Genomic DNA, 230,686 nt, shown 5'->3' on the forward strand with positions numbered 1-230,686 from the left:
GTAGTGGAGAGTCGTTTAAAGATCCGTTGGGCTCTCGCGTTCCATGTGAAGTCACTGCGTACCAATTTTTGTGCAGCCATGCCGAGCGATTGACGTTGGGTAACATCCTGAAGTTGAAGTAGAGCCGCTTTCCACTGTTGCAAGTCGCCGGTCGAAACCATCCACGCCGTTTTGCCATGGGTCACAACTTCGCGAAGTACCGGTAGATCCGACACCACAATTGGTTTTCCGGCGTCCATGTATTCAAACAACTTCATTGGAGAGATCCACTTGGCAATGTTCTCTTTCCCAAATGCTTGGACACGATCCTGGTAGGGTGCTACCAAAATGTCAAATGCCTTTAGGAATTGAGGGATTGACTGAGGGCGGACGAAGTCATGGAAAATGAGGTTGCTTAGCCCATCGCTCAGTTTTTGGCATCGTTCGATGTCAGATGGCTCACCACCAACTAAATGGAAGTCCATCTGCGGAAGCATGCGGGCGAGCTCGACAAGAAACTCACCGCCGCGTCCTGGATAAAGATGCCCACAATAGCCTACTTTCAAACGATCGACGCCTGGTAAGGAAATCGGTGTGATGGTGTCGTAGTCCACCGGATTCACAGCATCCGGTTCGACGTGAATGGGAGCTTCGTAAGAATGTTGGTGCTGGAAGTCCTCACTGAGCTTTTGCGTGATGGACACAACCCCAGCAAAGCCACGAGAACGAATCAGTCGTCGTTCGATCAACTCCGTCAATCCGGACCTCACCGAGTGAATCTCGTAAACCGTACGAGCGATGTGCCGGCAGGCGAACAACCCCAAGGTGTGACGGCCATAAATTAGATCCGGTTTCTGTTGCGAGATCCGTCTTCGCAGGCTGAGCGCGTACCAAAACTCGCGTCCCTGGGCAAAGCGAGACTTCGGCAGAATTGCCAATCCAGCTGTACCTGGGACGTCGTAGAATTCGTGAAGCTGCGCCACGTTCATCGATTGACCATCTATTTCTCCACGTCGCGCATATAGCGTTACGTCGTGTCCCAGCGAAGCCATCGCCTCCGACATTCGCATCACATGAATGCTGTTGGCTTGCCGGGACGGCAAATAGGATCCAGAGATGTACGCGATCTTCACGACAATCCCTTCGCAATCTCGAAACCGTCTGGATAAGGGACGCCAAAGCACTCGTGAAGCAACATCGCAGGACGGTAGGCCGAGTAGGTCGGCAAGTACCCTCGCGGCACTCCAAATCCTCTTTTCTTTCGGTCCAAGGTCTCATCACCGATGAGGCCTCGGTACGCCGCTCGCAGAGCTCCTTTTAACCCGCCGCTGAATCGTAGGGCCTCAGGAATGCGAAAGGCAAACTCAATGAGGTTGCGGGACAAGAAAGGGACGCGAACTTCCAATGAAACCGACATGGATGTGCGGTCGACTTTCGTGAGTAGGTCGTCTGGCAGGTAGCGGTGAAAATCAAGGTACTGCAACCTTGTACGTGCGGTAAGGTCTTCGCGCCAAAACTCTCGCCACGCCCAATAGTCATCGTAGTCGTCAGCAATCGAGAAGGGGGCTCGATATTTTTGCTTTTCCAAGGCTGTTAACCGGCCGGTCAACTTAGTGTAGTGGTCCAGTGGGGGCGCTAAGTGTGAACTAAGCAAATTCATCGAGCGACGCCGGACTGTTCGATGCCCGAATGTCTGTTTGGATTGCTCACACCAGCGGAAGAATGTCTCCGACCGAGGCAAGCGATCTACGAAATCCATGTAGTGGCTATAACCGCCGAATAATTCGTCTCCTCCGTCCCCTGACAAAGCCACGGTAACATTTGCCTTGGCATGTTGGGCGACCTGATAGGTTGGAAAGGCAGAGGTGTCGACAAATGGATCGTCAAACCATTCTCGCAATCGACTAAGTTGTATTTCCGAACGAGGGAGTTCGGCCGGATGGTGAGTCGTGTTCAAGCGGTTGGCGAAGGAATTCGCATAAGGCAGTTCATCTTTGTCGTCTTCAAACCCAATCGAGAACGTTTGCAAATCGTTCGTCTTCAGAGCAGCTTCGTAACTCAGGACACTCGAGTCGATGCCGCCTGATAAGAAGCAGCCCACGGGAACGTCAGCAATTAATTGATCGCTGATGGAACCGCTGACTTCATCACGAATCCGACCACTGATCGTTGTTTGATCCAACTTCGGATCAGGATCCACGACCAATTCCCAGTAGCTTTGGGCTTGATCAAGCCGTTCGTTGCCGACATCAAAACGGATTGAATGAGCCGGTCGAAGTTGAAAAACATTCTGTAGCGAGGTCTTGGGGCACGGAATATATTGATATGTTAAGAAGTCATAAAAGGCATCCAATCTGGGCGCAGGGTTTTGCGGGAGGACGGCAAGGATCGCCTTGATTTCCGAACCGAAAACGAAGTGCTTACCGTCCCAGAAATAGTACAACGGTTTGATTCCGACCCGGTCTCGCCAGAGTCCGATTTTGTCGGTGGACTTGTCATAGATCGCGATTGCAAACATGCCGTCGATGTGCTCGACGAAGCTATCGCCCCACTGCAAATAGGCATGCAGCAAGACTTCGGTATCAGATTGAGTTCGAAACTTGTGCCCGAGACCGGCAAGACGATCTCGCAAGTTGCGATAGCCGTAGATTTCACCGTTGAAGACGATCACGACCTGACCATCAGGACTGTGCATTGGCTGGGCCGATCGCGAATCCAAATCAATGATCGAAAGCCGTGCGAACGCCAGCGTAACTCGCTCGTCTCGCCAGACTTGTTGGTCATCGGGGCCACGATGGCGAATGCGCTGAATGCCCCGGTCGTAATTGCCCTCACGAAGTGTTCCGCCTATGAATCCACACATACCTAGACGCTCCCCACAAGCGGATTCTTAGCAACTGGGGCTGATCCAGTCGGAGCACTTCCCTCGGACGCAATAAGTGATTGCCAGTCACTCATGACTCGACCGCTCGATGCATGACCCCGTACCCAGTCGCTCGCTGCATTGGATCGTTGCTCAGCTTCATGTCGACTGGACAGGACTTCCTTCAACGCGTGTGCGATTGCCGGCGAATCTCCGACCGGAACGAGCCAACCTCGATCATCGCCAATTAACTCGGCAGGGCCGAACGGGCAATTAGTGCTGATGACGGGGGTTCCAATCGCCATCGCTTCAATCAGCACGTTAGGGGATCCTTCGTGGTCACTGGTGAGTACGAAACAGGATGCCTTGGCGAGCCACTGGTGTAGGTCTTCGCGGAAACCAATCAGTTTAACGATGTCGGTTAGGCCTAATGACTCTATCTGGTTTTGTGTCTTTTCACGTAAAGGTCCGTCACCACACCAGACGACTTCAACTTCTCTGGGTTGGCCAGTCTCTTCTAGTCGCCGAAGAAGCAGACGAATAGCGTCGACAAAAATGTCAGGGCGTTTCTGCTCCGCCAAACGTCCGGCCGCAACAATGAGTGGCTTTAACGCGGCGACTCGCTGGGCCTGAGATAGCGTTTGCTGCACATTGACACCGTTCCGAATCGTTTTCATGCGAGATTCTAGATGCGGCCAGCGTTGGCGAATGTCGCCGCGAACGCCTTCGGAGTTGGCGACCAATGTTTCGCTGCGGCCAATGTTGCGATCCAACCAAAGCCACCCCAGTTGCTGGGCGAGCGTTCTATTGGAGTGCTCTATATTCCCGGAAAACCTGGCGATCCAGCGTACCGGTACTTTGCGAACAGCTTGTCCGACGAATTGTGCGGTGTAGTTGCCGTTGGATATGACCACGTCGGGCTCTGTTTTCGCGAACAACTGGCGCAGGCGACCGACGGTCCTTAGCGTATGGAGCGTCGAATGATGCTCAAGACATTCGACTTGCACCTGACCAGGGCACGGATAGTCGATTTGGCGTCGGAAAAGCACCAAGGTCATTTCACATGTTTCGAAACCAAGATGGCAGGCCATGAAGCTGGCCCATCGTTCGGCACCGCCTTCGGCCAACGTGTTGCTGACGATCATCACTCGCGTCTTCATGTCTTGGCCATTTCCGATAAGTGTGAGCCTGGCTCCACTAGACGACCGTGCCGCTGCGATGGTTCGGGGATGGACCACCAAGCGAGAAGATCACGCACAGTTTGGCGAATATCGAATTTGTCGAGAACCTGTGACGGAGTCGACGTAGCGGAAGCCTTGGCCCCACCTGCCAGATAGTCCTCAATGCTAGCCGCCCAGAGATCCAATTTGCCCGCCGGCAGGATCTTGCCGACCGTGTCGTCGGTGATCAATTGTTCGACGTCAGGTGACGGCGTCGTCAGGCAATAACAACCGGCCGCAATGGCTTCTTTGAGGACGTTGGGCAAACGCTCTGCGGAATGGGTCGAATGAAGCAAGAACAATCCCGCCGACGCAAGACCGGCGGCTAGTCTCGATGGATCCACGTGGCCATGGAAAGTCACCTGATCCTTGATCATCAATTGGTCTGCTAAACACCGCAAGGCGTGGCGTTCGGGGCCGTCACCGTACACCTGTAGGTGGACTGCAGGATTGCTTTTGGATACTAGGGTGATAATTTCCAATGCTTCGGCGACTCCTTTTTGCGGGATAAGCCTTCCCGCAAAGGCGATTAGGCTCGGTATCTTCCGTCGCTGTTCATCGGATAAGCGCGTGTAAAGATTCAGGTTGATCCCTTGATGCACAACTTTCACGCTGGAAGCATCAACGCCGTGATCAGAGAGTGTTGCAACGTTGGCAGGCGACCAAGTTCGCACACCTGCACCGCGACGTGCGACTTCAAAGCTGAGTGGAATGGCCATCTCGATATCGTATGCCGACAAGCTTGTCGTAACGCGCTGATTGGGTGCGATCTGCAAGATGAGCCAGCCGAGAATTGCTGGAACGTGTCCCCAATACAGATGCACAATCTCCGGGCGTTCCCGTTTGATCTTGCTAAGCAAATCGAAACACCGGAGCGACCACCAAACGCAACCGGTGAGCACAGCAGGCCGGCGCCAGAGCGAACTGAACAAAGTGGCGCCGAGTCGCAAGGTTGTCCATGGATGTCTCATCATCCCGGTAAGCCCGCGCAGCAAAGAGAAACACGAAGCGTGATCGAGGTCGAGCTCACACGCATTTTGTTGCTTGCAAACACGATGGTAGTCACGGCGTTTGCCGCGCAGAGTTTTGACTCGAACATCGACTCCCTGGCGGCGGAGTTCGTTGATCTCAACGGTTGCGAACGCTTCGGAGGGTACCGGAAACGCCATCGTCACGTACCAGATGGTGGGTGGCTTGTGACTCATGACTGGATTCGATCGTCGGCTGCCGCAACGAACGTCAAATACTGCTTGGCGAGATCGTCATCGGAATATTCCCTCCAGCGAGGCTCCGCAGGCCGAAAACTCTTAAGATCTTCCAGACTCTTGGGATTCGTCGTGCTGTCAAACCTCTCAATCCGAAACGAAGAGGCTTGGATTAGCTTTTTGTAGTCGGGTACTCGCAAGCGGTTGTGATAAGCGATGCCAGTGCCTGACAAATGTTCCCACGTCGCGTCATCGTATCTGAGGAAATGAACCGGACTGATGTTCGGATCGTGATGGGATGAATGATCGGATGGATCCACCAAATGGACCGTCCGACCCGATGGTTTGAGAATGCGAATCATCTCCTCAAAAAGCTCTGCAATCGTCGGAGCAGGGATATGTTCGAGCGTCACGTTGGATAGTACCAAATCGACCGACCGATCGGCCAGTTCAAGCGAGCAGGCATCTGCGGGGGCGTGATAGTGCATCGGAGGGTTGTCGAACAGCGATGCCGGTTCGGTTTGTTGAAGGGCTTTCGCTAGACGGTTGCCAAAGTGTTTCTCATCGGCTCGTTGACGAATCATTTCGATCGAGTCGCGATCGTTCACGAGCCATCGTATGATACGATTCGCGGACACCGGAAGCAGGTGTCGATAAAGGTCGACGCTGTGAATTTCACGTGCTCCCATTAGCCAAAGAATAAATGGCATGAGTGGTACCCAACCCGTGCCAATCTCGACGACCCGGCTGCCCGAGACTGAGCAACCGGAGTCGATTGCCAGGTCGATCAGATGGATAATCTGATCGCGTTTCTTGGCAAAGTAGACCGGTGAGCGATGAAAACTCGAGTAGATCTGTAGGCGACGATAGATCACCTGACCCAAGGGATGATCGAATAGGTTCCTGAGTAACCACAATCGCTGTCGCCAAGCCAATCGCATCGGTAGCACTTTCGAAGTCATGAAACCATTCATTCTTGGTTGAGAGCGAATTTGCGTTGGCTTTGCGATTGGTCGGAGGATTCGCACTGAGTATCCGACCCGCGGATGTGATCATTGCGTTTCCTCGATGGATGCCGCAGAAGGCCCCATGTCATGCCAATCCCCCGGGACATGGCGCGCTGCGAGCTAAAAAGAGGGAAACTGAAGGCCAACCAGTACCAAGGCCTGTTTGTCTCGGGGGCTTGGAGGATCGCTCGAGTCATAGAGACCTGACAGATCAGCAGGAGACTAAGGATCAGCATTGAAACAATCAAAAGCAGTTCAACGTTAATCTGTCCGATTTTACACAGCGTGAGCCATACTAGTAGTAACATCGCCAGCGGAGGCTGGACGTAGTCCAGCCAGCCGGCGTATGAGTCTCCTCTCACCTTCTCGGGATGAAGCCGGTATAATCCCATACGGTGGTAACCTTGTCGGCACTGCGTCTTGAGATATTTCCAAAAGCGTGTTGGATGGTGGTGCCCGACACGTGAATCGATTGTAAATTGCAAGCCATACCCACGATCGCAGATTCGAAAGGCGAGTTCCGCGTCTTGCGCGAGTTTCAGGTTTTCATCAAATCCGCCTGTCTGCTCGAGCACCGCTTTGCGATAGAGCACGTTGAACGTCGCCAGGAAGTTGACCTCGGATGGCATGCGCCGGTGCCGGGCAATGATCTCTTCATGAATGAGTGTCGCGAGTAACGAGTTAGGATAGAGATTGTCGTAACTGCCGCCGGCACCGGCAACTTGATCTTCTTCCAGATGAGGTAAAAGAAGTTGCAACGCATCGCGGCGGGCGACGCAGTCGGAATCAATGAACCATACGAGGTCAGTTATCGCGTGACGCCACCCCAGGTTGCGGGCCGAACCAGGGCCTTCGCCTTTGCCGGTAAGAACCGTGATGGGATACTTAGCAGCGATATCGGCGGTGTTGTCGGTTGATCCGTCGTTGACGAAAATAATCTCAGACAAGTCCCCGGATTCGAGTAGACCGACGACTGAATCGAGGCATTTCCCCAGCGTCTTTTCGCAGTTCTTTCCGGGGATCACGAGGCTGACGGATGGCGATTCAGTCATTCGTCAGATTCTCTGTTTCGGACTCGACATAGCCTGCGCCGGTGATGGCGGTGCGAGTTGCCTCAATCCGCGCCAAGCGAATGATTTGACGCTGCAGCGAATGGGCTTGTGCTTGCATTCGAAACCAGACAACCGGGGCGACCAGCATGAAGATGTAGACCATCAAGTCGGTGCCGCGGCCGATCCCGAGCCTGCGAGACAATTCGCTCGTCCAAGTAGGTTGCGCGATCAGGGCGAATGCCACGCACCACGCCAGAATACGGATCACTCGCAACGTCAGGTTGCCGCGGCGCTGACGCAGTCCACGAATGTCGAGCAGAACGACTCCACAGAGGATCGGCAGTACGATGTACTGGAACGTATTCATTTGACGAACCGCCCTAGCATCAAGTCACCACCGATTCTCGCGGCATCAAAAGTTGACTGGCCTTTCTCGAGCGTGGCTTCGGTGTAGCGGATGGTGACCGGGACCTCTTCGTATCGCAAATTCTTACGAGCAATCTGGTCAAGGATTTCCGAGGCGTGCGCCATTCGCGGTTGCTTGATCTCGATGGACTCCGCGGCATGGCGGTTCATTGCGCGGAAGCCATTATGAGCATCGGTGAGTGGAAGCCCGGTGGTTAGTCGCGTGAAAACAACAGCCGCTTTTAGCAAGCAGCGTCTTTGCAATGGCATCCTTTCAGTCTGGCCTCGAAAACGCGACCCCAGAGCAAGATCAGCCCTTCCCGAACGCACCGGTTCGAGCAGGCATTCAATTTCGCTGGCTTCGTGCTGACCGTCAGCGTCGAAAGTGACAATAAAGTCAGCTCCCTTTGCTAACGCGAACTCTATTCCCGTCCTAAGCGCCGCGCCTTGACCACAGTTAAGAGGATGACTGAGCACCCAAACCGGAAAACCTCTCGCAATCGCCACCGTTTTATCGGCGGAACCATCATCGACCACCACCACATGAAAGTTACCTTCCGCGAGCAATTTCATTAGCGTCGCTGAAATCCGGCTTTCCTCGTTGTATGCCGCAACCACAATCCAAATGCTTAGTGAGTCTTGGCGTGGTTTACTCACGATCGCGTCGCAACCAGATCCGTGCGTTGTCGCTACCACCGACTCACTCTTCATGTGCTGCCTGCTCGACGAGAGTTCACTAGTCGCGACCCAATCCCGATCCTGATCGCCCCCAGACGATTGACAGATTTCAGACGCATTTTGAACTTCGCTCGAATGCATGTCTGTGATCGGTACGTAGAGAGAGGACTGGATAGAAGACTCGCGAGGCAGTCCTATTCGCTTGTCGCCATCGGAATGCCGCGGTGCACTGAAAGTGTCCCCGCTGGACTCAAATCAACAACCTTCACCCCGTTAAAGTTTGATGAAGGTTGCGAGTCTGGGATTCACATCTCAATGCACGAACGGTCGACTACTGGACAAGCGCAAAAGCAACGCCTTCTAAAGCCCCATAAATATTGTGTAGAGGTCTTTGGTTGCTGCACTACGATCACGGCAATTTCGGTTGACGTGACAGTCAGTAGCAAGCAAGCGTGCTAGGAAGTCAACGCTAACGATTTCAGTCCCTGTTGCACTGCCAACCACACAATGAGTTGGCTACGATAATTCCCATGACAATCAAACACGCCAGCAGTCCCGCAGTTGTCTGCGCGCCTTGCCAAGCCACCAATTCGCCGGAAGCAAAATTCTGCAAGGGATGTGGTCACGCCTTGTATGAAGCGTGTGCCAAGTGCAACGAGCCGGTACTTTTGGATCAGAAGTTCTGCAACGCCTGCGGCGCAGATTTAAACGCGATAATCGCGGCGAAGACCCAGCAGCAGGAAGAGAAACTTGCTTCCGCCGTGGAGGCTGCCAAACGCAGTGATTTCACGTATGCCATGGAAGCATTGGAACCGATCGCAAGTCTAGAAGACTTTCGATTCAGAGGATTGGCTGAGGTCGCCAAAAAAGCGTTGGGTCAAATCTCAACCTTGCAACGACAAAGCATCGCTAATGCTGATCAGATGAAAGCGTTGGCGTCAGAAGCGTTCCAGAACGACAACCGTGAAGACGTGGTCAAGTATCTGAAGAATGTACCGGAGCCTTTGCTCGACGACGAGTTTCGGGTGATGCTGGCAGAATCAAAGAACTTTGTGCAAGAGTTACAGATCCTGAAAACCGAACTAACCCAGTCTAGCCAAAAGGGCGACTGGCTTTCATGCGGAGGCCTGATTGATCAACTATTGAACTTGTGTCCACAGAATCAAAAGTACGGAAAGACGGCTGAGACGGTGGCGTCAAAACTACTTTCCAAGGCCAAGAAATACTACGGTGCGCAGCGTTACGCGGATGCCGCCAAACACCTAGAAGCGATTCCCAAACAACACATTAACGATGAAGCTCGGAAGCTAACGGACACAATCAACGATGTTCGCTGGTTATTCGAAACCATCGAGGCTGAGCCATACATGACTCCCGCGATGGGGCAAATGGCAGCGAAACTAGCTCAACTCGTCCCCGACGACGCTCGCTTGAAGAAGCTGTTAACGCGGCTGAAAGAAAAGAAGCAGCAACCATCCAACGAAGCACGTTGCCAACTCTCGCGGTCACTAGGCGATAGCACAGCATGGACGGGCGGCGAAGTGAAGGTACTTTCCCGACCGACTCAGTTCGAAGCAGAAGACCAGATCTTTAAGTCTAACGAAGGTGTTCTTTCCGTTGCGATTGGGCTTTGCATCCAAGGACTTGGTAAAGGCCGCATTTCGGACGAACTTTCTGGCAACAAAAAAGGCTTCTTCGGGCGAAGAAAGGCCCGGTCATGCTGGGGAATCGACATTGGTTCGTCCAGCTTCAAGGCGGTGCGAATGGAAGTGGTCGGCGAAAGCCTGCGTATCACCGACTCGTTCGTGCGAAACATCTCACCAAGCCGAATACTTCAACCGAGCAGGGATCGCACTGAAGAAGACGAGAACTCGGCACTGCGAGGTGCGCTGGAATCAACGATCAAAGACTTCACTGAAACCTACGACTTAACCAAAGAAACGCTTTGGGGAAATCTACCGTCGTCGGAAATGACGACTCGATTCGTTCGGCTCCCCCCCTTGCCCGACAAGAAGGCCCTCCCTTTGATGGATGCCGAAATCACGAACCGAATCCCACTGCCTCTCGATGATCTCGTCGCCACCAGAACGCTTAGCCCATTCGACAAAGACGAAATCCATGGCCGAGCGGCCATTTTCTCTGCGGCACGAAAGAAGCGAGCAATGCGGCGTATGGAGTTGCTTGAGGGGCTTGGATTGAAACTTGATGGACTTCAAGCGGACGCGAACGCGATCGTCAACTTCGCCTACTACGAATTTGCGGACTTCTTTGGCCCCACGGTCGGTGACAACACCGAAGCCGAAACCGACGCTTCTGCCGTGAGCTTTGAAGACGAAACCCCAACGATTTGTCTTGTCGATGCTGGCGCAAATACCACAACCATCATTTTTGTCTCCTCAGAAACCCACTGGTTCTGGAGCCTGGACCATGGTGGTGAGCGACTAACGACCTCCTTGGCCCGATCGACAAAATCGACAACCGCGCAGGCAGAAGCACTTAAACGTTCACCAGCAAAACTGACGTCCCCCGAGTCTCAGTTTGCTCCTCTTGAAGAACGAATGGAGCAGCTACGCGTCCGCCTCAAGCAACTTAAGAAGGACGCCAAATCGCAGAACTCGCGATTCAAATTCGTGCAAACTTGGTGTGTGGGAGGGAACTGCCAAACTTACCAATGGATTCGACGAGTCCTGGTGTCGAGATCCGACGAAACAATGCAAACGAAGAACTCAAACGAGGCAGAACCGATCGGAACTTAGCAGCCACTCAGCGCCGAACTGCTCAATTTCCCCAGCTAACACTGGCGAACAGATGCGACGTTTATCATGCCAGAAGAACAACTCCGAAGCTTTGTGACTATCAACGCATCAAAACGCCTCCATCAATACTTCACGGATAGTCTTAACTAACATCGCGTTCTAATTCTTTGCGACCGTCTTTATTGAGAGTACCGCAACCCACCGCTAGAAAGAACTGAGCTTGTTAGTTCCTCGCATTTAAATAATGGCCCCACCTGTTCCGCCCTCTCATCGCTGGCAGACCGATCTTCGACCCACTGAATCGCAGACACGGTTTTTTGATTCGATAGGCCTGCGAACGCCAACAGACTTTAGTCTGCCGATAGACATGGGTGAGTACACGATTACTCGCTTGCTCGGTCGCGGCGGTATGGGTGTGGTTTTTGAGGCGACGCATCGTCGAATGCAACGGCGGGTGGCAATCAAGTTTGTCAGTTCTTCATCGAACCAAAGCTTCCATACCGAAGACCAATTCCTTGCCGAGATCCGGGCTGTAGCCAGACTGTTGCATCCTCGAATTGTGACAGCCTTTGACGCAGGACAATTCGGACAAACCGCCTACCTAGTGATGGAGTACGTTGATGGCTTCACCTTGACTGAACTGCTATCCCAACGTGGGCCTCGATCTGTTGACGAAGCGTTGAACCTAACCGCTCAGGCGGCCGAAGGACTCAGGTACGCTCACCTGAATTCCATCATTCATCGCGACGTCAAACCGAGCAACTTGATCATCACGCAGAGCGGAGAACTCAAGATCCTGGACCTGGGTCTGGCGTCGTTCTTGCAATCAGCCGTCCCAACAACGAGCCATGATCAGCTTCGCCAACAATCGGAGCCTATCTGCGGAACGCCGGAATTCATGTCGCCCGAACAATTTGAGGGACGCGAGCTGGACGAATCGGCTGACATATACTCGCTCGGATGCACCCTACATTTCCTGCTGACCGGTCGTCCCCCCTATACCGGCGAGCCAATCCCACTGCTCAAGCAACACTGCTGTGCAGAAATCCCTGCATTGTCGACATCGAAGCGCCCGGTGTCCGATGAGGTGCAGCAACTCTTCGAGACAATGATCGCTAAGGACCGTGCGAATCGTTTTTCCAACATGCAATCCGTGATTGAGGCAATTACCGAAATCGTGGGGTTACATGACGTCAAGCAACGGATACCTCCAGGACCATCGAAAGCCGGCGTCGCAGGAAGGCGACATGTCCCGGCGAGTGTTCCGCTGGAATCGAATTCATCACGCCCCAAGAAATCAGATTCCGCGAACTGCCATTCCGCAGCGATAACTTTAGCCGTCAACGTCGGTGCGAGATTCATTTCGGCAGCGTTGGCCAGCGAGAAAAGGGCGTCCATCCCTTTGCAGTTTGGATCCAAGAAGTCTCTCGTTTTCCCCGCTGCGTTTTCAGTTCAAGACAACAAGGTGGTGCTGGGGTCTCGTGCACTGCGTGCGATTGAGAATGGCGACCCTGGTGTTGCCCGCGCATTTGATGCCGTCCGCGGAGGACAATTGCTTCGTATCGGCGCCACAACTCACCCGTCGACCATGCCCTTGACAATGCTGTTCTCCCGACTTCGCTTCGATGCGGAAACGTTCGCGGGGGCGATGGGCAGTGCCAAGGTCTTTGGTGCCGACGGAATCAGCGATGCTCAGCCCAGGATTGAATCGGTCATCATCAACGTGGCATCGTGCTTCGGACAAACAGTGCGCGAACGCTTGGTCGCGGCAGCGACTCTCGACGGCATAAAGAATGTGCGGTTACTCGATCGCAATATTGCTGCAGTGTTGTCGCAATTCACATTCAGCGACCTGAATTCTCGCCCACTACTGAATCAGGCCGCAGGATATTGGCTTGTGATTTCGATCGACGACATTGCGATGGAAGTAGCGTTATTCGGGGTGAGTAACCGTCGCATCCACATGCTTTCGGTCGTCAGTCATCCGAACAGCAATCAATGTCGTTGGAACGGTAGGCTGCGTCGACACCTGGGTAAACAAATTGAGCGACATCGGCCAACCGATTCGCCGGGCCGAAGCAACCACCATTCGGAAGCTAGAAACTCTAGCGATGACTTAAGTGCGGAAGAACTTGAGCGGCGAGCTGCAGAATCGCTGCAGCTTAAGAATCGAATAGACGCCGGACTGGATTTACTGGCCGAGCAGGAAAGTTGTGGGATCGCTTTCAAATCGAGTGGCAAGCGAGTAAAAGCGGTCGTCACATCAATCACCATCAACGTGACATGCGCGGACCTGCTGGTCGAACTTGGTTCGGCCATCGCGAAAGTGCTTTCGGAATCCGGCGTCGATGCAGAAGAGATCGGATGCGTTCTAGCGATTGGCGGACTTCCGATGACGAGCGTGGTTGCAAATTTGCTACGCAACTTTGGTATTGAACCAGGCTGCACGCACGTATCATCCGCTGAGTTGGCAACGTCAGCGACAAAGATTACCCAAATTGATCGACTGTCCACTTCGCTGGCACCGCGACTGGTTCCCTGCTTGGGGCATGACATTGCTTGGACGAGCATCGCTGACGGAGACGAGGCTCCGTCGATCGAAGCCGCTAACCCCAATTTGCTGATGCCGCGTCTTACATCCTTACCAGCGTCCGTTGTGCAGCGTATTCCCATGGTAAAAAATCAAGTCGGAAAAATCACATTACTGGAACGACCGGTCGCGAGGGACAGTGATTGGATCCCTTTCGATACGGTCGAGCTCAACGGCATCAGCGAGTGTGAGACCAAGGCGACGTTTGAAATAGACAGCGAAGGAAAACTAAGCGTTCGTCTTGATCGTTAAAGACATCCACATCGACGTATCACCTGTGCGGCACAACGCCTAAGAGCAGTTCGCAAACAGATCGCGTGAAGAATGCGTTAAGAGCTAGGCGAAATGGTTTGAATCGGTATGCGATTTCTAAAGCCTGTTTTAAGATTCCATCTTCAGTCGACGAACTAATCTTCCTCTTGGATCTGGGTCTATGAACCGCTTACCGTGGTGCTTCATTTTGCTTTTCAGCCTACTCTTGGCTGGCTGTGGAGGCGAGAGCAACGCTGACAAGTTCCAGCGTTTGGCCAAAGCTCGAGCTGAAAAACGCGCGGCGCAATCAACCGAAACCGAATCTGACACCGAATCAAAGAAGGTGCCGGAATCGAAAACCGACGAAGCGAACGCTGAGGTGAAACCTGAGCCGACGAAAGTTGATGTCGCAGTGGTCGAGAGCGATCAACCCAAGCCACTCTCCGCCGAAAAGAAGAAGGATGACGACGATGATTACAATCCCAACTTGGGTCGGAATTCAGCAAACGCAAACAGCGCTGGAAACGTCGAAACAAGTGACACCATTCTCGCCTTTGCAAAGAACGGCGAAAAAGTTGCTTACGCAGGAGCTAACGAAACGGTAGGGATTTATGACGTCGGTTCCAAGAACCTGCAACGCCGGATTTACAATCCATCGATTGTTCCATCGGCACTTGCGATTGGCGAACAAGGCAACGTGATTGCAGTGGGCGGTAGAGCAGGCAATTTCAAGGTGTTCTCGCTTGAAACCACCGAGGGGCTTGATCGTTTCCAAGAAGCCCGAGTTCGCCGGCTCGACGCTCAGCCGGCGAGATTGGCGCACGAACAACCGATCAGCGCGATCGCGATCGACGAAGCGAATCAGTTGGTCGTTACCGGTGACGACGTTGGAAACGTGCGACTCTGGTCGAGTGTGGCAGACGAAAATCCCCTGCAACTTCGCGGCAACGCCGAAGTTTATAAGGGCATACTCAGCTACCAAAACGGGGCAACCGTGTTCGCAGCCACATCGAGTGGTGTCTCGTACTGGGATGTCCAAGGAGGGCACACAAACGCGGTTACATTGTCCACTCAGTGGCGTGACGAGCCTACCGTCATGGCTACTGGTTTAGATGGAAAGGGTCTCGCGGTTGGGAACGCAGCCGGACGAATCATGCTGTGGAATCCCAAAGCTGACACGCTCGTCGAAGAATCCATCACTGCTCATCAGGATCCAATCGCTGCGATTGGTTTTTCGAGTGGCTCCAAGGCGATGTTGTCGGTTTCCGACCGAGGAGAAATCCGTAGGTGGTCGTTACCGATCAAGCCGCAAACCGGCATTAAGATGGCCGAAGCAACGCCAACGGTGATACCGGTAAACAGTGCCGATTTGGTGGCAACGTTCAGCCGCGACAGCAACCTTGATCTGTATTCACTCTCGGACGGCTCTGCGGTCCGCCGACACACGATCCCTCGTGGCAGGTTAATAGCAGGCGGTACTAACAGCGACGGAAACTTAGTTGGCCTCGCTTCGGATGACTCGAAAGTTTACTTCCAAGACGAATCACGAAAGACGATCTCGTTCGTCAATTTTGATTCGCCTGTGAAGCACTGGAATGCGATCCCCGACCATCCGGAATTATTCTGTTTCCAATCCAATGATGGCCAAATAGGCGTTGGCCGGTACCCACATCGTTCTCCTGAGCAGATGGATGGAATCGTCGCGCAACAGATGATCGTCAACGAAAGCGGCACACAGATGTTGGTAAGCCGCGGTACGGAAGTGCTGTTGTATGACCTGCCCAGTGGAAACCTAAGAAACCGGTCTAGGTCTGAGAATGGTGAAATCACAGCCATCGCTTTCGACCAAAACATCGCATTGATTGGAACTTCAAGGGGCGACGTTTCGATCTGGCCTTTCACGGTCGACCGTTCTGCCTTGAAGGTGGTTGGCAACAAGGTTCACCCCAATGCAGTCAGTAATATCGGCATCACTCGTTTCGGACACCTTTGGTCGAGTGATGCCAGTGGCCAAACGTTTCAAACCAGTATCGAATCACCTACAACAGATTTAGAGAAACGACCAACAAGCATTTCAGCACGAGGCCTAGCATTGCTAGGTGAAGACGGTGTTCTTGCAGTTGACCGTTCGGGAAAGTTGCATCTTGCCAAGAATATCGTTTCAGAAATGGGACCGAACTCGTTTCAACCGATCGACGCACTCGATGCCAAAGAACTATTTGCCGGCGATGGATGTGTGTTGATTAAGAATAAGACTCCGGATCAATGGACCATTCTAGGACCGGAGGCGAGAACGATCGCCGAGATTGCAACTGGCAAGGGAACTGTGATTGGCAATGCCAGCGTCTCCGCCGACGGAGCCATTTTTGTGGACGATGTGGGAACAGCATCAACTATTCGTTGGGGAAATCTTCCTGCGAAGTCAGAGTTGCTGAACACTGGTCGCTTAAACGAATTGATATGTTCCAACGATGGAACCATCGCGGTCGCCATTGATGAAGCGGGTCGCTATTGGAAAATCAGCAACAGCAATAGTCCTCAAGAGTTAAAGATACCTGTCGGTTCACAACTTCTTGCGGTCACCAACGACGGCAAACTTGCAACGACGACACCTACCGGCGGCACGGTCTTCGATTTAAATCAGATACCCGGCTTATCGCCCCAACCACTGCCCGACTTTTTCTCAAGTGCCATCACAGGCTGCTTCGATCACAGCGGAGAAGCTCTCTTCATCCGACTTAGTGCGGGTCAGCTCATTGAGGTCGCGGTTGCTTCGGGTAAATTCCGTAGCATTGCGGAAACGGGCCCCCTTCGAAACGTTCTGCAAATTGGCGCGTTGGCGACGACCCTGTTTGTTGTTGAAGAGAATGGCGATTGCCAGTTGCTTTCGACGAGCAATGGAGAATCCATCAAGTCGTTTGACACTCCAGCTATGAGCAATGCAGTCGCGACAAACAACTCGGTTTACTTTGTCAACAGAAATGGCGAATTAGTGCAGGTTCAAGCGAAGGATGGACAAAGCCAGGTCCTGCTCGCCGGATTGGACACAGCCCAGTCGCTGGCGTTGTCACCTGATCAGTCAACGGCAATCGCTTGGGACAAAAAGGGGATCATGCAAACCATTCGGCTGGGCAGTGCCCCCCTGAGTGTCCAAACTGCAGCGACACTGCCGTTGGATTCTATCGCTATGCTTTGGCACCAATCCAAGGGATGCCACGTTGTCGATAACCAAGGAACAATCACGGAAGTGTTTCCATCAGAGATCGCGACATGGAACACCGCCGACGCAAAGAAAATGGTCAATGTCGCCGCTAGCGGCTCATGGGCCGTAGGAACCAGCAATGCGGGTAAGCTCCTCGCATCGAAGTTCGGTGCTGGAATCGCCCCCGATACAATCTCGACTCAGTGGACCATTCATGATGTCGAGAGCCTGGAATCAGGAAGGTTTGTAATCAGTTCTCTGGATGGAAAAGTTGCTACGTTTGATGCCGCTTCCAAAGCTGTTGCGAACGAAATTGATACCCATGCAAAGTTGAAAGATATCTACTCGGCCGCTCCCAACGGCGAGGTAGTAATTCAAACAGACACGATTCCTGTCGTGGTAGATTTTGCTCGGAGTTCGCATGATCGAGTGGACGCATCACTTGCAGATGCTCTCTCCACTGGCACGTTGTGCCCGACCAATCATGCCGGTGGAAGTTGGTGCATCGCGAACTCCAATGGCGAAACAATTCTTTCGAAACGACTAAACAACGTCGACGCCGGAGAGGGATTTTCCGTCGCGAGAAAGCCCAACGGCGTTTTAGTTTTCGCTGGAGGCTTGGTCTGGACTAGCAATGGTGGATTGATATCAGCCAGACGCGAGAACGGAAAACTTCATGGAGAATGGAAGGTCTCGCAGAGTGACGTGACACGGCTCGCCATCGCCCCGAGGAACCGAGGCTTTGCCGCTTACGATGCGTCGGGCAATTTGATGTTAGTACCGATCGAGAGCTCTCAACAAGAAATTACCCAAGTCAAGTTGCAGGTCGGCAAAGCAAATTCCAAGGACGACGTTTCGCTGGCATGGTCTCCCGATGGCCAACATATTGTTGTCGGTGAGGGTCGACGGCTCTTTGTCGTGAATGCTCGATCGGGCACATTGGATTCAACTCACGCGTTACCAAAAGCGATGGGCAGCATCGCGGGTTGGGACCGCACAGCAGTCCTGCTTCACGATGTTCGAGGGCAGGTGTTCCGCGTCCAGCTTGCCGAGATATCTTGGAAAGCCAAACCCGACGCGGCCATCGAATCGTTTTTTCCCGACGAATTGGGCACCCGCCTGGTTGTGGCCCTGGAAAGTGGCGACGTCATCAAACTGGACATTGCAACTGGCACTGAAGTCTCTCGCCTTCGCGTTACTCCAACGCGCCTCATTGCGGCCTCACCAATCCCTAGCACAGGATCGTTCGTAGTACTCGACGATCAATCCGAGGTTCATCTGGTAGACGACGATGGTGAGGTCGCCCTGCTGCCGATCAAGTCAAGCTCTTCTCTCACCGGGGTTTGCGGAGGCTACCAAGGTCAACACGTATATGCAACGACTCTGGACGGCGATGTGCTGATGTGGCCAATTGATAAGCTCGACAAGCCTGGGCGAGTCATCCCCTGCAGCTTAAAGGCAGAAACGGTTCATTCAGTTTCGCGATCTCAACTATTGATCAGCAATCCAACATCGCAGGAGCTAGCACTGGTTGCTTCCGACGCGACCATCGAAACGCTTCGTCCTGCGGGAGCGAAAATTACCGGCGCCTGCGTAGCCGCCGACGCGACGCTCGTCGCGTTCTGCGACAACTCGCCTAACGTCACGCTTTATTCGAACCGACGTGGCGAAAGCAACATTTTTGTCGACGAAGCCGACATTTCTTTCGCGAGCGTCAATCCGTCGGGTCAATCACTAGCTGCGATCGCGACTACGCATGAAACAGGTTCAACACGACTGTTATTGTTTGGTGTGAATGATGGCGAAAAAGTTGCCGATGTGGAGCTTCCAACGTTAGCTCGTGACGTCATCCATTCTGCCAACGGAAAAGTCGTCGCGGTTACCTTGCGTGACAACACCGTTCATCTATTCAAGTCCGAGACTCTGGAAAGCATGGAAGTCGTGGGGCCAACCGCTGGACTACAAACGGTATCGCTAACCGAAGATGGCTCTTCAGTGCTAATGGGGTTGAGTGAAGGCACAATCAAAATCGCGGCACTATCTTCGCTTGGTAAGACTCGATCCAGCGAAAGTGAAATTGCTTCTTTGAGTTTTCACGGCAATGGAAAGTACGTTCTAAGCAGTGACAAAGGAGGTAATATCGCGCTTTGGGCAGTGGAGGATTTCAATCATCCTAGAGCCACGCTTGAGGGTACCGACACACCTGTCTTACAGTCGAGCGTCGCACCGGACGGACGCTACGTCGCTGCGGTTTACCAAGGTGACGAAAACTTGGTTCGTGTATGGGACATTGATCAAACGGTGAAGGCAGGAAGCAAAATTGAGCCGTCGTTGGTCATCACACATCAATCCGTTCCCACTTCAGCCGACTTCACGTCTGATTCGCGATACCTTTTGGTAGGTGGCGCTGATGGTGTGATCCGTGCTTGGAGCATTGACGAGAACCGTGAGATCGCTCAGTTTTCCGGTCATCAAGGATCGGTCGTTGACATTGCGCCTTTGGCAGACTCGCTCGCGTTTGTGAGCGGAGGTGTCGATCGTTCCATCCGTTCCTGGAAGTTCCCGACCAATCTGCCTGCTCCGGGCGGCCAAATCCCTAAAGGTGCTTTAGCGGATTCTACCGACGTCTATGATCTTCGGCGTCCAACGACACTGAAGCAATTGTCAGAGACCGACCCCTTGGAAGCTGCTCGCCAGGCTTTGATCTCGGGCGCAAAAACGACCGAGATTGTCGATCTGATGAATATTGGTGAAGACGTCAAAGACAAGGTTAAGTCAACGATTGCATCGGTCATGAAATCCGAGCAAGATCGCCGAATTAGCGCTAAAGAACTCTCGCAACGACGCAGAGCCCTCGCCAAGACCCAGGAGCGTCTGCACTCGGCCGAGCAAGCGGAGACCTTATCTATGTTTGCCGATGGTTTTAGCAACTTGACGTTTGTGGGCGAAAGTAACTTTGTATTTGGGATGGATCGAAATTTCCGCCCGGTCAAACTCCTGTTTTCCGATCGGTTTCTGTACGCCGCACGGCCTTCCGCTCGAACTCCTGCTGCTCGCAAACGCGGTCGTTATCGGAACGTGAACGAAGTCAGGGACATCGCCGGTAAAAAGACGGATCGCCAAGGCAACTTGCTTGATGAAGATGGCAAAGTGATCAAGGACCCCGAGGCGGAATTGAACCTTGATGGTGACAATGGGTCATTGCTCAGTTGGGATTATCGTTTCTCACAATTGCAAGCTCATGCTTGGTCGATCGACGATTTGAACGTGCGGCAACTGTTGGCGATGCCTGGCGGAGCGGGTGTGTTTACAGCTCCACAAATGGTGGTGTTCAATCAAGACGGTTCCTCTCGCCTACTGGGAAACGCTGCCTCCTTCGCCGTCTCGGATCAACCTACTCCTGCTAAACAGTACGTTGCGTTGGGGACCGCCGGCACGGTCCGAAACGAGGAAAACATTCTTACGGTGTTCGATATCGACACGCTGAGTGACGAATCAGCCGCACCCACTTCTCAGTACCGAAGCTACGAAGGTGTCGTGACGGCAATGGCATTTGCTCACAATGCACCTTATGTCGCCTTCTGTGTTCGCGAGCGTGCAGTTCATCGCTTGTTCATTGCCGATACGGAAACGCTACAGCTTCAGAAGCTGGAAGAATTCAATCATTCAAAGCCGTGGATCACTGAGGATGGCAATATAAACGGATCATTTAAGGTGGATCCAGACGCTGCTCGAGGGATCGATGCCATAGCTTTCTCGCCTGATGATTCCATGCTGATCGCGCACGGGCACTACGACGAGAAGCTCTATAAGTTTTCTCGTTGGGACTTTAAGTGGGACGGAAATCAGCTGGCGAGTTTTCAACGATCGCGCAAGGAACACACAAAAACCGATGGGCCGTTTTTCAGCGTGGTTGGTGATGAACCGATCAAGTTCATCTCACGACCGCTCCGCGAGCACGAACGCGGTCCCAATGACTCCTACAGTGAATTACGACGTACTGCTGGTGCATCGCCCAAGATTGTGGTGCAAAGTAGCCGCGGTTTCCACGTCGTGAACCTAAATACGGCACTAGCCGAACGAAACATCCCTTATCTTAAGACGCACTTCGGTCGTCCAGAGTATGCGTTTAGCAACGATGGTCGCTGGTTGTGCATGGGCGATGACAATGGCAAGGCGTTTATTTACGACTTGCTTGATGGATCCACTTATGGCCTAACCATCGATGATGGCATAGAGCAACTTATTTCAGATAGATCGGTCGCGCGTCCAACGCTGGTCGATCGGCCCGCCCATTCGGGCCCAGTCGTCGGCGTCGCATTTTCGGATCCCGATCCCGGCCGAGATTACCCTGCATTCGCAGCTACATTTGGCGAAGAAAACAAAGTCAAAGTTTGGGAACTGTACCCTATCTTAGACCCTGATTCGGGGATCCGTTCTAGGAACTGGGTTCCACAGATCAAGCGTGAGATCTATCGCGACAACGACGACAAACGAAGCCGAAGGCGTTAAGTCCCATGGCTTCCCCCATCAATCCCTATGCCGAAGTATTGGGCCTGCCTGAATCGAATTCGCGGCCGACCTATTACGAACTGCTTGGAATCGCCAGCGGCGAAGATAACGAGCGGAGCATCAAAGCCGCCTACTATCAGCGGGTAGCTCAAGTGAGCGTTTTGCAAGGTGGCAGTCTTGCCAACACCTGTGATGTGTTGCTCGCAGAACTAGCAGAAGCTCGAGATTGTTTGGCGGATGCGGAACAGCGACATGCTTACAACCAACGCCTGGAAAAAAAGCCGGGGCAACATGGCATCATAAATTCCAAGGAGCGAAAATCCCGACAAAATCGGTCAGAACAATCGATTGTGCAAACCGTTCGCATTAGCCATTCCAAGGAGGTGGGTCAGTTCCTATTCGCCCCCGAATCAGGTGAAGCCGAACTGCCTAATGATCCTGAGTCAAAAGTGGAAGCCACGATCGGTGGGCATGCCGCCAATGGGACTGACCCCTTCGCGACCCTGAACTATGGCGAAATGGGTCATGCAACAAAAACCGCCACGCCTACACTTGGTGCGGCGAAGACAACGAAAAAAGCAAGCGGTGTCGACCGTGAGATCGTTAAGACGATTGCAACGCAATACAAGAAGCCGACGCTACTAGCACGCATGCTCCCCTGGCGAACCGCTCAAGAACTGGTGAAAGAACTCTTTGCTAGAGGTGACGCCACAGACCTTCAACAACAATTACTTCGAGACAACCAACTCGAATCCTTGGTTATTGGCTCTTATTTGATCGAAGCGGCTCTGCCCCGAACTAGGCTGCAGGCGATCGTTGGTGCGTTGAGACTGACTAACCAGGATGTCAATAGTATCCATTCGGGACACAGCTTCCTGGCGTCACGAATGAGTGATGGTGAGTTGGTTTCGTTGCGAATCTTGCCGCGGACATTTCGCGACCATCTGCGTTCCCTGCGAACGTGGACTAACCGATCCAACCAAATCTCTTCACCTGCGGTTATGAAAACGCTTGAGTGTGGTTTTGATCAAGGTCGAGCATTTGTGGCAACAGAGTATCGCGTTGGCGAAGACTTGCGAACTCTCGTTAACCGTCTAGGACCACTATCACTAGCCCAGGCATTGAATGTGATCATTCAGTGCTCTCAATGCCTCGAGGCAGCGTTGGATACTGGAATCCAACATCCCGCACTCCATCCCGGTAAGATCCTCGTCGATTCCAAAGGTAAGCTCAGCATCAGGCATTTCGCTTTGGACAATTGCATTTGGACGAATCGACTTGAACAAGGAAACTTAGCGCAAGTCATTCCGTTCTTGCCTCCCGACAACCTTCAGTTCGTCGCGGCGGAAACGTGCGTGATTGGACTGTCAACCGACAATACCCGAACACTGCAAAACAAGTCCTTCATTAGCACAGACTGTCGAGCCAATATCTATTCACTGGGCTGCCTGCTGTACTACCTGTTGACAGGCGAAGCTCCGATCAAGGGAACATCCGCTAACGAAATTGCAAAGGGGCAAGCCGAAAGATTGCTCCCCCGTGTGACGACCAAGCGATCGGGTATACCCGAAGTCATAGATCAATTGATTGGTCGAATGACCGCTAAGCATCCTGAGCGAAGATTCGATAGCTACAGCCATCTGCGAAAAGCCTTATCCGAGGTTTGTCGCATCGCAAAATTGAGCGGGGAAGATGTACGACGCGGATGGAACGGCACAGGGCTGGATGATCGGATTCCGATCAAACGTCGTCGCGGTGTGAAACGCTTACACGTTGGACGTTTCATCAAAAGCGTTTCGCTCGCAGTCGTACTCGCCACACTGCTGGGCTATGCGGGTATCCAAGGATATCAAGCAATTCTTCCCCAGGTCCAAGAGGATCACCAAGCGCCCAAGATCGATCCAACTTCAAAACCTAAGCGTGAACCACAGCCAAAAGTGTTCCAGTTCAACGACGTTGGCGAGATCCCGGAAGTCGAAAGTTTTGACGCGTTTCAACTCGATTGATTAGTAGCGATCGCTTACGATCTCTACCAAACTTCAACCCATGGAACGTGATGACAGATAAAACCTTCCCAAAAAGCGGACGCATAGCAGCCGTCGACTTTGGTAGCGTGCGGATTGGGATCGCGGTTTGTGACCCCGACCGAATTTTGGCCAGCCCGCTGGAAATTCATCCAGCCGAACGATGGCGTGAATCGGAAGACTACTTCCGAGGCCTCGTGAAGTCAGAAAAACTGGTGGGCTTTATCGTGGGCTTGCCCATTCACCTCGATGGAGGCGAAAGCCAGAAGAGCAAAGAATGCCGCGAATTCGCGGTTTGGCTTGCCGAGGTGACAGAAATGCCAACTCGGTTATTCGACGAGCGGTTTACAACGGCGGACGCGAAACAAAGGATCGCCGGTGCGGGCTACACTCGCAAAAAAAAGAAGGATCGCATTGATGCTATCGCAGCTTTGGTCCTCCTCGAATCGTTCATCGAGGCGTGCCGTTATCGTGGTGAAATTGCGGGGACGCCGGTCTCATCCGCCGCAGAAGGCGGCGAAAGTCTAGATGACGAATCGAACTGAGATTTCCTTAGGCTGCTTCGGAAAGAGCCAAAGCATCCAGGAGTTCGACGAATCGTTCGTTAGCTTCTCGCTTGCGACGAACTCGCTCGCCGACAGTCCAACCGCTTCGGATTGCCAACACTCGGCGTGAGATCTCTGCATCGGTTGGCAAAGTCTCATTTTGAGCGACAGTAGTGCATTCTGCGACGTTAGTTTCGAAAGTGGCGGTCAACATGGGGATATCCTCCTGAATAGTGATTCGACGTCACCGAGACAATCTTGGTGCGACAGATGAGTCAGACAACGTTCGTGTCTGATGAGTGCTGGTTGAAGCAAGCCTCGTGCCAATCATCTCAATCGACACGTTCGGAACGTCGGAGTTCGCGTTAAAACCAGCAAAAACGCTACCAAAAAAACTTTCACGTGTTTTAAAGGCCGAATTTCAAGCTGCTCATCGGTCACTGGGCGTCCATGTTAAATGTTCAAAGCTTTGAAAATCCTGCCACTGTGATTCGGGCAAACGCATGATTTGCAGGTTAGGAAGGTGGTCGGTACCTGATACCGCCTGACACAACTGGCGAAACGTATCGCGCTGACATTTGCCTCGCATGTCGCAGTATTGGACAACACCAGCGGCGTCGTACAGCATTCCGTACACCTGTTCGTTGCCTCCATCTCGTGCCCAAACGAATGACCCATCGGGTTCAAAGTACAACTTGGGCATTCTTTCCAATCGTTCGGCCGCGTCCTCAAAGCTGGTCGTCATCGCACCGCGCTTGGGCCCATACAGGTAAAGATGGAATGCTTCGCAAATCATTGTTGGATTCATTTGACGGCGTGGTTTGAAAAGGGCGATGTGAAACAGCGTGTGAAACGTGAATGATCAACACTGTTGTCGCGGATAAACATTGACATCACCAGCGTGTTTCACCTAACTCAAGCAAGTTCTATCCCCATCCTAATGGACCGGCGATCTTGTTCGACTCACGCGACTTCGCGACTGCCACTCGCAAATTCACTCACGCAATCATCTTGGTCTGCTTATTTTTGGCAGGTCAGACGACCGTCCATGCGCAGAACCGTGACGACGACTTGGTTGAGTTGAACCTAGCGGGAAAGGTCAGTCTCTCGAATCTCGTCGAAGCGATCTCACGCCAAATCGATGTGCGTTTTCTTTACAGTGCCGATCTGGCGGATAAGCAAGTCACGATTTACACGCCCACTCAACTCCCTCGCCGAGCGCTCCCTGTCCTGATTGGTAGTTTGCTTAAGAGTGAAGAACTAGCGGTCGTTGACTCGGACGTGCCGGGTTGGAAACGAATCGTCGAAGTCAGCAAGATGGTCCCTTATGCTCAAACCGGCGACCCGAACGAAGCCATTCGTCGAAGTGGACCTGCGGCCGCAGTCACACAGGTCATTCCGATCGAGAACCTGAACATCACGGGAGTCAAGACATCGTTCAGCCCGTTCCTTTCCAAAGGGGCAAACTTCGTAGCGATTCCCGAAAGCAATTTGATCATCGTGACGGACTACGCCGAGAACGTTCGAACTTTGGTGGAACTGTTAAAAGTCATTGACCGACCGGTGGGTCAACCGACCATTGATTTCTATGAAGTCAAGAACCGTTCCACAGACGAATTGATTGACCAAGCAGAAAGCCTATTAGTTCAGCAAGCGGGCAACGACCAAGCCAAAGATTTCAAACTATTCAACGACGCTTCCGGGAAGCGAATCGTGGTGGCGGGAGAGAAAGGAATCGTCGAACGTGCGTTAGCACTGCTTCAACGGCTCGACACGGGGACAGGATTCAGAACGCGTGCTTACCGTCTACAGAATGTGTCAGCGGACCGCATCGAGAAACTTATTCGCGGATTAGTTCAGAACAACGGCGAAGAAAAAGCAAACGCGAACCTCGAGACAACGATTGACGAAGAGGGCAATTTATTGATCGTTCGGGCTGCGCCGGAGGTTCATCAGCAGATCGAAACACTGCTGCGAGAGCTAGACCAGCCAGTCAGCGCCGCCGAAAGCCCGATCCAATTCTACAAACTTAAGAATGCCAACGCGGTAGAAGTGCTTTACTCGCTACTAGCGCTTCAGCAAGCAGCAGGCATTGGAGGCAACGCGCAAGCGGGAGGCGTGGGAGCATTTGGCTCGCTCGGCGGATTGAACGTAGGCGGTGTCCTGCCGGCTGGTTTCACCGCAGCTACGGGCTTTGGGCAGACAGCCATTCAACCATCGGCGTTCGGAGCCACCCAGGGGCAAAACGTCAGACTGCCGTTTAATGATGGAAGTCGTGACCAAGAAGCCATTGGTTCGGCCATGCAAAATCAAAACCAAGCGTTAAGCCCACTCATTGGTGGCGTTAACACCGCGGGCGGCTTCGCCGGAGGTGGATTGCTTGGCGGCGGCTTAGGAGCAGGCGGTTTGGGTGGCGGACAAGTGGCAACGCTCCCTGGTGGTGCCCGCGTCTCGGCTGATGTGGCAACGAATAGCCTGATCGTTTTCGCCCCGTCATCCGTGCAGCCTCTCTACGAAAAACTGATCAAGTCTCTCGATCAAAGACGTCCTCAGGTGATGATCGAGGCGGAAATCGTGGCCGTCAACACAAGCGACAACTTCTCGCTCGGCGTCGAAGTATCGATCGGCGACCGAACGGGCTCCAAGAAGCTATTCAAGTTCACCTCCTTTGGACTGAGCGAAATTGATGTCGATACCGGCGCACTCACCGTCAACCCAAGCCTGGGATTCAATGGGGTTTTGATTGATCCTGAGGTTGCCGACGTGATTGTGCAAGCGTTGTCGTCTCACACTCGCAGCCGCGTTCTGGCTTCGCCAAAGATTCTGGTCAACGACAACCAGACGGGAACGCTCGAGAGCATCGCCAGCGTACCGTTCCAAAGCATCAACACGATCAACACGATCAGCAGCCAGAGTCTGGGGGGGAGCCAAGAAGCCGGAACAATCATTACTGTCACACCGCACATTAACGAGGACGACCACCTACAATTAGAATTTGAGGTGGAGTTCAGCTCGTTTGCAGCGACGGGCGGCTCAGCAACGCTTCCGCCGCCGCGGCAGATTGATCGTGTCGGCAGTGTCGTCACAATCCCCGACGGTCAAACGATCGTGGTGGGTGGTCTGAAACGAAACGGCGAACGCGATACCTTCACCGGGATCCCGTGGGCCGAGAAGATCCCGGTGCTGCGTGAACTGACCAGCCTATCGACTTCCGATAAAGACTCCACATCGTTTTTCCTGTTCATCCGACCGAAGATCCTGCGAGACTCGCGTTTTCGTGACCTGCAATACCTTTCGGACATCGATGCCTCCGATGCACAAATCCAAAGTGACGCTCCTACTAGCAGGCCAATCCTGATCCCATGCGAGAAGCCCCCCAATTCGATGATCCAGACGCCATCAGAACGGATGATGCTTTCGCAGCCGTAGGTTCAACGGGCGCGGATTGGCAGTCGCGACAACTCGCGACAAGACTCGACTTGCCGTTTCATGAACAGCTTGATGCGTTCATCCCCGCCGCGAAGTACCTACAGAACTTCTCGATCTCCTACTCCCGATCACATCGAGTGATGGGATTGCGTGAAAAGGCAAACACAGAAGAAGGTTCCATCTTGTTGGCTGTTTGCGATCACGAAGGACTCGCTCATCTCGATGTGATCAGCCGCGCGCTGGGCAAAAATGTGACTCCGATTGTTTCGTCACCTTCAACCATCGAGCGTGCCGTTAACACTGCCTATGCCGATCGGTCCAGTGGTGCCCAACAGGTGATCGACGCCATGGACGGCGAGAATGTCCTTCGCGAGATCCAATCGCTTTCGGCTCGAGAGGACCTGCTCGATACCGAAGGCCGAGCCCCGATCATTCGTCTGGTCAACCATCTACTCTTTGACGCAGTGAAGGCCGGTGCTTCGGATGTTCACATCCAACCATACGAAGACCGCGTGATTGTTCGACAACGAATCGATGGTGTGTTATTCGACAGTTTTGAAATCCCCAAAATGGTGCAAGAAGAAGTTCTCACACGCATCAAAGTGCTCGGCAAGATGAACATCGCCGAGAAACGATTGCCGCAAGACGGCCGGGCAACCGTCACCTTGGGCGATCGTATTGTCGACCTTCGCATAGCGTCGCTGCCAACAAGTCACAATGAACGGATCGTGATTCGGTTGCTGGACAAGAGTGCGAGACTATATAGCCTCGGCGAACTCGGGATGCCGCCGCACTACTTGGAAGTGTTTCAACAACTCATCACTCGCGACCACGGAATGATCCTGGTGACGGGGCCCACCGGTTCGGGCAAGAGCACAACGCTCTACGGAGCTTTGCAACAAATCAATTCGCATGACTTGAATGTGCTCACACTTGAAGATCCCATCGAGTACCAGCTTGATGGAATTAGCCAAACACAAATTAACGAAAAGAAGGGAATGACGTTCGCATCAGGAATGCGAAGCGTATTGCGACAGGACCCCGACATCATCATGGTTGGTGAAATTCGTGACGCCGAAACAGCGGTGATGGCAATTCAAGCGTCCCTCACCGGGCACTTGGTCTTCAGCACGTTGCACACCAACGATGCAGCGAGCGCCGCAACGCGTCTATTGGACCTCGGTATCGAACCTTATTTGGTGAGCAGTTCGCTCGTGGCATCACTTGCTCAGCGATTGGTCCGTAAGCTGTGTGAACACTGCAGCACACCTGATCCTCACGCCACCGCCAGCCTGCCCAAGGTTCCACAAAGTTTGCTCGACGATCAGGGTATCACGCTTAAGGAACTCAAAGGCGTCTACCAGCCTGTCGGATGTCCGTCATGTCGAGGTACAGGTTATCGCGGAAGAGTCGGGCTGTTCGAGTTCTTATTCATCGACGACGCATGCCGTGATCTAATTCAAACGCGAGCGAACGCATCCCGGCTTCGACAAGCGGGCATGGATGCTGGGATGCACTTGCTGTCCACGGATGGAATCTTGAAAATCCACCAGGGCATTACGACACTTGATGAAGTGTTGCGAGTGACAAGTTTGTAACGCCATGGCAGTATTTTCTTACACCGGAACCGATCGCACTCAAGCAACCGTTCGTGGAACGATCGCTGCTGACACCCCACGTCAAGCTCGCGATCAGCTTCGTGCTGAGGGTGTGCGGGTTCGCAAGTTGGTAACGTGCGCCACCGAGCAAGCGAGAGGCTGGCGGCCTCGTTTTTCTCTTACGTCGACCAAAGCCGCCTGGGCAACCGCCGTCCATGAACTTGCGATGATGTTGCATGCCGGTATTCCGATGCTCGATGCGCTTGACACCTTGGCGGAGCAAAACACAGGATCGTTTCAAGCGGCGATATTGAATGTTCGCGACCAAGTCTCAGCGGGTGTGTCGCTTGCCGAAGCGCTCGCAAAGCGACCCGACCTTTTTGACGCCGCTTCGGTACACATGGTCGAGGTCGGTGAAAACTCGGGCACTCTCGATACGGTGCTGACTCAGTTGGCCGATTTCAAACGTCGCCAACTGGGATTACGCGACTCGGTCACGACGGCGATGGTGTATCCGTTGTTCCTTGTGTTCTTTGGTGGTGCAGCAGGACTATTCTTGATGACCTGGGTGCTTCCGCCATTGCTGGAAAACTTGCAAGAAACCATGGACGTCCTTCCCTGGCCAACTCGTGTCGCCAAGGCGATGAGCGACCTACTACTTTCCTACGGCTGGTTATTAGCAATCGTTGCGTTGGTCTGCGTGGCAGCAACCGTCATGGTCCTTCGCACTCCCAAGGGCAAGCGAGCGCTTCATCGAGCGATTTTGAAATTGCCCATCATTGGGCCTATGGCGATCAAGCAAGGCGTTTCGCGAATTGCAATGATCATTGCCACGCTATCACGTAGCGGTGTCGAACTAACGCGTGCGGTCGAACTTGCGGGGCGTTCGACAGACAACCTTGTGTTCCGCGACGCCCTGGAACAGTGCGAACAACGAATCGCTGCGGGTGAGGAGGTGTCGGACGCCTTGCGTCAAAGTGAAGCCTTCCCGCCGCTGGCGATTCGAGTTTTTTCGGTGGGGCAAGAGTCTGGAAAGCTAGATGAAATGTTATTTCGCTTAGCCGAAGACTATGATTCACAAGTAGCCACTTCGTCAGCCAGACTCACTGCATTGATTGAACCGGCACTTATTCTCGTCCTAGCCGCGATGGTCGGCTTTCTTCTCTTAGCAACCATCCTACCCATCTTGGAGGCAGGCAATGTCATGTAAACCCAAACGTGGAAACCACTCGCCCATGAAACGAGTGACGTTTTATTCTCGAACCGGATTTTCCTTAGTTGAGTTAATCGTGGTCATGGTGATCCTTGGCATGCTGGCGGGATTGGTAGCGGTGCGAACGCGAGGCTACTTGATCTCGTCGAAACAGAACGCGGCGAAGGCAGAAATCGCCAACATCGTCAAAGCAATCGAAACGTTCTATGCCGATCAAGGCCGTTATCCGACGACCGATGAAGGACTGCAAGCTTTGGTTGAAGGAACAGATTCATGGCCCGATGGGTTCTTGAACAAGTTGCCCAAAGACCCTTGGAAAAACCCTTACGAGTACGTCAGCCCGGGAAGCAATGGTCCGTATGAAGTAGTGTCGCTAGGCGGTGATGGACGAGAAGGGGGAGAAGGAGAGAATCAAGATTTTTCCAGCGAGCAAATTGATGAGGACTCGTAAGGCCTTCACGTTAGTCGAGTTAGTCGTCGCGCTGGTGATCTTGGTTGTATTGTCGTCGATCGCATCCCTATCGCTGACCGGCACAATGGACCGGTATCAACTGACTCGTGCTACACAAACACTTGAGATGTTTGACGCGCGAGCTCGACGTGATGCGCGATCAAGTGGGCAAGCCATACAAACACGCATTGATACGGCTCGAGGCAACCTTCAGCTTGCATCGCTCAGCGAGAACCGCGATGGTCGATCGCAAACGTCACAGGCAGCATTTCGTTTACCTCGCACGGTTACCATCGAAGAAATTCAATTGGTTCGAAAGATGCAAGTGGGTCGATCGTTTGACTACGTAGTGAATCCTGAGGGGCGGAGTGTGTCCTATGCGGTTCACTTCCAACACGGAAACATGTCTCGATGGATCGTCGTCATCGGCAGCAGCGGTCAAACGGTGGTCGCCAAAGACAAGCGAGAGGCCAATGAAATTCTTTCGCTCTAGCGATCGCCGCGAACAACATGTCAACGCACCCCGGGGGCAAGGCTTCACTTTGATTGAAGTCGTCGTAGGACTAGTGCTAATGGCGAGCGTCCTTGTTTCCTCGTTGTTGGCCTATTCATCGCATCAGCGGCAACGCGCGTTTGCCAATGCAAAACGGGAAGCCGTAATCATAGCCGACCAGATCCTGCAACAGCTCTCGGTTCGAAGAGCCGGCATGTCGGCCGGGGATCAGGGGTTAATCGCTGACAAGCCCAATTGGTTTTGGCGCACTTCCTTGGTCGGAACCACTGCGCCAGCGGGTGTACCGATGCGAGTGATCCAGTTTCAGATCGCCAAGCAGAACCCCGACGGAACGGTTACGGCGCTGACGTCTGTCGAATTGGTGGAGCGAATTTGATGGTGATATCTGTACCGAAAAACGCAAACCGACGATCGGCATTCACGTTGATTGAGTTGGTCATCTCTGCGGTGCTGACATCCATCATGATGACAGCATTGTTGAGTGTTTTGTGGGCGTCGCTTCGCCAGTCCAATGAATTGAAGTCGGCGGATTCAGACCAGGCTTCGATGACAATACTTGCCGAACAAATTCGCCGTGACATCCAGAATGCGCGAGGTTTCGACGTTACCAGTACTGGCTTTTTGATTCACGGCTTCCTTGGATCGGACAGTCAGTCAGGTTTGCCAAATCTGACACCCGCAACCGTCCGCTATGAAGTGATTCCCGTCAATGGCCGTGGTGTGTTGTACCGACGCGAGATGCCATTCAATCCCATCACCAGTGGAGCCGTGCGGGTCGGGGTTGCCATGATAGACCTGCAACCACTCACCGACGTGGTGGTCGATGGCGACACTGTGTTGCCACCTGAAACCGGTGGACTATCGCCGATGCCATCCGCACTGCGTTTATCTTTGATCAGCCAAAATGGGCGACTCTTGATCAGCGAGGTCATTCAACACCATGCAGACTGATTTTACGTTGTCGCAAACTCATCAGCGTCACGGCTACGTCTTGCTGGTCGTGATCGCTGTGTGCATCGTCGTGGTGACCGTCCTTTCATCGCTGGCGAAGATTAGTTTGCGAGCGAGCCTTGACGCGGCCGATGCCGAACGCAGCCTGCAGAAGCGTTGGGGACAAGTTTCATTGGAACGAGCAATGTTGCCATCGGCGGCATTGCTTTTCCAACAACTCGAAGAGTCCCATTTAGAACAAAAAACTGGACCTCCACCCAAGACGGTGCGTTCAGCGATCACGCTGGGCAACATTACGTTTGATGTCTTGTTGGGCGATGAAGACGCGAAACTGAACCTGAACGCTCTGTACCATCACACCGGACTTGAGAAGACCCAGCGAAGCGTCGAAACCTTGACCGGCCCCAATGGCCGGCAGGTCATTCGGCTTTTACCGTCGGTGTCACCGCAGCAGATATCGCGTGAGTCCGTTCGATTATCGCTGCGTGACGACGATGCGGATGATGAAACAGCAGGGCCGCCAAATGCATTTCGAAGTTGGGGAGAAGTCTTCGACCTGTCAAACTTGCAGCGTTTGACCGGATCGCCGATTGCTCTACCCAATGTGACCACGGAAATGACATGCTGGGGCAATGGGCAATTGAATCTCCGTCGGGCATCGGATGAATCCATCTTGGCGGTCGTTAGTTCGGTTGTCCAAGATGCTGGAGCCAAACGCTTGCTCAAACGGTTTCGACAATCCCCCACGATATCAATGGACATTCTTTTGCTTTCCGAAGTTTCAAACCCCAACAATCGCGACAAACTGACCCGACTTTTATCAGAAACGAGCACCAATTTTTCGATCTGGATTAGTGCTTCCTCGACAACAGATCGAGACCGGATGACATTCTCGGTTACCCAGCGCGATGACGACGGCACGCTCACCCAATCGCGGTTTGCTTTATAGTTGGCATCAGCGTCCGCTGGAAATCACGTTCTTTCCATCTCCGATCATGAATACAAAAACTCAACGACATCTATTGACGGGACTCGCCGCCGGCTTCGTGCTGGCGACCGCCGCGGCGGTGTATTGGTCGTTGGGCAGTATCGACATTAATGCTGAATCACGTTCGAGTTCTCGGCAGAACTCCGTCGATAAAGTTCCGCTACGAGAACCCTCTGCCGACGAATTCGACGCGACCTTGGCGAATCGTTCATTGCGAGCGCCGTTGACTGATAGTCCGAAAGTGGTTGAACCACGCAAACCACCACCGCCTCGCCCAGTGGTTGAACGTGATCCCGTGCTGCGACTGACATTGGTGGGAACGATTATCAATGCGGCTGAGCGAATCGCAATCATCTCGGACCAAACTGGTAAGTCAGACGTCAAAGGAGTTGGTGATTCGCTTGAGCTATCACCGGCCGGCATCACCATTAAGTCCATCGATTCCAATGTCGTTACGCTTGAATACAGGGGAACTCGTACCACGGTCGAGATTGAGCAACCTGAAGGTAGTCCAACGACATCGAGCGCGAAACCCTCGAATCGTTTTCGATCGGGAGGTCGGGGACGATGAATAAGGCCAAGAAGGATAAGAGCGCCAATCGCATCGCTTCGGTTTGTGTCGTCGCTCACGAGTCACACGGCTGGACGCTCCGCTACAACGATCACAGCGAGGTTCTTCCTGAAGATGCCACCGCTGATCAGATCGCCCAGCAAGTCAAAGAGAGCAGCATTGCCTCGGGGCATGCCAATGTTCCAGTCGTGCTCGCCCCATCTTCGGATGACTGTTTTTTCTATTGCCTTTGCGAGGACGGCGATCTCGACTTACGCGACCGAGCGGCGTTAAAGTTCGAACTCGAAGACCACCTGCCCATCGATGCCGAGGTCATGGTGGTGGATTTCGTGGATGTAGTGCGTGATGATCGACCGGCCGCCGCATGTGTGGCCATCGCTTGGAAGAAATGGAAAGCAATTGCCGATGCGATAGAGGACGCTGGGCACACCGTGAACGCTATTGTCCCCAGCACGCTGCTGGTGACGCGTTGGGTTGAGTTGTTGGATCCGTCGCAAGGTCGCCGGTTGTTGTTGATCACGGATAATGATCGCTGCGACCAAGTCGAACTTTATGATGGCAAAATCGTTGATTGGAAAGTCATGGCTTTCAATGAGAAGACTTTGCAGCTTCAAAAGTCACTAAGACAAATCGACGAATCAGTTGAAGTTCGGCTATTGGATGAGGAGGGTGACCATCGTGCAGCCATCGAGTCAATCTATCCTGATGTCAACGTGCTTTCAAACTCGTACCACGACATCGTGACCCGTGGATCGGCTGCCTATTTGCGAGAATCCAGCAAAGACTGGATCGACCTTCGCCGCGATGAACTGGCGCCAGCCGATTCCTTGCGCGGCGTACGAACTCAACTGAGATGGCTTGGACTCGCAGTAGCTTCTTTCCTAGTGGCAATATCGGTTGGGGGTTGGTGGCGAGCCCAACGCATTGAATCGGCAATTGAAGATCTCCGAAATCAACAGGTCCAGTCCTTTCGCAGTTCATTTCCCGACACCCGTGTTCCATCTGCACTCCTGCGTCGCGTTCGTAGCGAACATGCCCGAATGCTTGGTTCGCGTGGAGCAAAAACATCAATTGATATTCCCATCTCTGCACCATTTGTTCTTAAGCGGTTGTTAATGGCTTTGCCAGACACTGTTCGCTTTCAGATTGACCGGATAGAGATCACGAACGGCGAAATTGACATCGAACTGCAGTCGCTGTCGCCTGTCGACGCAGGTCGCGTCGCGGAAGCACTTTCCCAGTTCGGGTTTGCGATGAAGCCGCCGATCACCAATCAAAGCGAGGACGGCACGTTCAACTCTCAGATTCGCGGCAACTGGCTGGGCCCGCAACGTGGACCCAGCAACGAAACCTCGACGTCCATCCAACCAAAAGCCCAGTTCGTTGGTTCGGTTTCTTACATGCCAACGTTGTCGCTAGCCGGGTCATCGCAACGGAGGATCAGCTCTTGAATCCTATCACGCGACAACGGTGGCTCTTTTTAATCGCGATGGCGATCTTAGCGTTCTATGCAATGCTTAGCGTCGGTGCGTCACGCCGCGCGGCCCAACGGTTAGCGACAGCACAGTCGGATTTGGTCGAAACAAAAGAGAAACTGCGTGATGTCGAGCGTCTCAAGACGGCGCCTAAGGTGGCGGCATTGCAGCTAGAAGCCCCTGCGGAAATCACCAATCGAATCTCGGCGGCGCGAGAGGTCGCAGGATTGCCACAGTCGAGTCTTTTGAGACAAGAGCCACAAGAACCGCAGCGTATTGGGCGCAGTGACTTTGAACAGCGCTCGACCACGATCACTCTGTCCGCCCTAACGATGAAACAAATCATTGAATTCTGCGACGCCTTGCGAGATGAGCAAACCGGAACGATCGTCCGCGATCTGACGCTCTCGAACGCACAAACCAGGCAATCTAAGCAAAATAATGGCGGCCCGGAAAAATGGGAGGCAGAGATGACCTTGACCCAAATGATCTTTTCCCCGAAAAGCCAATAAGGAATCCAGTCGTTTGGATTTCTACTCTCTGAAGGTACGTCCGCAAGGAGAGGGCAGTTTCACGGATGAAGCTCCCCCAATCGTCTCGAATCCTCCACTGTGTGATCGCCATCGCGATCACTAGCGTTTGCGGCTGCGCGATGTGGGGCAGTTCCAACGAAGCGATTATCCGCGTTCAAGCCTCTCGAGATCCCGTGAAGGCCAAACGTTTGACGTTAGCTGGCGTCAAAGCACTCGACGCTCAAAACATAGACGGTGCAACCCAGAAGTTCATGTCCGCGATCAACGCGGATGAAACCTATGGTCCCGCGCACAACAACCTCGGTCTGCTGCACTACGAACAAGGGAACTTGTACCAAGCGGTGCTCGCTTTCGAGCACGCCATGGAATACATGCCCTCGGATCCGATTGTCTACTATAACCTCGCGATCACGCTCGAAGCGGCAGGCAAGGTGCACGACGCGATGGACCTTTACCTTCAGGCGGTCGACATGGATCCCGTCAATCCCGTGTTCCTTGGCAACCTTGTCCGGTTGCAAATTCGTTTAGGTGAAACTGGTCCGATCGTCAAAACGCGATTAGAGGATCTGGTCTTAATCGAAACTCGTCCCGATTGGCGGCGTTGGGCGGATCACAAACTCGCAATCGAATTCAATGACAGCCTCGACCGCGGTCCCGAAACCCCTGACTTCAATCCCAACGGAGCCAACGACGCGAAGAAAGTGGAGTTCCGAATCGAAGACCGAGTGATCGAGCTGACACCGGATCGACCGGGATCGGCTTCGCAATCTCGAACACCTAGATCAGACGAACTTAAGCTTAACCAGCCAAACTTCGATCTTGAATCAGAGAGATCGGAAACTCTCAGGAACATCCCTTCGCCTGACCCGCAGTCGCACTTGCCAGCGAGGTCGCCCGTACCAGCTAATTCAACCGTCCATCTCAGATCGACCGTCCAACCCAGATCGACCGTCCAGCCTATTCGCGACTCGCGTCCAATCGAGATCACTCCACCGGCCTATCCGTCGGACGAATCACCCCGCATGATGATTCAGCCGGACTTCTTTCAAAACTAAACCCATAGCAGCTTGCGATTTTGTGACTATCGCTGGTGCTGGTTACTTTCGGTCGATGAGTCAAGTTTCGCGTGGATTATCGGATTGTTGCTACGTTTCTTCCCAGCCGCAATTTGATCGACACGTTGATTCGGCGGCACAACCACGCCACAGCTCACGATGAACTGAATCGCTTCGTCGATCGTCAAATTCAAGTCGATGGCTTCGCTACGAGCAACCGTGACTGTGAATCCGGTCATCGGCATCGGACTTGTAGGCATCAACACGCTTAGCATCGGTTCGCCCGTAGCATCGGCAATCTCGACCAAACTGTTTCCGGTCACAAAGCCAAGCGACCAAACTCCTTTGCTCGGATATTGAATCGCGACCACACGATTGAACTCGATTTCACGTTCGCTAAACGCAAAGTCGGTCACTTGTTTCACACTTCCGTAGACCTTATTGACCAAAGGGATGCGCAAGATGCTTTGATCAAAGACGTGCACGAACCAGCGTCCCAAACCGAACGTGAACAGCCGTCCTAGGAAATACAGGACCGTTGTGAACACAAGCAAGAAGATGGGGACAACGTACTTACGAGGCAAGTATTCCAGTTCAACATAGCGGTGCCAGTACGCCGTTGCTGAGGCTGGCGGTGGTGCATAGGGACCGAAGTAATCGGCGCGGTCATCCACAAGCTTTTTGACGTACTCGGGAAACCAGCGGCGACCGGTCGGATCGGGGACGTAGCGTTGCCCGTCGTAAGTGAATCCATTGAGCCGGTTAGTCCCCAAGGCGGTCGCTTCCGAAGGAATCACTGTTTTCGTGTCTTCGATCCGCCAAACCCAAGCATGCCGAATTCCCGATTCCACTGGTGCGAAGACATAGGTGTCGACGGTTTTCCAGACATAACCCAATACCGCGATCGTCAACAGCAACGGCAGGATAACACCGAGCCCTCGCAACACTGCACGGCGAAATCCGCCCGAACGGCGAGAGGGAAGATCGTCGACGGTCTCGTTATTTTCGTTATTCACGTTTTCAATAAGCTCTGGTCAAAATCGGTCGTCAGCCAGCCTCAAAGATTGAGGACTTAGCAGTTTCTCTGGTTCAGGATCGGAAATTCGGTCTGCCCAGTATCGACATCGAGGTTAGCCGCGAACCGCTCGTGCAACGACCGCCAACGTTACCTCGCGTGCACCTGCCTCTTTCAACACCCCAGCCATCTCGTTGGCCGTTGCCCCGGTGGTCAGTACATCGTCCACCAACAGGATATGCCGGTCGGCGATTTTGGGAGGTCTAGGAAAAGCATAGCTGTTTCTGATGACAAAGGCACCGTCAACGTTTCTCTTTCTTTCATCGTCAGCCAGCCAAGCCTGCTTAGCAATTTTGCGAGTTATTCGAGTTCGTTCCAAGACGGGTTTGCCGATGATTTTGGCGACCACCTGAGCGACCGTCTGGCTTCCGATGCCTCCGCGGGAAATCTGTCGGGTGAAATGAGAAGGCACGAAGCTCACTTCATCGGGCAAATGATCGCCCAACCGTTCCAACACCGTTGCTCCCAATCGCGTCCCAATCGCATTGGCCAAGGGGGTGTTGTGCGCGTACTTGGATGCGACAACGGCATCGCAAACGGTGTTGCGGTAAATCCAAAGCGGAATAACACGGTCAAACGACTGAGATTGGCCGTGACAATGTCCACACCCAGGTTCGGCGAATTGGCCCTGTGTCGAAGCTTCGCTAGGTCGTTGACTGACCTGCTCTGGCAGACGATCACCCTCCAAACGATCACCCTCCAAACGATCACCCTCCAAACGATCACCCTCCAAACAATCACCCTCGGATGTCGCGTGATCACTATTGATCAATGGATGTTCACCAATGGAATCCGCATCCTCGCGAACGACTGAGCTATCCACCTTATCAGTCTCACGTTCCGCCAATCGCGGCATCGGCATCCCACAACGAATGCAGGCCCGCCGCATCACAGCTTGGGAATACGTCAAAGCGGGTTCACAGGAATCACAAAAATCTTGTCCGAGCCCAACAATTCCTGAGCAAAATGCACAGGAAGGCGGCAACACGAGGTCCATCGACCCGTGCGCGACCATGGCCGCAAATTTGCCCGGGAACCGCATCCAAGGCTGCAAAACGCCGCTGATGCTGGCAAGGCGAGACGTAGGAGTCGACAGATTTTCCGACAGGTTCATAACTTTTCCGTTTTTTCTGCGAACCTCACCCGGTCTCATACGTCTGTACCGTCGATATCCGATAGAGAAGTCCCCACAGTTGGGGATTTCTCGACACCGGAATCACCTACGAACCCAATTGCCAAATGGTTGGCAGGATTTGCCCGCTCAATTTGCGGTCGATAATTGCCTTGGTTTGGTATACTAACGTCATCGTAAGTGAGACCGACCATCGGTCAGCCTGAAATACCTAATTTCAGGTCACCACTTATTTCTATTTCCTCTGCTTTGCAGCCGCGCTGAATTGCCAGTGCACTGGAGGCTTCCAATGCGTTTTGAACAACCGATCGCCGTCATCACACGCCGCATGGTCTTTGCCATGGTCCGTGAGATTAAAGCCATTTCGTTGCGCAACGACGTCAAGGGATTCCTTGGTGCCCATGGTCTTTATTCGACGCGGCATGCCATGTCGTGGGCCTATGGGCCCACGGGGTCAATCGCGAGAGGGTCCGTAACGCCAGGCAGTTGGTGCAATTCCAACGGCCAGCCGACGACAGCCATATCCCTGCTAGCCAGCGGATCCGGCCTACTCGGCGGTAAACCCAGCCTCTTTGGCTGGAGTAAACGGACCGATACGCGGCAGCATCAACACCTACTGATGCTGACAAGTTGTCCGGCAAGCTCCGCGGAACCATCCTCCTCGCACACTCGTGCCAATCGGATGGTCGGCTAAACGCCAACCTCGAAGCTTTCCATTCAACTTTGCAAGACCTGGTCTTTGTCGGTGACACCCTCACCGATTTGGCACCACGGTTTCTGTGCTTTGTTTGATGACCCCGATGCTGTTTTGATGTTCCTGATTTAGTCCTGAAGCTCTTGCGACTACCTCGCCGCTGCTTCTCGACACGTGACCCTAACACGTTCGCGAACGATCACGCTCTTCAATCCAGCCTTCGACACGACTACCACGGCTCTGAATCGCTCGCTTCGGCTCGGCGGTTAAGTGCCAATTCCAACGAGACAATCGCGTCAACGGCAAACTGGCCTCGCCGCGAACACTAGCCCAAGTCAACGAGCAACACCCTAACCGGCTTACGTGACACCAGGCATTTCGTTGGAATTTCATAGCGAAGGAATTGAATATGAATTTCACCGACAACACGATCTTCAACAATACTGACTTCAAGAACCCTGAAAGCCTCTGCAACGAAGCGCGAACGGTTGCTGACTTGGTCCGCAGCGCTCAAGCTGGTGACCGAGACGCCTTCGGTTTGCTTTTCGAACGATACCGTGGTGCAATCGTGGCATTGGCAATGCGACGAGTTCGTAACGTGGATGAAGCCGAAGAGTTGGCTCAAGATGTATTCATCCAAGCGATGCAAAAGATCGATCAGTTGCGAGTGCCCGAGGCCTTTGGTGGCTGGTTGCGACGAATCGTTCACCGCATGGCGATCAACCGAATGACTCGTAGTCGAATTGCTCTGGCATGTGATCCAGATACGTTGCAAGCGAACTGCTTGTCGACGGAATCGCCAGAGGACTCGGCTCAAGATCGCGAGGAAGCGGCATCAGTTCGTGACCACATCGATCGACTTGGTTCGCTCGACCAGCAAACGCTGACGGCGTTCTACTTGCAAAGCAAAACGTTGATCGAAATGAGCAATGAATTCGACGCGCCCGTGGGAACGATCAAACGTCGTTTGCACGTCGCTCGAAAGCGATTGGCAAAGGAAATGGAAGTCATGCAAGCCGTTTGAGCCATCGGATTACACGAAGCGCCGCCTATTCCGCCTTGGGAGTCTTTCCCAAGGCGGTTCTTTTATTGGCGCGTCGCGCACTTTTAGCTAAGTGCCCGAGTTTATCGCCCCCACCGCGTTCTTCATGAAGTTTTCAAGAACTCGATCCGCAATCCGAACGCGTTGCTAGACAGATACTCTCTCGTGCGTTTCTCTTTGCATTGGTAGCCGATTGCCAACCTCGACTGATCCCTTCCTTCTCTCGATGAGCCACACTTCGATGAACCTGAGCCTTTTGACTGACCTTTGCGGAATTCCGTTTTTAGTGATTGTTTGCGTGCTTGGTCTGGGTTTGACAGCGGTGGCGTGTTACCTGACTTTCAAGGCAAAGCACATTCAACTGATAAGCTTTTTCTTGCCGTTGTGCTTGTTGCCATTCTTCGCTGGCATCGCGATCACGGCGATGGATGCTTTCACATCCGTAGGCATGCAACTTGATGGTCGATCAAGCTTTGTCATTGAACCGGGCTTGATGTTGCAAATGATGCTTGTGCCATTGCTAATATCGTCTATCGCTTCAATGATCCCGGCGATGATTGCGATGCTGGGGCGATTCAGTCTCGCTTGGCAAGACAGTGGAATCACGTTGTTTCCACCTGCACAGAAGCCCGAGAAATCGGGCGGTTACGAGTCAACGATGCAACAAGATGCAGATGACTACTTAGAACGCTTAGTTCGACCTCGTTAGTCATCGATTCGAACTTCGACGATCCTGATACCTATCCGAAGATCGCTCGATAGGTTTCAAGCTCGCTATCGCTTAATTCCGACGCCAACATGTCAAGCACTTGCGGTTCGTTCTGCTGCAACCTCATGTAGGTATTCCGAAGCTCTTCTTCGGTCTCGGGGATTTGTTCGTCCATGCCCAACGTCTTCAACAGCACGATCCGCTTGACTAGTGCGAGAATAAGGTAGTGGTCGCCAATGCCAGGTTGGTTGACGAGAATTTCGACCGCGCTATTCGCGTCGCTGTAGCGTTCCTTGTTCTCCAACATAGTTGCCAGCGCCAGTGTCGCTTGAGCATGGGCATACATTTCTTCCTGCGACATACCCTCCGCAGCGAGTTTCAATCGACGCAGACGTTTTTCCAACTCGCCTTCGACCACCTCTTCGGGTTCCGACTCCAACAGTTCCTCAAGTGATTGCTCTTCCTCAACCGGCGCAGCTTTAGGTCGATACTTTCGGCGTTCTAGAACGGTTGCAATCGGGATTGCGGACAGCACGCACACCAGGAAGGCGACCCAGCCGAGAAAATAGATCATGTCAGCGATTCAATGAGGGAGGGAAACATCCGATTTTGGTCCCGCATAGCAACGCGGGATCCGTGAATTGTCTAGTTGGCAAGAATAGTCCATGAACCATCCCTAGACAAATTCTGAGACCAGAATCCAGACTTTGTCCGGTAATGCGGGTCGTAGGGACCGTCTTTAAGACGTGACAGCCGCGATGCCCCGCTCACTCGATAGACTGGCCGTCCGCTGGACACCCCGCCAACGAATCCGTTCATTGCCAGACAAGGCCCGGACAGGCCCCGACTAGGCCTAAGTAAGCTCCAGTTAGACCCCGACTAAGCCTAAAGAGCCGTAGTCATAACGCCCCCTAGGAGATACTCAAGCAAATGTCTGCAGGTGCTGCCCTTGGTGGACAGCACGTGCAGCAGATCACATTCAAGAAAGACCAGCCGACGTTGTTTTGCCAGGATATCGCTACTTCGCCGAAGCATTAGTGTCGTTGATGTGCTTCAGATATGACATCAACTCAAACACTTCATCCTTCGTGAACTGATCCATCAATGCCTTGGGCATCATCGAAATGGTTGATACCTGCATCACGTCGATATCATCCTTGGCAATCACGGTCGGTGCCGATGCTTCGGCTCCCATGATTAGCTCGACTGTGTCGTCATCTTCCGCGACGACAACACCGGCCAACGACTTGCCATCGAAGGTCAATATTTTTCGCATTGCGTACTTTTCATCAACGGTGTGAGAAGGATCGAGAATCGATCGCAGCACTGCCGCGTGGTCTCCTTTGACGCGAGCGTACAAGTCCGTCAAGTCGGGTCCAACAACGCCACCGACTCCTTCTGCCTTGTGGCATCCGGCACAGGAAGCTTCGACGAAAATACGACTGCCAATTTCGGCAGACCTCCCTTTAAGACCTTCTTCGATGTTATCGAAATCGCTCATGGACCAATTGGCAATAAACGTACGATTGCTGCCGATGGGATTTGCCGGTTTGACAGGATCACGCAGAAAAGCATCCAGATCATCGACCACCACCATGACGCCATACATTCGGTACCAGTGTTGAGGGAATGTGCAAACGTACGGGTATTCCCCTGGTGTGTCAGGAGCTTTGAAGGTCAATCGCGTTTCGCGATTCGCGTCGACCATGCCGGTTGCCTGAATAACAAGGTCCGACTTGGGCACGTAGGGTAAATTTTTCCAACCGCCGTTTGGTCCCGCTTGCAATCCCAACCCCGCGACTTCCTTCAATGCGCCGGGCTGGGTAATGACCAAGTTGTGAGGCATCAAATCGTGGTTCTCTAGAACAATCTGTACCGGCCGGCCAGCTTGAACGGCGAAGTACTCCAGATCGTATCTCATTTCTTCTTCGACGGTCTTGATACGAATCAAACGCACCGTGATCTCTCGCAAGCGCTCGCGAGCGGACTTGGCCAGATCCGCTGGCACCGCCCCCATCAAACGATCTGCCAATTGCATCGCTGCGGTAAATTCACGAGTCGTACGTTTCGCGGGCGGTGTTTTTTCAGCTCCGACTACCAACTCTTCCAACAACGCCTTGCCCGTCGCTTCGTCCGCCGAACCACGCGGTAACTTCAAAAGCGTATCGATGGCAATGTTGTGAAAACCAGGATCACCGACCAACGGTGCAACAAGCGAAAACGATTCTTGGCTGTTTTCGCTGATTGAACCGATCGCTTTCAGAGCCGCTCGGCGAACACTCGGAGGACTCTGGGATGCAATAACGGGGGCTACCCGGTGCCTCAACGCATTGCGTTGTTCAACCTTTGGCAACATCGAGATTGACACGAAATAATCTATGGTTGCAGCTTTATTCTTCGATGCCAGATCAAATACTTTCGATTCGTCACCCGCCAAGATACAAGCAGCAATCGCTGCAGAACGCTGAATTCCGCTTGTCGATTGAACTCTCGATTTGATTTCTCCCAGTTGCGATTTCAATTCACGTGGTTCGACCTCAAACAAGCGACTAGCCAACTTGTTGGCCGCCGCCATTTCAGCAGCCGACTTGGAATCCAAACGCCCAATGGCATCCAGCAAGACTGAAACCGGACTCGAACCGGTCAGTTTTGCGAGCGACATCACAGCTTCCTCCCGTTGCTGAGGCGTGATCGCGGAACGCTTAAGAATTTCTGTGTACAAAGGAATCGAGTTAGGGTCGCTAGAATCTCGCTTCGACGCTAACAATGCGTGGTCACTTAAGCGATTGACTTGGTACGCAACCGCTTCAAGGCTAACATCGGAATACAACCGCAAACCATCAGGACTGATTTGTTCGTAGCGACGCATCGCTTCGTCGAGCGTGTATTGCAAGAACTTATCCATGTCGTGGTCAAGCACCGCGAGAGCAAGTCGAATGACTTCGTCGCCCTGCATGTAACTAAGCGCACGAACCGCTTCGAGTCGCACGCGAGGATGCTCATCGTGAATGCACAACTCAAGTTTTGACAAAGGATCAACGACGTCATCTAGCCAGAACGACAGGACTCGGGTGGCGGCGGCGCGTGCTCTGTGATCGGGGGATTGGAGCATCCGATCGAGCATCGACTCGTCAATGACATGGTGAGTCTGCAACATCCAAAGCCCTTCCATCAGATGATGCTGGTACTCTGGATCATCCGAAGGCAGATCGTCGACCCAAGTCTTGATGGCCGCTGCCACTTCGTTTGAGTCCCGAGATGCCAATTCACGACGGGCGCGATACCTGGTGCGATCTTCGGGTGACTTCAACAAGTCCAACAAATCGAAAATCGGTTGTCCCGCGATTCGAGGAGGATCCAGCAACGGACGAGTCTTATGTTTGATTCGCCAAATTCGACCGTGACTGTGGTCGCGACTGGGGTCTCGCAGATTGTGCTGCAGGTGGCCGATCAACGCATTGTGCCAATCGACTATGTAGAGCGAGCCATCGGGAGCGATTTGAACGTCGACGGGCCGGAAGTTGCCATCACGACAAAGCAGCAAAGGAGCAACCTCTTTGCCTTGGAAGCTCGAACCATCCTCTCGCACTTCATGATTAAGCACGCCTCGGTCACCGATCACATTGGTCACCAAAAAGTTGCCTTGCATGTCATCGGGGAAATGACGACTCGAAATCATCGCGCACCCTGACAACGGCCGAATTCGCATCGGATAGAAGGTGGGGAATTGGTAAGAGGGGTCACCACCGGCAATGGACGCAATGCGACGGTGCTGGCTGCCACCTGGATGCTTTAACGGATGATCAATGCGGCCGGAAATCGGAGCTGCAAAGTACGATCGTCCTGGGGAAGCATCGCCGATAAAGTTTTGCCCCCAACGATCGAACACATGTCCCCAGGGATTTGCGAAGGCAAAGTTGCTGAAAACATCTAAGTTCTCGTTCTTGGGGTGATACCGCCAAACGCCGGCTTCGCTGAGTCTTCGAAGGCCATAAGGTGTCTCGACCTGAGAAAACTTGAACGTGCCTTCTTGGAAGTACAAATTCCCACCCGGCCCCCATTCAAACGCCGAGATTCCGTGGTGCGAATCAGCAGTGTCAAATCCAAACAACTTTCGGGTTCGAACATCGGCAACATCGTCGCCGTCCGTATCGGTCAACAGCAAAATATCAGGTTGTTCAGCGACCCAAACGCCATCGGCAGTGACCTCGAATCCCGTCGGCTGATGAAGTTCGCCAGCGAAAACCTTCACTTCGTCGGTTTTCCCGTCCTGGTCGACGTCTTTCAAAATCAGAATCTTGTCGTCCAGCTTTGTCTTGGGTTTCCAGTGAGGATACGACGGCATCGTGGCCACCATCAAACGCCCCTGGTTGTCAAAATTCAGTGCCACGGGATTGGCGAGTTCGGGAAACTCTTCTTCGGATGCGACCAATTGAATTTCGAAGTCCTCGTGGACGTCAAAGAGTTCCTGCTGTTCCAGGGCGGTTAAGTATTCCAAGGAACCGAGCTTGCCGCGTTTGGCGTTCTCGTCGTTCGCGCCACCCACATTCGTGGTCGGGTTCAAGAAGGGCAGGGTGTTGGAATCGTCGATGGAATCATCAACCGACTGGCCACTCGCCAACGCCCAGACACGCTGGTCACGGTTCGCGGTCATCTGGTCGAGGATCGCTCGTTCGCGTTCCATCACGTCCGTGTTGTTGTATGTCCCCGAACCATCCGTGCCCGCTTTTCCACGGCCGCCGTATATCGAAAAGCCATTCACCGCGCGATAACGATGCCACCAGTGGAAATTCTTATCGTCAACGGCGGCCTTCAACTCGGCACTGACTGGCGTTACCGATGCCGGACCAAATAACGCATCGTTCAAGATCTTTGCGAACGCTGCGTAGCCAACTTCGTTCAAGTGACAACCATTCAACGTCAAACGTTCTGGCGTATCAGCGAACAACTCTAACGTGGGCGAATAAACATCAGCCACGACTACGCCGGTATCCGCGGCGACCTGAATGATCGCGTCGCGGTACAGCTTAATATTCTCGTTTCGAGCGTCTGCGTCGGGCAATTTCGGATCACCGGTATCTTCAAAGGCGATCGGAGTTACCAAGGCAATCCGTGGTGCACCGCGGCCGTAATCCTTTGCTTTCGTTTCGTTCACCAAACGAGTTAAATCTTCAGTGAAGTCGGCTACCCCAGCAGCCCCATCGAATGATTCATTGAATCCGAAAAAATACAAAATCGCAGACGCGGCACTGTGACGCAGGTGTTGGTCAGGTTCGCCAAAATTTTCGGAGCGAATTCGCTCGAAGGGTTCGTCGCCTGGGAAACAAAGATTTCGCACGACGAGCTCGTGGCTTGGAAACCGAAGATGCAACTGCGATTCCCACTCGTTGTGGTGCTGCAACCGTTCGCCCAGAGCGTTTCCCACCAGACAAAGATGATCGCCTTCCTGGATCTGCCACGTTTCGGCGGATTCGACCTGGTGATGAACTGAGAAAACTAAGAGCAGCAGACTCAACAAAAAGGGAAGCGGCAACGACAATCGCATGGGGTAGGACTACCTGGGGTTGGGGGTTCAGTGGTTAAGAATCGCACCGAGGTGGGAGAGGCTATCAGTCTAGTCTAAAAGAGCCGTCTCGATTGCCGTGGGCGACCGATCGCTGGCGATCTCAAGTCAACCCGTTGTCGCTGATTCTAACTTTCTAGTTACAATAGTGGCTGTTACGGCCCCGCCGACTACCCGCCCGCCCAAAGGCCTCTCTGCCTTTTCTCGATAGCACCGAATCTTCCCATGCTTGAAGCAGTTGTCGCTGTTCGCGCTCGTCTTAGCGCCACGATTGTCGCCTTCCTTGTCTTATTCCCCCCTTTCGCGGTTGCCGAAACACCTTCGGCAAACGAGATAAAGATCGAACCCAATCAACGCATTGCGTTGGTTGGCAACTCGACCGCTGAACGGATGAACCTTTTTGGCCACTTCGAAACTCGTCTGCAGTTGCGTTTGGCGGACAAGCAGCCGGTCATTCGAAACTTTGGCTGGCCCGCCGATGCGGTGTCCATTCAACAGCGTCCCGGAAACTACACGCAGATTGACGACCCGTATCTGGTGTTCCGTCCCGATATGTTGGTCTGCTTCTTTGGTTTCAACGAATCATTCGATGGTCGCGACGAAGCCACGCTCGCTAAGTTCGCAAGCGACTATCGCAAGTACATTGATTCGGAAACTAAACGATTGGCAGTCGATGGCCGCAATCCTCGGTTTGTTTTGGTATCGCCCGTTGCCTTTGAAAGCAGCGGAAATCCGGTGCAACCAGATGGTGTGGAGGAAAACAAGAACCTTGAAGCCTACGCGGCAGTCGTTAAAGAGGTTGCCCAAACCGACGGGCATGGATTCGTGGACCTGTTCCATCCGACCTCGCAAGCCTTTGCTGAAACACCGGGCACTCAGTTCACTATCAACGGCATTCACTTAAATGAAGATGGCGACTCGTTGGTTGCCGAAATCCTTGAACGCGAGTTATTTGGTCCGGCCGTCACGTCGACCAACGCTGATACCTTCGAACGCATTCGCAAGATCGTCAACGAAAAATCATGGCTTCACCTTCAAGACTACCGCATGCTCAATGGCTGGTATGTTTATGGCGGACGAAGAACTTGGGACACTGAAACCTTCCCCGGCGAGTTCCAGAAGATCCGCAAGATGGTTGACGTTCGCGATCGGTACCTTTGGGATTTGGCCACCGGTAACCCTGTTCCCGATGAACCAGATGACTCGGGAACTGGTGAGGTGTTTATTCCAGAAACAATGTTTGGGTCTCGCGATGATTCTTTCCGGGAAATGAGAGAACCCAAGACGTTGGAGTATCCAACGCCCGAAGCATCGATCTCGCAAATGACCATTCCCGAGGGTTTTGAGGTCAAACTCTTTGCTTCGGAACGAGAGTTTCCGGAACTCGCAAATCCAACTCAAACTGAGTTCGATAGTCGCGGACGGCTTTGGGTTTCGTGCATGGTCAACTATCCCCAGTGGTTGCCCGGCAAAGTGAAGCCAGATGATCGGTTGCTTATTTTCGAAGACACCGACAACGATGGAAAAGCCGATGTCTGCAAAACGTTCTACGACAAACTGATTTGTCCGACTGGGTTTGAGTTCTACAAGGATGGCGTGTTGGTTATCGACGAACCACGAATTTTGTTCTTGCGAGATACCGACGGCGATGACGTTGCCGACGAAGTCACTCATCTTCTCGATGGCATTGGCACGGATGACACCCACCACGCGATGGGAGCATGGGAATACTCGCCGGGTGGGCGATTGCACATGCTCGAAGGCATTGCGATGTCAACGACATTGGAAACGCCGTGGGGCCCAAAACGTCAAAACGGAGCTTCGGGAGCCTACGTTTGGGATTTGGAAAGCCAACGAATCAGCCACTTCCGCACGCCTGGGCAATACAACCCATGGTGCCTTGTGTTCGATAAAGACGGTAACGGGATCATTGGTGATGGAACCAATGCCCAACAACACTGGACGAATATTCTTTCTAGCGGCGAAGTTGATACCCGCAGTAGCGTCGACGCGATCTTCAACAACGAAGGCATTCGACCGGCCGCGGGTAATGAAATTCTTAGAACAAGGCAATTCCCTGATGACTATCACAATCAATTAATCTACGCCTGCGTCATCAACCTGCACGGGATGCCCGCGTTCGAGATTGGTGACGACGCCGATACGTGTGGGCTCACCGGCAAACGAGTTGACAACTTTCTCGAGTCCACCGACATGTTCTTCCGACCGGTTGACCCCAAAATTGGCCCCGACGGTGCGTTGTGGTTTGGTGATTGGTGCAACGCGTTGATTGGACACATGCAATATTCGCAGCGAGACCCCAATCGCGATCATCAACACGGCCGCATCTATCGAATGTTCTACAAGGACAAGCCTTTGTTGCCCGTCGTTACCCAGGCTTATCGTTCGATCGAAGAAGTCATCGAGCAACTCACGGCGTTCGAAACACGAACTCGCTATCGAGCTCGGCGTGAACTGCTGGGTCGGGATCGCGACGAAGTCCTTGCTGCGATCGACGCTTGGACGAAATCGAGTCAAGATCCCGATGCACTGCGTGAGGCTCTTTGGGTGCAAGAAATGATGCATGCGGTGGATCGCGACTTGGTCGAGCGATTGCTTGCCGAGAAGGATTTCCGCTATCGCGCCGCCGCGATTCATGTGATCGGCAATGAATGGCGATATCTGCAAAACCCTAACGAATTACTTTGGAAGGGAGCACAAGACGAGCACCCACGCGTTCGCTTAGAAACCGTACGTGCCGCGAGTTTGCAACCGACCGAAGAGGCTGTCCAAATTGCCGTTTCGGTTGCGGCCGAGTCGCGTGACAAATGGATTGACTACGTCCTTGAGCACGCATTGCAGGCGTTGGGTCCGATTTGGGAAAAGGCGGACGACGAGAGATTGATGGCGTCGCTATCGCCAGCGGCCAAGACGTTCTTAAACGACTACAAGATTGCTCGCGGCCCTGGAGCCGATGTTCACAAACCTCTAAAAGTTCTGGTGAACGTTGACGCCAAGGCAAACGACAAGCAAAAAGCACTTTTGGAAGTTGTTGCCGCGGCGAAGGGTGACCGTGATGTCGGTAAGACAGTGTTTACTCGCGTTTGTGCGGCGTGTCACCAACACGGTGAGCTGGGCAAGAAGTTCGGTCCGCAACTGAGCGGACTTGGTGATCGAATGAGCAAAGAGGAAATCATTCGTTCGATCGTTTGGCCCAACGAGAGTATCGCCAAGGGATACGAGACCATCATGGTTCTGGATTTCGACGGTGTCGCGACCAACGGTTTCATTTTGTCCGAAGATGATGACCAAATCACACTGGGAATTGCGGATGGAAAACAGAAAACGATCCTGAAGGATGACATCGAAATCCGTAAGGACATGAACGCTAGCAGCATGCCCGAAGGCTTGACAGAAACAATCGCTCCCAAAGAGTTTTTGGACCTGTTAGCGTTTCTGATGGGCGACTGGATCGCCACAAATCCGAACCTCGACTACAACCTTCAAAGTAACAATGGCCTCAAAGAAGTATCGCGTCAGACTCACGTCAAGCTTGGTCCGGGTTTTCCAGCGGGGTTGAACGAAGAGGCTACACACCTTCTAAGTCACGAAGGAGTTCGGAACTACAGTTTCGCTGTTCATTCGCCCAATAAGCCCACAGACCAAAACTTCGTCGTGATTCGGTTTAATGAACCGACCAAGGTGGGACACGTGAAGATCTTTAATCGCCGGGATGCCGTTTTTCACGACCGAGCGAAAGGCATCGCAATGTGGACAAGCAACGATGGTGTAGAGTGGACCCAAGTCTGGCATAGCGACGAAGCTTATCCCGACTGGTCATTCGGGCTCTCGATGGATCAGCCGATCAAGTATGCAAAGATTGGACTAACCAAGCCCGGCATTTTCCATATCGACCGAGTCACGTTCTACGGCGAAATCGTGCCTGAGCAAGAGTGAAAACAGCCCAGCGTTGAATCAGGACCAGTTCTGGTTCTCGAAAAACGACAAGTCCAGACGAAGCAACCGTTCTGGACGAACGCAAATCAGGGCGTCGCGTTCTTAAGACGCGACGTCCACTCGGTTGATGACTCGCAAACCGCATGCGACGCTTCGCACGGCCTCTTGAGCGAGTTGCTTGTGGTAGAAACTGCGAACGCTGCCAGTTAGCTGCAAGTCATTGTTGCTTCGATCCACGCGGATCATACGCAATTCGCGAACTGAGCTTTTCGCCAACGCGGCGTTAGCCGCATCGGCAACGTCTTTATTAGGTGTCTTAATCATCCGTTATCTTTCAGCGAAACCTTAAGCAGCGTGCGGTGAACGATCAGAGCATTCACAACCTCTGAACTATCCCACATCTCTAAGAATTTGCCTATGCGAAAAAGTAAAAACGCCCATTGGCAAACTTGCGAAGCAATTCCAACCCGTTCAACGCGAACCTTCGAGACGATCGCCAGAGACACCGCAGTCCATACGCGTTGCTAGCAATCCTTTTGTTCGTTCAACACCCTCCGCTGTAGCGACATGCTCAATGTGAAACCTCTCGAATTGGGTTATGCCGATTAGGAGGGAACGAACGGTTTTTAAACGCAAAGACATGCAACTATGGCAGGGTGTGGTTTGACCTTGGTCAGCAGCAACCTAAGAAATTCTGGGGAATCCACACGACGCATTGGATAGAAAACGCATGATTTGGCTCGATTATTTCATTCCGCTTAGTTGCGGTGGCGGAGGTGTTGCTTGCGGTTGGGTCATGAACGCCCTCAGCCGACAAGGCGCACCACCGAACGTTCCTCGAAAAACCGCTGCGGCGGAACTTGCAACCGAGTCGGTTCCCGTCGAAACGATGGAAGCCAAGCAAAAACGCATTGCGGCAGTGGCAGAGCAATTACAGTCCTATGCCAAGACGATGGCAGCAGACGTCGACGCTCATCAAACTCGCGTCAAAGAGGTCAATCACACGTTGACCAATAATCAAACCCAGGCTCCCGAAGCGGTGCTTGAAGCCATTCACGAGCTGATCGCGTCGAACGAAACGATGCAAAATCAGCTTCAGGATGCTCACGACCGCATTCATGAACAAGCATTGCAGATTGAGTCAGCGGAACGACGAGCAGAGACCGATGCCCTGACCCGCGTGGCCAACCGCGCCGCCTTTGATAAGCATTTGCAATCTCAACACGCTCTTGGAACCGGGAAGGCCGGTTCGCTGGCGATGCTCGATGTCGACCACTTCAAGAAATTCAACGATGTGTACGGCCACCGTGCGGGCGATGAGGTCTTGAGAGTCGTCGCTGGTATGATGCACTCACGATTGAACAAACACGGTCTTGTGGCTCGATACGGTGGCGAGGAGTTCGCGATCATTTTGGATGGCAAGAGCTTGGAAGAAGCCTCCCTGCTTGTCGAATCCGCCCGCATGGCAATTAGTCAGCGTGAGATTCTGTTTGAAGGAAAACGGCTTCGCGTAACTGCATCAGTCGGCGTCGCCGCTCTGGAGTCCGACGAATCCATCGAACAATGGGTTCAACGTGCTGATGATGGTCTCTATCGGTCCAAGGAGAAAGGACGAGACTGCGGCCACAGCATGAAACGCTCCAAAGCCACCCTGATCCAAGCAAAACGAATCAGTAACCTGGCTTCGCCTGATCAAGCACCCGAACGAGAATCTGCGTCCATCGAAGCGGCTTCGATCGACTTGGACGACGTCTTTTCCCTCGATGATGACGAAATGATCGGCGGTAGCGAAGGCGAACAGGCGAGCAAAAACTCTCCGCCGAGCGATCCTTCGACCTCAGAGACCGTGGCGGCGGGACCTCTTGCCAGCCTGCCTAATCACAACGCATTACGAGAGACGTTTGAAGACATCCTCAAGCGGGCTCAGACCAGTGCGTCGATGTCGATCATGGCGATCTCATGCAATGGTCCGGCTAACTCAACAACGATGCGATCCTTAGTTCAGATTGTTCGAGCGACCCTGCGTTCCGTGGACCGCCTGGGCTACGAGAACGATTCAACATTGCTGGTGTGCATGCCTTCGGTGGATCCGTCGACTGCTCAAGCCAGAGGACTTCAGATTTGTCGCTCAGCGGGTGCAGTGGGCATCAAACAAACGGACACTGGCGAGAACATGGTTTCCGTCGGCATTGCCCCTGCGGCCGAGGAAAGTGACTTTGAAGAAATCGTCAGAGCGGCAATGGACATGTCCGTTCGCGGACGCGTGCCCGGCATGCGGCCGGTTGTCTTTGCTGATGCCGTGACAACAACCTAAGGTCACTCACGTATCTTTTGAAAAAACGTTTGCGGTCGATCATTGGATCACCACCGTTAGCGTCTATCACTGACGTTCTTTCCTTCGAAAACACGAGGGAAAGAACGTTTTTTTGATTGTGTGTAAATCCGGCTTGACCCTGTTGGTAGCCAGCCCCTATCCTCCGCGACATGTTGAGGGTTGGCCTGGCCAACACAAAACATTTGGCATTCAAATGCAACGCGGTCACGCACTGGTAATCATTTTCTGTTTACTGCGGACACACGGCATTTTGACATCACATGGATGTGGCGTCATGGCGGTGGCTTTGTTATTGAATGAGCTTCGGTAGGCCCCATGCAGGATGCTCGGGCTTCATCGAACACCAATCCACCGGCTCCCGGAACTGAAGCGCGTCGTCCTCCGCCCCCCTAGGACCTCGTTCTTTCCGGGAGCTTTTTTTATGCGCGGACCCAAAATCAGGAACTGCTGATCCATTTGCGGAGTCGCCAGTTCCACGCTCAGGAAACACGTCTCTTCCACGCTCCGAAGACTCGTTCCAACCCGCTGGGAAACAACTGCGGCCGGAACCACCGGACCCCTCTTGCAATTCAAATGCATTTGCATCAAGATTTCGTTCACGGGTCAGAACCCGCGTGACGAAGTACTGCACAGGCCCGCCATTTGCATGGCCAGCAAGACCTCACAGTCCCCACCCCAGCGTGATTTAAGTTTCCGTGTCGAACTCGCTTTTCCATCCTGATTTCGCCTCCAACCAGCCAAACAAGGCTTTGGTCGGCTGTCGTTGCGATGACGGTACGACTGGTCAGAGTACAGATCGGCTGGGGATTTTACTTTCACTGGCTTGCGCGATCCACTGCCTTTGTCTTCCATTCTTGCTTGCAGCTTTGCCATGGATGACATCAGTGCGATTTTTGGCAAACCCGGTCGTGCACCAACTTGCCGCAGTTGCCTGTACTGTCATCATTTTTCGAGCAATTTGGCCGGGACTCAAGCGTGGCAACGACGCGACGGTTGAAATTCTTGCCGCGACGGGATTAGCGTTACTATTGGCGGCGGCCTTTGTGTTGCCCGCAGCCTGCTGCGACGAACAGTGTCGTCGGCCCGATAGCTCCGCAGCCGTTGCTGGAATGATTTGGAGCCACTCACTGATCTCTGCCAACGCGATCACGTCTTGGTTTGGCCCCAGTGTTATGGCGATGGTCAGTTTCATCCAAGTTTGGATGACTCCCGTAGGCGGGATCCTAATCGCCACGGCTCACGGATTGAACTTGCGAAAGCGGTAGCGTCCGCACGAACGAAGGGCCATCGACTTGCCCATCGACGCGTAATTTCGGTCTCTAGCCGCCTTGCTTTGGCTCAAAGACAAACCGGTAGCCCGCGTCTCGAATCGTCAGCAGATGAATTGGGGCGGTACTATCAGGCTCAAATATTTTGCGCAGTCGGGCGATGAACTGATCCACCGCTCGCGTTTGCAGATTCCCTGAGACTCCCCACACTTCACGCAACAACTCTTCGCGACTGATCACGCGTCCTTCATTTTCAACGAAGTACTTCAGCAACTTCAATTCTTTGGGCGTCATTCGGACGAGCTCGCCATCGACTTCGACCTCGTGAGTGTCAAAGTTCGCTTTGACGCTACCGAAGCTAACCTGCGTTATTTTTTCCGCGGAGAGTCGGGCGCCGGCGGGACGCTGACTAACCTTGCTGGCTCGGGCTCTGACTTGCAACAAGTTCTTAATCCGGCTTAACAATTCATCGAGCTCGAAAGGCTTGCTCATGTATTGGTTTGCACCGGCATCGAAACCTCGCGTCCGATCTTCGGCCAAGGTTCGTGCGGACAACATCAAGACGGGAATTTCAATCCCACCGTCACGGATGGCTTCGCACACGGAATAGCCACTCATGCCCGGCAACATCAAATCCAGAACGACAAGATCAATGGAATCGCCCGCTCCATCGAGGATGCGCAGGGCCGTCGGACCATCCTCGACCAGGGTTACACGATAACCTTCGGCTTCGAGGTTGTACTTAATGCCTACACCGAGGTGCTTCTCGTCTTCGACAACCAAGATATGGGAATGCTGATGAACCACGGCGATACGCGTTGAAAATTCAGGGATAACACAAACGAAAAACTAACTAGAACCAGACGATTCGCAATCCGAAGCGACGTTCAAGACGACCTCAGTTGAGGCTCTGCATTGGGATCTGCACGCACCTCCACATCGGATGGAGAAGCCGTGTCTGCAGCGACCACAGGGCCCAATGTAACTTCAAACTGGGTCCCCGAACCTTCCGAACGATCGCCAACACGAACTGTGCCCCCTAATTCCTTGGTGACAGTCCGGACCAAGTACAAACCTAATCCCGTTCCGGGGGTACTTCGTTCAAGCTCGCTTCCAAGCCGGACAAAACGCCCGAAGATCTTACGACGTTGGTTGGCAGGGATTCCAGCTCCATTGTCGCGAATATAAACGCTCACCTGGTTGTTTGGTTCGACGCGGGTGGAAACTTCGACTTCAGGCGGCGAGCCTCCATACTTAACTGCATTGTCGATCAAGTTGCGAAACAATATTTCTAACTGAATCAACTGGCTCCGCAAGTAAATGGGGTCTGACTTGACGTCGACCGTCTCATTCGACAAACGATATCTCGCGCACGTCGCCTCACCGCATTGCCGCAGCAGATCATCCAACCGAACGATCTCTTCGCTCGCCGGTTCGCCGCCACGTTCAATGCGGGCCGCGTCCAGCAAATGACTGATTAGCGAATCAAGTCGCTCGACATCCTCAAGCATGAACTGGTGAAAGTCCTTTTGCTGCTGTTCATCAACGACCCGCAGATTCATGGTCTGCAAATACAACTTCAAAGACGCGATCGGACTTTTCAGTTCGTGGGTCACCGCGTCGATGAAATTCGATTGCCGCCGATTGAGATTGAACGCTTTGACGGTCAAAGTCAGATACGCGATCACCCCCGCTAATATCACGGCCAACAAAATCGTGCCCGTCGCCAGCAGGGCATAGAACAACGACGTTGATTCTAAGCCGTAAATCCCAAGGAAATTGCCCGCGATCCAAACCGCAGTCAGGATCACCACCAAGATGATCATCACCACACCTAGGGTGATGGGCGCTCGCAATGAACGTCTTTCAAACACGGGGTTGTCTGCCTAGATGAAAAAGGGACTTGGGGGGGAGCAACGCTTCGGACTTAAGCCGCGGTGCGATTTGATGTCCGCCCACCATGGCAGGATTATCCGCCGCCGACAACGAGTCAGCGGTTGCATCGCGAGACTGTCTTGCGACATAAGCAAAGCACACGTGCGTCAGTGAGGGAAACAAAAACTTTGGCGGAGGCGAACTAGCAGTGGCCATCGGTTCAGGAGAATGACGATGTAATAGCTCATTCACCCCACCACCGGGTCGTGACGCATTATAGGTCGCAGCTTTTTTTTCAATTCGAGCGCTGGAATAACCCGATCTGAGGGTGACGTTGGGGAACGTTCTCGCAATAATTCGAAACTGAGGCGGGATAGTTCCCCTAGGCATTTTTTTACGGAGAGTCCTTCATGAGTGCAGATACTCGGACCAGACGCTTTTCAGAGCGAACAATCCGACAGGTGCGCCTCGACTGTACTCGAGCGTTAATACGCGCTCGATTTTGTCCTGACCGAAGCGAGGTGTCTCAACTGCGCTGCACCGATGACCGAGCTGAATCAGACGAAGTGTTTGGCAATCAGCTGTGGTACTTTGAGGGCATCGGCGTCGACGAACTCGACCGACGCCACAATGTGTACGGAGTCGTAGAGTATTCGCTGCAATTTGGTTTGCATGAGTTGGTCGAAGACGGCATTTTCGACTCGGACTACCAACGCGAACGATTTCGTCACCTTTACGAACGCGAAATGCATCGCCCCACCTGGAATCACCCCGCACACCATTGGCTTGCTGCGGGTTTGATCATGGTGACCTCGATTTGGCTTGCGTATCTTCTTGTCCGTACTCTCGTCGCGTGAACTTACTTCCTACTGATTCCGAGCCTATCGTGCGCGTGCACGAGATGCGAAAGACGTACGGAAAGTGGTCGCTGACCAATCGACGGCAGCAGGTCGAAGCATTGTGCGGTGTGACGCTCGACGCATACGCGGGCGAAGTGTTTGGACTGCTCGGGCCTAATGGAGCGGGTAAGACGACACTTATCAAAACGCTTTTGGGCGTCGTTAAGCCAACGTCCGGTAGCGCTTCGCTGTTTGGTTCGCCGGTGGGATCCTCCGCATCTCGAAAGCGAGTGGGATACCTTCCCGAATCCTTACGTGTTGACCGTCACCACACCGCGAGATCCGCGTTGAATTTTTATGGTCGACTCAGCCAAATGGACACCGCATCGATCCATCGACGCAGTGACGAACTGCTGGAACTGGTCGGACTTCGAGGACGTGATCGAGAATCCGTTCGTCGATTCAGCAAAGGGATGTACCAGCGACTCGGTTTGGCTCAAGCTCTGATGCATGACCCCGATTTGCTTGTATTGGATGAGCCTACGGATGGGCTTGATCCGGTGGGTCGAAACGAAGTTCGTAAAGTCATCGAGCGACTGCGAGACCTTGGAAAAACCATTTTCCTTAATAGCCATATTCTTCAAGAAGTTGAACTCGTCTGCACTCGAGTCGCGATTATGGCGCGAGGCAACATTCTTGCGATCGGTCCCATCGAAACGCTTCGAGCCAGCAACTTGGTTGGGTCGTACATCACTATCAGCGTTGCATCGCCGGACCGTGATCTTGATGCCAGTGCCCGCGACCAAGCTTTGAGTCGACTGCGTGAGTGTTTTTCGGGTTTGGATTCCGCAAGTGTTGAGTTCTCACGATTGCCAAATGCCGAGCAAATGAAGATCATGCCCAAGACAGCAGGTGCGATTGATCAGCATCGCCTCGACGATCTTGTCGACCAACTTCGTGGAAACGGATTTTCGATTGTGCATTTAGAATTCAATCAACCCTCGTTGGAGGACACATTCATGAGTCTGGTAGGGGAAACCGACCGCTCATGAGTTTGAAACCATACTTAGCCATCATCAGCGATTCATTTCGCGCCGCACTTTCGTCGCGCGTGCTGTGGGTGGCGATTGTCGCGATCTGGCTCCTGTTGGCGTTGTTAATGCCGTTTGGGTACCGCGAAGATTTTACTACTGATTTTCGCTGGCAAGATTTCTATAACGGCACTCGCATGAAGGCGATGCTTGCGCGCGGACTGGTGGACCCCGACGGCGCCGACACAGCGTTGGGTCGCATTGCGGTTAGTTTGCCGGAAGATCTCAAACGCGAACTTCAGTTTGTGGGCGAAGGTGATGAAGTTCGGATTGCCTATTCCGTCTTGGTAGACGCTCTGAACGGTTTGCTTGATGACACATCTTGGTACGACGCCGACGCTTGGAAGGCGGCGATACGACTCAAAGAACTACGAGAACTTGATGCACTAAGCGACGAAGAGTTGTCCGCTTCGCTGAAACGACGCCGATCCAGATTGCGAATCGAGGCGGCCATGCCGGGTGTGTTCCAGGCTCGGTCTCAGCGTGCAATTCTTTTGACCTATGCGGGCATGGATTTTCCGACGGGCTGGGCCGTCGATAAGCCTCAGTTTGAGCGGTTGATCAACCAGTTTGTTTTACCGCTGATGATCAATTGGTTGCTGGGCTTCATTCTCGTTTTTTTAGGCATCCTGGTCACCGCATCAATCATTCCTGACATGCTGCAACCGGGGTCGTTGCATCTGCTACTATCGAAACCGATCTCGCGGACGATTTTGCTGCTGGCTAAGTTCATAGGTGGGTGCGCCTTCGTGTTGGTATGCGTGACACAGTTAGTACTTGGCTTGTACTTGATAGCAGGCCTCCGGTTGGACATCTGGAATGCACGTCTGTTGCTATGCATCCCCGTATCGGTGTTCTTGTTTTCGGTTTTCTACAGCGTTTCAGTACTGGCTGGTCTACGGTGGCGCTCGCCGATCTTGGCAATCGGAGTCACGGTAATCTTTGGCGGCATATGCTTGCTGGTTGGATTCATCGGCGCCTTGTTTGATGGACTAGTAAAGAATCCCGACCAAGTCCGTCAGTTGACCGTCGTTGGCGACGACGTTTTCGCGACCACCCGGGGTGGCGGATTGATTCGGTTTGACGATGCACAAAGCAAATGGATTGAAATTTTCGAGAGTGGCCCCGCGAACGCGGATCGCGTGATCGCTCCGATTCGCCTTGATGACGATCACTTGATTACCGCCCGAATTCGCAACGGACGGTTTAACCCATTTGGTAGTGGTGCGCCGGAGCTGAATGTGCTGAGCCGGACTAGCGACTGGGTGCCTGAACCGAGCATGCGTTTGCCCACGGCGACGACAAATCTCTTTCGCGCAGGTGAGGGCTCGGTCTTGGCGTTGAACACCGGCGAACTATCAATGACTAGCCGAGACAACATTATTGAAACCGCTACTAAGGAAGCCGCGAAGGTTGCCGATAACGATGCTGGCGAAACCAATTGGCTCAGCAAGCTCAACAGCATGATTGGCACTCAAACGCAAGGGTTCCATGAGATACTGCCCGAACGCGTATCGCTTTCGCAGCCGCGATCGCTTGTCGTGGCCGACGACGGTCGCGTCATCTATGCCGTCACCGGCTCTCGCCTCATGCGCCTGCAGCCTCCTTCGAACGATCAAGAATCATCGCGGTGGACCGTGACGGCTGACTTCACTCTTGAAGGCGACCAATCTTCGCAAGCTCATTTGGCTATCTCGGGTGAACGCCTGCTGGTCACGCGATCCGAACAACCCGCCGTAATTTTCGACGCAAACACGCTGAATGTGATTGAGAAAATAGAATGCCCGTCGGGTGCCGAGGCAATGAGCGTCATTGGGCTTAACCCGGACCAACAAACCGCTCGATTCCTGGCGGTGCTTACTGACGGCCGAATTCGCGAATTAACATCAAACGGAGAATCAGCAAAGTGGGGCGAGTTTATCGGTCCACGCGAAGCGGAGTGCGTTTACTTCGACTCGGCCAAGAATCGAATTTACGTAGCTCACCATATCGATCGGGTTGATCTGTTGAGCAGCGATACGCTTGAACGTCAATCAACGAAGAACCCGAGCCTAAGCGGATGGCGAAGACTCGACCAATGGTTGATCACACCGCTTCGAACTGTGATTCCGCAAACCGGTGAACTTGGCGAAACAGTAGCCTCGATGATCAGTGGCAAAACCGCCGTCGAGATTAACGACGGCGCTAATGAGAACCAGGTCATTCGCTATAAAATCCTGCGCCCCGTCCTGAGTTGCTCGATCTTCGTACTCGTGATGCTGACCATTTCGTGTTTGTACTTTACGACCAGTGATTTTTAGCCACCACTGGAACGTCGCTGTGTCTACAAACGATGCAGGAAATTCTTGGTGCGAATTAGCAGATCACCGTCGTATGGCACAGGACTGGCGGTAGTGAACGGTTCATCGTCGGACAAAGGATTGCTGGACACAACCGAAGGATGATCGGCTGACAGCGGGCCGATCACATGAGTCTTGCCATCCTCGCCTGTGACGTACAGGTGGTCGCCAGCGACGAGGGGGGAACTGCTAAAACCAATCCGAGACTTGGGAACGGAAACTTCCCACGTCGTTTCGCCTGAGTTCAAGTTAAGGTTGTAAACCGTGCCGCGAGACTGCTTGCCATCGCTGACCACATACACACTCTTGCCAACGATCGCCGGAGTCGGCACATCGCTACCCACATCGTCACGGGACCAAACGATTGCATCCTCACCGGCTCCCGCAATCAATTTGGACATGTCCACACAGGTGATCGTTTCACCTCGAGCATAGGGACATACGATCAAATTGCCTGCCGCGACCGGCGATGAAATGGAACGGAAGAACTCATGATTGGTGGGATTGAATCCGCCAAGACTTCCCAGGGTTTTTCCGGTCGACGCATCGTGCAGCGTTAGGTGATCGGCTCCCATGACAGCGATCACGGATTGTCCATTCACTTTGGTTAACAAAGGAGTCGAATAACTTTGAGCGGCTTCTTTGGGAGCATCGACGTTGCGATCTTCCTTCCAAAGCATGTCTCCCGATTTCTTATCGTACGCCACAAGATAGCTGGGGCCGGTCTGCATGACAGCGACCACTACGGCATCAGGCGTCAACAACGGTGACGACCCCAAGTCCCACCACAGTGTGTCTTCGCCAAACTCTTCCTGCAGGTTGGTTTGCCAAACCACCTTGCCATCAGCATTCACGCAAGCCAAATCTCCGCTGCGGAAGTAAGCATAGACGAGTCCATCGTCGACAACCGCTGATGGATTACTGCCGCCTCCTTTCTTGTGCTTCTGACCGCGATCTTCGCCAATCTGCGTTTGCCAAAGAACCTTTCCATCATCGAGCCCTACTGCGATCAACGTATTCTTCCCATCGCTTCCGGCGGTTAGGTACGCGACTCCGCTGTCCGTCACCGGGGTGCTGCTCCCTTGTCCTGCAATTTCAGTTTTCCATTGGATGCCTTCGTTTTCCGACCACTGCAAAGGGAATCCATTTCCTTGCGTTGCCCCTTGCTGAGACGCTCCTCGCCACTGGGGCCATCGTTCCTGGGCATTTAGCGCCGTCGATAGGCAAAGACAGCAGATGACAGAAAGAGTCAAGTTAAGTCGCGTAGTCATAGATCCTAAACCGTTTGAGATTCGCGGAGATGGCGAGGCCGAAAGCGTCCATTGTTTGCTAAAATCTTAGCTGGCGGCCTTTGCCACGGTAATTGGGCACCGTGATAGAACTCACAAAAACTAAACTTCCAAAGGTGAATGCTAGCCGTTTTTGTGCTGGGGCAGGATTTGCATAAAATGGCGACGACAGTACTCCTATGTTATTGAACTTTTTGCTTTCGATGCGGCGAGACGCCATGGAAAAGCTCCTTGGGAAGTCGTTGTTGCTTTCCCTATTCTTTGCCACTTTACCGCTAAGTGCAAATTCGCAAGACGCTGGCTCTAGTCGCACTGGGCCTGTTCCCGCTGGGACGATTCCCATGGGCACTATCCCCACGGGCGACGGAAAATCACTCAATGCACCAGTCCCCACTAGTGAACAAACCCCTAGCCAAGAATCCGTTGGCGAAATCGAAGAGGATCGCATCCGCGGCCTAGCCGATCGCGACTATGCGCAACGCCACATCGCTACCCTCGAAATGTGGAAAGATCGGGAAGGGTCACGTGACGCTGTCCAGCAAGCGGCAAGAGACTCGGACCCTGAAATTTCTGGTCGAGCAAAGTGGATCCTCCGACAGTGGCGGCGCGGTGCACTGCCGGATACTCCACCGGAAATTTCGCGTCTGCTGCGAAGTTCCGATTCGCCGGGTGCGATAGAACGTCTGCTTAACCGAGGACAATTTCAAGCCGCAGTGGTGGCTGTGGAAGAATCCGCAGGCACCATCAACCGAGAAACCATTAGCCGGCGAATTACCGTTGCGCTTCTACAGCGGTTCCCCTTGTATGCAAAGCTTGCTTATGACACCGGATCAACCGAGACTCTGTTGCAATTGCTAGACATGGTCACGGATTCGGACGAACTTGCTTTGTGTCGAATTAGATTAATGCAGTTGATTGAAGTACCCATTGACGATTCGAATCTGCTGCCTAGCTCGTCTTCGATGTGGACGGAATCGGAACGGCGGCAACGTCGGATCATGCTTCTCGCATCGCTGGGGCAACTCGACCAAGCGTTGACGTTGGCGGAAAAAGAAATCGAGGACTCGCACCGCATCAACACACTTTCGCTGGCTGGCCGCTGGGACGAAATCTGCGATGCAACTCACGCGTTAGCCCTCCAATCGGAACCCAACAGTTACGAACATGCCATTCGATGGTGCGATACCTTGGTCGCCGCATCGCGATCACATCGAGACACACTCGTCGACGAAGCTGTACGCGAACTATTGCGAGTTGACCCAGAGAGCGCTGAAGCCGCGAGAACGCTCAACGTGCGTTGGAAGTGCTTGGCGATTCACGGAAAGATTGACGAGGCGATTCGCTGCTTCCCCGAATCCGCGCAGATCCAGAAGTCTAAGTTGTGTCTGCATGCGGCACGACCGGAGATGGCGTTCGAGGTGCTAGGATTTCCGTTGGCTGAAATTGATAGCCAACTACACCACTGGATTGACTCCGCAATAGAAGAGCAAACGAAGGTTAAGACCGCTAACTTGTGTGAACCGGTCGAGAAACTGCTGGTCTTGATGCGTTTACTGGTTGCCACGGGCAATAACGATGCTGGATGGCTTATTGCCAAACGATTGAGTGAATTGCCTGCGGGGGCGGATAACTTCCGAGTGCGAGACCAAATGCTTAGCGAATTGACAGACACTCGCAATGGAGATTGGATCCGTCAGCTGGCGTACGACGAGAACGAAGACAAACTCTCGCGAGCCAGCATGATTCTGCTTTCGACAACCCTGGAAAACGTCAGCGAAGCGACTTTTGAAATCATCTACGAGGCATTGGTGGCGATGTTTCCGCATTGGTCGATGGACCAACGTGTGACGTCGGTCATATCACTTCTTGAAGGAGACCTTCCGCCGGACTTTGATTCCACGGTCGACATCAATCGGTTGCTTAGTTTCGTGGTCACACCACGTGTGAACCGATTGGCGGGAATGCGAATGATTCGTCAACAGATGGCTCGTGGAGCACCTCTTCCGCTTTCAATTCGAGCGAACCTCGAGATCGTTCAAATGTTCTGGCGATTGGGCCAATCCAATGCGGCAACGTCTTGCCTTAATGCTCTAGCTGAATCGGGTGACCCGGACGCTGTCGTTGAAGTCGCCGAACGCGCTCTTCATGCTGGGGACCTGGACTTGGCCGAAGAGATATACGAATCCATCCTCAACAATCTCTTTCGAGTGGACAGTTCCACCGGAGTTATTGCGTCCCAGTCCAACATTTCAGTTGCCGGGAAGGCTATGGTGGGACTGCTTGCCATCGCGAGACGACGCGGTGATGAAGCCGGTGAAATTAAACGAGAACAGCAATTGCGTTTCATGCTGTGTGGACCTTCAGAATCGTTCAATGATGATGTCGCGGGATACCTAACCGAACTCGGTGAAGTTGAGTGGGTGCAAGACATCTATCAATCTGGCCTCGCGATGCATCTGTTTGCTTCAGGCGACGAGATCCGCCTCTACAACGCAGCACGCGGTTATGCGATGATCACCAGCGACCAATCGCCAGGGGAATCGGCACGTTGGTTTGACTTGGCGATGACCCGATTAATCACGTCGGAAGACTTTCGCGACAGTGCTTTTGTCGCGCTACCAATTTACGTTCATCGTTGGGCGTTAGAGGCCGCGATCAAAGAGAAAGACGCGGACGAAGTTCGTCGCACCATTGATGTCCTGTTGTCACTTGATCCAGTCGACATTGATTTGGCCGAACGACTGTTGCCACTCATGCGAGAGTCTGGCATGGGCAGCATCGCTAGCGAGACCCTTAAGCAGATTCTTCAACAGGGAGCAGAGCAGGTTTCTAAGTTCCCGTTGGATGCAATGACATGCAACAATCTGGCTTGGGTGGCAGCAAAGAACGATCACAATTTACCACTGGCACGGCGTCTTTCTCGCCAAGCAGTCGATCTTGAGCCCGCCAGTTCGATTTACCTCGACACTTTGGCCGAAGTCTTATATCGAATGGACAAGCCCGATCAAGCATTGGCCATTGAAAAGCAAGCGATCATGGATGACCCTGATCAATGGCATTTGCATCAGCAAATCGAACGTTTTCGTATCAGTTCACCGTAACTCGTATCAGTGCACGGTAACTTGCATCAGTGCACCATAACTTGCGCCAGTGAACGGTAACTTGCGCCAGTGCACGGTAACTTGCGCCAGTGCACGGTAACTTGCGCCAGTGCACGGTAACTTGCGCCAGTGCACGGTAACTTGCATTCGCACATGTCAACTTGCACGTGCTCGTTTTCCGCACTCACTCACTCGGGTACCCCATTTACTCGGGTGCCCCGAACTCGGTTGGACAGGCACGCTTTTGCTTGGACGATCCGAGACCATATTAGAAACGGATATGAACGCCTCCTCGTGGGTGAGCGGGGCGGTGATGGTGGTGGTGATAGTACACGCGTTGCGGCGGATAGTAGGGAACGACAATGCGTTCTTCAACGATCACGGGTGCGGGGATCACGATTTGCTGCGGGGGTGTGTACTGAGACGCCCGTGCAACCTGCGTTCGCCCCACAGCAGCCGTTTGCATCGCAGAAATAACTCGTTCGCTGACCCCTTGCTGATGCATCGCGATGATGTCGGATACTTGCGGTTCAGCAATCACACCACGGCTTTGGATTTGGTTGATGATTACGTTTTCGCTAAGTCCACTGCGGCTCATCGAAACGACATCGTTCAGAGAAACGGAGCTCTGAGCCACTACGGCTTGCTGTTGCTGTTGAGCATAAATTTGGCGTTGCTGGTTGTAAGCAGCTTCTTTGTCGGCTGCGTTCCCAAGAATCCCTCCGGTCACGGCACCAATCACGCCGCCGATCGCGGCGCCGGCACCGGCTTCACCATTGTTGTCGCCAATTAAGCCCCCGGCTACGGCGCCGGCAAGGCCACCCAACGTTGCACCCCGTGTTTGGTTCACAGGAGGAGGACTGCTGTACTGCGCGGTTGCGGTTTGAGCGGAAACCGAGAAAGCTAGCAAACAAATGCCAAACACGGGCACACGGAACACTCGGCACATGGATCGAAACTCCAAAGACAACGAACAGCAAACAGATGTTGTGGTGTAGGAATTTATGGTCGAGCGAAGCAATGCCAGAAAACAATCACCGGACGTGAAACTAGTCTTCGTCGTGTCGAGGTTTGACTGATTCGGTATCCACGAAGACAGAAATCGCACGAATAAAATCGTCGGCATCATCGAACTCGCGATACACGCTTGCGAAACGAATGTAAGCAACTTGGTCAAGCTTCGCCAAGTGTTTCATAACGATTTCGCCTGCCTCCGCTGAGGTTACCTCGGACTCATACGTGGCGTAGATGTCCGATTCAATTGCCTGGACGACCGATTCTATGGTGCTGCTACTGATGGGACGCTTGGAACAGGCTCGTTCGATTCCGCGGCGAATTTTTTCCCGATCGAAGGGTTCGCGGGTTTGGTCACTCTTGACCACCCGAACGTTCAGTTTTTCAATCGTTTCCGCGGTCACAAACCGTCGTTGGCAAGAATTGCAAATCCTACGCCGTCGAATTAAGTACCCGCCATCCGCATTTCGCGTGTCTTGGACGCGGTCGTTATCGACTTGGCAATAGGGGCAACGCATAGAAGACCTAGAAAAACGATTACCGAAGTGACGAACTGACGCACGTCCATCGACTGGGGTATATTAAGGAGCAGGCCCAAAGCAGAGCACCTTCTTGCCTGGCTGCCATATTGTTGCCAACTTGTTAACCACCGCAAGTCGAATCACACCTGCCATCCCGAGAGAAAGCCAACCTATGTCTGAACCCGATGGTCAGCCAAAACCTATCGATCAAGCTGACGTTACACAAGCACCACCAAGTCGCCCAACCGCAGGTGAGAAGTTTCAAGATTCGATTGCCGCCAAGAAGCAAGCCGAACTGGATCACGACGAAGCCGAAGAAACCGTCTGGACTGGTGGCTTTAGCCCCAAAGCAATGGTGGGCACATGGCTAGCGATGGCTTTGTTATCCGTTTTGATTTTGGTTTTGGCTGGACTGTTTGAACCCTTCACGTGGATGATGGCGATTGGTGCAATCGTTGTGCTTTGGGCAGTGGGGGCAATTCGTTATGCCGCGCGCCGACTTGGGTATCACTACGAACTAACCAACCAGCGTTTTATCCACCAATCCGGCATTCTTCATCGCCAAACGGACCGCATCGAGGTCATCGACATCGACGACGTCAGTTTCAATCAGGGCCCTATCGAACGAATGTTTGATGTCGGTACCATCAATCTTACCGGCAGTGACCGAACACACCCAAGCTTGACAATGCTTGGAATTGCAAATGTACGGAACGTTTCGGGCTTGATCGATGACATACGTCGAAAAGAACGCCGTCGTCGTAGCCTTCACATTGAATCCATCTGAGAACTTACGTGACTGATTGGTTCATCCAGCGCGATAACGCCCACGAAGACATAGGTCCCCTTCGTCCCAAGGAACTTCTAGATTTGGTGCGTGAGGGCAAGGTGATTCGAACCACGATGATTCGCAAAGATGATTCGACATGGTTTGAAGCCGGACAAGTCGGCGGTTTATTTGAAGCAGCAATGCGGCCAACGATCGAGTTCTTCTGCCCACAATGCGAACACGAAGTCACCGAACCACCGGTTGTTTGCAACTATTGCGGACGCGAAATTTACAAGGCGATCACAAAGATCACCGAGAACTCCATCACACCTGGAAACGACCACTCGATCACGGGACAAGCAGGTCGTTCGGTTCGCAACTGGCTTAAAAAGAAGAAGATCGCAAAGGATGACGACGAGAAGCCCAATACGCCCTAAAGCTAATAAGTTCTAAAGCTAATACGCCTTAAGACCAAAACGCGTAAACCCGAGTGAGCCAGTCGCTCTGTTATTAAGAGCGAAGGACAAACTCGGGTTTTCGACGAAGTACGGGTGACACCAAGTGGCGTCGAGGCTCAGTTTGCTTTGCGTCTAGTAGCGAAGCTCTGCACCGACCGACAATCCAGTGAACAGGATGTCGTCTTCAGCTTGAACGCCTTGACGTTGAGTCAATTGAGCCGCGGTGAACGAGGCTTGGCTATCAGCCGTTGCCACACCGGTTAGGTACCACAACTCGGCACCGGCTCGCACCGAAAGGATTTCGCCAAGTTGGTAGCGAACTCCCGTTCCGAGTTCGAACATTCCAGCGATTTCAGTCGAGCTGTCGCTGTCTGCAATCGAGTAACCGGTGCTCTTAACAATGCTTTGATCCGTGCTGGCGTTGTTAGCGTAAACCCCTGCTCGCATTCGAGTATCGCTGAATCCGTGTCGGCTGATCGGGAACAGCAAGTCCGCTCCGATTTGAACACCGATCAGTTGGTTATCGGTTGAGATATTCAGGTTGCCAGTTTGCCCGGACGTACCCGAGGTCGCAGCGTAGAGATAGTCCTCATCGTAGTTGATGTATCGACCACCGATCAGGAGCTTCGCCATTTCCCAACCCACCAAGGTCTTGCTTGCTTCCAAGCTGTAGTACTCGGCACTCAGCCTTTGGTCTGCAACGCTGGCGTCCGTCAAGAAAGACAAGTCTGTTCCAAGCGTGGTGGCTGCGTTACCGACAAGGGTTCGACCGAAGAAGGTCCCAATGCTGTCAGTTGCACTAGCGTCGTTCCCACGTTGCTGCCACTCAAGTGGTCCAACGAAACTGGCTTCATAGCCGTGGACACAATCGCCGACCATTCCGATCGTGATTCGCGGTGCCCATTCGTAATCGAAGCCGTCCATGCCAAAGTTAGGGCTCAAGCTGAAGTCGTCGTTGTCACGCTTGAAGTACATCGCTTCCACCGAAGCATAGCGATATGGACTGCAGGGCTCGCAACTGTTCGCGAAAGCACCGTTGCATGACAGACCACTAACTCGGTGTCCGCATCGGCCTCCGCAAGACGTACCACAGGAACCGCAAGTTCCGGTCGCCATGCTGATTGTCCCGCACGAGCCACCACATGAACTGGTGCCACAGCTTGAACAGTGACCTGACGCGTGCTGGAGCAAACCAACTTGCTTGATGGCACTTTGTTCTTTTTGGTCAGCACTGGTGCGATACGAGGCCGTATCGACGACTCGATAGTCCTCACCACCATGCGTGAACAATCCGTTTCGCACTGCGTTGCCGCCTTGCGACCCAGAGCTGGACTGAGCCATCGCCTCAGAAGACGAAGCCAAGCCCATGAAAGCGGCACCACAAATCATCAAGAGTCGAGTGACTCGCGAAGCATTCTGGTGAACACTTTGACTGCAGGGGTGGAAAGAATGGATCTTCATGATCGAACCTCGTTAACTATCGGTGCGATGGATTCGCGACGTGATAAATCAAATTTGAAGGGTAAGGTTATTCGGGCGTAACCCGATTCAAGTGGATATTGCGACGAACGGTAGCTCAGCGCACTTTCAATTGGTCATCGACGGGAGCGAGACAGGCCTTACGCACCATGCGAAGGATTTTTTTCGCGGTCGCTTCGCTTCCGCAACGTCCGATCACAATCAACTCTTGTTGTCCCTGCCGCACCAACACATCTGCATCGGGAAATGCATTGGCAATGGATTGGTTCAACATTTCGATTTGGTTACCGGCTTGGACACCGCCAGTTTCGACTTCGTCTTTGACATGAATGTCAAACGTCTTGACGCGAGGTGTGCTGCGTCCTTCGATCGGCTCGGCCCATACAACCAGCCTGGTCACGCCGTTCCCCGTTCCGATCAGCCTTAACTGATTCGGCCCGGCTGCAAACGCTTGACAGACGTTCTTGTCAGCAACTTCCACGCTGCGAAGTTGTGCGCCGAGCGTGAGTGATCGCACTTCGGCACGGTTGAGATACAGCGGAATGACAGTTGTGTTTTCCACAAGCTTTTCAGCATGTGTCTTACTTAGCTCCACCCCGGTGTCTTCCGCACTTCGCACCTGAAACTCGGGTGATGCGACGACGTCTTCAATCGCGATTGTCATGGGTTGAACTGCGACCGGTGGTCGGTATCGTCGAGACTGCAAACTCTTTTCGCTTGAACGAGTGAGTTTGGCGATCGACGCTTCGTCGTGAGATTTCACATACTGATTCCGGCGTGGTGCAGCGTCATCGCCAATCGGGCGTGCATCTTCAATGGAATCTAGGCTCAAAGGTTCGACACCGGCCGATCCAGCAAGATCGTTCGATGGTCGAGCCGTTGATTCTGTTTTGACGACCAAATCCGCAACGTCGTCGTCCGCGAAATCTTCGCTTAACGATTCAGTTTCGTCTAAGTTCTCCACTCCGCCATCGGAAAATGAGAACATGACCGGCTCGTCGTCCACGTCGGTTGCCTGAACCAACTCCGAGTCATCCTGAACCACTTCATCCATCATTTCGACAGGCGTGTATTCAGGAGCCTGGGGAATCACCATGGGCTCGGGATGACTTGGACGAGCTTGCGGTACCGCCTCTGCAACAATCTGCCGTTCATCGCTCGCGATTTCATCTGCGTTGAGAAACGTACGTTTCATCGGCAGAAGAATGATCGAGCTAGCTTGTGGCGAATTGATCTGGCGATCCTGGCTCTCGAAAGTGCGAGACCCCTGCTCGCTCGCTTCGACTTCGCCGGTGACTTGAGTCACCGTTGAATCGAGGACTGGCTGCGACGCCAACGCATTCGATTCGACTGCCATCGGATTGGTTTGAACCGGGGTCGGCTCAGGAGTCTCGATCGTCATTGCGGGTGCGTTGACGCGTCGAGGCTCTCCGTCCGTGGGTGTTTGCAAACCAATCGCAACACCGATCGGTTTAAGCCGAATGGTTGACGATGATTCGCTTCCCGAAGCCAATTGGATGTCTCGGCGAACCGCCGGTTCATCTGGCAAGCAGAATGGATTGACCTGCAAACTGTTGCCCGTTGAGCTTGGCTGCGATGCAGCACTTAACGGCAATGGCAATCGAGCGCCAGCTTGCGTGGGATCACTCGCTTGGACCGAACCAACCGTGAAAGCGGTTCCGGCCGCCATCGCGATCGCGGCAGCGATCACCTGGCGTTTTCGGTGAGTGTGAACTTTGTTTTTTACGTATGGGTCACGCATGCCGCATCCTTGCGTCCGAGCGATCTAGGTCGATGCGCCCCCCTCGGCACACCGGAAAACACGCCGAGCGAATTCACGCCCGAAATGTCCGTCCGTAGAAGTATCGACGACCGATTGTTGCGACATTAACGATTCTGCTGTTTCCAACACGTCTAGCGATCTTTTGTCTTGCTCCGGTTGTCGCAAATGCTCGGATAACCCGGCCTTCTCGCTATCGAAACTGAACAAATGGCACTACTTCGCGGTCAATCGTGCCTGTTTCGCCGTGAAAGCGAGCACCGCTGCAGCGACCGAAACATTCAGGCTGTCGACTTGGCCAGCCATAGGAATATGAATTCCTTCCGTCAATTTCCCGCCCACCTTTGACCATCGATCCTGCAGCCCGTCCGCTTCGTTACCTACCACGATCGCGATGCAACCCGAGTAGTCCTTTGTCCAACACGACTCGGACGATTCGACGCGAGCGGCCATGATGCGGGCATTGATGGATTGCAAATATCCGGCGACCTCTTCGAAAGTTCCTTCGGCCCATGGAACATGAAACACGCCGCCGCTGCTGCTGCGGATCGCATTGGGATGAAAGGAGTCACCACCATCACAGATCAAAACGGCGTCCACACCTGCGGCATCGGCGGTGCGAAAGATTGCGCCAATGTTCCCAGGCTTTTCGATCCGGTCGAGGACTAAGATGACAGGATCGGGCGATCCGAGGGCGGCTAGCTTAGACCCAAACGTATCAAACGAGGTCGCCGGACGCTCAAACTCAGCAACCACCCCCCGAGATGATTCCCCGTATCCAATCTTGTCCAGTATTGCTGAGCTAACCCAAACCGATTTCTTAGATGCAGCCGAGTCGCTCAGCACCCGGTCTCGCCAGTGGTGATCGTGCCATTCATCCTGTCCCACCACGTCATCCTGTCCCGCCACGTCATCCTGTTTCAGCTCGCCAGGACAGAAATAGAGTCCTTTAAGCACCATTTTTGCCGAGATTGCCTGGCAAGTCTCTCGCCAACCGTCAACGATGACGCACCCCGCTTTGCGTCGAGCACGGTTGTTTCGCATGCGAACGAGATGCTTGACTTGGGGATTCGATGGACTTCGCAAGACAACTCGCTCGCTCTCACTCATCAAATTCTCGATCTCTGTTATGTTGATTGGCCAAGAAGGATACCAAGCTCGCGAAAGCCACTTGGCCTCGTTCGCTCCTTCGTAGCCATCTTACGCACCGCCGGGCGACTGAAACACCACACGCCCCGATCGATATACGCTCCGCTTAAATCCACGAAGATTCCGACCTTATGAGTTCATTGGCATGCCATCCCGTTTCTACGTTTCGACAACGGCGAGCCTTTCTACAGCTTGAACGAACACTTTATCGCGACGACCCGAATTGGGTGCCGCCGATCTGGGACGAACGCAAGCGACTTTGTGGATTCAAGCACCACCCTTTCTATATTGACAACAAGTGCCAGGCTTTTTTGGCGACTCGAGGCTCTGAAGTTGTGGGGCGAATCGTTGCGATCATCAATCGCGATCACAACGAACGCTACAACGAACAGCGCGGCTTCTTCGGATTTTTTGAATCGATCAACGACCGTGACGTTGCGGAGTGTCTCTTTGAAACCGCTGGCCAATGGTTGCGTGATCAAGGCATGACGGACGTTCGCGGTCCGGTCAATCCGAGCCTTAATTACGAATGCGGTTTGTTGATCAAAGGATTTGATTCGCCGCCGACGTTTTTGATTCCTCACAATCTCGAATACTACGGCGACCTCATCGAGGCGTGCGGATTTGAAAAATGCCAAGATCTATTCAGCTACGACGCGCACATGGACACGCTCGAAGACTTGGACCCCAAACTGATGTTTGTCATCAACGAAGCGACCAAACGATTTAATGTCGAGTGTCGTCCCATCGATCGCAAGCGTTTCAAGAAGGATGTCCGGTCGTTCTTAGAAATCTACAACCTCTCGCTCCAACAAACTTGGGGCTATGTGCCAATGAGCGAAGCGGAAATTGATCATCAAAGCGCTTCGCTGAAGTACTTGATCGTCCCAGAACTAACCAGCATTGCCGAGATCGACGGCAAACCGGTGGGAGCTGGTTTCGGGTTACTCGACTACAACCAAATCATCAGAAAGATTGATGGGAAGATCTTCCCATTCGGCTGGATCAGTTTGCTAAAAGACAAACGTAAGATCGACCGCTTGCGTCTGATCAGCACGAATGTGCTGCCCGAATACCAGAAGTGGGGACTTGGTCTCGTCACGTTGGCACGGATCCTGCCCGACGCGATCACGTTTGGGATTCAGGTCGGCGAGTTCTCGTGGGTGCTCGAAAGTAACTCGCTTTCGCGAGGCACGATCGAACGAGGCGGGGCAAAACGTACGAAAGTTCACCGGATTTACGACAAATCGTTGATTCAGAAATAATTCTGCAACTGGTCATACCAAACCTTCGTGTTCATAATGGTGGCGATCATAATGGCCAGCCATCGATTCCAGCACTGATCTTTTCTCGTCCTCTGAACTAACGTGTCCATGTCCGCCCGAAACGTCTTCATCACCGGACTCGGCATCGTTTCGTCGATTGGTATTGGCAAAGAAGCCTTCTTCGAAGGCTTGCTCGAGAAACGATCAGGAGTCACTTCGTTGGCTGATCGCACGGACGAAGGTGCCGTTCCCAGAAAGCAGGACTTAGACCCGAAGAATCCTGCCGCTGGCCTCTGGATTGGGGCACCAATTTTGGATTTTGATGCCAAGCTTTACGTGACCCCGCGGAAAGCGTTAAAGGTCATGTGCCGAGAAATCCAAACCTCGTTTGCTGCTTCGCAATTGTCGATCAAGGATGCGGGCGTTGCAGATCATTTTCCATTGTCCGACGACTCAGACCTCGATCGTAGCGATGTCGGCACGGTCTTCGGTAGCGAGATGTTCTATGGACCGCCATCGGAAATGCAAGACGCGTTCCTAGCGTGCAACGACGAACAAGGCGAGTTCGACGCTTCACTCTTCGGCGGGGCAGCGATGAAGAAGGTCCTGCCTCTTTGGATGCTCAAGTACCTGCCCAATATGCCGGCGTGCCACGTTGGTATCTCGCTTGGCGCCCATGGCCCCAATAACTCGCTTGTCTTGGGTGACGTGTCCGGCCCTGCGGCGATGATGGAAGCTCAATCTTGTTTGCAACGAAACATCGCAAAGCTGATGCTTACTGGATCGGTGGGAACGCGGATCAATACCACACGGATGAACTACCGTGGCGACTTACCGATCGCTGAAACCTTTTCCCCAGTTGAATTGGCATCACGCCCCTATGACCCAACGTCGCGTGGCGTTGTCGGCGGCGAAGCGGCGGTCACCTTTGTGCTTGAAACGCAATCGCAGCTAGACGCTCGCGATGCCAAACCTCTTGCTAGAATCTCAGCACTTGTTTCTCGATTTGTTGCTTCGCCTGCTATGAAAAACGGCATTCGGTCCACCGCATCGTCCGTCGAGGCGGGGCGGGGCAGTGCCAAGGCCATTGAACTAGCGATCCAAGACGCGCTTGCCCAAGCGAATCTTAACGCTTCGGATATTGGCGCTGTCATCAGCCAAGCGTGCGGCGACGTTTCGATTGACGCGTGCGAAGCTCAGGCCATCCGCTCGACGCTGCCGGATTGTCCAATCACCGCACCAATTGCTGCCTTGGGACACACCGGTGCGGCCGCCGGAAGCGTGAACATTGCGGTGGGGCTGCTCACACTTGGCCACAAGAAGATTCCTCCGACAATTCAATCGTCTGATCGCAAGCGTACGTTGCCACTTCTGGAAAACGCTCGCTCGCTTGATCAGCCGCACGTGATGTGCCTTTCCCATACCTCCGAAGGCTCGGCGACTGCGGTAATACTTTCTTCTTCGTAACCACTGGGTCACAATAGAGGTCTCGCCTCAATCAATCTTTTCAATCGTTCATCAACCTCAACCCGAGCAACACTCATGACCGACCAAACCCCTTCCTCACCAAACAATCGCGGCGAAAAAATCAGTCGACGCAATGTCATGGCCGCCGCCGGCATCGCCGCAGCATCGGTTGTGTCCACAGCCAAAGGGCAGGAAGCCAATCCAGCCGCTGGTGGCGAGACTCAAAACGCGCCTATCACCGTCGATGCTAAATCCGGCCGCCTCAAGCAATCGGTTTGCAAATGGTGCTTTCCCAAAATGGAACTTGACCCCTTCGCTGCCGAAGTTGCGAAGCTCGGAATGGTGGGCATTGATTTGCTTTCACCAGCGGAATTCGAAACCGTCAAGAAGCACGGCCTTGTTTGCACAATGGTAAGTTCGCACTCGCTTGCCAATGGATTGTGCGATCCAAAGTTTCATGACGATTGTCTCAAAGAAATGAACACGGCCATCGAGGCCACTTCCAAGGAAGGTTGGCGCAACGTGATCTGCTTCAGCGGAAACGCTCGCGGCATCAGTACGAAGCAGGGAATGAAGAACTGCGTCGAGGCTCTCAAGAAAATCGTTCCCGTTGCTGAAAAAGCTAACGTGATCCTCAACATGGAATTGCTCAACAGCAAAGTGAATCACCCCGATTACATGTGCGACAACAGCAAATGGGGCATTGAGTTGGTCAAACAAGTCGGTAGCGATAATTTTAAGTTGCTGTACGACATTTATCACATGCAGATCATGGAGGGTGACATTATCCGCACCATCCAAGACAGCCACCAATTCTTTGGCCATTACCACACTGCGGGCAATCCCGGTCGTCATGAACTCGACGACACGCAGGAATTACTGTACCCACCGATTGCAAAGGCAATTGCGGACACCGGTTTCGATGGCTACTTTGCTCACGAATTCCTACCGGTCCGTGATCCAATTGCTGGACTCACAAGCGCCGTTCAACAGTGCATTGTTTAGTTCAAACTTTGTCGAACAATCTCGTCACTGCTATCGACAAAGAAATCGTCAAACTCCGCCGCATCCTCTGCTGTTCCCTCTAGATCATACTCTTCTGAAATGAGTGATCCGAGAAACGCTTGGATGCGGTTTGCTCCCTCAGCCTTGGCGTGGTGAGTCGCAACCTCACTAGCGAAATTGAGCACATCGTAGACCCGCGTCTGGCTCGGCAAAATGCGACGTCGCTTATCGCTGAGTGCCTCAATATTCGCGAGGCCGTAGAGTTCACCAAGGTCTCCCGCCACGGTGCGAAAACTGCTTAACAGACCATACTGAGTCAACTGGCCTTCTCGCGACAGTTTGTCGAGTAGGGCTCCGAACTGCAAGCATTCATGCACGGAAGCCCAAGAATTCTGCGCTGATTCGAAACGCTGACGTAGTGCGGCATACCCGTCGCCATTGTCGAACGAATGCAGCGCGCGGGTGATACAGTGATTCATCTCTTTGCCGATCGGGATGTCGCTACGAAACGCACGCGAGTAACCCACCATCCCGTTACTACAGATCAGCCGCAGCATGGACAGGAATAACCGCGGATGACCGTATCCATCGATCGGCGTCTCTAAACAAAACCGGTCTCGAAAGTGGTCGCCGCCAATTTGGAACTCACGTGTCCTGCCTTGAGGCATGTGAGTGCTGGTGACTAATCCATCGTGGTAGCGAACCTCATGACCGCTATGTTGTTCAACCAAGTCGATGATTTCGTTGTATCGAATCACCGGTCGATTGGGGTTGGTAACGGCCAATAATTTCCTGGAAGTTACTTGCCCCTCGCTCATCGTTTCCGCGATGCAGAAGCGATACGAATCATCGTGGTTCTGCTGATGAATTCTCGAAAACACTTCCTCGGCTGTAAAATATCGAAACACGTTTTCTGCGATCTTAAAGCGAGAAAAGAACGAACGCCAAAACCGACGACTTGCTTGAACAGGCGTTCCGTCGATCTCAAGTTCTTCCAATCTGATTTTTCCGCTTTCGGATCGCTTCACTTCACGAACCTTAAGATCGGCAACCGTGGCATAGCCGTAGGTGAACGTGGTACGGCTAGCGTTTGTCAAAGCATTCATATCGGGTTCCTTTCAGGGAGACCAACGGGAAGGGGTAACTAAAAATCAGGAAGCGTCACGTTGCCAGAACGCACTTCGACGCCCGCGGTGCATGGCAACCACGCTTGGTAACGCCACATCAGCCCTGGCGACCCGTCGACGAGCAACCATCGTCATGGCGTCCAGATTTGCATTGGTTTGAATGCTTCGCCAACCTGCGTCCGTCCAAAGGTACTGTTCACGCGGTTTCGCAGTTCGCATCATCGGATGAGCTGTGCTTTTGCATTGCACGACTTGTTTGCGAGGTACATCGCGGCACGTCCGTAGTACTCGACCAGCCATCTGGATCGTGCATCCCTTGCCGCTTGGACGGCAGAATACGGTCTTCAACTCGGGGCAATCGAAACCTTCGGTCAAGATCGCCATGTTGATCAAGATTTCAATTCGACCGGCGGCGAAGTCGTCAAGTTGTCGGTCGCGATCGGAAGTTGCCATGACAACTTCCGATTTGATACCGGCATCGCTCAGGATTTGTTGCAATCCAAGGCACTGCTCTCGACGATGAAAGAACACTAACGACTTACCCCATTTGCAAGGCTCGTCGATGAGTAATTTCCCAACACTTTCGGGACTGTATTGATCGATCGTGTAGTGATCATAGGCACTTAGGTAACCATCGGCGATCAACATCGCGATTCCGGCGTCGCGGATGACATGGTCAAAGCAGAGCTTGACGCGGTCACTGCGAAAAGGCGTGGCTGAAAGCCCTAGGGTCCAAGTGGGTTGGATCTTGCTATGCAAATTCGCCATGCTGGTTGCTGCGTCATGCTGAGCCTCATCGACAATTAGCAAGTCCACCATCGGAGGATCCTTGTCGAACATGCTGATCAGCTCCATCCGCACACCGAACCGCCGTGCGACGTTCTCTGCCTGCGCTTGAGCCAACAAGTTACGTCGCATCGCAACCCAACCAACGCGAGCACCGGTGAGCTGCTGAATCATCGCAGCGGAAGCCAACCCCATCACCGTCTTGCCGCTGCCAGTAGGACTTTCAATCAACACGCTCGAGAGAGGACGTTCGTTGGGCAGGCGTCCGGTTTGGCCAAATTGCTGCAGCACTTCACTGATGATGCAGCTTTGATATGGACGCGGTTGAACTTGGCAAACCTTTAGAAACGCGTCCAAGGTCCCGCCTAGACCAGGAGCCAAATTCTGCAGCCGGTCTGGACGAAACATGATGCCTGAATGATTCATCGAACACTCCCTGAGGAACCGTCAATCTTGAAGAGTTAACGATTCTTGAAACGACCGATGACACGTCTGGTCAGACGCTATTCACTTGAACCTTACCCACCACGGTTTCGGTATTCCCGACTATCAAAAATTTTCTGCTCATACGCGAATTTTCCCTTTCATGACCCAACCGAGAACTCAATGCCCAAGCTAAGATAGCTACCTTGGGGGGCGTGTTAATGCTCGGTATTGACCGGGGCAGGCGGAAAACTATCAGCACTTGATTGCCGTCGACGACTCGCCGTCACAACACAAAGAACACGACGTAGTTGAACTTGCTGGGGACTTAGCGATGCGAAGCTATTTGAAACACCTTGGAATTTCGGGACTGGTCTTGGGTGTGCTTCTGCTCGCCGGCAATCTGCCAATGCGTTTGAAGAGCGTGTACACGGAAGGAAAGCTACAGCAATGGGAGGGCGAAGCGTACGTCCTTTCTGATAGCCCGCCATTACCGGTGGCGGCGGGGTGGCCAGAGGACTTCTACCTTCGTTATGACGATATCGCAAACAACGAACCGTTTGTGTGGTGGTCGACGGCCGCGTTGTTGCGCAATGTAGGAGTCGGATCGTTAATCATCACCAGCGTTGCGAGCTTAGTTTTTTTTGTTCGCCGCAAGCGTAGCGGATCGACCGTCGAACCGAAGTCCAACGTCGAACAAGATGAAGGTCAAATTGTCACGCCACCGCCCACACACTGGCAGCGACTCAATCGAGTTAACATTCGGTTCGGGATCGCAGACATGTTGCTGGCAACCGGGACTGTTGCCATGCCTCTTGCATTCTACCAATGGCAGAACCGAACCAGCGGAAATGACCTTAAGACGGCCCAAGCGATGGGTCCGGATTCTTCATTTACTCGTGAGGCAATTATTCCAGCGATTATCGCGGATTGGATGCCCGATTTCTTGTTAAACCAATCGTTGAAGGAAGCCTTGCTCCGCACCACGATGGTGAGTTTAAAAGCTCCCAAGGATCAACATGTCTCGACCGCTATATCGCTTCCGCATTTGCGAGTGCTCGCTATTGGTGGTGGTGATTACGATCTCGAACAACTAGCTCCATTGCCAAATTGCCCTCGGATCACGTCACTCAATTTGTCGGGACGCGAATTAGACGATTCAACGCTGACCCGAATCCGCATGCTCGACAACCTACGAGACCTCGTGCTCTCTCGCACCAATGTCTCGCACATTACTATCGAACGGCTCTTTGAACAGCGAATTGAAGCTGTGTCCCGACTGAAATATCTCGGCTTGATCGATACAGGCGTCGAGTTGTCGCCGCTTTCCAATTCACCGGTCTTCACCACGATGACGTCCCTAACGTGCCTCGAACTACCGCGACCGATGCCTGGCACGGACGCCGAGTTTGTCTTGCCACCGATGCCGAAACTGCAAAGACTCAAATTCATTTCACAGGACCGTGGAAAGAACAGTTCGATCTTAAAAATCACCGTCAATGATTGCCCTCAGCTCAGTTTGCTGTCGATCGGGATTATGCAGAAGTGCTCACTTGATTTAAGCAATCTTCCGAAACTGAAATCCATACAGTCGTACTCATTCAAGACAATACTTCGACTTGCTAGGCGTCAATCTGTGCCAGGAACGCTGTGGATCGAATCGTTGACAGGTCACCAACTACCAGCCTTCGAAGAAGCAACCATTTATGCTCCTGATCTTCGACAAATTCGATTGACTGAAACTCCGCGTTTTCGAAACCTCTATCCCGCTGTGTTCTCAACTAATTCGTCGTACTACACAGGCGGGAAACAATTCGATGAGATTTCACGAGAGGCTACCGAAGCGCTGGTAGAGGGAATCGTACAATCGGATGGCCCTGAAAAGATCGACTACTCAACAGTTCCGCTGCAAGGAGCCAAGCTCGGTCGACTGTTAAAGAACGATCGTGTGCAAGAGCTCTATCTGCACGATTGCGGACTCCGCCTTGAAGACATTGAACACCTATCCGGCGATTCAACGCTTCGGACCATTTCTTTGCAGGGAAACCCACTAGGATCAGCAGAGATCGGCAAGCTGATCTCTGGTATGCCTAAACTTGAACGTTGGCACGGCGATCTTTATCAGCTTCAACGCTTGAGAATTGAAAATCACGAACACGTTCGCGGTGTGGTGGATCGATTGCCCAACGAGAACTCTCCCGATCGAACCCATCTACCGCATTGCGATGCCCTACGTTTAATCAATCTGCCGCAGTGGGTTACTCCCATTCGATTGGACGCAGCGTCATATCGCCATTTGACAATACAAGACTTACCGAAGTTGCAACAACTAGTGATCGATGCACCCGTTTGCAAAGACACCGTTTTATCCGGACTTCATGGTCTCACCACGATCGCTGTGGGAGGTAAGTACCTTGACGACTCGGTGATTGACGACTGGCCCGAGTACTCGGCGCTTCGCTCTTTACGCCTCTACGGAACTTTGGTTTCGCCGGACGGGTTCACTAAACTGTTGAACAACAAGAAGTTAACACTTGTTGATTTCCAAGATTCAAAGATTAATGACGATGCGTTTCTGTCCATGGACCCAAGCTTTTTAGCATCAGTCACGCTAATTCAAACGCAAGCAACGGAAGCATCCGTTCGCCATGCCTTAAAGTCACCTTCGATCACCAGATTGAATGTTCATGACATTTCGATTGATGAAAGCCTAGGAGATCAAATCCTCAATCGCCAACAACTGAGATCCCTCGGACTGAACGGATCGACTTTGACGCCAAATCAATTCAAGAAAGTTGCCGCGATGCCTGCTCTCGAAACGCTGTCGCTAAGCAGCGTTCATTTGGACATGTCGCTAGCTACGACGATAGCGAACGGGGGACAAAGCGCGTTGAGGACACTAACGCTTGTCGATTCCAAAGCAGATGGACCGGCCGTTCGGGCGTTGATGCGACAACTAAGAGGTTTGAAGCTTGAACTGATTCGAACCGAAATCCCGGCCGTTCTGGAAGGTGACCTATTTGGAAGTGGTCGATTAGTTACTGAAGAATCACCGGAGAACCCGCTTTATTGCCGTGGCCCCGATGGGATGATGTTTCCAATCTTCAAAGGAGCTTCGACGGGTGCTTTCATCACTAATTTCGGTCGCTTCACGCCCAACATGATGAACCCTGATGGAAGCTTTGTGCCGATATCGGAAGAAAGTTTTCTGATGTTGACTCCGCATGTGTTCCGTGAAATCCGTGCCAAAGATACCGAACCGACCGTTTTGTCTTTGGAGAGTGAAGAGTGATGCGAAGAATAGGACTCGTTTGTACGCTTGTAATGGTGTTGGTTGCTGGTTGCGATAACTCGCCGTCAAAAGCCTCATTGGATCCAGAGCAAATTACATCCTTTGGTCTCGTTGATTCAGGTCAGGGACGTTTTGATTGGCCGATATCGCGAAACGGTTTCACTGTAAGCCGTCCTCCGGTCTATGCATCGCTAGACGGATTGCATCTTGAACCTCTCGATGAAATTGATCAGAAGGAACTTCCTGCGCCCGAGACATTACAAGGCGAGGACTGGCGTCGCTTTCTTCGAGCATTAGGCACCAATGCGATTCATCCCTTTGAGATGAAACCGATTCATCTCGAGGTTGCGAGGCTGGATGTCCCAGCAGGACCGGTGTCGTTCACATTCTCGAGCAATGGTGATCGCTTGTTCGTTTGCGATGGTGCGACAGTGACCGCAATCGCGTTTGCCGAAGCGTGGAAAAAAGACATTCCACTGCTGACCCCATCGGACAGCCAATCTCAACGTGTGCTATGGAAGTGGAATGTCCCGCATGGGTCGATTGGCGATCCGACGCACTTGGTAGTCACCGCTTTCGGGTCGGATATCGTCAACACTTTCGACTGGGGTGTCGAATTGAATGAGGGAAAAAATGAGAATGCTGAAGGATCCGAAACACCACCCCATCGCTCGGAGCTATTGCTAGTCGCTGGAAAACAGACGGCCAGACTAGATCTGGAAACGGGAGAAGTACAACAGAGCTTCTCGACACCGGACGGCGGGTTGGACTACGTCGTTGCTGCCGCTGACGCTGATGTGGTGCTCGCGACTACGCCGGAAGGTAACGTCTTCTGGAATGATGGCGACGCAGAAGAATGGGTAGCGGTGGGAGCTCAAGTCCGTCCCGCATCACAGTACGTGGGACGTCAAAGTGTGGCGATCAACTCCACCGGAGACGCGTTCATCGCCATGCTGGGCAACCAACCAGCGACCGTGTGGATGCAAGCTGGAACGAAAACGGTTTCCTCTGTTTCGGAAACTCAATTCGAGTCTGCTGCTACAACGGTTGCTTGGGCAGACGATGGCCGCAATTGGTTTGATGACGTTAGCATCCATCACAGCTCATCAGAACCGGAAGAGGGCGAGGAAATTAGCCTTCAACAAATCAACGGCATGATATGGCGTGCAGTTTCCGCTTGGCCTCAACGGGCTGGCCAGTATAGGTCTTATCCTGGCATGACTGTCGTTGGTTTGCGACGACTTCAAACGGGCGAGGCTAGATGGTGCCTATGGGATCACAACAGCAACCAGGGTGGATTCTCCTGCCCCACTGAACTTTTTGACGATGACACACTTGCTAAGTCCTCATTAAAGAACACAGAACGTCCAACGCTTGCCGTCTCGGCGGATGCGTCGCGAATTGCCTACCTCGACCCCGTATCGAAAACTCCGACCATTCGAGTGATTTACCGAAACCCTTGGGAACAACCAGATTCCCAACAAGTCGTCGACTGGTTTCGATTCCGGATGCTAGGAACTGAAGAAGATCGTCGAGATATTGATCGCGTTGCGGAAACGATCCGGGCTTTGCCGATGGATCTTTATTGGGCGCGTCCTCCTGAGGAACTTTACAACAAATACGTTCAGACAATCGTCGACGGCCTGATTACCAGTTGGACGAACGAACAAACGTACTATCGAGAGCTTCGCGAAAATTCTATCCTCGCGCGTAGTGAAGGCGAACGAGCGAGTCAGGCGAGATTGAAAAGCATTGGCGATGATTACGATATCGCGACTTGGGATGAAGATCGCTACCAGATGCAGATCAAAGAATACGATCGACTACTCGTTCTATACGATGACGCCTTCGAAAAATTTGAAGAGTGGAAGGCTACTGGAAGTGTCACAGCGAACTTGGCTGCGGCTGCTCTCTTGAAAGCGGAGGCTTGGAAAGCGTACCAAGGGATTTCGCCACTGCAATTTGCCACAGCACAAGTCGAGTTTGAAAAACAATCGAAGGAATGCGAACGGATCTGCCTCGAATTGCTCCGTAGCCCCCGTCCGCCGATGGCTGTGTTTTCACTCTTGTTTGACATCTCGAAGGGAACCGACGCTACCCATTTATCAGTTGAACCCATCGTTCGCCGATGTGTTCGATTGTACCCGGAGTGTGGAACCGCTCACGTGAACTTGGGGTTCTGGTTACTACCTCACTCGGACGGCCAAGTAGGAGATACCGCCTCATACCTCCACGCGGCATTTTCAAACGTCGACCCCGCCATGCGAGAGAAGATGTTCGCGATGGCACAAGTACGCCTGGCTGAAATGCACGGTGGAACGGACAACTATTTCGCGGCGACAGGCGCAAACGAGAACCGAACGTTTAACGGAGCATTGCAGTTGCTACGCGAAGAAGCTCTTGCAAATGTGAACTGGCTTGGACCGCTGATTTGGATTGCCAGCTTCAGCAGGAATGACGATATGACTAAGGCAGCTTGCCAGTACTATCGCGAGCGATTTCTTTTTGCCCACGACGCTATTTACAAAAAGTATCCCAACCTGTTTCAGCAGTGTTTCGAGGATCGCCCTACACCACGATGAATAGACGGTTGACGAAGAGTTCTGATTTCAAACGGTTTGTCGCATCTTCAATCTCGCTCTCAATCACTAGTTCATTGCAATTACACTTTCAAACCTAGATGAGAAAGAGTCACTTGCGTGCGTACTGGAACCAAGCTTCAACGTAGCCTTCTACGGTTACGCCGAAGGCTTGCGTGAATGCGACGTCAAATGGAGCGTTCTCACTTAGCTGCCTTAGCAGTTGGTCGTACTTCTTTCGCTGAGTACGATCAAGCAACGTGGTTGCGATCGCTGCGCCGACTCGGTCCGATTGCTCTGGCGACATTTTGCCCTCCAAGAATTGCTTGGCATTCTCGGCGGACATTACAGCCTGCTGAGTTTCCATTTCGATTTTCCGTCGATCATCGCGACTGAGCTTTGCTTTTCGCATCGCAGTAACAACACCAACGCCTTCGGCGAGCCATCGAGGAAGATCCGAGCCTTGAGTGGCCACGGCAAGACTGGTCAACGGGGCGAGCAAGCGACTTTCAATCGTTGCTTCGTCATCGTTTTCACCAACTACCACTGCGACATAAGCGTTGATTCCATCGTACGACCAATGGCTTGTCCAACCGGTTGGGATGCTCCGCTGCTCTACCATTTTTGCGAATTCGCTGTAGTCGTATCGCCTGGGGAACACAAACACCGTCGCGCGTCCTCGATAGTACGTGCCGTCACCTTTGGCTGGCATAACCGAATCCACGACTTTGAGTTGCCGTTGGACAATCGTCGAAACCAAATCCAAGGTGGCTTGCGATCCTGTTCCCAATACCAAGAATTCGTCGGACTTCGCTTCGTTGATCTGCTTTCCCGACCCGTTGGCCAAGGCCCATGCTTCCTTCGCTAAATCCGCTCTCTTGGAAGCTACCTCTTCGGGCGACGCCGATGATGCCCATGCCAATTGATGCATCACTGGTAGCGACTGAGTTTCGCTGCTGCCGTCAAACGTCGCCCCTTCATCGATCCATTTGGCGATCAACTGGATATCTTTCTCGGCCAGGGCAGGGCGACCGCCCGCAGGCATCCGGTCTCCTTCCAAGCCTCGAAGTTTTTTCACGAACAAACTGTCAGATCCCTTGCCCGGCTCGATCACTGATCCGCTATCGCCACCTCTTAATAACCCAGCGAAGTTGTCCATCCGCAAACCCCCACGAATCTGCATCGCATCAATGTGGCAACCGGAACAGTTATTGACCAAGAGACCCGCGATGTCCTTGGCGAAGCTAACTGTTTCGTTACCGGATGCACGAGTCACGCTCATGGCTGGCGATGGCTGGTTTGATACAGATGCGGATGAAACCAGCGGTGCATTGGGATCAGCCCCATCAAATTTTGCTCCGGCTGCCACCCACGCTTTCAACGTCGCCAACTCTGTCGCAGGAACCTCGCCCGATCCACGAGGCATGTCACCCGTCTCGATGGTCTCGATCAATCGGCTGCCTATATTGTCACCTGGCATGATCACGACACCTTCCGGAGGCCCCTTCATCAAACCAGCGTAAGACAGCATTTGGAATCCACCCTTGGCTCCCGCGACATGGCACTGTCCACATCGGTTCGCAAGAATGGGAGCAACAACCTTGGTAAAGCTAAGCGGATCATCGGTCATAAAGACTTCTGGGCCAGTTGGCTTCTCAGGTCGTTTCGCAGGTCGTTTCGACGACTTCGCCCGACGATTGGAAGCCATGCTAGGATCGGCGTCGGTAACATTTTCTCGATCGGCGATGGGTTCAATGACAATGCCTTTGGATTCAAGCAGCTCACGAGCTTTTTCAATTCGCTTGATCGCAGGCTGGAGTTGATCCATCAAGCTCGGTGACTGTTCAGCGACCATGTTTATTAATTGGGTTGCCGAGCGTATTTCGTCTGCACATTCTTCGAGCTTGCCAGAGGCATAGTCTTGGCCTGCTTTTGCCACAGCGCGATTGATGTCGAGCACTTTTTTGCGATCCGACAGCGAAACAGCGTCCTCGGCAATTAAGGTCGAGGACACGATCAGCAGAACGAAAAGGCGAGCAAAGAGTTTCATGAACGATTTTCGATAAGTGTTCAGATTGGGACAGTCGCGGCGCGGCCAACCAAAACATAACGCAGCGGAAGAGACATTATACCTTCCTTATTTCGACGATGGACAAGCTATCGGACGGCTAAAGCGATGGAGGTCAACGAAATCAAGATCGAGAAGATTTCGCCGTCGCGCGGGTCAGTCGGTCCATTATCGCTTCGCCAACTCCCGTCGGTTCGCAACGATCAACAAGAAGCAGATCCAAATTCTCATGGTCAAGTCGACGTATCGCCCCGAACAACTCACGTGCTACTTCACTCAAATCACCTGTTGGCGACAGCACCTCCATTCGGATGAACGGGTGCAGTAGCTGTTCTCGATCGGAGCTATCGGTTGCTAACGGGGCAAATGCAATTCGTCCGCACCTTGGTGGCAAATCGGCGAGGGCGATCTCATCAACGAATCGAATTGGGGTCGTAGGCGAGTAGTGTTCTCGCATCATACCAGGAGCCAATAGCGAGGTATTTCCGTGGTCGTGCGAGTGGACCAGCACATCTGTCCCGAGGCAATTCGCAATCTGATCGCGAGTGATCACGCCGGGCCGTAGCATCGTAACGTTTTGACCATCAAGCTTAACAATGGTCGATTCCAATCCGTGACCGCAAGGTCCACCATCGAGTACCATTTCCACTTCGTCACCCAGTCCTTCAATGACATGAATGGCCAAAGTCGGGCTGACATAGTTAGAACGATTTGCGCTAGGTGCCGCCAACGGAAATCCGCAAGCATGAATCAATTGACGCGCAACTTCGTGGCTAGGTATTCGTACCGCAACCGTGTCGAGTCCTGCTGTGACGATGTCGGGAACAGCGGCATTTCGAGGCAGAACGAGCGTGAGCGGCCCGGGCCAAAATTGTGACAACTTATTAATGCGCTGGGTAACGATCGGATCCAAATTGGGATCCGTGACCCAGGCCAACTGCGTCACATCCGCTAAATGAACGATCAATGGATTTGTTGCGGGTCGACCCTTCGCTGCGAAGATTCGTTTGACGGCCAACTCATCGAGGGCGTTCGCAGCCAACCCGTAAACTGTCTCAGTGGGGATGGCAACTAATTGACCATCAGCGAGCAACACGGCAGCTCTTTGAATTGCCTCGAAAGTGGGAGTCGTAATTTTGTTGCGACGCATTTGGTCTTAAGACAGCGATCAAGAGAAGTGCATAAAGCGTAGGCCGGCAATTTGACACGGTCGCTGTTGTTTAACCAACGAAGCAACCTGTTCTACAATTTACATCCGCAAAAGGTACAGCGATATGCACTCCTGCGGGTTCCCTTGCAAAAACGCATGCTTCAATCGCGGTCAAGTTGCTTAACGCTCTACCCGGTATGATAGTTCCTTACATGTGTCGAATGCCTCGCCCCACGCATTCCCTGCGAGGCAATCAAAAACGACTTCTGACTGCCAGCGATGAATGATAAAACCGTTGATCCCGCCTTTACGAAGACCGTGTTGCAGCGGGCTATCCATGACCTTCGAGCTCCTCTTCGTCATGTCTTGATGCATTGTGAGATTTTCGCCGAAGAAACGGCTGCAATCGAACTCAATCCAGAGGCCGAGAAAGCCATTGAGGATATCCAACTTGCCGTCCAGCGTAGTCAATCGGTCCTCGCGGGACTCACAAAACTAGTACAGCATTGCTGGGATGAACCCACACGAGAAGCAACCGACATTCGAATGCTGATCGCCGGCGTTTGGCAGTCGCTTGAGGATGTCAGTCCGCCCGATGCGAAGCTCTCGTTCAGCGGCGAATGGCCTTCGCTTTGGATAGACGAGCAACAGATTGGTTCGGTGTTCACCGAACTTTTCGGAAACTCAATTCGCTATCGAGACGAAAAGCAAACGCTGGACATCAAGGTAGCTTGTTCCCAAAAGCTGCCTTCTGCCGTGACCATATCGCTAAGCGACAATGGTCTGGGAGTGAACCCGAAGTATGCGAACCAGTTAACCGCTCCTTTTGGCGTGTTGCCGCAGAGCGATGTGAAAGTAGGTCCGGGTGTGGGATTGGCACTGGCTCAACGCATCATCGAGCGGCACGGCGGATCGCTAGCGATTCTAGCCGCCCGAGGTCATGGGCTTGCGATCGAGGTGAATCTGCCAACCGGTCCAGCAGGTTAGCAAACCACGCTTCGACCAACTCAGGAAGCAGCACGTATGACAATCTTTGACTTTAGCAATTCGACTTCGCTTGCTACGCCCAACTTGTCAAAGACACGACTTCGGTGCTTGGACGCAGTCTGAACAGTGATACCCAAGATCGATGCGATTTTCTTCAGCGTGAATCCATGCACCAATTGCTCAGCGACTTCCTTCTCTCGTTGCGTCAGCACTTCCCATTCTGCGGGGGTGTCTGCGGTGCCAGATGTGCGATCGCTGATTGACTCGGCGTGGTCAAAAGCACGCTCGATCACATCCAGGAACTCCCTTGGTCCAGCGTCCTTTTCGATAAAATCAAAGATCCCTGCGCGAAATGCCGCTCGACATGACGCTGTATCACCAAAGCCGGTCATCAGAATACAGGTCAGCGATGAGTCTTGATCCTTAATGGCTTCAAACAACGACAACCCATTCATGCCCGGCATCAACATATCGATTAATACGCATCCGCCTTTAATTGAATCCATCGCATCGAGAAAAGATTCTGCGGAACTGAATGATCGAACCTTTACACCTACGGATTCACAGATGCGTTCAACGAACTGAATTTCCTCGGGGCTATCATCGACAAGATAGACCTGGCGAGTTTTTACTTGCTCCAACATGTCTTGAATGATCTCTTTGTTGTGGGGCATCGACACGCTCAAATTGAACGTGGTGGGGGGCTCAACATGCACATTGCTTATGGGTCAGTGGGGGTTACATTAAAGTGTGACCGCGACGAGACCCACGATTTGAATTTCGTCCCCTTGAATGCTTGTTCTAGAGCTACCTTGAGGGCAAACGATCAATCTCACTGTGTTGTCTTGCCGAATCTAAGGGTGATAACGTTCACGCTGCACGAAGGTTTACTACTTTCCCCCCAACAGATCCTTCATGCGTCGAGACATTATTTCCCTTTCGATAGTCACAATCGTTCCGAATGCCCCACGTTCACTCGCTCGCGCAAAATTAGCTTTCCGTCTAAGCCCCACTTCGGAATCCATTTTGCAAAGAACCGTGTGACTCGGTATCCACCAACTGCTCTTCTGCTTGCACTGTCGATTTAGTTGCCCCACGAATCGAACGAATAACAGATGCCCCTCGTAATTCCCAGTGCGAGCAGAAGAGCAGTTGGTTTTCTTTCTTTTGTCAGCACATCCTGTTCATAGACAATGGGATCTGTTCTCTAGCGGCTTCAACTTCGGTTGCGAAACGGTTTGTGAACGCAAGCCAAATTTCGCAAAGCTGATCCCTGTGTTTTGCGTCCTTTCTTCAACTTATGTAACAAGGAAGACGCCACATCTTTTCAAGTCGCGGTGCCAACTGGCGGATCGTGTAGCGTCGATGGCGAACGACCGCCGCGCGTCCTGGGAACCACGCTTGTCGCTTGAACACAAACGTCACCTTAACGTTGCATCGTTTGGACTTAGCGCACGAAAACCCGCAGACAATACAACGAGCTAAACGAGGGATATTCAGCGCGTTGGCGACCCCATATACTCAGGTGGCCTAGCCACGCAAAACTGCACGGTCAGTCGACGTCAAGGATTGTGATAGTGACGTTATTTTGCTGCGAAAGAGCAACAAATTCCAACAAAACACTCACGTTCAACGTGAACTTCATGGACAAAAATCTGCGACAAAGCCCTGTCTACCAACGGCTCAATGAGCGGCTTCGCGCTTCGTTGCACTCTGAATACCAGGGTGGCGACAAGTTCATGTCTGAGCGACAGATAAGTGAACAGTATTCAGTTAGCCGTGCGACTGCGAACAAGGCTTTGGCAAGTCTTGTTTCAGAAGGAGTCTTAGAGTTCCGACGTGGAGTGGGTACATTCGTTCGATGCGATCTGAACCACTACAACCTGCGCTCTTTGGTCAGCTTCACCGAGAAGGCCAACGCAGCGAACAGGAAACCCAGCACTCAAATTCTCTCGTTTGAGTCGGTAGTGGGAAACCAAGTCGATGAGCTTGTGACACAGGCGTTGAACGCGACGGACCATTCGCAACTATGGGAAATGAAACGCCTGAGACTGGCTGATCACGTTCCCGTCATCTTGGAACATCGTTATGTGATCGCCGAACATTGTCCGGGCATGACCAAGACTCAAGTCAAAGGATCGCTCTACCAAGCGTTCACGAAAACGTTCGGACTTAGCATCGCAGGCGCCGACGATATCATTCGTTCGGTTTCACTCACAACGAACGAAGCTCGAATACTAGAAACGACGTCGAGAGCCCCCGCTTTGGAAGTTATCTCCGTTGGCTTCATCCGCAAAGGCACTCCCCTATGGTGGGAACGGACACTGTATCGAGGGGACCAATATGAATTCCACAGTCGGCTAGGACCGATTCAAACGGCAACACCCGCCCGCGGCCAACTGCGGTAACCCACCAAGACTTTGACCATCAACCTAGAGCTTATCCAGTGCAAATGAAATTGAACGCTGCCGTCGTGGGTACCGGATTCATCGGTCCTGTTCACGTTGAAGCACTTAAGCGAATCGGTGTGAACGTGAAAGGCATTGTGGGATCGTCGCCCGAAAAGTCGATTGCTGCATCTGAAGACTTGAACTTGCCCGGACGCTATGAGTCGATTGAAGATGTCTTACGCGACGATAACGTTGATGTGGTGCACTTGGCGACGCCCAACAAGTTTCATTTTGATCAAACCAAGTTGGCACTTGCCGCCGGCAAACACGTCCTGTGTGAAAAACCGTTGGCGATGAATTCGCAACAATCCGCCGAGCTTGTACGAATCGCCAACGAAAGCGGACTTGTGACGGGCGTGGCTTATAACATTCGCTTTTATCCGCTTTGCCACGAGGCGGCCGCTCGCATATCACAGTCTAACTTTGGCGAAACGTTGCACGTGACGGGATCCTATGTGCAGGATTGGCTATTGAAACAAAGTGATTTCAATTGGCGGGTCGTCGCCGGCGAAGGTGGTGATCTTCGTGCCGTCGCCGACATCGGTACTCATTGGCTTGATTTGGTTCAGTTCATTACTGGCCAATCGGTCGTGTCGGTTTGCGCCGACTTGCAAACCGTCCATTCCACTCGCTATCGCGCGATCGGCGCAACGCTCACGTTTTCGGGATCCGAAAACGCCACCGAGACCGAGACCGAAGCGATTGACATCAACACCGAGGATGCAGGTTGCATCCTGCTGAAGTTCGCCAACGGCGCCCGCGGATCGTTGCACGTATCGCAAACAACAGCGGGTCGCAAGAACTGTCTCCGTTTTGAGATTGCTGGAAGCCACCAAGCACTTTCATGGAACAGTGAGCAACCCAATTCGCTTTGGGTCGGGTACCGCGACCGCCCCGCAGAAATGCTAATTCGAGACCCCGCCACGATGTCTCCTTCTGCTGCTGCGATCGCCTCTTACCCGGGCGGTCATGCGGAAGGCTTCCCGGATACGTTCAAGCAGCTTTTCCAAACTTTCTATAACTACATCGCAGACGGCGACTTTGCCGCGCCACGTCAATTCCCCACATTTGACGATGGCCACCGCGAGGTAATGCTTTGCGAAGCAATTCTAAAAAGCCACCGAGAACAAGCGTGGGTTGATGTAGCCCATACGGCTTAATCTTCCAACTAACCGTCCCCTGTCAATCGGCACTTTGCCACCACTTAACACCTCAAGGAAATATACCAATGGCTGAATACACCTATCATGACGTTTCGAAGATGATCGATCACTCGCTTCTTAACCCAACGCTTACGACCAAAGATCTAGATGTTGGTATCGAACTGGCTATTGCCTATGAGTGCGCCAGTGTCTGCATCATGCCGTACTACCTAAAACAGTGTGCCAAAATGCTAAACGGCACCGGAGTCGCCTCCTCGACTACGATCGGATTCCCCCACGGTGGACACACTACAGCCATCAAACTTGCCGAAGCCAAACAAGCGATCGCGGATGGTTGCGAGGAATTGGACCTGGTTACCAATATCTCCAAAGTGCTTAGCGGCGATTGGGATTATGTAACGCAAGACATCGCCCCTGTCATTGAGGTCGCGCATGATGCGGGCCAAAAAGTAAAGGTGATTTTTGAGAACTGCTACCTGAATGACGAGCAGAAGATCCGTCTTTGCGAGATCTGTACTGAACTGGGTGCCGACTGGGTCAAGACTTCGACTGGTTATGGAACGGGTGGAGCGACTCAGGAAGACTTAAAACTGATGCGTAAGCACTCTGGCGAAAACGTCCAAGTGAAGGCTGCCGGTGGAGTCCGCGACCTTGAAACACTACTAGCCGTTAAGGCAATTGGTGTGACGCGATGCGGTGCAAGCCGAACCGCTGAAATGCTCGATGAAGCTCGTCAGCAACTAGGAATGCCCGAGATCAAGATCGCAACGTCCAATACAGCAGGCTACTAAAGCCCGCCGTTAGCTTGACATTCATGGCTTGTCGAAGGTTCTATCCCTGATCGGAATGATCGAATAGAACGGTCGGCTCAGCGTCACCTTCAACAAGCATGTAATCGCGGCCAGACAACAACGAGTGGAAGGTCTGCTGAGTCCCGGCAGGCCATGTGATGGTTGCCGATTCAATTTCGGTAGCATTTCCGATTCCTAGCGAAATGCGACGCTGATTTGAAACCATGTAGCCATCGCCGCCGGTTAATTGAGCGTGAAGAATCCGCCTGCCAACTTTCGCTTGCACGGTGGTCCCCACAGCATCCCGGTGACTCTGCTTGGCAACGAAAACAAGGCCAACGGTATTCCCAAGAGAACTATCTTCGCTTGCCGAGCGAGTGTGATTCATCAATAGAGATACCGGTTCATAAAGATGCGTCACGACGACATCATTGCGTCCATCACGGTTGGCATCCATCGTAAGCAACGCGCGTCCGAGATGGTCTTGCGAAAAATAATCTCCCAGTTCACCTTGAGGCAGTTCGGCCCATTGAGAAACTTCCGTTTGCCGAAACAACTGCGGCGGCATCTGATAGGCAACATCCGAGCGATCTAAGTCACTCACGTGACCATTGGCGATGATCAATTCCAAAGTGCCATCGTTGTCGAAGTCAGACCACTGGATGCCAAAACCAAGATGATCTATGGACGGCTCCGACAATCCCGCCCGGTACGTGCGGTCCGCCCAAAGACCACGACCGACTTGTTCATAGTAGGTGTTGTGATCGCCAGCAAAATGAGTGACGAACAGGTCCGTATCTCCATCGCAATCTGGATCACCTACAGCGATTCCCATTGATGCTTGCGAAAGAGACCGTCCGCTCAAAGCGAGCCCACGAGACGCCGCAATCTCGACAAGCGAAGTCGACTCGTCAGCAACTCCTGGGTCGCTTCGGTTGAGTGACCACAAATGATTCGCTGACATATCGTTGGCGACGTACACATCAAGTCCGGGTCTTTCGTCAAGATGACCGGCAACCAAACCAAGGCCGCGTCCTGGACTACTTTGCTTCATCCACTTCGCTGTAACATCTTCAAAGGTACCGTCACCAAGACCAGCCCAAACACGATCGGGCTCCCCCTCGAAATCCATAGGCGTGCAGGCGACCAAGTGGTTGTCTTCGCGACTACGACACGCCCGTTCGTAGGGCCGATTGCCACCGCAGTAATTGACTTCGAACACATCAGCGTTTCCATCGCCATCAATGTCGGCAATGACCATTGACGTTGTCCAAAGTCGACCTGTCAAACCGACGGTTTCGGTCACGTCGGCAAATGTTCCATCACCATTGTTGCGAAATAAACGATTCTGACCAATGTTGCCAGTCAGGACATCGGGAAATCCATCGCTGTTGTAGTCACCAACGGTGATCCCTTGCGAGAATCCGTGATCACGAAACGTGGATTCCTTTGTGATATCAATGAACGATCCGTTGACATTTCGAAACAGTCGATCCGTATTGGAGTCTTCCTGCATCGGCTTTCCATTCAAATCTGCAACGGTCAAATCGGGCCAGCCATCAAGATCAAAATCAATGACTGCCGCACCGCCACCATTGCTTTGGAAAATGTAATGCCCCTGTTGGTTTGCTTCCGGTGCGAGCGATGTCGTATGGAATAGTCCGCGAGCTTCCGCTTCGTCCGCAAACAAGAACTTTGAGTTTCCCAACGCGAACTTTCGATCTAAAGCAGGAGCAGAACTTAGCGAGGAAATTTCGGGCAACTCTAAGCTCTGACGCTTCAACTCTTCAACTACAGATGAACTGTCCCACGGCGTTTCCGGAGACAAGCGAGAGCGAATCGCGAGGTAGCGGTCCTTTGCATCCGACAATCGGTCATCTCGCAAGGTCAGTGCAAATCTTGCCCAGCCTTCGGCTTCCCAAACACGTCCCAGTCGGCTCATTGTTTCGGCAACCTGCATCGCCACCTTTTGCGATTGCGTGTCGCGTTCGTACAGCGTCTTGGTGAGATCATGTAGCTGAGTGAGGTGTTCATTTCGCTTGGCCACATGCTGGACATCATCCTCGCGGCCGATCCGTCGCAATGAAGCGATTAAATGCGTCAATGTTTCCGAGTCGTTAGCTCCCTGGCGTAGCGCAGCCTCGCAGTACGCGCGAGCCGCACCACCATGGTCGCCCCGTTCTTCAGCCCACATCCCCACGACGAACCAATACTGCGGTGACGACTGGGCGTCTTGGGGTCGTTTGACGTACCAATCTTGCATCGCATCAATCTTCCCCAACTCCATGAGTGCTCGGCCATACAACACGTAGCCCGGAATAAACTCGGGATGTTGATCAACGACTGGCCGCAAGCGATCGGCGACCTGACGCCATTTCAATTTCAACGAATCACGTTTTGCGGGACCGTACTGAGCCCGTTGATCCTCGGGGCACAATTGCAATAGTTTTTCACACATCGCCGAATCAGGTTCTACCTGCGATGGTTGTGCTAGTACGACCAAACCTTCAAAGTGCCCGTGCTTGTGCTGGGCAAGCCAACGCAGTTGTCCCACCGCAACTTCATCTAGCCCAAGCATCGCAGCCAAACCAGCTAGCGCGAATCGAGAATCAACAGCTTCGGGGTATCTTTCGATCAGTGATTCTTCAATCGCGACGGTTTCAAACGGACGGCCGGTCGCCATCATCATTTGAGCTAGGTCTTCGCGAATAGACATTGACGCATCGGGATTCGAGTCCACCACATTCTGCAAAAATTCAATTGCGATCATCGTCCTTCCTTGTTGCATTGCGACGCGAGCTAGATCTTCCTGCAAGCTGGTGTTACCTGGATCCGAAACCAAATGACTTCTCAAGAAACGCTTTGCCGCTTTCCAATCGCCGAGCGATGCTGCTTTCATGGCTCGCTCAACCGATCCAGACGACTCACTCGATCCAGACAACTCACTCGATTGCCCTAGAGCATTTCCATTGGGTGATGCTTGGGGCAGAGTTTCGATCTTCTGATGGTCGCGACCACCATCGAGCGAACTCGACGAGGGGGCACAACCGACCCAAGAAATCAAACCGAGATTGCCTGCAGTCCAAAGCAACGCAGAAGCTACTTTTAGCGTCCCAGCAGTGGTTGCAGTGGGGTCGCAAAACTTCTTCCGAGAGGTTAAAGCGAATGCGTCTAGTCGCTTACCCAATACTTCATCCTTCGCAAGCGAGTTTTGAAAATGCCGATGTCTTGTCACTCATCGAACGAGTCGTTCGATGCTGACTTGCTGGCCATGTTAACCGCCCGAGCAACATTAGAAGTGCCTTTCGCATTTCACTCCAAAGATTCATCTCGCTAGCCACAAAGTGGCATCCAACCCCATCTCACACCTTGCGCGAAAACACATTTCTTTTGCGTGTTTCCCGATTACTCGCCCAGCCTTCGGCTTGAATAATCACACACGGTCAAGAAGGCGGGCGGCGTAAACCCCCTTCGACCCACGCTCTATTCCAATTCAGACGTTAATTCATAGCGACGTCGACACCGCGATGGGTTCTCACGACCACCTTCTTATCTTCAGTCATTTTATGTTAGAGGCAAAGTAATGACACATGTTTCAAAAAGGCGAAGGGGTTTCACCCTTGTCGAATTGTTAGTTGTGATTGCGATTATCGGTGTGCTCGTTGGGCTGCTATTGCCAGCGGTCCAAGCCGCTCGTGAAGCCGCCAGAAGGATGAGCTGCAGCAACAATTTCAAGCAACTTGGAATTGGCATGCACAACTATCACTCGGCTTTTAAGAACCTGCCAATGAACTACGGCGGCACATGGCACAGCAACGGAGGCAATGACAACACTTCCAACCGTGGCCGCTTGAGTTACCTGGTTGGCTTGCTTCCGTTTGTCGAACAGCAAGGGCTTTGGGAAAACATTGCTAATCCGTACCAAGTGATTTACGACGACGGCTCGCTCGGCAATCTATATCCAGCGATGGGGCCGGTTCCATTTCGTAGTGACTATGCTCCCTGGATCACCGAAGTTCCGATGTTTCGTTGTCCGAGTGACCCGACAGTTCGATCTTCAGGTCTGCCCGGCTACACCAACTATGCCGCCTGTCATGGTGACTGTTTCTGGGAACAAACCGAAGTAGGAATTCACGAAGACGGAACTCGTGAAACCGATGGTGGTTGGGGCGAGATAAACTGCAAAAAGTACGCACGTGGCGCTTTTACTGCTCGCCACTTTACTCATTTCCGTGACGTTCTCGACGGTCTATCCAACACGATGGTAGCCGGGGAAATTGTGGTGGATCGCGGTGAAAAAGAAATCACCGGTACTGCGATCAAGGCCGAAAATGACATGCAACACGTATCACCGGGCGAATGGGCGACAAGGGCTGGCGTTAACGGCACGATGGTCGATCCCGAGCGTCCTAAGTTCTACACCCAGCGTCATAGCGAATTCAATCCAGACGATCGTGGCCGGGGGCGACAGTGGGCCAACGGTCGTGAATTTTCGACTCGCTTTCATAGCATCCGCCCACCGAACAGCTACAACGTCATGCGTTGGTGGGACAACAACGGAATGTGGTCAGCCTCGAGTCGCCACATCGGAGGTTGCCACGTTTTGATGGGCGACGGTGCGGTGACCTTTGTCACCGATTCCGTTGACACCGGCAACCAAGCTGCACTTCCACTTCAAGAAGCTGGACGTGGCCTCGGTGAACAGAGCCCCTATGGCATTTGGGGAGCGTTGGGCACGCTTGCCAGTAGCGAAACGGCTTCCCTGGAAGACTAACGCTGGAAATGGATCGTGCCCCGATCCTTACGCAACAGAACAGATGCGGCCGCAGTCGTGTCTGTTCTATTGCAATCTTCGACGATTGGTCACCTCATTGCTTCTTTACATGCGGACCTGCATGGGGCACTAAGGAGCACTCAACACGTCTACATTCCTCATATTTACACACTGAAACTCCGATGACTCAAAAGTTCCTCTTAGCCGCCATTTTCATCACAAGCATTTTCATCATTGTCCCTGGTTGCGGAGGCAGCGGTTCGGAAGCTGTTCTTGAAAAGCCAGCCCGTAAAACGGCAGCGGATCTCGAAGCGGAATCTGAGCGTAACAAGCCGACCGCCGAGTATGCTGCCCAGCGCCCTGGTGCGTGAGCCTTGGCGAATGAAAAGGGAGGATCAACCGCATCGCGTTGGACTTAGCTTAGCAATGTGCGTTGTGATGCTGAGTCTGCAGATTGGCTGTGGGTCCGACCATCAAAGCTCGGCACCTAGGCCCGACTTAGCCTCGCGTACCAACGATGTCTTGCACCTCAATAGCAAGTTGTCTGAGCAGGCTGAGGCAATTCAGACTAAAGCTTCGGGCAAAGTTGCGAGCAATCACTTCAATCGCTCGACAACGTTAGCGGTCGCCCACGATGCGATCGCTCGCGAACAATGGGACATCGCCAAAGCATCGCTGTTGAAACTGCTTTCCGTCGATCATTCCGATGCCGAGGCAATGTTTGCGATGGCGACGGTTGCTTCGGCAAGCGGGAACCAAGAGCTTGCCGTCGAGCTGCTCGATCAAATCCCATCCTCACACGCGAGTCTCGGGGTTCGTGCAGTTGGGGCCGCTGCTGATCTTTGTGAGCAGAGCAACCGCTACGATGACGCACTCAACCGTTACGTAAAGCTCATCAAGCTGGTACCGAATTCAAGTCTTGCCCATCGTCGGTTAGCTAACCTTTACAACCGTCTTGGAAGACGTCACGAAGCAGCAAGGCACTTGCGAGTACTGTGCAAGCTTGGTGATGTTCGACAGGAGGAATTACATTCCCTGATGGTGCTGAGTGATTCCGGCACCGATCAACCTGTTGGCGAGAGCGGACACGCAAGGCAATTCTTTTCGAACCTTGCCTACATTCAAGCGATCTCGAAGTTAGCACCGCTCTACGAAACGGCATCCGTCCCACCAGCGGTAGACGCGTTTTATGGCAGATGCCTCGCCGAGGGCCAGCAAGATGAACAATTTCTACGCTGGCTTGCGAACGCAGACCCGCCCACCCGAGACTTTGCGGAATCGTGGGCGGCCATCGGAGCCTGGCTTACGAATGAACAACGATTTGACGAAGCGGTCGTTGCGCTCGCCCAAGCCATCAAGCGTGATCCCACCGACGTCAGGTCCTACCGTCGCATGGTTCAAGCACTGCACGCCCTACAAAGAAACGAAGATGCGAAACGCTGGGAGGATCAGCTAATTACACTTCGTGCAGTCACAATTGCGAGCAACGAATTGGGAACTAGCCATCCAACCGACGCTCAACGCTATGCCTCCGTATGGGAAGGGCTCAACAAGCTGGGGCGACCACTTGAATCGCTCCTTTGGAAAGCCATGGCAGCGAATCAAAACTCATCGACGACGATCAACCTTAGCGTTCTGAACAAACAGCGAATCGAACTCGTGAAGACAAGGCGAGCGTTCCCCGACATCTCCACTCGATTGTGCAATCTCGACCTAGAAGGTTTTCCCACTCTTGATCTTAGTCGTCATTTAGAGCCAGCGTCCTCCGCTTCGGATCCGCATAGACGCATCACACCAACCCCGGGAACACCACCAGAGAACCCCCAATTTGAAAACGTTGCTGAACAGGTGGGATTAAACCATGCCTATCAGGTCGCATCGCAGGTTCAGGACAAGGAATACATGATTTACCAAGCCATCGGCGGCGGTGTCGCGGTTATAGATTACGATCTCGACGGTTTCGTTGATCTCTACTTTGCCCAGGGTGGCGCCGACCCACCGACGTTCCTTGGATCGCAAACGAACGAGCTTTATCGTCATGTGGATCATCGTCTCGTCGACGTGACGACTTGTTCGACAACCGCAGAATTCCGGTACTCCGTTGGCGTCACCGCCGGCGACTGGAACCAGGATGGGTTTGCTGATCTTGCGGTGTCCAATCTTGGTGCGAATACGCTGCTGATCAACAATGGCGACGGAACGTTTCGATCTGAGCAAACCGATGACATGGATGACGCCACGCTGATGAGCACTTCCATCGCGATTGCCGATATCACGGGTGACCATTTGCCTGATATATACGAACAGAACTACGCCCATGACCCGAGCATTGACGCCAGGCCAAAAGTTGATGCCAAGGGTGAACTGCAAATCGTCGCTCCGGCCGACTATCAACCTGCGATGGATCGGTTGTTGGCGAATGACGGACTGGGTCGACGCAGCGTGAGCAACTTAAGCGAACAGAACGAGAACCGCAGCACGGGACTATGCCTATTGGTTGCCGATTTTGACGGCGAACCGGGAAACGAAATCTACAGCGGGAACGATGTACGCCCCAATCAACTTTGGAAACGAAATGACAAGGATGGCTGGCAAGACATTGGTCCGCTACTGGGCATATCTCTAGGCTGCGACGGCACTCGCACCGCGTCGATGGGGATTGCAGCGGCGGACTACGATCAATCAGGTGCCTTTGATTTTTACATCACCAACTTTGAACGCTCACCATCGCGATTTTACGTCAATCGTGGCGGAACATTCCAAGACCGTTCGATCGCGTGGAGGTTGACCGATGACAGCTTTCCCGTGCTTGGTTTTGGGACCCAACCGATCGACTACAACAACGATGGTAAACCCGACGTGGTGGTTACCAACGGCCACGTTGAGAACATGCCTTTGAAGGAATCGCCATACCGACAGCCTGCTCAGCTATTCGTGAACTGTGGCGACCATTTCCAACTACAAACCGTCGCGGACTCATCAGGATACTTTGGTGGGCTTCACGTCGGCCGATCGCTCGCACGATTGGACTTCGATCGCAATGGCCAAACGGATTTTGTCGTCACGCACATGGGTGAAAAGTCAGCTTTACTGATCAATCAAACCGAAACGAATCACCATTGGCTCGACGTACAACTCGTCGGCGTGACTTGCGAACGCGATGCGATCGGCGCTCGGGTAAGCGTTCAAACGGGGGACAGAATTTCAACCAATTGGATGTTCGGCGGAAACGGATACCTCTGTCGCAATGAACCAGTCGTACCTTTTGGATTAGGCATGAACGATCACGTAGATCAGCTAACCATCGACTGGCCTGACGGCACAAGTCAAACGCTCACAAACCTACCAGCCGATTGTCGAATGACTGTTGTGCAGGGACAAGACGAAGCATTCGAAATGTAGGACAATGTAGACCGCATGCATGACTCGCTTAAATCACCGCTGCTTGCGGAACTTGCCCGGTGGGATTCCCACTGCGCGTCGGAAAGCCACATTCATATATTCTTCCGTTTGAAATCCGGTACGCATCGCAATCTGCCCGAGCGATAAATCGGTACCTCGCAGCAATTGGCAGATTCGCTCGATTCGACGACGCATGATCTCTTGATACATCGTTCGCCCCACTCGAGCACGAAACCGCGATTCTAGTGTCCGCCGCGACAACGGCACTACTTTTAATATGTCTTCGACATTGATTCCATCACAATGATGATCGCGGATAAACCGCAGCACACTAGCGATGTCCTCGTCTTCGACGGCCAGGATGTCCGTGGACTGACGTGTCTCGACTCCCAGCGGTTCGATGAGGTGGCAGAGCTTATCAACCTTGCCCCCTTTCATCATGACGTCAAGCAAACGCGCGGCCTCGTAGCCGACGCGCTTGGCAGCCGGCACGACACTCGAGAGTGGCGGTGTTGAAAGATCACAAAGGACTTCATCGTTGTCGACTCCCAACAGTGTTATTTGTTCCGGCACCTTGATGCCCGCGTGCCGACATGCATCAAGAATTTGCTGGGCCTTAACGTCATAACATGCCAGCAACGCAGTTCGCGAAGGAAGCGACTTCACCCATCGAATAAGTCGTTTCTTAGCCTGATTCACCGAATCGCGTTGACCAGGTACGGGTGCGTCATTGAACACTTCTAATTCGAAGCCTGCCTCGTTTACAAAGTGTGCAAATCCATCCTGGCGCAGCTTCGACCAATCGTAGGCGGGTTCACCGCAGTACGCAAACCTTTCAAATCCACGTTCGCGAAAGTGCTCAAACGCGGCTTTGCCGACTCCCGTTTCATCAATTTCAACCCAGGGAACACCGGGTAACTTTCGCGCCGCACTGACATCAACGACGGGAATACATTTTCGCTTTAGCACTCGCGCGATGCGGTCATTTTCGATTCGCGCGATCACCCCATCGCCCTTCCAAGCATTCAACCAGGGCGGAGGCCCCGCACCGCGTTCTTGCTCTGGTAACGCGATCTCCCAAAGTTCATTCTCGTGCATGTACGAGGCAATGCCCTGCAACATTCCGCGGGAGTACGCATTGGATGTCTCAATCAACAAAGCGACGGTTTTCGTTTTGGCCATGAATGATGGGAAGCAAGTTCACGAGAGAAAAATCAAATCACCAACGCCAACCAGTGTAACGCAAAAACGAATCTTTACTGCGCACTTTCGCATTACGGATCCCCGTTGCACTTCTATACTGACAACCGAGCTACGGGGTAGGCCAAACCTTTATAGGAACCTAATGGAACCAACCGCATGCTTGCGAGCTTCCGCTAGTGAGGGGGTGCTTCAAAACACGAGACCACATTTGTGCAGGGGATTGGAGCCACGCGGAGTTCGAAACGGTAACAATTGGCGGTAGAGCGTCAAGCTATAGACGACCGCCCTTTCCCGATCGCACTGCAATGATTTCTAGCCCATACCCCGTCCGTCTCGAACCGTCTTTCCTTCGAGTTCAATCCTTGCTTGTTTCGACGCTTCGCTATCGCTTCTTCATGACAACGGCGATATCGCTTTGCTTGTGGGTTTCATCGGACGGTCAGGATCTGAACTCGCAAATGAACGTCACCCGGCCTGCTTTTCATGTCCCTGAAATGAAGGCTCTGCCGGACAACTTAAAGCCGTTTGAATACGTCGACGTGACGTCTGAGATACCGGATTACGTTCCCGAAGAATCGTGGGGAATCCAAGGCGAGCGTGGCAACCAGGAAGTTCCAACGAGCAAGATGCAACGTCCTGTTTCGGCCGAGGAATCCATTGAGCACATCATGGTTCCCAAAGGATTTCACGTTGAACTGTTCGCTTCGGAACCTGAACTGGATGGCAAGCCGATCTGCATGGCTTGGGATCATCGCGGTCGATTATGGGTAGCCGAGACAGACGACTATCCCAACGAGCGACAAGACGGTGGGATGGGGAACGATCGAATTCGAATCTGCGAAGACACCGACGGTGACGCAATAGCGGATCGCTTCACCGTTTTTGCTGACAACCTAAGCATTCCTACTGCCATGGCGTTTTCACGCGGCGGTGTGATTGTTCAGAACGGAACGGAAACACTGTTCTTGCAGGACACCAACGGGGATGAACGTGCGGATGTTCGCAGCGTCTTGGTATCGAACTGGAAATTGGACGACACCCATGCCGGAGTGAGCAACTTCCAATATGGATTGGACAATTGGATCTGGGCCACCCAGGGCTATAACCATTCCGAGCCAATCGCCAACGGAAAGCCTCAAGAATCGTTCCGGATGGGGATCTTCCGAATGCAGACCGATGGCTTGCAAGTCGAGTTCATTCGTTCGACCAATAACAACACTTGGGGTCTAGGCCAGAGTGAAGAAGGGCTGATCTTTGCTTCCACTGCCAACGGCAACCCCAGCATTTACATGCCGATTGCCAACCGCTACTACGAACGAGTGCGTGGCTGGACTCCCTCGCTTACCTTGTCATCGATCGCGGACTCCAACGATTTCCATCCGATCACGAAGAACATTCGCCAGGTAGATTGGAACGGAGGGTATAGCGCCGCGGCAGGACACGCTCTCTACACCGCTCGATCCTATCCCCAAGAATATTGGAATCGCGTTGCGTTTGTGAATGAGCCTACCGGGCACTTGGTAGGCTCGTTTGTCCTTTGGCAAGACGGTAGCGATTTTCATTCATCCAATCCGTTCAACTTGTTTGCCAGTGACGATCAATGGACTGCACCGATCATGTCCGAAGTGGGCCCCGATGGTCAGGTCTGGGTGATCGATTGGTACAACTACGTCGTTCAACACAATCACCCCACTCCGGGAAGCGTCCACGAAGGAAAAGGACGCGCCTACGAAACGAAATTGCGAGACAAGGACTTCGCTCGCATTTACCGAGTCGTCGCAGACGAGTCAAAAGCGGCAACCTCTGTTCCCGATTTATCAACGGCCACAGCAGATCAATTGGTTGCCGCGCTTACTCATCATTCCATGGTGGTTCGCAAACATGCTCAACGTTTATTGGTAGAACGAGGGAAGCAAGACCTCGCATCACCTTTGATCAAGTTAGTCGAAGACTTGAGTACCGACGAAATCGGGCTTAACGTCGGCGCCATTCATGCGTTGTGGACACTTCACGGCTTAGACCTCCTTGATGGAAAACACGAACAATGCAACACCGCGGTGCAGCGGACACTACGCCACCCGTCTGCCGGCGTGCGACTTAATGCATTGCGAACGTTGCCACCTCGACGCTCCTCTCTTGTTGCACTGCTCGACGCCAACGTCTTAAAGGACGAGGATTCCCTGGTTCGTTTAGCAGCACTCTTGGCTGTGTCAGATCTAGCGACTGGTGAACCGGCGGATCATCAATTCATCGCGGACCATGCCGCTGAAGCACTTCTCGATGTGCTCGATGACTCTGCGAACATGACAGATCGCTGGATCCCCGATGCATTGACAAGTGCGGCTGCCCAGTTGAGCGGCCCATTCCTGCGTCAACTCGCCAAACGAACGCCTCAACCCGGATTGGGCGTGGAAATCGTCCGGCGAGTCGCCGAACATCATGCTCGCGGCGAGAACACCAACGACCTTGCCCAGCTATTGGCAGACCTTAATGCGGCCGATCCCGAGATTTTGACAGCGGTCATAGACGGGTTTCTCACTGCATCGGGACACGAGGCGACCGTCAAACTTGATGTGATGACCGATGTGAAGCTGTTATCGATCAGTGATCGTGTCCCCCCAACTTCTCGCGGACGATTGATCAAGCTTGCGACTGGCTGGGGAAGTCGGCGGTTTTCGCAGTACGGCCAGCAGTTGATTGATGAAACCATTCGCAAAGTCCACGACACAACCATCCCCGCAAGCGAAAGGATCGCGGCGGCGGCCCAGGCGGTGGACTATCTGCAACGAGACCGCCGTATCGCAATTAGCTTACTTGATGAAGTCTCGCCAAGAACCGAACCTGAGGTAGCAATCGGTTTGATGCGAGCATTGGAGGCAAGTCGGTGGGAAGGACTGGGGGACGAGTTAATCGGTCGACTCGCGGCGATGACCCCGTCGGTCAAGCACGCTGCAGTGTCGCTGTTGCTGAAACGACCTCGGTTCACGTTAGCGATGTTGCGGACCTCAAAATCGGACGACCTGCTTCGCAACTCGTTGACGCTCGAACAAAGATTGGCGCTCGCCTCGCATCCTGATACGTCGGTGCGGCAGTTGGCAAAAAAGCTGCTCACCCAAAGTGGCACCCTTCCAAGTGAAGATCGCAGGCTGGTCCTTGATCAATACCAAACCGCAACTCACTCAATTGGCGATCCTAGCAAGGGCTTTGAGGTCTACACCAAGCATTGTTCGAAGTGCCACGTCCACGGTACACAGGGAATACGAATCGGTCCAGATTTGACCGGAATGGCCGTTCATCCGAAACGCGATTTGTTGATTCACATTCTCGACCCCAGCCGCCATGTCGAAAGCAACTTCCGCAGCTATGCCGTTCTTACCGTAGACGGCATTGTCATGACAGGAATGCTTGGCTCGGAATCGCGGACAGCCATCTCTTTGATCGATGCCGAAGGACAGACCAAAAGCATCTTGCGAGAGGACATTGAACAGTTAGTACTGTCGTCTAAATCACTGATGCCGGAAGGTCTCGAAAATTCAATCGTTCTAGGTGAGATGACTGACCTGTTGGAATTCCTGACCAGCAAGAGTCGCTACCTGCCGCTACCTCTGGATCGCTACGCAACTGCAATTAGCACCAAGGGAATGTTCTTGGACGATGGGCCAGACCGATTGAAATTCCCCGCTTGGGATCCAATCAAGTTTCGCGACGTTCCGTTTCAGTTGACTGATCCACAAGGGGATCTGCGTCCCAACGTCATTCTCTTGCATAGTCCGCTTGGAATCATACCGTCGCGGATGCCGCATGAAGTTTCGCTACCGTGCAATACCGCGGCCAAGTCGATTCACTTCCTTAGCGGCGTTTCCGGTTGGGGATACCCGGTCACTGCCGAGCGAAACGTTGTGTTGACTGTTCGACTGACCTATGTGGACGGAGCATCCGAAGATCATCCACTGATTAACGGAGTTCACTTTGCGGACTACATCCGCCGACATGATGTTCCCGAGAGTGAATACGCGATGGGATTTGCAGATGGGCAACAACTTCGATATTTCAACGTTAGCCCCAAGCGAACTGCCGTCATCAAGTCCATTGAATTGATCAAAGGCCCGAACACATCAGCGCCAGTTGTCATGGCCATCACGATTGAAACAGCTCAGCCAACCAATTAACCCTGCCTCAAATACGATTCCAAACTTAATGAATTTCAATCCGATCCTAACCGAGCGACCCGACCATCGGACCACCCGCTTATCTTTCTTTAGTTCGATGTCGACTATTGTTCTTCCAGTTCGCCTCATGCACGTATGGCTCGCCACGCTAGCAGTACTTGGGTTGGGGCAGAGTTCTTTGGCACAACAAATTTCCCAAACTGAGCAATGGAGCTACACCTTCGAAAAGCCCACCGAAGGATGGCAGGAACCACAGTTTGACGATTCGAATTGGCAACATGGCCAAGGGGGTTTTGGAACAAGAGGAACTCCAGGTTCACGTGTTGGAACCGTCTGGAAATCAAGCGACATTTGGCTTCGCAGAGTCATCTCGATCAAACAGGTGCCTGCCCGTCCAGGATTTCTGATCCACCATGATGATGAAGCAGAGATATTTCTCAATGGAAAACAAGTCGCCGTCCTGCCTGCCTGGACCAACGATTATCAAGTCGTTCCGCTACACGACTTGCATCGAAGCACGCTTCGTCAAGGAAAAAACACTTTGGCGATTCATTGCCACCAGGATGCTGGAGGCCAGTTCATTGACGCGCATATTATTGATGTCGAACAACCTCTAACGCTGCCACCCGCATCACCTTTCCAATCCGAGTTGATCACGAAGTGGGGCAGCGAAGTTACGGCCGACAACGCGTGGGCAGATTACCCTCGTCCACAGATGAAACGGGACGAGTGGGTCAATCTCAATGGAAATTGGGACTACGCGATCACATCGGAACAGCAGACTGCGGTTCCTGAAGAATGGGAGGGAAAGATCCTTGTTCCCTTCTGCTTGGAATCAAAACTGGGCGGTGTTCAACGGATGCTCGGTGATCGAGAAGCTCTTTGGTACCGACGCTACTTCGAGACAAGTCTGACGGAAAGTAAGACACTGTTGAACTTTGAAGCGGTTGATTATCGGTGCGAAGTATTCGTCAACGGAAAGTCAGTTGGCAAACACCAAGGTGGAAACACACCATTCTCATTCGACATTTCAGATACCCTTGTCGAAGGTCGAAACTCACTAGTCGTTCGGGTTGAAGACGAAACCGAAGAGTGGCAACTGAGAGGCAAACAAGTCCGCAATCCAAATGGAATATGGTACACGCAGGTTTCCGGAATTTGGCAAACCATATGGCTTGAACAAGTTCCCAACAATCACATCGCTGATCTGACGATCGCGACCGATGCTGCGACCGGCACCATTTCAATCGAGCCTACGATTCAAGATGAATCCCGAGTTGCCACCGTCAAAGTCGTTGCCAAGCTTGAGGGTACCAGTGTCGCAGAACAGCAAAGCAAGCCGGGTTTGATATCGCTAACCATCGGCAGCGCTCGATTATGGTCACCCGATTCGCCGACGCTGTACGACTTAGAAGTCTTACTACTCGATCACAATGGCGAAGTGATGGACCGGGTTGAATCCTACGCTGGCATCCGGACCGTAGGCAAAGATGTCGATGCTGAGGGTCACTTGCGAATGACGCTTAACGGCAAACCTATCTTTCACTGGGGACCACTTGATCAAGGATGGTGGCCCGATGGTTTGCTCACACCACCGTCCGATGAGGGCATGCTTTACGATATAGCATGGCTTAAGGATGCAGGCTTCAACATGATTCGCAAACACATCAAAGTTGAACCCCGGCGGTACTACTATCATTGTGACCGCTTAGGAATGATGGTGTGGCAGGACCAAGTCAGCGCCGGCCATAGCCCTCCGTGGACATTCCTTCAACCTAATCCTAAAGATGCTGATTGGTCGGATGAAAACCACTCTCAATTCATGCTCGAACTCGAGCGAATGATTGATGCGCTCGAAAACCATCCATCAATTGTGGTTTGGGTACCTTTCAATGAAGCTTGGGGACAGCACCGTACTACCGACGTTGGCGATTGGACACTTAATCGCGACCCATCACGTCTGGTCAACATCGCCAGTGGTGGGAATTACTGGCCCGTCGGTGACATTGCCGACCAACACGCCTATCCCAACCCCTCATTCCCGCTGAACGATAGCCGCTTCGATAACGTCATCAAAGTAGTTGGTGAGTTCGGTGGCCATGGCTATCCCGTCGAGGGTCATCTTTGGGATGCCGATCGTGACAACTGGGGCTACGGCGGGCTACCAAAGTCAAAGAGTGAATACCAAGATCGCTATCTCAAATCACTCGAGATCCTCAATGAACTTCGACACCAAGGAATTGCAGGTGGCGTTTACACGCAAACCACTGACGTCGAGGGCGAGATTAACGGTTTGATGTCGTACGACCGTAAGGTTGAAAAGATCTCGCCGAAAGAACTGAAGCTAATGCACCAGATTCTTTTCACACCGTAGCACCACTCATGTCAGTAGCTCATTTGTTTGATCATCCATGTACATAGAACATTATTGCTTTTGCACGAATGACTTCGTTAGTCAGATACCTTACAGCGTCAAAGTTAGCACGAAGGCAAACACTGGGCTGAACTGTAGCGTTATGCGTAATTCGCGCAGTGACGGTGCGGGCGCCGATATCAATACTGAACTGACCGACTCGCTGAGCAGTTACACTACTGAATATAAGATTTGTGGATTCCCGGCATTTCCGTTTCGAATTGGGACCGTTGCCGCGTTTCGCGCCTCCCAAGCCATTGGCGGTCAGTGCACCGACTTTGGTTATGACAAGATGGTCCCCTTTGGCATGAAGGCTTAATCGTATGACACCTCGTCGTAACTCAATCGTCACAAAGGCGCGGCTTGGGTGGTGCCTAGTTCTCTGCGGTTCCATCTTTTTCACACCGGCAGCATTGACAGCCGACGAAGCCTCCCGCGCAACAACCGAGACGATTGACTTCACTCGTCACGTCCAACCTATCCTGGCAAAGCATTGCTACGCATGCCACGGTCCCGATGTCGCTGAAAGCGGGCTTCGCTTTACAAGCCAAGAAGCCGCTTATGCAGAAGCGGACTCGGGAGAGTTCGCCATCGTGCCGGGTGACGTCGACGCAAGTGAAATGATCGCTCGCATTCTAAGCGACGAAGAGGACCATCGGATGCCGCCTGAAGGCGATCGGCTTACCGCATCTCAAATCCAAACGCTGCAAACTTGGATTGAGCAAGGTGCAACGTGGAACAAACACTGGGCCTTTGAACCGATGCGGCGAGTTTCGCCACCGGATGTCGAATCGGAAGCATGGAACGGCAATCCGATAGATGCGTTTGTATTCGATTCACTCAAACGATCTGGTCTTGATCCCAACCCACTCGCAGATCGACACACACTCGTTCGCCGCGTTTATTACGACTTAACGGGTTTGCCGCCGACGGCCGATCAAGTTAAAGCCTTCGTCGACGATCCTGACCCCAATGCATTTAGCAAGTTGGTCGATCAACTTCTTGAGTCTCACCATTACGGCGAACATTGGGGGCGACATTGGCTTGACCTTGTTCGCTACGCCGAAACGAATTCCTACGAGCGGGACGGAGTCAAACCGAACGCATGGAAGTATCGCGACTACGTCATCAAGTCATTCAACGATGACAAGCCTTACGACCAATTTGTGCGAGAACAATTGGCCGGTGACGAACTGGAAAAAGTCACCACCGAAACACTGACCGCGACAGGCTATTATCGGCTAGGTGTTTGGGATGATGAACCGGCTGATCCATTGCAAGCTCGTTTCGATGGTTTCGACGACATCATCACGACGACCAGCCAAGTTTTTCTCGGGTTGACAGTTAATTGCGCTCGATGTCACGACCACAAAATTGACCCTATTCCGCAGACCGACTACTACGGAATGTTGGCATTTTTTGCTGACGTCACACCCTGGGGAGTGCGTGGACAAGACCCACGGATCAACAACCAGATTGACGTTTCGTCCGAAGAAGTGAATCGCCTGTACCGAGAGAACGACGCGAAGCAGGCATCGCTGAAGGCGAAAATCCACGAAATTGAGCAAGCTGGAATCGCGAAAATGTCTGGTCCCGATCAACGGGCAACGGAAGGCAACCAGAAGGACCGAAAGCGAGTCTTAGACAAGCATCTTAGATCGAAGTTAGCTAACGAGAGGTGGAAAGAGTACCAGTCATTAAAGAAGCAACTTAAAGCCGTGCAAGAACTAGCCAAGGAGATCCCACCGCGACAAAGCGTCATGGGCTTGGCTCGACTCGACGCTCACCCCGAGCAAACGTTCGTACTTTTCCGAGGAAATCCACATTCACCTGCTGATCCCCAAGCTCCGTCGTATCCAACGATCTTGGACAAGACCATTCCTGAAATCCCCGTCGCAGATGAATCAGCAAAGTCCGCTGGTCGTCGCCGAGTGCTGGCGGATTGGATTGTTGATCCCGAGAACAACATGACGGCTCGCGTCATGGCGAACCGACTCTGGCAGTTCCATTTTGGTCGTGGCATCGTTCGCAGTTCCAACAATTTTGGACAATTGGGAGTTCCACCAACGCACCCTGAATTACTCGATTGGTTGGGACATCGGTTGATTGACGAGGGCTGGAAATTGAAGTCGATGCACCGACTAATCATGAATAGCCGGACCTATCAGTTATCATCTCAATCGAGCGAACCTGCGGTCTCACGCGATCCCAACAATGATCTCTTTTGGCGATTTGACCCTCGACGGTTGCGGGCTGAAGAAGTTCGCGATTCGATGTTGGCTTCGATAGGTGTACTTAATCGAACGCCGTATGGGCCAAGCTTCTATGCCAAGTTGTCGAAAGAAGTATTGGCCGGACAATCCGTTCCCGGGTCGGGATGGGGTGATGCGAGTCAGGAGCAACGCGATCGGCGAAGTGTCTATATTCACGTCAAACGCTCGCTGTTGACTCCGTTATTGACCGCGTTTGACTTCCCAGATCCCGACCTGACCTGCGAAGAACGTTTCGCAACGCTGCAACCTGGGCAAGCGCTGGCTTTGCTAAACGGAGACTTTGCACACGAACAAGCTGCTCGCCTTTCGCAAGCGATCTACGCGGCTGAATCCGAGAACGCCGTCGTCGTTCGACGTAGCATCCAAGCATTGCTGCAACGTGAGCCGACCAAATCTGAAATCGAAAAGGGCGGTCGTTTGATCGAGTCCCTGGTTGCTGAGCACGGATTGTCGCGAGAGCGAGCGGTTCAGCTCTATTGTCTTTCAGTGATGAATTGGAACGAATTTTTGTTTCTCGATTGAAACGCTTTGCCGCCCACCCGCTTACTTACTTCACTTGGGTTCATTCCCAAATCCCACCTCTATGCCCAACAAACAATCATGAACGCTCAACGTAAACGAAATGGTTTTTGCGGTCGCACGCGCCGTGAATTTCTCTGGCAATCAGGTGGTGGATTCGGTGCCGCGGCGTTGGCGTCGATGTTCGCTGGCGATGGCTTCTTTCCGACGACAGCGAGTGCAAGTGACTCACCTTATCGCAATCCACTCGCTCCCAAACCGCCGCATTTCGCGCCTAAGGCCAAGTCCGTAATCTTTCTGTTCATGTATGGCGGACCAAGTCACATCGACACGTTCGACTACAAACCGAAGATGAAAGGAATGGATGGCAAGACCGCTGATGTTGCCACCTTCGGTCGCGGCGGACACAAAAAGGGAGGCCGAATCGTTGAACCAAGATGGGATTTCAAACAACATGGTCAATGCGGTAAATGGGTGAGTTCCCTGTTCCCCCATGTCGCCGAACATGTCGATGATATTGCCTTCTTGCACTCAATGACGGCCGACTCGCCGATCCATGGTAGTGCAATGTTGATGATGAACAGTGGCAAGATTCTTTCGGGCAGTCCCGCGCTAGGATCATGGGTCAACTATGGCCTCGGAAGCGTGAATGAAAACCTTCCTGGATTCGTCGTGATGCTCGATTCCAAAGGCGGACCGATCAGCGGAGCAAAAAACTGGAGCAGCGGTTACATGCCGGCTACGTACCAGGGCACTGTGTTTCGCAGCAAGGGTGCACCCATTCTGGATCTTGCACCACCAAGTGATCTACCATCTGGCGTCCAGCGAAAACTGATCGACTCCATTCAAGATGCTAACGCCGACCACCTCGCGCACCGCGTTGGCAATGATGACTTGGCTTCAAGAATCGCTAGTTACGAGCTTGCGTACAACATGCAGAGCACCGCACCCGATGCGGTGGATTTTTCAAACGAAGACGCTGCGACGCTCGACATGTACGGAATTAACCAAGCACGCACTAATGACTTTGGAACTCGTTGTTTAATGGCTCGTCGATTGGTCGAACGGGGCGTCCGATTCATTCAGCTCTACAGTGGCGGTGCCCACAACGATGACAACTGGGACGCTCACGGCAATCTGGAAGACAATCACAACAAGCACGCTGGCAATACGGACCTACCTATCGCGGCTCTGCTAAAGGACCTAAAGCAACGCGGAATGCTCGAAGAGACGCTAGTTGTTTGGGGTGGTGAGTTCGGACGTCAACCAACGGCGGAATACGCCGAAGGCAGCGGCCGTGACCACAATTCCTTCGGCTTCACGATGTGGATGGCGGGTGGCGGAATCAAAGGCGGCGTTAGTTACGGGACCACTGACGAACTTGGTTCCGCGGCGGCTGAGAACCCATTGCACGTCAAAAACCTCCACGCTACGATCCTTCACCAACTGGGACTCGACCCAAACCACCTTTCATACTTCTTCAGCGGCCTGGACCAGAAACTGGTGGGCGTCGAAGAAGTACAACCGATCCACGAGATCATCACTTAGGGCGTCTGGTTACTGCGTCGAGAAAGTGAATATCGTTTGGGTATCGTAAACCTCGCCGGGGCGAAGAATCGTCGACGGAAAGTTTGGTTGGTTCGGACTGTCAGGGTAGTGCTGAGTTTCGAGACAGAACCCACCGCGTTGAACATAAGGCTTACCTGATTTGCCTTTCAAGCGACCATCAAGGAAGTTGCCACAATAAAACTGAACGCCTGGTTCAGTGGTTTGAACTTCCATGACACGTCCTGATTTTGGCTCGTACACTCGAGCAGCCAGCGTCAACTCGCCTTCCTTTCCCTCCTTGTCGAGCACCCAGTTGTGGTCATAGCCCATCCCGAAGGCAAGCTGCTGGTTTTCGATTCCGATGTCGCGTCCGATCGGCTTCGCGGTCGTAAAGTCAAACGGCGTTCCGGCGACCGGTGGCAGTTCCCCAGTAGGAATAGAACCTTCGTCGATCGGCGTGTACTGTTTTGCGTTGATCATCAACTCATGGTCGAGGATCGTTCCCTCTCCCTCACCTTTGAGGTTGAAGTAAGTGTGCTGCGTCAAGTTGATCGGAGTCGCTTTGTCCGTCTCGGCCTTGTATCCCACCACCAATGAGTTTGCTTCTGTCAATCTGTAGGTGACTTCGCAATCCAAATTTCCAGGGTAGCCTTCTTCTTTGTCCTTGGATTGATAACGCAAGGTCAATTGATTGTTGACCTGATCGTACTCAGCATCCCAAACTACTTTGTCGAAACCGACCGCACCGCCGTGCAAGTGATTCTTTCCGTTGTTCTTGAGCAGCGAATAAGCTTCGCCATCTAGGGAAAATTCCCCGTTGGCAATTCGATTTCCGTAGCGTCCGACAACAGCACCGAAATATGGCTTATCGACAGCGTTGATGTAGTCTTTCACTTGATCATAGCCAAGCGCGATATCGGCAAACTTCCCATCCCGGTCCGCTACGGAGATCGACGTAGCGATCGCTCCGTAGTTGGTCACTTTGACTGTCGTGCCATGGTCATTCTTGAGAGTGTAGAGCTCAATAGAATCGAAGTCTTTCACTTCAGAAAAAGCAGTCGAAGCTGGCATGATCAATAGCAGGGCAATAAGAAATGGTTTCATGAGGATCTCTTAGCTGAGGTTTTCGTAACGATCGTCGAACTACTTCGGAGTTAGAACCGAAAAATCGGCGAAGGAAATGTAGATGGTGAATACGATGGCGATCAGGACCAATCCAGCAGGTTTTGCGAATCGCCAAGGGGTCATATCAACTGCCCCCGCGTCTTCCTGTTCGAACTCGGTTTCTCTTGGCTTCACTTCGCCAATAACAAGCATCAACACGAGCAGCCAAGCGAAGACAATTCCCAGAAAATGGAACTCGTGCAACGAATCGACGATCTTGTCAAAGGGCGAAACGAAGTATCCGGTTGCGATGACCGCGAAGCCTGCAACAAGGGCGATCTTGGCTGCGATCGGCGGTACGCGTTTAGTCAACATCCCAACCAAGACGACGGCAAAGATGGGAATGAAGTACATCCCATTCATCTTTTGTAGGTAATCGAAAATCCCCTTATCTTTGATCACCGGATGGTCAAGCAAGGGCGCGATCACCATGGCACTGATCGCAATGATCCAACCGAAGACTTTCCCGGATCGCACAACTTGAGCTTCCGTGGCATCCTTGTTGATCACGCCTTTGTACAACCCCACACTGAAAAGTGTGCAAGAACTGTTCAGTGCTGAGTTAAAACTCGACAAAATCGCACCGATCATCGCAGCCGCGAAAAAACCCGTGAACGGTGCCGGTAAAACTCGATTCACAAGCAATCCGTAAGCCTTATCCTTGTCGATACCCTGATCCGCAAACATTGCGTACGCGATCATCCCTGGGATTACGAGATAAATCGGGCCCAACAATTTCAAAGCCCCGGTGAGCAGAACCCCCTTCTGGCCTTCGGCCAAACTACTTGCTCCAAACGTTCTCTGAATGATCTGCTGATTTGTCGTCCAATAGAAAAGGTTCAGCAGAAAGATGCCGGAGAATATGGTTCCAAAGGGAACCGATGACTCTGCGCCACCAACCGAATTGAACCGGTCCTTTTGCTGTTCAAACAAAATGTGAGTGCCCTCGGAAATCCCTCCTTCGCCACCGAGCTGCGACAACGCGAATCCAGCAATCATGAATCCGCCAATGAACAGACCAATGCCATTGAGGGTGTCCGAAACGGCAACCGTTCTTAGTCCACCGAACAATGCATAGATTGCCCCAATAATTCCAACCAACCAGACGATAGCCCACAACGCAACAGGATAGGGCTGTAGGCCCATCGATTGAGGCACTTCGCCTAGCATCGATGGGACGTCCATGATTCCGATCATTCCCGTAGCGCCCGTGTAAAGAATGATCGGCAACAGAATTCCAACATACGCTACTAAGAAGATCACATTGGTAATCACTTGAGTTTGGTGATCAAAGCGAATTTCCAGGTATTGAGGCACCGTTGAAACGCCGCTCCGCAAGAACTTGGGCAAAAAGAACCATGCCATGAACACGAGAGCAACGACACATACCACTTCCCACACCATCACGCACAAACCGTACGTGTAGGCTTGGCCATTGAGACCCACCATTTGCTCGGTAGAAAGGTTGGTCAACAACAAGGACCCAGCGATCAAAGGGAACGTCAATGAACGCCCAGCGAGGAAGTAGCCACCCGTGCTGGAGTGGTCATCGTTCTTCGTCAGCCGCCAGGTCAGAAACGCGACTAGCCCCGTGAAGAACAGGAAAGAAACAATTGTTGTCAGGTCCATTAGTGTCTTTCAATTACATCAATGTCGCGTTAATTACCAACGCATGGGGCAAGGTATTTCGATAAGGTAGGCTCAGCAATTTGCCAGTCGCAATGTGGGACACATTGTACGCTATTGGTTCAGCAGTCGTGCGATTCACGCCTAATGTTCCCTCACATCAACCTCTCTTGAGCGACTGAAGCCAACACGCATTTCACGGAGGCTGAGGTGTGCTCGCGTCTTCAAGCAACTTTCGCATCGGTGACTCTTTCCGCGGCACCAACACGACCTGCCGATGGACCTCCTTCGCGTGCACTTGCAACCGCCCCTGGATCAGCTCAATCTTCGAAGAAGCTACTAGTGCTTCGTCATGACCCAATCTCGTTGGGTCATGACGAAGTCCGATCTGGTGATGTCGATGCGCAGCATGAACGACGCAAGGGAATTGCTTGAGAATGCGGCAACCGTTGATCAGTTGTTGGCCACCACATTCTAATTGGACATCACCATCACAGGCGATCAAGGTAACCACAAGGACTATCCAACCGAGCGGAACTCCATGACTCGCGCTTTGCAACGAACTGATCATGGATTCTCCTTCGCTGGCAATGAAATGGATGCTTCACTTTCATTCCACCAAATCGAAAGTGTTCGCTCAGTTGAGTCAGGCCAAAATTCGCCAGTGGCAAAGTCGAGGTCACCATCCTCATCAAAATCACCGACTTCTAGCGTGGCATGATTCATGTGCCCGCTTTCGAGCGAGTGCCGCTTGAATGTTTCCCCATCGCGTTCAAGCAGGATCACACTGTCGAGCGGAACATCAACCTTGTTGTCGATTCGCCGCGGCAACAATGAGACAGCCACAACATCCAGATCACCGTCGCCATCGAAGTCACCCGGCAACGCACGATGGACTCCCTGCATTTTTGCAATTTGATGATGAACAAAAGGAAACGAGCCTTGGTTTTCAAGCCACTGAATCGAAAAGTATGGCTTCAACAAGTAGTCGTCGAACGCGTCTCCATTGGTGCACAAGACATCTAAATCACCATCTTCATCAAAGTCCACCAACTCGATACCGTTGGTTCCATGCGATGGATAGCCTGCCGACCAAATCAAGTGCGGCTTAAATTGCCCGCGTCCTTCGTTCAAATAAGCCACAACCAATTCGTGTTCCTGACTTAACACGGTGACAAAGTCCAGTTTTCCGTCACCGTTGAAGTCGCATTTCTGGACCTGAATAGCACCCGATCGCTCATCAATCACTTCGCGTTGAAATTTAAGATTCCCCTGATCACTAACTTGATGATGCAAGAAGATTAAACTTCCCGTTTCCCGCCAACCAAACTCGGCGACGACGATGTCCATCGCGCCGTCACCATCAAAGTCTGCCGTCTCAACGGAAGCAACTCGGCCAACTTTGTAGAGCAATGTTTGCGACTGCCAGTTTCCATCAGTGTCTTCGTGCAACCAAATCACTTTTCCCCGATGATGATCATCAGGTAAGTAATCCCCTAGTTCGGCAATCACATAATCAAGCCGGCCATCTTGATCCAGGTCGGTCGGATCAATGAAGGATACATTCCGATAGCGGGCCATCAAACCGAGTTCAACCGTATTCAAATCTCTTGATGATCGCCTCAATCCATTCGCACGGAATACATACCCACGTTTCATATCACACACTAACATTCCACCATCGTTCGCGGAAACAGGTGCATCGTCGTACGATTTCGTGAGCCAACGCAAATTCGAGACGGATAGCGAGACGCCTTCAACTAAGACTGGGATGTCCTGGCGATCAAAACCAACAGAAAACGGAATGTCGCTGGTAGTTGAAGACTCGATCAGCAGTTCTTCTGGCGCTCGTTCGACGTAGTAGTCATAAACCAGTTGCTTCGGACTCGGCGGGCGAAGGTCGGTTCGCTTTGACTTGAAAAACAATTTGTATCCTTGGTCGATCTCGCGTTTCCACTGACGCTTCGCAAAACTGCTTGGACGCGGCATCCCATGGCAAGCTCCGCAGAAGCTTTCAATCTGACCCTCAAGCTCATCCTCGGACAGTGAAGTTTGCTTGGCGCTCGCGTTCGATGAGACTTGATGAGATCCCTGCGTCAGCCGAGCTTTATCCGACTTGGTATCGCAACCAGTGAACGCTATCACGAGAGACATGAACGTGAAGCTCAGAACTTTCGAGGCCCCACTCGGCGGCACAAACTGAGTCGGCTGAAACATTCGAATGGGTTGACACCAACGAAGAGAGAGAAGAACGAAATCGCAAGAGAGCGAGCGATCCTAACTCATCTTTTCACTGGTTGAAACACTCAATATGGCATGCAAAAAAGATGCGCAAATTGAGAATAGAATTGCGTGATCTCGTATGTTTTTTGGTGGTGCTGAAGCTCAACATACTGGGTTAAACACAGCGTCCAACGCGGGCTCATTTTCTATCGCAATTCACCCGACGGGACATTCCGCGAAACGGCACTGCGCACGATCGTTCGACAGCGTCGATTGCCAACGAAGCGGTGACAACAACTCGCAAAGCTAGTTCGATGAATTGACTAGCGGTACTAAGACCGCAGGATTTTCGCCTGTGTCACTCCGAAGCGATTACCTTGCGTGCATGGTCAAGTCGCTTCGGCCAAACAAACTTTGGGGCCGTCGATGGATCATACTCATTCAAATGATCCTTCAAACGTGTAACAGGCTTACTGTATTCCAAGGATGTGTCCCCAAATACTTCGCCACAGAGGGCAGCCAGCGCTGGGTCATACTCCCTAAGCAACATGCGGGTGTTCACGTGGTTATGGTCACGGTCGTTGGTGCGATTGTTGTTGAACCAAGACTGCACTCCTTCCGCAAAATACTCGTAGTGGTTAACCGCCGCATACTTCCCCTTCCACAATCCATCTTCCATCGCCTTGCTGTACGTATCACGCAATCGCTGATCAAAAGTGGCATCTAAGTTATTCATCCCTCGCAAGTGAATGCTATGCGCGAGTTCATGAATCAGAATGCACTCCTGCCAGTATGGATCGCCTTCGTAACCAAGCAGATTTTCTTCGGCGCAAGTGCAGTAGGGATCCGTTTCGCTACCGCCGGTTCCGCGTGCTCGAGCGTCCCAGTACTCGTGACCACTGAGTTGAGGAAAATCAGGATGTGGTTGATCTCGCATCGCAACAAACTCCGGCAAGTCAGTCGTGAATTCGTTATGCGCCAGCACGCATAGCCTAGCTCCGCTATCGATCATGGCTTGCCGAACTTCGGGCCGCTCACCAAGCATAGCATCGACCAGATACTTCGCTTCACGTACCGCATACGGATTCACTTCTGCGGAAGCAACGATTAGCAACCCGCCCGCCTTCATCCGTTGAGTGTAGAAAGACGGCACACCATCCTCGGACTGAGGGTCAAACCGAAAGCTCTGAATTGGCACCTGACTCTCAACGGTTCGCTCTACGCCATCCTCGCGCCCCACAATCACAAACTGATGTCCCACCGAAGTTTTGATGATCATATTCTCGCGAGGTGAGATGGTTCCACTGGCAATGCGATCGACTGGCGTACGCAACCAAAACACGTCGATGATTTGATCGCTACCGTTGATGACCTGTAACTTGGGTCGAGGGGATTCGCCAGAGCAGGGCAGTGCGATAACCGAGATCAGAAGAAATTGAACGACGAGGAACCCAAGACTAGGAATGACCAAACGAGTCGAAATGTTCATCTAAACCCCAGCGAGTGGAAACCCATCGAGTAGAAACCCAGCGATAGTCATAGCGTGCGAAGGAGTGCCAATGGCAAACGTCGATGCAATTGTTCGCGAGCAGCGGCAAAGCTCGGACCGACTCTTTACCGCTCGAATCGCGATGTAGCGCAACTAACACGACACGGCTATCATCGTACCGCCAAAATGCTGGTGAATGACTATCGGCTTCGCCGCCCACTCACTTGTTTGTAGCAGCGACCAGTCGTCGTATTTGATCGGCTTGCTCAGCATCGACGTAATCGAAACATGCCATGCCATTGCCGACGAGGTCAAATTCGTTGAACTGCCAAACGACATTGCGATTCCGATCTAACTCGATTAGTTGCGGGTTGTCTGGCCCCGCATGACAATTGTCGATGACGACGTGGCCATTGGGCAACTCTTCCAAACATGCAGTCCAGTGCAGCGAGACATCCGTACCGGGAATTTTTTGATTTGCTTCCCAGACGATTGTCTTGTCGGCTGCCACTTCGACAATCGAATTACCAGAGCCTGAATTGATCAAGGTATTCCCATTCTTGAGTCGAATTGCACCATAGACTCGCGTCCCGATTTTGTATTCCCAAACGATGGTACCGTCCGGCGAATACTCAGTTACCGTTCCCGGACCTTCGGCGCAAACCAAGTAGTTTCCACTGTCGAGCACTTCGGCCTGTCGCGTCTTGCTTCGCCCCTCTTTGCCAAGAGGAGTTTGGCTAATGATCTTACCCTCTGGACTAACCAATATGATCCGGTCATTGCCGGACTCCGCAATCATCGTGTTCCCGTCTGCTAGCCGAGTGAATGCGTGAACATCGTTACTTTCATAGCGCCAAACTTCTTCACCAGCCAACGTTATCTCCTTCACAACATTCCAATCGTCGTGAAAGAGAATGTTACCGCTGTCGAGCATCTGAACTTCATGATGGCCTGCGTGACCTCCATCTGGCCCCGCCGTTTCGTATTGCCAAATCACCGTGCCGTCAAGTTCGCATAACGCTATGAGATTCTTCTGATACGAAGCGCTCACCAAAATCAGCGGCGTGGGTTCAGCAAATGCAATGGCTGAGATTGCCAGTGAAAGGACAACGAGAAGGTGACGCATAACAGTTGGACTTTCTAAGAGGTGTCGTATTCTTTAACAAACATCCGTGAGTCGGAAGGGCTGCCCGTCACCTAAGTTCTAAGCTAGTGATGGCAAGCTTGAAACGTAACTAGGGAAGTAACTGGACTTCAACCCTGCGGATGCTCACGCGACTACCGGGGTCATGTTGCTGAAAGGCGAAGCAACCTTCTTTGAAGGTCTTTTCAAAATCAAGGTACTCGTACAACTCGCTACCATCGACCGTGACCTTGATTCGCGTTATGTCGCGACCACGCCAATTGTCATCTCGCACTTCAAGTTCATAGGAAAACCATGTATCGGGTTTAACTAACTGGTTGTAGACATGACAAAGACCGTATAGCGATCCAGTTCGAATCGGGTCGGTATGAGTGCTGTCAATTTGAGCTTCGTAGCCATCCATGAATCCAGGACGCTCGGTGGTGCGAAAGTACAGCCCTGAGTTTCCTCCCTCATTGATCTTAACTTCGGCGCGATAGCGGAAGTTCTTGTAACTGCCACTGGTGGATACCAACATCGAAGCGCTACCTGATCCGCGGATCTCGCCGTCCTGAACCTCCCACTTGCTTTCGCCTTCACCGCCAACCTGCTCCCAACCCTCTAGTGACTTTCCATCGAACAACGTATTCCACGTTGCGTCATCGGATAGGGCGGAAGAACTGAGAACCAAGCAATTGCAAAACGAAGCACAAAGCAAGAAAGATAAACAAAGTCGAGGCATCAAAGATCTCTTCAATCGCGTTCGGGGGGCACGTCACGTTCAAAGTAGCTGGACTGCCCTATGAACGGTCAACATTAAACGGAAGAGAAGAGATTACCCGCCCCGGAAACACGAAACATACGTTTTCCCGTCCTTTCTTATGCAAATTCACGCAAAGGGAGACATCAGGTCATCGCGATTTCTGATGGACAAATGAGTGATTGAGATCAAAAGGCCTTCGTCCATCTCATGCATCTCGAGAAAAAATGCAACCCGAGAAAGTTGCATCCAGTGTCCGGCAAAGCCGGACTACGTGACCAATCATGCGGTTGCGACAAACAGGTTTCGCAATCACGCAATCCTGCACCAACGAATCGTCTTACATTCCTCCACCAGCGCTTTACTTGTTTGCCATTGTTGGTTTTGGCGAAACAGGTCGCGTGATTGCGAAACCGACACGACCTATGCGGGACTCAGAGTTGCCCGCATCACTGGATTAGCGGCAACCGTCAATCCAACAGCGATCTTCAATCATCCACCGATAGCCTGAACACTTGGCTTGGCTTGGTGTTTAAAGCATGTGCGTGCAGAAGCGATGGGCGAACATGCATGACGCGATCGCAACCTTCATCACCATCAACGACCTGCACCTAAGAGACCTTCAAAGCTCATCGCACCGAAGTTATTGATTACTACTACTCAAACTTAAATACGAACAACGGCGACGAAACAGGGCTTAGAAGTCCTCATAGTCAGGTCAACATGCCGCAGGACGAATCAGAAAAACTAAGTGTGTTCACAGATCGTTTTCTAGTTAGACTCGCAATCGATGCAAACGGTGGTTTGCATTACCTTCCTAAACCCCCGCCTCGTAGAAAGATCTACACCATGAAACCACTGCAGCTATTAACACTGTTGTTCATGTCCACATGCATGACTCTTAACGCTTCAGCCGAGGTCATCTTTTCAGACGACTTCTCTGGCTACACTGACAATGACCCTGCCGCGGAGCCCTGGACAGGCCCCAACACCGTCGTAGGTGGTCGCATGTTCGCTGATGACGTAGTCGCAGATGTTACGTCCTACGACTTTGAAGGTCGATTCGCAAATCCGAACAACTACGGGCAAATTACCAGTGGAACCGTCTTCGCAGGCTTCGACCTTGAATTTGGCGATGGCCTGAGCACGGGTGGACAGTACTTCACGTTCTTCGGCGATCGCAGTAGCACTAGTATCTTTGACTACAAGTCTCGAGTCGTAGTCAAATCATCGCTCAATGGTGCATCAGAAAGGATTTTCGACCTGGGAATCTACAACGGCAACTTCGGCGATACACAATATCTTGGGCTCGAACTCCTGCCGGGCGAGACCTATCGCGTGGTGCAAGGATATGACTTCACGACCGGAGTTTCATCCTTAAGCGTGAATAATGGCCCGAGCGCTTTAACAGTTGGAGCCGACCCAGGAAATGGCAGCCCAATTGGTGGTTTCGGCTTGCGATCGCCAAGTGCGTCAACGGGCGAACGGTACTTTGACAACATGATTGTTGCCACCACGTACAACGAGGCCTTTACCGTTTCGGCAGTACCAGAGCCATCTACAGCGTTGCTCGGTCTTGTCGGCTTGGTCGGTATGGCATGGGTGAAACGTCGGCGGTCAGTGAAGGCAAAAGCCAACGCGACTGCAGCGTAGTTTCGGTCGGCTACGCAATGTAGACAGTCGTGCATACATCCAACTCTGTTGCCCATCGTAGTGCAAATCGCAAGCAAGAACGCTGGGCACAGAGGGTTCGGATAGCGTTAGAAAACGCATGTCGATTCGCGTGATACTTAAGCCAAAAACGACGGTCATTCTGTATAAAAATTGATCGCCGAAGGCATGATGAACAGGTGTGGTGGCGTGTCGAATCAAAGTCAATGCTGAGCTACTCGATCACCCGGCGTAGCTAACGTCGGCTGCCGCAAGCACCTTTAAGAACAGTGCTCAACCAAAATGCTGACCTAACCTCGTTTGCTTGAGTAGTTGGCGATGCACCCAATTCGCTTCAGGCATAACAATTCTTGCCATGGCTTCCTGCGTTACTTCAAATCGCATCCTGAGCATCGACCGCAATTGCAACCAAAAGTTGGCGGCAAACGCTGAACGGAGATTACCCAGCTCGCGACATCGAATCGATTCTTAACCAGGGACACTGCAAGACCGAGTGTGATTCGAACGCGGTAACTCTGCCCCGATCTTGGATTCGTAACGATGGGTACGGGCGATCCTTTGTCTGCTTGGTCGGGTCCTCAACCAGGTCTCTGCGCCACCCTAGAACGCAGGCCGATCGGCAAAGTGGCAATCATTATCAAACAACTCATGCAAGCGTAGCGACTACTACCCCCACTTCAGAGCGGACGACTAGCAAAAAAAAGTTACTGAATCATCTACTCGAAACCGCCTAAAACCACTGCCGCGTGCACCGGAGAATGGTTCGACGGAGTGAATACCGACGTGAACAAATCAAAGGACGGCGTTCTCACAGACATGCCACGTCACCAATGTCGTCGATCTCGTCCTTAAGGTTTGTTCGCAAAAACCGCCCAAGAACACTTCGCAAACACGAAGGCATTTAACACCTTGCGACACCACATAATTCTTTAGAAAAACACACAGAAAGAATGAGACTTAATGGACTCGTCATCGTTACAGTCCTAATATGCGGTCAAACGCAGCCCCATGTTTTACCCACATGTTTCAGTCTAAGAGAATGGGAAGATCTTTTATGAGCAAGTTGTTAAGAGCTATTGGTTCGACAATCCTTGGGTGTGTTATCACCAGCAGCGCATCGGGTGCTGTGATTACTGACGTCTCGGCAAGCACGGTGGCAGCAATCAACAACTGGCAATTCGAACCTGATGGCACAACTTTGTCATCAACTGCAACAGGTGGCCTGGTAACGACGGGTAGTTATGCAAATCCGCTCACACTTGCTGGAATTTTTACCATCGACGACTCCGCCGACACGGGTGCGATGTTCACAGCCGACCTAATTCTCAGCGGTGTTGATAACAATGGTGCCAACAATATCTACGCACAGTCCGATGGTCACATCGTTTTCGATGTGGACCAACCGGTACGCCAAGAATCGTTAACCTTGACGGTTGGAAACTTCCAACAAATCTCTGGTTTGGAGCCGGCCGTTATTACTTTCGATGGTTTCAGCGAGCTTGTTCTTGTTTCGTACGTTCCAAACGCGACTGAGTCCGCCACATTTAACGGAATTGCAATGACTAGCGCCGCTACCAACGCGGTTTCTCCTCTAGCTCCCAATGGCTCCACGTTGCTCGACACGAGTCCTAATGGCACTGCCATCTTTTACTTCGATGGGGTTAGGGGGCAATTTACGGTTGCAACAGCAGTTCCCGAGCCATCATCGTTCGCAATGGTCGGTATTGGTGGTCTGTGCGTCATTTGGCATCGACGAAGACGCAATTCAGCTAAGTCGCAAGTAGTCTGATCACCGACTGCTATTGATCTTAGAAAGAGCCCATCCGTGACCTCGCGGATCATTGGCTATGCATCGTGAGTGGAAACCAGTCGTAGGCCTGTAGTTTCTTGGTGCATAGCAAAGACCAATTTATATGCTTGCTTTATCCGCGGCTGCTATTGCGCCGAACGCGACGGTCTGCATGCATGTAAATAACACTGGCATTTGATTTCACAAAGACTTGATAAACAGCGACATCGCCGAGCCGATATTAGCGCCCGTCGATGCCCTAAGACTTTGAATAATTGACGGCTAGAAAACACGATGCGAGTCATTAGGCAAGAAAGAATTGCCTCGCATCACTGAATTAATTCGTAGCACAGAACTTACCGCTGGTTCCCACCCGAACTCCCCGCCCCGAACACTTGGCACCTTAAGCCTTATACCAGCTACAGTCACAACATCTATTAAGACTCCATTTACTAAGAATGAAGTGATGGCGTTGAAAATAGTAAGTACTTGAATAACCGCATGGCATACCCGTTCGTCGCATTTGTTAATGCAAGTGTGACTAGCCGGAAAGTTACCAGTCCATCAAGTATCTAAACATTTGCAGCGCGCATTAATTGTTTAAGCCGCATGTCTATTTCATCGTGAATTGACACGCGATTCTACCGTCGTTTTCCCGTTCGAATTGCGTGCACCGACGCATGCATTTTTTCATACTTTCTTGCTAGGTTAGGAATCAAATGTACCGTAAACAACGTGGTTTTACGTTAGTTGAGTTATTGGTGGTGATCGCCATCATCGGAGTACTGGTAGGCTTGCTCCTACCAGCGGTCCAAGCTGCTCGCGAAGCTGCACGACGTATGAGTTGCAGCAACAACTTCAAGCAGCTTGGAATTGCAATGCACAATTACCACGCGGCATTTAAAGAACTTCCTATGCAAGGTGTAGGAACGGCCGGTTCCACGCCAACATGGTGGTGGGACCCAACCACTGACTCGAACAACTGGCGTTTGAGTGCATTAGTTGGACTAACTCCGTTCATGGAACAGCAAGGACTATGGGAAGAAATCTCTGGACCTAAGCAAAACTTGGTTCCCCCCATGACCCCTGCCTTCTGGCCTCCGATGGGTCCGTCACCTGACAACATTGACTACGATCCCTGGACGATTGAGATCCCCATGCTTCGTTGTCCATCGGACCCGGGCACCGGACTACCTTCGCTAGGTCGAACCAACTACGGAATGAACGTTGGCGACAGCATGTATCGGTCTATCAATGGTGACCGGCGTATTGTCACAACCTCAAGTGCACCGTCTTGGCCACCGTTGCCTCACGAGGCCAATGTGCTGGAATCCCGTGCAGCCGACCGTGGTGTTTTCAAGTTACACCAATCGACCAAATTCAGAGACGTAACCGACGGACTGTCCAATACGATCGCAATGGGAGAAATGGCGACCGATATTGGCGACCGTGACAACCGGACGATTCTCGTCAACACTGGTAACGTCTTGGAAGACCATCGCGATAACCCCAACTACTGCTACGACGATCCAACTTTGATTGACATCGAACGACCGAGCTTTTGGTCCTCGACAGCCGCAGTGAATGGATCTACCGATGGCCGCGGGTATCGCTGGGCTGATGGAGTACCCTTCATGACCGCGATCCACACGATATTGCCGCCTAACAGCGCGGTTTGCGGGCCTAACAATGCCAGAAACACAGCGAACTGTACCGTATCGAGTCGGCACCAAGGTGGAGCCCACATCTTGATGGGAGATGGCGCCGTTGTTTTCATCAGCGATTCCATTGACTCGGGCAATCGAAACAATCCGATGGTGTGGCGAGGAGGAACTGCAATAGACAAGAACATGCCGGGCTCGAAGAGTCCGTATGGTGTCTGGGGTGCTCTTGGAACCAGCGCATCGGGTGAAGTGATTGAAGAGCAACTTAATCAGTAGCTCTCACGCGACGACATTCGGAACTTGATTCAGACGACACATCGTTCCGATAGAACGTCATCTTTAGCAACTGCCTAGCTCAGCTAGGCAGTTGCATTCTGCTTTCAAAATTCCCATTCACGATCTCGAACGAGAACATTTCATGATGAAATCTGTAACGCTATTGGTTGCCGCTGGCCTGCTTATCATTGCCGTCGGGTGTGCAAAGGAAACCGGCTCAGTTAAGGAGAACGTATCTCAGGATGATATTGCTGCCTACAAGGCCGCGATCAAGGCTGAGCAGGACGCCATGAGAGGCGACATGGCAACGTACGAGAAAGAAACAGAGTGACGCTAGCGTTTGTTCGTGTCGTCGCCGCTTCATGAGGTCGTGTGACATCATTAACATTCCCTACACAACTCTTTTTGTCTCCATCGCATGGGTGCTTGTCGCCTCGGGGTGCAACCGAGGCGAGCAAGCACAATCGAGCGATCAGAAAGCGATCCCTTCGTCCGAACCGGCCAGTGCTGCCAAGGGTGACACTCTCGCTGTAATGAGGCAAGAGATTGCATCGGCGCGCGAAGGCGACGTGAATTGGGACGCTGCATGGATGCTCGCCAAGAAGGTGTTGATTGCGTATCCCGAAGACAAAGATGCGTTGGTCGAGGTCGCTCAAGTTGCCTACCGGGCTGGGCATCAAGACATCGCCAAAGACATCCTTGTTCAAGCGGCAGTCGCGAACAACTTTCTAGACGAATCATTGGTCAACCGCTGCGTGGTCGCCATGATCGACGCTGGTGATATGTTTGAGGCGATCAGCTTTCTTGAACGAGTCGTCGATGCTTACCCCGATCGCGACAAGGTCCGCCGGTTGCTATGTGACCTTTTGATAGGTGCAGAATACCGTGAACGCGGTTTTAGCCACGCCACCAAGTTGATTCGCCAACGGAAGTTTGATTTCACATTGTTGCTTGCGATGGATAACCACCATCGGCGCAAAGAAGAGAACAAGTCGCTCGACGAAATGCTCAAGCGAAACACCGATGACCGTCGAGCGTCTATCGGGCAAGCACGTTCAATGCTGGATCAATCTCGCTTCGCCGAAGCCGGAGTCATTGCGAAACAGATACTTGATCGTCATCCGGACTTCCAACCAGCAATGGATATTTACGGACAAGCCCTCGTCGCGTCCGATCAGCGCGATGAACTGGAACAATGGTGCGTTGATCGGCTAGTTCCCCTTAGTCAGACACAATCATTGTCGTGGTCTGGCTGGATCACGCTGGGCGATTGGTGCCGCCAAAAAAGCGACGTAGCTTTGGCTCGCTTCGCTTATCTCAATGCAGTTGCAAACTCCACTGATAACCCATTGGCTTGGTCCAAACTCGCGGAAGTGTCGGGAGATTCAGAGGACATCCGACACGAGGCAAACTCGCTGCTGAAATTGAGGCAACAATACATTGAATTTTCTAAGGCACAGATTGGCATCGGAGACGTCGACACGTTTTTGAAACTGATACCGGTGATCGAGACACTCACCGAACAGGGACGCTTGTGGCAGGCCGAGGCGTGGGCGGCATTAGCGTTGACCTTGCCTCCGTCTCCATCGGGCATCGACGAAGACGCCGTCGCGTTACGTATGCGAATTCACCAACACCGTGAAAGTATTCTAAGACGCCTGAACCAAAATACTCCGTGGCGATTAGCGTCTGCCAGTCCTGATACCACGATAAGCTCAGATGATTTAGCTTCGTCGCTTGCGGCACTGGCGGCAAAGTCTCAATCGGACACGGCACGCCACGTTGTCTCGGAACGGAACAAATTTCCGTTTCCCGATGCTCCCTTCACCGTGGATTTACGAAACGAAGCGGTTCGTCGAGGTGTCCAATTTTCCGGCAAGACCTATGAAAAGCTTGATCAGCCGGGCATTCCGTTTTATGCGACCTTAGGTTGTGGTGGTGGCGCGATTGACTTTGACCTTGATGGTTGGCCGGATCTTTACTTGGCGACTGCGGGCGGTCGACCGGGAGAACGCCAAGGCGCCCCGAATGCTTTGCTGCGAAACGAAGAAGGCACGTTTCGAGCAGTAACCGTGCCGACACGAACCGGTGATGTTGGTTTTGGACAGGGGATTTGCGTGGGAGACATCAACAGTGATGGATTCGCTGACTTGTTCATTTGCAACTACGGTGAAAACCGTTTGCTAATCAATTGTGGCGATGGAACCTTTGCCGACCAAACCGAACAATGGTTACCGTCAAGCGATTGGAATTGGTCGACAAGTGCAGCAATCGCAGATTTAGATCGTGACGGGCTGCCTGATCTGTATGTCACAAACTATTGTGCTGGGACTGAACCGATTGACCGACGCTGTGATGCGGGTGATAGAACCGAATTCAACAAGTTCGCCGGACAAGCTCGTGCTTGTTCGCCCACTGTCTTCAAAGGTGAACCGGACTGGGTGTTTCGCGGTCGCGGCGAGGGTGGGCTTGAGCGAGTTCCAGCGGCCTACGGATTTGAACTCGATGATGCTGGTCGCGGTTTGGGTGTGTTGGTGGGCGAGCTCGATGAAAATCGTGGTATCGACGTGTTCGTTGCAAACGACATGAGCCTGAACCACTACTGGACATCTCCGCCCACCTCACCATCAACATCCGGTATCACTTCCACGGATCATTTGAAAGACGATGCCAGAATCGAGAAGTATCTTTGGCTCGATGCGTCGGTGTCATTGGGACTTGCGGGCAATTCTCAATCAACGCCGCAAGGCTCGATGGGCATCGCATCAGCAGACTTGGATCGCGATGGTGACCTAGATTTCTACGTCACCAACTTCATGTCCGAATCAAACACACTTCACTCTAAAGAAGCGACCGGTGGTTGGCGTGACGAAACGTATGGCGTCAACTTGACTGATGTCACGCTGCCGATGGTAGGTTTTGGAACCGAATGCGTTGACCTCAATGCCGACGGCTGGCGAGAGATTATCGTTACCAATGGACATGTCGATCTCTACTCGACTCGCTCTGAAGATGCATTTTATGCGCAACCGTTACAGGTCTTTCAGCGGATTTCGACCGGCAAGTTTACTAATTCAGAGTTTGAAGCCGACGGCGAATACACGTCTCAGCATCACGTTGGACGTGCGATGTGGACTATGGATGTGAACCGAGACGGACGAACTGACTTTGCTGTAACTCACCAAACCGAACCTGTCGCGCTGTTGATAAACCATACGCCTATCGAGAACCAAACCATCAACGTTCAGTTGCGTGGAACCCAAAGTGGGCGTGATGCTATCGGAGCCTCTGTCACGTTGAGTGTGGGATCGCATAGCGAAGTCCAAACGCTGACAACGGGCAGCGGTTTCCAGTGCAGCAACGAGAGCGTACTGATGTTCGTGCTGCCACAATCAGCCGAGCCAAATGACACGACGCTAGAGGTGTCGTGGCCGTCCGGTCGGCTTCAGGAATTCGCATGCGGCAGCGACGTTCGAGATTGGCTTCTAGTTGAAGGCGACTCGGATGCTTTTCCGATCACCGATGCCGTTCGTTGATCCAACGGGCACTTGAAAAGCGGAAAAGGCAATTCATCCACCTTTGATGCGTCGCAGAGTCGACGGCAAAACCACTTTGGGCCGAGTTTCGCGGAATCGATATTGCGACGAAAATTCGCCCCCGCGACCGCTGATCATAAAAAAAGCACCGCCGAAACGATGGTTTCAGGCGGTGCTTTTGATCAAGCGGAGGACATGGGACTCGAACCCACAACCGGTAAACCGGCAACTGATTTCGAATCAGTCTGCTTGCCAATTCGCTTATCCTCCGGCTCGGCAGAGCTTTCTGCTAGGCAATATGTTCGCTCGTTCGCTTCAAATCGTCAAGTCGAGGAGTCAGGAAGCTGGAACTGAATTTCACGGCCCCCCGAAAGCTGAATCAATCGAGTGGCTTGGTCCGTCAGCCCCACATCGGAATTCAGTGCCGCCTCGATCTGGGCTGCCTGAGGAATGTTGTTCTCGACTTGCAGACGCCCGCCATCTTGGACCGAAATCTTCGGAGGCGGGTTCACTGGCAATCCGAGCGACGACAAAGTTTCGCTGATCTTGTCGACCAACGACTGTTTTGCATCGTCAAGGTTCACCGGCGAGTTCTCGCCGGATGCACCTTGCAGAATCTGGTCAAACCCAAGTGTTTTGTTTAATCCAAGCGACTCGCTGACACGACTCACCGCGCTACCGGCCATGCGAGCAGCAGCGGCGGTAACCGGTGTGATAGGCAAACTCATGAATATCCAGTTCTCAGTCGAATCGAGCGCGGTTATTGAATCAAAAAACTCAGTGCTTGTGTTCGGTTTGGAAGCCGTATTCTTTGAACCACTTTTCCCACTTGTGGGCTTCTTCGTGGGTGTCTAACTCCATTTGCCTCCATTCGGGGCAACGATACTTTACGTCCACGTGACCGTTGTGAGCCGCTTTCTTCACTTCGCATCCGAGCTTAGATAGCGTTTCGGAAATGGTCTTAGCCTTCGCGTCATCGTGTATATGCTTGGCTTGCCATTTCTCAGCGCGATAACGAACGATTTCATCCGCGGCGACGTCCGTCGCGACAGCGGAAAAACCTGCGAGTAAAACAGCGGCCATCAAGGTCAATCGTGGAAGCATCAGGGAGATCCTGCGAGTTTTCGGAGGGAGATTTCGAGGCGAACGAAAGCGTTGCCGTCGCAAATGATGTAACTACACAAGTTCGCTGCGAACGGTCAAGACAAGCCACTAAAGCGTGACCCAACCCGGTCGAGAAGGACGTGAGCCACGACGGCGGTGGCTGTCGATTAGGGATGGCATCCATAGAATTTGATCCACTACCGCGATGAGCGAATTGGGGTCGATCGGCTTGAACAGGCATCGAGTCGCCTGAGTCGCCGCTTCGGCCTTCTTTTCTAATCCCGCCCACTTGGAATCCGCGATCATCACGACTGGCAACTGTTCATAGCCGACGACTTGTCGAACCTGGGCGACGGTTGCCAAAGCAGCATCCGCATCGTCGGCGACGTCGCAGACGATCAAATCTTGGCGGCCCATCGACAGAGCTTTGATGACCGATTCCCCATCTCGAGCACAAATGCACCGGTAACCCTGGGAATCAAGCACGCCGGCGAGGGCAAGCAACGATAGAGGACTGGGATCCCAAACGATGATCGAAGCTGGCTGATTTCGGCTTCCTGGATCGTCCTTCCGGAAGTTAGATTTTTCGTTCATTCCCTGCGTTTAGCGACAGATGGGAACCGAACGCAAGGTCGAGCGGCCAATTTGGTGTTCCCTTGCGAATTTGGGCGTCTGCGCGGACAATTCCCACTCCGATTAATTCCCAGAGCTCCATCATCACGAAGCGAACATGACCAACGAAGGCGAAAAAGACCTGCTTGACCCCCGCGTGGCCCGACGCGAGAAGTTGAACAAGATCATTGAACGGGGAATCGACCCGTTCGGCCAACGCTTTGACAATCGCGACTTGATTGGCGACTGTATCGCCCGCGGTAACGAAGTGAAGTGGGTCAAAGAAGACGGTACGGAAGTCCCTTTGCCCGATTTCACCGACGAATCGCTCGACTATCGAAAATGGAAGACTGACAACGGGCCCGGTGAAGAAACGGGCCCGACCGTACGTGTTTCGGGACGCATCATGCTCCAGCGAGGGCAGGGCAAACTGTTCTTTCTTTCCTTGCGGGATTGGACTGGCGACCTGCAGATTTTCATCGGTAAAGGGCAAGTCGGCGAAGAGGCGTTTGAACTCGCCAAGCTGTTTGACTTGGGCGACTTGGTTGGCGCCGAAGGACGGCTGGGACGAACCAACACGGGTGAACTCACCGTGTTTGCAGAAAAGTTGTTTTTCCACACCAAGATGTTGGAAGTGCCTCCGGAAAAGCACGCCGGACTTACGAATCCAGAATTGCGTCAACGCATGCGATACGCCGACTTGGCGTTCAACGATGGCGTTATCAAAACGTTCATGGATCGCACGAAAATCATCAAGTCGATTCGCCAAACGCTTGACGATCAAGGGTTCTGCGAAGTTGAAGGCCCGACGCTGCACACGATCGCCGGGGGCGCAGCAGCACGACCCTTTGAAACTCATCACAACGCATTGGATATGCCGCTAACAATGCGGATCGCGCTTGAATTGCACTTGAAGCGATTGATGGTTGGCGGCATGGAACGTGTCTACGAAATGGGCCGCGTCTATCGCAACGAAGGGATTAGCCCTCGTCATAATCCCGAGTTCACAATGATCGAGCTGTACCAGGCCTACGGCGACTACCGATCGATGATGGACCTAACCGAAAAGATTATCATCGATGCGATTGACCGTATTGGCGGCGGATACAAGCGCCCATTCGGTGATAAGATTGTTGACTTCACGCCGCCGTTCAGGCGAGCCACGTATGCGGAACTGTTCCAAGACGCCACCGGTATTGATCCTGCGGATGACGCTGCCGTGTTAGATCTGGCTAAGAAGTTGAAACTTGATACGGCCAACAAGCACTTGGACGTGGTCCGCAATGAGATCTTCGAAGAAAAGGTCGAGGACTCGCTAACAGGTCCAATCTTCGTCATTGACTATCCCGCTAGCATTTGCCCGTTGACGAAGCGAAAAGCCGATAATCCGGCAATTGCCGAGCGTTTCGAGATGTTCATTTTGGGTATGGAACTCGCCAACGCCTACACCGAACTGAACGACCCAGATCTGCAAGAAGATCTGTTCAAAACGCAACTCGAAGGACAAGACGAAGAGGACTCGATGGCCAAGATGGACCATGACTTCGTCCGGGCCCTGCGTTATGCGATGCCGCCCGCCGGCGGACTTGGCATCGGCATCGACCGCTTGGTGATGCTGCTGACGAATAAGAAGTCCATTCGTGATGTGATTTTGTTCCCACTATTGCGTCCTGAATCTGAATAGGCCAACGATCGGACTGGAATGCCAAGGAGTTTGTGTCGCTGTCCTGAGTAGCTGTCCTACGTCGCTGTCCTAAGTTGCTGGGCGACTGACGCAATGGGACAGCAACTCGCTGAAGCCTGAAACAGTGAGGGGCGAGGGCACTGACTCGCTGGGACAACGAAACGCTGGAACGTGGTCCGTAAGTTCGATGCCTTTCCTCTCTTTACGTTGGCCCGCAGTCTCTCCTAGACTCCGGGCACTTGCACCATGGATGGTGAAACAGCAGTCCGCCGAGGGAATGGCTCATGTATCGTTTGTTATTGTGTTTCCGTTATCTACGGACCCGTTACATCGCACTGGCTTCGATTATCAGCGTCACGCTGGGCGTTGCGACCCTGATTGTGGTCAACAGTGTTATGGCCGGTTTTTCCGTAGAAATGCACGAACGTTTGCATGGCTTGGCGTCCGATATCCTGATCGAATGCCATACCAGTGGCGGAATGCCCGATCCCGATGCTCATCTGCGTGAAATCAAGAAAGTCTGCGGCGATCAACTCGCTGGCAGTTCCGTTTCAGTTCACGTTCCTGCGATGTTGGGAATCGACTTTGGCGGTCAATTGATCACTCGCCATGTGAACCTAGTCGGCATTGACGCAGAAACCTACGACGACGTCAGCCACTTCGGCCGCTATCTGCTGCACCCAGAAAACAAAGACTCCGCTACCTTTGACCTGCGTGATGGTGGCTATGCTCCCGATCGTGATTCGTTCCCACGCAGCGGATGGGAATACCGCAGGATGCGGACGATCTACGAACGAGAACTCGCTCTCGAACAAAAACGCGTCGACGCTTTGTCCCATTCCCCGACGGCTGATTCGATCCCCAGCGGCCCATCGTTTGGATTTGCCGCTCCCGATGTTCTGCGTGAGCGCACCGACGGACAGGTCGCCGAAGAATTCGATCCAATGATCGATCAATATCCAGGCCTCGTTCTCGGCATTTCGACCTGCAGCATTCGCTATCGCGATGCGGAAAACAACGTTTCAGATCGTTACTACTGCCGCCCGGGCGATGACGTCCGCATGATGTTCCCGAACGCAGGCGATGACACCAAAGTGGTGAACCAGAGGTTCACCGTGGTCGACATGTATGAATCGGGAATGAGTGAATACGACAGCACGTTTGCGTTTTGCCGTCTCGATCAACTTCAAGATTTCCGAGGCATGGTCGATCCAGGCACCGGCGCCCGCAGTGTCACCACCATCCAACTAAAACTGGTCGAAGGCGCCAGCTTGAATGCGGTCCGCGATGCACTTCGCAAGCGATTCCCGCCAGATGTCTATGCTTACGACATTCAAACGTGGCGCGATATGCAAGGCCCACTGCTGGCAGCGGTTCGCTTAGAGACCACGATCCTAAACATTTTGTTGTTCCTAATCATCGCAGTGGCCGGGTTCGGCATTCTGGCAACGTTCTTCATGATTGTCGTCGAAAAGACCCGCGACATCGGAACCCTAAAAGCACTCGGTGCCTCAAGTGGCGGAGTGATGAGCATTTTCTTGAGCTACGGCCTGCTGCTAGGAATCGTGGGGAGCGGTGCGGGACTGATCGGTGGTTTGATATTTGTCGACAACATCAATGCAATCGCCGGCGTGATCGAGAAGATCACCGGCCAGGAAGTGTTTGACCCAACGGTTTACTACTTCACCGAAATCCCGACCATCATTCATCCGTTCACGATGGTATGGGTGATGCTAGGCGCCGTTGCAATTGCGGCGATGGCGAGTGTCCTGCCAGCACTGCGAGCGGCTCGTATGCACCCTGTTCGAGCTTTACGCTTCGAGTAGGCCAGTCTTCGGCGTACTGCTTGTTTCGCAGTGCACTTGCCTCTCAAACGTTCCCCACCTGCCTCATCCGACCTGAAGCCTCCCATGAATCACGAAACCGTTCTTTCTGCTCGTGGCATCTACAAGAGCTACCACAAAGACAAAATCGAAGTGCCTGTCCTTCGCGGCGTCGATGTGGAGGTTGAATCAGGGATTGTGACAGCATTGGTAGGTCGCAGCGGCAGTGGCAAGAGCACCCTGATGCACCTGATGGCCACCTTGGATCAACCGGACTTTGGTGAAATCCATTTCAAAGGCAAACGAATTGATAACGCGTCTCGCAAGGAACGCGATCAGTATCGCAATCGCGACATTGGAATCATTTTCCAGTTCTATCACCTGCTGCCGGAACTATCAGCGATCGAGAACGTGATGGCTCCGATGATGATTGGACGCAGCATCGTGGATTACTTCCTGACGCGTAAGCAAATTCGCAAACAAGCCGAAGCAATGCTTGACCGTGTGGGATTGCTGCACCGAGCGACGCACAAACCATCGGAGATGAGTGGCGGAGAGATGCAACGAGCAGCGATCGCGCGTGCGTTGATGGCTAGCCCATCGCTGTTGTTGGCCGATGAACCCACTGGCAACCTCGACACCGAGACCGGCCACGAAATCCTGAAGCTGTTGTCGGAACTAAACCAGAACGATGGTTTGACCATTCTGATGATCACGCACGACGACTCCATTGCCGAAAACGCCGACGTTTGCCATCGCATGTGTGACGGACAACTTGAAAACGCAGCACTTTCGCTGCAAGCGGCTTAGTGATTGCTGCAACAAGGCGATTCCCGCCGTGTTATCCCAACTCATCACGTCGACAGAGAAGCGGACACGGTAAAACCGCCGTGTCCGATCACTTACTTCGACATTGCCTTGACGACTGCGTCGCCCATGTCGGCCGGGGTCGGTGCAACGACGATTCCAGCGTCTTCAAGAGCAGCAACCTTCTCGGTAGCCGTTCCCTTACCGCCGCTGATGATCGCGCCGGCGTGACCCATTCGCTTTCCGGGCGGTGCGGTGCGTCCGGCAATGAAAGCAGCCATTGGCTTGGTGACGTGTTCCTTGGCAAACGCAGCAGCTTCTTCTTCTGCGGTTCCGCCAATTTCACCGATCATCAAGATTGCTTCGGTTTGGTCATCTTCCTGGTACATCTTCAGCAGGTCGATAAAGCTGGTCCCAACAATAGGGTCACCGCCAAGTCCGACGCAGGTACTTTGACCGAGGCCTAGATTGCTAGTTTGCCAAACGGATTCGTAAGTCAACGTTCCCGACCGGCTCATCACACCAACCTTACCAGGCTTGTGAATGTAACCGGGCATGATGCCGATCTTGCAAGCACCGGGCGTAATCAAGCCGGGACAATTAGGACCGATCAGTATCGAATCACTCGCTTTGACCTTTTCGTAGACTCGAACCATGTCGATGACAGGCACGCCTTCGGTGATCGCAGCAATGATCTTGATTCCTGCGTCGACCGCTTCAAGGATTGCATCGGCAGTGAAGGGCGGTGGGACAAAAATCATTGTCGCGTTCGCACCGGTCTGCTCAACGGCTTCTTCGACGGTGTCAAAAACAGGAATGCCTTCGACGTTTTGGCCACCTTTTCCAGGTGTGACTCCACCAACCATCTGCGTGCCGTAGTCACGGCAACCAAGTGAGTGGAACGTTCCCGAATTGCCAGTGATCCCTTGGCAGATAACTTTCGTATTGGCGTCGACCAGGATGCTCATGAGAGTAGGTTTTTAGATGGTGGGTTTGATAGGTGGAGTGAAAAAAGCAGGGAGTTGCGGAGACGAATATGTCTCCCAGCAAAGCTACTTGGTTGCAGCGACGATTTTTTCTGCCGCATCCGTGATGTCGGTGGCCGTGATGATGTCGACATCGCTTTCGGCAAGCATTTTGCGACCCTCTTCGACCTCGGTACCTTCGAGTCGCACTACCAACGGGACGGTGAATCCAACCGTCTTGCTGGCTTCGATGATCGCAGAAGCGATCGTTGTGCAACGCGCGATACCGCCAAAGATGTTCACCAACACGCCTTTGCAATTGGGATCCGAAAGCAAAATACGAAACGCTTCGGTGACTTGTTGCGCGTTGGCTCCGCCGCCGACATCCAAGAAGTTGGCCGGTTGGCCACCGTGGTACTTGATGATGTCCATCGTGGACATGGCAAGGCCGGCACCATTAACGAGGCAGCCAATGTTGCCCTCAAGCTTGACGTAACTGAGACCTGATTCACTAGCTCGAACCTCGGATGGCTCTTCTTCCGAAAGGTCACGCAATTCGAGCAGATCTTTGTGTCGAAACAGTGCATTGGAATCAAAGTCAATCTTGGCATCCAAGGCGACCATTTGCTCGTCACCAGTAATGACCAAAGGATTGATCTCGCACATCGAACAGTCGAAATCTACAAAGAAACGGCAGATCGCGGGCATGAACTTCGATGCTGCTTTCGCAGCCGCACCGGTGATACCGAGCTTCTTGCAAAGCTTGCGAACTTGAAACGCTTCCAGCCCCACAGCAGGATCAAAGTGCTCTTTGAAAATCAGCTCGGGCGTCTCTTCAGCAACGGTCTCAATTTCGACGCCACCTTCGGTGCTGACCATCAACACCGGCTTCATGGCCGCTCGGTCGACCACGATACCGAGGTAGAGTTCGCGAGCGATATCGCAACCAGCTTCCACAAAGATTTGGTTGACAACTTTGCCTTCCTCGCCGGTTTGAATCGTGACGAGAGTTTTTCCGATCAATGCGGCGGCGGCAGCGCGAACTTCGTCGGCACTTTTGCAGACCACAACACCGCGTTGATCGGCGTTGTCTTTGATGGTCCCTTTGCCACGGCCGCCGGCGTGAATTTGAGCTTTCACGACAGCGATTTTGCCGCCAAGTTTTTCGTAGGCGGCGACTGCATCATCTGGCGTTTTTGCCATGATGCCTTCGAGAACGGGAACGCCAGACTGGCGAAAGAGCGCTTTGCCCTGATATTCGTGGATCTTCATCGACTAAACTGCGACGGGAATGAGGCGGCGAAATGAGAATGCGGGTCCTGAGTTGCGAATATACGCCTCAGAATCGATGCGGTGAACCATAGGAACATAATGAGCAAAGTAAATGAATCGGCAGCCAGCCATGGTGTCATTCACCTGCGTCCGGTCGACAACGTCGCCATTGCGACCGCAACCCTAGCTGCGGGAACCACACTTTGGCTCTCCGGACGAGAAATTTGCGTCAACCGCTCGATTCCCGCCGGACACAAGTTTGCCGTCGCAAGCATCCCATCGGGTCTTCCCGTCATCAAATACGGCTGTCCCATCGGTAATGCAACTGCCGCGGTCTTTTGCGGCGACCACGTTCACACCCATAACTTGACGGACCACCACGTTGTTTCCAACGACTTAACGACCGTTTCGCCTCCATCGCCGCCAACCAAATTAAGCCGGACCTTCGACGGTTTCCATCGCGCCGACGGCCGCGTAGGGACTCGCAACTACGTGGCTTTGATTTCAACGGTCAACTGCAGTGCGTCAGTATGCCACAAGGTCGCCGAGCGATTTGATCAGCAGCGGATGAAACGCTGGCCCAATGTCGATGGAGTTTTTGCGGCCACTCACACGACTGGCTGCGCGATGCAATTCAACGGCATCAAGCAAAAAATGCTCGGCCGAGTTCTTGCTGGCTATTCTCGACACCCCAACGTCGGCGCGTGCTTGATTCTGGGGCTCGGGTGCGAACAAACCACGGCGGGTTACTTGACTGAGCATCAGGGTATCGTGTCGCTTTACGCCCCCAGCGGTGAAAAGCTAACTCGCGATGATGGCATTCCGATCATGACCATGCAAAGTGAGGGTGGGACTCGTGCGACCATCGCCAAGGCAGAAACCTTCGTAGAACAATTACTCGATCGAGCGAACATGTTCACACGAGCACCAGCCGATGCCTCGGCATTGGTGGTTGGCACCGAGTGCGGTGGCAGCGACGGTTATTCGGGACTCACCGCTAACCCAGCAGTCGGCGTGGTGTCCGATCGAGTCGTGGCCTGTGGTGGCACGTCGGTGATTTCCGAAACCACCGAGCTCTACGGTGCCGAACACCTGCTGGTCGCTCGCAGCCGCACACCAGAGGTTGCCCAAAAGTTGCTCGACCGAATCCAATGGTGGAAAGACTATGTGGCGATGTACGACGGACAGATCGACAACAACCCATCGGCAGGCAACAAAGCTGGTGGACTTACCACGATCACCGAAAAATCACTAGGTGCGGTTTCGAAAAGCGGATCAACAACGCTTGAAGAAGTCTACGAGTACGCTACCCCGATCACATCCAAGGGATTGGTCGTGATGGATTCACCGGGATTTGACCCGGCTAGCGTGACGGGTAAAGTCGCCGGGGGCGCAAACTTAGTCTTGTTCACGACCGGCCGTGGTAGCTGTTTCGGATGTAAACCTACACCGGTGATCAAGATCGCGACCAACTCGGCGATGTACGAATCGATGCGTGACGACATGGACCTTAACGCCGGAACCTTACTGGAAGGCCGCGACTTACAAGATGTTGGCGAAGAGTTTTTTGACTTTGCCTTGGAAGTGGCCAGTGGCCGAAAAACATGCAGCGAAGAACTGGGGTTGGGCGACCACGAGTTCGTACCATGGACGGTCGGGCCAACACTCTAGAAGTTCGGCAACAGCTCTACAGCTCTATGTCAATCGTTTCGGAGCTTGCTCGCGTTCCCAACGCTCCCCACAGCCCGAATGGGCTCTTGTTGCCAGAGGCCCGGGGTCCGTTTCCGCCCAGGATAACCGTTCCCCCTTCATCGCTTCCCGCATCGATGGACTCAGTCACGAAAACGACAGCTCCGTCGCCCATCAAAACGTGGCATCCGCCTGGATGGCGACTGCTGGCTGGTATTTGTCCCGTCGACGCCCAACCGGCTCCCATGCAAACTTCGCGATTGGGAGGCAAGATTGTGTTGAACCCTGTCATTAACTCACGAACCGATGCCCAACGATACCCACGACGGTTTGACTCGTCAGAATCAATGACGGGAGCACTGGGTGATCCGGCGGGTGACCAGAACGTAGGGCGTTCCAGATCGCGTTGCACGTAGCACAGGTTAGCGGTGTCATGAACACCGGGTCCGCCCCAACCAAGGTTCTCGGACGCGGACGTTGAAACATCTCGATCGCCAATGTCTGTTTTAATTTCGCCACACATGATCGTGTTGGAAAGACCATCAAGAATGTCTCGAAATCGCATATCCGTTCGCAGCACGAACGTGCCACGGTTGGACGCTCTTGCGTTGGCATAGAAGGCATGTGTCCATTCGCCATTTTGGTAAACCCATCCGCCGCTGTCGACGTAGTCAGTCGCATCCCCCAGGCACGCGGCGTAGTTGGTGCGTCCCATCGATGGCAGACCTACCCCGGGGTCGCTGGGGCAACGCAACATGGGCACTTCCGTCATCCAAGGTTCGTAGTCGACGCTTTCAGGACGAGGCCCCATCGCTGGAAATTGAATCGGCGGCGGCCCAGCAATCAATTGCGGGCTACTGATTTCGTCCCAGAGTCCTTGCTGTTCGACGAACGGCAATAAACCAACCAAGAAACTGAGTTCCCAATCGTTCGTACGAAGCCGATCACGGTGCGCGGCATTGGTTCCTGTTCCATGTTTGGGAATCCTTTTGAATGCCGCATGGTAGTTGTGAACCCCAATGCCAAGTTGCTTGAAATTATTGCTGCAACTCATTCGCCGCGCAGCTTCTCGAGCTGCTTGCACAGCCGGTAATAACATTCCGACCAGAACACCAATGATCGCGATCACAACAAGCAACTCGATCAGAGTGAATCCGGATCGAACTTGCAACTTCGGCGTTGGATACTGAAGTTTCAGCGATTGAATTTTCGGCGTTGGAGTTTTCATGGTACGGCTGTGGCGAGAGCAGAAGGCGGGAAGTGTCACCGCCCACTTAAACAGCAACCGTTTCAGTCGCGTCCGTGCTCCCCTTGGTATCCAAGAGAGAACTCGTGACCGAATCATCGCGATGGGGCGCATCAACTTTACGAACGAACCACCACAACACCAACGCCACTAGCAAAATCGACGACAGCGCGGCAGCTCCTTCAACTAGCAATGCCGAGGTCATCAGGTTTACCGGTTCCCAAACCTTCTCGAGTCGATATTGAACTAAAACCAACAAATCAGTGTTAGTTTCAGAATCGACTTTGCTGCCGGTCTGTTCCCAGTCGACAGATGTTTTTGGCAGGGCAACGGCTTGCAACGCTGCAATCCAACGCCCCGAATAAGCCTGACCATCACTCGTCATCGCAACCGGATCATGATAGGTCACGTCGTCACCACTAAGCAAGCGATCCATCAGATTTGGTTCAATTTGATACTTTGTCTCCCCCAGATCGGGAACATCCTTCAACTGCCGCTCGTCCATGAGTGGGTGTTGCAGGATCGTTCCTCTCGCAGGACCATCTCGTGCTTCCACCAGAACCGCGACTTGGTTGGACCCCTTCTCACTCTGCAATAGCTGGAAATCGCCCAAATTGATCGTCGCGACAAAAATAGCATCGGGTCGGGACCGATCGTCGGACAGGAATATAGGTGTGCTCACGGCGACCTTCCACATTCCCGTCGCCGTTGACGGAAACGCAGCCGAAAGCCGAGTGTCACTTAAAGGAGTAACGTTTCCAATCTCAACTTGATCTTTGGGAAGATCCTCACGACCGCCATGAAAATACGTTCGATAGGCGAAGTTACGCCCCGCACTGTTGCTGTCACGATCCACTGATTCGTCGTAGACAATCCCAATGATCGTTCCGACCGAATCGGTTACGAACATCGTGGCGAGCTGAAGCTTTCGGGCGATCCCTTCTTCGCCGGTGTAACGATCCAAGCGACCTTGCAAGAATTCATCCAAACGAATTCGCTCCGGTGCATCAAGAAGCCTCTCTCTAGCGTCACTGACCTCGTGAGTGTCAGCGGGCGTCAACTCAGAAGCGATCTCTCGCAACGATTTTTCAACGACGGGATCCGCGAGTGTGTCTTCGAGATGCTTCAAGAATTCCTTCGACGATGTTTCATCGCGCGTAAGGTCATAGTAACGTTCGATTTCACTTTCAAGCGTTCGAGCCGCAAACTTCGCGGCGAGTTCATTGCTGTCACGGGCTTCGGTTTGCAATGCGTCTCGGGTTCGTTCACCGGCTTCTCGAATGCTTCGATAGCCCCAAAACGTCGTTGCCAACAAAATCAACAGCGGGCCGACAATCCCCAGCAGCATCAACGGCCTTCGAGACAAGTTTGCCTCTCTGCGCTGCAAGTCTTCCAAAATTTGTTGGATGTTCTGGTAACGATCATTCGGGCTAGGTGCCAAGCACTTCGAAACGATCTTCGCCAATGCACGATCGACGCCAGATTTCTGCATGTGCTTGATTGGCGGTGGAGCTTGCTCGATCGACTCTCGGTACCGCGACAATCGTTTGGGCAGCGAACCGGCAGTATCAATCTTCTCGACGATCGTTTCGTCTTTGTAGGGAGGGCTACCGGTGAGCATGCGATACAAGATCGCTCCCACGGCATACACATCCCAACTTGCGTCCGGTGTGGATTCGAGATCGGCTTGCTCGGGAGCCATGTAGAACAACGTGCCCAGCGACGGGGTCTGCTCGTTGGAAAGCCGGCTCTGCCCAAAATCGGCTAAACGGGGTTCGCGATCCTCGCCCAGCAAGATATTGGCGGGCTTGATGTCGCAGTGCAAAACCCCTTTCGCATGGCAGTGGTTCAGCCCCACGCACACTCGCTTAAACAGATTGACCGCCTCGCCGACAGGCAAGGTCACCGACTGCTTCAACAGGTCCTCCAACGACCCGCCCGTGACCAATTCCATCACGTAATACGGCGGATCGGCATCCCAGCCCACCTCTAGCACTTGAACCACTTGGCGGTCTGCTGAGAGTTGAACCAGATTCTTGACCTCGCGAGAAAGCAACGACCAATTGACGCCGCCTCGGTGAAGGTAGAACTTAACAGCAACGCTTCGACCGGTATTAAGATCGAGTCCCACCCACACTTGGCCGAACGCACCAGACCCCAGGAACCGGCTCAACCGATAACCGGGCACTTCCGCCGGAGGCGTTGTCGCTCTCATCGAGAGTTCTTGGGCGGTCGATTGACCATCGGCCGTTTGGTATTCGGTTTGCTCGCCAGTCATAGTCCACAATCAATGCTCATGAAATATCTCTCCATCATTGTGACACGACTTACGATCGGCGACACCGCAGGTCGGCTCGCGATTCTGATTTCTACCCTCTTCCTAATTCTACATGGTCAACGGTACAGGCTGACCGCAACGGTTTTTACCTTGTGTGGATTGTTGGCGTTGCCCATTTCAGCCCAGGAATCACCGACGGTGCCGAACACAGTATCGCCGATTACACCGAACACAGCATCGGTTGATGAGCTGATCGAAAGACCCGCAAGATCACAGGCAAAAACGCCTAGCGACGGAATGCTTTTGAAGGACTTTCGTCCCGAAAGCAAGCTTCGCGTCGCGGAAACGATCATGACGACGGCCAAGTTCCCGGTCGTCGATGTGCATACTCACTTTCACTACAAGTTCCACGACAGTGCCGAAGCGATCGACGATTTTGTAGCGATGATGGACCGCAACAACATCGCCATGTGCATTTCACTTGATGGTCAACTTGGCGGACAATGGGAACGCCACCGTCAATTTCTTTGGGGAAAGCATCGCGACCGATTCGCGATCTTTTTAAACGTCAACTGGATGGGCGATGGAGAGGCGGACGATCCGGCGACTTGGGCTTGCCATCGACCGGGGTTCGCCGAGCGAACGGCCACAGAAATCAAAGAAGCGGTGGCTCAAGGAGCCAGTGGTTTAAAGATATTCAAACGCTTCGGGCTTCGTTATCGCAACCCAGACGGAAGTTTGATTGAGATCAACGATCGGCGCTGGGATCCAATCTGGAAAGCCTGCGGCGAAGCGGGGATCCCCGTCATCATTCACACGGCCGATCCGGTTGCCTTTTTTGAACCGATGGACGAGAAAAACGAACGATACGAAGAATTGTCGCGACATCCCAATTGGAGCTTTTATGGCGATGAATTTCCTTCTCGCGAATCGTTATTGGCGGCCCGAAACGACGTCATTGGGCGGCATCCTGAAACCAATTTCATCGGCGCCCACATCGCCAATAGCTCGGAAGACCTAGAACAAGCCAGCGAGTGGCTTGAACGTTATCCCAACCTGTATATCGAACCCGCATCGCGCATTTCCGAACTTGGTCGCCAGCCCTTTACCGCGCGCAAATTCTTGATCCGCTATGCCGATCGACTGGTCTTTGGCACCGATGGCCCATGGTCGGAACAACGATTGCGGATCTATTGGCGATTCTTTGAAACCAACGACGAATATTTTGATTACAGCGAGAAGCTGCCACCACCGCAGGGTCTTTGGAAGATCTACGGGGTGGATTTGCCTGACGATGTGCTGCGAAAGCTTTACCACGAAAACGCTGCTAAGCTGATTCCCGGCGTCGCTGAACGACTCGAAAAATATCGCGATTCAGAATCTGATCGCATGAAAGAAATAAAAAACTGATGGCTGATTTAGAACAAGGTTCGCCCACATTTGCGATGCTCTGCTGCGCCTTTGGTGCGGAACTGGCTGTCAAGGAATCAATGATCGCTGATGGGTGGCGTCTCGCGTTTTCGCGTCCCGGATTTGTAACCGGAAAGCACGATGCGGCACCCGAACCACCGACCGGAACATTCATCCGAACCTCGTCGAGGTCGATCGGACAATGCCGCAGTGAAAACGGTCAAGAACAGATCAAGTCACTAATCGAGCTTCTCAAAAGCTCGCCGTTAGCATCTCGCCCGTTTGACCAGATTCACGTTTGGCCCAAAGACCGGGCCCCGATTGGACGTTTTGACTTTGAACCGGGCCCCGATGAAGTGACGAAACTGGTTGCCGACGAAGTCTTCGCGGCGATCAAGGGAAACCACTTGCGATGTGACAGTCCCAATCGAATCGCTGAAGCCGACGAACGGGTCTTAGACGTGGTGCTAGTGGAACCGTCGCATTGGTTCATCGGCACTCATACGGCAACGACATGGCCAACTCGTTGGCCGGGTGCCGTCCAGCCCATTTCCCCCGCGTACGAACCCGTTTCGCGAGCCTACTACAAGGCTGCCGAAGCGATCACTTGGAGTGGATTCGATTTGCAGGCTGGCGATTTGGCCGTCGAGATCGGCAGTGCTCCCGGTGGAGCATGCGGTCGCCTACTAGAACTTGGCTTGCGAGTTCTTGGCGTGGACCCAGCCGAGATGGATCCACGAATCGCCGAGCATCCTAAGTACCAGCACTACAAAGCCAGGGCAGGGGACTTACCGCGACGTGTGTTTCGAGGTGCAAAGTGGTTATTGGTGGATTCCAACGTCACGCCCGATAAGACTCTGGTAACCGTTGGCAACCTGGTCACGCATCAGCAAACAAGCTTCCAGGGTTTGTTGCTAACGATGAAGCTTGGCGATTACACCCACGCGGATCGGATCCCGAAATGGGAACGAACGATCCGGGGATGGGGCGCAAAGAACATTCAAGTGCGGCAACTCGCTCGCAACCGTTGCGAAGTTTGTTTCGCCGTGACGATGTAGATCAGATCAGCTTAGCTTGGCCGCCCGATTTGAAACAGCACCGTGGAACATTGAAACAACACCGTGGAACAAACGTCGCCTGAGTTGTTTTCGACCGGTAACGAGTCAGCAGAGTGAGTTAGCAGAGTGTGCGATCCCATTTACAACTGCTGGGCGCTAAACGTATCGCCTTGGCTAGGATCACCGGTTTGCAATCCCTTCATGAACCACCGCACACGTTGCTCGCTGGTTCCATGAGTGAAGCTTTCCTGATTGGCGTGTCCACGACTACGTTTCTGGAGCGTGTCATCACCGATCGCGGATGCCGCACGCAGACCTTCTTCGATATCGCCGGGCTCAAGGATGCTCCAACGTTTCTGCGCGTGATGAAACATCATGCCAGCGTAGAAGTCGGCTTGAAGTTCTAGCCGGACTGAATATTGGTTGTATTCGGCTTCGGGTCGCGTCCTTCGAACTTGATCTGCTTTGTCCGTTTGTCCTAACAGGTTTTGGACATGGTGTCCGACCTCGTGAGCCACAACGTATGCCTGAGCGAAATCGCCCGGTGCACCAAGTTGTTGAGCGAGTTGGTCAAAGAACGCGGTGTCTAAGTAAACTTTTTGGTCCGCGGGGCAATAGAACGGACCGGCCGCGGCGGTGGCTGCCCCGCACGCTGACTGAGTTTGTCCCGAGAACAATTGCAACTTCGGCTTTTTGTACTGCCGATTGTTCTGAGCAAAAACATCGGTCCAAACCTCTTCGGTATCGGCAAGGACCGTGGCAACAAATTCGCCACGCATACGATCCTGTTCCGACAATTCTGCTCCCGCGCCCTGTTGAGCTGGCGCGGGCTGCTGTTGGCGAGCTTGCTGCAGCAGTTGGCGGGGATCGCCACCCAGCAATCCAATGATAAGGGCCAGAATCACGATCCCGATCCCTCCGCCGGCAACCATTCGACCCGAAGCGCCTCGGCGATCCTCGATATTTTCACTCTGACGTCGACCTTGCCACTTCATCGAACTGCCTCATAACCACGCAAAAGAACTACTAAAACCAGCGACCGAGAACACAGCCGTTCCTGGCACCCCATTATGCCCCGACCACTATATTCCTGACCACTAGGGCATGATGCCAGATCGCTGACTGCCAATTAGCTAATTGCCAGTTCGCTGACTGCACCCCTGGGGCCAATCCCCGCTTAGGCCGGAATCACCGTTACCGCCGAATCGAAATCGCATTTTATGCTGCGTTGGACCGGATAACACGATCGGGCTAGCATCCCGGCGCTTTGCGAAGCCGCCAGATCAATCTTGCATTGTTGGGCCGGTTGTCCTTAATCTGCCAAGCACTCGTGAAACTATACGCGGAAAACCTGCGTTACCGATCCCCCCACCACGATCGATTGTGCCATGGAAGGCTATCACCCACTGTTCCGAATCTTCGGTTCCTCCCCAGCTCGTGTCTGCTTTTTTGCGCTCGGCTTAGCTGCGATTTGCTCGTCTTCTCAGGCCACCTGGGCTGCGGAAGCCCAATGGATTTGGGCAAACGGACGGACCATTTCGCAAGCTGCTCCCGAAGGCGAAACCGTTTACTTCCGAAAACTGGTCAACTTGCGGGTGGCTGCGGAAGGTCGGATCGAAATCACCGCCGACGACGAATACGAGTTGTATGTCAACGAACGGATGATCGGCCGCGGTAAATCGTCCAAAGAAATTCAAGAATACGACGTCACTGACTTGCTCGAAGTCGGACGCAACGTAATCGCGGTCAAAGCGATTAATACGCGAGGAAAAACGGCTGCTTTGGCCGCTCGTGTTTCGGTCAAACCCAACGGCCAAGAGAAATGGTACACGTTCAGCAGTGACGCTTCCTGGCGAACGAGCACTGAAGACCATCCGATGTGGGAAACCGTTGTCTTCAACGACCAACTATGGGGCGAAGCGTCGTCCTTTGGCAAGCTCGGCGAAACGGCGCCTTGGGACCAAGAGGAAACGGTTGTCGCAGAAACCCAATCCGAACAAAAGGAACGCTTCCAAATCCAAAAAGGCTTCGGCGTTCAACGCGTTCTCGACGACGAGAAAGTCGGGAGTGTGCTGGCGATGGCGTTCAACGAGTTTGGACACCTGATCGTTTCGCAAGAAGGCGGCCCGCTGCTTCTAGTGTTTGACAAAGACGAAGATGGCGTCCCCGAACAAGTCCGCACGTACTGCGACAAGGTCACTTCATGCCAAGGCATTTTGGCCCTTAACGGCGAAGTGTTTGTCACCGGCGAAGGCCCCGAAGGCAGCGCGCTGTACCGATTGACCGATGGCGACCGTAACGGAACGCTCGAAAAGGTCAAAGCGATCGTCAAGTTTAAGGGCAAGCCCGGCGAACATGGTGCCCACGGTCTGCGGTTAGGTCCTGACGGAATGATTTACGTCGTGCTGGGTAGTTATGTCCAAGCCGATGCTGAATCTGGTCCCGGTGAAACACTCAAAGACTATTACGAGGGCGATTTATTGCCTCGTTACGAGGATCCCTCTGGTCACGGACTTGGCGTCAAAGCCCCCGGTGGTACCGTCATTCGTACCAACGTGGATGGATCGGTGGTTGAAAAAGTCGCCGGTGGACTTCGCAATGCCTATGACTTGGTTTTCCACCCAGGCGGCGGAATGTTCATTCATGATGCCGACATGGAAGCCGATGTTGATACCGCTTGGTTCCGTCCGACGGCATTGTTCGATGTCACGGAGGCCGGCGAATTCGGCTGGCGTCCAGGATGGGCGAAGTGGCCAGAGTACTACTTCGACCGATTGCCAAACTTGCTTGACACTGGCCGAGGCAGCCCCACGGGCGCGGTTTGTTATGAGCACTACATGTTCCCGGTCCGGTATCACAATTCAATGTTCCTGGCCGATTGGTCAGAAGGTCGCATCCTGAACGTTCGTCTGAAGCGTGGCGGCAGCGGATATGTTGCCGACAGCGAAGTGTTTCTGAAGGGACAACCGCTTAACGTGACCGATTTAGAAGTCGGACCCGATGGAGCGATGTATTTCTGCACCGGCGGACGCGGTACCGCCGGCGGTGTCTATCGAGTGGTCTACAAAGGCGACATCCCCGATCGCATGAAGAACCTTGGCGTCGGAATCGCCGCCGCAATCCGACAACCTCAACTTGAATCAGCTTGGGCGCGTCAGGAGATCGCATCGGTCAAACGGGATCTTGGCGATAAGTGGGGCCAATTAGTCGCCGGAGTCGCCTACAGCAACGATAACCCGTCGCACTATCGAACTCGCGCAATGGATCTGATGCAGTTGTTTGGCCCAGTGCCGAGCGAAGACTTAATCCTGGAACTTAGCCAAGCGCCAAGCGAAGCTGTTCGCGGTCGCGCCGCTCGAATGATGGGATTGCACCCCGGCGATGACACCGCCGATCGCTTGGTCGAGATGCTTGCCGATAGCGATGCAGCGGTCCGACGAGCAGCCTGTGAAGCGATGCTTCGCAGCAACCAAATTCCTAAGAATGCGGATGCTGTTCTACCACTGTTGTCCGAAGATGATCGCACCTTAGCCTTTGTGGGACGCCGCGTTCTCGAACGAATCCCGACGCCGCTATGGCGAGGCGAGGTACTGGCCACCGCAGACACTCGGATGAGCGTGGTTGGAATGCTGGCTTTGATAAACGCCGACCCAAGTGAAAAAACATGCTTGGAAGTGCTCACCCGTGCGAGCGAGTTGATGGGCGATTTCCTAAGCGATGCCGACTTTGTTGATACGCTTCGTTTATGCCAAGTCGCACTTCATCGTGGAAAGATTGATCCTGCGAAGGTCACTCGACTTCGCGATATCATCGCCGAGGAATTTCCGGCTGGCGATCATCGCATGAACCACGAAGTGATTCGTTTGTGTGCCTACTTGCAAGCCGACAGCGTTGCTGAACGAGCACTTGACTACATCAACGACGAATCGAATCCGTCGGTCGACCGTACGTTGGTAGCGATGTGTTTGCAATTCATCTCTCATGACTGGACGGCTCAACAACGTTTTGAAATCCTCAAGTACTACGAGAACACAGCCAACGCATCGACTGCCGGAGCGCTCTCGATGTACTTGATGGCGACGACGCGGGACTTCGCACAATCGCTATCCGATGAAGACGTCAAGGCAATCTTGGAACAAGGAGCCGTCTGGCGAAACGCGGCTTTGGCTGCGATCTACAAATTGCCACGGCCGATCGACGACACCACTGCTGACACGCTTCGTTCGCTCGACCGCCAATTAGTTGCGGACCCTCGGGCTGGCGACCTTCAGCGAAGACTTCGCACGGGAATCATCGCGATGTTGGCAACAGCCTCTGACAAAAAGTCTGGCGAGTACCTACGTAAGCTATGGCGAGATGAACCGGAACGTCGCAGCGTCATCGCGATGGCTCTTGCGCAAAAACCCGACGGCGAAAACTGGGACTATCTTGTCCGTACGCTCAGCGTGCTTGACGAAGACACATCCGGGGAAGTTATCAAAGCACTTCAGGGTGTTCCGATTGCAACCGACGACCCGATGGCACTACGCCAATTGATTTTGCTGGGACTTCGGTCCGAGAACGAAAAGGGCAACTTCGAAAACGTCGAAAAGCTGCTCGAACACTGGACCGGCATGCAACGCCCCGAAGGTGTAAAGAAATCAATGAAGCCTTGGCAGAAATGGTACGCCAAAACCTATCCCGATCGTCCAGCGGCTGAGTTGCCCAAAGCCAACGATTCGCGTTGGGACTTTGACCAACTGGTCACCTATTTGGACAGTGACAACGGCAAGTTTGGCGACCCCAATCATGGCAAGTTGGTCTACACGAAAGCTCAATGTGCCAATTGCCACCGGTTCCAAGACGATGGTCAATCAATTGGACCATCATTGACTAGCTTGGCGAAGCGTTTCAGCAAACGTGAGATCCTCGAATCGATCCTCTATCCTGCCCACGTCGTCAGCGATCAATACGCCAGCAAGAAGGTGCTGACGCTTGATGGCCGCGTCCTGATGGGCATGGTTAGCCAGCGTGACGCCGAGTCGATCGAAATTCGTGACGCCAACAATAGCGTGACAATTGTCAACGAATCCGAGGTCGACCAAATTCTGCCGAGCACCAGCAGCATCATGCCAAGTGGCCTGCTGGACGACCTGTCGCTCGAAGAGATTAGTGACCTGATGAGCTACATGGGAGTGATTTCTCCTTTGGAAGTTGCTTCGCGTCCCAAGCGGTAAGCATCCGCTACAGCCCCTAATCCTCACGAATCGGCGTCCTCTGGACGCCGATTTTTGTTGGTGGAGTCTTTCGGCTTCCCAAGAATCGACCTGACGGACAGAATAACCGTCCGTTTGTAATTCTTCGGGACTCTTTCTAGCCGCATCCGGCTGTCGCCCAACCTTTTATTTCCCCTGATTCGGATTTTCTCGTGGAACGTCGTCTGCTTACCTTTTTCATCGCTTCGACGGCGTTTTTCATGGTCTACATCTCCCTGAGGACGATGTTTGCACCACCGGTGGACCCCGCTCTGGATAACCCTGCCCAGGTCCAGAATGAAGTCGACGAGCCCGCCGCTTTAGCAGATTTGGGCGTTGAGAACGACGAATCGGCTTCCGACGAGGCCGAGGGTGGCGAAGAAACAGAAGTCAAACGGCCAACCGAGCCTGAGTGGACCACTCTAGGATCGATGGACCCGACGTCGGGCTACTTCATGCTGATCACGCTCAACAGCCGCGGCGCGGGCATCGAACGAATCGAGATCACCGAGCGAGAAGAAAACCGACCCGATAAGCTGAAGTACCGCCGCGTCGATGTTCGTCACGGCTACCTTGGCTACCTGTCCGCCGAACCGGCATCCGACATTGATGGCGTAAGGGTCCGAGTCGTAGGTCCCGGTACTCCCGCAGCGTTGGCGGGTATCCAAGTTGGCGATGTCATCGTGTCAATTGATGGCCAACCTGTCCGCGACCGAGAGTCGCTTGACAACGCTTTGTTAGAATCCAAACCCAGCAAACAGGTTGTCGTCAGTGTTGTTCGCGGTGACTCTACCAATCCCGTAGAACTAACCGCGACCCTGACGGAGCACCCTCTCGATTTGGTGCGTTTGGCAGACGACGGTGGCATCGACAAAATCGAAGGTAATCTGTCTCGCCTTTCATGTCTTCTAACCCTTGCGCAGGTCAATCGCAAAAGCATCGCCCCGAACAATGCGCCAATCGCCCGCGATGTTGATCCCACTCAAATGATTTGGGAATCGAAATCCAGTGGTGAAGAAGGCAACCAGAACTTAGTTGGCTACGAGTTGCCGTTGTCGGCCGCCGAGATGAAACAAATTGGCGGCGAACCCATTCTGCTGAAAAGATCTTACGCGGTTAGCCCTGGGTCATACGTCGTCGACATGGACCTAGAGATCGTCAACAAAGGCAAGGAAGAGCAAGACCTCGCTTACCGACTTGAAGGTGCCAACGGTATCACGCTGGAAGGTTGGTGGTACAGCAACAAAATTAGCCCGCACTTCACCTCCGGTGCGGCTGCTCGCGACATCGTTTACAAAACCGCTTCTGATGGTCATGAATTGGTCAGCGGCTATGCGTTGTTAAAGGAGGCTCGTAGCGAACCGAAGTCTCCGTATCAAACGATCTTTGCACCAGATAGCAGCGAGGCTTCTAAAAGTCTTGCCTACATTGGAGTCGACGCTCAGTACTTCACCGTTGCTTACATTCCGCCGACGGACCAAGCGTCGACAACCTCCTTTGCACGTGCGGCGGCCGGTATCGTTGCCGACGCCGAAGAGATTCCCAAGTACAAAGATCGCGCAGTCAACTCAACCTTCTTTGTCGACAGTGCCACCACAGCGATTCCCGCAGGCGGTTCCCTTCGCCAAAACTTACAGATGTTTGCGGGCCCCAAACGTCCTGAATTGCTCGAAAAGTACGGGTTAGGCGACACCATTTACTATGGTTGGTTTGGCGGATTTTCGATTCTGCTCGGTAAATTGCTGCACATTCTTGCTGGCATCTTTGGTAATTACGGCGTCGCCATCATTTTGCTGACTGTGATCGTTCGGGGCTGCATGTTCCCGCTTTCGCGCAAAGCCGCAGTGAACGCCCAGAAGATGCAAGAGCTTGCACCCGAGTTGAAGAAGATCACCGAGAAACACAAGGACGATCTTGAAGCTCGAATGAAGGCTCAGCGAGAGCTACAAAAGCGAGTCGGGTTCAATCCCATGGCTGGTTGCTTACCGATGTTCTTGCAGTTGCCAATTTTCATTGGCTTGTACCGAGCTCTTTCGGTCGACATTGAATTGCGTCAACAGCCGTTTATTCCCGGTATCGATTGGGCATCCAACTTGGCGGGCCCCGACATGTTTAGTTATTGGGGTGATTGGCTATTTGAGTACATGTCGGGTCGTGGCACCGGTTGGCTTGGTCCCTACTTCAATATCCTGCCTGTGATTGTGGTCGGGTTGTTCCTGCTTCAACAAAAACTGTTCATGCCACCGGCAACGGACGAGCAGACAGCGATGACTCAGAAGATGATGAACTTCATGACGCTGGGGATGGGATTGCTATTCTTCCGAGTCCCAGCGGGACTGTGCTTGTACTTCATTACCAGCAGTTTATGGGGCATCTGCGAACGGGTACTCGTCAAGAAGACGCTGCCTAAGACCAGCCACTTCGACAGTACATTGATTGAGGGTTCCGCTAAGCCCACCGAGAAAAAGGCTGAAACGGGGTCACTGGCTGACCGCATTCGAAACCAGATCTCGCCTCCGGAACCCGAATTCGATCGCCCGAACAAACGCAAACGCCCTAAGAAGAAATAAGGCATGGGGCTCAGGCCAATAAGGCCGGACAAAGAAGAGAAGAGGCCCGGTCATCCGGGACCTCTTTTGACAGACTCTTTCGCGTTCACATCTGCGTTCACACCTCCATCCGTGGCGGTACCCAGCGTGGCGGTACCAGCGTGGCGTGATCGGTAACCTATTGATCCGAAAGCTTCTTTACGGCATCGATAATTTGCTGGTCGTGACCGTCGACTTTGACGCGTTTCCAAACATGGACGACCTTGCCTTGGGCATCAATTAAGTACGTGGACCGCTGAATGCCCATCGACTTTTTGCCGTACATGTTCTTCTCTCGATAAGCACCGTACTTTTCGCTCATTGTGTGCTTATCGTCGACTAATAGGTCAAACGGCAGCGAGTACTTTTCTTTGAACTTGACGTGACTTTCGACGCTGTCGGCGCTGATTCCGAAAAGCTGCACGCCTAGCTTCTGCAATTGTTTGTACTGATCTCGAAAGGCACATGCCTCCTTCGTACAGCCTGGCGTGTCGTCCCGGGGGTAGAAGTAAAGCACCACTGGATTCCCCTTCAGGTCACTCAGGCGAACCTTTTCTCCGCTGTCACTGGTCAGTGTAAAGGCGGGCGCTTTCGTGCCGGGTTCGATCCAATCAGCCATGAAATGCCTCGTTGGGTTGGAGTTTGTCTGGAAAATGAAGGGCAAACCCGAAGGTTGGCGGTTTCGACGATGGTTTTGTCAAAACGATAGTCGGTTGTCTAGCGGCTTAGCTGAGTGACAGAACTCATAATTTCACTAGACTGTGCGATCTGACAAGCTCAACGGTGAATCATGGCTGGCTCTATCGTTGCCGCTCAACTTCCCTTCAAACTTCCAGCGATATTGTGGAAACCACTCAACCTGACCCACCTGAATCCTCGTCTGACGCAGATTCCCAAGCCAAAGATGCTAATCCGATGGTGGCATCCTCGCGTGCGATTCGCCCGCATGGAGTCGAACATGGTCGGAAACTTGCCGCCGCTGCCGCTCAGGTCGCACTGGACAACAACGGCAAGGACGTCATGGTCATCGATGTCTGCGCCCAATCCGCTGAGTTTGACTTTTTTGTCTTGGCCACGGGAACAAGCCGTCGGCAACTGCATGCAATCAGCGAGCAGATTGATGACGTCCTGCAAAAAGGCTTGGGCGATCAACGACTGGGGATCGAAGGCTATGCCGAGAGCAGGTGGATTGTTTTGGATTACGGCAGCGTCGTTGTTCACTTGTTTGATGACGAAACTCGGGACTACTACGACCTAGAATCCTTGTGGGCTGACGGCAAACCGATTTCGTTGGAAGAGCTTGGCTTAACGATTCCCGCAGGTTACGGCGATCCCGATCAAGACGAGTAGTCGCTTGACGATGGAATGAGTGGTCGTTCGTCGACGCGATGATCTCTCACACCACTGCCCCCCACTCCCACCCCAACCCTAACATTGGGCCAGTACCATCCATGCACATCCCGCACTTGATGCAGAAACGATTCGAGAACGCGCTCGAATCAATGACGTCAACGCCTGAGAAGTACGCCTCCATGATCCGGTCGACATCGGATCCCAATCACGGAGACTTCCAAGTCAATCTAGCCATGCCGCTATCCAAGGAACTTGGCAAACCGCCACGTGACGTTGCGGGCGAAGTGGTGGGTGCCGTTGACGTTGCGGATGTGTGCGAACCACCGGAAATCGCTGGCCCTGGGTTTATTAACCTAAAACTAAAAGATGATTTCATCGCGGCTGAAATCACTAAGTTGATTGGCGATGCCCGCTGCGGTGTTCCCAAACGCAAGTCGAACGACACAATCGTGATCGACTTTTCGTCCCCCAACGTTGCCAAGCCCATGCATGTGGGGCACATTCGCAGCACTGTTATTGGTGACTCGTTAGCACGCGTTTTGAATTTCCTCGGCTACAACACGATTACCGATAATCATCTTGGCGACTGGGGAACTCAATTCGGGATCATCATCTACGGGTACAAACATTTCGGTGACCCTAAAGCTGTTGCTGCTGACCCGGTGCCCGAACTCGCAAAGCTTTATCGTAAAGTCAATTCATTAATCGAGTTCTGTAAAGCGAAGAAGCGAATCCCTCAGTTAACCTCTGAAATCGAGTCCGCCAAGGAAGAACTTGCTCAGTTGCAATCGACTGATATTTCAAGTGACCCTAAAGCAGAAAAGAAACACAAAAAGTCGCTTGCTGGGGCCGAGCGAAAGATTGGTTCGTTGCAGTCAGAACTCAGCGACACACAAGCCAAAATTGACGCTGTCGAGCAGGACCCGCAAGCAAACGCCGAAGCGATTAAGCATGCCGATATTGATAAAGCAGTGCTTGAAGAAACGGCAAAATTGCATCGCGGAGATGAAGAGAACTTAAAGTTGTGGGAGGAATTCCTGCCGAACTGCAAAGACGAGATCAATCGAGTCTATGACCGTTTGGGCGTCACGTTTGATCACACGTTAGGCGAGAGCTTCTATCACAAGATGCTGGGTGTCGTGGTCTCGGAACTCGAGGCCAAAGGATTGGCGTCCACCAGTGATGGAGCCGTTTGCGTTTTTCTGGATGCCTTTGACGCCCCCATGATCGTTCGCAAACAAGACGGTGCCTATCTTTATGCAACAACCGACTTGGCAACGCTTCGCTATCGTCAAAACGAGTTTAAGCCGACCGAAATTTTGTATGTCGTTGACACTCGCCAAAGCGAACATTTTGACAAGATCTTTGCCGTCGCCCACGAATTCGGCCTCAAGGATGTCAAACTCGTCCACGTCAATTTCGGTACGGTGCTCGGCGAAGACGGTCGCCCAATGAAGACTCGTAGTGGAACACTAATTGGGCTCGAAGGCCTGCTTGACGATGCCGTGGAACGAGCCCGGCAAGTGGTATGCGATCCCGAGCGTTTGAAGAACTTCGACCCTCCCATGGACGCTGCCGAACAAGAAATGGTGGCCGAGACGGTTGGTATAGGTGCAATCAAGTTTGCGGACCTGAGCCACCACCGTACCAGCGACTATAAGTTCAGCTTGGATAAAATGATCGCGCTGGAAGGAAACACGTCCACCTACGTTCAGTATTCTTATGCTCGAACTCAAGCCATTTTGACTCGTGCGGAAAAACTTGAATCCGACGTTTATGAGATGGTACAGGCTCATGGCATAACATTTACTCACCCTGCGGAACGGACTTTGGCCGTGAGTTTGCTTCGATTAGAAGAGGCACTACTGACGGTTCACAAAGATTATGCCCCCAATGTTTTAGTAGAGTATTTGCTTGATACAGCTCGCAATTACTCTCGATTTAACGACAACTGCCACGTACTGAAGGCTGAAACCGAAGCGATTCAAGCTACAAGATTGGCGCTAGTTACTTTGTCGGGACGAGTACTACAACTCGGCTTAAGTCTGCTAGGCGTTGATGTCGTTGGCCGGATGTGAGAATGCTTGACACAATGCATTCGTGTCATAGAGTAACGCTGGCTCTTTTTGGGGGCGAAGACCCAAGCGTTGTCTATGCATCTTTGAACATCAAACTCGGTAAATACTATGGCAAAGAAAAAAGCTGCCGGCGGAAATAAGTCTCAAGCAATTCGCGACTATAAAGCAGCCAACCCCACGGCAATGCCTTCTGAGATAGCCCAGAAGCTTACTGAGCAGGGCTTTGACCTCAACGCAGGGTTTGTCAGTACCGTTTTATCGACTGCGAAACGCAAGACTAAGGTCGGCCGCAGAGGTCGACCGAAGGGCTCCAAGAACAAGCAAGTCGCAGGTGCGGTCGGCCGTCCGCGCAAGACGGATTCCGGAGCCACCATTTCAGTTGACTCACTTATCAAAGCGAAGAAGTGGGTCGACGAGATCGGCGGAATCGACGAGGCCAAGTCCGCCATCGAGACACTCGAACGATTGATGAAGTAGCGGTTGATTCCGCGTCAGGTATCAGCCCGCGGCCTGTCTGCCCCCGAGTCCAGAATGCTCCGATGCCACCGCCGTGGCAGACTCGGAGTAGAACTTCGGGGACGGAGGCGGCGATTTCGCCTGCATAATCGATCCCGACCCCCCAAAGCGAACGTATTCCACGCGTTTTCGTCAGTCTTTCAGGGGCACGGTGCGGCAATCTACTGTGTACAATTCAGCAGTAATTCTTGTCTCCGGCACCGCAACGCTTTTTTCCATGACGGACATCACCGCTCAAAATTTTGTACAGCGAATTGCTGACCTCGGGCTCGCTGAGCGGTCTGTGGTGAACCGTGCCTATGGAGAAATGGGAGCAGGTGACCACACGCTTCAAGACGTGGTCAAGGCAATGCAGCGGCAGGGGATCGTCACCACGCTGCAGACCGACAAAATTCTTAAAGGCGATCGTCACGGGTATTTCTACGGTGACTATAAAGTCTTGTACCTGATCGGTGCGGGTACATTCGCGCGAGTCTATCGCGCCGAAAAGTTCGGTGGCGAAGTCTACGCCATCAAGGTGCTTCGCAAACGCTTTCGCGATGAAATCAAAGAGCTGGAACAGTTCCTTCGCGAAGGACGCATGGGATTACGATTGCGACATCCCAATATCGTTAGCATTTTGGAAGTGGTTCCCGACGTTCACAATCCGTTCTTGGTGATGGAGTTTGTCGAGGGCCAGACACTTCGAGAGCTCGTCAAGGTGCGCGGCAAGTTACCCGCCGATCTAGCACTCCGCCTGATGTACGAAATCGCATCAGGACTCGCGTACGCGGCGTCGTTGGGGATTGCTCACCGTGACCTGAAGCTTTCCAACGTTCTGGTGTCATCCGACGGCAAAGCCAAGCTGGTGGACTTTGGGTTGGCAGCACTCACCGACCGCAACAACCCGGAAAAGATGGCGGATTGCCCGAACGCTAGAGCGATCGACTATGCAGCGTTGGAACGCGGTACAGGCGTTCGCAAGGATGACCCACGCAGCGACGTTTATTTTGCTGGCAACATGCTTTATCACATGATTGCCGGTACGCCAGCACTTACCGAAACTCGCGACCGTTTGGCTCGCCTTAATGTAAGCCGGTTCCAAGAAATTCCACCGCTGCACGAACGCGTTCCTGATGTGCCCGGGATTGCGAATCATTTGGTTCAGCGCGCGATGGCATTTAATCCCGAAAAGCGAATTCAGTCTGCCGCGGCGCTGCAAGCCGAGGTCAAGAAGGCGATTAAAATCCTGGAAGAGGGTAAGAGCGGAACGGGGGATCAACCTTACAACCTTCCGATGGCCGATCACCAAGATGATGACGAAGACCCAACCAATGAAGGCGAGGGCTACGTCGTCATGCTCGTTGAGTCTAAGCCCGGACTGCAGAACGCCATTCGCGAACGCTTGAAGTCTCGCGGTTATCGGGTGCTCGTGATTTCCAACCCTAACCGGGCTCTCGATCGCTTTAGTGCCCAAGAGGAGGCACCAGCCGATTGCGTTATTTTCGGTGCATCAGAACTTGGCAATTTGGCCGTCGAGGCGTTTAACCAGTTTGCATCGGATGACCACACCAGTTCGATCCCGACCATTTTGCTGGTGGATCGGCGTCAATCCCACATCATCGGTGCCGCGCGGCGAGGGCCCAACCGCAAGATGCTGGCGTTGCCACTTAAAGTTCGCGAATTGCGAACTGCACTTAACCAGCTTCTCTCAGGCGTTGAGAGACGTGAATTAGGCACGTACTAATTGCTTATTTTCGATCACTTTTGTGACGCGAATTAGGTCTCCTTCAACAACCGCCAGGAATGATTCGCAAGAAAAACTTCCAATCAGAGGTGAAGGTTTGCCCAATACAGGCCGATATCAACCTCGTATTCAGGCAAACCCATCGAAACACTTCGTTTCACCGATCTTGACTGTTCGGAATGGTTTCCCTAACTTGCGTGAATCACCAAGGCGACGTGGCCAAGTGGCTAAGGCGAAGGATTGCAAATCCTTTATTCGTGGGTTCGAATCCCACCGTCGCCTCTTTGAATTTTTCTGGCTTTCTATAGCCCAATGCGAGATTGACGGGTGGTGACCTGAGTTCACCGTTGGCGTGGTTCAAATGCGAATCGGCGGTCGTCTCGCTTCCTGGAAATGTTTTTTCTAGAGCCGTTCACCGCGATAGCTGATGCTTGATGGTGCACCAACCCATGGCTCACCGGCGTATGGCTCACCGGCGTATGGCTCACCAGCCTTGGCTCACCGGCGTATGGCTCAACAGCCTTGGCTCACCGGCGTATGCCGATGCTGCAATTGTCCGGACTGCAGGTCGCTCAGACTCGCAGTTCCACTTCTGGCTGGACAATTGTTGATGCAATGCGATCGGCCTGTCTTGAAAAGAATCGACAGGCTCGCCAGTGACACGTCGCCTCGATGAAGACGGTCTTGGTACAGAACGGGGCGCAAAAAACCGGCCGCTGCGACAGGGGCAGTTGTCGCAGCGGCCTAAGCAACCAAGCGGTGCCGGGTTGCCTGTGCGTAGTTTAGCCATTTTCTCGATGCTTGTGGGACGCTTGAGTGCTCGATTGAGGCGTTAAAAAGCGATTAGAACGGGGGGGCAACTTGAACCCCATTTCAATTGCTTCGGGTACAGCCCCGCGGCTTAGGAACCAGCCCGTTGAAAGCCAATGCACAAAATCGGCAAATAATCCCCGGTTAGGTCAAAGTTAGACGACATGGGATGCCGATAGGCCTAACGGGGGCGGAGACGTTGCGCGCTGACGATCCAAACGGGACATCCGCGTGAAACCCAACTCGCCAATATTGTTGAACTTGCTCACCAAACTCCGTCTGGTGATGTGCCTATTCGTCGCGGTTCTCGTGACGACTCAGGTTGGCTGCTCGCTCTTTCCCGAATCCAGGCATCGGGATGTTTTGCACAATCCTTTTCCGCAACTCAAGCGAGTCGCGGTGCTGCCGTTCTACAACCAAAGCAGCGAGCCCACGGTTGATGTCGATATGGTGGCCGAGAAGTACTACGCGGCGTTGCAAGCGGTGCCCGGCTTTGAGGTCTTGCCGCTAGGTGTTGCCAAAGCGCAATGGCTTGCTTACAGCGTTCACTATGGCGAGCCCCGAACAGGCGTCGACTTCCAAAACCTTGCTCGTCAAATGGGCGTCGAGGCAATCGTTGTGGGCTCCGTCACTGACTTCCAAGCCTATTACCCACCTCGCATGGCAATGACCGTTCACTGGTACGCTGCTAACGAAGGCTTTCACCCGATTCCCGCCGGGTATGGCTTGCCATGGGGCACCAAACAAGAAAAACAAATTCCGCGACAGATCGTTCGTGAGGCAGAGTTCGAATTGGCACGCAGTCAACTTGCCACTCAAACTCCCGTTTCACCCGAGAGCGTCAATCCAATCGAACAAGTCAACGCAGACCCTAGTAGCGTAAGTCAAACCTCGGGCACTTTGGCTTTGCAAGCACCGAACGCGTCGTCATTGAACCCGATGGAACTGCAGGGCGAGCAGATCATGTTGAACGATCCATCATTCGGTTCCGCCGCAATCGAGGGTGATGTCTTTTACGATGACAACGTCGTTTACGACGGGTCGCATCAGGAAAGCGGATACATCGAAGACTTTGAAGCTCCGCTACCGCCTGCGTGGCCTGATCCAACGGACTTGATTCCCGATCCACCAAGCCCAGTTGCACCGGTAGCCATCACCAACCGAAAACCGGTGCTATCGCATACTCGAATCTATCGAGGTGACGATCCTTACTTTACGGGACGGCTTGCTGACTACGTAGAAACGGGCGACGACGCACGTTCGAACGGTTGGCAGGGTTACCTCAAACGTTCCGATGATTTCGTTAGTTTCTGTTGTCACTTGCATATCACCGAGATGTTGGAATCTCGAGGCGGTAAGGAGCAAAGCGAGTTCATTCTTCGTTGGCCGCTTAGCCGATACTGATTTCAGGCGAGCACCTTGTGGCTCGACCCCATGCATGCAACGGCGTCAACTTGGCGCGGTCATGCCAATCAAGTCAGTTAGTTGCTCTCTCATATCAGGCTAGTAAACGGAAATGGGCGAATTCGACAAAGAGGTCAATGTTCTCGCGCTCGTCAAAGGTGAAGAACGATTCATCTTTCTTTTTGACGACGAGAACCGTGATGAGACGCTCCGTCAGCTTGCTCGCTTTGCAGCCGATCCCGAACTTGATTTCTCTTGGTACGACGCTGCAATGCTGAGCCGCAAGATTCGCGATGCGGTTCCGTCAGAAGATGATTTCTTGGCGAGCGAAGAGTTTGATAGCCTTTCGATCGACGACTTCAACTAACGGCAAGAGCAACGACCGCGGACAGGGATGGAAGCGGTTTGATATCTTTCTATCAATGCATGGATGCGGTCTGACGAGACATCTCATGCGCCGATCTATTCCTCAATTCCTAACGTTCTTGGCAACCGAGCGCAACGCGTCGGATCTGACGATCAAGGCGTACCGAGAAGACCTGTTCGGTTTGACCGAATGGCTCGAAGCGACACGGGGCAGCATTCCCAAGCCAGATGCGCTGACGCCCCAGGACCTGCGAGCTTACCAGGCCGCGTTGCAGCAGGCCGGTTACGCCCGAACGACGATTTCAAGAAAACTCGCCAGTTTGCGGAGCTTTTATCGCTTTGCAATGCGTCAGGGAATCGCTTCGACGAATCCTGCAAAACCACTTCGCAATCCGCGGCGGCAACGCAAACTTCCGCACGTGTTGACCAACGACGAAGTGGGTCGATTACTGATCGCACCACCGGCGAACGACAAAGCGGGTCTTCGTGACCGCGCAATCTTGGAAACAATGTACTCGGCCGGTTTGCGGGTCAGCGAGCTAGTCGGAATGCAAGATGGCGACGTGGACTACGATGAACAGATAGTCCGAGTCCGCGGAAAGGGACGCAAAGAACGCATTAGCCCACTCGGGTCATTTGCAATTCGCGCGATCAAAAAGTATGCCGCCAATCGTGTGAGGGACCCCAAGGTCGAGGCCAAAGGTCGACAAGCGCCAGTGTTCGTCAATCGCTTTGGCAAAATTCTTACCACGCGAAGCATCGGGCGGATGCTCGAGAAATACATCGGGCTTGCCCAACTCGATTCGCGAACAAGCCCTCATACGCTTCGTCACAGCTTTGCCACGCACCTGCTTGACCGAGGTGCCGACATTCGAAGTGTTCAGGAACTGTTGGGTCACAAGAGCTTAGCAACGACGCAGATCTACACGCACGTCAGCGCGGCCAACCTGCGTCAGGTCTACGAGAAGGCTCACCCACGAGCCAACTGAAGCCTAGAACCTCAGCGGTCCCAAGCACACCGACTATGACCGATAGCTCTTGGCGAGCGTTTCGGGTGATGCCCCCAGGGCGAACCGAACTTGCAACGACCAATTATGAAGCGTTTGTCGGACCACCCCGTTTTGTCGCCATCGCCGATCGCTGATCGTAACGGGCCCCGGTAAGAGCCTTGGCTTGTCGATCTTGCGAAGACGCGTTGATAATTCCACGTCTTCCATCAAAGGTACCTCGGCGATTCCACCGTACTTCTTCAGCAGGCTACGGTTGGCAAAGATGGCTTGGTCACCAAAGGCCACCGAACGATAGCGCACCCTAGCATTGTTGCCACGTTCGACCCAGCGATAGATCGTTCGCGAGGAGTCGATGCGCTGTTCGAACGCACCCCACAGAAAGTCACCGCACTGACAAATTTGGTTTAGCGCATCCACACCGAGACGATTATCGGCGTGCAGAAGCAACACTACGTCTCGATCAGCCACGCGGAGTCCGCTGGCGAGCTGCGTCCCTCGACCGGGAAATGATCTCACAAGCTTATCGACGCCGGCCACACGAGCGATCTCGAGCGTGGCATCCGAGCTGCCACCATCGCTGACAATGACCTCGCCCGCACCGGCTTGTTTCGCCGACTCGACTGCTGCTGCGAGGTTCGATGCTTCATTCAACGTGGGAATGATGACTGAAACATCGTGAGGCGTCATACCAACTGCACTTCTCGGAGTCGAACGTAGGCTATCGGGCCAAATACTATCAACGGAACCCAAGCAGCCATACCGGGCGAAATCATATAGCCGCCGCTTCCGATCATCGAGGCAACGGTTTTGACTAAGAAGAATCCCATCACCGTCACCATTGCGGCTCCGATCATGACAAACAAATTGCGGCCTTTTCGATTCACCACCATCGGCAATGCCAACATGATCAAGGCAAAATCCAGTGGTGGCCGAACGATTCGTTCGTGCAATAGCACCTGCAATCCCATGCTGCTGTGCACGGCAGGATTGCGAACCTGGGCCACCAACTCGGGAATGGACGCGCGTCGCGTTGCCGATTCGCTGGCTTGCAAAAGATCTGGTGAAACGCTCGTTGCGAGAAAACACTGGCCGGGTTGAAGCCAGTCTTGGTCATGCGATGTCAATAATACAGGACGTTTTTGCCAGAACGCCGATGCTAAAGTATCGATCTGCTCAGGACGACGAACCCGGTTCAGGAGAAACCCCGAGGGCAGAGTAGGGGATGCTTCCATCCATTTCGCTTCCTTAGCCAAAATCATGTCGCCAAACCCGACAAGGTTTCCATCGAGTCGAAAGTTGGGCTCTTGAAGGGTACCGTTGCTCGCGATCATCGAAGTCCCGTCGATCAGAACACGATTGACCTTGTCGTACTTCGCCTTGACGTCCTGTTCCATCGTGGGATTGATGTCCTTGGCCTTCATCGACAAAGCATCACGGTACTGAGGCAACACGAATTCGCGATTGACCATTTGAGCACCGACGATCAATAACGACGCCACGATCATCGGACGCAGCAAACGCCCGTGCGAGATGCCCGCGGCCAACGTCGAAGTAAGCTCACCCGTACGACGCAACCATCCCACGGTGAACAAGAACGCCATCATGGCGATGATGGCACCGGTCCAATCGAACATCAACAACATGAAGGGACCGTAGTACCGCGCCATCACCTTCACCAATCCTCCCTCGCTTTGCCCGAGCTTGACGAAGTCGTCCATGCTCGTGAAAGCAGAAAAGACAATGAAGACGCCGGCGATCGAGCAGAAACAGATGACGACTGTCCGAAGAAAGAGCGTCAATATGTAGCGGTCGATTTGGGTCACAACAGAAACGGGGTAGGGTGGTGTGCGGGTGGATAGGGGAATTGAGCAATATCCGAGATACGACCCGACCGTGGCAAGATCGAGATCGAACAATCTGATGCGAGAATCAGACCTTCTGCTGTGAAACGGTCGTGAAACTTTCTTTGCATCTTTGGTGCTAGGTTTTCCGAGACCGGAATACCCACTTGGGGCAGCTCATCTCGGAAGCGACAAGCTGCTCGCTTTCCGATATCTTTGCCATAGAATGAGCCGTACCATTCACCATCCAGATTGTCACCGCAAATTTCATCCCCGTCGCTGTATCCATGATTGCCATTCGCCCACGCTCGCTGACTATCACGATCTCAGTTTTCCTTGCTTGCGCGAGTGCACTCATGATGGGGTGCAGTCAGTCATCGCCCGAGGAAGCTTCGTCCGCATTGCAATCGTCGACGATCACTCAGCCCGACGACGATTCCGACCTCCCGCCTCTTCCCGACGAAACACAATTACCACCGATCACCGCCGGGATGCCACCGTCGGGCAACTCCCCGCTTGCCGATCCAAGCAACTACCCGCGTTTAGGATCTAGCCAAGCGGACTCGGGCCGGGCGGACTCTGGGAGCGGCTCTCTTGCAGGCTTGGGCAATGTCTCGGCTCCCGATAGCCAACTCGCGTCCAATGAAGCGGTGGCTCAGCAATCCAGCCCCATGGGTTCAGCACCGGGTCAACCCGATTCGAATCCAGAGTTATTTCCCCTCGCTACCACTGACCCAACCGGCGACTCGCCTGGAACAGGACTCAAACAAGACCTCACACCGGAAGAGTTGATCGAGTTCTTAGCGCAAGCGGACAAGGACATGCAGACGATCGCCTCGGGCGGATCGGGAATTTCGGACCCTCGCGAAGCTCGCAAGACACTGATCCAGATTATCAAAATGAAACGCGAGGCTTCTCGACGCCTCGCCGAAGACGAATCGCTATCGGAAACATTGCAAGACGAAGGCAAGCGAGGCCAACTGCAAGCTTTATCGCACCTTGCTGCTTTAGGTGACCTAAAAGCCGCCGACGAACTTCGCGACCTTGCGGAAACCAACATCCAATCTGGCAACTCGAAATTGATGTCCGACAGCCGTCTTGTGTTGATTGGGTTCGCCATCGAAGACTTGCAAAATGGCGTTGACGATGCTCCGAACCAAATCGTGTCACTTGTCCGCGATCTATCACGCGACTCGGCAAATACGGACGTGCCTGCGATGATGGTTATGGGCCAAGCTCGCCAAGTCCTAGCCAACTATGGCCACGACAACGAAGCCAAAATTGTACGCGACACCATCATCGACCTTTATGCTGATTCCTCGGATGCTCAGATCGCAAAAATGGCATCGCAACTCGCAGGCAATGTTCGCTTCGATGGCATCAACCAATTGATGAACAACATTCATGAAGACAAGGCTGTATCGCTTGACCAATGGACCGAGTCGGCTGAAAAACTAGTCGATGAATCGGCCGACTTGCAAACCGTTCAGTACCTTGCCGGTTCAGCGCTCGACCTTGAATCAAGGGAGTTGGAAGCACTCGCGACTGCCACCTATGACGTTCTCGAGGAACGATTCACTGACAAGGAATCAGCAACCTTCAGTGAAGTCCAATTAGCATTAGAAGCCCGAGATGCTCGGAACAAGGCAATCGGAACGCCGTTTGAATTTTCGCTGCCGTCGATCAATAGCGACGGACTGTCAATGGAACGGTTTCGCGGCAAGATTGTTCTGATGCCATTCTGGACCATGGACTTTCCGCAATCGCTGCAGATCGTGCCGATGCTGCGAAAGATCCAAGATGACTACCCGGATGACGTGGTCATTGTCGGTATGAATCTGGATTCCGATGCGAGCGAAGTGCAAGCGTTCGCTGAGAAAAACAAACTGGATTTCCCTCATTTTCGGGCGGAGTCATCAGCAGAACAATCCAGCGGTAATCCGGCGGCAGCTCAATTTGGAGTCGTTTCCTTGCCCTGCGTGGTCGTGTTTGATCAGGAAAGCAAAGCTCGCGTGATTGATTTTTCAGGACGAAAAATTGAGCGGACCGTTAACGAATTGCTGCCCTAGGTTGCACGTCACACCGGCACGTCACACCGGCACGGCTCCCGGCCCCCAAACGAGAAACTCTTTGCAGAGAGATTTCGAAGGCTAGTAACTACAATGGCTAGATCACTTCTCATCTGAATCAGAGAATCAACATGACGGAATTTATCGAGCTGACCGGAAAGACACTGCTTGATGTCGTCAATGAAGGTGAAATCGATCTCAAACAATTGCACGACGCCGGCGTGGTTGGCGATTCCATTTTGCGAATCAACAAGCATGGCGAAATTGAGCTTCGTCGTCGCAATAGTTGGACACTCGTCGGTGGCCTGATTGGTAACTTCGAAGAACGCCTGCACAAACTCACCGGCTTGGACTGGGCTTAAACAGGCTAGTAAAGAACACGCCTTGAACCGCAAGAAGTCGCACCAACAATTAGCTTCGATCTAGATCGCCAAACCTTCGACCTTCCAATCATCGACGAGGCTTCGCCATTGCTGGCAACGCTGGATACAAAGGTCACTGGTCCGCGTTTCTTCGCAAACAGATCCTCGGACCCCAACGCAGTGAGCGGGTTCGAGTGGCATGATCGCAGCAAAGTCTTTCTTGGCCAGCGAACCGGCGATCGCGCACCACAGACCTTGCCGCTTTGCCGATGCAATCAAATTGCGTGAACCCGCGATCCCTAGATGCTCGAGTGTCGAAATGCCGTCCTTCACAAACGTATCGACAAGGACGCGTCTCAACCCTTCGCCTTGGGCTGCCGTAAAAATTTCGTCGGCTGGTAATGTGCATGCATTGGTATGGTCGGCGTAAGCTACCCCCACGAGCTCCACACCCTCGGGCAAACTTCTGCGCACGGATTGCCACGCATTGCAAAGATCTGAGACGCTGCGAAGCCCGCTCGGCCCCATTTTGGCGTAGTCAAATCGTGCAGGCAGTGTGGCTGCGACGGCTCTTGCCTCGTCGTATTCCCCCAATGCAGCGGAGATTCGTAATTCCGGCCTATTCGAGGCGACCTTGGCCGCGTGATCCCACAGCACGCTGCTTGCCGGTGCGAGTGGTCCTCGACGTGGATCCTTCAGGTCGATGATATCGGCCAAAGGAGACACCGATTCCGCAGTTGTCGTCACAAGAGCGTCAAACTCGCTTATGGATTGAACACTTATCAAGAGTTCAGGCGAAAAACGCATAGGGAGTCAATTTTCGTGGTGTGTAGGGGGCGGAACTGGCAAACGCGGATAGCCGACGAGGAGAATCGCGGGTAAAGTCGGGATCTTCAATATCCGCGTCTTTTTGATTGCCAAGTTTACCTTGAAGTACGACTCCATAAACACACCGAAGGATCTGCAAAAATTCTGCGAAGATATTGCGGATGAGCCAAGGATTGGATTCGATACCGAATTTGTTTCCGAAGACACCTATCGACCTCTCTTGTGCTTGATTCAAGTTGTCGCTGGCGATCGATTGGCGATTATCGACCCAGTAGCGGTCGAAGACACCTCGGCGTTTTGGGAACTGCTTTCTACGCCTGGTCGAACCGTGATCGCCCATGCTGCACGTGAGGAAATCCGGTTTTGCTTTCGCAATTCGGGTAAGCCGATCGCAGGCCTTTTCGACACCCAACTGGCCGCCGGTTTCGTCGGGATGGAATATCCCGCATCGCTGGGGACCTTGGTGCAAAAGCTGGTCAACAAGACGCTTCCCAAGGGCGAAACAAGGACCAATTGGTTCAGACGGCCTCTGACGCAGGACCAGATCACCTACGCATTGCACGATGTGACCGACCTGTTCACGATGCATGACCAACTTGCCGCGAAAGCTGCCAAGCTCGAACGAACCCGCTGGATCGAGGAAGAGACTCAGGTTCTGCAAGAAAAGGTCATGACGGCGGAAACGTGCGAGAACTGGCGGCGAGTCAGTGGTGCGTCGGGACTGAAACCTCGCCAGCTTGAAACCGTCCGACACCTGTGGTTGTGGCGCGAAGGTGTGGCGAAATCACTAGACCGCTTGCCACGTCGTGTGCTGCGAGATGACTTGGTTATCGAACTTGCCAAGAAAGCATCCGCTGATCCGCACAAGATTCGCGGCATTCGGGGCATGGAACGACGCAATCTCCACGACCAGTACGATGCGATTGGCCAAGCCATTCAAACCGCATTGGATACTCCGGATGACGACTTGCCTAAGCGACCGCGTGGATCACGCCGTGTGGTTTCGCCGATGCTTAGCCAATTTTTGTCGACTTCGATCGCCTGTATCAGTCGACAACATAAATTGGCACCACCGATCGTGGGTAATGCAGACGATGTCCGTGAATTGTTAGGCTACGAACTCGACCGTCGCGAAAACGATCCAGTCCCGTCGTTGCTGAAAGGCTGGCGTGGTGAGATCGTAGGCAAAACGTTCCGCAAAATTCTTTCGGGAGAACTCGCTATCCGAGTCGCCGACGTCACTGAATCGCAACCGCTTGAATTCTTCGACGTCGATGCCAAGGGCTAAACCGAGCCACCTGGGTTGAGGCGATGACGTGGCTCGACTGGTTCCACTTTTGACATCAACGTTGCCGCAAACGGGTTACTTTCGAGCGAATCGGTACAACGACTGTTCCGTCCTTAGCAATAACCCTGAATCGATCGGGACCATCGAGGCCAAACAACGCGCGTCCATTTCGCTTTGGGCCACTTCGCGAAACTCTGTGGCAGCGTCAATGACGGTCACTTTTCCTTCTTCAGAAAGGAAGTAAACCCGGTCTTCCACGATTATCGGCGAGGCTGAATAGTTGTCGCCCAATCGCTGCTTCCAATGTAGTTCGCCGGTGGCGACGTCTCGGCAAGATGCGATGCCGTTGTCACTGACCATGAACAGCTTTCCGTCATGCACCGCCGGGGTTGGGTTATACGGAACAAATTTGTCTTCGCGCCACACCACATGGGACTCGGTAACATCGCCCTCGCCGCCCGGCTTGATTGCCAACAATTCAGCTGGTCCCTCGTAACCGGTGCATACGAAGATCATTCCGCCGGCAAAGATGGGCTGCGGAACGACGGACCACTTATTCGGATAACGCACCTTCCAAAGTTGCTTTCCCGTTTTGGGATCGTATCCGTAGGCCGCATGACTGGCGGCACTGACCAAGGTATGGCGACGGCCGGTATTGATGACGACCGGCGTTGAAAACGAAAAGGTCCGTTCGCCTTGATCATCTCGTGGCGTTCGCCATTGCTCGCTTCCCGTCGCGGAATCGAGTGAGACAACAAACGCCTGATCGCCACCGTCACAATTAAAGATCAGTTGATCATTCCACAAGATCGGTGAACCACCACTCCCATGCACTGGAGCATACTCGACCGTTCGCTGCCAAAGGACATTCCCATCCAAATCGAGGGCTGCAGTTCCGTAGGCACCAAAGTGAACGAACAACCGATCGTCGGTGACGATCGGCGTACCACTGGCGTGTGAATTTTTTGGATGGATCGAAACACCGGCTGGAACCTGAGAGGTTTCCTGATCCCAGATGACCTGTCCCGTTGCTAGGTCCAAACACATCGCCCGCAGTGAATAAGGATTGGTCGTCTGCTTGGAAAATTTTTCCTCGACGCTAACGACCTCTTCGCCAACTGGCACCGCAGTGGTCACATAGATGCGATTACCGCGAACGACCGGCGACGACCAAGCCTTGCCTGGCAAATCGGACTTCCAAACGACGCCATTGGTCGGCGAAACATCCGTTGGAACGTCCGTAGCGTCGGACACGGCCAGTCCGGTTGGGCCTCGAAAGTACGTCCAGTCCTCAGCCATGGTAGCCGAGCATAGAACGAGAACCATCCAGAAGGTACTAAGAAGTTTCAACGGCATCGGGCAAATCTCGTAGGCAAAGGGCGTGAGATCGCTCACGCAAATGGTGAGCGATACTCGGAACTGCTACGTTTTATCCGATCCCGGACGCCAGAACTAGTTTCGACTACAGAGCCAAAAGCAATCGGCTGGGAGCTTCAAGATAACCGATCACGTCGTTGAGGAATCGTGCCGCCGTACCACCGTCAACCAAACGATGGTCATAAGACAAGCTCAGAGGCATCATCAAACGAGGTTTAATCGAGTCATCGGGCATTACCACAGGAAGCTTGCGACTACGTCCGACAAGCAAGATAGCGACCTCGGGAACATTCACGATGGGCGTCGAATACTGACCACCAATCGCACCAAGGTTGCTGATGGTGAAGGAACCGCCCTTCAAATCATTGACTCCGAAATTACCGCCACGAACCTTGCCTGCCATTTCTGCAAGCGAGCGAGTGACCTCAGGAACCGCCATCCGGTCAGCGTTCTTCATGACGGGAACGACGAGCCCACGGTCGGTATCAACTGCGATACCAACGTTGACGTAGTTCTTGTAGATGATCTGCTCGTTTTGCTCGTCGATGATGGCGTTCATCGAAGGATGATGACGAAGCGCTGTCGCGACGGCTTTGATCAAGAACGGCATCGTGGTCAGCTTTAAGCCTTGAGCCGCATAGTCATCTTTACTCGATTGACGCAATTGTTCCAAGTTGGTGATATCAGCATCATCGAAGTTGGTCACGCGAGGAACCGTCGACCAACTTGCGTGCATCTGACGCGAGATCGTCTTGCGAATCTTGCTCATCCGTTCCACGCTGATCGGACCGAAGTCATCTGCATCAGCGGTACCAGGAAGCGGCTGTGAGGACGAGGCAGCACCGGGTGAAGCGGCCGAAGCCGCTGGTGCTGCGGCAGCGGATTTACTGGCCGATCGAACAACGGCTAGCACGTCATCGCGAGTGATCCGCCCGCCATCCGCTGAACCAGTGACGTTCGCCAAGTCGACACCTACTTCGCGAGCGAAACGACGAATCGCAGGTCCGGCTGCGATGTTGCCAGACGAGGCCGATGCTAAGGGAGCAGCCGGCTCGGGTGCTGGCGGTGCAACCGGGGCCGGGGTTGCTGCTGGAGCCGGAGTAACGGGTGCTGGAGCAGCCGGTGCTGGAGCAGCCGGTGCTGGTTCAGGCGTCTTCGCCACTGGCGTAGCAGGTGCAGATGGCTGAGGTGCTGGTGGTTCCGGTGCCTTCGCAGCCGGTTCTTTAGGAGCCTCGGGGGCGGCAGGTGCCGCGGCGCCTTCGGCAGCTTCCACTTCAAGTAGACCTCCACCGATCGCCACCGTATCGCCTTCAGCCACCAAGATTTTCGTAACCTTGCCACCTAACGACGACGGAACGGGAACCGTTGCCTTGTCGGTTTCCATCTCAACGACGTCTTGACCGGCAGTGATGACATCACCCACCGAAACAAAAATTTCAAGCACATCGCCTGATTCGATGCCGTCGCCAAGTTCGGGAAGTTTTACTTCGGTTGCCATAAGAGATAGGTGTTAAGAATTAGGTATTGAAATAGGGTTCTAGCAAACGAGAGAGCGATCACACGCCGTCTCGTTAAGCGAAGTACGGATTCGGTTTCTCGGCATCAAATCCGAGATCTTTGATCGCCGCAGCGACCTCCTTCGAATCAAAGACGCCAGCCTTCGACAAACGGCTCAACGCAGCAATCGTGATAGATTCCGCATCGACTTCAAAGTGACGGCGAAGGGCTTCTCGAGTTTCGCTGCGGCCCATGCCATCGGTACCTAGGACGTAATAATCGCCTGGGATCCACGGCTGAAGCTGCTCGCCGAGTGCCTTGACGTAATCGCTGGACGAAATGAACGGTCCTTCGACTCCCTCAAGCACTTCCTCGATGTAACTTTTGCGAGGCGTTTCAGTGGGGTGCAGCATGTTCCAACGATCGCAAGCATCTGCATCGCGCCGCAGTTGAGTGTACGACGTCACGCTCCAAACATCGCTGGCGATGTTGTATTGCTCGGCGAGAATCTCTTGCGCTTTCAATGCACAATTGAGGATAGCACCGCTGCCGAATAGTTGAACGCGTGCTTTCGCCGAGTCGACTTCGCGACTTTGGAACTTGTAGATTCCCTTGATGATGCCTTCGGCACAACCTTCAGGCATCGACGGATGCTCGTACTCATCGTTTTCGGCGGTGATGTAATAGATGCACTCTTCGCCATCCTGGTACATCCGCTTGAGGCCTTCCTGGATGATCACGATCACTTCGTAGGCGAACGCCGGATCGTAGGAACGGACCGTCGGGAAGGCAATTGCGTTAAGCAAGCTGTGCCCGTCTTGGTGTTGAAGGCCTTCACCGTTTAGCGAAGTTCGACCCGCCGTACCACCGACCAAGAAACCCTTGGCTCGCATGTCAGCAGCCGCCCAAATCGAGTCACCGATTCGTTGGAAGCCGAACATGCTGTAGTAGATATAGAACGGGATCATGTTCACGCCATGACAGCTATAAGCCGTTCCGGCAGCGTTGAAACTGCTCATCGAACCGCATTCTGTAATCCCTTCTTCAAGAATTTGTCCGTCCTGCGCTTCTTTGTAATGCGAGATGATGTTCGAATCGATCGGCTCGTAAAGCTGCCCGGCGTGGGCATAGATACCGAACTGAGTGAACATGCCTTCCATGCCGAAGGTGCGTGATTCGTCCGGCACAATCGGGACCATGTACTTGCCGATTTTCTTGTCGCGGCAAAGCGCGATGAGGGTCTGAACAACAGCAAACGTTGTCGTAATGCTCTTTCCGCCGCCAAGTCGCTTGATCAACTTTTGAAAATCATCAAGTGTTGGCACTTCCATCGTCGGATGGGTAGTCGGGCGACTCGGAAGCGGACCGCCCAGTACTTCGCGGCGTTCACGCAGATATTTCAGCTCGGCACTATTATGTGGCGGCTTGTAAAACGGCGCGGTACCGACCTCTTCGTCGCTGATCGGAATGCCAAAACGCGTACGGAATTCCAGCAATTCCTCTTCGTTCAATTTCTTCTGGTTGTGAGCGATATTGCGACCTTCGCCACCCTCACCCAGACCATAGCCCTTGATCGTTTTGGCCAGCACGACGGTCGGCCGTTCATTGTTGGTTTCGACCGCTTGCTTGTAGGCAGCGTAAACCTTTTCAGGGTCGTGACCGCCACGATTCATCCGTTCAAGTTTCTCGTCACTGTAGTTCTCGACCAGCTTAAGCAACTCGGGGTATTTGCCGAAGAAATGCTCTCGGATGTAGCTGCCTGGCATGCCGACGTATTTCTGGTACTGGCCATCAACCACTTCGCTCATGCGTTTAGCGAGCAACCCTGTGGTGTCTTTGTCGAGCAGCACATCCCAATCGTTGCCCCAAATGACCTTGATGACGTTCCAACCAGCACCACGGAAGATGCCTTCGAGTTCTTGAATAATCTTGCCGTTACCACGAACAGGACCATCAAGACGTTGAAGATTACAGTTGATCACGAAGATCAAGTTGTTCAGTTTTTCACGAGCGGCTAGCCCGATCGCACCTAGGGTTTCCGGCTCATCACATTCCCCGTCGCCAAGGAACGCCCAGACTTTTTGGCCAGAGGTATCTTTGATGCCGCGGTCACGCAGGTACTCGTTGAAGCGAGCTTGATAGATCGCCATGATTGGCCCGAGCCCCATCGAAACCGTGGGGTATTCCCAAAAACCGGGCATCAACCAAGGGTGCGGGTAGCTCGACAAACCACCGCCGGGTGCGAGTTCGCGTCGGAAGTTTTCGAGATTTTCTTCCGACAGGCGACCTTCCAGGAAGGCACGAGAATACATTCCCGGGGAAGCGTGACCTTGGAAGTAAACCGAGTCGCCACTGTAGCCATCTTCGCCACGCCCTCGGAAAAAGTGATTAAATGCGACTTCGTAGAGCGTTGCACTCGAAGCGAACGTACTGATGTGTCCGCCGACGCCGCCGGGACGCTTGTTAGCTCGGACCACCATCGCCATCGCATTCCAGCGGACGATCGACTTCAATCGTCGTTCGATTTCGCGATTGCCCGGAAACGCAGGCTGATCCTTGACCGGGATCGTGTTGACGTAAGGTGTCCGAGTGTCTTCAGCACACTGGATGCCCTCTTCGGCGGCGCGATCTCGCAATTGCTCAATGAGGAACTGAACCCTCTCTGGGCCTTTGCTCTTAAGCACGTAATCGAGGGAGGCGAGCCACTCTTGGGTTTCGGCACTATCGACATCAACGCTTTGAGTAGGGGTTTCCAACTCACCGAGTTGTTGTTCGACTTCAGCCTGGGCAACAGTTTTCGAATCTGACATGCGGCGTACAGGTGGGGGAAATTAGGCGGTTTGCAATGGTTTTCGGAGCGTGCAGGGTAGCTACTGATGGGGCAAAACAGCAAGACCGAGGCCCGCAGGGGTGCTAAGATTACCTAGAACTCTTTCTGAGGGTCGCTGGATCGACCCAACGATGCTCACTGACGCTACGTTTCATTGTATCAATAAGCCAATTCTTAACACCTCGTCTCCTTTTACGATCTCGTCTTGAATCCGCTCGTTCTGCCATTTTCTGAAACTAACGTTGTCGTCACTGGATCTTCCAGCGGTATTGGACGAGCCACCGCGATCGCATTAGCCCAGGCCGGGGCGTCGAAACTTGTGGTTCACTATCACCGCAATCGAGCGGGCGCCACAGAAACGGCCAAATTGGCCACGGATGCCGGATGCCCCGATGTGTCGGTGATCCAGGCCGACTTGGGGGAACATCAGTCACGGCAGCGGTTCGTCGACGAGGCGTTTGAAACTCTAGGCCAAGTTGACGCCTGGATCAATCTTGCCGGCGCTGATGTGCTGACCGGCGAAGCTGCCGAAATGTCGTTCGCCGAAAAATTGACTCGGCTTTGGAACGTGGATGTCTACGGAACGATCGAACTCTCTCGTTGCGTGGCGAAGAAACTGCAATCGCAGGCTACCTCTCGTCCACCGAGCATCACGTTCGTCGGCTGGGACCAGGCACCGCATGGCATGGAAGGCGACGCGGGTCAAATGTTCGGCCCCGTCAAAGCCGCTGTAATGGCATTCGCCAACAGTTTGGCGCAAGAGCTTGCACCCGAGATACGAGTCAACACCGTTGCACCCGGTTGGATTCAAACCTCTTGGGGCGAAACGACAAGCCCCTACTGGGATGCGCGAGCGAAGGGACAATCGCTAATGCAGAGATGGGGGCGTCCCGAAGATGTGGCCGCCGCGATTGCTTACCTTGCCAATCCCGCCAACACGTTCACAACCGGACAAACCCTCAACGCCAATGGCGGTTGGAACCGACAATTCCAATAGGCCATTTCCAATAGGCCAGTCCAATAGGTTTGCGGAACATCAGGTCAATGAATCGGCTTCGCCCACACGGGCAACGGTCAGCTCAATCGCCGAGATTAACGCGCGAGCTTTGTTGAGCGTTTCCTCGTACTCGGCCGTCGGATCGCTGTCGGCGACGACGCCACAACCTGCTTGCACGTAGACCGTGCCATCAACGACCACCATGGTCCGCAGGGCAATGCAGGTGTCCATGTTGCCGCGGTAGTCAATGTAACCAACTGCACCTCCGTACGGTCCACGGCGATGCGGTTCAATCGCATCAATTACCTCCATTGCTCGGACTTTGGGAGCACCAGACACAGTCCCCGCCGGCAAGGCAGCCTTCAAAGCATCGAACGCATCGAGCCCCTCACGCAGTTCCCCTTGAACTTCGCTGCTGATGTGCATGACATGGGAATATCGCTCGACGATCATCACCTCAGTCAATTCCACCGTGCCAAACTTGGCGACTCGACCAACATCGTTTCGGCCTAAGTCGACCAACATCACGTGTTCGGCTCTTTCCTTGGGATCGGCTAATAGTTCCTGCTCGAGTGCTTTATCCTCTTTTTCGTCGACGCCCCGTTTGCGTGTGCCGGCAAGGGGGCGAACGGTGACAACATTATCTGCGACCCGGCACATGATTTCAGGCGAACATCCCACCAACACACATCGGGGCGTACGCACAAAAAACATGAACGGGCTTGGGTTCACCACACGCAATGAGCGATAAATCTCTAGCGGATCAACGTCCGTTTTGACCGCTAATCGTTGCGAGGGAACAACCTGGAAAATATCGCCGGCGCGTATGTATTCAACGCAATCACGAACGGCCTGCTCAAATTGCGGTTGAGTGAAATTCGACTGAACGTCCAACGGCTTGGCGTTTTTCCAGGATTCCGGATCCCAGTGCTGCATAGGCATGCCAGGGGCAACGGAAAGCCGCTCGATGGTTTGATCGAGGTGGGTAGTCGCAGCATCAAACGCTGCGTGCGCAGATTTGGTATCAGCAACGCCTCGGCAATCGGCGAGCGTCACTACCGTGATAGTTTTGGCAACGTGGTCGAACACACACAACGTGTGATAGAACGCAAAATCCAGGTCCGGCAGGTTGCGATCGTCGGTGGAGTGGTCAGGGAGCTTTTCGACGTAGCGAACGACGTCGTAGCCGGCGTATCCAATGGCTCCGCCGATGAAGGGGGGTAATCCATCGATCTTTGCAACGTTGTGATGAAAGTGCGCCCGAAATTCGTCGAGCGGGTCATCTGCCTGGCGAGTAAGAGTTTGCGGCTCTGGTGATTGCAACTCTGTTTCGTAGGTGATGGTGTTTGCTTTGGCAGAGAATCGCTCAACAGGTTTCGAAGCTAGGAAACTGTATCGGCCAACTTTCTCTCCCCCGATCACGCTCTCAAAAAGACACGCTGGACCGCCGTCGTCGAGCAATTGAAATGCCGTGACGGGCGTCAAGGTATCGCTAAGCAATCGGCGAAAGACGGGCACAAAATCGTGCGAGATTGCTAGATCGGCGAACGCAGAGGAGGGCGGATGGTGCATAAAAAAAGGGCCTGAGGATCACAAACAAGATTTCTCCGATTCTATTTAGTTTCGTCGCAAGCGTGGAATGCGTGTAGGGGAGGCGGCAGCAACCGGGGCATCAAGCATTGAGAGGGCCGTTTTCGCGGGGCTTAACTGGGGCTCAATCCGTCCATGGAGCATGGCTGGATCAATGATGCAGGCTTTCTGTAGGCAGTCCGGCATTCATTCCTATGCGTTTTGCAGAGGCTATTTGCGGGCCGCATTTACAACCCCCGTTTGCAGGCCTGGTACGCTTCGAATGGCAGCCCCGCTACGCTTCGGAGTGCCACTGCGTTACGTTGACAGTAAGGGTGCCGAAGATAGAATCCAAGCGCGTGCTCACCCTGGAATCTCTAGCAGGGATAGAATGGAATCATCACGCCGCAGCGATGGACACAATTCGTTATGAAATGCCAGTATTGCGAAAAGCCAGCCACCTTCCACATTACCGAACTAACCGAGCCTTCCGGCCCGGCAGTGATGCACTTGTGCGAAGAACACGCCCGGAACTTTTTGCACAAGGAAAACGCGAGCCCCGCAGCTTCCATTGCGGGAGCCCTCGCAAAACAATTTGACCTTGGTCAAACCAAGGCTGAATTGGCCGAACTCGACCAAAAAGAATGCCCCGTTTGCGGCATTAGTTTCTTTGAGTTCCGAAACACCGGACGGCTCGGGTGCCCCTATGACTACAAGCACTTCGAAGTTGACCTTAAGCCATTGCTTAACAACATCCACGAATCGCTAGAACACTGCGGCAAACGTCCGAAACGCGCTGCGGCTTCCGCCGACTCTCAGGCCCAAATGATTCAGCTTCGACGCGAGATGGAAGAAGCGATCGAGCGTGAGGACTACGAACGAGCCTCGGAAATTCGTGACGAGTTGAAAAAGATGGAACAGACCGAGTCTGCCATTCCACCAGCAACGCCAAGTTCAACGAAGCCGAAAAAACGTACTCCTTCTGCGTCGAATAAACCTTCTGCGTCCAAGAAAAAGGCGAGTGATGACGTTGATGGAGAAACGCAATCGTGAAAACTGACGCTGACTTTAACAAACTCGCACGCACGCCCGGCGAATGGCTGCGTGGCACCGGTCCCGAATCGGACATCGTCATTAGCAGCCGCATTCGACTGGCTCGCAATTTGGCCGATTTCCCGTTCATCCGCCGCTGCAGTGATGAAGACCGACTAAGTATCGAGCGAACCGTTCGGTCTCGAATGGAACAAATCGAAGGTTGGAACGACATTAACTATGTCGATATCGACGCCTTGTCCGAGATTGACCGACAATTTTTGGTCGAACGACAACTCATTAGCCGCGAGATCGCCGACGCTGACGGATCACGCGGTGTCGCGATCGATCCGAATGAGCAATACAGCGTGATGGTCAATGAAGAAGACCACCTACGGATTCAAGTCATGCACAGTGGTCTCGATTTGCAATCGGCGTGGCAGCAGATCAACGGCATTGATGACCAACTCGAATCCGCCGTGCTGTACGCTTACCATCCGAAATACGGATACTTAACGGCGTGTCCCACAAACGTGGGCACCGGCTTACGTGTTAGCGTCATGCTGCATTTACCGGCACTGGTGATCACGCAGCAAATCGAAAAAGTCTTTCGAAGTATGCAGCGAATCAATGTTACCGTGCGCGGACTCTATGGCGAAGGTTCACAATACACCGGCGACTTCTATCAAGTCAGCAACCAAGTCACGTTGGGTCATAGCGAAGAAGACTTGGTATCGCTGGTTGGCGACAAAGTGGTGCCGGACATTATCGACTACGAACGAAAAGCTCGCGAATTCCTCATCAGCAAGAGCGAGACGGATCTTCACGACGATGTCAGCCGAGCACTGGGTACGTTGAGCACCGCGAAGAAAATCAGCAGCGAAGAAACCATGCACTACCTGTCCAAGGTCCGTATGGGCGTTAGTCTTGGGCTGATAAACGATGTGCATATCGAGACCATCAATAAGCTCTTTATCCATACTCAACCGGCTCATTTGCAGAAGATCCATGGCCGGTTGCTGGGATCTTCTGATCGCAACATTGAACGGGCAACCTATCTGCAGCGGCATTTGCATGGCGAACGGGGTGCTGGAGAGCTGAACTGAGGCTCGTTGGGCGGAATCATCAGGTATTTTTGTGTCCGGGCTGATAAACTAGGGACGCGAGACGCGGTCTCGTCGCCCTTAGGCGTTCCCGATGCTCCCTGATTGTTCCGAAAGAAACCTCGCGTGGCGGAAGAGGCTCAACTGATCGATCGAGCCCTTCAAGGCGACCGATCAGCGTTCACTGAATTGGTCACCACCAACCAAGACCGCCTGTTCGCATCCATGCTGCAGGTGACCGGATCACCCGATGAAGCCGAAGAAGTCGTCCAAGAGGCCTTTATTCGTGCGTTCATCAAACTCGACACCTTTCAACGCAACAGTCAATTCTTTACTTGGCTGTACCGGATCGCGTTCAATAGTGCCCTGACTCGCCGCCGCCGCAAGCGGGCTCGCGTATCGCTAGACCATTATCGCGAAAGCACTGGACTGGAAATCTCGGACGACGGCGACGGGGTGGACGAACGAATGCTTCGCGGAGAGCGCGTCGATATGGTTCGGTCAGCGATGCACACGCTTAGCGAAGAACATCGAATCATTCTCGTGCTACGAGAAATGGAAGATCATCCGTATGAAACTATCGCCGAGATCCTCGAGATATCCATTGGCACCGTCCGTAGCCGACTCAATCGAGCCCGCCGCCAATTGAAGCTAGCGATCGAAAACATGCAGCGAGCCGAAGAACCGAAACGGTAGTTCGCCATTAAAGCGTCGTCGGATCAACGATCTTGCTCGTCGCCGGAATGCGAGATCCGGCATACAAGAAAACGTCAATTCTAGTCGCGGACGCTGATACACGAGTGACTTGTGCGAATGCATCCGGGGATCCCGCCGCGCGATCAGTTACAGTCCCCGAATAGAGCGGATCGACACGAAGTTGTGCAATCGTTCGTTGCAGTAGCCCCCCGGCAACGAGTCGCCCGCGAACTGACGATTCCATTGCTTCGGTGTGTCCAATTTCGCGACTGTGACTCTTCAAGATCGCAATCGCGCTAAGCGACAACACCACCGTGGCTAGCGTACACAGCAACAACGCCGAACCACGACGTTGATGACGCCGACGAGTGGGAACCGACGCCGATAGCGAGCCACGCGTTGCGATCGTTCGAATGGAAGATTTCATAGGCTTGATTTTCTTAGGCTGGCGAGACGAACTAACTTAGCTGCGGCTCAATCGAAACAATCGTCGTCGTCTCTTCGGTTTTTCCTGACGCAGCATCACGTTTGCGGATCTGCATCTTCAAACCGATTAGCTTTCCGGGTGAAGAGCTTTGTCGGATATCACCAAACGCGACATCTTCGATTTCTTCAAGCAAGATTACTTGTTCGCGTCCGTCGTCGAGAACAAGGTCACGATTTTGGCGGTAAACCTTCACGGTCTGACCACTAGCCATCACGAGTTTGATCGCATCGGACTGAGCATCGACAAGAGTTCCATCGCTAACCGCTTGGCGAATCCAGCGTGAGGTGTCTTGCAGTTGGTCAACAACTGAAATGCTTTGAGACCTAGCTAGCGACATTCGCGATGACCGCATCAACGATGCAAGCGGTACCATCATGATCGCCAAGATTGCAGTGCAGGCAATCACTTCGATCAGGCTGATGCCTTTTCGGATCGGGATGTTCGGATGACGTGAAATGCTCACGGGGCGGCCCACTGGGTACGAAGACTGGCGGACAGTTCGTTGGCATCCAAACGACGGTTGTTATCGTCGTCCTGCCAAACGTCTACCGAGATGGTTACTAACTCAGCCGGCCGCACACTGGTGTCAGCGCTAACTTGAACTCTCGCGAGAGCAAAGGATCCATAGCGAGATGAAATTCGAACGAGTTGATCGGTCGGACGCGACATCGCTGACGCAAACGCTGAGTCTTCAGAAAGCGTAAGTTTCGTCGATTCAATTGTCTGTTCAGCGTGGTGCAGTAATTCTTGACGAATGTCCAAACGGTTCGAATTGGCACGAGATTCGTTGATCAGATTCATCGAGGGAATGAGCAGCGTTGCCATCAGCATGGACCCTATGGCCACGTCAATCAGCGACGCACCGCGACGACATCGAAGGCGTGAAGGATGATGTTGCTTTTTCATGGTGTCTTCCGCGTGATGGTTCCTGCGACCGGTGAAACGCTCACCGCGCCTTGCGAATCTCCCTGAGAAATGGTCCATCCCAATCGTTGATCAGCCTGGCCTAGCGGCGTAAAGGTGATCTCGGTTGGTGACCCTGAAACTTTGACGTCAACCGGCAAATCAACAAGCCATGTTCGTTCGTCGCGGATGGGACCGGCCGCTTGAGTGATCAGCAACTGCTGATTCGATCGTCCGCGAACTTGACGCACGCTGACTTTGGTTTGATTCAGTACGGCTGTGTTATGAGCCAACTGCAGGGTGTCGGCAACTTGATGCGTCGACGATGACACTTCGCCTCGCGAAACAAAGCTTCCGTCAAAGTAAATCATGCTGCTTGCGGCAGCCGCCGACAAAAGCATGATGACCATGATCGCTTCCACCAACGTCACGCCTAGTCGCGTTGACCGGTATCGTTTTCGAAGGGGATGATTCATGGGGAACGTTTTCGCGGGGAATGATACAGAAAAATCTCGCCCTAAGCAGATCACGCAGAAAACGCGATTCACTTGAAAGCGAGATTTTCAAAGTAAGTCTTTATGCGGCGAAGCAACGAATGAACGTAGGATCGCCGCTGCATTAGTCACTACTAAAGGAGTTCAGCAGATGAGGCGACGAACTCGCTTTCGACTACTTCTTTGTGAAGACGCCGGTGGTGCGATCGTAGTTGTACTTCGAACGCATAGCACTAACGCGTCGGCGCTCGTCGGTTGTTGTGTATGGCAGGTACTCGGCTTGTGCCAATTGCGTCACGGTCGTTGGATAAGCGCCTTTCTCTAGAAAGAAAGTTTGGCTCATGGCGTTAAGCGTTGCGATTTGTTGATCATCGAGCTTGTCTTCGCTCTTCGCTCGCATCGGTGCAACGGTTGCAACGGTTGCGGCGGCGACAACAGCCAAAATGACGACGGCTGCAATAACTTCAAGTAGCGAGAAACCGCTTTTCTTATTTCGTTTCATCTCTGATAGACTCCAGGGTTAATTAAGCTCGAATTTGCTTAGGGGTCTGAGGAAAATGCCTCATCTACACGAAACCTAGTTCACGTTTTTGAAGGAGGTCGTATGGAGACGAAAAAAAACACGGGGAAATTTTTCAGTCGAAATCCCCTGAATCAGCAGCTTTTGTGGTCGGGCAACGTATCGACCGCCGAAATGGTGACCGAAACGATGGAGGCATCCCGTCAGGCGGGACTGCAATGGCGAAACATAAAACTGAGCGACCGAATTGCGATTGCCGAGCAGTACTCCCTGTACTTGAAGAACCACGCCGATCGCTTTGCCCAGTTGATCAGCGACGAAACGGGCAAGCTTCTTCGCGACGCCATGGGTGAGGTCAACGCTTCGATCGCCAAAGTCGGCTTGACCATCCAAGCGATCCAAGAACGACGAAGCGAAACCGTTGTTGACCAAATGAACGTCACTCGTAACTCGCAGTCCATTTCTATCGATCGCAGGCTGAGCTTTGCCCCTCTTGGGGTCGCTCTCGTCCTCGGCCCCTTTAACTTTCCTTTGCACTTGCCAGGTGGGCAGATTATTCCAGCTCTCTTAGCAGGCAATAGTGTCGTGTTCAAACCAAGCGAGTTCGCGACAGCCGTTGGTGCTGAAATGGTCGCGGCTTGGCACGAATGTGGCCTGCCGAAAGATTGCCTAACGATGCTAGTTGGTGACCGCGACGTCGCTAAACTAGCCATTGACGCCGAGCAAACGAGTGCTGTTTTTCTGACCGGAAGTAGGAACGCCGGTATCGCGATTCATCGCCAACTTGCCGGTCGCCCGGAAGTGCTTCTTGCGCTGGAACTTGGTGGCAATAATCCTCTTGTGGTCGACACCAACGTTCCGGACGAAGACGTAGCTGACTTAGTATCGTTTTCTGCATTCGCATCAGCGGGCCAACGTTGCACATGTGCGCGGCGAGCGATTTTCATTCAAGGTTCTAGTACCGACTCGCAAATAAACGCGTTGGTTGAAAAGAGTAAGAACATTCGTGCCGGCTACCCCAGTGATGTCCCAATGGCACAGATCGGTCGACTAATATCGGTCGACGCGGCCGATCGAATGGAGGCTACCTATCACGCTTTGATTGAACTGGGGTGCCAACCAATCATCCCGTGTCAACGCGACCCGCAAAAACCAATGCTGATCCGTCCAATGATTGTCGACGCACAAGGCGTTTCTGCCGAAGGCCTTGCATCCATCGGGGCCATGGAATGGTTCGGACCTCTGCTTGTGGTTCATCGCGTTGCCAACTTCGATGACGCCATTGGCCTAGCCAACCAAACTTCGTATGGCCTAGCGGCATCGTTGCTAAGCGACTCAGCAGAAAATTTCGAGCGTTTCCGACAATCCAGCAACGCGGGAGTCGTCAATTGGAATTCGCCAACCTCGGGTGCCGCCGGAGTGCTTCCGTTTGGTGGCCGTGGTGAAAGTGGAAACCATAGGCCCGCCGGTTTTCACGCGATCGACTTTTGCTCGGACCCCGTTGCATCACTGGAAGCAAGTCAGATCGCCAGCAGTAATTTGTGGGCAACCGTTTCATGAATAAATTGATCGAAGTCCAGGTGGACCGCATTGTCGGCCCCACGCATCATTTCGGTGGTTTAGGTGTGGGAAACTTGGCATCATCGAAACACGCAGGTCAGATTTCGTATCCGAGAGCCGCTGCCTTAGAAGGGCTTGCGAAGATGCGACTGGCAGTAAAACTTGGTGCCATCCAGATTGTCCTGCCACCACAGCGACGCCCTAATCTTGGCTACCTCGGGGCATTGGGCTTTGAACATGACGTCCCAGAATTGTTTGCGAAGCTGTTATCAGAAGCTCCTCATTTGCTATCTGCAGCTAGCAGTTCGTCAGCAATGTGGACAGCAAACGCTGCGACGGTTTCGCCTGCGTGTGATAGCGCATTTTCGCGAACGCATGTCACCATCGCCAACTTAAACGCCAGTTTGCACCGTGTTACAGAATCAACGGAAACGCTGGTCGATCTTCAATCGAGTTTGCCAGCGAATTTTATGATCGGGGCCCCGTTACCGTTTGCTGTGGCTTTGAGTGATGAAGGGGCCGCAAACCATATGCGTCTGTGCGCATCGTCCCATGTGAACGAGGCGCCTTCGAGAGGGATAAACTTGTTTGTGCATGGTGATGGACCACTATCACCGCAACGCTTTCGGCCACGCCAAACGCTTGAAGCATTTCAGGCAATCGCTCGACGGCACGGCTTGTATGCGGAAGACACATTTTATCTACAACAACATCCCGCAGCGATCGATGCGGGCGCGTTCCACAATGACGTCGTCGCAATGAGTCATCATGATTGCTGGATTCACCACGAATCGGCATACGTAGAACGAACAAACTACGATGCCATTGAATCTAGATTTCGTTCAACAACCGGCACCAAAATACGTCGCATTTCGGTATCTCAAAGCGAACTGCCACTATCGGAAGCGGTTCGCACCTACTTGTTCAATAGCCAAATTCTGACGTCGCTGGATCCGGATGGTCCTGCTCATTTAATTTGCCCGGCCCAAGTGGTCGACAGTCCGGCTGCGTCGGGATTGGTATCACGCTGGATTGACGAAGGGCTATTTAGCGACGTCCACTTTGTTGAATTGGGTCAGAGCATGGCGGGCGGCGGCGGGCCGGCGTGTCTAAGGCTAAGAGTTCCCATGACCTTGGATGAAGCCCGCGACTTAGATGCAACTCAGCTATGGTCGCTCCCAGTCGATCAACAACTTCGCGATATTATCAACACTCACTATCCCGAGTCTTTCCAATTGTCTGACCTTCAAGACAGTGACATGATTAGGTCGATTGAAATTGCAACTAGCGAAATCGAAGATCTTCTACGCCCCCAATCCCATGCTCCTGATTGAATTGCCTAGCCCAATGAAACTCATCTATCACATCACCGTCCTTGCGAGTGTCGTGCTATTAGCCGGAACAGCATGCTCAGCACCACCAACAACTGACGCTGCAAACGTAGAAAACAATGCGTCGAAGACGAACACGAATAAGAAAGCCAACTCTCGCAAGCCTCAACCCGATGAAATACTGTCCTACAAGAAAGTGGGAGATATTGATCTAACGCTTCACATCTTCCGGCCTGACGATTCGACAGCAGATCAAAGTCGGCCAGCGATCGTTTTCTTTTTCGGCGGAGGCTGGGTCAGCGGATCACCTCAGCAATTTTATCCCCAGGCAAAGCACTTGGCTTCCCAAGGAATGGTTGCAATTTGCGCTGACTACCGAACACAATCACGTCACCAGACTCCACCTACGGCGTGCGTAGCCGATGGTAAGTCAGCGATCCGATACGTACGAAGCCATGCCGCTTCACTGGGTATCAATCCGAACCAAATTGCTGCGGGTGGTGGATCCGCCGGCGGCCACGTTGCCGCAAGCACGGCAGCATTGACTTCGTTTGACGACGAGAACGACGACACGAGTGTTTCGTGCCGCCCCAATGCCTTAGTGCTTTTCAATCCGGTGTTTGACAATGGCCCGAATAACTGGGGACACAAGAAGGTCAAAGCCTACTGGCAAGAGATTTCCCCGGCGCACAACCTTCACGCAGATATGCCTGCGACCCTGGTCATGCTTGGAACCAGTGACAATCTTATTCCGGTTTCGACTGCGGAAAACTTCCAAACCAAGCTTCAGTCGCTGGGAGTACGATGCGAGTTGAAACTGTACGACAATCAACCGCACGGATTTTTCAACAAAGCGAAGTACAAAGAGACGGTCCAAGACATGGACGTCTTTCTTAGATCACTAGGTTACTTGCAAGAATAAGCTAGCCGCCATTCCCTTCGTTTGCCACTCGACAAGGCGCGCTTAGCGATACAGCAAAGGCGCACCGTAACGAGCGTGAATTTGGTTCACCTCGTCCGGACGCAATCGCATGCATTCGGCTAACGCTTTCAGGTAGCGAGCTTCGTCGTGCGTATCCAAGTTGATCGCCATCAGCGAGACATTGTAAACCTCGTATTCCATTCCGGTTGGGATGTCATGCACAAACTGTTAAACGTCGTGGCGACGATTGAAGTGCTGACGCAGGAATTGAGTTTCGGCTGGATCGAGGGGCTGCAGTTGCCGAATGATGTTGTCTTGCTCTGCTTTATCAAGCCGACCATCGGCCTGCGCGGCCATGATCATCGCGATGATCAGTAGCTCAGCGCGTTGGTTGAAATTTCGTCCCGAATGATGAGTGTCATGGTCATGGCGCGGCTTGGGAACGCGCTTCGCAGGTTGACGTCCAATCCATTGATTCGCGGGTTCAGGAAATCGACCACCATGTTGATGATGACGATGGACCGAATCACGAACGATGTGCTCAAAGGGCGCATGATGGGAAGGCGGAAATCGTTGTGGCGGACGGGGTTGAGATTGATTCGATGCTTGAACGACATTGGCGACGCCGTTGAGCACCTCACCCAATATGCGACCATTGCCGGGAGCACGCCCGGTACGGTTGGCGAGCAGTCCGCCAAGAATTCGTGCAGCGTCCATAGATAAGTTCTCCGCTTAGATAAGGTGTTGATGAGTCATCAGTGTAGCCGACCTAGCCCCGCCACGCTGTACACTCGGCCACCATGCCTATTCTGGTTGACTAAGCCAAACCACGGCGCGGCATAGCACCCCTAGAAATACGTCATCGCTGAACGTGTCGTTGGAATGCCCGTAGGTGGTGCCGAAAACCTTGGCTTGGCCATAGGTATTCGTCCAAAAAACCGGGTGAGCGACTTTCGTGTTTTCGCTTTCACTGGTCGCCAACACCTCAGCGCGTGGCCAAAGTTTCTCGATCACGTACAGTTCGTCTGTCGCGGATACATAATCGGCGGGAACGTTCGCCATGATCGGATGGCCGGGTTTTTCGATCTTCACTGGATACCGACTTTGGTGATCATGCTTGCGACTCGTCACACCTAAGAACTCTCGCCAATCATCAATCTCTGCTCCCCGGTAGGTGTGCATCGCGCAGTGAATTACGATCGCATTGGCTCCGGCGTGATGAGCCTTGGTGATTCGACGAATGTACGCCGGATCCTTCGTGTCCGCAAAGCATTCGTTATGAATCACAACGTCATAACCGGTCGCCCATTCTGGATCATCGTAAAGTGCAATTTGAGCGTCGGTTCCCGTGCCCCCGTCGTTGACTACTGTCCAGTTCGCTTTGATTCCATGGTCCTTCACCGCCAACTGCATAGCCTTCGTCTGAAAGTCATAGTCGTGACAACACCCACCAGTAATTAGCAGAATATCCACCGACCGCTCGCTCGCATTCGAAACATCAGTCTGCGACCGAGCGACTCCCGAGTCCAAGATTGACGCTACCGCTACCACGGCCAAGGTGAACGATAAGGACAGCATCCGAATAAGCATCGAGCAACACACGACTGGGGTATTCAGGCTGCGTGGAAACGACACAGGGCAGGGCAGAGGTGGCAACGTAGTCATAGATTCCGCATTCTTGACGTATTTGGGTGGGTAAAGCCGAGTAACCGACTCCCGATATCTTAACCGCTGCAGCATGGCGGTTGAGTCAGATCCACAAACTCGATCATACCGAGGCGAAACTTTGGATGCCGCTCGGGGTTTGGGTTGGCTGGATCCTGACCTACTCGCCCCCCAGATGAACATCTCAGAAGAACTCCCTCGGCTGAACTCAAAAGGGCCAACCTAGAAACTTACGGGCTAAGTTCATTAGGAAACTTCTTTTGCGGCCCTCGATCGCTGGTCAAGTACACTGTTCAGATCTAAAGAACAACGCTTCTGAACGTGACAGCGGTCGTTCACCTTGACCACCTCGACGCCCCCTTATCAAGTTCACCGTCGATCCCTTGGATAGTTGGCAAACCATGAAACCACTGCACTTTGCCCTGCGATTGATTTTGTCGGTCGCAATCATCGGCGGCGCGATCGCTGCATACTTTTTGCTTGGGGAATCAGAGGTCTACACGCGACCTGCGCAGCGGAAATCGGTTCCACAAGTCAAAACCATCTTGGCTGAAAATCACCTTGATGGGTTGCAGATCGAAGTCGACGGTGTTGTTGTGCCCTATCGACAGATTGACCTCGCTGCGGAAGTGGGTGGCCGCGTCTTGTTCAAGTCCGATCGTTGCCGAACCGGGCGAACGGTAAAAGCCGGTGAAGTATTGATCCGCATCGATCCGCAAGATTATGAATTGGAAGTTCGTCGCTTAACCGAGGAACTCAACCAAGCCGATGCCACGATCGGCGAACTCGAAGCTGAATTACAAACAACCGAAAACCAAATCATCGCCGCCCGTGAACAACTAAAGATCGATCAACGACAACTCGAACGCAACCTTGACCTATTGCAACGCCGGGCTGCATCCGAATCGGAAGTCGACACGATTCGCAAGTCTGAACTGACGACTCGAAACACGCTACAAACTTTACTCGACGAGAAACAATTGATCACTCGCCGCAAGATTCGACTCGAAAGCGCCAAGGCCCTCGGAAAAGCGAATCTGGAAAAGGCGGAATTGTCATTGAACCGAACTGAAATTCGATCTCCCATCGACGCGATCGTGGTCAGCGATCTCGTTGAAGAAAACGGTTACGTTCAGGCGGGCATGACGATGCTGACACTACAAGACACGTCGAGTTTGGACGTGACTTGTAAGTTGCACGACCACGAGATGAATTGGCTTTGGCAAAGTGAACCGACAATCTCAGAAACGTCGATGTCACTCGCTTCAAACGAAAACGGGAGTGATGCCGTCGATCCGTCGAGTTTGATTTCGACCGAGACTCACGCACCGGGCCTAGAGAGCGACGACGAATATAGTTTTCCCCGAACGCCCGCGACCGTTATCTACGAGGTCGGTGGAACATCGTTCCAATGGTCCGGCATGCTCGAACGCTACGACGGAGCTGGATTCGATGAGCAAACTCGAATGGTTCCTTGTCGTGTCAACATTGATGATCCCGATTCAGCCACCATCTATGCCTCGGACACCTCTTTCCAAAGACCAGGACAGACAACGCCCAACTCGGTTCCGTTCTACTCACCTGACCTGATGACGGGAATGTTCGTGAAAGTCTTGATCCGAACATCCCCGCCTTCACCATTGGTACGGTTGCCTCAACAGTCGATCCAGCCAGGCAGTGTGATTTGGACGGTGAAGGACGGAAAACTCAAACGCCAAGAGATCTCGATCGCAACTTCCAACGAGAACTTCGTGATTGCTTATCAACAAGAAGGCGGATTGTCGGCCGGGGACAAAGTCGTCATCTCCCCTATCGCGACTCCAGTTGAAGGCACGCCGGTCAACGAGGCAGGCGAAAACGTGACCGATGGCGATGGCGCTGATGCCAAGCGGAAATCGGGCTGGGGTGGTGGTAAACGTCCTGGCGGTTGGATGAAGAAATAGAGTGACTTTGACTTTACCCGAACCTTCTGCCTTAGCGACGAGAGCGACCGCAAGATGAAGTCCATTATCCGCGCATCGATTCTGAATTCGTCAGCGCTAAATCTGTGCATGGTGTCGATGATGGTCGTCGGCTGGTTCTGCTTGCGTGCTATGCAACGCGAATCGTTTCCTGAGTTTGACCTCGATCGAATATCGGTTGTTGTTCCGTATCCCGGGGCGGCCCCGCAAGAAGTCGAAGAGGGCATCGCTCAAAAAATTGAAGAAGCGGTGCGGGCTATCGAAGGCATCAAGAAAGTAACGTCCACTGCTTCGGAAGGTTCATGCAGCGTCACCCTTGAATTGGTGTCCGGTGGTCGAAAGCCCGATCGCGTACTCGATGAAGTGCGAAGTGAGATTGATCGCATCCCCAGCTTTCCTCTCGAAGCCGAAGAGCCGCAAATAACACTGTTGACCAACCGCAGAGCCTCCATACGCATCGGCATCATTGCGCCCAAGCGAGATTCGCGTCAGTCAGGTCCCCTTAGCATTGATGTCGACGAAGAATTGCAATTACGAGAAGTCGCCGAGCGAGTTCGCGATGGATTGCTAGAGATCAACGAAGTATCGCAAGTCGATTTCTTGGCCGCTCGGCAATATCAGATCGACATCGAAATTCCCGAAGACAACCTGCGGTCCCACGGCATGACACTTCGCCAGGCCGCCGATGCGATCCGACGCGAAAATCGTGAACTGCCCGCCGGATCCATTCGCAGCCAATCGCAAGAGGTGCTGCTGCGAGGCAATAACCGTCGAACCAATGGACCGGAACTAGCAGAATTGCCTCTGGTAACCGAACCCGGTGGCGGTGTGTTGACGGTTGGTGACTTGGGAACGGTGCGGGATGAGTTTGCCGATTCAACGGCTATCAACTTCATCAATGGTAAACCGGCGCTCGCGATGTCGGTGCAACGCAGCACATCCGAAGACTTGTTCGCGATGATCGACGCAGTCAAGGAATACATCGACAACGTATCGCTGCCGCCGGGTTACGAACTCGTTACGTGGGGCGACGAGTCCATCGAGGTGCGAGGACGATTAGATCTACTGATCCGCAATGGTATCCAAGGGCTGGTCATCGTTTTTGTTCTCTTGATGTTGTTCCTGGACCCCAAGCTCGCATTTTGGGTAGCGCTAGGAATTCCGTTTTCTCTATTAGGTTCCGGGGTGTTCTTGTACCTGACTGGTCAAACACTTAACCAAATTTCGATGTTTGCCTTCGTGATGGCTTTAGGCATCGTTGTCGATGACGCTATCGTGGTGGGCGAGAACATTTTCGCCCACCGGCAAATGGGAAAATCGTACTTCCAGGCTGCAATGGATGGCACCTATGAAGTGATACCGTCGGTCACGACCGCCGTGTTGACGACGGTTGTCGCGTTTGCACCGTTGTTGTTTGTCAGTGGAACGATGGGCAAATTTACGGCAGTGATGCCGGCCGCGATCATTGCGATGCTGTTTGTGTCATTGATCGAATGCGTCACGATCCTACCCTGTCACTTGGCACACAAAGAAAGCGGACTTTTTAGATTTTTCAATGTCGTCTTTTTCGCGTTCAAGTGGTTGTTGATTCCTGCTTCGTACGCGAACCGTGCGGGCACTTACTTGTTGGACTTGTATGTCCGTCGTATTTACTCGCCGACACTACGGCTTAGTCTTAACAATCGCATGGTCGTGATGGCGATGTGCGTAGGAGTCTTAATCTTAGCGGCGGGGCTCAAGAAGGCTGGCTTCATCAAGCAAAGCTTCTTTCCCAGCGTGGATGGAAACACGCTAACGGCGAACGTCGTCTTTCCTGACGGAACACCGGAAGCGATGACCTTAGCTGCCACACAGCAATGCGAAGATGCCTTCTGGAAAGTAGTGGAGGATTTGGAGAAAGAAGGCAAGCAGATCGCCAAGACCTCTTATCGAGTGGTCGGAACATCAGTTTCGGGAGGTGGATTTGGCGGGTCGTCCGGTGGATCGGGTGGACATCGCGGCAGCGTCGAGGTCGAACTCGTCAAGGCGGAAGACCGAGGCGTCCACAGTCGAGAAATCGTCAGCCGTTGGCGCGACGCGGTTGGACCAATCATTGGCACCGAAGAATTGAGCATTGGAACTCGTTCATTCGGCCCCGGGGGAACACCTATCGAGTTCAAGATCTTAGGTCCTTCCGCAGCCGTCGCCGATATCGACGCCGCTGTTGAGCGAAGCAAAGCCAAGTTAGCAGAGTACCCGGGCGTCTCAGACATCAAAGACGATTCGGTACCTGGGAAATGGGAGTACCGTTTTCGTATCAAACCCGAAGCGTTTGCTATGGGTGTTCGCACCGCTGACCTTGCCGAAACGGTTCGCGCGGCATACTACGGCGAAGAGGTGATGCGAGTTCAACGCGGCCGCCATGAAGTCAAAATCATGGTCACGTATCCTCGCGAGGATCGCCGGCTACTTTCCAACTTTGACGAGGTACGCGTGCGTTTGGAAGACGGTGCTGAGCGCCCGATCACTCAACTTGCCGAGATTGATGTTGTCCGCGGCTATGCCCAAATCAATCGCACCGACCAAGCTCGCACCATCACCGTTTCGGCAGACTTGGATGAAGATGAAGGCAACGCTGAAGAAATCGTTGCTGACCTGCAAGCTAATTTTCAACCCGCATTGCTGGCTGAGTTCCCCGATCTGCGAGTGCGCTGGGAAGGTCAACAAGAACGACGCAGCGAATCTTTTGGAAGTCTGTTCGCAGGTTTCGGCGTAGCTCTAGTCGCGATGTACATTCTGCTGGCGATCGAGTTCAAGTCGTCGATACAGCCACTGCTAGTGATGCTAATCATCCCGTTTGGAGCACTTGGTGCCGTCGCCGGCCATATGTTGATGGGATTGCCGCTCACTCTGTTTAGCTTCTATGGCATCATCGCGTTGACCGGCATCGTGGTGAACGATTCCATTGTCTTGATCGACTTTATTAATGCGAGAGTTCGGGAAGGAATGCCGATCCGAGAAGCCTTAGAAGAATCTGGTATACGACGTTTTCGTCCCGTGATGCTAACCACGATCACAACGATCGGTGGCTTGATACCGATCTTGATGGAGTCATCCATTCAGGCCCAGATCTTGATTCCCATGGCAACTAGCATTGCGTTTGGCGAGCTATTCGCAACGATCGTAGTCCTTTACCTAGTACCGGTGACGTATTCGATCTATCACAGCGCTGGCGGACACCTGGATGTTCAAGAGTACGTTGAAGATGAAATCGGTCCTTCAACCGACGTTTCCTTAGCTGACAAACGCGAGCCTTCGCTGGAACACGCTTGACGAGAGCGGGAAGTGATTGAGTTACGACATGTCGCGATTCTGAGCCGCGATGTCGCCATAGAATTCGGGACGACGGTCTTTGAATCGATCGATCACATGAGCGTCTTTGGTACGTTCGATCCGCTTGTTGCGAGCCTGAGCCAGATCGACGTCTGCGAGCAACATTACCGGCTGATCGTCGTTGCTTTGCGCTAACACGACACCGTCGGGACCACAAATCGAACTGCGACCGCAGAACTCAAATCCGTTCTCTTCCCCAATTCGGTTCGCCGCTACGAAGAACAAGTGATTTTCCATACTTCGCGAAGCAGGAACCAAATCAGCAGTCCGAGCTGCCGTTACCGGCCAATTCGTTCCCAAAGCGATAATGTCGGCACCTGCGAGCCCCAATACTCGCATAGGTTCGGGAAACGACGAGTCGTAGCAGATCGCAAGCCCAACGTTGGCATCGCCTGCGGCCAGCGTTCGGTAGGGGATATCACCGCGGTCAACAAAACGGTCGACGCCCAAGTGGGGCAAATGAATTTTCCGATAGACCCCCACTACACCCTGCGGGCCAATCAAAGCCGCTGAATTGTAGAGTCTTTCGCCATCCGATTCGAGGAAGCCGAGCGTGGCGTGCAAACCATAGTCCTTGGCGGCTGCGGCTAGCTCGGTCAGAATTGCAGAGTCGACCGAAATCGCAACGTTACTTGCACTTTCGCGAGAATCGTACGCATAACCGGTGAGCATGCATTCGGGAAACACCACCAGTTGAGCGTTAGCAGCCGCGGCTTTTTCCAGCCACTGAAAAACGCGGGTTTGATTGGCTTTCACATCCGCAAAGTCAATATCGGTCTGGACGCACGCGATCAACATCGTAAAACACACCCCTTCATTAGACGCAAATTTAATTCAGCTACCCAATAGCTTAACGAGCAAGACGCAATGAGCGATAGGAAATACGACTACGATCTGTTTGTCATTGGCACCGGACCCGGTGGAGAAGGCGCTGCGATGCAGTGCGCCAAAGGTGGCATGAGAGTCGCGGTTGCCGAACGATTCCGTCAAATTGGCGGGGGCTGCACACACTGGGGCACGATCCCCAGCAAAGCTCTGCGCCACGCCATCACTTCCACAATGACCGCTCTGAAGAACCCAGCATTGCGAGAGATGGGGATCAACACGCGGCCCAGCCTTGAGCAACTTCGTCGTGGCACACAAGCGATCATTGGACAGCAGGTCACCATGCGGCAGTCGTTTTATGACAGAAACGATGTTCCGATCTACCAGGGCCAAGCTCGCTTTGTTGATGAGCATTCTGTTTCGATCGACGGCGATGAACCCATCACCGCAAAACATTTTGTCATTGCGACCGGCTCGCGTCCTTATCGCCCCGCCGATGCTGACTTCAATCACCCTCGCATTTACGACAGCGACACGGTGCTTGAGATGGAACATAAGCCCACTTCCTTGTGCATCTATGGCGCCGGCGTCATCGGTGTTGAATACGCTTCGATGTTTCGCAACTTGGGGATCAAGGTCAACCTGATCAACACGCGTGCAAAGTTGCTTGAATTTTTAGACGACGAAATCATCGACGCGATCTCGTACCACCTTCGCGACCAAGGCGTGGTCATCCGCCACAACGAAGCAATGGAATCAATCACCGGTGAAGATGATGGAGTTGTATTGCAATTAAAGAGCGGCAAGCGAGTTAAGACAGACGCGTTGTTGTGGGCCAACGGACGTAGCGGCAACACTGAAGATTTAGGACTTGAAAACATCGGTCTAGTTCCTAATCGACGCGGACAGATCCCGATCGACGAACACTTCCAAACTGCGGTGCCTCACATTTACGCTGTGGGCGACGTTATCGGCGTTCCTTCGCTAGCCAGCGCTGCCTACACGCAAGGGCGATCCGCTGGCATGCACATGTTGGGCATGGCCGACGGAAACCTGCGTCTGCATGATATCCCCACCGGAATCTACACAAGTCCCGAGATCAGTTCCGTTGGCAAGACCGAACGCGAACTCACCGAGGCGTGCATTCCCTACGAAGTCGGCCAAGCCCAATTCAAGAGCTTAGCTCGTGCTCAAATCACTGGCCAAACGGTAGGGATGCTGAAGCTTTTGTTTCATCGGGAGACACTGGAAGTCCTTGGAGTTCACTGCTTTGGCGCCAACGCTTCTGAGATCATCCACATCGGCCAAAGCGTGATGAGCCCCGAGGGTGCGCCCAATTCGATGAACTACTTCATCGAAACCACGTTCAACTACCCGACCATGGCCGAAGCGTATCGCGTCGCAGCGCTCAATGGACTCAACCGCTTGTTCTAGTTCGGGCTGGCAACCTTAGCCGCATCACCCGACGTTCCCGCCACGCAATGTTGCTGGCGACGAATTTCGTACAGCAATATCCCAGCGGCGACCGCAGCGTTGAGCGACGTGACTTTGCCTTGCATCGGAATGCAGACTCGTTGATCGCACATCGCCAATAGCTCTGGTTCAATGCCAGTTGCTTCGCTGCCGATCACCAGCGCCGTGGGTCCCGACAAGTTCGAATCCCATACGCTTGTTTGCGTATTTGAGTCTGCCGCGATCACTTGCACGCCTTTGTCCTTTAGCAAGTTCGCTGTCGCAATCAAATCCGTCACTTTCGCGATTGCCAAGTGATTAACAGCCCCGGACGAGGACCGCACGACATGGGGCGTGACCTCGGCTTGAGCGTGGTCGCCGACGATGACACCGACCGCGCTGGCTCCGTCGCAACAACGTAGGATGGCTCCGAAGTTAAACGCATCCTGCAATCGATCACAAATCACTACCAGCGGCACCGACGAATTTTCGTTTGGTTGATCGAATCTTGAAAGCAGTTGATCCAAAGTTTGGTACGGAAACGCTCCTAATCGAATAACCAGACCTTGATGCTCGCTCGACCCCGATAGCTGTTCAAGCCTCGCCCCGTCGACTACCTCCAGAGGAATTCCCTCGCTCTGCTTCGCCTGCAAAAGATCCGAAAAACGATCCATCGCTGCGGACGTAGCATAGATCTCGCGTACGGGCCAAGTCCCGGTCGTTAGGGTTTCGGTTACCGCATGGTGGCCCCATAACCAACCGCGTTGATGGTTTCCGCTGTAACCGGCCTTTGACTTGCTCTTACGTTTTGATTTAGCCATTCTTCACTTCTCGTTCGATCAAGTCATTTGGTGTGCCATAGGACCGGCCACCCATGGACGGGTATCTCCAATGGTCTGGCAGGGATGTTGCCATAGAAACAAGAGATTGCCAGGATTGTCGACGATTCGCAGCGGTCGTCAACGATGCGGGCCCGATGCAGTGTGCACTCACCAAGTTCAGGCAACCGGTGCGGCCGGCGTGGGCGGCGTAGCATCGGCGAGGTCAAATCGCTCTATGACGGCACAACCACATGAATCGCTCCAAACGTTGACACTCGTCCGTGCCATGTCGAGCACACGATCGACGGCCAGGATAATGCCCTGCATTTCAATCGGTAATCCGACCGCTTGCAGAATAATGACCATCATCACCAGACCCGCATGCGGAATCCCGGCTGAACCGACACTGGCTAGAAGTGCGGTGATTACGACAATCACCTGTTGGGTGAACGGTAAGTTTTGGCCGAAGTGAAGCTGTGCGATGAATAGAACCGCAACCACTTCGTAAAGAGCAGTACCGTCCATGTTAACGGTCGCGCCCAAGGGCAATACGAACGATCCAGTCTTGTTGCTGATTCCTGCGCGCTCTTCCACCGCCGACATTGTCAGAGGCAAAGTCCCATTGCTGCTGGCGCTACTAAACGCGGTCAGCAGTGCGGGTGCCATTGCCTTGAAATAATCCAACGGATTGCGTTTAGCAAAGAACCATAGAATCAACGGCAACGTGATAAGAGCATGGATCGCTAACGCCACCATGACGGCGATCACATACAGCCCAAGTGCTCGGTAAACTCCGACACCCTGAGTCGCTGTCACATATGCAATCAAGAAAAACACGCCGATCGGTGCCAAGCGTATGATCGCTGTAGTAAGCGCCATGATGACTTCGAATCCCGCACTGGTCGCATCAAGAATTCTCGTGCGAGTGGATTCGCTTGCACGCAACGTGAACAATCCAATCGCAATCGTAAATGCGATAATCGAAAGGAAGTTCGGTTCGACGAGAGCACCGATTGGATTACTAGGAATCAACGCTTCAACTTGATGAAACAATACATCACCAAGCGATTCAGCTTTAACTGGCGCGGCTAACTTGGCATTCTTTGCAATGTCCTGACCCAACCCTGGGCGGATCAAGTTCACGACAAACAGCCCCGTCAAAATCGCGAGCACGCTGGTTGCCATGTAATACAAAATAGTACGGCGAAACATGCGTCCGACGCCTTCCGCAGCCCCGAGTCCCAGGATGCCACAGAGCAACGACGTCACGATCAATGGCACAGCAACCATTTGCAACATCCGCAGAAACAGCCCACCGATACGTTTGAACCAGTTACCGAATCGTTTGGCCGTGCTTTGTCCATGATCTAGATAAAGACTTGCGGCGAGAGAATCTTCGCTTTCCAAGGCCGCCACACTACGTACAGAACGATCCCCTGACACGATCGGGTCGATGATCCAAGACACTGAACGATCGTCTTTGGTCAAATAACGAATCTCAGTCCGCTCTGACGAATCCACAATCTGCGCCGTAACCACGGAAGCCGGTAAACCTTCGCTCAAATTCACCGTTCGGTCAGATGCAAAGATGTTTAACCAAGCCCCCAGCAACGTGCCGGCGATCATACCGATGAGTATTTGCCAGTGAAGTGCGATCCTAAACATCGACTGATTCCTTGAAACCCGTTTTCACGGATGAGGTAAGACCTATCCAATTGTACAAAGCGACTGCCTACGCGCGGCAATCACTTGTGTCACTCCAGTTCATCGGTCGCTAAAACGTAGGCTGTCGCGTGGGTCCGACATCCGCCCATCGCAATGTGCAACTTTTCAATGCCGACCTGCTCGGCCCAATCAACCGCGGCACCCGCCAGTTCAAGGGAAGGGCCTTCGCCAACGATCATCACAACTTCGATGTCGATCCAACGCACGCCTTGGTTGCGGCATCGCATCGCTTTCATCGTGGCCTCTTTGGCGGCCCATCGTTTAGCGAAATTCAAATTTGAATTCACCGCTCCCAAACAATACGCGATCTCGCCAGCCGTGTAGACTCGTTCGAGAAATTGCTCGCCATGTGCTTCGATCATTTTTTGAATGCGCAAACATTCAATGATCTCTGTTCCGATTCCTAGTATCGCCATGCACGTAGCTTAGCGGACACCACAGGCTTTTTGGGCGCGAGAAAGAACTTCCCCCGCAACTTCGCGAGCACGGTCAGCTCCATCGCGGAGCGTCTGGTGAACGTAATCGAGGTTCTTCTCGAGATCGCTTCGTTTTTCCCGTGCCCCAGCGAAATACTGTTCGCTTGCTTCCGCGACCGCCTTTTTCACCTCTCCATAACCAAACCCGCCACGGCGATACATCGCTGCCATTTGGTCGATGGACGGTTGGTCAGCAAACAAGCGATAAAGATCGAACAAATGATCGTCTTCGGGATCCTTGGGATCTTCCATTGCACGACTATCGGTAGTGATGCGCATGATCTGCTTACGAATCTTTTTTACGTCGCCAAAGAGTGGCAACGTGTTGTCGTAACTCTTGCTCATCTTTTGCCCGTCGGTCCCTGGCACCTTCGCACCATGATCCAATGTCTTGGCTTTTGGCAATACAAACGTTTCACCGTAGGCATGGTTAAAGCTCGATGCCAAATCGCGACAAACTTCGATGTGTTGGATTTGATCCGCCCCCACCGGCACAATCTGACTGTCGTAGACCAAGATGTCAGCGGTCATCAATACCGGATACGTAAACAACCCGGCATTGGCAGCCAAGCCGCGTTCTTTCTTTTCCTTGAAGGCGGTACATCGTTCCAATAGTCCCATCGACGCGTTCGAAAGCAGCAACCAATTCAGTTCGCTCACTTCGGGCACGTATGATTGGACAAACATCGTTGCTTTGGTTGGATCAAGTCCCAACGCCAAGAGGTCCAAGGCGGCGTCAAGAACGTAGGATCGCAACAACTCGGGGTCGCGGACTGTTGTCAGTGCGTGCAGGTCAGCGATGAAGTAAAACCCTTCATGCTCGTCTTGCAAATCAATGTACTGACGAATAGCACCAAAAAAGTTGCCCCAATGGGGACGGCCGGTAGGTTGAATTCCAGATAGAACACGCATGAATCAATGGCCACTCAAACGCCGGGGGGCGAACGACAACCGCTCGCGGGCGAATGAAAAGAGAGGAAAACTTCAGTCAAGGTTCACGATTGTGAACGATCACCCGCCCGACGCGAAGTGGGGCGACGCGAAGTAGGGCGACGCGAAGTAGGGCGACGCGAGTGGGGCGACGCGAGTGGGGCGAATCAAACTAGGCCAAAAACCTTGCAGGAGACCCCAATCGACTAGAAACCGCTGCTGACGTATTCCGTAGACTGGCCCCCGCAGGGTTCGCTGTGCCCGCAAACCGCTTGTTGCCACGCCGTCAATCGAACGTCTCCACCGCCAAGAGCCTGGAACAAGTCGACCGCCGCCGTGGCCGAATCAGCCCGGGCACGAGCCAACTCAATGGAGCTCCGCAGCAACCTACGCTGGTTGGAAACCACTCGCTCGAGCGACGCTTTGTCCGCCCCATATTGCTGGCGAGCCAATTCAACGGCCTCGCCTGAATCGTTTACGGTTTGGGTCAGGATTTCGATGCGTCGTCGCTGTTGGCCCTGCGCCGCCAGCGCGTTTTCGACTTCAGAAACAGCCACCAGCACTGATTGACGATACCGCGCGATGGCCTGCTTGAGCTGCGCCTTTTGAATATCGACTTGCGCCTCGATTCGACCGAGCGACAAGATATTCCATGTAACGCCTGGGCCAAAGGCAAAGACAAGTGAATCGTAATCCAGCAAGTTCGAAACTTTTCGCGAGTCTACCGACACCGTCCCCAGCAAAGACAATCGGGGATAGTACTCCGCTTTGGCGACACCGATTCTGGCGCAAGCCGCAGCAATTTCTCTTTCGCTACGGCGAACATCGGGACGACGACGAAGCAACTCGGCCGGTACCTCCGGCGAAATCGGCGGCGGTGACAACTGCGACGTCGGTCGCAGTAAGTACGCCTCACATTCGCTAGGCGTCGTTCCCATCAGCAGAGCAATCAAGTTGTAGCTCTGCTGGATGCCCTGTTCGTAAATGGGTTGATCCGATTCGGTCAATCCGATGCGGCTTTGGAGCTGAACCAAATCTAGTCGCGTGACCTGCCCAGCCTCGATCCGATCTTCGACTTCCTCGATGCTATCGCGTTGCACCTTCAAATTGAGTTGGTTCTGACGAAGTAGTTCTTGGTTGAGGCGTAAGTTGATGTAGGCGCGAGCAATGTCCGCTGCGAGAACGCGGCGAAGGTTTACAAGGTCTTCTTCAGTCGCTTGGTAATCCGCTTTTGCGGCTTCGGTTTCTCGAGCGATGCGACCGACGATGTCGATCTCCCACCGCGAGTCCACGCCAAGAGAAAAGAAGTGAAACGGACTGCCGTTGCTCGCCACGAATGGTTGGGCATTGGAGCTGCGTTTGCGGCGTTCGTATGTTGTAAAGGCATCAGCAAACGGATCAGCTTGGCCACTGACGATGCGGACCACACTCTTTGCTTCTTGAATCCGCCAAGTCAGCTCGTCGACCGATGGATTATCACGAACACTTCTCGCGATCAGCATCGGAAGGTATTCGTCGTTCAAGAAAGACCAATCCGCAGGATGTTCTTGCTGGGCTAGGGCTAAGTTCAGTGCATCGTCCAAACCACTCGTGGATTCGCTTGAAATTTGCGTGACTGAACCCTCTGCATTGTCACCCAAAAAGCCTGCGTTAAGTGGTGGAGGTTCGACACCCCCATAGTCAGGACCGACTGTTGCGCAACCTGAGTGCAAAAGCATGAACACGGCCAGCGACAAAGATGCGAAGCCAATCGCCATTGAGGTTCGTTCGTGGTAGCGACTGTTTAGATCCACGATACGTCCCCTCCCTAGTTTCTCGTCATCAAAGCTTAACTGTCTGGTCTCAAGGGATTCTTCGGCACAAAGAGAAGTCGAGTGCCGGGGAAACGTTAACGAAGAAAAAACCAGAAGAATCGGAAGAGTCTGCCTAGGCGTTATAGGGAGCAGAAACGGACCTAAGCCGTTTCGAACGGCCCCGATCCCCAACCGCAGCTCGAATCCTGCAGCAAAACAGGGGGGATGGGGCACCTAGGATACATTTGCATTCTAATTTCGGGCTCGTATTATCCTCGGGTTGAAATTCGCCGTCTCTTACCGGGAAACACCGGTGAGCTTCGTTTGAATGCCCTTTTCAGTCCACTGGATTTTCCCATGAAGACCCCCCAGGAACGGATCGACGGTCCGAGCCCGAATCACTACCACCCCTTTAGCAATCTAAATGCTTCGACTTCCCGCGGTCGCATGACGTCGGGAACGGTCGCTCTTGGCGAACGAAGTAACACAAGCAACGTTCCACCTCGAAGTCCCCAACGGTCCACCGGTGAATTCGCAGTGGCGCTGAATCTGGATGACCAACTGTACCAGGTGCTCGATTTCGACGAGTACACGTTTGAAATCCAATCCGAAACGCTTGCCAAAGAATTCGATCCCAACGCTTCACCTCAAACGCGCCAGGGGACGATTGTCAGCGGCAATGAGAAAGTCGATGTTCAGTTTCGTCCACGTCGCGTTAAGGGTGATCGCTTGACGATGGGTTTTTACGACTTCTCGATCCAAGGACGCGAGCAACTTCAACGAATTCGCAAGCGAGTTGGATCTGACGGTCGCGACGAACTTCACGACATGTCTTACGACGATTTGGCAAAGGGGGGAAAGAAGGAACCCAAGGCTGAAGTAGCTTTGGCACCCAAACGCGCGTCAACGCTAAAGAAGATGGCTGCGATGGCGGTGTTGGCTGCATCCATGCTGCTCGTCGCACTTTGGGTCGGGTACATGGTTCAATCACGATCCACAGTCGCGGTGAACAATAGCGTCATGGTGGGTAACTTCATTCCTGTCAATGCACCCGAGCAAGCACAACTGATTGATGTACTTGTTGAAACTGGTGAAGAAATCAAAGCCGGTCAAACGTTGGCGCGACTTAGCAATCGAGAGGCCGCCGAAGATCTAGCGATCCTCGAATCGCAACTGAAACGAGCGATGTCCGAAGCTGAAGCGTATCGAAGCGAAGCAGCCAAAGTCACTGACCTATTCCGCTTTGCGACCATGAAAGTGGAACGCGACATCAACGTGGCCAAAGCAGAAATGCTGAGCGCCGATGCAATGCACTCAGCCGCTGAAGCACAACTAGCACGTTTGCAACCGTTAATTGCTCGAGGCAACGTTGCGTTAGCTGAAGTGGATGAAGCCAAAGCGATGCTTGCCACGGCCAACGCAGAAAAAATCCGTCAAAGTGCGGTGATCGAGACTCTTGCCTTGGCAAAAGAAGCTGCCCAGTCGCAGATCATCATCAACGAAAGCGGAGTGGTGAATCCGCTGAGCGAACTGCAAACCAAGATTGCCTGCGCCGAGGCGGCAATTAAGGAACTACAGGAAACACGTGATGTGTTGCTTGCTTCGGCCGGACCAATCGAACTTCAAGCACCTTCGGACGGGACCGTCTACGCGATCTATCGAAGCGAAGGGGAGACGTTACGAGTCGCTGATCAAATGTTGGCGTTAAGCGCTGAAGATGGTGGCTGGGCAACGGGACACGTTGCGGCCTACCTTGCACCCGAGATTCGCCCCGGTCAGCCGGTTGAGATCGAGATACCTTCGCTGGGAATCACGACCGTTGGGATTGTCGATGGAGTAGGTCATCGCTCGGTTTATGGCCATGGTGGTTACAACGCCGATTTCCGCGGTGGTCCGTTGGAAGTTCCGATTCGTGTAGCGATTGATTTCGAAGGCCAGCCCGTTCCTTCGGGTCTGCGATTGAACATGACCGTACGAGTGAAGGATCACTTGAAAGACATGAAACGTTGGATCAACGACAAGATTGCTGTTTGGCGAGGTGAAACGGTGCCAGGAAGCGACGATTCCGAGCGGCAGGAAACTGCCTCGCTAGGAAAGAAAAAAATCCAAGTCGCAATGACGAAGTGATCATCCAACTATTTAACTCGCACGCTTAGCTTCCTGATTCGATGTCCTCATCCAGTATCCGCTACGACATATCGACAACCGTTCGACTGATCAAAACACTGCCGATCATCGGGGCATACCTATTATTGATCGTGCTTGTGTTCATTTCGTTGCCCGAGAAAGCACAACGAATACCGCTTGAATCCATTGTTGTGATCGGATTCATTGGACTGTTTCGTTATGGATGCGTGTTGACGCACTGTGTTCGTGCAGCCCTCTACGAACACTACATGTATCCGAAGATTCGTTTTCAAGCGGATCAATTGCCCGCGGAAGAACGCATGCCTAAGCGAGCGTTCTTCATCATTCCAACAGCCGGGGAAAAACCCGAGGTATCTCGTTTGATGCTCGGCTCGGTTCTCGATGAGGCGGCAACGATTTCGAGTCAAGTGATCATCGTCGTCAACGCAGGCAGCGAGCGAGATGACGCGATCTTTCAAGACCTGCTTGCCGAGCGTCCTTCGCTACCCAATGTGGAAGTGCGGTACATTCGCCAGCACGGCGGAAAACGTCCCGGCATGGCGGACTGCATGTCTCGATTGATGGACGAAGAGGTCGATGATAATGATGTGATCATCTTGATGGATGGTGATACCGTCCTGGGCAACGGAATCTTAAACAAGTGCTTTCCGCTTTTTGCCCTTCGTCCCAAGCTCGGTGCCGTCACGACTGACAATATCTCGGTCACCAAAGGCAATTGGATGTACCGCAAGTGGTACACGCTGCGGTTTTCCATGCGACATCGGATGATGAAGTCTCAGAGCTTGTCGAGCCAGTTGTTGGTTTTAACCGGCAGGTTCAGCATCATACGAGCCAAAGAAGCTCTTAACGACGAGTTTGTTTCCTATTTGGAAAACGACCGTATCAAGCACTGGCTGCACGGCGAAATCAAGTTTGTGACTGGCGATGACAAGAGCACGTGGTACTGCTTGCTCAAGCGTGGTTGCGAAATGTTGTATGTGCCCGACGCTCATATTTTCTGCATGGAAGATTCCGGGCCTAAACCGATCACGATGAGCATCAAGAAGATGCATCGTTGGTTTGGCAACATGCTTCGCAACAATGGCCGCGCGATTCGGCTGGGACTCGGTTGCCAAAAGCCGTTTATTTGGTGGTGCCATATCGACCAGCGCATTTCGATGTTCACGAGTCTGTTGGGTCCGATTGCGGCAATTTGGGCCGCGTTTTGGATTTCCCCGTACTACTTAGTGGCATATGGCATGCTGGTAGTGCTGGCCAGACTCATCTACGCCCTGATCTTGACGCTCGAAGGTCACCGAATGAGCTTCACTGACATTCCGCTTTTGCTTTACACCCAATGGGTCGGCAGTAGCGTGAAAATCTACACGATGTTTCACCTTCACCGTCAGAAATGGGATTCTCACCGTCAATCAAGCAGCGGAACTCAGGGTTCCAACGAGTCCATCTTTGACGCGCTGATTCCCAAAATGCAGATGGCCTTTTCTCTCACAATGCTGTTGGTATTTGTCGCAGTCGTGGTCGGTGTCAAATAAATTGAAACGCTGAACTTGATTCATCGTCCCGAATTCCAACCCCAAAACACCCATGATCGCCTGTACTGCAATTGTCGGCTTTCTCCTGCTAGCAGCGGGATGGATCTTTCCTGCGGCGGCTTTGCCGGAGGGTGTTGTCACCGAAGCCGAACTAAAAGAGCACTGTCCCAAGTTGCTTTGGTCGGACCTCTACGACCGCTTAGAACTTTTTCGAACAGAAAACGGCAGAGATTCCCGATCAACTCAGTCGAACACGTTGGGGAATGAGCCAACCACGACGCAAGAAATTCTTCGGGTAAGGTATCCCAAAGGAGGCGTGGGAACGCGGAACAGTGGCGCCCAAATGATGTTCGAACTCGAACCATCGAAAGCTGCGGTTTGTGAGTACCGCGTGCGTTTTGCCGAGAATTTTGAGTTTGTCAAAGGCGGCAAACTACCCGGGCTCGCGGGCGGGGAGGCGACGTCGGGTCTCGTGAAGCCCAATGGTGATGGATGGACCGCGCGACTGATGTGGCGAAAACGCGGCGCGGCGGTGCTTTATCTTTATCACATGGATCAACGCAAACGGCAGGGTGAAGACTTTCCACTTTACGTAACGTTTCGGCCGGGTAAGTGGTATCAGATCCGTGAAGAGGTTCGCGTGAATGACCCCGGTCAACGCAATGGTCGGATACGTATCTGGATCAACGGCGAACTAGCACTCGATCAAGAATCACTAAGGCTGCGAAGCGGCAACCAAGCACCGGTGGATCGGTTCTACTTCAGCACGTTCTTCGGTGGTAGCGGTGACGATTGGGCTCCGCATCGTGATCAAGTGATTGACTTTTCGGAAATTAAAGTCAACTCATTAGACGTCATCCGGTAATGAGACGCCTGTGCTGCACATCCCGCGCAAGATGAATATTTGCTTCGTTGGAACACGTAGACTGGAATTCATCTCCACAATGAGCGATGATCTTAGACGATGACGGAGTGTTTCTTGGACGAAGGTTGTTACGGCATGGACCCCTCAAAAATAAAAGTCGGTGATTGGGTAATCTACCGAAAGCAAAAAAGCAGCAAGGCGCCTGGCCCGCGTGCCGTCGACGTACGCGCTTCAAGCGGCGGCGAGACCTACCAGTACATGGTTGATAAGTTCTGGGTGGTGGAAGAGGTCCACGACGATGGGATCCTGCTGCGAACTCGACGGGGCAAGCAAAATACCATTCCCTTTGATGACCCACGACTTAGAATCCCGTCCTGGTGGGAAAAGCTGATCTATCGTCAACGGTTTCTTGAAGTCGCCAACGGAAACGAGCTATCTACGTCCGACCAGTAGTTTGGTCGCTAGGCTAGTTCGGCAATTGAAATAGCCGCTTTGCGTTGTTGGTTGTGATAGCAGCTAGCGATTCAGCACTTACGCCGCGAACGTCGGCTAGGCACCGCAGCGTATGCTCGACACGCGCGGGTTCGTTGGGACGTTTGCCTCGGAAGGGTTCAGGACTGAGATACGGTGAATCGGTTTCGATAAGAATTCGATCCTCAGGAATCACTCGAGCCACCTCGCGAAGGTCTTCGCTCTTCTTGAAGGTGACCATTCCCGCGAAGCTAATCATCAGCCCCAAGTCCAGGCAACTTTCCGCCAATGCCCTGTCACCGGTGAAGGAATGCATCACACCCGCCGGGACCGTGGATTGCCGTCGCAGTTGTTCCAAAATTAGATCGCCACTTTCGCGCATGTGGATCACCATTGGCAACTCGGTTTGGCGACATAGTGCCATGTGCCGATCAAAAAAGTCATGCTGCATTTCGATCGGTGTATCGTCCCAATAACAATCCAGACCGGTTTCGCCAATGGCTTTGACACCGGGCAGCTTGACCAACTCTTCAATCACCGCGAAGTCATCGGGCAAAGCTTCCTTGGCTGAATTGGGCTGAATCCCAACGACTGCAAAGAGATAGTCGGGATATTGAGCGGCCAATTCACAAGCTCGGCGACTGGTTGCCACGTCGATCCCGATCACCATGATGCCGGTCACGCCGGCTGCTCGAGATCGCTGAACCACATCGTCGACGTCGTTTTCAAACGCACTCACATTGAGGTGAGCATGGGTATCAATGAGTGTGAGTGTCATACCGACCAAAAGAAGCGAGTCAGGTGATAAAAGACAGGCGCGGCAAAACATACGTTGTCGATCTGGTCGAGAACGCCTGCGTGACCTTGAACGAGAGTCCCCGTATCGGTGACGCCGCGATCTCGTTTAATTGCACTCATCGTCAGCGTTCCCGCGCAAGCCATCACGGTGACCACGGCGCCAAGTAAACCGGCTTCCCAAGGATGAAAAGGCGTTGCCCAGTACAGCGCCGAGGCGATCAAACCGGTCGTCACCATCGACCCTAAGAAGCCTTCCCACGTCCGCGAAGCATTGATCTTTTCGGCGATGACGTGTCGACCGGCAAGCTTGCCCCACCCACGTTCGAGTACGGATGCCAACTGGGCGATGAGCACGAAGAAAATCAGCACACTGACCGTGCTACCTTCCCACAACGCTCCGCCGGTCTGCTTCATGCGAAGATCAAGGATCGCGGGTGCATAGCTCAACGAATACACGCAAATCAGCAGGCCTGACTGTATTTTCGCACTGCGTTCAAGGAACCGTTTGTAGTCGCCCGCTATCGCTGCCCGCGCAGGAATAAACAGACTCGCATACACCGGGATCATGATGCTGTAGTAGTCGTAGTAGTCCACGCCGTCGTTGCCGCCCATTCGCGCCGGCGGGTCGCTCCCCAACGCGATCAGAACGTACTGCAACGGGGTGAAGATGAAGAACACCCAGAACAACGTCCGGTGGTCTCCACGTCGGGTCGGCGTCATCGTGATGAACTCTCGCAACGCCCAAAACGACACCATGCCGAAAAGCACCACAACACCGATGCGATGCAAGAAGAACGCGAGCGAGAAAATGACGACCATCAACCACCAAACGCGAAGTTTGTGATTGAACCGCTGTATCAAAGCGGATTCCACGCCGATCTTTTCTCGACGCGACATCACCACCCCGACAATTGACGCGATTCCCAGCGTGCCAAGGATGACCGCCAGCAACATGTATGTGCGGGGATCGTGCCATTGAATTTGAGCGATGGGCATCATAAGAACGTTTCGATGGACCTAGACCGTAAGTTGTGCGACGACAGCATCGCCCATCGCTTCGGTGCTGATGGCGTCGCCACCGCGAGCGATATCCGCGGTACGAAGGCCATCAGCTAGAACAGCCGACACGGCCCACTCGATCGTTTCCGCCTCGGTATTGAGTCCTAACGAATGTCGCATCAACATCGCCGTGGCCAAAATAGTCGCCAATGGGTTTGCGAGTCCTTTGCCAGCGATGTCAGGTGCTGAACCGTGGATCGGCTCGTAAAGGCCGGGACCGCCATCGCCCAGTGACGCACTCGGCAACATGCCAAGTGATCCAGGCAGCATGGACGCTTCGTCGGTCAGGATGTCACCGAACATATTGCCGGTCACGACGACGTCAAAGTCACGAGGACGATTGATTAGGTGCATTGCCATCGAATCCACGAGCACAACGTCGTATTGAACTTCGGGAAATTCTTCCTTCATCACGCGAGCGGCAACGCTGCGCCACAGTCGACTCGGCTCAAGTACATTGGCCTTGTCGACACTGGTCAAGCGATTATCACGCTGCTTAGCCGCCTTGGCGGCCAAACGCACAATTCGTTCGACTTCGGGAACACTGTAAACCATCATTTGATAGGCAGACTCGGTGTCGCCGCTACCACTTCGGCCGGATTCACCGAAGTAGATTCCGCCAGTGAGTTCTCGGAAGAACAAAATGTCGGTGCCTTCGATGATGTCGCGACGCAGAGGCGACGCATCAATCAACTCATCGAACAATTTGATCGGACGTAGATTAGCGAACAGCCCCAGTTCTTTGCGGATCTTCAACAAACCAGCTTCAGGCCGCGTCTTCGCCGAAGGGTCGTCCCATTTGGGTCCCCCTACGGCACCAAGCAGAATCGCGTCGCTTTGCTTGCAGGCGTCAATCGTTTCCTGAGGCAAGGGATCGCCACACTGGTCGATCGCGATGCCACCGATCAGGTGTGACGAGTACTCGAATTCATGGTCGAAACGAGCAGCAATGACTTCAAGTACTCGTTTGGCTTGAGCGACAATTTCGGGACCAATGCCGTCACCGGGCAAGAGAACTAGGTTGGCTTTCAACGGTACAAATCGCGGTTGGAGTTAGGAAAGGGGTTAGATTTTCTGTGCGGCGTCCTCCGCAGCGGTCAAATGTAGTCCAGGCACGTTCACAAGAGTAGGCAAGGGGGAAAATGAGCCAGAGTGTCATGAGTCTACGGTGCCACTCGAATCGCCAACCGATCACCTCCGTATGGCCAACAAATCGCCCCCGTATCCTCCCAGTCCAGCCGGTCATCTCTGGCCGGCCCCCGAACAGACCGAACAATCCGTACACCCCGCAGAGCTTGCCGTAGGTTGCGGCAGAGTCGGCGGCGGCGGCTCGCCTCTTTGAGATCTATGGGCCAAAGTTCGACTGAGACGTCGTTATCTCACCCAACACTCCCTTTCTCTAGACACTTGAGCCTTCATGCTCCAGCCACCCGTGCCGGTCGCTCATACCGTCCCATCTGCTGACTTTGTTGTTCCGTCCGCTACGGACGACCATGCATCGGCCAAGCCAAACAGCAAATTATCTCTGGTGCGCGTGTTGCATGTCGTTAACGGAGAACACTTTTCCGGAGCCGAGCGAGTCCAATCGCATTTGGGAAGGTGCTTGCCCGAGTTTGCCGTCGCGGCTGATTTTGCCTGCGTCAAACCCGGTCGATTCGCGGAACTGATCGACCAGCAACAAGGCCAATGGGGCAGGGGACATCGCGCGGCGATGAAAGGCCGCTTCGACTTTCGTCCAGTGTTCGCCCTTAGAGATTTGGTTCGCAGCGAGGGGTATCAAGTCCTTCACGCCCACACTCCGCGAACCGCTATGGTGACTGCCATCGCCGCCAAGCTGTGTGGCGTCCCCTGGATCTATCACGTTCACTCGCCAGCGTCACGTGACTGTGATAACCCAATCACCAACCGAGTCAACGCGTTCATCGAAAGGCAATCCTTGCGAGGTTGCGATCACGTGATCACGGTTTCGGAAAGTCTTCGCAACGATTGCATAGCCAAAGGTGTTCCCGATGAAAGCGTTACCGTGGTGCACAACGGTGTGCCCGCCATCCGACCACCAAGATCGGCAACTCCAACCGCGAACGGACGCTGGGTGATTGGGATGATCGCTTTGATGCGTGCTCGCAAAGGGCTTGAAGTCATGCTTGAAGCGTTGGCGAAACTCAAAGCAAGTCATCATGACGTGGTGCTGCGAATCATCGGACCGTTTGAAACCGAAGAGTATCGTCAATCCACGGACTCGCTGATTCAAAAGCTTGGTGTTCAGGATCGCATTGAGCGCGTTGGATTCACCAATGATGTTCCTGGGGAACTTGCCAAACTCGATGCTATGGTCTTGCCTAGTTTGTTCGGCGAAGGACTACCGATGGTCGTTTTAGAAGCGATGGCTGCTGCCGTTCCCGTTATCGCCACTCGTGTCGAAGGAACTCCCGAGGCCGTCACCCATGGCGTCGAAGGCCTGTTGGCGGAACCTCGTGACCCCGAGAGCCTGGCAAACGCAATCGCCGAGTTGGTTACCGGCAAGCATGACTGGAACGCGATGGCCGAGACAGCTTTCGAAACTCACGCCAAACGGTTTTCGGACTTGGCAATGGCAAGAGGGACGGCAGATGTCTACCGGAAAGTCCTGGCAAACAAGAAAGCGACGGACGGTTCCTTGTCCTAACCAGCCTTTGTGCAAGCGTGGCTCCGTAGGAGTAAACTAGAAACCTGATCGACGGCGCAGGTTGCCCGTGATGAATCTTCTAGTTCGCTCGTTCTGAAAGCCATATCTGTTATGCCCGCATCAAATCGCCGAGAATTCTTAAAGGCAAGCACCGCCATCACCGCCGCGACGATTGTGCCGCGTCACGTACTCGGTGGACCGGGCACCACCGCCCCGAGCGACATGGTTAACGTAGCATTGGTGGGTGCGGGCGGGCGGGGACTTCAAAACGCTCGCGAACTTCTTGCGCTTAACGATGTTCAAATCACCGCGATCGCTGATCCGGCAAAGCATTGGGACCTGAGCAATTTCTTCTACAAAGGAGTTGCGGGTAGCGAGCCTGCGACCGCCGAATTCGAAAAACATTATTCAGCGACGAAGTCAGGATACAAGGTCCAGAACTTTGTTGACTATCGCGAGATGTTAGCCAACGCGTCGAGTGAATTTGACGCGATACTATGTGCGACTCCCGATCACTTGCACGCACACATTTCGGTGTTAGCGATGCGAGCGGGCAAACATGTCTATTGCGAAAAACCGCTCACTCACAACATTGCGGAAGCACGACTAGTCGCGAAGGTCGCCAAGGAAACCGGGATGTCAACTCAGTTGGGTAACCAAGGCCATTCGCAAGACACCCAACGCGAGACCGTCGAGTGGATCCGCAGCGGCGTGCTAGGTTCGATCAAAGAAGTTCACGCTTGGGTTCCAGCAACCCGTTGGAATCAAATGCTCAAGCAACCACCCACCCAAACGCAATCCCTTCCTAAGGGTCTGAATTGGGATTTGTGGTGCGGCCCTCGAAACCCCGTTGGCTTCCACGAAGCGTATGCCCCGGTTGCGTGGCGTGACTTTTGGCAATTCGGACTCGGTGCGATGGGTGACTTTGGTTGTCACGATCTCGACTCGGCGATGTGGTCGTTGGAGCTAGGGATGCCGTCCCGAGTGGAAATGCTTCCGGCCGGCCAAACTCATCCCGACATGATTCCTTACGGTGAGGCTGGTCACTTTCATTTCGACGCCACCGACTCCCATGAAGAACTGCAGATCCATTGGTACAGCGGTGGCCTCAAGCCGTCACATCCTGATCCGATCCCCGAGGATCAACCCTTACCCTATCGAGGTGTCATGTTTGTCGGGGAAAAGGGCGTGATGGTTTGCCAAGGTGCCGGCGGCAAAGCAACGGTATTTCCTGAATCGCTCGCCTCTGCTTCCCCACCTCCAACACCGACCATCGCTCGCTCGCCCGGCCATCATCGCGAGTGGATCGATGCGATCAAGGGTGGTCCCGCGGCGATGAGTGAATTTGGTTACGGGGCGAAGCTAACCGAGCTTACTCTGCTTGGTGTGCTGGCAATGCGTCTAGGAAAGCAAATTCATTGGGACGCCGAAAACATGGCGGTCATCGGTAACGACAAAGCTCATGAGATCATCCATGGAACGTATCGTGATGGATGGAAGCTGGACGCATAGCAGGGCACTTAGAACTACAGGAAGACGCTGCGGTGATCCATTGCCCGCTGTCCCTCATCCAGTGGCAGTAAAAAAGAACGACCGTGATACTGATCACGGCCGTTCGTTGTTTTCACTTCGTTGAGGTGACGTTTAGCGAATCGGTGTGTCGCTGCTACGACGGCTGACACGATCGCTTCGTGGACTCATGTAGTGAGTTGCTTCTTCTGCAACGAGCACGGTATCACCGCTGCGAACTTCAGTACGGAAGCGGTGGTGACCGGCTTTTTCGGCTTGAGCGATCACGCGTAGAACCACTTCTTCACCGGCACCGATGCGTGGGATTTCATCGAACAGCACTTGTCCGGTGACAACCTCACCACTTTGGCCTTCCACTCGAAGCGGCTCGATGCCGTGGCTGAACTGGGCGATAGCTCGCACGTTCTTGGCTTCACGACTTCCTCGGTTGCGAACAACAATCTCATAAGTCACGTCACTTGCAATGGGTGCGGGTGCAGGTGGGTCGTTGATGGTGAGGACGAGGTCAGCGATCGACTCAACTCGAGTAGCGATTGCAACTTGAGCTTGTCCAGCAGCGGTGCCTTTGCAATCGAACGCGAACATGTGATCGCCCGTCGTCTTCATGTTGCACTCAAACTGGTAATCACGAGTGCCCGACGGAGGCAGCGAAGTGATTTCCCACTTCAATGTTCCGCGTTGGAAGGTTGCACCTTCGATCCCGCCCAGGTATTCCACGCCAGCAGGAATACGCAACGTGGCCATGACCTTATCACTCGTAGCCGAACCCAAGTTCTGAACTTGCAAGTTGTAAACCGCAGGTGTGTTTTGGTACTTCAGTTCAGGCCCCGCCAGCACAGCCTCAAGATTAGCAGCCGAAACGCGAATGGTTTTGGCAGCTTCGGCACGCAGTTCAAGATCGCCCACGGCTAAGCCTTGGATCTTCAGATCACCAAGGTCTTGAGCGGTGAGTTCAACTTCGAATTGAGCTTCCTTGCCAGGCGGAATATCGCCAATGCTTTGTGATTGAGGAGTCGCTGAGTTGGGCGACAGTGTGAACACCACATTAGGAGCGATGCCATCACCAGGGTTAAGCACACGGACCTTGTAGGTCTGCGACGAACCGTAGATGACTTGCTCTGGACCTTCGATGATCAGATTCAAGAGTGGTTCGTGAACCTTCACTTGTGCAACGCTTTTCTGTGGCACCAAGGTCCAGTCGACATCCAAGTTATAGGTTCCACTTCGAGCAGCCACTAAGCGAACGAAGAGCTGTTCGGATGTGCCCGCGGGTAAGTGATCAATGGTCCATAGCAACAGTTCTCGTTCTTCGGTTCCCTCGTTGCTGATTTCTCCACGTGAGGCATTTCGACCGCGAACTTCGGCCCAATCGGGAATCATCGCACGAACAAGTACACCATGAGCATCGATGGAACCGCGATTCTCAACACGGATCTCATACTCGTTGTCTTGTCGAATCATCACCTCGGCGGGACCGTGTGTGATCACTCGAATGCCGGGCAATTCCGATGCAACAATGTTCGCACCCTTCCGAGGAATCACAGCGACAGTCGCCTTCTTGCCTCGCATTTGATTGTGATCGTCCCCACCGGCTTGACTGAAGTTGTCAGCGTTGGGCATCTCGCTCGAACTACGACGTGTGATACGTGAATCCGTAGCACTAGCGTCTGCGCCACCGGTATATCCGGGGATAGGACGGAAAGGTGTCGCGATGGTTTCGTGCGCAGGTCGGTTGCCGACAAAGTCATTTGCACTTGGCTCGGGTGCCGTTCTCGATTGAACGGGTTGTCCACTGGTCGTTAGGCGACCGGGGCTCGTTGGACTCGCCGATCCCAGCGAGTTGGGCTGGTATCCGTAAGGCGATCCGTACGGATCCGAGCTATTGGGAGCACCGTACGCTGGCGATGCGTTGTGACCACCGAAAGCATCGCCCCTATGTGTAGCGTCATACCCGTGTGGGGCATTGAATTGTCCGTGTGAACGCGACGCAGTTCGGTACGCTGGATCAACAGGTTGACGAACGCCTGAACCAATGGCCGAGAAATTGTCGGCGTTGGCTGATGGGTCAAATGCCGGATACTGAACGGACGCTGGTTGGCGGATTGTTTGATTCGTTGTGCCAAAGCTTGATGCTGCAGGTCCCGCACGATGTGAAACCGACGCGGCAGGAACACCAAGCTGCTCGGGTGGAGCGGCTGGAACAGCAGTCTTAGTTGGATCCACGGGTGTGTTGTAGGCAGGCTTGCTTTGAGCAACAGTTGGCTCAGCAAGTGTTGCCTGAGGTTGCGGCTCGACTTTCGCTGGTGCGTCCGGAGCAGTGACTTTGGTGGGCGTCTCGACCTTGGCAACCGCTTCAGTCTTAGGCTCAGGCTTTGCCTCAGGTTTCTTCTCTGGTACGACGGCAGGTTTCGCTTCGGCCTTAGCGACTTTTTCTTCTTTCGCCGCTGGCTTAGCTTCAACTTTCTTCACCGCAGGTGCAGGCGTTGCAGCGGGAGAAGGCTTCGAGGCAGCTACATCAGTGCGAATCACTCTGCGACTAACGCGAGGTACCAAATCTGCAACGTCTTCATCTTGGTAGGGCTTGTCACTAGCGGCACTGCTGTAGATTTTTGCAACGTTCGACGAATCAACCCGCAGGCCTTGGCTGGATGTCTTGCTTCGACGACTGCTTGATTCGGTTGAAAACTCATCCGCAGCAGCCACCGAGCGGTCGGTTGGCGGTGAAGGAACCTGCAAAGCCGGTTTTGGACTTTGAGCGACCGTTGGCTTGCTCAAACGTCGCACCGGAGTAGGTGCCGCGGCAACAGGAGTACCGCTACCGCCGCGAATCACGCGTGTCTGAGTTGCAGAGCTGCTATTTGGAGTTACCGTTCGCGAAGCAGTGCTGCGAGTCCGGGATGTGCGTGGCGTGGTAGTACGAGCTGCTTGGTTGCGAATCGGCTGTGCGATCTGGCCTGGCTGAGTACGTTCGACCTCGTGGTAGGGGACGCCGTCCCAATCCGCGTTGCTGCTTGACTGTGGTCGTTGAGTTTGAGTCGTGCGGGGTGCAGTGGAAGAACTCGATTTGTTTCCTCCGAACCAAGCGTCAAACAAACCACGAGGCTCTGATCCACTGCGAGTCGCGGTCGATCGTGGACGAGTCGAGGTCGTGTTCTCCGACGAACGCCCAAAGCCGTCAAAAATGCCTCGAGTTTTCGGAGTTTCGATCTGCTTGCCGATCACTTGCTGAACGGCAGATGGATCTTGTTCACCCTGCGCAAACGCAAGCGCGGCTCCGCCGTCTTGGGGAGCAACATCACTCTCTTGATGATCCACCAACTCAATGATCGGCTGACGAACGTTTGAAATTTCGGGGTTCGTTCCAACCGACAACGAGGCCATCAGCAAGGCTGCTGGAATCGCAATGAAGGTTGAAGCGACAAGAAATCGGCGGTTTACGCGGTCCATGCGTCTCTATCTCAAGTCGAGGCAAAAGAGGATCTAATCATCGTTTTAGATCGGATGACTCGCATGGTTACATTGAGTTAATTTTGACGATTAGGACGATTGGTTGACCGGGTCCCAGGTTGCCCCGTGTTTCACGTTCGCAATAGGCTGGTATCCTTCGTTTCACCCAGGGGCTCGTCTACGCAGAATCACCGTCTACATCGCGTTCTTTTCGTCTGCACCTTCCCCTACCAATTTCCCCGTTCCCTCTCGCAAGCCTTCTTTCGACCCAAGAACAGACGCCCCCATGAACAGACGTGAAAAAATCGAAGCCATGTTGGCCGACGACCCCGAAGACCAATTCCTGCGATATTCGCTGGCAATGGAACTCCGTAGCGAGGGCGAGAACGATAAATGCTTGACCATCTTTGATGCACTGATGCGAGAATCGACGCCTCATGTCCAAGCCTTTTTCATGGCCGCACAGGTGTTGGTGGATTTGGATCGAATCGACGAAGCAAGAGAGAAGTTGCGAGCAGGTATCGATCAAGCCCGTGCCCAAGACAATGGACACGCCGCAGCGGAAATGAGCGAACTGCTGGCATCGCTCGGCGAATACGGTGAGCTCTAATCCTTGGCCGCCGAGCAGTCTACCGCCATCGTCTTGCGAACCGTGGAGTTCAGCGAAACGAGCTTGATCGTTTCGCTGCTAACGCGTGACTTTGGGCGTATTTCTGCGATTGCAAAGGGTGCCCGTCGGCCCAAAGGTCCTTTCGAGGGGGCGTTGGATCTGCTGGCGGTTTGTCGAATTGTGGTCCTGCGCAAACAGTCCGACACTTTGGACTTGTTGACCGAAGCCAAACTCCACCGTCGATTTCGTGGTGGCGAACGGTCTCTTGAACGTCTCTATGCCGGTTATTACGTCGCGGAAATGCTTCGTTTGTTGACGGACGATCATGATCCACACCCTGATGTCTACGATTTGACGATTCGCACGCTCGGGCAAATCGACGGGACAGGCAATCCGACGCTTGCGTTGCTGCGGTTTGACCTGGAAATCCTTCGAATGCTGGGTCATTCCCCGGGTACCGATCGCTGTACCGATTGCGGTCGCGAGGTTGATAAATCGGGAAGGATTACGTTTTCGTTGTCCGCTGGGGGAATTGTTTGCGGAAATTGCAGACTCAAACAGCATCAAACCGTTTCTGTTCGCGCGGACGTGATCGAGATGATGTCGAAGTTGCATACAGCCGAAATGAAGGGTGATGGTGCCATAAACTTTTCCGATGAATCCGGTTTTTCGGTCGAATCGCAGTTCATCTCGGCGCTGATTCCTTTGTATGGTGAACTTCGCTCGGTGCTCAATCGGTACATCCAAACTGTGGTGGGGAAGGTGCCGAGGATGCAGTCGTTTGTCCCCGTGAAACTCACGCATGTTTCACCGACAACGTCGGGTGAGTGATCGCAGTGCTTAGCAAGTGATGCTGAACATTGACTCGATCACTCGCAACCAAAGCAACTGAGGTTTGTATGGATGCAAGCCTTCCCTCCTGGTCATGGATTGATGATGACGGATCAAACCAACTCTTCCCAAAAACTCGCCTGTCTTATGGTGGCACTGGCGACGCTCGCGACGCCCGTAGGTTGCCGCTCGTTTGCTCAGTCGCCAAAATTGCCAGGGTTTGGCATGTTTGGAAAAGACGTTGACGATGACCTGGACGGTACGCTGGCGCAAAAGCCCTTGGCCGCTCAGGATTCAGGCGTCCGCCAAGTCTCGGGTGAAACGACAATCGACGGAACCGACTTGGTCGCTCCGGTCGTCGAAGATGAATCGATGGTGGCAAAATCGCAGAAGCGAGCAAGATCGGTCATCAATTTCGTCACCGGCAAAGAACAAGAGGACCGCGAACAGGCCAAACGATACTACCAAGCCGGCGATCAACTTTTCCGTCAAGCTTCCAGCGAACCTGCGGAACAACGGAAAAAGACATTTGAAAAAGCGGCCAAACAATTCCGCAAATCATGCGAAGCTGCTCCCAAGACAGCAATCGAACAGGACGCACTGTTCATGCAGGCCGAAAGCCTGTTCTTCGCCGACCACTTGATGGATGCGACCGAAGTCTATCAAACGCTTCAGAAAGAACACCCACGCAATCGTCACAACGACCAAGTTGCCGCACGACTGTTTTCGATTAGTCGTTATTGGATCGAAACAGCCAAAGCGGATGAAGGAAATTGGTCGCCTATTAACTTGACCGATGCGTCCAAACCTCGCCTCGATACCGATGGGCATGCCATTCGAGTACTCGACAACATTCGCTATGACGATCCGACCGGCCGCTTGGCCGACGATGCCACGATGGCGGCTGCAGCGGAGTACATACGGCAAGAGAAGTTTGAAGAAGCCGATGAGTTTCTCACCGATTTACGTGAAACGTTCTCGGATAGCGAGCATTTGTTCCTTGCTCACCTCTTGGGGATTCGCACTAAACTGGAAGTCTACGCGGGCCCTCGTTACAGCGGTCTTGTGCTAGAAGAAGCCGAAAAGCTGGTCAATCAAACACGCACTCGCTTCCCGGACAAAATGGCGGATCCCAAGTACGCGGAAATGGTCGCACGAGCGGCTGCCGAAATTGCCTTTCATAAAGCGGAACGTTTAGCGTATCGCGCTGACTTCCGAGAGAAGAAAAAGGAATACGGTGCCGCGAGATTCTACTACCAAAAGTTGCTTGAAGAACACGGTGACACCCCGCATGCGGAAACCGCTCGCAAGCGTCTTGCCGAGATTGAAACTCTGCCCGCGATTCCAACTCAACGATTGTCTTGGCTGACAACGGTATTCCCCGATTCCAATGCATCAGACCCGCTTGAAATGTCCACAGGAGCCTCCTCCGATGCTCAAGAATCATCAGGAACGATGCTGCGATGATGTATTCGACAGGCCAGCGAACCGTTAACGCAGTCGCGATCATGCTGATGTGCGTCATTGCCTCAACTGGCTTCGTGGGCTGCGCATCATATCGGTTTGGCTCGCAAACAATGTTTCGTCCTGGAATCCGCACGGTTCACGTACCGGTCATTCGGAACGACACGTTTCGGCATGATTTGGGTGTCCGATTGACCGAAGCGATTGTTCGCGAAATCGAAACTCGCACGCCCTACAAAGTCACGGGCGATCCCAATGCAGACAGCACGCTCCAGTGTCGCGTTGTCAACGAATCCAAGACGGTTCTTTCTGAAACGGTCAACGATGACCCTCGGGCCCTTGATGCAGCACTATCGGTGCGGGCGAACTGGATCAGTCGAAACGGTGAATCGCTGATGCAGAACAGTGCTATCCCGAGCGGTGATTTGGCGATCACGTTCGGCCAAGATTCTCGATTTGTCCCTGAAGCTGGCCAATCCATCGACACGGCCACCGAAGAGGCCATCCAAGAACTAGCTAGCCGCATCGTATCGCAGATGGAAGTCCGCTGGTAAGGCAATCAAGTCTTCTCGGTAGAGGACACTGAATGTTTAGGACGTATGTGCACAACGTCCCAAAACTGCACACTTCTGCGGTTTAAGATCATTCACAAGCAATGCTTGTTTCTAACACGAAGACACCTTTATTAATCGAGTTAGTAACCTTCGCGTTGTGGTATATTATTTGCCACAGATAGCCACCATCAATCACGAGCTTCCGTTTTCGTGATCTAGGTTCACTAGCAGAGGTGTTAAGGCTTGAACTATGAATGTCGCTCGATTTCTTCATCACCAACGATTACCGTTCTGGCTTCTAGTATCGCTTGGGTTCTATTGCATCAACACAACGACACCCAGTCGAGCAGCCATTGTCACCTTTGACCTCGGTGGTACAGCAGGCTCAGCGGGATCATCATTTACATCGGGATCTTCCACCGTTACGAAAGATGCAATTTCACTCAGCGTTCAGACGGACCCAGCCGACAGCTACTTTGCTTTCTCTATCTATGGTGGAGTGAATTCGCCAACGGAAACAGGACTAGCGAGAGCAAGAATTGACTCGACTGAAAATGTCACGTTTACTGTCGTTTCCTCTACTCCTACGTTCGAACTAGTATCCATTGACATGGATGCAGTTACAGGGACCGTCGAAGGAGAACGAGAGGTAGCTTTGATTTCTATTAATGAAGCGTCCCCTATCGAGGTCGGTCTCGGAACTCCGAATTTTAGTGTCGCGACCGAACGTTGGACTCCAAATTTGACGCTCGCGAGTGGATCCACTGTTGGGTTTACTACCAATGGCGAATTCAGTCTGCAATACATGACCCTTCGCACGATCGCCGTTCCAGAGCCCGCCTCGCTGACCGCGGCGACGATGGCGTTGCCTCTATTGCTGGTAGCGTGGTACCGACGACACACTACAGAGCCTAGTCCTATTAACACATCCGAAGACACCGATGCCAACCGCTCCTCGCTGGACGCTTAAAACTCGATCGCTTGAGTTTGCTCGTGCTCCCTTGGTCATGGGAATATTGAATGTCACTCCTGATAGTTTTTCCGATGGTGGGAAGCACCTTGCTTTGGCGACGGCAGTGGAGTCGGCGTTACAGATGCAAGCCGATGGAGCAGCGATCATTGATATTGGTGGCGAAAGCACGCGCCCCTATAGCGATCCGGTTGGCGTTGAAGAAGAACTGTCGCGAGTCATTCCGGTCATTGAACAACTCAAAGGCCGGCTGAAAATTCCCATCAGCATAGATACCAGCAAAGCCGAAGTTGCACGACAGGCGTTGGCTGAAGGTGCCGAGATCATCAACGATGTCACCGGACTTGAAGGCGACCCGGCTATGATCAAGGTCGCCAGCCAAAGCAAAGCCGGAGTCTGCGTGATGCACATGCAAGGCACACCGCAAACGATGCAGGACCGGCCTTCCTATGATGATGTGGCCAAGGATGTCTACCGGTATCTCAAGCAACGCAAAGAGTATTGTCTCGATGCTGGCATTGATGAGAATCGCATTTGCCTGGATCCAGGCATTGGATTCGGAAAAACGCATGAGCAGAACCTAGAACTGCTTCGGCACATGCCGGATTTCTTAGACCTGGGTTCTCCCATCTTGATCGGACATTCACGAAAGGGCTTCATCGCCAAAGTAATCGGCGACTCGACCCAGGACCGCATGGCGGGAACCCTGGGCGTAACCCTGGCTGCGGCAGTAGCCGGAATGCACGTTGTCCGAGTTCACGATGTACTTGAAAGCGTGCAAGCAATCAAGCTCTTTGAGACCGCTGGCGGCTTCACGTTCGCAACGCAAACATGAATAGCGACTCGCCTCGTTTCGTCGTCCTACTTGGACGTACGAATGCGACCTTGCGACTGATCTAGCGATCGCTCACCTTCGACAGACCGTTCGTCGGAATCAGATTTCGACGTGTGACGCGAGTCAGATTGCGGACCGACAATGAAGTTGTCGAACACAATCGTCTCGCGAAGGCCGTGAACAGACTCAATGGTAATGTTGTGCATCGTTTCATTTTCCATGCTAAGAATACAGTCTCAGGATCAGACTGATTCTTGCCAAGTGATAATCACGTTCGAAGGAAAGTCGCTCTCATAAAAACAGAGAAGCCATGACCTACGGACACCATGACGTAAGCATCGGTTACGGTTGGAATCGACGCGACGACAATCTAGAAAACGTGGCATTGAAGCCGCCGCCTTGGCATCCTTCGTTCGGATTATCTTGACTTTATGGGATGAAAGCCAGATCGAAACTAGACACTCAAAGCGAAAGCAACCACCCTACAGACAACCCTAATGGCCGCCGATCTAACATCGGACCAAATGCGTATCGATCGTAACGATTATCCGCCAAACTCTCACTCAACAATCCACTCGATGCGAATTGACTTTGTCATAACCGAATTGAACGTGGGTGGCGCTGAAAGATGCCTAACCGAAGTTGCGATTGCGATGTCAGTCGCTGGCAATCGTGTGCGAGTATTTTCGATTGGCCCCCTGCCCGTTGGCAATCAATCGCAGTTGCTCGAACGGCTGCAAGAAAACGGGATCGAAGTTCAATCGGGAAACGCGAGCTCTTCGCGGCAAATGTGGTCGGCATCTCGCAGGCTGGCAAACTTTTTTGAAGAGTCAGTTCCTGATGTTTGCCAGACTTTTCTGTTTCACGCAAACGTCTTGGGCAGTTGGGTCGCCCGTCGCTGCGGCGTCCCCACAATCATCGGGGGCGTGCGAGTCGCCGAGGCAAATTGTCTACGGTGCTACGTCGAAGCCAAAGCGATGCGTCACATGAAGCAAGTCGTCTGCGTCAGCCAAGCCGTCGCGGATTTTTCGCACGTTTACCTCGGGTGCACCGATGAGCAAACACGAGTGATTCCCAACGGTGTCGACGTTCAGCGATTCGCAAGTGGCGACGTCTTTGACGTCACAAGTCTGGATTGGCCTGCAAACGCGCAGCTCATTTTGTTCGTGGGACGCATGCATCCGCAGAAAGGCATCGACTTGCTTCAGCGACAATTCGAAACTTTCATTTCGACGAATCATCGCGAGAGCGATCAATGCGACCGACGTCTGCTGATGATTGGAAGCGGACCGCTTGCCGACGAAGTGGATGCTTGGTGTCATCGCATCGGTCAAAACCTAGCAAAGCGATTGCCATGGCAATCGGACATCGCGCCCATGATGCGTCGATGCCAGTTGCTGTTGCTTCCCAGTCGATACGAGGGCATGCCCAACGTGGTTATGGAAGCCATGGCGGCCGCTCGACCGGTCGTTTGTTCGCAGGTCGAAGGGATTGCGGAACTGCTTTCCAACGACCCACGCCAAACATTTCCTATCGGCGACGAAAATCAGATGGCATTGCTCGTCAACGAAATCCTCAGCAACCCAACGCTCGCCCAATCACTGGGCGAATCAAATCAAGCTACGGTACAAAGCAAGTTTTCGATTGACGCGATGGCTGATGCTTTTCAGTCGCTTTATCGTGAATTTGAACGACGCGACGAGTAGCCGTTAGCAGTCAACGGAGCCGACTGGCTTGGCGATGGATTTGCGCTGCGGCGGCTCGACTGGCGATAGCTCTTGGACAACTCCTGTTGGCGATCATCCGTCGACGGACTCGGTACGGGGCGACTGGATTGGTAGTTGCTTGGACGAACGGCTTGATAGCGACGAACGTGAACCTCATCGTCCGAAAAAGGATTTGACAACGCATCGAACAGCGATTCACCTTCGTCGCTCGTCTCCGGGGCAGCGTCACGTCGCGGCTGCGGCGTATCGCTCATTGGTTCGGGTACTGGGGAAGCAACTCCGGATCCAATGCTCGATCGGCTCTCTGGTTGGTCCGTTAGCGCAGGCCACTGGTGAGAGCGCGACTGCGTCGCCGGCGTGGGGTCAACGATCGGTTGACGACTGGCTTGGGGCCGACCTAGGTGCTGACCTTGCGAAGGTGTGGGAACCAATCGAGCTTTGGACATCGGGCTTGATTGCCACTGCCTTGGTCCTTTGGGTTGAACCTCGATCGAGCCCGTCGACGGAACTTCCGCCGGGGGCAGCGGAGGTGACATCGGTGCAGCATGCGAATGGCCGTGATGAATCGGCGATGGTGCCGGCGTTGGCGATGCGTAGATCGTGCCACTTTGCGGCATCGGCATCATGACTTCGCCCATCATCATCGCGTCGCAATACGATTCGTCGCATCCCTTGTGGCGTTTATCGAGACCGAAAAGTTTCTCGATTCCTCCGGCCACCGCATCAAGCGAACGGTAGATCGGGTTGTGCTTGCTGGGAGTTCCGCAGCCACCGTCGCAAGTGGAAATTTCGCTGCCGCACGTGGGCATCTCCATTTCGCAACCGCACGCTGGCGTCTCGATCTCGCAGCCGCAACCACTGCTGATCGCTTCGCAGCCACACTCGACTTCGCATCCACAGTCAGCCGCGAGCAATGAGCTCGGATTTGCAAGGGCGAAGGATCCGGCAATGGCGGCGAGCAGAAGTTGGCGTTTCACGCGTTGTGTGTTCCACATACAGATGGCCATGATAAGGTCAGCTTGAGACGGTAAGGTAATCCTGATGGGAGTATCGACGTCTCAGAACCGCTGCGACCAAGAGAATCAGAACCACCGTCAAAGTTACCCCAAGTTGACACCTGGGGCCGGTCGGAATGCAGACAAATCGGAGGACGATTGCTAAACTGACCGCCGGATTGCTGGGCTTCCTGCCATTCCTTCCACTCCTTGCCCCCGCCGCCTCTAAACCTGTGAGATTGCATAGTGACCTTCGACCCCTTTGGCGTAAGAGACTCGTTTGAAACCGGAAACGGTGCCGCAACGATCTATCGACTTAGCAAACTGGAAGATGCGGGACTGGGTGAAGTCAGCAAGTTGCCGTTTTCGATACGAGTCTTGCTTGAGGCCGTGCTTCGCAACTGCGACGATTTTTCCGTTCGCCAAGACGACGTTAAAAACTTGGCAGCATGGAATGCAAAGGACGTTGCCAAAGACGAAGTACCGTTCAAGCCCTACCGCGTTGTGCTTCAAGACTTCACCGGCGTTCCCGCCGTCGTGGATCTCGCTGCAATGCGTAGTGCGATGCAGCGAATCGGCGGTGATCCCGAGAAAATCAATCCGTTGATCCCCGTTGATCTCGTGATTGACCACAGCGTGCAAGTGGATTTCTTTGGAACCGAAGCATCTCTTTCGAAGAATGTCGAAGTTGAATTTCAACGCAATCGCGAGCGTTATGAGTTCCTGCGTTGGGGACAGCAAGCCTTTGATAACTTCAGCGTCGTCCCACCCAACGTGGGAATCGTTCACCAAGTCAATCTTGAATACCTCGCTCGCGTTGTCGCGATCAAAGACACACCAGACGGCCCGGTCGCGCTACCCGACACACTGGTGGGCACCGACTCACACACGACCATGATCAACGGACTCGGTGTGTTGGGCTGGGGCGTTGGGGGAATCGAAGCTGAAGCCAACATGCTCGGCCAACCTTTGTACATGTTGATGCCAGAAGTCGTGGGCTTTGAGCTTACGGGCGTACTGCCATCGGGCGCGACCGCGACTGACATGGTCCTTCGAGTCGTTGAAATTTTGCGAGAAGAAGGCGTTGTTGGAAAATTTGTCGAGTTCTTCGGTACCGGCATGAACAAGATGAGCGTTGCCGACCGTGCAACGATCGCCAACATGGCACCCGAGTACGGGGCAACCATGGGATTCTTTCCCGTCGATGGCGTGACGTTGGATTACCTACGTCAAACCGGACGCTCAGAGAAACAAGTTCAACTCGTCGAGCGTTATTCAAAGGAACAAGGCTTGTTCCGCACCGACGATGGGCCAAAGCTCAACTACACCAAGACTCTTTCACTTGACCTGGGCACGGTCGAACCATCGCTCGCGGGACCCAAGCGACCGCAAGACCGCATTCCGCTAACCCAAATGAAGCGATCGTTCAACGAATCGCTCACCGCACCTGTGGGCAAGTCGGGCTTCGGGCTCGACAAGAGCGATTTGGGCAAAGTGGCCGAAGTTAAAACCGAAAGCAAGACCAGCGAAATTTCGCATGGGGCGGTCGTGATCGCAGCGATCACATCCTGCACCAACACCAGCAACCCATCGGTCATGATCGGCGCTGGCCTGCTTGCTAAGAAAGCGGTTGAGAAAGGACTGACTGTCCCCACGCACGTTAAGACTTCGCTCGCACCGGGTTCTCGAGTCGTGACCGACTACTTGGATCGCGCCGGCTTGACGGACAGCCTCAACCAACTTGGTTTTAACACCGTTGGTTATGGCTGCACGACATGCATCGGTAACTCAGGCCCTCTGCCAGCCGAAGTTGCCGTCGCAATCAAGAGTGGCGATTTGGTGGCGTCGGCTGTCCTGAGCGGGAACCGCAACTTCGAAGGACGGGTCAATCCGTTGACCAAGGCAAACTACTTGGCCAGCCCACCGTTGGTCGTCGCCTATGCTCTTGCGGGCACGACGGACTTGGATCTGCACACCGAACCGCTTGGTCAAGACCAAAACGGTAACGATGTTTACTTGAAAGACATCTGGCCGACTCCCGAAGAGATCCGCGAAACGATCGCGACCTCGATCAAACCTGAAATGTTTGTCGACCAGTACGCCGCCGGTGTTTCCGGGAATGAACTTTGGAATGCAATCGAGGTTGCGGGCGGGGCAATTTATCCGTGGAACGACGAGAGCACCTACATTCAACACCCGCCGTTCCTGGATTGCGTGTCCGGACAAGACGTGCCCGACATTGCTCCGATCAAAGGTGCAAAAGTCCTCGCACTTCTGGGTGACTCGGTGACGACAGACCACATTTCGCCTGCCGGTGCGATCGCCTCGGACGGCCCCGCAGGAAAGTACCTGCAACAAAACGGTGTCGACATCCGAGATTTCAACAGCTTTGGATCTCGTCGCGGCAATGACCGAGTGATGGTCCGCGGCACGTTCGCCAACATTCGCATTCGCAACCAAATGGCACCGGGCACCGAAGGTGGCGTGACTCGCTACCTACCGACGGGTGAAGTCATGAGCATCTACGATGCATCCATGAAATACCAAGCCGATAATATTCCTCTGGTCGTTTTGGCTGGGGCCGAATACGGCACCGGATCGAGTCGCGACTGGGCCGCGAAGGGTACGCTGCTATTGGGAGTGAAGGCCGTGATCGCGTCGAGCTACGAACGCATCCACCGCAGTAACCTTGTTGGCATGGGCGTTTTGCCACTTGAATTTGCCGATGGAGCGACTTGGCAATCACTCGGCCTGACCGGCGACGAACAAATCGACATTGTTGATCTATCCAATGACCTGCAACCTCGGTCAACGATCACCGTCAAAGCTACATCGCCTGATGGATCCGAAAAATCGTTCCCCTGTGTCGTGCGAATTGATACACCAGTGGAGATGCAGTACTACCAAAATGGTGGCATTCTGCAGACGGTATTACGATCCTTGTCCAAACCTTCGTAGTTCGGTTCAAGGACGTTCAGGGTCGACCGACAAATAATTCCACGGGGCAGTGATCTGAACCGTGGACGTCGCATCGTATCTTTGCAGATGTCACCTGCGACATGAATCTTTTGGCGACCCAAAAGTAGTCCAAACGCCAACCAATATTCCTGGCTCTGGCGTCGCTGCGATAGGTCCACCACGTGTAGTGGCCTGGGCCGTCTTCAAAGTGGCGAAATGAATCCACGAATCCGGCGTTTACAACGGCATCGAGTCCGGACCGTTCCTCGATCGTAAAGCCAGCGTTCTTCTTGTTGGACTTGGGATTCGCTAGATCAATTTCCTGATGCGAACAATTCAAGTCGCCACAAAAAATCACTGGCTTACGACGGTTGAGCTTTAGCAAGTGATCAAGGAATACTTGATCCCAAACCTGGCGGTATTCCAGGCGCGTCAAACCTCGCTGTGAATTTGGCGTGTAGACATTCACTAAGTGAAAGTCATCAAAGGTGACGGTGATCACGCGGCCTTCGGAATCGTGGTCGTCGATCCCCAATCCCAATTGATGTTTCGTAGGTTTTGCCAAAGACCATACGGACGTGCCGCTGTAGCCTTTCTTTTGGGCACTGTTCCAAACTTGGTGGTAGCCAAGTTCATCTGCCCATGACAAATCCACTTGGTCCCGTTCCGCTTTGACTTCTTGCAAACACAGCACATCGGGCCGATCGGATTCCACGTAGTCGCGAAACCCCTTGTCCATCGCAGCACGGATTCCGTTGACATTCCATGAAGTCAACCGAAGGCTGCTTGATCTCGATTTCAAATCCGTTTTCTGCTTGGCAGCCACCCGTCTTGTTCCATGATTCGTGTGTTTGAACTAGTAAGCTTGATCTCGCTTTAGAACCACAAACACAGTCCGAACCAAGATCTTTAAATCCAACCAAATTGACCACCCGCGGATATAGCGGTGATCCCACTCGACGCGATTCTGCATTTTGTCGAGAGTTTCGGTTTCTCCTCGGCAACCATTCACTTGAGCGAGCCCAGTGATTCCTGGCTTTACCTTGTGCCTGAGCATATAGCCTCGAATCAAACTTCGGTACTGCTCGTTGTGAGCTGACGCGTGAGGTCGAGGCCCCACCAGCGACATGGACCCTTCGATCACGTTAAACAACTGCGGCAATTCATCCAAGCTGGTCCGTCGCAGAATGCCTCCTACACGAGTGATACGGGGATCATCTTTCGTGGCTTGCTTGACGACGGGACCATTGTCACAAGTTCGCATGCTGCGGAATTTCCACACCAAGATCTCGCGTCCATCGAGACCATAGCGACGTTGGCGAAAGAAGACGGGACCGGGCGACGACATCTTGACGGCCATCGCGATGATTAACATCGGTATCGCTGCCGCGATCAGACCAATCATGGCGAGCGTGACGTCGGCAACGCGTTTGACCATTCCGTCAACGCCAAAGAGCGGATTCTCGAACACGCTGACGGCCGGCAAGCCTCCCATGCTGGTCCACTGCGAATTCAAGAGTTCAAAGACAAAGAAGTCGGGAACGATGTAAACCGAAACGGTGGAATCAGAAAGTTGATCAAGCAAGAATTTGATCCGATCTTCCGCTCGCATTGGCAACGTGATCAGAATCGTGTCCACTTGACCATTGCGTGCTAGATCAACCAAATCGGTCAAGTTCCCCGCCATTTCCATTCCCGCACTTGCGGCGGACGTTTCGCGAATGATTGAGCGATCGTCGTAGTATCCGACGACTTGCAGCCCGAGCGAAGGGTCTTGCTCGATGTTGGCTGCGGTTTGGCGGCCGAGTTCGTTTTGTCCGGCGATCGCTACTCGACGCACTCCAATTCCTCGTCGCATCATGCCGCCTTGCACAATCCGCAAGCACATGCGTCCGAGCCCAATCAAAGCCGGTGCCAGAACCACCCAAGCTAACATCACGCTTCTCGCGAAATGCTCGCCATAGCGAGTTGCAAAGGCAAGCAGTGCCAACGCCAACACGGTCATGGACCACGTCGCCGCAAGCGTCGTCAATTCTCGGTCGGGCGTGCCCACATCGGGACGACGGTGCATCCCGGTCAATTGAGAGAACAGCAAGAACAAGACGACTGCAATCAATCCCATCGCCACCGACATCTCATCGACGTTTCCGCGGGCGAGCCACCGGACTATCGCGAGCGATGCCATCACGCTTGCGGCATCTAAGGCTGGTTGGGCAACATCGGCCCAGCGTCGCTGGGTCATGATCGAAGTTTGAGAATGCATGGTCTGGCTATGAACGATTAAGCGGGGACTTTATCGCATCAGACGTTGGGGTCGGAACAAGATGATAAGGTGAAAACAGACCGTGTCCCCATCGCCGTCTTGATGCTACTGACCAACCCTAGCTTGCCTTTGCGTCAAACCAGTCAAAACCAAGGTCCAAAGATGTAGCTTGATGCGTAAGTGCGCCACTACTGATGCGGTCCACACCAGTTTTCGCAATTTCGCCGATCGTAGCGATTGTGACGTTACCGGAGGCTTCGAGTTCAACCGGTGATTTAGCCGCGTCACGTATGGCTACGGCGCGAGCCAATCCGTCGAGTGAAAAATTGTCCAACAAGATGATGTCGGGCCCAGCGGGCAACACGTCGCGAAATTGGTCGATCGAATCGACTTCGATCTCGACAATCTCGGGTGCAACCAACCGTTCTACCTTCCCACCCCGCCACGCCAAGGCCGCCTTTGCTGCCGTCGAAGCTGCGATCG

General features: G+C 53.2%; 166 protein-coding genes, 2 tRNA genes and 1 pseudogene (2 of these 169 only partly in view). 94 read left to right on the plus strand and 75 right to left on the minus strand.

The window, feature by feature from the left end:
* The 8 genes in view from Pla22_RS01540 to Pla22_RS01575 are tightly spaced (at most 8 nt apart) and all read right to left on the minus strand, a layout consistent with a single transcriptional unit that may run on beyond the window.
* Window positions 1–1,112, minus strand: the 5' portion of a protein-coding gene (locus Pla22_RS01540) for a glycosyltransferase family 4 protein (protein WP_146513021.1). The gene continues 22 nt to the left of window position 1, outside the view; the window shows 1,112 of its 1,134 coding nt (coding positions 1–1,112); its start codon is at window positions 1,110–1,112; its stop codon lies beyond the left edge, outside the window.
* Window positions 1,109–2,842, minus strand: coding sequence for an asparagine synthase (glutamine-hydrolyzing) (gene asnB / locus Pla22_RS01545; protein WP_146513022.1), 1,734 nt, complete (start codon window positions 2,840–2,842; stop codon window positions 1,109–1,111). Before asnB ends, Pla22_RS01540 begins: the two co-directional genes overlap by 4 nt.
* A gap of 2 nt (window positions 2,843–2,844) precedes the next feature.
* Window positions 2,845–4,002, minus strand: coding sequence for a glycosyltransferase (locus tag Pla22_RS01550; protein WP_146513023.1), 1,158 nt, complete (start codon window positions 4,000–4,002; stop codon window positions 2,845–2,847).
* Window positions 3,999–5,267 carry a glycosyltransferase gene (locus tag Pla22_RS01555; RefSeq protein ID WP_146513024.1) on the minus strand — a complete coding sequence of 423 codons (1,269 nt, stop codon included), beginning with the start codon at window positions 5,265–5,267 and terminating at the stop codon, window positions 3,999–4,001. Before Pla22_RS01555 ends, Pla22_RS01550 begins: the two co-directional genes overlap by 4 nt.
* A complete protein-coding gene (locus Pla22_RS01560) occupies window positions 5,264–6,229 on the minus strand; it encodes a class I SAM-dependent methyltransferase (protein WP_165440477.1) in 966 nt (321 codons plus the stop codon). Before Pla22_RS01560 ends, Pla22_RS01555 begins: the two co-directional genes overlap by 4 nt.
* 8 nt (window positions 6,230–6,237) lie before the next feature.
* Complete coding sequence (locus Pla22_RS01565; protein ID WP_146513026.1) at window positions 6,238–7,326, minus strand: glycosyltransferase; 1,089 nt, start codon at window positions 7,324–7,326, stop codon at window positions 6,238–6,240.
* Window positions 7,319–7,693 (minus strand): DUF2304 domain-containing protein, encoded by a 375-nt coding sequence (locus Pla22_RS01570; RefSeq protein WP_146513027.1) that lies wholly within the window; start codon window positions 7,691–7,693, stop codon window positions 7,319–7,321. Before Pla22_RS01570 ends, Pla22_RS01565 begins: the two co-directional genes overlap by 8 nt.
* Entirely contained in the window at window positions 7,690–8,388 is a 699-nt protein-coding gene (locus Pla22_RS01575; protein ID WP_242631736.1) for a glycosyltransferase family 2 protein, read from the minus strand. The genes Pla22_RS01570 and Pla22_RS01575 overlap by 4 nt, the downstream gene beginning before the upstream one ends.
* A gap of 551 nt (window positions 8,389–8,939) precedes the next feature.
* Between Pla22_RS01575 and Pla22_RS01580 the strand changes: the two genes are divergently transcribed.
* The 5 genes from Pla22_RS01580 (at window position 8,940) to ruvX (ending at window position 24,290) form a co-directional block, all read left to right on the plus strand.
* The gene (locus Pla22_RS01580) at window positions 8,940–11,165 is read left to right on the plus strand and encodes a double zinc ribbon domain-containing protein (protein WP_146513029.1); all 2,226 of its coding nucleotides are present in this window, start codon (window positions 8,940–8,942) and stop codon (window positions 11,163–11,165) included.
* 367 nt (window positions 11,166–11,532) lie between these two features.
* Window positions 11,533–14,007, plus strand: coding sequence for a serine/threonine protein kinase (locus Pla22_RS01585; protein WP_165440478.1), 2,475 nt, complete (start codon window positions 11,533–11,535; stop codon window positions 14,005–14,007).
* A gap of 181 nt (window positions 14,008–14,188) precedes the next feature.
* A complete protein-coding gene (locus Pla22_RS01590) occupies window positions 14,189–21,721 on the plus strand; it encodes a WD40 repeat domain-containing protein (protein WP_146513031.1) in 7,533 nt (2,510 codons plus the stop codon).
* A gap of 5 nt (window positions 21,722–21,726) precedes the next feature.
* On the plus strand, window positions 21,727–23,727 hold the full coding sequence (locus Pla22_RS01595; RefSeq protein WP_146513032.1) for a protein kinase domain-containing protein: 2,001 nt from the start codon (window positions 21,727–21,729) through the stop codon (window positions 23,725–23,727).
* A gap of 50 nt (window positions 23,728–23,777) precedes the next feature.
* Complete coding sequence (gene ruvX / locus Pla22_RS01600; protein ID WP_146513033.1) at window positions 23,778–24,290, plus strand: Holliday junction resolvase RuvX; 513 nt, start codon at window positions 23,778–23,780, stop codon at window positions 24,288–24,290.
* 7 nt (window positions 24,291–24,297) lie between these two features.
* On the opposite strand, the gene Pla22_RS01605 is transcribed toward ruvX, so the two are convergent.
* Both Pla22_RS01605 and Pla22_RS01610 read right to left on the minus strand, forming a co-directional pair.
* Window positions 24,298–24,504, minus strand: coding sequence for a hypothetical protein (locus Pla22_RS01605; protein ID WP_146513034.1), 207 nt, complete (start codon window positions 24,502–24,504; stop codon window positions 24,298–24,300).
* 216 nt (window positions 24,505–24,720) lie between these two features.
* Window positions 24,721–25,098 (minus strand): hypothetical protein, encoded by a 378-nt coding sequence (locus Pla22_RS01610; RefSeq protein WP_146513035.1) that lies wholly within the window; start codon window positions 25,096–25,098, stop codon window positions 24,721–24,723.
* Window positions 25,099–25,244: 146 nt separating this feature from the next.
* On the opposite strand from Pla22_RS01610, the gene Pla22_RS01615 reads away from it, so the two are divergent.
* The 12 genes from Pla22_RS01615 (at window position 25,245) to Pla22_RS01670 (ending at window position 37,068) form a co-directional block, all read left to right on the plus strand.
* A complete protein-coding gene (locus tag Pla22_RS01615) occupies window positions 25,245–27,719 on the plus strand; it encodes a secretin N-terminal domain-containing protein (protein ID WP_146513036.1) in 2,475 nt (824 codons plus the stop codon).
* Window positions 27,653–29,317, plus strand: a complete 1,665-nt coding sequence (locus Pla22_RS01620) for a GspE/PulE family protein (protein WP_146513037.1) — start codon at window positions 27,653–27,655, stop codon at window positions 29,315–29,317. Before Pla22_RS01615 ends, Pla22_RS01620 begins: the two co-directional genes overlap by 67 nt.
* Window positions 29,318–29,321: 4 nt before the next feature.
* Entirely contained in the window at window positions 29,322–30,527 is a 1,206-nt protein-coding gene (locus tag Pla22_RS01625; RefSeq protein ID WP_146513038.1) for a type II secretion system F family protein, read from the plus strand.
* The gene (gspG, locus tag Pla22_RS01630) at window positions 30,517–30,981 is read left to right on the plus strand and encodes a type II secretion system major pseudopilin GspG (RefSeq protein WP_207310283.1); all 465 of its coding nucleotides are present in this window, start codon (window positions 30,517–30,519) and stop codon (window positions 30,979–30,981) included. The genes Pla22_RS01625 and gspG overlap by 11 nt, the downstream gene beginning before the upstream one ends.
* The gene (locus Pla22_RS01635) at window positions 30,968–31,474 is read left to right on the plus strand and encodes a prepilin-type N-terminal cleavage/methylation domain-containing protein (protein WP_165440479.1); all 507 of its coding nucleotides are present in this window, start codon (window positions 30,968–30,970) and stop codon (window positions 31,472–31,474) included. Before gspG ends, Pla22_RS01635 begins: the two co-directional genes overlap by 14 nt.
* Window positions 31,455–31,871 carry a PulJ/GspJ family protein gene (locus tag Pla22_RS01640; RefSeq protein WP_165440480.1) on the plus strand — a complete coding sequence of 139 codons (417 nt, stop codon included), beginning with the start codon at window positions 31,455–31,457 and terminating at the stop codon, window positions 31,869–31,871. The genes Pla22_RS01635 and Pla22_RS01640 overlap by 20 nt, the downstream gene beginning before the upstream one ends.
* Complete coding sequence (locus Pla22_RS01645) at window positions 31,871–32,446, plus strand: PilW family protein (protein ID WP_146513041.1); 576 nt, start codon at window positions 31,871–31,873, stop codon at window positions 32,444–32,446. Before Pla22_RS01640 ends, Pla22_RS01645 begins: the two co-directional genes overlap by 1 nt.
* Entirely contained in the window at window positions 32,436–33,395 is a 960-nt protein-coding gene (locus Pla22_RS01650) for a hypothetical protein (RefSeq protein ID WP_146513042.1), read from the plus strand. The genes Pla22_RS01645 and Pla22_RS01650 overlap by 11 nt, the downstream gene beginning before the upstream one ends.
* A gap of 46 nt (window positions 33,396–33,441) precedes the next feature.
* A complete protein-coding gene (locus Pla22_RS01655; protein WP_146513043.1) occupies window positions 33,442–34,005 on the plus strand; it encodes a hypothetical protein in 564 nt (187 codons plus the stop codon).
* Window positions 34,002–35,456: a hypothetical protein gene (locus tag Pla22_RS01660; RefSeq protein ID WP_146513044.1), complete on the plus strand. Its 1,455-nt coding sequence runs from the start codon at window positions 34,002–34,004 to the stop codon at window positions 35,454–35,456. The genes Pla22_RS01655 and Pla22_RS01660 overlap by 4 nt, the downstream gene beginning before the upstream one ends.
* Complete coding sequence (locus Pla22_RS01665) at window positions 35,453–35,992, plus strand: hypothetical protein (protein ID WP_146513045.1); 540 nt, start codon at window positions 35,453–35,455, stop codon at window positions 35,990–35,992. The genes Pla22_RS01660 and Pla22_RS01665 overlap by 4 nt, the downstream gene beginning before the upstream one ends.
* A gap of 65 nt (window positions 35,993–36,057) precedes the next feature.
* Complete coding sequence (locus tag Pla22_RS01670) at window positions 36,058–37,068, plus strand: tetratricopeptide repeat protein (protein ID WP_146513046.1); 1,011 nt, start codon at window positions 36,058–36,060, stop codon at window positions 37,066–37,068.
* Between the two features lie 26 nt (window positions 37,069–37,094).
* On the opposite strand, the gene Pla22_RS01675 is transcribed toward Pla22_RS01670, so the two are convergent.
* Both Pla22_RS01675 and Pla22_RS01680 read right to left on the minus strand, forming a co-directional pair.
* Window positions 37,095–38,084 carry a DUF502 domain-containing protein gene (locus tag Pla22_RS01675; protein WP_242631737.1) on the minus strand — a complete coding sequence of 330 codons (990 nt, stop codon included), beginning with the start codon at window positions 38,082–38,084 and terminating at the stop codon, window positions 37,095–37,097.
* 114 nt (window positions 38,085–38,198) lie between these two features.
* A complete protein-coding gene (locus tag Pla22_RS01680; protein WP_165440481.1) occupies window positions 38,199–39,257 on the minus strand; it encodes a ComF family protein in 1,059 nt (352 codons plus the stop codon).
* Between the two features lie 1,121 nt (window positions 39,258–40,378).
* Here Pla22_RS01680 and Pla22_RS01685 point away from each other — a divergent pair.
* Both Pla22_RS01685 and Pla22_RS01690 read left to right on the plus strand, forming a co-directional pair.
* Complete coding sequence (locus Pla22_RS01685; protein WP_146513049.1) at window positions 40,379–40,993, plus strand: RNA polymerase sigma factor; 615 nt, start codon at window positions 40,379–40,381, stop codon at window positions 40,991–40,993.
* A gap of 259 nt (window positions 40,994–41,252) precedes the next feature.
* Entirely contained in the window at window positions 41,253–41,720 is a 468-nt protein-coding gene (locus tag Pla22_RS01690; protein ID WP_146513050.1) for a hypothetical protein, read from the plus strand.
* A 31-nt stretch (window positions 41,721–41,751) separates the two neighbouring features.
* Here Pla22_RS01690 and Pla22_RS01695 read toward each other — a convergent pair whose 3' ends face one another.
* The gene (locus tag Pla22_RS01695; protein ID WP_146513051.1) at window positions 41,752–42,294 is read right to left on the minus strand and encodes a hypothetical protein; all 543 of its coding nucleotides are present in this window, start codon (window positions 42,292–42,294) and stop codon (window positions 41,752–41,754) included.
* 444 nt (window positions 42,295–42,738) lie between these two features.
* Window positions 42,739–47,265: a PVC-type heme-binding CxxCH protein gene (locus tag Pla22_RS01700; protein ID WP_242631738.1), complete on the minus strand. Its 4,527-nt coding sequence runs from the start codon at window positions 47,263–47,265 to the stop codon at window positions 42,739–42,741.
* Window positions 47,266–47,508: 243 nt separating this feature from the next.
* On the opposite strand from Pla22_RS01700, the gene Pla22_RS01705 reads away from it, so the two are divergent.
* Window positions 47,509–51,240 (plus strand): PVC-type heme-binding CxxCH protein, encoded by a 3,732-nt coding sequence (locus tag Pla22_RS01705; RefSeq protein WP_146513052.1) that lies wholly within the window; start codon window positions 47,509–47,511, stop codon window positions 51,238–51,240.
* A 102-nt stretch (window positions 51,241–51,342) separates the two neighbouring features.
* On the opposite strand, the gene Pla22_RS01710 is transcribed toward Pla22_RS01705, so the two are convergent.
* Entirely contained in the window at window positions 51,343–51,564 is a 222-nt protein-coding gene (locus Pla22_RS01710) for a BON domain-containing protein (protein WP_146513053.1), read from the minus strand.
* A gap of 406 nt (window positions 51,565–51,970) precedes the next feature.
* Here Pla22_RS01710 and Pla22_RS01715 point away from each other — a divergent pair, with 406 nt between their 5' ends.
* On the plus strand, window positions 51,971–53,554 hold the full coding sequence (locus Pla22_RS01715; protein ID WP_146513054.1) for a GGDEF domain-containing protein: 1,584 nt from the start codon (window positions 51,971–51,973) through the stop codon (window positions 53,552–53,554).
* 716 nt (window positions 53,555–54,270) lie between these two features.
* Complete coding sequence (locus Pla22_RS01720) at window positions 54,271–54,840, plus strand: MerC domain-containing protein (RefSeq protein ID WP_146513055.1); 570 nt, start codon at window positions 54,271–54,273, stop codon at window positions 54,838–54,840.
* Window positions 54,841–54,894: 54 nt separating this feature from the next.
* Here Pla22_RS01720 and Pla22_RS01725 read toward each other — a convergent pair whose 3' ends face one another.
* Window positions 54,895–55,650 (minus strand): response regulator transcription factor, encoded by a 756-nt coding sequence (locus Pla22_RS01725; protein WP_242631739.1) that lies wholly within the window; start codon window positions 55,648–55,650, stop codon window positions 54,895–54,897.
* A gap of 80 nt (window positions 55,651–55,730) precedes the next feature.
* Entirely contained in the window at window positions 55,731–56,717 is a 987-nt protein-coding gene (locus Pla22_RS01730; RefSeq protein ID WP_242631740.1) for a sensor histidine kinase, read from the minus strand.
* A 522-nt stretch (window positions 56,718–57,239) separates the two neighbouring features.
* On the opposite strand from Pla22_RS01730, the gene Pla22_RS01735 reads away from it, so the two are divergent.
* Genes Pla22_RS01735 through Pla22_RS01745 form a run of 3 tightly spaced genes read left to right on the plus strand, consistent with a single transcriptional unit; the run spans window position 57,240 to window position 60,948 of the window.
* Complete coding sequence (locus Pla22_RS01735) at window positions 57,240–57,575, plus strand: hypothetical protein (protein WP_242631741.1); 336 nt, start codon at window positions 57,240–57,242, stop codon at window positions 57,573–57,575.
* A 44-nt stretch (window positions 57,576–57,619) separates the two neighbouring features.
* Window positions 57,620–58,609, plus strand: coding sequence for an ABC transporter ATP-binding protein (locus Pla22_RS01740; RefSeq protein WP_146513057.1), 990 nt, complete (start codon window positions 57,620–57,622; stop codon window positions 58,607–58,609).
* Window positions 58,606–60,948, plus strand: coding sequence for an ABC transporter permease (locus tag Pla22_RS01745; RefSeq protein WP_146513058.1), 2,343 nt, complete (start codon window positions 58,606–58,608; stop codon window positions 60,946–60,948). Before Pla22_RS01740 ends, Pla22_RS01745 begins: the two co-directional genes overlap by 4 nt.
* A 23-nt stretch (window positions 60,949–60,971) precedes the next feature.
* Here Pla22_RS01745 and Pla22_RS01750 read toward each other — a convergent pair whose 3' ends face one another.
* Window positions 60,972–62,258 (minus strand): PQQ-binding-like beta-propeller repeat protein, encoded by a 1,287-nt coding sequence (locus Pla22_RS01750; RefSeq protein WP_146513059.1) that lies wholly within the window; start codon window positions 62,256–62,258, stop codon window positions 60,972–60,974.
* Window positions 62,259–62,455: 197 nt separating this feature from the next.
* Between Pla22_RS01750 and Pla22_RS01755 the strand changes: the two genes are divergently transcribed.
* Window positions 62,456–65,377 carry a tetratricopeptide repeat protein gene (locus Pla22_RS01755; RefSeq protein ID WP_146513060.1) on the plus strand — a complete coding sequence of 974 codons (2,922 nt, stop codon included), beginning with the start codon at window positions 62,456–62,458 and terminating at the stop codon, window positions 65,375–65,377.
* A gap of 268 nt (window positions 65,378–65,645) precedes the next feature.
* On the opposite strand, the gene Pla22_RS01760 is transcribed toward Pla22_RS01755, so the two are convergent.
* Window positions 65,646–66,326: a glycine zipper domain-containing protein gene (locus Pla22_RS01760; RefSeq protein WP_146513061.1), complete on the minus strand. Its 681-nt coding sequence runs from the start codon at window positions 66,324–66,326 to the stop codon at window positions 65,646–65,648.
* Window positions 66,327–66,426: 100 nt separating this feature from the next.
* Window positions 66,427–66,909, minus strand: a complete 483-nt coding sequence (nrdR, locus tag Pla22_RS01765) for a transcriptional regulator NrdR (RefSeq protein WP_146513062.1) — start codon at window positions 66,907–66,909, stop codon at window positions 66,427–66,429.
* 175 nt (window positions 66,910–67,084) lie between these two features.
* Between nrdR and Pla22_RS01770 the strand changes: the two genes are divergently transcribed.
* Both Pla22_RS01770 and Pla22_RS01775 read left to right on the plus strand, forming a co-directional pair.
* Window positions 67,085–67,699, plus strand: a complete 615-nt coding sequence (locus tag Pla22_RS01770; protein WP_146513063.1) for a PH domain-containing protein — start codon at window positions 67,085–67,087, stop codon at window positions 67,697–67,699.
* 8 nt (window positions 67,700–67,707) lie between these two features.
* Window positions 67,708–68,118, plus strand: coding sequence for a DUF4339 domain-containing protein (locus Pla22_RS01775; RefSeq protein ID WP_146513064.1), 411 nt, complete (start codon window positions 67,708–67,710; stop codon window positions 68,116–68,118).
* 153 nt (window positions 68,119–68,271) lie between these two features.
* Here the strand turns inward: Pla22_RS01775 and Pla22_RS01780 are convergent, their stop codons facing one another.
* From Pla22_RS01780 to Pla22_RS01790, 3 genes are all read right to left on the minus strand, one after another.
* The gene (locus Pla22_RS01780; protein WP_146513065.1) at window positions 68,272–69,600 is read right to left on the minus strand and encodes a hypothetical protein; all 1,329 of its coding nucleotides are present in this window, start codon (window positions 69,598–69,600) and stop codon (window positions 68,272–68,274) included.
* Window positions 69,601–69,715: 115 nt separating this feature from the next.
* Window positions 69,716–71,380, minus strand: a complete 1,665-nt coding sequence (locus Pla22_RS01785) for a pilus assembly protein N-terminal domain-containing protein (protein ID WP_146513066.1) — start codon at window positions 71,378–71,380, stop codon at window positions 69,716–69,718.
* Window positions 71,381–71,614: 234 nt separating this feature from the next.
* A complete protein-coding gene (locus tag Pla22_RS01790) occupies window positions 71,615–72,508 on the minus strand; it encodes a TrmH family RNA methyltransferase (protein ID WP_146513067.1) in 894 nt (297 codons plus the stop codon).
* Window positions 72,509–72,678: 170 nt separating this feature from the next.
* On the opposite strand from Pla22_RS01790, the gene Pla22_RS01795 reads away from it, so the two are divergent.
* The 3 genes from Pla22_RS01795 to Pla22_RS01805 all read left to right on the plus strand — a co-directional run bounded on the left by Pla22_RS01795 (window position 72,679) and on the right by Pla22_RS01805 (window position 76,284).
* Window positions 72,679–73,812 (plus strand): N-acetyltransferase, encoded by a 1,134-nt coding sequence (locus Pla22_RS01795; RefSeq protein ID WP_146513068.1) that lies wholly within the window; start codon window positions 72,679–72,681, stop codon window positions 73,810–73,812.
* A gap of 108 nt (window positions 73,813–73,920) precedes the next feature.
* Window positions 73,921–75,279, plus strand: coding sequence for a beta-ketoacyl synthase N-terminal-like domain-containing protein (locus tag Pla22_RS01800; RefSeq protein WP_146513069.1), 1,359 nt, complete (start codon window positions 73,921–73,923; stop codon window positions 75,277–75,279).
* A 75-nt stretch (window positions 75,280–75,354) separates the two neighbouring features.
* Window positions 75,355–76,284: a hydroxypyruvate isomerase family protein gene (locus tag Pla22_RS01805; RefSeq protein WP_146513070.1), complete on the plus strand. Its 930-nt coding sequence runs from the start codon at window positions 75,355–75,357 to the stop codon at window positions 76,282–76,284.
* Here Pla22_RS01805 and Pla22_RS01810 read toward each other — a convergent pair.
* Together Pla22_RS01810 and Pla22_RS01815 are read right to left on the minus strand one after the other, a co-directional pair.
* Window positions 76,281–77,390, minus strand: a complete 1,110-nt coding sequence (locus Pla22_RS01810; RefSeq protein ID WP_146513071.1) for a DUF932 domain-containing protein — start codon at window positions 77,388–77,390, stop codon at window positions 76,281–76,283. The genes Pla22_RS01805 and Pla22_RS01810 overlap by 4 nt on opposite strands.
* A gap of 45 nt (window positions 77,391–77,435) precedes the next feature.
* Complete coding sequence (locus Pla22_RS01815; RefSeq protein WP_146513072.1) at window positions 77,436–78,623, minus strand: DEAD/DEAH box helicase; 1,188 nt, start codon at window positions 78,621–78,623, stop codon at window positions 77,436–77,438.
* 331 nt (window positions 78,624–78,954) lie between these two features.
* Between Pla22_RS01815 and Pla22_RS01820 the strand changes: the two genes are divergently transcribed.
* Window positions 78,955–81,912: a hypothetical protein gene (locus Pla22_RS01820; RefSeq protein ID WP_146513073.1), complete on the plus strand. Its 2,958-nt coding sequence runs from the start codon at window positions 78,955–78,957 to the stop codon at window positions 81,910–81,912.
* A complete protein-coding gene (locus Pla22_RS01825) occupies window positions 81,909–84,494 on the plus strand; it encodes a hypothetical protein (RefSeq protein ID WP_146513074.1) in 2,586 nt (861 codons plus the stop codon). The genes Pla22_RS01820 and Pla22_RS01825 overlap by 4 nt, the downstream gene beginning before the upstream one ends.
* Window positions 84,495–84,603: 109 nt before the next feature.
* On the opposite strand, the gene Pla22_RS01830 is transcribed toward Pla22_RS01825, so the two are convergent.
* Together Pla22_RS01830 and Pla22_RS01835 are read right to left on the minus strand one after the other, a co-directional pair.
* Window positions 84,604–86,541, minus strand: a complete 1,938-nt coding sequence (locus Pla22_RS01830; RefSeq protein ID WP_146513075.1) for a c-type cytochrome domain-containing protein — start codon at window positions 86,539–86,541, stop codon at window positions 84,604–84,606.
* Window positions 86,542–86,683: 142 nt separating this feature from the next.
* Window positions 86,684–87,709: an L-threonylcarbamoyladenylate synthase gene (locus tag Pla22_RS01835; RefSeq protein WP_146513076.1), complete on the minus strand. Its 1,026-nt coding sequence runs from the start codon at window positions 87,707–87,709 to the stop codon at window positions 86,684–86,686.
* 279 nt (window positions 87,710–87,988) lie between these two features.
* Between Pla22_RS01835 and Pla22_RS01840 the strand changes: the two genes are divergently transcribed.
* Window positions 87,989–88,696, plus strand: coding sequence for a sensor histidine kinase (locus Pla22_RS01840; RefSeq protein ID WP_146513077.1), 708 nt, complete (start codon window positions 87,989–87,991; stop codon window positions 88,694–88,696).
* A gap of 20 nt (window positions 88,697–88,716) precedes the next feature.
* Here Pla22_RS01840 and Pla22_RS01845 read toward each other — a convergent pair whose 3' ends face one another.
* A complete protein-coding gene (locus Pla22_RS01845) occupies window positions 88,717–89,370 on the minus strand; it encodes a response regulator transcription factor (RefSeq protein WP_146513078.1) in 654 nt (217 codons plus the stop codon).
* A gap of 969 nt (window positions 89,371–90,339) precedes the next feature.
* Here Pla22_RS01845 and Pla22_RS01850 point away from each other — a divergent pair.
* From Pla22_RS01850 to deoC, 3 genes are all read left to right on the plus strand, one after another.
* Window positions 90,340–91,104 (plus strand): GntR family transcriptional regulator, encoded by a 765-nt coding sequence (locus Pla22_RS01850; protein ID WP_146513079.1) that lies wholly within the window; start codon window positions 90,340–90,342, stop codon window positions 91,102–91,104.
* 44 nt (window positions 91,105–91,148) lie between these two features.
* The gene (locus Pla22_RS01855; RefSeq protein WP_146513080.1) at window positions 91,149–92,306 is read left to right on the plus strand and encodes a Gfo/Idh/MocA family protein; all 1,158 of its coding nucleotides are present in this window, start codon (window positions 91,149–91,151) and stop codon (window positions 92,304–92,306) included.
* 68 nt (window positions 92,307–92,374) lie between these two features.
* On the plus strand, window positions 92,375–93,100 hold the full coding sequence (gene deoC / locus Pla22_RS01860) for a deoxyribose-phosphate aldolase (RefSeq protein ID WP_146513081.1): 726 nt from the start codon (window positions 92,375–92,377) through the stop codon (window positions 93,098–93,100).
* Between the two features lie 40 nt (window positions 93,101–93,140).
* On the opposite strand, the gene Pla22_RS01865 is transcribed toward deoC, so the two are convergent.
* Complete coding sequence (locus Pla22_RS01865; protein WP_146513082.1) at window positions 93,141–96,287, minus strand: CRTAC1 family protein; 3,147 nt, start codon at window positions 96,285–96,287, stop codon at window positions 93,141–93,143.
* Window positions 96,288–96,683: 396 nt separating this feature from the next.
* On the opposite strand from Pla22_RS01865, the gene Pla22_RS01870 reads away from it, so the two are divergent.
* From Pla22_RS01870 to Pla22_RS01880, 3 genes are all read left to right on the plus strand, one after another.
* Window positions 96,684–97,874: a DUF1559 domain-containing protein gene (locus tag Pla22_RS01870; RefSeq protein ID WP_146513083.1), complete on the plus strand. Its 1,191-nt coding sequence runs from the start codon at window positions 96,684–96,686 to the stop codon at window positions 97,872–97,874.
* 182 nt (window positions 97,875–98,056) lie between these two features.
* Complete coding sequence (locus tag Pla22_RS01875; RefSeq protein ID WP_146513084.1) at window positions 98,057–98,245, plus strand: hypothetical protein; 189 nt, start codon at window positions 98,057–98,059, stop codon at window positions 98,243–98,245.
* A gap of 10 nt (window positions 98,246–98,255) precedes the next feature.
* Window positions 98,256–101,276: an FG-GAP-like repeat-containing protein gene (locus Pla22_RS01880; protein WP_165440482.1), complete on the plus strand. Its 3,021-nt coding sequence runs from the start codon at window positions 98,256–98,258 to the stop codon at window positions 101,274–101,276.
* A gap of 33 nt (window positions 101,277–101,309) precedes the next feature.
* Here Pla22_RS01880 and Pla22_RS01885 read toward each other — a convergent pair whose 3' ends face one another.
* A complete protein-coding gene (locus tag Pla22_RS01885) occupies window positions 101,310–102,458 on the minus strand; it encodes a XylR family transcriptional regulator (RefSeq protein ID WP_146513086.1) in 1,149 nt (382 codons plus the stop codon).
* A gap of 326 nt (window positions 102,459–102,784) precedes the next feature.
* Between Pla22_RS01885 and Pla22_RS01890 the strand changes: the two genes are divergently transcribed.
* The 5 genes from Pla22_RS01890 (at window position 102,785) to Pla22_RS01910 (ending at window position 113,401) form a co-directional block, all read left to right on the plus strand.
* Window positions 102,785–106,648, plus strand: a complete 3,864-nt coding sequence (locus Pla22_RS01890) for a PVC-type heme-binding CxxCH protein (RefSeq protein WP_146513087.1) — start codon at window positions 102,785–102,787, stop codon at window positions 106,646–106,648.
* Between the two features lie 97 nt (window positions 106,649–106,745).
* Window positions 106,746–109,022 carry a glycoside hydrolase family 2 protein gene (locus Pla22_RS01895; protein WP_207310284.1) on the plus strand — a complete coding sequence of 759 codons (2,277 nt, stop codon included), beginning with the start codon at window positions 106,746–106,748 and terminating at the stop codon, window positions 109,020–109,022.
* Between the two features lie 142 nt (window positions 109,023–109,164).
* Complete coding sequence (locus Pla22_RS01900; protein WP_146513088.1) at window positions 109,165–109,380, plus strand: hypothetical protein; 216 nt, start codon at window positions 109,165–109,167, stop codon at window positions 109,378–109,380.
* 4 nt (window positions 109,381–109,384) lie between these two features.
* A complete protein-coding gene (locus Pla22_RS01905; RefSeq protein WP_146513089.1) occupies window positions 109,385–111,856 on the plus strand; it encodes a PSD1 and planctomycete cytochrome C domain-containing protein in 2,472 nt (823 codons plus the stop codon).
* 78 nt (window positions 111,857–111,934) lie between these two features.
* Window positions 111,935–113,401 (plus strand): DUF1501 domain-containing protein, encoded by a 1,467-nt coding sequence (locus Pla22_RS01910; RefSeq protein ID WP_146513090.1) that lies wholly within the window; start codon window positions 111,935–111,937, stop codon window positions 113,399–113,401.
* A gap of 9 nt (window positions 113,402–113,410) precedes the next feature.
* Here Pla22_RS01910 and Pla22_RS01915 read toward each other — a convergent pair whose 3' ends face one another.
* Window positions 113,411–114,505 carry an aldose epimerase family protein gene (locus Pla22_RS01915; RefSeq protein WP_146513091.1) on the minus strand — a complete coding sequence of 365 codons (1,095 nt, stop codon included), beginning with the start codon at window positions 114,503–114,505 and terminating at the stop codon, window positions 113,411–113,413.
* 39 nt (window positions 114,506–114,544) lie between these two features.
* Complete coding sequence (locus Pla22_RS01920; RefSeq protein ID WP_146513092.1) at window positions 114,545–116,194, minus strand: solute:sodium symporter family transporter; 1,650 nt, start codon at window positions 116,192–116,194, stop codon at window positions 114,545–114,547.
* Between the two features lie 349 nt (window positions 116,195–116,543).
* On the opposite strand from Pla22_RS01920, the gene Pla22_RS25825 reads away from it, so the two are divergent.
* Window positions 116,544–116,669 (plus strand): hypothetical protein, encoded by a 126-nt coding sequence (locus Pla22_RS25825; protein WP_261343132.1) that lies wholly within the window; start codon window positions 116,544–116,546, stop codon window positions 116,667–116,669.
* 89 nt (window positions 116,670–116,758) lie between these two features.
* On the opposite strand, the gene Pla22_RS01925 is transcribed toward Pla22_RS25825, so the two are convergent.
* From Pla22_RS01925 to Pla22_RS01940, 4 genes are all read right to left on the minus strand, one after another.
* A complete protein-coding gene (locus tag Pla22_RS01925; protein WP_165440483.1) occupies window positions 116,759–118,345 on the minus strand; it encodes an FG-GAP repeat domain-containing protein in 1,587 nt (528 codons plus the stop codon).
* 427 nt (window positions 118,346–118,772) lie between these two features.
* Window positions 118,773–119,903 carry a hypothetical protein gene (locus Pla22_RS01930; RefSeq protein ID WP_146513094.1) on the minus strand — a complete coding sequence of 377 codons (1,131 nt, stop codon included), beginning with the start codon at window positions 119,901–119,903 and terminating at the stop codon, window positions 118,773–118,775.
* A 220-nt stretch (window positions 119,904–120,123) separates the two neighbouring features.
* Window positions 120,124–121,029 carry a beta-propeller domain-containing protein gene (locus Pla22_RS01935; RefSeq protein ID WP_146513095.1) on the minus strand — a complete coding sequence of 302 codons (906 nt, stop codon included), beginning with the start codon at window positions 121,027–121,029 and terminating at the stop codon, window positions 120,124–120,126.
* A 109-nt stretch (window positions 121,030–121,138) separates the two neighbouring features.
* Window positions 121,139–121,768, minus strand: coding sequence for a 3-keto-disaccharide hydrolase (locus Pla22_RS01940; RefSeq protein WP_146513096.1), 630 nt, complete (start codon window positions 121,766–121,768; stop codon window positions 121,139–121,141).
* A gap of 867 nt (window positions 121,769–122,635) precedes the next feature.
* On the opposite strand from Pla22_RS01940, the gene Pla22_RS01945 reads away from it, so the two are divergent.
* The 5 genes from Pla22_RS01945 (at window position 122,636) to Pla22_RS01965 (ending at window position 130,722) form a co-directional block, all read left to right on the plus strand.
* Complete coding sequence (locus tag Pla22_RS01945; protein WP_165440484.1) at window positions 122,636–123,439, plus strand: PEP-CTERM sorting domain-containing protein; 804 nt, start codon at window positions 122,636–122,638, stop codon at window positions 123,437–123,439.
* A 1,072-nt stretch (window positions 123,440–124,511) separates the two neighbouring features.
* On the plus strand, window positions 124,512–125,246 hold the full coding sequence (locus Pla22_RS01950; RefSeq protein ID WP_165440485.1) for a PEP-CTERM sorting domain-containing protein: 735 nt from the start codon (window positions 124,512–124,514) through the stop codon (window positions 125,244–125,246).
* A 719-nt stretch (window positions 125,247–125,965) separates the two neighbouring features.
* Entirely contained in the window at window positions 125,966–127,186 is a 1,221-nt protein-coding gene (locus tag Pla22_RS01955) for a DUF1559 domain-containing protein (protein ID WP_146513099.1), read from the plus strand.
* 142 nt (window positions 127,187–127,328) lie between these two features.
* Window positions 127,329–127,517 carry a hypothetical protein gene (locus tag Pla22_RS01960; RefSeq protein ID WP_146513100.1) on the plus strand — a complete coding sequence of 63 codons (189 nt, stop codon included), beginning with the start codon at window positions 127,329–127,331 and terminating at the stop codon, window positions 127,515–127,517.
* Window positions 127,518–127,548: 31 nt separating this feature from the next.
* Window positions 127,549–130,722, plus strand: coding sequence for an FG-GAP-like repeat-containing protein (locus Pla22_RS01965; RefSeq protein ID WP_146513101.1), 3,174 nt, complete (start codon window positions 127,549–127,551; stop codon window positions 130,720–130,722).
* A gap of 187 nt (window positions 130,723–130,909) precedes the next feature.
* Here Pla22_RS01965 and Pla22_RS01970 read toward each other — a convergent pair.
* The 4 genes from Pla22_RS01970 to Pla22_RS01985 all read right to left on the minus strand — a co-directional run bounded on the left by Pla22_RS01970 (window position 130,910) and on the right by Pla22_RS01985 (window position 132,420).
* Window positions 130,910–130,992, minus strand: a tRNA-Ser gene (locus Pla22_RS01970).
* A gap of 53 nt (window positions 130,993–131,045) precedes the next feature.
* Complete coding sequence (locus Pla22_RS01975) at window positions 131,046–131,450, minus strand: hypothetical protein (RefSeq protein ID WP_146513102.1); 405 nt, start codon at window positions 131,448–131,450, stop codon at window positions 131,046–131,048.
* A 49-nt stretch (window positions 131,451–131,499) separates the two neighbouring features.
* Complete coding sequence (locus Pla22_RS01980) at window positions 131,500–131,826, minus strand: hypothetical protein (RefSeq protein ID WP_146513103.1); 327 nt, start codon at window positions 131,824–131,826, stop codon at window positions 131,500–131,502.
* A 108-nt stretch (window positions 131,827–131,934) separates the two neighbouring features.
* Window positions 131,935–132,420, minus strand: coding sequence for a response regulator (locus Pla22_RS01985; protein ID WP_146513104.1), 486 nt, complete (start codon window positions 132,418–132,420; stop codon window positions 131,935–131,937).
* 136 nt (window positions 132,421–132,556) lie between these two features.
* Between Pla22_RS01985 and lysS the strand changes: the two genes are divergently transcribed.
* From lysS to Pla22_RS02000, 3 genes are all read left to right on the plus strand, one after another.
* A complete protein-coding gene (gene lysS / locus Pla22_RS01990; protein ID WP_146513105.1) occupies window positions 132,557–134,122 on the plus strand; it encodes a lysine--tRNA ligase in 1,566 nt (521 codons plus the stop codon).
* A gap of 284 nt (window positions 134,123–134,406) precedes the next feature.
* Entirely contained in the window at window positions 134,407–135,948 is a 1,542-nt protein-coding gene (locus Pla22_RS01995; RefSeq protein WP_146513106.1) for an ABC transporter permease, read from the plus strand.
* An 84-nt stretch (window positions 135,949–136,032) separates the two neighbouring features.
* Window positions 136,033–136,755 (plus strand): ABC transporter ATP-binding protein, encoded by a 723-nt coding sequence (locus Pla22_RS02000; RefSeq protein ID WP_146513107.1) that lies wholly within the window; start codon window positions 136,033–136,035, stop codon window positions 136,753–136,755.
* A gap of 92 nt (window positions 136,756–136,847) precedes the next feature.
* Here Pla22_RS02000 and sucD read toward each other — a convergent pair whose 3' ends face one another.
* Both sucD and sucC read right to left on the minus strand, forming a co-directional pair.
* Window positions 136,848–137,720 carry a succinate--CoA ligase subunit alpha gene (gene sucD / locus Pla22_RS02005; protein ID WP_146513108.1) on the minus strand — a complete coding sequence of 291 codons (873 nt, stop codon included), beginning with the start codon at window positions 137,718–137,720 and terminating at the stop codon, window positions 136,848–136,850.
* A gap of 84 nt (window positions 137,721–137,804) precedes the next feature.
* Window positions 137,805–138,989, minus strand: a complete 1,185-nt coding sequence (gene sucC / locus Pla22_RS02010; protein ID WP_146513109.1) for an ADP-forming succinate--CoA ligase subunit beta — start codon at window positions 138,987–138,989, stop codon at window positions 137,805–137,807.
* Between the two features lie 99 nt (window positions 138,990–139,088).
* On the opposite strand from sucC, the gene Pla22_RS02015 reads away from it, so the two are divergent.
* The gene (locus Pla22_RS02015) at window positions 139,089–140,660 is read left to right on the plus strand and encodes a UxaA family hydrolase (protein WP_146513110.1); all 1,572 of its coding nucleotides are present in this window, start codon (window positions 139,089–139,091) and stop codon (window positions 140,658–140,660) included.
* 16 nt (window positions 140,661–140,676) lie between these two features.
* On the opposite strand, the gene Pla22_RS02020 is transcribed toward Pla22_RS02015, so the two are convergent.
* Window positions 140,677–141,906, minus strand: coding sequence for a DUF1559 domain-containing protein (locus Pla22_RS02020; protein WP_146513111.1), 1,230 nt, complete (start codon window positions 141,904–141,906; stop codon window positions 140,677–140,679).
* 46 nt (window positions 141,907–141,952) lie between these two features.
* On the minus strand, window positions 141,953–144,202 hold the full coding sequence (locus Pla22_RS02025) for a serine/threonine-protein kinase (RefSeq protein WP_146513112.1): 2,250 nt from the start codon (window positions 144,200–144,202) through the stop codon (window positions 141,953–141,955).
* Window positions 144,203–144,220: 18 nt separating this feature from the next.
* On the opposite strand from Pla22_RS02025, the gene Pla22_RS02030 reads away from it, so the two are divergent.
* Complete coding sequence (locus Pla22_RS02030; protein WP_146513113.1) at window positions 144,221–145,612, plus strand: amidohydrolase family protein; 1,392 nt, start codon at window positions 144,221–144,223, stop codon at window positions 145,610–145,612.
* The gene (locus tag Pla22_RS02035; RefSeq protein WP_146513114.1) at window positions 145,612–146,670 is read left to right on the plus strand and encodes a class I SAM-dependent methyltransferase; all 1,059 of its coding nucleotides are present in this window, start codon (window positions 145,612–145,614) and stop codon (window positions 146,668–146,670) included. The genes Pla22_RS02030 and Pla22_RS02035 overlap by 1 nt, the downstream gene beginning before the upstream one ends.
* 140 nt (window positions 146,671–146,810) lie before the next feature.
* Here Pla22_RS02035 and ypfJ read toward each other — a convergent pair whose 3' ends face one another.
* Window positions 146,811–147,665, minus strand: a complete 855-nt coding sequence (ypfJ, locus tag Pla22_RS02040; protein WP_146513115.1) for a KPN_02809 family neutral zinc metallopeptidase — start codon at window positions 147,663–147,665, stop codon at window positions 146,811–146,813.
* Window positions 147,666–148,058: 393 nt separating this feature from the next.
* Here ypfJ and Pla22_RS02045 point away from each other — a divergent pair, with 393 nt between their 5' ends.
* Both Pla22_RS02045 and Pla22_RS02050 read left to right on the plus strand, forming a co-directional pair.
* Window positions 148,059–151,886 (plus strand): HEAT repeat domain-containing protein, encoded by a 3,828-nt coding sequence (locus Pla22_RS02045; protein ID WP_146513116.1) that lies wholly within the window; start codon window positions 148,059–148,061, stop codon window positions 151,884–151,886.
* A gap of 191 nt (window positions 151,887–152,077) precedes the next feature.
* Window positions 152,078–154,474, plus strand: a complete 2,397-nt coding sequence (locus Pla22_RS02050) for a YidC/Oxa1 family insertase periplasmic-domain containing protein (protein WP_146513117.1) — start codon at window positions 152,078–152,080, stop codon at window positions 154,472–154,474.
* Between the two features lie 157 nt (window positions 154,475–154,631).
* Here Pla22_RS02050 and bcp read toward each other — a convergent pair whose 3' ends face one another.
* Entirely contained in the window at window positions 154,632–155,111 is a 480-nt protein-coding gene (gene bcp, locus Pla22_RS02055) for a thioredoxin-dependent thiol peroxidase (protein WP_146513118.1), read from the minus strand.
* 224 nt (window positions 155,112–155,335) lie between these two features.
* Here bcp and rsfS point away from each other — a divergent pair, with 224 nt between their 5' ends.
* From rsfS to xerC, 8 genes are all read left to right on the plus strand, one after another.
* Window positions 155,336–155,842, plus strand: a complete 507-nt coding sequence (rsfS, locus tag Pla22_RS02060) for a ribosome silencing factor (RefSeq protein WP_242631743.1) — start codon at window positions 155,336–155,338, stop codon at window positions 155,840–155,842.
* 101 nt (window positions 155,843–155,943) lie between these two features.
* Window positions 155,944–157,923 carry an arginine--tRNA ligase gene (argS, locus tag Pla22_RS02065; protein WP_146513119.1) on the plus strand — a complete coding sequence of 660 codons (1,980 nt, stop codon included), beginning with the start codon at window positions 155,944–155,946 and terminating at the stop codon, window positions 157,921–157,923.
* Between the two features lie 108 nt (window positions 157,924–158,031).
* A complete protein-coding gene (locus Pla22_RS02070; RefSeq protein WP_146513120.1) occupies window positions 158,032–158,400 on the plus strand; it encodes a hypothetical protein in 369 nt (122 codons plus the stop codon).
* A gap of 256 nt (window positions 158,401–158,656) precedes the next feature.
* The gene (locus Pla22_RS02075; protein WP_146513121.1) at window positions 158,657–160,165 is read left to right on the plus strand and encodes a serine/threonine-protein kinase; all 1,509 of its coding nucleotides are present in this window, start codon (window positions 158,657–158,659) and stop codon (window positions 160,163–160,165) included.
* Window positions 160,166–160,374: 209 nt separating this feature from the next.
* Window positions 160,375–160,447 (plus strand) — tRNA-Cys (locus Pla22_RS02080).
* 813 nt (window positions 160,448–161,260) lie between these two features.
* Window positions 161,261–162,379: a hypothetical protein gene (locus Pla22_RS02085; RefSeq protein WP_242632003.1), complete on the plus strand. Its 1,119-nt coding sequence runs from the start codon at window positions 161,261–161,263 to the stop codon at window positions 162,377–162,379.
* Between the two features lie 112 nt (window positions 162,380–162,491).
* Window positions 162,492–162,746 carry a hypothetical protein gene (locus Pla22_RS02090; RefSeq protein WP_146513123.1) on the plus strand — a complete coding sequence of 85 codons (255 nt, stop codon included), beginning with the start codon at window positions 162,492–162,494 and terminating at the stop codon, window positions 162,744–162,746.
* 85 nt (window positions 162,747–162,831) lie between these two features.
* Window positions 162,832–163,734: a tyrosine recombinase XerC gene (xerC, locus tag Pla22_RS02095; protein WP_146513124.1), complete on the plus strand. Its 903-nt coding sequence runs from the start codon at window positions 162,832–162,834 to the stop codon at window positions 163,732–163,734.
* A gap of 33 nt (window positions 163,735–163,767) precedes the next feature.
* On the opposite strand, the gene Pla22_RS02100 is transcribed toward xerC, so the two are convergent.
* On the minus strand, window positions 163,768–164,442 hold the full coding sequence (locus tag Pla22_RS02100) for a TIGR04283 family arsenosugar biosynthesis glycosyltransferase (RefSeq protein WP_146513125.1): 675 nt from the start codon (window positions 164,440–164,442) through the stop codon (window positions 163,768–163,770).
* Entirely contained in the window at window positions 164,439–165,578 is a 1,140-nt protein-coding gene (locus Pla22_RS02105) for an LptF/LptG family permease (RefSeq protein WP_146513126.1), read from the minus strand. The genes Pla22_RS02100 and Pla22_RS02105 overlap by 4 nt, the downstream gene beginning before the upstream one ends.
* A gap of 305 nt (window positions 165,579–165,883) precedes the next feature.
* Between Pla22_RS02105 and Pla22_RS02110 the strand changes: the two genes are divergently transcribed.
* Both Pla22_RS02110 and Pla22_RS02115 read left to right on the plus strand, forming a co-directional pair.
* On the plus strand, window positions 165,884–167,665 hold the full coding sequence (locus Pla22_RS02110) for a TlpA family protein disulfide reductase (RefSeq protein ID WP_146513127.1): 1,782 nt from the start codon (window positions 165,884–165,886) through the stop codon (window positions 167,663–167,665).
* Between the two features lie 131 nt (window positions 167,666–167,796).
* Complete coding sequence (locus Pla22_RS02115) at window positions 167,797–168,027, plus strand: hypothetical protein (protein WP_146513128.1); 231 nt, start codon at window positions 167,797–167,799, stop codon at window positions 168,025–168,027.
* A gap of 60 nt (window positions 168,028–168,087) precedes the next feature.
* On the opposite strand, the gene Pla22_RS02120 is transcribed toward Pla22_RS02115, so the two are convergent.
* Window positions 168,088–168,834: a (5-formylfuran-3-yl)methyl phosphate synthase gene (locus Pla22_RS02120; protein WP_146513129.1), complete on the minus strand. Its 747-nt coding sequence runs from the start codon at window positions 168,832–168,834 to the stop codon at window positions 168,088–168,090.
* Window positions 168,835–168,955: 121 nt separating this feature from the next.
* Here Pla22_RS02120 and Pla22_RS02125 point away from each other — a divergent pair, with 121 nt between their 5' ends.
* Window positions 168,956–170,143: a ribonuclease D gene (locus Pla22_RS02125; RefSeq protein ID WP_146513130.1), complete on the plus strand. Its 1,188-nt coding sequence runs from the start codon at window positions 168,956–168,958 to the stop codon at window positions 170,141–170,143.
* A gap of 75 nt (window positions 170,144–170,218) precedes the next feature.
* Here Pla22_RS02125 and Pla22_RS02130 read toward each other — a convergent pair whose 3' ends face one another.
* The 3 genes from Pla22_RS02130 to aceE all read right to left on the minus strand — a co-directional run bounded on the left by Pla22_RS02130 (window position 170,219) and on the right by aceE (window position 175,827).
* Entirely contained in the window at window positions 170,219–171,499 is a 1,281-nt protein-coding gene (locus Pla22_RS02130; RefSeq protein ID WP_146513131.1) for a PQQ-like beta-propeller repeat protein, read from the minus strand.
* A 106-nt stretch (window positions 171,500–171,605) separates the two neighbouring features.
* Complete coding sequence (locus Pla22_RS02135) at window positions 171,606–173,018, minus strand: 2-oxo acid dehydrogenase subunit E2 (protein WP_146513132.1); 1,413 nt, start codon at window positions 173,016–173,018, stop codon at window positions 171,606–171,608.
* Window positions 173,019–173,091: 73 nt separating this feature from the next.
* Window positions 173,092–175,827, minus strand: coding sequence for a pyruvate dehydrogenase (acetyl-transferring), homodimeric type (gene aceE, locus Pla22_RS02140; RefSeq protein WP_146513133.1), 2,736 nt, complete (start codon window positions 175,825–175,827; stop codon window positions 173,092–173,094).
* A gap of 225 nt (window positions 175,828–176,052) precedes the next feature.
* Here aceE and Pla22_RS02145 point away from each other — a divergent pair, with 225 nt between their 5' ends.
* Window positions 176,053–176,844 (plus strand): SDR family NAD(P)-dependent oxidoreductase, encoded by a 792-nt coding sequence (locus Pla22_RS02145; protein WP_242631744.1) that lies wholly within the window; start codon window positions 176,053–176,055, stop codon window positions 176,842–176,844.
* Window positions 176,845–176,883: 39 nt separating this feature from the next.
* Here the strand turns inward: Pla22_RS02145 and trpE are convergent, their stop codons facing one another.
* The gene (gene trpE / locus Pla22_RS02150) at window positions 176,884–178,416 is read right to left on the minus strand and encodes an anthranilate synthase component I (RefSeq protein WP_146513134.1); all 1,533 of its coding nucleotides are present in this window, start codon (window positions 178,414–178,416) and stop codon (window positions 176,884–176,886) included.
* A gap of 426 nt (window positions 178,417–178,842) precedes the next feature.
* Between trpE and Pla22_RS02155 the strand changes: the two genes are divergently transcribed.
* From Pla22_RS02155 to Pla22_RS02165, 3 genes are all read left to right on the plus strand, one after another.
* Window positions 178,843–179,466 carry a UvrB/UvrC motif-containing protein gene (locus tag Pla22_RS02155; RefSeq protein WP_146513135.1) on the plus strand — a complete coding sequence of 208 codons (624 nt, stop codon included), beginning with the start codon at window positions 178,843–178,845 and terminating at the stop codon, window positions 179,464–179,466.
* The gene (locus Pla22_RS02160; protein ID WP_146513136.1) at window positions 179,463–180,551 is read left to right on the plus strand and encodes a protein arginine kinase; all 1,089 of its coding nucleotides are present in this window, start codon (window positions 179,463–179,465) and stop codon (window positions 180,549–180,551) included. The genes Pla22_RS02155 and Pla22_RS02160 overlap by 4 nt, the downstream gene beginning before the upstream one ends.
* Window positions 180,552–180,653: 102 nt before the next feature.
* The gene (locus Pla22_RS02165; RefSeq protein ID WP_242631745.1) at window positions 180,654–181,244 is read left to right on the plus strand and encodes an RNA polymerase sigma factor; all 591 of its coding nucleotides are present in this window, start codon (window positions 180,654–180,656) and stop codon (window positions 181,242–181,244) included.
* A gap of 7 nt (window positions 181,245–181,251) precedes the next feature.
* On the opposite strand, the gene Pla22_RS02170 is transcribed toward Pla22_RS02165, so the two are convergent.
* The 5 genes from Pla22_RS02170 to Pla22_RS02190 form a co-directional block, all read right to left on the minus strand.
* Window positions 181,252–181,671 (minus strand): hypothetical protein, encoded by a 420-nt coding sequence (locus tag Pla22_RS02170; RefSeq protein ID WP_146513137.1) that lies wholly within the window; start codon window positions 181,669–181,671, stop codon window positions 181,252–181,254.
* A gap of 31 nt (window positions 181,672–181,702) precedes the next feature.
* Entirely contained in the window at window positions 181,703–182,194 is a 492-nt protein-coding gene (locus Pla22_RS02175) for a type II secretion system protein (protein WP_146513138.1), read from the minus strand.
* Window positions 182,191–182,637, minus strand: coding sequence for a hypothetical protein (locus tag Pla22_RS02180; RefSeq protein ID WP_146513139.1), 447 nt, complete (start codon window positions 182,635–182,637; stop codon window positions 182,191–182,193). The genes Pla22_RS02175 and Pla22_RS02180 overlap by 4 nt, the downstream gene beginning before the upstream one ends.
* A complete protein-coding gene (locus Pla22_RS02185) occupies window positions 182,634–183,110 on the minus strand; it encodes a pilus assembly FimT family protein (protein WP_146513140.1) in 477 nt (158 codons plus the stop codon). The genes Pla22_RS02180 and Pla22_RS02185 overlap by 4 nt, the downstream gene beginning before the upstream one ends.
* A gap of 193 nt (window positions 183,111–183,303) precedes the next feature.
* A complete protein-coding gene (locus tag Pla22_RS02190; protein WP_146513141.1) occupies window positions 183,304–183,630 on the minus strand; it encodes a prepilin-type N-terminal cleavage/methylation domain-containing protein in 327 nt (108 codons plus the stop codon).
* Window positions 183,631–183,732: 102 nt separating this feature from the next.
* On the opposite strand from Pla22_RS02190, the gene Pla22_RS02195 reads away from it, so the two are divergent.
* The 3 genes from Pla22_RS02195 to Pla22_RS02205 are packed head-to-tail and all read left to right on the plus strand — an operon-like array spanning window position 183,733 to window position 187,461.
* Window positions 183,733–185,208, plus strand: coding sequence for an aldehyde dehydrogenase family protein (locus tag Pla22_RS02195; protein ID WP_146513142.1), 1,476 nt, complete (start codon window positions 183,733–183,735; stop codon window positions 185,206–185,208).
* Window positions 185,205–186,542 carry an N-succinylarginine dihydrolase gene (locus Pla22_RS02200; RefSeq protein WP_146513143.1) on the plus strand — a complete coding sequence of 446 codons (1,338 nt, stop codon included), beginning with the start codon at window positions 185,205–185,207 and terminating at the stop codon, window positions 186,540–186,542. The genes Pla22_RS02195 and Pla22_RS02200 overlap by 4 nt, the downstream gene beginning before the upstream one ends.
* Complete coding sequence (locus Pla22_RS02205) at window positions 186,529–187,461, plus strand: alpha/beta hydrolase (protein WP_242631746.1); 933 nt, start codon at window positions 186,529–186,531, stop codon at window positions 187,459–187,461. The genes Pla22_RS02200 and Pla22_RS02205 overlap by 14 nt, the downstream gene beginning before the upstream one ends.
* Window positions 187,462–187,503: 42 nt before the next feature.
* Here Pla22_RS02205 and Pla22_RS02210 read toward each other — a convergent pair.
* A pseudogene (locus Pla22_RS02210) lies at window positions 187,504–188,178 on the minus strand (DUF533 domain-containing protein).
* A gap of 87 nt (window positions 188,179–188,265) precedes the next feature.
* Window positions 188,266–189,039, minus strand: coding sequence for a ThuA domain-containing protein (locus Pla22_RS02215; RefSeq protein WP_242631747.1), 774 nt, complete (start codon window positions 189,037–189,039; stop codon window positions 188,266–188,268).
* Window positions 189,040–189,527: 488 nt separating this feature from the next.
* On the opposite strand from Pla22_RS02215, the gene Pla22_RS02220 reads away from it, so the two are divergent.
* Both Pla22_RS02220 and Pla22_RS02225 read left to right on the plus strand, forming a co-directional pair.
* Window positions 189,528–191,069 (plus strand): efflux RND transporter periplasmic adaptor subunit, encoded by a 1,542-nt coding sequence (locus Pla22_RS02220; protein ID WP_146513144.1) that lies wholly within the window; start codon window positions 189,528–189,530, stop codon window positions 191,067–191,069.
* A 54-nt stretch (window positions 191,070–191,123) separates the two neighbouring features.
* Complete coding sequence (locus Pla22_RS02225; RefSeq protein ID WP_146513145.1) at window positions 191,124–194,399, plus strand: efflux RND transporter permease subunit; 3,276 nt, start codon at window positions 191,124–191,126, stop codon at window positions 194,397–194,399.
* Window positions 194,400–194,420: 21 nt separating this feature from the next.
* Here the strand turns inward: Pla22_RS02225 and Pla22_RS02230 are convergent, their stop codons facing one another.
* A complete protein-coding gene (locus Pla22_RS02230) occupies window positions 194,421–195,257 on the minus strand; it encodes a carbon-nitrogen hydrolase family protein (protein WP_146513146.1) in 837 nt (278 codons plus the stop codon).
* 69 nt (window positions 195,258–195,326) lie between these two features.
* Here Pla22_RS02230 and sthA point away from each other — a divergent pair, with 69 nt between their 5' ends.
* Window positions 195,327–196,718: a Si-specific NAD(P)(+) transhydrogenase gene (gene sthA, locus Pla22_RS02235; RefSeq protein ID WP_146513147.1), complete on the plus strand. Its 1,392-nt coding sequence runs from the start codon at window positions 195,327–195,329 to the stop codon at window positions 196,716–196,718.
* On the opposite strand, the gene rlmB is transcribed toward sthA, so the two are convergent.
* From rlmB to Pla22_RS02260, 5 genes are all read right to left on the minus strand, one after another.
* Window positions 196,715–197,557 carry a 23S rRNA (guanosine(2251)-2'-O)-methyltransferase RlmB gene (gene rlmB, locus Pla22_RS02240; protein ID WP_146513148.1) on the minus strand — a complete coding sequence of 281 codons (843 nt, stop codon included), beginning with the start codon at window positions 197,555–197,557 and terminating at the stop codon, window positions 196,715–196,717. The genes sthA and rlmB overlap by 4 nt on opposite strands.
* Window positions 197,558–197,734: 177 nt before the next feature.
* Window positions 197,735–199,222 (minus strand): dicarboxylate/amino acid:cation symporter, encoded by a 1,488-nt coding sequence (locus Pla22_RS02245; RefSeq protein WP_146513149.1) that lies wholly within the window; start codon window positions 199,220–199,222, stop codon window positions 197,735–197,737.
* 89 nt (window positions 199,223–199,311) lie between these two features.
* On the minus strand, window positions 199,312–199,698 hold the full coding sequence (locus Pla22_RS02250) for a holo-ACP synthase (RefSeq protein ID WP_146513150.1): 387 nt from the start codon (window positions 199,696–199,698) through the stop codon (window positions 199,312–199,314).
* A gap of 9 nt (window positions 199,699–199,707) precedes the next feature.
* On the minus strand, window positions 199,708–200,670 hold the full coding sequence (gene trpS, locus Pla22_RS02255; RefSeq protein WP_146513151.1) for a tryptophan--tRNA ligase: 963 nt from the start codon (window positions 200,668–200,670) through the stop codon (window positions 199,708–199,710).
* Between the two features lie 224 nt (window positions 200,671–200,894).
* Entirely contained in the window at window positions 200,895–202,481 is a 1,587-nt protein-coding gene (locus Pla22_RS02260; RefSeq protein ID WP_146513152.1) for an efflux transporter outer membrane subunit, read from the minus strand.
* A 357-nt stretch (window positions 202,482–202,838) separates the two neighbouring features.
* On the opposite strand from Pla22_RS02260, the gene Pla22_RS02265 reads away from it, so the two are divergent.
* The 4 genes from Pla22_RS02265 (at window position 202,839) to Pla22_RS02280 (ending at window position 207,479) form a co-directional block, all read left to right on the plus strand.
* Window positions 202,839–204,608, plus strand: a complete 1,770-nt coding sequence (locus tag Pla22_RS02265) for an HlyD family secretion protein (protein WP_165440486.1) — start codon at window positions 202,839–202,841, stop codon at window positions 204,606–204,608.
* A 41-nt stretch (window positions 204,609–204,649) separates the two neighbouring features.
* The gene (locus tag Pla22_RS02270) at window positions 204,650–206,161 is read left to right on the plus strand and encodes a glycosyltransferase (protein ID WP_146513154.1); all 1,512 of its coding nucleotides are present in this window, start codon (window positions 204,650–204,652) and stop codon (window positions 206,159–206,161) included.
* 52 nt (window positions 206,162–206,213) lie between these two features.
* On the plus strand, window positions 206,214–207,026 hold the full coding sequence (locus tag Pla22_RS02275; RefSeq protein ID WP_146513155.1) for a polysaccharide lyase: 813 nt from the start codon (window positions 206,214–206,216) through the stop codon (window positions 207,024–207,026).
* Window positions 207,027–207,161: 135 nt separating this feature from the next.
* Entirely contained in the window at window positions 207,162–207,479 is a 318-nt protein-coding gene (locus Pla22_RS02280; protein WP_146513156.1) for a hypothetical protein, read from the plus strand.
* A gap of 13 nt (window positions 207,480–207,492) precedes the next feature.
* On the opposite strand, the gene Pla22_RS02285 is transcribed toward Pla22_RS02280, so the two are convergent.
* The 3 genes from Pla22_RS02285 to leuB are packed head-to-tail and all read right to left on the minus strand — an operon-like array spanning window position 207,493 to window position 210,386.
* On the minus strand, window positions 207,493–208,275 hold the full coding sequence (locus tag Pla22_RS02285; RefSeq protein WP_146513157.1) for a TatD family hydrolase: 783 nt from the start codon (window positions 208,273–208,275) through the stop codon (window positions 207,493–207,495).
* Window positions 208,272–209,294 (minus strand): phosphatidate cytidylyltransferase, encoded by a 1,023-nt coding sequence (locus Pla22_RS02290; RefSeq protein WP_242631748.1) that lies wholly within the window; start codon window positions 209,292–209,294, stop codon window positions 208,272–208,274. The genes Pla22_RS02285 and Pla22_RS02290 overlap by 4 nt, the downstream gene beginning before the upstream one ends.
* A gap of 18 nt (window positions 209,295–209,312) precedes the next feature.
* Complete coding sequence (gene leuB, locus Pla22_RS02295) at window positions 209,313–210,386, minus strand: 3-isopropylmalate dehydrogenase (RefSeq protein WP_146513158.1); 1,074 nt, start codon at window positions 210,384–210,386, stop codon at window positions 209,313–209,315.
* Between the two features lie 385 nt (window positions 210,387–210,771).
* On the opposite strand from leuB, the gene Pla22_RS02300 reads away from it, so the two are divergent.
* The gene (locus Pla22_RS02300; RefSeq protein ID WP_146513159.1) at window positions 210,772–212,019 is read left to right on the plus strand and encodes a glycosyltransferase family 4 protein; all 1,248 of its coding nucleotides are present in this window, start codon (window positions 210,772–210,774) and stop codon (window positions 212,017–212,019) included.
* 111 nt (window positions 212,020–212,130) lie between these two features.
* Window positions 212,131–213,531, plus strand: coding sequence for a Gfo/Idh/MocA family protein (locus Pla22_RS02305; protein WP_146513160.1), 1,401 nt, complete (start codon window positions 212,131–212,133; stop codon window positions 213,529–213,531).
* Window positions 213,532–213,663: 132 nt separating this feature from the next.
* Here Pla22_RS02305 and Pla22_RS02310 read toward each other — a convergent pair whose 3' ends face one another.
* Window positions 213,664–216,996, minus strand: coding sequence for a COG1361 family protein (locus tag Pla22_RS02310; protein ID WP_242631749.1), 3,333 nt, complete (start codon window positions 216,994–216,996; stop codon window positions 213,664–213,666).
* 286 nt (window positions 216,997–217,282) lie between these two features.
* Between Pla22_RS02310 and Pla22_RS02315 the strand changes: the two genes are divergently transcribed.
* The 6 genes from Pla22_RS02315 to folP all read left to right on the plus strand — a co-directional run bounded on the left by Pla22_RS02315 (window position 217,283) and on the right by folP (window position 222,260).
* Window positions 217,283–217,606 carry a tetratricopeptide repeat protein gene (locus Pla22_RS02315; protein WP_146513161.1) on the plus strand — a complete coding sequence of 108 codons (324 nt, stop codon included), beginning with the start codon at window positions 217,283–217,285 and terminating at the stop codon, window positions 217,604–217,606.
* A 3-nt stretch (window positions 217,607–217,609) separates the two neighbouring features.
* Window positions 217,610–218,437, plus strand: coding sequence for a DNA repair protein RecO (recO, locus tag Pla22_RS02320; RefSeq protein ID WP_146513162.1), 828 nt, complete (start codon window positions 217,610–217,612; stop codon window positions 218,435–218,437).
* 72 nt (window positions 218,438–218,509) lie between these two features.
* Complete coding sequence (locus tag Pla22_RS02325) at window positions 218,510–219,904, plus strand: tetratricopeptide repeat protein (RefSeq protein ID WP_315854127.1); 1,395 nt, start codon at window positions 218,510–218,512, stop codon at window positions 219,902–219,904.
* Entirely contained in the window at window positions 219,901–220,455 is a 555-nt protein-coding gene (gene lptE / locus Pla22_RS02330) for an LPS assembly lipoprotein LptE (protein WP_146513163.1), read from the plus strand. Before Pla22_RS02325 ends, lptE begins: the two co-directional genes overlap by 4 nt.
* Before the next feature lie 250 nt (window positions 220,456–220,705).
* Window positions 220,706–221,425 carry a hypothetical protein gene (locus tag Pla22_RS02335; RefSeq protein ID WP_146513164.1) on the plus strand — a complete coding sequence of 240 codons (720 nt, stop codon included), beginning with the start codon at window positions 220,706–220,708 and terminating at the stop codon, window positions 221,423–221,425.
* Entirely contained in the window at window positions 221,397–222,260 is an 864-nt protein-coding gene (gene folP, locus Pla22_RS02340; RefSeq protein WP_242631750.1) for a dihydropteroate synthase, read from the plus strand. Before Pla22_RS02335 ends, folP begins: the two co-directional genes overlap by 29 nt.
* Before the next feature lie 26 nt (window positions 222,261–222,286).
* On the opposite strand, the gene Pla22_RS02345 is transcribed toward folP, so the two are convergent.
* A complete protein-coding gene (locus Pla22_RS02345) occupies window positions 222,287–222,466 on the minus strand; it encodes a hypothetical protein (RefSeq protein ID WP_146513165.1) in 180 nt (59 codons plus the stop codon).
* Between the two features lie 291 nt (window positions 222,467–222,757).
* Here Pla22_RS02345 and Pla22_RS02350 point away from each other — a divergent pair, with 291 nt between their 5' ends.
* Window positions 222,758–223,966: a glycosyltransferase family 4 protein gene (locus Pla22_RS02350; RefSeq protein ID WP_146513166.1), complete on the plus strand. Its 1,209-nt coding sequence runs from the start codon at window positions 222,758–222,760 to the stop codon at window positions 223,964–223,966.
* Here the strand turns inward: Pla22_RS02350 and Pla22_RS02355 are convergent.
* Window positions 223,936–224,964, minus strand: coding sequence for a chromosomal replication initiator protein DnaA (locus Pla22_RS02355; protein WP_146513167.1), 1,029 nt, complete (start codon window positions 224,962–224,964; stop codon window positions 223,936–223,938). The genes Pla22_RS02350 and Pla22_RS02355 overlap by 31 nt on opposite strands.
* Window positions 224,965–225,228: 264 nt before the next feature.
* On the opposite strand from Pla22_RS02355, the gene acnA reads away from it, so the two are divergent.
* Window positions 225,229–227,940: an aconitate hydratase AcnA gene (gene acnA / locus Pla22_RS02360; protein WP_146513168.1), complete on the plus strand. Its 2,712-nt coding sequence runs from the start codon at window positions 225,229–225,231 to the stop codon at window positions 227,938–227,940.
* A gap of 16 nt (window positions 227,941–227,956) precedes the next feature.
* Here acnA and Pla22_RS02365 read toward each other — a convergent pair whose 3' ends face one another.
* From Pla22_RS02365 to nadC, 3 genes are all read right to left on the minus strand, one after another.
* On the minus strand, window positions 227,957–228,715 hold the full coding sequence (locus Pla22_RS02365) for an exodeoxyribonuclease III (RefSeq protein WP_242631751.1): 759 nt from the start codon (window positions 228,713–228,715) through the stop codon (window positions 227,957–227,959).
* Between the two features lie 81 nt (window positions 228,716–228,796).
* Complete coding sequence (locus Pla22_RS02370) at window positions 228,797–230,182, minus strand: undecaprenyl-phosphate glucose phosphotransferase (RefSeq protein ID WP_146515183.1); 1,386 nt, start codon at window positions 230,180–230,182, stop codon at window positions 228,797–228,799.
* Window positions 230,183–230,321: 139 nt separating this feature from the next.
* Window positions 230,322–230,686 carry the final stretch of a carboxylating nicotinate-nucleotide diphosphorylase gene (gene nadC / locus Pla22_RS02375; protein WP_146513170.1) on the minus strand. It continues 568 nt past the right edge of the window, so 365 of the gene's 933 nt are visible here — the last part of the coding sequence; its start codon lies beyond the right edge, outside the window; its stop codon occupies window positions 230,322–230,324.

The sequence above is a fragment of the Rubripirellula amarantea genome (assembly GCF_007859865.1).
Lineage (GTDB): Bacteria > Planctomycetota > Planctomycetia > Pirellulales > Pirellulaceae > Rubripirellula > Rubripirellula amarantea.

Coding starts and splice junctions, on each gene's coding strand:
- Pla22_RS02075 (WP_146513121.1), top strand. CDS start 158,657: ATGACGGACATCACCGCTCAAAATTTTGTACAGCGAATTGCTGACCTC.
- Pla22_RS01835 (WP_146513076.1), bottom strand. CDS start 87,709: ATGCGTCGCAACAAAATTACGACTCCCACTTTCGAGGCAATTCAAAGA.
- Pla22_RS01695 (WP_146513051.1), bottom strand. CDS start 42,294: ATGATCTATTTTCTCGGCTGGGTCGCCTTCCTGGTGTGCGTGCTGTCC.
- Pla22_RS01900 (WP_146513088.1), top strand. CDS start 109,165: ATGCGTAATTCGCGCAGTGACGGTGCGGGCGCCGATATCAATACTGAA.
- Pla22_RS01595 (WP_146513032.1), top strand. CDS start 21,727: ATGGCTTCCCCCATCAATCCCTATGCCGAAGTATTGGGCCTGCCTGAA.
- Pla22_RS01960 (WP_146513100.1), top strand. CDS start 127,329: ATGATGAAATCTGTAACGCTATTGGTTGCCGCTGGCCTGCTTATCATT.
- Pla22_RS01895 (WP_207310284.1), top strand. CDS start 106,746: ATGTCGACTATTGTTCTTCCAGTTCGCCTCATGCACGTATGGCTCGCC.
- Pla22_RS01905 (WP_146513089.1), top strand. CDS start 109,385: ATGACACCTCGTCGTAACTCAATCGTCACAAAGGCGCGGCTTGGGTGG.
- Pla22_RS01560 (WP_165440477.1), bottom strand. CDS start 6,229: ATGACTTCGAAAGTGCTACCGATGCGATTGGCTTGGCGACAGCGATTG.
- deoC (WP_146513081.1), top strand. CDS start 92,375: ATGGCTGAATACACCTATCATGACGTTTCGAAGATGATCGATCACTCG.
- Pla22_RS01925 (WP_165440483.1), bottom strand. CDS start 118,345: ATGTCTCTCGTGATAGCGTTCACTGGTTGCGATACCAAGTCGGATAAA.
- Pla22_RS01920 (WP_146513092.1), bottom strand. CDS start 116,194: ATGGACCTGACAACAATTGTTTCTTTCCTGTTCTTCACGGGGCTAGTC.
- Pla22_RS01915 (WP_146513091.1), bottom strand. CDS start 114,505: ATGAAACCATTTCTTATTGCCCTGCTATTGATCATGCCAGCTTCGACT.
- Pla22_RS01650 (WP_146513042.1), top strand. CDS start 32,436: ATGCAGACTGATTTTACGTTGTCGCAAACTCATCAGCGTCACGGCTAC.
- Pla22_RS02215 (WP_242631747.1), bottom strand. CDS start 189,039: ATGCTGTCCTTATCGTTCACCTTGGCCGTGGTAGCGGTAGCGTCAATC.
- Pla22_RS02220 (WP_146513144.1), top strand. CDS start 189,528: ATGAAACCACTGCACTTTGCCCTGCGATTGATTTTGTCGGTCGCAATC.
- Pla22_RS01635 (WP_165440479.1), top strand. CDS start 30,968: ATGAGGACTCGTAAGGCCTTCACGTTAGTCGAGTTAGTCGTCGCGCTG.
- nrdR (WP_146513062.1), bottom strand. CDS start 66,909: ATGCGTTGCCCCTATTGCCAAGTCGATAACGACCGCGTCCAAGACACG.
- Pla22_RS01940 (WP_146513096.1), bottom strand. CDS start 121,768: ATGCCTCGACTTTGTTTATCTTTCTTGCTTTGTGCTTCGTTTTGCAAT.
- Pla22_RS01670 (WP_146513046.1), top strand. CDS start 36,058: ATGAAGCTCCCCCAATCGTCTCGAATCCTCCACTGTGTGATCGCCATC.
- Pla22_RS01875 (WP_146513084.1), top strand. CDS start 98,057: ATGACTCAAAAGTTCCTCTTAGCCGCCATTTTCATCACAAGCATTTTC.
- Pla22_RS01710 (WP_146513053.1), bottom strand. CDS start 51,564: ATGATTAAGACACCTAATAAAGACGTTGCCGATGCGGCTAACGCCGCG.
- Pla22_RS01810 (WP_146513071.1), bottom strand. CDS start 77,390: ATGAATGCTTTGACAAACGCTAGCCGTACCACGTTCACCTACGGCTAT.
- Pla22_RS02275 (WP_146513155.1), top strand. CDS start 206,214: ATGATCGCCTGTACTGCAATTGTCGGCTTTCTCCTGCTAGCAGCGGGA.
- Pla22_RS02305 (WP_146513160.1), top strand. CDS start 212,131: ATGCCCGCATCAAATCGCCGAGAATTCTTAAAGGCAAGCACCGCCATC.
- ypfJ (WP_146513115.1), bottom strand. CDS start 147,665: ATGAAGTGGCAAGGTCGACGTCAGAGTGAAAATATCGAGGATCGCCGA.
- Pla22_RS02185 (WP_146513140.1), bottom strand. CDS start 183,110: ATGAATCATCCCCTTCGAAAACGATACCGGTCAACGCGACTAGGCGTG.
- Pla22_RS02225 (WP_146513145.1), top strand. CDS start 191,124: ATGAAGTCCATTATCCGCGCATCGATTCTGAATTCGTCAGCGCTAAAT.
- Pla22_RS01855 (WP_146513080.1), top strand. CDS start 91,149: ATGAAATTGAACGCTGCCGTCGTGGGTACCGGATTCATCGGTCCTGTT.
- Pla22_RS02025 (WP_146513112.1), bottom strand. CDS start 144,202: ATGACTGGCGAGCAAACCGAATACCAAACGGCCGATGGTCAATCGACC.
- Pla22_RS01935 (WP_146513095.1), bottom strand. CDS start 121,029: ATGCGTCACCTTCTCGTTGTCCTTTCACTGGCAATCTCAGCCATTGCA.
- Pla22_RS02190 (WP_146513141.1), bottom strand. CDS start 183,630: ATGAAACGAAATAAGAAAAGCGGTTTCTCGCTACTTGAAGTTATTGCA.
- Pla22_RS01850 (WP_146513079.1), top strand. CDS start 90,340: ATGGACAAAAATCTGCGACAAAGCCCTGTCTACCAACGGCTCAATGAG.
- ruvX (WP_146513033.1), top strand. CDS start 23,778: ATGACAGATAAAACCTTCCCAAAAAGCGGACGCATAGCAGCCGTCGAC.
- Pla22_RS25825 (WP_261343132.1), top strand. CDS start 116,544: ATGACCCAATCTCGTTGGGTCATGACGAAGTCCGATCTGGTGATGTCG.
- Pla22_RS01870 (WP_146513083.1), top strand. CDS start 96,684: ATGACACATGTTTCAAAAAGGCGAAGGGGTTTCACCCTTGTCGAATTG.
- Pla22_RS02085 (WP_242632003.1), top strand. CDS start 161,261: ATGTGCCTATTCGTCGCGGTTCTCGTGACGACTCAGGTTGGCTGCTCG.
- Pla22_RS01585 (WP_165440478.1), top strand. CDS start 11,533: ATGGGTGAGTACACGATTACTCGCTTGCTCGGTCGCGGCGGTATGGGT.
- Pla22_RS01975 (WP_146513102.1), bottom strand. CDS start 131,450: ATGAGTTTGCCTATCACACCGGTTACCGCCGCTGCTGCTCGCATGGCC.
- Pla22_RS01565 (WP_146513026.1), bottom strand. CDS start 7,326: ATGACTGAATCGCCATCCGTCAGCCTCGTGATCCCCGGAAAGAACTGC.
- Pla22_RS02130 (WP_146513131.1), bottom strand. CDS start 171,499: ATGCCGTTGAAACTTCTTAGTACCTTCTGGATGGTTCTCGTTCTATGC.
- Pla22_RS02045 (WP_146513116.1), top strand. CDS start 148,059: ATGGAAGGCTATCACCCACTGTTCCGAATCTTCGGTTCCTCCCCAGCT.
- Pla22_RS01610 (WP_146513035.1), bottom strand. CDS start 25,098: ATGAATCCAACAATGATTTGCGAAGCATTCCATCTTTACCTGTATGGG.
- bcp (WP_146513118.1), bottom strand. CDS start 155,111: ATGGCTGATTGGATCGAACCCGGCACGAAAGCGCCCGCCTTTACACTG.
- lptE (WP_146513163.1), top strand. CDS start 219,901: ATGATGTATTCGACAGGCCAGCGAACCGTTAACGCAGTCGCGATCATG.
- Pla22_RS01620 (WP_146513037.1), top strand. CDS start 27,653: ATGCGAGAAGCCCCCCAATTCGATGATCCAGACGCCATCAGAACGGAT.
- Pla22_RS02000 (WP_146513107.1), top strand. CDS start 136,033: ATGAATCACGAAACCGTTCTTTCTGCTCGTGGCATCTACAAGAGCTAC.
- Pla22_RS01760 (WP_146513061.1), bottom strand. CDS start 66,326: ATGTGCCGAGTGTTCCGTGTGCCCGTGTTTGGCATTTGTTTGCTAGCT.
- Pla22_RS01625 (WP_146513038.1), top strand. CDS start 29,322: ATGGCAGTATTTTCTTACACCGGAACCGATCGCACTCAAGCAACCGTT.
- Pla22_RS02325 (WP_315854127.1), top strand. CDS start 218,510: ATGCAAGCCTTCCCTCCTGGTCATGGATTGATGATGACGGATCAAACC.
- rlmB (WP_146513148.1), bottom strand. CDS start 197,557: ATGGCTAAATCAAAACGTAAGAGCAAGTCAAAGGCCGGTTACAGCGGA.
- Pla22_RS02300 (WP_146513159.1), top strand. CDS start 210,772: ATGCTCCAGCCACCCGTGCCGGTCGCTCATACCGTCCCATCTGCTGAC.
- Pla22_RS01800 (WP_146513069.1), top strand. CDS start 73,921: ATGTCCGCCCGAAACGTCTTCATCACCGGACTCGGCATCGTTTCGTCG.
- Pla22_RS02270 (WP_146513154.1), top strand. CDS start 204,650: ATGTCCTCATCCAGTATCCGCTACGACATATCGACAACCGTTCGACTG.
- Pla22_RS02020 (WP_146513111.1), bottom strand. CDS start 141,906: ATGAAAACTCCAACGCCGAAAATTCAATCGCTGAAACTTCAGTATCCA.
- sucD (WP_146513108.1), bottom strand. CDS start 137,720: ATGAGCATCCTGGTCGACGCCAATACGAAAGTTATCTGCCAAGGGATC.
- Pla22_RS02350 (WP_146513166.1), top strand. CDS start 222,758: ATGGCCGCCGATCTAACATCGGACCAAATGCGTATCGATCGTAACGAT.
- Pla22_RS01995 (WP_146513106.1), top strand. CDS start 134,407: ATGTATCGTTTGTTATTGTGTTTCCGTTATCTACGGACCCGTTACATC.
- Pla22_RS01755 (WP_146513060.1), top strand. CDS start 62,456: ATGTTATTGAACTTTTTGCTTTCGATGCGGCGAGACGCCATGGAAAAG.
- Pla22_RS01945 (WP_165440484.1), top strand. CDS start 122,636: ATGAAACCACTGCAGCTATTAACACTGTTGTTCATGTCCACATGCATG.
- Pla22_RS01880 (WP_165440482.1), top strand. CDS start 98,256: ATGAAAAGGGAGGATCAACCGCATCGCGTTGGACTTAGCTTAGCAATG.
- Pla22_RS02290 (WP_242631748.1), bottom strand. CDS start 209,294: ATGATGCCCATCGCTCAAATTCAATGGCACGATCCCCGCACATACATG.
- Pla22_RS01555 (WP_146513024.1), bottom strand. CDS start 5,267: ATGAGTCACAAGCCACCCACCATCTGGTACGTGACGATGGCGTTTCCG.
- Pla22_RS02280 (WP_146513156.1), top strand. CDS start 207,162: ATGGACCCCTCAAAAATAAAAGTCGGTGATTGGGTAATCTACCGAAAG.
- Pla22_RS01660 (WP_146513044.1), top strand. CDS start 34,002: ATGAATAAGGCCAAGAAGGATAAGAGCGCCAATCGCATCGCTTCGGTT.
- Pla22_RS02285 (WP_146513157.1), bottom strand. CDS start 208,275: ATGACACTCACACTCATTGATACCCATGCTCACCTCAATGTGAGTGCG.
- Pla22_RS02155 (WP_146513135.1), top strand. CDS start 178,843: ATGAAATGCCAGTATTGCGAAAAGCCAGCCACCTTCCACATTACCGAA.
- Pla22_RS02250 (WP_146513150.1), bottom strand. CDS start 199,698: ATGGCGATACTAGGAATCGGAACAGAGATCATTGAATGTTTGCGCATT.
- Pla22_RS01740 (WP_146513057.1), top strand. CDS start 57,620: ATGCGAAAGACGTACGGAAAGTGGTCGCTGACCAATCGACGGCAGCAG.
- Pla22_RS02265 (WP_165440486.1), top strand. CDS start 202,839: ATGAAGACCCCCCAGGAACGGATCGACGGTCCGAGCCCGAATCACTAC.
- Pla22_RS02310 (WP_242631749.1), bottom strand. CDS start 216,996: ATGGACCGCGTAAACCGCCGATTTCTTGTCGCTTCAACCTTCATTGCG.
- Pla22_RS01750 (WP_146513059.1), bottom strand. CDS start 62,258: ATGACTACGCGACTTAACTTGACTCTTTCTGTCATCTGCTGTCTTTGC.
- Pla22_RS01980 (WP_146513103.1), bottom strand. CDS start 131,826: ATGCTTCCACGATTGACCTTGATGGCCGCTGTTTTACTCGCAGGTTTT.
- Pla22_RS01910 (WP_146513090.1), top strand. CDS start 111,935: ATGAACGCTCAACGTAAACGAAATGGTTTTTGCGGTCGCACGCGCCGT.
- Pla22_RS02180 (WP_146513139.1), bottom strand. CDS start 182,637: ATGAAAAAGCAACATCATCCTTCACGCCTTCGATGTCGTCGCGGTGCG.
- asnB (WP_146513022.1), bottom strand. CDS start 2,842: ATGTGTGGATTCATAGGCGGAACACTTCGTGAGGGCAATTACGACCGG.
- Pla22_RS01700 (WP_242631738.1), bottom strand. CDS start 47,265: ATGCGATTGTCGTTGCCGCTTCCCTTTTTGTTGAGTCTGCTGCTCTTA.
- Pla22_RS02115 (WP_146513128.1), top strand. CDS start 167,797: ATGACGGAATTTATCGAGCTGACCGGAAAGACACTGCTTGATGTCGTC.
- Pla22_RS01790 (WP_146513067.1), bottom strand. CDS start 72,508: ATGAGTGAGAGCGAGCGAGTTGTCTTGCGAAGTCCATCGAATCCCCAA.
- Pla22_RS01965 (WP_146513101.1), top strand. CDS start 127,549: ATGAGGTCGTGTGACATCATTAACATTCCCTACACAACTCTTTTTGTC.
- Pla22_RS01795 (WP_146513068.1), top strand. CDS start 72,679: ATGAGTTCATTGGCATGCCATCCCGTTTCTACGTTTCGACAACGGCGA.
- xerC (WP_146513124.1), top strand. CDS start 162,832: ATGCGCCGATCTATTCCTCAATTCCTAACGTTCTTGGCAACCGAGCGC.
- trpS (WP_146513151.1), bottom strand. CDS start 200,670: ATGCGTGTTCTATCTGGAATTCAACCTACCGGCCGTCCCCATTGGGGC.
- Pla22_RS02120 (WP_146513129.1), bottom strand. CDS start 168,834: ATGCGTTTTTCGCCTGAACTCTTGATAAGTGTTCAATCCATAAGCGAG.
- Pla22_RS01680 (WP_165440481.1), bottom strand. CDS start 39,257: ATGAACCTGTCGGAAAATCTGTCGACTCCTACGTCTCGCCTTGCCAGC.
- lysS (WP_146513105.1), top strand. CDS start 132,557: ATGACCAACGAAGGCGAAAAAGACCTGCTTGACCCCCGCGTGGCCCGA.
- Pla22_RS01580 (WP_146513029.1), top strand. CDS start 8,940: ATGACAATCAAACACGCCAGCAGTCCCGCAGTTGTCTGCGCGCCTTGC.
- Pla22_RS01950 (WP_165440485.1), top strand. CDS start 124,512: ATGAGCAAGTTGTTAAGAGCTATTGGTTCGACAATCCTTGGGTGTGTT.
- Pla22_RS02110 (WP_146513127.1), top strand. CDS start 165,884: ATGATTGCCATTCGCCCACGCTCGCTGACTATCACGATCTCAGTTTTC.
- Pla22_RS02230 (WP_146513146.1), bottom strand. CDS start 195,257: ATGTTGATCGCGTGCGTCCAGACCGATATTGACTTTGCGGATGTGAAA.
- Pla22_RS01930 (WP_146513094.1), bottom strand. CDS start 119,903: ATGAACATTTCGACTCGTTTGGTCATTCCTAGTCTTGGGTTCCTCGTC.
- folP (WP_242631750.1), top strand. CDS start 221,397: ATGCCAACCGCTCCTCGCTGGACGCTTAAAACTCGATCGCTTGAGTTT.
- Pla22_RS01685 (WP_146513049.1), top strand. CDS start 40,379: ATGAATTTCACCGACAACACGATCTTCAACAATACTGACTTCAAGAAC.
- Pla22_RS02030 (WP_146513113.1), top strand. CDS start 144,221: ATGAAATATCTCTCCATCATTGTGACACGACTTACGATCGGCGACACC.
- Pla22_RS01815 (WP_146513072.1), bottom strand. CDS start 78,623: ATGAATCATTCAGGCATCATGTTTCGTCCAGACCGGCTGCAGAATTTG.
- Pla22_RS02195 (WP_146513142.1), top strand. CDS start 183,733: ATGGAGACGAAAAAAAACACGGGGAAATTTTTCAGTCGAAATCCCCTG.
- Pla22_RS01805 (WP_146513070.1), top strand. CDS start 75,355: ATGACCGACCAAACCCCTTCCTCACCAAACAATCGCGGCGAAAAAATC.
- Pla22_RS01645 (WP_146513041.1), top strand. CDS start 31,871: ATGGTGATATCTGTACCGAAAAACGCAAACCGACGATCGGCATTCACG.
- Pla22_RS02345 (WP_146513165.1), bottom strand. CDS start 222,466: ATGCACAACATTACCATTGAGTCTGTTCACGGCCTTCGCGAGACGATT.
- Pla22_RS01690 (WP_146513050.1), top strand. CDS start 41,253: ATGAACCTGAGCCTTTTGACTGACCTTTGCGGAATTCCGTTTTTAGTG.
- Pla22_RS02200 (WP_146513143.1), top strand. CDS start 185,205: ATGAATAAATTGATCGAAGTCCAGGTGGACCGCATTGTCGGCCCCACG.
- Pla22_RS01570 (WP_146513027.1), bottom strand. CDS start 7,693: ATGAATACGTTCCAGTACATCGTACTGCCGATCCTCTGTGGAGTCGTT.
- aceE (WP_146513133.1), bottom strand. CDS start 175,827: ATGTCAGATTCGAAAACTGTTGCCCAGGCTGAAGTCGAACAACAACTC.
- Pla22_RS01640 (WP_165440480.1), top strand. CDS start 31,455: ATGAAATTCTTTCGCTCTAGCGATCGCCGCGAACAACATGTCAACGCA.
- sucC (WP_146513109.1), bottom strand. CDS start 138,989: ATGAAGATCCACGAATATCAGGGCAAAGCGCTCTTTCGCCAGTCTGGC.
- Pla22_RS01550 (WP_146513023.1), bottom strand. CDS start 4,002: ATGAAGACGCGAGTGATGATCGTCAGCAACACGTTGGCCGAAGGCGGT.
- Pla22_RS02100 (WP_146513125.1), bottom strand. CDS start 164,442: ATGACGCCTCACGATGTTTCAGTCATCATTCCCACGTTGAATGAAGCA.
- Pla22_RS02090 (WP_146513123.1), top strand. CDS start 162,492: ATGGGCGAATTCGACAAAGAGGTCAATGTTCTCGCGCTCGTCAAAGGT.
- Pla22_RS01830 (WP_146513075.1), bottom strand. CDS start 86,541: ATGAAACTCTTTGCTCGCCTTTTCGTTCTGCTGATCGTGTCCTCGACC.
- gspG (WP_207310283.1), top strand. CDS start 30,517: ATGTCATGTAAACCCAAACGTGGAAACCACTCGCCCATGAAACGAGTG.
- Pla22_RS02370 (WP_146515183.1), bottom strand. CDS start 230,182: ATGACCCAGCGACGCTGGGCCGATGTTGCCCAACCAGCCTTAGATGCC.
- Pla22_RS02245 (WP_146513149.1), bottom strand. CDS start 199,222: ATGTTTAGGATCGCACTTCACTGGCAAATACTCATCGGTATGATCGCC.
- Pla22_RS02315 (WP_146513161.1), top strand. CDS start 217,283: ATGAACAGACGTGAAAAAATCGAAGCCATGTTGGCCGACGACCCCGAA.
- Pla22_RS01590 (WP_146513031.1), top strand. CDS start 14,189: ATGAACCGCTTACCGTGGTGCTTCATTTTGCTTTTCAGCCTACTCTTG.
- Pla22_RS02170 (WP_146513137.1), bottom strand. CDS start 181,671: ATGAAATCTTCCATTCGAACGATCGCAACGCGTGGCTCGCTATCGGCG.
- Pla22_RS01820 (WP_146513073.1), top strand. CDS start 78,955: ATGCGAAGCTATTTGAAACACCTTGGAATTTCGGGACTGGTCTTGGGT.
- Pla22_RS01705 (WP_146513052.1), top strand. CDS start 47,509: ATGCTTGAAGCAGTTGTCGCTGTTCGCGCTCGTCTTAGCGCCACGATT.
- trpE (WP_146513134.1), bottom strand. CDS start 178,416: ATGCACCATCCGCCCTCCTCTGCGTTCGCCGATCTAGCAATCTCGCAC.
- Pla22_RS01955 (WP_146513099.1), top strand. CDS start 125,966: ATGTACCGTAAACAACGTGGTTTTACGTTAGTTGAGTTATTGGTGGTG.
- Pla22_RS02035 (WP_146513114.1), top strand. CDS start 145,612: ATGGCTGATTTAGAACAAGGTTCGCCCACATTTGCGATGCTCTGCTGC.
- Pla22_RS01770 (WP_146513063.1), top strand. CDS start 67,085: ATGTCTGAACCCGATGGTCAGCCAAAACCTATCGATCAAGCTGACGTT.
- Pla22_RS01840 (WP_146513077.1), top strand. CDS start 87,989: ATGAATGATAAAACCGTTGATCCCGCCTTTACGAAGACCGTGTTGCAG.
- Pla22_RS02015 (WP_146513110.1), top strand. CDS start 139,089: ATGAGCAAAGTAAATGAATCGGCAGCCAGCCATGGTGTCATTCACCTG.
- Pla22_RS01985 (WP_146513104.1), bottom strand. CDS start 132,420: ATGAACGAAAAATCTAACTTCCGGAAGGACGATCCAGGAAGCCGAAAT.
- Pla22_RS02135 (WP_146513132.1), bottom strand. CDS start 173,018: ATGGCAACCGAAGTAAAACTTCCCGAACTTGGCGACGGCATCGAATCA.
- sthA (WP_146513147.1), top strand. CDS start 195,327: ATGAGCGATAGGAAATACGACTACGATCTGTTTGTCATTGGCACCGGA.
- Pla22_RS01605 (WP_146513034.1), bottom strand. CDS start 24,504: ATGTTGACCGCCACTTTCGAAACTAACGTCGCAGAATGCACTACTGTC.
- Pla22_RS01715 (WP_146513054.1), top strand. CDS start 51,971: ATGATTTGGCTCGATTATTTCATTCCGCTTAGTTGCGGTGGCGGAGGT.
- Pla22_RS02335 (WP_146513164.1), top strand. CDS start 220,706: ATGAATGTCGCTCGATTTCTTCATCACCAACGATTACCGTTCTGGCTT.
- Pla22_RS01655 (WP_146513043.1), top strand. CDS start 33,442: ATGAATACAAAAACTCAACGACATCTATTGACGGGACTCGCCGCCGGC.
- Pla22_RS01745 (WP_146513058.1), top strand. CDS start 58,606: ATGAGTTTGAAACCATACTTAGCCATCATCAGCGATTCATTTCGCGCC.
- argS (WP_146513119.1), top strand. CDS start 155,944: ATGCACATCCCGCACTTGATGCAGAAACGATTCGAGAACGCGCTCGAA.
- Pla22_RS01890 (WP_146513087.1), top strand. CDS start 102,785: ATGATTTCTAGCCCATACCCCGTCCGTCTCGAACCGTCTTTCCTTCGA.
- Pla22_RS02205 (WP_242631746.1), top strand. CDS start 186,529: ATGCTCCTGATTGAATTGCCTAGCCCAATGAAACTCATCTATCACATC.
- Pla22_RS01885 (WP_146513086.1), bottom strand. CDS start 102,458: ATGGCCAAAACGAAAACCGTCGCTTTGTTGATTGAGACATCCAATGCG.
- Pla22_RS02070 (WP_146513120.1), top strand. CDS start 158,032: ATGGCAAAGAAAAAAGCTGCCGGCGGAAATAAGTCTCAAGCAATTCGC.
- Pla22_RS01780 (WP_146513065.1), bottom strand. CDS start 69,600: ATGAAGATCCATTCTTTCCACCCCTGCAGTCAAAGTGTTCACCAGAAT.
- Pla22_RS01845 (WP_146513078.1), bottom strand. CDS start 89,370: ATGCCCCACAACAAAGAGATCATTCAAGACATGTTGGAGCAAGTAAAA.
- Pla22_RS01785 (WP_146513066.1), bottom strand. CDS start 71,380: ATGCGTGACCCATACGTAAAAAACAAAGTTCACACTCACCGAAAACGC.